Raw genomic sequence first — 171,232 nt, forward strand, 5'->3', positions numbered from 1 at the left:
TCGTAGATGTGGTCGAGGCCGAAGTACTTGCCCTCGGGCCAGGTCTTGCGGACGCCGGGCACGATGCCGACCGTGCGCCAGGCGCCGGTCTTCTGGAAGTAGCTGGTGAGGGTGGCGCGGTCGCCCGTGGTCAGGCTGCGGTAGCGCTGCTGGTTCTTGACCCACAGGCCGGACAGGAACGTGGAGTGGGCGAGCCAGCTGCCGGCGCCCGTCACGGGTGACCTCAGCCAGCCGCTGCGGGCCGCGAATCCGGCCGACTTGAGTCTGCCGTCGCCCGCCTGGAGGGCCGCGTCGATCTGCGGGGCCATCGCCGGGTCGTCGATCGCCACCCGGCCGTAGCTCTCGATGAAGGTGAACAGGACGTCCTTGCCGCGCAGTCCGGTCAGCAGCTGGTCGGGCGGGGTCTTGGCGAAGGCGTCGACGGCGGCCTGCTTCTCGAAGACCTCGGCGTCGAAGAGGCCGTCGCGCACCTGCTGCACACGGTTGGCGACGAACTCGGAGTTGCCCTTGGTGGCGAGGGTGACCCCGCCGTACTGCACGCCCAGGGTGAAGCAGAGGATCCACGCGATGCCGAGGACGAGGGTGGTGCGGGCGGCCACGAGGCGGTGCCGGTTCATGAGGTTCGACAGCCGCACCACCGCCAGCGTGCACAGGGCGAGCACGGCGACGAACAGCGCGATCACGAGGGTCACCGCGAGCACCTGCCCCGTACGGCCGAACGACTCCCTGACCCAGTCCGCCCCGTCGTCCAGCAGAGGCCAGTCGAAGACCAGGTCGAACGGCCGGGCCAGGGCCTCACGGAAGCCCATGTCGAGGAACTTGACGATGGTCAGCAGTCCGAGGATCACACCCGCGACGACGGCCGTGATCCGCCGCGCCCGCCTCGGCAGCGCGAGCAGCAGACCCGCGAGGAGGATCGCCTCGACGGGAAGGCGCAGGAAGGCCTGGAGGTTCATCCGGTCGAGCCGGTTCGGCATCAGGAGCGCGCCGAGCACCAGCAGGCCGGCGAGGACGGTCGTGCCGATGGTCACGCCGCGCGCGGTACGGGGGTAGCGGGTGCGCCAGCCGAACCAGCCCCGCTTCTCGGGGGCCTCCTGGACCACTGGTGTCTCAGAGCTGGGGTCCGCCTCGCTCTCGGTGGCTTCCGGCTGCTGACGAGAGCGAGGTGTGAAGAGCGACACCCGGCGGTCCTTCCGTACGGTCGTGCGATGGCATGGCGAACAAAGCCCTGCGAACGAGCCTGCCATCACCAGTACGTCCGCACGTCACCTTCGGTTCAACGGCACGGACCGAAAACCGGGGACAACCGGCCGGAATTCACCCGTCCGCCCGCACCGCGACCTCCCGGGCCCACCGGTAGTCCGCTTTCCCGCTCGGCGAGCGCCGGATGGCCCCCTCGATCACCAGCTGCCGCGGGATCTTGTACCCCGCCAGCTGCGTCCGGCAGTGCGTCTGGATGTCGCCCAGGGACGGCCGCGCCGCGCCCTCCCGCAGTTGTACGACGGCTGCCACATGGTGTCCCCACTTCGCGTCCGGCACCCCGGCCACCAGCGCGTCGTACACATCGGGATGGGACTTGAGGGCCTGCTCGACCTCCTCCGGGTACACCTTCTCGCCGCCGGTGTTGATGCACTGCGAGCCCCGGCCGAGGACGGTGACGACGCCCTCCTCGTCGACGGTCGCCATGTCGCCGAGCAGCACCCACCGCTCGCCGTCCTTCTCGAAGAAGGTCTCGGCGGTTTTCCGCGGGTCGTTGTAGTAGCCCAGCGGCACATGGCCGCACTGGGCGACCCGCCCCACCTCGCCCACGGCGACCGGCGCGTGCGTGGCCGGATCGACCACCTGCGTACGGGAGTTGACCCGCACCCGGAAGCCGCGTTCGGGGCCGGCGTCCTCGGTGGCGGTGCCGTTGAAGCCGGACTCGGAGGAGCCGAAGTTGTTGAGGAGCATCACGTTCGGGACGAGTTCGAGGAACTGCCGGCGCACGGTGTCCGACATGATCGCCCCCGACGAGGACACACTGAACATCGACGAGGTGTCCGTGCCCTTCAACGGCCCCCGCAGGGCGTCGATCAGCGGGCGCAGCATCGCGTCGCCGACCAGGGACACGCTGGTGACCTTCTCCGCCGCGATGGTCCGCAGCACCTCCTCCGGCACGAACTTGCGGTGCAGCACGACCCGTTGGCCGAAGTTGAAGCCGATGAACGCGGTCAGCGTGGAGGTGCCGTGCATCAGCGGGGGAGTGGGGAAGAAGGTGATCCCCGCCCCGCCGGCGGCGACCCGCTCGGCGAGCTCCTCGGGCTTCTTGACCGGCTCGCCCGTCGGCGCGCCACCGCCCATCCCCGAGAAGAACAGATCCTCCTGACGCCACATCACACCCTTGGGCATCCCGGTGGTGCCGCCGGTGTAGATGATGAACTGGTCGTCGCCCGAGCGCTGCGGGAACCCGCGCTCGGGCGACCCGGCGGCCTCGGCGTCCGCGAAGGCCACGGCGTCCGGGCCCGGGTCGTCGGCGCCGGCACCCACCCTGACAAGGTGCCGGAGCTTCTCGGTCAGCGGCAGCGCCGCCGCCACCCGGTCCGCGAACTCCGCCTCGAAGACCAGCCCCACCAGGTCGGCGTCCCGGTAGAGGTAGACCAACTCGTCCTCGACATACCGGTAGTTGACGTTCACCGGCACGATCCGCGCCTTGAGGCAGCCGATCGCGGCCTGGAGGTACTCGATGCCGTTGTACAGGTGCAGCCCGACGTGCTCGCCCGGCCGGATCCCGCTGTCGAGCAGATGGTGACCGATCCGGTTGGCCGCCGCGTCCAGCTCCGCGTACGTCAGCCGGCGTTCCGCACCCGTGCCGGGGATGTCGATGTACACCAGCGCCTCGCGGTCGGGGACCACGTCGACGACCGACTCGAACAGGTCGGCAAGGTTGTACTCCACCGCTCCTCCTGACCCTAGGGCCTGTCTCTCGGATCATCTCGGCGTCGCGGGGTCTGGCACGCACATCTGCGGCGTTGTCGTCGGTCGCCGACGCTCCGCGTCGACTCCCTCCTCCGCCTTGCAGCTGCACGCACCAGACCCCGCTCGGGTGGGCCGGTCCGGACCGTTGCTCGCATCCGAGCTGATCCGAGAGACAGGCCCTAGCTCCGCACCGGTTGCCGGTCATCAGAGCAAAGGGCGACCCAACTGTGAAGGCTCCGCGCGAAGAAATCTGACTGTCTGTCAGAAAACTCTTGAAGAGCCCGGGCGGCTCCTGCAACCTGTTCTCGTTCTGCCAGTGGGAGAGCTTTCGAGGGGAGACGGTCAATGGGTGGGACGGAACACCTCACCGTGCGGCGCGAGGGCGCCACAATGGTGCTCACGCTCAACCGGCCGGAGGCCAGGAACGCCCTCTCGCTGGCCATGCTCGTCGGCCTGTACGACGGCTGGGTTGAGGCCGACGCCGACGACTCGGTCCGCTCGATCGTGTTCACCGGCGCGGGCGGCTCGTTCTGCGCGGGCATGGACCTCAAGGCCCTGGCCGGCAAGGGCATGGAGGGCGAGCAGTACCGGGACCGGCTGAAGGCCGACCCCGATCTGCACTGGAAGGCCATGCTGCGCCACCACCGCCCCCGCAAGCCGGTGATCGCCGCCGTCGAGGGCTACTGCGTCGCCGGCGGCACCGAGATGCTTCAAGGCACCGACATCCGGGTCGCCGGAGAGTCGGCCACCTTCGGTCTGTTCGAGGTCAAGCGCGGCCTCTTCCCCATCGGCGGCTCCACGGTCCGCCTCCAGCGCCAGATCCCGCGCACCCACGCCCTGGAGATGCTCCTCACCGGCCGCCCCTACAGCGCCCGCGAGGCCGCGGACATCGGCCTGATCGGCCATGTCGTCCCCGACGGCCAGGCACTGACCAAGGCCCTGGAGATCGCCGAACAGATCAACGCCTGCGGCCCGTTGGCCGTCGAGGCGGTCAAGGCGTCGGTGTACGAGACGGCCGAGCTGACCGAAACGGAAGGCCTCGCCGCGGAGTTGAAGCGCGGCTGGCCGGTCTTCGACACCGCCGACGCCAAGGAAGGCGCCCGCGCCTTCGCGGAGAAGCGCCCGCCCCTCTACAAGCGAGCGTAGGCGCTCCGCTGGGGGAGCAGTCGGACACCGCGGGCCGTCCGTGGCCGGCCGCGCGCGCGGCGCAGCCGCAGATGCCACAGCCCCGCGCCCCCGGGGGCGCGACTCGCCGGCTCCGCTCCATCGTCCAGCCGCGCCACGCACGCGGATCCTCAAGGAGGCAAGCCCCCGATGCCCGAAGTCCTCAAAGCGCCGCTGGTCGTCGAATTCCCCTTCACCCGCTCCCTCGGCCCCGTCCAGAGCGCCTTCCTCAGCGGACTGCGCGACCGTGTCATCCTCGGCGTGAAGACCACCGACGGCCGTACCCTCGTCCCGCCCGTCGAGTACGACCCCGGCACCGCCGAGGAGATCCACGACCTCGTCGAAGTCGCCCCCACCGGCACGGTCACCACCTGGGCCTGGAACCACGCACCGCGCCGAGGCCAGCCGCTGGAGACCCCCTTCGCCTGGGTCCTCGTCCGCCTCGACGGCGCCGACACCGCCCTCCTCCACGCCCTCGACGCCCCCGGCCCCGACGCCGTGCGCACCGGCATGCGGGTCCGCGTCCGCTGGGCGGAAGACCGCGTCGGCGCGATCACCGACATCGCCTGCTTCGAGCCCCACGACGGCGAACCGGCCGAACCGACCGGCCACAGCGGAGAGTTCGAGGACCCGGTCACCGGCATCGTCGCCGCCGCCCGGCTCGACTACACCTACTCACCCGGCCGCGCCCAGACCGCCTACATCAACGCCCTCGCCGAACACCGGGCCGTCGGCGAACGCTGCCCCTCCTGCCGCAAGGTGTACGTCCCTCCCCGCGGCGCCTGCCCGACCTGCGGCGTCGCCACCTCCGAGCAGGTCGAGGTCGGCCCCGGCGGCACGGTCACCACGTTCTGCATCGTCAACATCAAGGCTGCTCACACGGCGAATCTCGACATCGAAGTCCCCTACGTCTACGCCCACATCGCCCTCGACGGCGCCGACCTCGCGCTGCACGGACGCATCGGCGGGATCCCGTACGACCAGGTGCGGATGGGGCTGCGCGTGGAGCCGGTGTGGACGGAAGGGGGCCGCTACCCGGACCACTACCGGCCCACGGGCGAACCCGACGCGGACTACGAGGCATACAAGGAGCTGCTGTGACCAGCGAAGCAAGCCGAGGGGCGCGCGAGATCGCCGTCGTCGCCTTCGCCCAGTCCGACGTGCTGCGCTCCACCGCGGAACAGTCCGAGGTGGAGATGCTCATGCCGGTCCTGCACGACGCCCTCGACCAGACCGGCCTCAAGACCGCCGACATCGGCTTCACCTGCTCCGGCTCCAGCGACTACCTCGCGGGCCGCGCCTTCTCCTTCACCCTCGCCCTCGACGGGGTCGGCGCCTGGCCGCCGATCTCCGAGTCGCACGTCGAGATGGACGGCGCGTGGGCTCTGTACGAGGCCTGGACGAAGCTGCTCACCGGGGACGCGGACACCGCGCTCGTCTACTCCTACGGCAAGTCTTCCCCGGGCTCCCTGCGCGACGTGCTGACCCGCCAGCTCGACCCGTACTACGTGGCGCCCCTGTGGCCCGACTCCGTCGCCCTCGCCGCCCTCCAGGCACAGGCGTTGATCGACGCGGGCGACACGGACGAGCCCGCGCTGGCCGGGATCGGCGCCCGCAGCCGGACGGTGGACAACCCGCGCGCACAGCTCAAGGGGCCTGTGCCGCAAGGGGATTACGTCGTACGGCCCCTGCGCACCGGCGACTGCCCGCCGATCGGCGACGGAGCCGCCGCCGTGATCCTCGCGGCGGGGGAGCGGGCCCGCGACCTGTGCGCCCGGCCCGCCTGGATCCGCGGCATCGACCACCGCATCGAGCCGCACAGCCTCGGCGTCCGCGACCTGACCGACTCACCCTCCGCCCGCCTCGCCGCCGAGAAGGCCGGTGCCTTCGAACGGCCCGTCGACACCGCCGAGTTGCACGCCCCGTTCAGCGCACAGGAGGTCGTGCTGCGCAAGGCGCTGCGACTGGACGACGATGTGCGGATCAACCCGTCCGGCGGGGCGCTCGCCGCCAACCCGATGATGGCCGCCGGGCTCATCCGTATCGGCGAGGCCGCCGCCCGTATCCACCGGGGCGAGTCCGACCGGGCGTTGGCCCACGCCACCTCCGGTCCCTGTCTCCAACAGAACCTGGTCGCCGTACTGGAAGGGGATCCGCGATGAGCAAGGAGCCCGTGGCCGTCGTGGGCATCGGCCAGACCAAGCATGTCGCGGCCCGCCGGGACGTCTCCATCGCCGGGCTCGTGCGGGAGGCGGCCCGACGTGCCCTGGACGACGCGGAGTTGAACTGGTCCGACATCGATGCCGTCGTCATCGGCAAGGCGCCCGACTTCTTCGAGGGCGTCATGATGCCGGAGCTGTATCTCGCCGACGCGCTCGGCGCGGTCGGCAAACCGATGCTGCGGGTGCACACGGCCGGTTCGGTCGGCGGGTCGACGGCACTGGTGGCGGCGGGGCTCGTCGCCGCCCGCGTGCACGGCACCGTGCTGACGCTGGCCTTCGAGAAGCAGTCCGAGTCGAACGCCATGTGGGGACTGTCCCTGCCCATCCCCTTCCAGCAGCCCTTGCTGGCAGGGGCGGGCGGGTTCTTCGCCCCGCACGTGCGCGCGTACATGCGGCGCACCGGCGCGCCCGACACGGTCGGCTCGCTGGTGGCGTACAAGGACCGGCGCAACGCGCTGAAGAACCCGTACGCGCATCTGCACGAGCACGACATCACCCTGGAGAAGGTCCAGGCCTCGCCGATGCTCTGGGATCCGATCCGCTATTCGGAGACCTGCCCCTCCTCCGACGGTGCCTGCGCGATGGTGCTCACCGACCGGGCGGGAGCGGCCCGCGCGCCGCGTCCGGCCGCCTGGATGCTCGGCGGGGCCATGCGCAGCGAGCCGACGCTCTTCGCGGGCAAGGACGCCGTGTCGCCGCAGGCCGGCAAGGACTGCGCGGCCGATGTGTACCGGCAGGCGGGCATCGCCGACCCGCGCCGGGACATCGACGCCGTGGAGATGTACGTGCCCTTCTCCTGGTACGAGCCCATGTGGCTGGAGAACCTCGGCTTCGCCGCCGAGGGCGAGGGCTGGAAACTCACCGAGTCCGGGGTGACGGAACTGGACGGCGATCTTCCGGTCAACATGTCGGGCGGTGTGCTGTCCACCAACCCGATCGGTGCCTCGGGCATGATCCGGTTCGCCGAGGCGGCGCTCCAGGTGCGCGGCCAGGCCGGGGAGCACCAGGTGGACGGGGCCCGCAAGGTGCTCGGACACGCCTACGGCGGCGGATCGCAGTTCTTCTCGATGTGGCTTGTGGGGTCCGAACCCCCTGATGCGTGAAACGCCTCCCGAAAGGTCGTTGAAAGGTCCCCCTCACGTGGCCTGTCGGCGGTCGGAGACGATCGCTAGGCTGACCCGCGGACGACGCAATCGGGAGGAGCACGGACGTGGCCGAGACCACCATCCAGCAGCAGCCGCTCATGGGCTGGGACAAGCCCGAGCTGGACCTCACCACCGCCGAATGGCAGTCCAGCAGCCGTGGCCTGGGGGATGTCCAGATCGCCTTTGTCGAGGGATTCATCGCGATGCGCAACAGCGGCCGCCCGGAGAGCCCTTCCCTGATCTTCACACCCGCCGAGTGGGGCGCCTTCGTGTCAGGGGCGCGGGAAGGGGAGTTCGACCTCACGTGACCTGCGGGCCCGTCCTGCGACGGGCCGATCCGGCGGTGTTCCCTCCGTTTTTCCGGACACGCGACCTCCAGCAGCCTCCCGGGGCCGTCGCCTGAGCGACGCTGACCCCCGGGGGAAGGTCGCACTCCGGAGGAGGAACAACCCCATGAGCACACTGCCGGTCATCGTGGCGGTCGACGGCTCGGACGACAGCCTCGTCGCCCTGGACTGGGCGTTCGAGGCCGCCCTGCTGCGCGAGGCACCCCTGCGGGTGGTCCACGTGCAGCAGTACGCCGCCTGGGCCGGGCCGGACATCCTGCCCGCCGGGCGGCCGGATGCCGAGGACGATCCGAGGCTCGCCCAGGTACGCCGCTATCTGGCGGGGCGGGTCGAACGACCGGCCACGGAGTACGTCGCCCTGGCGGGCACCCCCAGTGCGGTACTGCCCGAACTCGGCTCCGGAGCCCAGCTGTTGGTGCTCGGCTCCCGTGGCCGCGGCGGCTTCGCCAGTCTGCTGCTCGGCTCCAACGGCATGGCCGCCGCGCGGGACGCGGAGTGCGCGGTGGTCGTCGTGCCCAAACCGGGGCGCGAGGTTCACGTCGACATGCCGATCGCGCCGGGTCCGCGCGTGGTCGTGGGCCTCCAGACCGACAGCCCCGACGAGAACACCCTCGCGTTCGCCTTCGCCGAGGCCGCCCTGCGCGGCGCCCGCCTCCAGGTCGTCGCCGCCTACCAGTGGCCCCTCCAGACCTGGGCGATGCCCGGCGAACTCGTCGCACCGATGGTCGACCAGGATGCCGTCGAGAGCGAGACCCGCGCCCTCACCGAGGGCCTCCTCGCCCCCCACCTCAAGCACCGTCCCGACGTACGGGTCGACCCCTACGTCGCTCCCGGGGACGCGGCCGGTCACCTCGTCGCCGCCTCCAAGGACGCCGACCTGGTCGTCGTCGGCCGCCACCGCCGCAGGCTGCTGGCGCCCGCCCCCATGATGGGCTCGGTGACGCAGGCGGTCCTGCTGCACGCGGCGAGCCCGGTCGCGGTGGTGCCACCGGAGCCGCTTGAGGGGTGAGCCGGGTTAATGGGTGAGCCGGGCCCTTATCATTAGGTCCATGTCAGACGTGCCCGGCAAGGACGCCCTCGGCAAGGACGCCCGCCTCGCCCTCGACCTCGTCCTCACCATCCGCCACGACGGCCATGGCGGCGTCGCCGACGACCTGGCCGACCCCGCGGGCCTCACCGCCTGGGCCCGCGCCCACCCCGACACCGCGGCCCCCGGCTACGTCGCCGGGGACGCGGAGCTGGCCGCCGTACGCGAACTGCGCGCGGCGGTCCGCGCCCTGTTCGCCCACGCCGTACGCCCCGGAGAGCCGAGCCCCGCCGACGCGGCCCGTCTGATGCCGGTACCGGCAGCGGTCGAGCGCCTCAACTCGGCCGCCGCCCGCACCCCCACGGTCCCCGTACTGCGCTGGGCCGAGGACGCCGAACCCGTCGTGGAACACCGGCCACCGCACGCCGAGGAAGACCTGACGGCGGTACTCGCACGGGCGGCCATCGCCTTCCTCGCCGGTCCCGACCGGCACCGCCTGCGCGCCTGTCACGCGCCGCGCTGTGTGCGGTACTTCATCAAGGAGCACCCCCGTCAGGAATGGTGCAAACCGTCCTGCGGAAACCGCGCCCGGGTAGCACGCCACCACGAGCGGCACAAGAAGCCCGCGGACAGCCTCGGTCAGTAATGCCGGAGCGGCCCGCGCGACCCCCGGCAGGCGTACGCTGAGGTGCCTGTAGGTCACGGTGCGCGCCCGCTCCCCGCGCCGGCACACCACCGTGACAGGGGGTGCACTGTGGGCCGTCGCAGCACCAGGAGCAACAGGACGCTCTTCGAACGTGAGAGTGAACTCGCCGCCGTGGACGAGGCGTTGGGCGAGCTCACCGGTCTGCGTGCGGACGGCGCCGAGTCGTCCGACCGGCCGCGCGGCGCCCTCCTCGCCTTCGCCGGACGTGCCGGGATCGGCAAGACGACCCTGCTCGCCGAGGTCCGCCGCCGCGCCGCCGCCCGAGGCTGCACCGTGCTCTCCGCACGCGGCGGCGACCAGGAACAGCGCGTCGCCTTCCATGTCGCCCGACAGCTTCTGCAACCCCAGTTCGCCGGAGCGGCGGAGGCCGATCTCCGCGCACAGCTGGGCAGTTGGTACGACATCGTCGGCCCCGCCCTCGGCCTGTGCGCGCCCACCGACGGCGCCCCGCCCGACCAGCAGGGTCTGCGGGACGGCCTGGACTGGGTGCTCACCCATCTCGCGGTGCAGCGCGCCCCGATGGTCCTCGCCCTCGACGACGCGCACTGGGCGGACCCCGAATCCCTGCGCTGGCTGGCCGCGTTCGCACCCCGCGCCGAGGAACTCCCGCTGCTGCTGGTCGTCGCCTACCGGCCGGACGAACTCCCCGACCACGCCGAGTCGTTCAGGGGACTGCCCGGGAGGGCCGGCGGCCGCCCGCTCGACCTGGAACCGCTCAGCGCGGTCGCCGTCGCCGGACTCGTCCGCGAAGCCCTCGGCACCTACGCCGACGACGCGTTCTGCCGCGAATGCTGGGCCGTCACCGCGGGCAACCCCTTCGAGACCGTCGAACTCACCGCCAAGGTCCGCGACCGCGGCCTGATCCCCACCGAGGCCGGCGCCCATCTGCTGCGCGACCTCGCCGCCGCCGTCAAGGGCAGCGGACTGATCGCCCGCCTGGAACGCCTCGGCACCTCCACCGTCCGCTTCGCCTGGGCCTGCGCGGTCCTCGGCACCGAGATCCACCCCCTGCTGGCCGCGGCCGTGGCCGGACTCGGACACGAGGAGGCCGCCGACGCCGCCGACGCCCTGCGCGGCGCCCGCATCCTCACCGGCGCCGACACCCTGGAGTTCGTCCACCCGCTGATCGCCACGGCCGTCTACCGGGCCATCCCCTCCGGCGTCCGCGTCGCCCTGCACGGCCAGGCCGCCTGGTGCCTGATCAACGACGGACAGGGCCCCTCGGCCGCCGCCCGCCACCTCCTGGAGACCCACCCCGACGGCGACACCTGGGTGGTCCAGCAACTGCGCGCCGCCGCCGGCGAGACCTTGCGGTCCGGCGCCCCCGACTCCGCCCGCAGCTACCTCGCCCGCGCCCTGCGCGAACCCCCGCCCTTCGAGGACCGGGCCGCCGTCCTCTACGAACTCGGCAGCGCCTCCCTCCTCACCGAACCGGCCACCACGGTCAACCACCTGCGCGCCGCCCTCGAAGAGCCCATCGCCGACCGGGAGTTGCGCCACCACATCGTCTACCGCCTCTCCCAGGTCCTCGCCCACAGCGACCGGCTCGCCGAGGCCTCCGACACCCTCGCCCGCGAGATCCGCGTCACCGAGGACGCCCGGGTCAAACTGCGCATGGTCGCCGAACAGTTCATGTGGGACGCCTTCCGCGCCGACGAACCCGACCACCCCTCCCGCTCCCGCCGCCTCACCAAGCTCGCCGACCGCCTCAAGGGCCGCGACCTCACCGAGCGGTACATCATCGGCCTGCGCACCTGGGACGCGATCCTGCGCGGCGAACCCGCCCACGTCGCCCTCCACCACGCCGAACGCGCCCTCACCGGCGGCCTCGGCTGGGCCGAACCCGACCGCGGCTTCGAGGTGCCCGTCCTGGTGGCGCTGGCCTTCATGTACGCGGATCGCCCCGGCCGTACGGAAGAGCTGTTCGCCGCCGGGATCGCCGACTTCGAACGCCAGGGCTGGCACGGCGCCCACCTCTCCTTCGGCTACACGCTCCTCGCCTACGTCCGCTACCGCCGCGGCCGGCTCGCCGAGGCCGAGGACTTCGTGCGCGCCGGACTCCGCCTCGCCGAACGCGTCGGCCCCGGCACCCCCGCCCACTGGTACGCCGTCGGCATCCTCATCGAGGTCCTCCTCGCCCGCGGCCGCGTCAGCGAGGCCGCGCAGACCGCCGAGGACTACTCCTTCAGCGAGCCCTTCCCGGCCGCCGTCGTCTTCCCCGACGCCCAGACCGTCTACGGCGAACTCCTCCTCGCCCGCGGCCTCACCAAGGACGCCGCGGGCCAACTCGCCGCCGCGGGCCGCCGCCTCGACCCCCGCGGCATCCGCAACCCCGCGTGGTGCCCCTGGCAGCTCCACCTCGCCCGCGCCGAGAGCCACGACGCCCCCGAACGCGCGGTCACCACCGCCCTCGAAGCACTGTCCCGGGCCCGCCAGTTCGGCACCCCGTCAGCCATCGGAACGGCCCTGCGGACGGCAGCCGAGGTGTCCTCGGGCTCGGTACGGGTGAAATACCTGGAGGAGTCGGTAGCCCACCTGGAGTGCTCACCCGCCGCATACGAACTGGCCTGCGCACTCGTGGCCCTCGGCACGGAACTCCGCCGCGCGGGCCGCCCCACGGAGGCGGCGGAACACCTGTACCGGGGCCTCGACGCGGCGGTGCAGTGCGGCGCGGACGGCCTGGTGGAGGCGGCCCGGGACGAACTGGCCGCGGCGGGACTGCGCCCACGTCGCCTGCACACGACGGACACGGACACGCTGACGACGCGCGAGCGGACGGCGGCCACGATGACGGCAGAGGGGCGCGCGAAGGCGGAGGTCGCGAAGGAACTGAACGTGGACGAGCCGACGGTGGCACGCCTGCTCTCGGCGGTCTACCGAAAGATGGGCACGGACAGCACCGGACTGGCAGAGGCACTGAAACTGGGGTGAGGTCGGCCGGCCCAGGGGCCCGGGGCTGGTCGCGCCCACCCGCGGCCGCCGCACGACCTCCCGGCCCCGTACGATAGGCGCATGTCGTTCCTCCGCCGCCGCGCCACCCCCGCCGGCCCCGACTTCGACGTCCTGGCCATGGACCCGGGCGACTGGCCCGGCAACCTCGGCGCCGGCCTGCTGCCCGCGCCCGACGGCACCTGCCAGGGCGTCTTCCTGCGCTACGACCTCTTCGGCGGCCGCGGCCCCGCGATGGTCATCGGCAACCTCCCCGAGGGCTCCCCGGCCAGGGACCTCGACGAGGAAGAGGTCCCCTTCGAGGTGGCCCAGCTGCTGCTCGCGCTGGAGAACGACGAGGAGGTGACCGTCGTCGGCACCGAGGACGTGCCGGTGATGCAGGGCGACAACCTCCTCATCGTGCGCCGCCTCAAGCTCTCCGAGAGCCGGATCTCCTGCGTCCAGTTCGACCGCAGCGACAACGTCCTGGTGACCATCGCCGCGTGGGACCGCCCGATCACGGACGACCTGTACGCCCTTCTGAAGCCACTGCCCGCGGAGCTCTTCCAGCAGGGCTGATCCCTCTCACTCTGACGGCCTCGCCGGGGCCGCGGGCAGTTCCACGGTGACGCGGATCCCGCCCGCGGGGCGTGGCGCGAGGGTGAGGGTTCCGTCGTGGGCCTCGGTGATGGTCTTGACGATCGCCAGGCCGAGGCCGACGCCCGGGTGGTCGTTGTGGACGCGCTCGGTGCCCCGCTGGAACGCCTCGGTGAGCGTCGAGACCAGCTCGGGGGTGAGCTTCTCCCCGGTGTTCTCGACGGTGAGCACCACCGTCCCGGACCGGACGCCGGTGTCGACCCACACCGCCCCCTTCTCGGGCAGGTTGTGGACGATCGCGTTGTGCACGAGGTTCATCGTCAGTTGCAGCAGGAGCGCCTGCGAACCGCTCGCGAGGGAGACATCACCACTCGTCTCGACGGTGACGCCGCGCTTCTCCGCCAGCGGCAGGAGCGTTTCCGTCGCCTCTTCCGCCAGCAGCGACAGGTCGACGGGCTCAGGGATGAAGGAGCGCTGCTCGGCGCGGCTGAGCAGGAGCAGGGCCTCGGTGAGGTCGATCGCCCGGGCGTTCACGGCGTGGAGGCGGCCGATGATCTCGCCGACGTCGCCGCCCGGGTCGGTCAGGGCCACGTCGAGGAGCGCCTTCGAGACCGCCAGCGGGGTGCGCAGCTCGTGCGAGGCGTTGGCGGCGAACCTGCGCTGTTCGGCGACGTGCGCCTCGTGCCGGGCGAGCATCGTGTCGAAGGCGTCGCCGAGTTCACGGAACTCGTCGCGGCGGCCGGGCAGCCGGACCCGGTGGGAGAGGGAGCCGGCCGACGCGAGGCGGGTGGCCTCGGTGATCCGGGTCAGCGGGGCGAGCATCCGGCCGGCCAGCACCCATCCGCCCACGAGGCCGAACACCAGGAGGAACGCCATGACCGCGGCCGCCCTCGGGGCGAAGACCTCCAGCAGGACCGAGCGGATGGGGAAAACACCGTTCGGCCTGTCGTCGGGGTTGTAGAGCATCGCCCGGTCGGGGACGTACCGCAGCAGGAACATCCACACCGCCGCGAGCAGCAGCCCCCCGGCCACCATGAGGAACGCGGCATAGCTGAGCGTGAGTTTGAGGCGCACGCTCATCCCGGGTGCCCTATCCACGACCGCCTCCTTCGTGCCCGGCCCCGGACTGGGTGTCGATGCGGTAGCCGACGCCCGGCACGGTGGCGATCGTCCAGGGTTCGCCGAGGCGTTTGCGCAGGGCCGAGACCGTGATGCGCACGGCATTGGTGAACGGGTCGGCGTTCTCGTCCCACGCCCGCTCCAGAAGCTCCTCGGCGCTGACGACACCGCCCTCCGCGGCGACGAGGACTTCGAGCACCGCGAACTGCTTCCGGGTCAGCGCGACATAGCGGCCGTCGCGGTACACCTCCCTGCGGAACGGGTCGAGGCGCAGACCCGCGATCTCGCGCACGGGAGGCCGGTGATGAGCGCGTCGGCGGTCGAGCGCCCTGAGCCGGAGCGCGAGTTCCTGGAGTTCGAAGGGCTTGGTGAGGTAGTCGTCGGCGCCGAGTTCGAACCCGGAGGCCTTGTCGTCGAGACGGTCGGCGGCGGTGAGCATGAGGATCGGCATGCCGCTGCCGGAGGCGACGATGCGTGCGGCGATCTCGTCCCCCGAGGGGCCGGGGATGTCACGGTCGAGGACGGCGATGTCGTAGGCGTTGATCCCCAGCAGCTCCAGCGCGGTGTCGCCGTCCCCCGCGATGTCCGCGGCGATCGCCTCCAGACGCAGACCGTCACGGATGGCCTCGGCCAGATACGGCTCGTCCTCGACAATCAGCACACGCATGCTCCGAGGCTACGAGCCCCCGCATATCGTCGGCATATCGAAAACCGCATACGGGCGGGCAACACGGCGCTGCCTTGACTGTCGGTATGACGCACACCGCACCCTCGGCACGACCACCGAACCGCCTGATTCGATGGCTCCTCCCCGCCTGCCTGTTAGCCGTCACCGCGGTGATCACCGCGGCCCTCGTGCACAAGCTCCCGAACGCCTCGCCCCCGTCGGCCGCGCCACCCCTCACCACTCTGCGTACCGAACACCTCCGTCCGCTCGGCGAGGCGGACGGCGCCGTCCCCGACGACGTGACCGTCTTCGACGACTCGATCCCGGCCGTGGCCAGACTCGACCCGGAGCTGCTCAACGCCCTACGCCGGGCCGCGACGGACGCCGCCGGTGACGGGGTCGACCTCCACGTCACCAGCGGCTGGCGTTCCCCGGCGTACCAGGACCGGCTGCTGCGCGAGGCGGTCGCCGAGTACGGGTCCGAGGACGAGGCCGCCCGCTGGGTGGCCACCCCTGAGACCTCACCCCATGTGTCGGGGGACGCGGTCGACCTCGGCCCCTCCGACGCGACGGCGTGGCTGTCCGAACACGGTGCCGCCTACGGGCTGTGCCAGATCTACCGAAACGAACCCTGGCACTACGAACCGCGCGACGAGGCGATCGACCGCGGTTGCCCGCGCATGTATGCCGACCCCACCCAGGATCCGAGGATGCAGCAGTGACCGACCGTGCACGAGGACAGGCCATGACGCAGGTGGACACCGCACCGGCCGAGCAGGACCACGCCGGACCGCGGGACACCGGCTCCGGCACCTGGCGCGAGGGCCTCCACCGCGTGGTCGTCCGTGCTCTGCGGCCCGGGCCGTGGAAGCGCGGCCGGGTCCTCGCGGCACTGGCGCTGCTCCTCGGCCTGCTCATGCTGCTGCACGCGAAGATCCCGAACGGCGTCGGGCGTCTGGGGAGCGTCGGCAGCCTGGTGGAGACCTTCCTGCCGTGGTTCGGCCTGTTCGTCCCGGTGCTGCTGGCCGCCGCACTGTGGCGCCGCTCCGCCACCGCGGTCGCCGCACTGCTGGTACCGACCGTGGCGTGGCTGAACCTCTTCGGCGGCCTCCTCGGCGACAAGTCCCACTCCGCCGGGGACCTCACCCTGGTCAGCCACAACGTCGGCGCCGACAATCCCGACCCCGCAGGCACCGCCCGCGACCTGATCGCCTCCGGGGCGGACGTCCTCGCGCTGGAGGAGCTGAGCGCGCCGGCAGCGCCGCTGTACGAGAAGGCGCTGGCGACGGCGTACCCCCACCACACGGTGCAGGGCACGGTCGGGCTGTGGAGCAAGCTCCCGCTCTCCGGCACCCGGCCCGTCGACACCGAGATGGACGCCGGACCGCTGGGAGACACCAAGCCCGCCGACGTCAAGCTGTCGTACAACCGGGCCCTGCGCACGACCGTGGCCACGGACCAGGGGCCCCTCACCGTGTACGTGGCCCACCTGGGATCCGTACGTGTCACTCCCAGGACGGGCTTCTGGACGGACAGCCGGGACCGGAACGCGCAGGCCCTGGGCAAGGCCCTCGCCGCCGAGAAGAGCGAGCGGGTCGTGCTGCTCGGCGACCTGAACGGCACCATGGACGACCGCGCGCTCGCCTCCGTCACCTCGCGGCTGCACTCGGTCCAGGACTCGGCCGGGGACGGCTTCGGCTTCACCTGGCCGGCGACGTTCCCGGTGGCGCGGATCGACCAGATCCTGGTGCGGGGCGTGACGGCGGAGAGCTCGTGGGTGCTGCCGGCGACCGGGAGCGACCACTTGCCGGTGGCGGCCGGCATCAGCTGGTGAACCACGGCGGGAGGTGGGCACATCGTGGACTCCGAAAGGCCGACAGCCCCCCCGTGCTCGGCCTTCCGGAGCCCGCCCGCGGCCGGTGTCCCACCCACCACGGCGGCACCCGGGGTTCCCCCGAACCGTCCGCCGCGACGGCCGACCCGGGTGCCGTGAACCCAGTCTTCCGGCGGGCGAAGTTGTCCGGCAGCCCCCTTTCGCCACTTCAGACAATTACCGGACAGCGATGTCACGCCGCCTTGCCCCGCCGCGTCCCCGCTCCGTAACGTGCGGGACGGAGGGGGTGTCATGGGGCGACGCGAGCGAGCACTCGACCCGACGGAGGGTGCCGCCGCCCGATTCGCCCTGGAACTGCGGAAGTTACGGCAGGAGGCCGGCGGGCTTACCTACCGCGCGATGGCCGCGCGCGCCCACTACTCCACCGCCACCCTCGCGCAGGCCGCGTCGGGCGACCGCCTCCCGTCCCTCCAGGTCACCCTCGCCTACGTCACCGCGTGCGGAGGCGACCCGGACGAATGGGAGCGGCGCTGGCACCAGGCGGCCGAGGAGGAGACCGAGGACCGGCGCGCCGCGGACGACCCGGGACAGGCCCCCTATCTGGGTCTGGCCCGCTTCGAAGCCGAGGACCACGAGCGGTTCTTCGGCCGCGACCGGCTCGTCGAGCGACTGGCGGAGATGGTCGGCCGCGAGCCCGTCGTCGTGCTCGTCGGCCCGTCGGGCAGCGGCAAGTCCTCCTTGCTGCGCGCCGGCCTCATCCCCCGGCTCGCGGAGGGCGCCCGCGTCCTCGCACCCGGCCCGCACCCCGCACGCGATCACGCGGACGCCCTGGAGACGGGTACGTCCGTCGTCCTGGTCGACCAGTTCGAGGAGCTCTTCACCCTCTGCACGGACCCCGACGAACGCACCCGCTTCCTCGACCTGCTCTTCGCCGACGCCGAGCCCGAGCCCGGCCCCGACCTCGGGCCCGACCCCGGTCGGCGGGTCGTGATCGCCGTACGCGCCGATTTCTACGGCCACTTGACCCGGTACCCCCGGCTCGCCGAAGCCGCCCAGGACGCCACCCTGCTCGTCGCCCCCATGGGCCCCGACGAACTCCGCGAGACCATCGTCCGGCCCGCCGCCCTCGGCGGCCTCGTCGTGGAACGCACCCTGACGGCACGCCTGTTGGAGGACGTCGCCGACGAACCGGGCGGCCTGCCGCTGATGTCCCACGCCCTGCTGGAGACCTGGCGCCGCCGCCGAGGCCGTACGCTCACGGAGGCAGCGTACGAAGCGGCGGGCGGCCTGCACGGGGCCATCGCCCGCACGGCGGAGGAACTGTACGCGGACCTCACCCCCGAACAGGCCGCGACCGCCCGCCGGGTCCTGCTCCGGCTGGTGACCCCGGGCCAGGGCACCCCGGACACACGACGCCCGACCGACCGCGCCGAACTCGCGATAGGCGCCGGAAGCGTCGAAGGGGTCGAAGAGGTCGGAGGGGTCGAAGAGGACGCCGACACCGCCCTCGTCCTCGAACGCCTCGCCCGCGCCCGCCTCATCACCCTCGACCAGGGCACCGTCGACCTCGCCCACGAGGCTCTCCTCACCGCCTGGCCCCGGCTGCGCACCTGGATCGACGAGGACCGCGAACGCCTCCGTGCCCAACGGCAGCTCACCGAAGCGGCGGTGGCCTGGGAGTCGCTGGACCGCGACCCCGACTCCCTCTACCGGGGCGTCCGACTGACCGGAGCCGAGGAGCACTTCGGGGCGCGGGCGTCCGAACTCACCCCACTCGAACGGGACTTCCTCGCCCGCAGCACCCGCGCCCGCCGCCGCGACCGGCGTCGGCGCGGGGCCCGCTTCACCGTCCTGTCCCTCCTGGTCGTGCTCAGCCTCGTCGCGGGCCTGGTGGCCTGGCAGCAGAACCGGGCGAGCGAGCGGCGGCACATCGAGGCGGAGGCCCGTCGGATCGCCGGTGTGGCGGAGAGCCTGCGGCTGTCCGACCCGGTCACGGCGATGCGGCTGAGCCTGGCCGCATGGCGGGTGGCCGACCTGCCGGAGACCAGGTCCGCGCTGCTCGCGGCCGCCGCCCAGCAGGAACAGGACGTCTTCACCGACCCGGACCAGGGCAAGCAGACCCTGCGCCGCCTCAGCCCCGACGGGCGCACGCTGCTCAGCCTCGGTACCGACCAGGTGACCCGCTGGGACGTCGACGATCACCGGCGCGTCGACCGGCTGCCCGGTCTGGGTGCCACGATGCCGCAGGCCGGCGCGCCGAGGACGGACACCGACTGGCTCCCCGTCTTCGAGGGCACGAAGGTCGCCCTGCGCGACCTCACCACCGGACACCGCGACGAGGCGCCGCTCACGGACGCCGACGGCGGAGTGGAGATGAGCCCGAGCGGCCGCACCCTCGTCGTCTACGACACGGCGGGCGAGACCCGCACCACCCAGCTGTGGGACGTCGGCACCCGCCGCAGACTGCTGGAGATCAAGGAGCCCCGGGACTCCGGGACGTTCGGCGAGGCAGGCATGTCCTGGGCCCGTCTCATCGCGCTGCGCAAGCAGCTCCAGAAGGAGCGCCGCGCGGTGGTCGTGCGGGCCGACGAAGGCCTCCCCGACGCCACGGCCAGCCCCGACGACCGTCTGCTGGCCCTCTGCACCCCGGGCCGCCCGCTCCAGCTGTGGGACGTCAGGGCACAGCGCCGCATACCGGCCCCCTGGCTGCCGAAGGTCACTCTGGAGACCTGTCTCCGCGAACAGGTCACGTTCAGCCGCGACGGACGTCTGCTCGGGATCGTCGACACCGACGGCTTCCGCGCCTGGCGGACCGACAGCGGCAAGCAGGTGGCCGCCATCGAGCAACCGGACCTGAAAATGGCCCAGTTCGGCGCCGACGGCACCTTCGTCGCGGCCTCGGACGGCGAGGAGATCCTGGTCTGGCGCCTGACCGCCCCCGTCTTCCCGGTCTTCCGTCACCGGCTCTCCGGCGAGGTCGTCAAGGAGATCCGCCTCGACGCCCGCACCCTTCGCTACCTCGGCGGCGCCGAAGGAGTGTGGGGCCCCACCGTCCACACGGTCACCCTGGGCCGGGCGACGACCGCCCAGTGGAGCCGCACGGAGGCCTACGCGCAACGGTTCAGTCCGAACGGCACCCTGCTCGCCACGGTCCGCCCCGACCCCGACGGCAAGTACCTCCACTTCCGCCTCCAGGACGCCCGCACCGGCCGGAGCCTCGCCGACCTCGGCCATATGCCGTGCGCGTTCCCCGAAGGCGACACCCCGCTGATGTACTGCACCGTCACCCTGTCCTTCGACACCTCCGGCACGCTCGCCTACGGCGTGGCGCACTACATCTCCGCCCACGCACCGGAACGCATCCAGTTCTACGACACCGACGCCCGGCGCATCACCGCGACCCTGACCTCCGACGAACTCGGCTCCGCCCCACTGGCCCACATCGCCTTCGGCCCGGGCGACCGTTCCCTCCTGCTCACCGAAGAGCCCGGCGCCGACACGGCCGACACCCGCGTCTGGGACCTCCGCCGCCACACGACGACCGCCACCCTGCACGGCACAACCGGCGGCACCCTCCTGCACCCCGACGGCGACCTGGTCGTCACCACCGGCGGAGAGGCCTACCGCCTGCCCTCCGGCACCCGACTGCCCTCGACCGGGCTCCCCGGCGGCGGGACCGCCATGTCCTTCAGCCCTGACGGCGCCTACCTGGCGGTGGGCGAGGGCTCCGGCCGCGTCGACCTCTGGGACGGCCGGCTCACACGCCGCCTCGGTGTCCTCGCCGCCCCCGACACCACCACCTACCAGTACGTCTCCGCCCTCGCCTTCTCCCCGGACGGCCGCACCCTCGCGGTCTCCGGCGACGAAGGCACGCTCCAGCTCTGGGACGTCGCCTCCCGCCGCCGTATCGGAGCACCGCTGCCCACCCCGGGCGACACCGTCACCGCGCTCGCCTTCAGCCCCGACGGCACCCTCCTGCGCGCCGCCGGGAACCACACCCCCGTGCAGACGTACGCGATCACAGCGGAGGCCGCCGCCGACACCGTCTGCCGACGGGTCCGCGACGGCCTCTCGTCCGAGGAGTGGCACCGCCAACTGCCTGACGTCCCCTACCGGGAGACCTGCACGTCCACGTCCGCCGCCCGCACGAACGCCACGCGGTGACCGTACTGGATCTCGTAGTAGAGGTCCTTGCCGACCACGACCTTGTGGGAGTCCGTGGTGAAGGTCACGGCGTAGTAGTACTCGCCGGGCACCTTGTCGCCGACCACGTACTTCTGGTTCTCCAGGACCTTGTACGGCAGCGGCGACACCGCCTGTGCGGGCACTCCCGTCGGATAGGCGGAGGCCTCGGGGTAGGCGCGTCCGTACACCGGGATCTCCTTGAGACCGGCCTTGGGCGTGACCACCAGGCCGGACGCGGGCACCGCGGCCGGGTCCTTCTTCGGGTTCTTGAACCAGGCCGTCTGGCCCAGGTACCAGATCGCCGTCCAGTCCCCGTCGCGGTCGGCGACCGCGTACTGCTGGCCGGTGGAGACCCGCGAGGAGATGTCGTTGACGCCGGTCGTCGGTGTGGTGCCCCGGCCGATGTCCTTGATGAGCGGGTAGTTCTCGCCGGGGCCGGAGTACAGCCGCACCTCGCTCGACCCGTGCGCCGCGCACGGTACGTCCTTGGTGACGCAGCCGGTGTACACGGGCTGGTTGGACGTGTAGTCGGGGCGGATCGTCACCATCCCGGAGTGCTTCTTCGCGGTGGCCTTGAAGGGGTGGCCGAGCAGCTGGAAGTAGTGCCGCCAGTCCCAGTACGGGCCGGGGTCGGTGTGCATGCCGGGGACGGTCGAGGTGGTCGGTCCCGGCACGTTGTCGTGGCCGAGGATGTGCTGCCGGTCCAGCGGGATGTCGTACTTCCTGGCGAGGTACTTCACGAGACGGGCCGAGGACCGGTACATCGCCTCCGTGTACCAGGCGTCCGGGTTCGCCAGGAAGCCCTCGTGCTCCAGGCCGATCGACTTGGCGTTGACGTACCAGTTGCCCGCGTGCCAGGCCACGTCCTTGGCCTTCACATGCTGGGCGATGTGACCGTCCGTGGAGCGCAGGGTGTACTGCCAGGACACATAGGTGGGGTCCTGCACCAGGTTGAGGACGCCCTCCCAGCCGCCCTCCGTGTCATGGATGACGATGTACTTGATGCTCTGCGACGCCGGACGGTCGCCCAGGTCGTGGTTGCCGTAGTCGTTGTCGCCGAACTCCTCGTACGGCGCCGGGATCCACTCGCAGGACACCGACTTCGGGCACTCGGTGTCCCCGGTGCCGAGGGTCCGCAGCCCCGCCCCCGCGAGCTGCCCGGTCTCGGGGGCGAGGTCCGGCTGGGCCGCCAGCGCCATCAGCTGGCCGGCGTCCGTGGTGCGCTCCTCGCCGGTGCGGATCACGTCGTACACGTCGTCGGCGTACGCCGCCGCGGTCGCCGTGTCGTCCGCGCCCGAGAAACGGGCCACCGCCGCATACCAGTCGGCCGGGTCCGCGCTGAGCGGTTCGCCCAGGTCCCGCTGCGCGTCCGCGAGGAGCGCGGCACCCCCGGCGACGTTCGCCGCGGGATCGGTACGGAGTTCCTCGGCGCTCAGGCCGGTCAGTTCCGCCGCCTTCGGCAAGGTCGTGAGGCGGGCCGGGAAGGACGTCGGCGCCGGGACCTCGGTCTCCGGGAGCAGGGCGGTGCGGGCGCTGTCGCCGCGGGCGTCCTCCGTGCCCTCGCTGTGGTGCGGGGCCTCGGCCAGCGCGGTGCGGGCGTCGGTGAGATGCATCGGGCCGTAGCCGCCGGTCACACTCGGCGCCCCGGCGTGCGCGTCCCAGCGGGACTGGAGAAAGGAGACGCCGAGCAGAACGCTCTGCGGCACCCGGTACTCGGCGGCGGCCGAGGCGAACGCCAGCTGAAGGCTGTTCGCCTCCGACCGCGCGGCGGAGGGGGCGGCGCCGAGCAAGGGGAGCAGCAGTGCCGCCGTGGCGGCCGCGCCGACGGCGGTCCGTGTACGTCTGTGGCCGGCGCTGGTCGGGTCGGATCCTCGCAATGCAGCCTCCTGGGACGGTCGGGCGCGATGAGCCGTGCGGGGCCGGGCGTGCGTCAGTGGTACCGGCTTGCCGACGATCCGTCAATCATGCCCAGGGAAAGGCGAATTCCCTTGTCAACCAGGGGGCCCGGGAGTTTCGTGATGGTGCCGCGCGGGCCTGCGGGGCGTCAGTGGCTTACACCAATGGGGTGTTGAGAGGCCGTTTCCGGAAGGGTGCGCATACGAAGGTCCGCGGTGCGCCACTGTCCCAGGGCGCACCGCGGACCGACGTCCCCGTCAGCGAGTGCCGACCGCCGCGCGCACGGCCCGTCGGGCCAGCTGGCAGTCGTCGTGCAGCCGCCGCAGCAGCAGCCGCTGCTCCTCGCCGGACGGCGCAGCACCTGGGTGGGCCACTCCCGGTGCCGCCGGGGTCGTGTCGTGCATCGAACGCTGCACGGCCGTCTCATAGGTACGGATCTCACGGGTCAGTACGAGCATCAGATTCACCAGGAACGCGTCACGGGAGGCGGGCCCCGCCGACTGCGCGATCTGGCTGATCTGACGGCGGGCCACCGGTGCGTCCCCGAGCACCGACCACAGCGTCGCCAGGTCGTACCCCGGCAGATACCAGCCCGCGTGCTCCCAGTCCACCAGCACTGGACCGGCCGGTGAGAGCAGGATGTTCGAGAGCAGTGCGTCGCCGTGGCAGAACTGGCCCATGCCGTGCCGGCCCGCGGTCGTCGCGATGCCGTGCAGCAGCTTCTGCAGATCGCCCATGTCCCGGTCGGTGAGCAGACCCAGCTCGTGGTACCGGGAGATCCGGGCCGCGTAGTCCAGCGGGGCGTCGAAGGTGCCCGCCGGCGGCCGCCACGCGTTCAGCCGGCACACCGCGCCGAGCGCCGCCCTGATGTCCGCCCGCGGCGGGGCCTCGGCCGGGTGCCGGTGCAGCGCCGCCGCCCGTCCCGGCATCCGCTCGATCACCAGGGTGCAGTTGTCCGGGTCCGCCGCGATCAGCCGGGGCACCCGCACGGGCGGGCGATGCCGGACGAACGAGCGGTATGCCGCTATCTCGTGCCGGATCCGCTCGGCCCACACGGGCGAATGGTCCAGTAAACACTTGGCGACGGCCGTGCTGCGCCCGGTCGTCCCCACCAGGAGGACGGAGCGCCCGCTGCGGCGCAGCACCTGCACCGGAGCGAACTCCGGACAGATCCGGTGCACCGACGCGATCGCCGTACGCAGCTGCGCGCCCTGAGGGCCGGACAAGTCGAGTCTCCCGCTGAGCGGTTGGGTGCCGAGCCCCGGAACGCGCCGCGTCCTGCCGGCACCGAGCACGGGGGCCGCCGGGCGAGCGGGGTCGAGGTAGGGGCCGCTGCCCGCCGGGCGGGGGTGCAGCGACCGGGGCGGGGCGGACACGGAGGACGATGCTGCGTACATGGGCGAAACAGATCCCTTCGTGTGCCAGCAGTGCATATCTGCGCGAGTGCGCTACCCGGCCCGGCCGCCCGGGTGCACCCTGGGGAATGCATCCGTCATATGGCAGCGGCCGGGTCGGGGTGGCGCGTTCCTACCTGACACCCATCGCCCAGTGGCACACCATCTGGCGCACCCTGGCGAACCCTGGCGAATAGTCGCCCGGCAACTCTCACCGGGCTACTGTCAACTCAGCCGAGAACCTGGGGGCTTGACGTGAGCGGACAACCCAACACCCGACTTTCGGACCTGTTCGGCCTGGCCGGCTGGTCCAAGGGTGAACTCGCGAGGCTGGTGAACCGGCAGGCGGCGGCCATGGGCCACCCCCAACTGTCCACCGACACCTCGCGGGTCCGGCGCTGGATCGACATGGGAGAGATCCCGCGCGATCCGGTGCCGCGAGTGATGGCTGCCCTGTTCACCGAGCGTCTCGGCCGTGTCGTGACCATCGAGGACCTCGGTCTGGTCCGGCACGGGCGCACGGGGAAACGGCAGGGCGGCGGGAATGCGGAACATCCCGACGGTGTGCCGTGGGCGCCCGAGCGGACGGCTGCGGTCCTCACCGAATTCACGGGAATGGACCTCATGCTCAACCGACGCGGCTTGGTGGGCGCGGGTGCCGCGCTCGCCGCGGGATCCGCACTCAGCAGCGCCATGCACGACTGGCTCCACACCGATCCGGCCCTGACGGCCGACGCCCCCCGTTTCGACGATCCCCTGCACGCCGACCCCGCTGGGTTCGACCGCTATGAGGCCGCCCCCATCGGGTCGCAGGAGATCGAGGAACTGGAGCGTTCCGTCGAGGTGTTCCGGGCGTGGGACGCGGCTCGCGGCGGCGGGCTTCAGCGCAAGGCAGTCGTAGGCCAACTCAACGAGGTGGGCGGCATGCTCGCCTACCGACACCCCGAACATCTCCAGCGGCGCCTGTGGGGCGTCGCCGCCAACCTCGCCGTCCTCGCGGGCTGGATGTCGCATGACGTCGGCCTGGAGCCCACGGCTCAGAAGTACTTCGTCATCGCCGCCCACGCGGCCCGAGAGGGCGGCGACCGGCCCCGCGCCGGGGAGGCGCTCTCCCGAGCGGCTCGCCAGATGGTGCACCTGGGCCGGCCCGACGACGCACTCGACCTCATGAAACTCGCCCAGTCGGGATCCGGCGACGAGGTGCTGCCGCGCACCATGGCGATGCTCTACACCGTGGAGGCCTGGGCACAGGCCTCGATGGGCAAGGGCCAGGCCATGCGCCGCACCCTCGGCCGGGCGGAGGACCTCTTCGTCTCCGACCGGGGCGATGTGCCGCCGCCGAGCTGGATGCAGATGTTCAAGGAGGAGGATCTGTACGGCATGCAGGCCCTGGCCTACCGCACGCTGGCCGAGCACGAGCCGGGTGCGGCCGCGCATGCCCAGCACTACGCGGAGAAGGCCCTGGCCCTGCGGGTCGACGGACGGCAGCGGTCGAAGATCTTCGACTTCCTGTCGATGGCCTCCGCCTGCTTCATCGCGGACGACCCGGAACAGGCGGACCGGTACGCCAGGCTGGCCCTGGTGTCGATGGGCTCCAACTCCTCGCACCGCACCTGGGACCGGCTGCGCCAGATGTACCGGCTCACCGCCGAGTACTCCAGCTACCCGAAGATCCACGAGCTGAGGGAGGAGATCAAGCTGGCGTTGCCGAAGCCGGTCAAGAGTGGCAACAGCGCACGGGCATAGGGGGTTTGTGCGCTGTAACCCTGACTAGACCGTCACTTTGGCGATGAGCACACAGGCGTCGTCCGCGCGCTCGGTCTCGCCGAACTCCTCCACCACCAGCCGTACGCAGTCCTGTGCGGTCCGCGCCTCGGCGAAGCGCGGAGCCAGGTCGAGGAGACGGTTCACGGCCTCCGCGTCGCTGTCCCTGGGCACCAGCCCGTCGGTGTGCAGCAGAAGCAGGTCGCCGGCTTCGAGGGTCTCTTCGGCCTGCTCGTAGACGGCGCCCGAGGTCGCGCCGAGCAGGACGCCGTCCGGTGCGCTCAGCCTGCGCCCCGTCCCGCCGCGGAACAGCAGCGGGGCGGGGTGTCCGGCCTGTGCCCACACCAGCGAGCGGGTCTGCGGCCGGTAACGGCAGCAGACCGCGCTGCCGAGCGCGGGCTGCACGGTGGCGTCGAGCAACTGGTTGAGCAAGGACAGCAGTTGACCCGGCTGGGTGCCGGCCATCGCCATACCGCGGACCGCACCGAGCAGCGTCGCCATGCCGGACGTCACGGCGACGCCGTGCCCGGTGAGGTCGCCGACGCTGAGCAGCATGTCGCCGTCGGCGAGTTCGAGGGCGTCGTACCAGTCGCCGCCGATCAGCGCGCTGGTCGACGACGGCAGATAGTGCGCCGCGAGATCCAGGCTCTCGAGGCCGGCGCGGTGCGGGAGCCGCAGGGAACCGCGCCACGGCGGCAGCACGGCCTCCTGCAGCTCGACCGCGAGCCGGTGCTCGGTCTGCGCGCGGTGCTGGTGGCGCTGGAGCGAGTCACGGGTCTCGCTCACCACCCTCTGGCTGCGGCGCAGTTCACTCACGTCCCGCAGCACGGCCCACATGGACGCGGTGCTGCCGTCGGTGTCGAGCACGGGCTCGCCCATCATGTGCACGGTGCGCACGGCACCGTCCGGGCGGACCACCCGGAACTCCCCATCGATGGGCTTGGCATCGACGAGGCAGTCCGTGACCATCGACGTCAGCTTCCGCCGGTCCTCGTCGAGGACCAGGGAGGGCAGTTCGTCGAGGGTGAGCGGGGGAGTGGCCGGGTCGCGGCCCAGGATCTGGTACAGCTCCCCGGACCAACTGGCCTCGTCCGTCAGCAGGTTCCACTCCGCGCTGCCGACCCTGCTGAGCAGGGAGCCGCGCCGGGGAGCGGTCGGCGCGGCCGGGGTGGCGGACACCGACTCGGCCGTCGTGGGCACGGGCGGTCCGTCCCGCAACTGCGCCAAGTGCTCGTCGAGGTCGTTGAGTTGATGCAGCGCCAGGTCGTACAGCGCGCGCTGCCAGCGTCCCTGTGGGTCCGATCCGTCGTCCTGTGCGTCCCGCCGTACGGCGTCCATGTCGCCCTTGAGCCGCCGCGTCTGCGATATGAGCGCGTCGACCGAGCCGCGACCTGGCGGCTGGGCGGCTGGGCGGTCCGCAGAGAGATGGGACGGCATGACGCGCTCCGATGCGGGGAGGTACGACCAAGGGTGACGGAGGGACCGTTACGACTGTGGCACAGCCCGCGACGCCCTGTAAGGGATTTGGCAACACACGATACGGTGGTGCTTCTGGCATATGCCACAGTCTTCACGGAGGGGTTTCCCCGTGCGATTGCTGTACGCCGCCCGGTGGGGCAAGTCGTAGTCAGCGTACGCGAGTTGACGGACCGTCCGGGGTTTGTGACCGGCATTCAGTTATGTGTTCGACGACCCCGTGTTCTATGAGGTGTAGCAGACGTAGATCGGTCCGTGCCAGGGCTCGCACACGGGGGTGTCGAGGGTGGGCTCGGGCGTCGGCTCGACGGGGGTCGGTGTCGGAGTTGGAGTCGGCAGGATCACCGTGGGCGTGGGCGTGGGCGTGGGCGTGGGCGTCGGAGTAGGTGTCGGCGTGGGGGTTGGGGTGGGGGTCGGTGTCGGTGTCGGTGTCAACTCGGGCTCCGACGTCACGGTCTCCGGAGTCGCCGCCTCGGATGGAGTGACCGCGTCTTCCGAAGCGGTTGCCTCGGGCTCGGTCGCCGTGTCCTCCGGTTCGGCCGCCTCGGGAACCGCCGGGCTCGCCCCGGTCGGCGCCGGTGCCTCGGCCTCGGTCGCGGAATCGTCGGCCGCCCGCTCCTCGGCTCCCGCGACGTCGACTCCCTCCGCACCCGGCTCCTCCACCTCCGGCTCCTCCACCTCCGGCTCCTTCGCGCCCCGCTCCTCGGTGTCCCCCGTTCCTTCAGTCACCCCCGGCGTCCCCACCACCGTCGCGGCCCGCTGCTGCGGCACCGGTGTGGACTCGCTCGCGCTGCTCAGGATGAGCCCGGCGGCCACCGCCGCGCCCGCCACGGTCGCCCCGATGGCGGTCATCGCGGCGGCGGGCACCTTGGAACCGCCGGTCACGACATGACGCACCGCGTGCAGCAGACCTCCGCCGTGCCCACCCGCACCCGTACCTGCGGCCGCCCCCGCGGACCCCGCCGCCAGCGGCAGCAGGAACTTGCCCGAGCCGCCCAGGACGAAGATCAGCAGGGCCGGACCGACCAGCGCGGGCAGCCGGTCGTTGGCGGTCATCAGGGCCGCGAGCCGGGCGCGGCAGTCGGCGCAGTCGTCGAGGTGGGCGAGGAGCTGCTCGGACTGCCTAGGGGTGGCGGCCTCGCGGACGTACGCCGGCATGCGGTCCCAGTGTGTCGCGCACGCCGGGTCGTCAGGGGTGCCCGGGTGCGCCCGCAGGAACGCCTGGCGCATGCCCTCGCGGGCCCGGTGCAGCAGTACGGCGGTGGCGCCCCGTCTGGTCCCGATGCGCCGCCCGATGTCCTCCAGCGGCACCCCCTCCGCCTCCGCGAGCCACAGCGCCTTGACCCACCGCCGCGGGAGCTGGCCGAGCACGCGGTTGAGGAGGTCGACCGAGGAGACCCGCTCGGCGGGGTCCTCCACGACGCTCACCTCGACGCGCTCCGCGGTCCACGGGTCCAGCGGTGTCTCGCGCGCCGCGCTGCCGACCGTGGCCGCGAGATGGCGCACGGTCGTCATCAGATACGCCGGGACGTTGTCCACCTCGTGCCCCGCGGACAGCCGCCGCCAGACCCGGAAGTGCGCCTCGGCGACCAGATCGTCGGCCACCCAGGCGTTGCCCGTCAGGGAGCGGGCGTAGGCGACGAGGCGCGGCTGCTCCTCCTCGTAGACGCGGGTGTACGCGGATATCGCGGACTCGGGTGACATGACAGGAACTCTCCGTTCCCCTGCGGTGGGTTCGGACAAGTTCGTAACCCTAAATGACAGATGCACCTTTTGCGGGTGACGCAGGTCACATCAATTGGTAGGGGCTTCCGCGTAATGCAAACGGCACCTGCGAGGTCGTACAAGCATCGGCAACACGGCCGACCTCCGATCCGCAGTGGAGACCGACCATGGACATCAACCTTGAGCAGCCCGCCGCCGGACGCCTCATCACGGCCGACGAGCAGGAGCTCCCCGTCCCGACGACGCTGCGCTACACCTCCGCCGACCCGTTCGCGGTGCACCTCGACTTCCCGCCCGAGGTCTCCCTCGACGGCGAGGTGGTCAGCTGGACCTTCGCGCGCACGCTGCTGGAGGCCGGGCTGAGCGGCCCGGCGGGCAGCGGGGACGTGCACCTGTGGCCGTGCGGCCGCGCCCGCACGGTGGTGGAACTCCACTCGCCGTACGGGCTGGCCCTGCTCCAGTTCGACACCTCGGCGCTGCGCCGGTTCCTGCTGCGCACGTACGCCGTCGTGGCGGCCGGGCAGGAGGACGTCGGCGCGGAGGTCGAGCGCGGGCTGAGCGCGCTGTTCGGGAACGTGTGAAGGGGGCCCGTCGCGGCTCGGCACACCCTCAGGCGCGTCAGGCGTCCACCGCCATGGATCTGGCCAGGGTCCAGACGGCGACGATGTCGAGCGTCATCACGCTGATCGACCACAGCGGATAGAACGGGATGAACATGAACTGCGTGATCAGGCTGACCGCGCCCAGCGCCGCGCCGGCCCCGGTGCCCCAGCTCTTGCCGAGGAGCACCCCCAGGCCGGCGGCGACGAGCCCGATGCCGACGACGATGTGGATCCAGCCCCAGGCCGTGAGGCTGAACTCGTAGGTGTAGTCGGGCGAGCTGAAGATGGTGTCGCGGGTGACGCCGACGACACCGAGCAGGATGCTGAGCGTTCCGCTCAGTTCCAGCGCCCAGCCGGCGAAGAGGGTGAGACCTCCGCCCAGGCGTCGTGCGGTCATGTCGGGGTGTCGCACCCCGCCGGATGTCTGCGCCATGCCAGGGCCTTTCCGTGCAGTGTGGTCGTCCCCGAGCTCGGCGTCAGTACCGCAGCACCCCCGCGATCCCCCGGGCGTCGCCCAGGGTGCCGTCCGGCACGAACCGGACGTCGGCGCCCGTCTCCAGGCACTGCTCGACGATTTCGTCCACGATGTCCTCGCGGGAGTCGAGGTCGTCGCTCGCGGCCGGGATCAGGTGGTCGCCGCCCTCGTCGCGGACGGTCACGCGGTAGTTCTCCTCCACGGCCAGCAGCCGGACCCGGCCTTCCCGGGCGTTCTGCCACACCTCGTCCACGCCGGCCGCGAAGGCCCGGCGCCCGCGTGCCGTCTCCAGTTCGCGGGCCACGGCGGCGGTGTTCTTGCGGGTCTCGGCCTCCTGCAACGGCCGTACCGTCTGCCACACCGCGTCCGGGGTGCCGTGCGCGAGACCGCCGTGCGGGACGTGGACGGCGTCCTTGGTGGCGCCGCCGACCTCGTCCAGCGCGGAGAGCGCCGCGGTCTCGCCCGTGATGTAGAGCGGCCGTGGATCCTCGCGCAGCAGCCGGCCCATCGCGGTGTCGGCGTCCCGCAGGAAGTGCCGGGTGCCCTCGTCGCGGAAGGTGCTCGGCAGATCGCCGATCCGTTCCTGGCGTTCGGCGTCGAAGTTCTCCTGGCTCCTGGTCAGCGGGAATCCGCCGCCCCGGTGCTCGGTGACCCGGTCCGTGCCGCCGTTCCACAGCGTGACGTGGTCGGCGGAGACCGAGAGGACCCAGAACGGCCGCTCGGCGGCCTGTGCGGAGACGAGATTGCGGGTCAGGAAGGTGTCCGAGAGGACCACCCGCTCGGGTACGGACCGGGCGAGCGACCACACCTGGTGCTCACCCGGAGCGGCGAAGATCACCAGACCGTCCTCGGCGTGGGCCAGATCGACCTCGGCGAGGGCCTGGTCGAGCTGCCGTTCGACATCGACGCGCCGCTCCCGGCTGACCGCGGGATCGGCCTCCAGCTGCTTCTTGGCCTCGGCCACGACATTGCGCAGCCGGACCGGGTCCTGGGAGTTCTCGGGCTCCCGGCGATGGGTCGGAGTCAGCACGGACACCGCCGGATAGGGGCGCGGGCGCCGCAGCTCGGAAAGGGTCGTGGGACTGAGTGCGTGCTCCATATCAGCACGATAGGACCGTTTGCCGGATAGGGCATTAGGGGCAATCAAGTCGGGCATTCAGGGCAATTCGCTGCTAGCGTCGCTTGAGTCGCCGGATGCCCCATCGTCCTAGGACGCCCATGAGTCAGGTCGACACGCAGACCCAGGCACCGCATGCCGCCAAACTCTCCCTGCCGACGCTCACCACCATGGTGGTCGGCTCGATGGTCGGCGCCGGTGTCTTCTCCCTCCCGCGCAGATTCGCGCAGGAGACCGGAGTGGCAGGTGCCCTCATCGCGTGGGCCGTGGCCGGCACCGGCATGCTGATGCTCGCCTTCGTCTTCCAGACGCTCGCCGTGCGCAGACCCGATCTCGACGCCGGTGTGTACGCCTACGCCAAGGCCGGATTCGGCGAATACCTCGGCTTCTTCTCGGCGTTCGGCTACTGGGCCAGCGCCTGCGTCGGCAACGTCACCTACTGGGTGCTGATCATGTCGACGATCGGCGCGATCGCCCCCGCGCTCGGCGACGGCGACACCGTGCTCGCGGTGGTGCTCTCCTCCGTCGGCCTGTGGCTGTTCTTCGCGCTCATCAGCCGCGGAGTGAAGGAGGCGGCGGCGATCAACCGCATCGTCACGGTCGCCAAGGTCGTGCCGATCATCGTCTTCGTCATCCTCGCGCTCTTCTATCTCAAGCCCGGCGTCTTCGCCGACAACTTCGGCGGCGCCGACTACGCCGGCTCGCTGTTCAACCAGGTCAAGGGCACCATGCTGGCCACCGTCTTCGTCTTCCTCGGCGTCGAGGGCGCGAGCGTCTACTCCCGGCACGCGCGGCGCCGCGAGGACGTCGGACGGGCCACGATCCTCGGGTTCGTGAGCGTCTTCGCGATCTTCGCGTCGGTGACCATCGTGTCGTACGGCCTGATGCCCATGGAGGAGATCGCCGAGCTGCGGCAGCCCTCCATGGCCGAGGTGCTGGAGCACGCGGTCGGCACCTGGGGCAAGGTCTTCGTCAGTGTCGGGCTGATCGTCTCCGTCCTCGGCGCCTATCTGGCCTGGACGCTGATGGCGGCCGAGGTGCTGTACGTGGCCGCCAAGGACGACGACATGCCCCGGTTCCTCAAGCGCGCCACCGCCGCCGACGTGCCCGTGCCCGCGCTCGTGATGTCCACGGTGCTCAGCCAGATCGTCCTGGTCGTCACGCTGTTCTCGGACGACGCCTTCAACTTCGCCCTCGACCTGACCAGCGCGCTCACCCTCATCCCGTTCCTGCTGGCGGCCGGCTTCGCGGTGAAGATCGGCTGGGGCGGTAAACGGGGCGAGTTGGCGGTCGCGGTCATCGCCACGGTCTACACCGCGTTCCTGCTCTACGCGGCCGGCCTGAAGTTCGTCCTCGTCTCCTTCATCATCTACGCCCCCGCCAGCGTGCTGTTCGTGATGGCCCGCAGGGAGCAGGGCAGACGGCTGTTCTCGCCGCGCGAGTACGTCATCCTCGCCGCGTCGGTGGCCGGTGCGGTCGTCGGCATCGTGGCCCTGGCGCTGGGCTGGATCAGCCTCTGAGGTTCCGGAAGGTGCACCATGACCGGTAGTCAAGACTCCCGTCCCGCGTACGGCGTCCACTCCGAGGTCGGCAGACTGCGCAAGGTGCTGGTCTGCGCCCCCGGGCTCGCGCATCGCAGGCTCACGCCGACCAACTCCGACGACCTGCTCTTCGACGACGTGATGTGGGTGGAGAACGCCCAGCGCGACCACGCCGACTTCGTGAACAAGCTGCGCGAACGCGACGTCGACGTAGTGGAGTTGCACGATCTGCTCGCCCGGACGATGGCGGTACCGGGCGCCCGGGACTGGCTCCTGGACCGGAAGATCGTCGCCAACGAGGTCGGCCTCGGCCTCGTCGACGGCACGCGCGCCTATCTGGAGTCGCTGGAGCCGGAGCGCCTCGCCAAGTACCTGATCGGCGGCCTGGCCACCACCGACCTGCCGGAGGAGCACCGCACCGAGTACCTCGGGCTCGCCCGTGAGTCGCTCGGCGTACGCGAGTACCTGATGCCGCCGCTGCCCAACACGCTCTACACCCGCGACACCACGTGCTGGCTCTACGGCGGCGTCACCCTCAACCCGCTGTACTGGCCCGCCCGGCACGACGAGACCCTCCTGATGAAGGCGGTCTACAGCTTCCACCCCGACTTCGCGGGCTCCACCATCTGGTGGGGCGACCCCGAACTCGACTGGGGGCAGGCGACGTTCGAGGGCGGCGACATCATGCCCGTCGGCAACGGCGTCGTCCTGATGGGCATGAGCGAGCGCACCTCACGCCAGGCGATCACGCAGGTGGCGGCGGCTCTGTTCAGGAACGGCGCCGCCGAGCACGTGATCGTCGCCGGGATGCCGAAGCTGCGTTCCGCGATGCACCTCGACACCGTCTTCACCTTCGCCGACCGCGACCTGGTCACCCTGTACCCGGCCATCATGGACGCCGTCCACACCTTCTCCCTGCGCCCCGGCGACAAGCCGCCAGGCGTCGACCTCATCGACGAGGGCTCGACCCCCTTCGTGGACGTCGTCGCCAAGGCGCTCGGCCTGCCAGGGCTGCGGATCGTCGAGACCGGCGGGGACGCCTACGCCTCCGAGCGCCAGCAGTGGGACAGCGGCAACAACGCGGTCGCCCTGGAGCCCGGCGTGGTGTTCACCTACGACCGCAACACCCAGACCAACACGCTGCTGCGCAAGGCCGGCATCGAGGTCATCACCATCGTCGGCGCGGAGCTGGGGCGAGGCCGGGGCGGCGGGCACTGCATGACGTGCCCGATCGTGCGGGACCCGGTCGAGTTCTGAGCCGGCTCTTCGAATTCTGAGTCAGCCCTTCGACTCGATCACCGCGATGTTCCCCTGAGCCACCGCGCACAGCGTCTCGTCGCCGTCGACGCTCACCGTGCTCACATCGCACCGGCACACGACCCGGGTCCGGCCCGCCCGCACCACCTCGGCGTGCGCGCGCAGGACCTCACCCGTCGCCGGGCGGAGGTAGTCGATGGTGAAGCCCGAGGTGATCAGCCCCGGCCCGACGACGGTGCCCGCGGCGAGCGTCAGCGTGTTGTCGGCCGCGTAGGAGACCACTCCGCCGTGGACGAAGCCGTACTGCTGGAGCAGCTCGGGCCGGATGTCCACTTCCAGGGTGGCCTCGCCGTCGCCGAAGGCCGTCAGCCGGGCGCCCAGCAGTCTGCTGAAGGGCTGTTCCGCGAGGATCTTCCGGGCGAGGTCCAGATCCATCGTCGTGTTCACCTACCTCTCGGGTTCACCTCTCGGGCTCACTTCACTAGTGAAGTGAGGGTGGCGTGGCTCGATGGGGTCTGTCAAGATCGGCCCATGGCCGAGCCGGATCAGCGTCTGTACTACCTGTTGCAGCGGGCGGCACACCGTCTGCGCACCACGCTGGACCGGCGCTGCCTGGCCACCGCCGGCGTCACCACCGCCCAGCTCGGCGCACTCTTCGCCGTAAGGGACGAGCCCGGCGTCACCCAGCAGGAACTCGCGCGCACCCTCGGCCTGCGCGAATCCGCCGTGACCGGACTCGTCGGCCGCCTGACCACGGCGGGGCTGCTCTCCCGGCAGGCGCATCCGCGGCAACACCGGGCGGTGGTCCTGGAGTTGACGGATGCCGGAGAGGCGGCGCTGAAGGCGGCCCAGCCGGAGATCGACCGTTTCAACACCGAAGTGCGCGCCCTGCTCGGCGACGACGGCTTCGACGACACCGCTGCTGCCATGAAACGCCTCGTGCACTGGGAAGACTGACCCTCAGACGAAGGAGTCCGGATCCGCCGCCCGCCAGTCCGCGTCCCAGGCCTCGGGCGGCTCCTGGAGCAGCACGTCCGGGGCCAGCCATTCGTAGAGTCCGGTGTACGACGAGACGGTCGTTGGATCGGTGCGCCGCACCAGCATGTCGGTGGTCAGCTCGCCGGGACCGCGCACGCCCATCGCCGCCATGATCTGCACGGCACTCCGGACCGTCGCCCGCTGATAGCGCTCCACCCGCAGGGACTTGTCGGCCACGTCGAGGGCCCGGACCCGGCGTGGATCCTGGGTCGTCACTCCGACCGGGCAGGTGTTGGTGTGGCAGCGCTGGGCCTGGATGCAGCCGACGGCGAACATCATGGCGCGGGCCGCGTTGGTGTAGTCGGCGCCCTGGATCAGACGCTTGACGATGTCCGACCCGGTGGCCACCTTGCCGCTGGCCCCGATCCGGATCCGGTCCCGCAGACCCGTACCGACGAGGGCGTTGCGCACGGTGATCAGGCCCTCGGTGAGCGGCATCCCGAGATGGTCGGCGAACTCCAGCGGCGCCGCGCCCGTACCGCCCTCGGCCCCGTCCACCACGATGAAGTCCGGCGTCACCCCCTCCGCGAGCATCGCCTTGCACACCGCCAGGAACTGTCTGCGCGCCCCCACGCACAGCTTGAACCCGACCGGCTTGCCGCCCGCCAGCTCCCGCATGAGCGCGAGGAACCGGACCAGCTCGCGGGGCGTCGAGAACACCCGGTGATACGGCGGCGACACCACCGTCTCGCCCTCCGGAACGTCCCTCGCCCGCGCGATCTCGGCGTTCACCTTGGCCCCCGGCAGGACCCCGCCGATCCCCGGCTTCGCGCCCTGGGAGATCTTCAGCGACACGCACTTCACCTCGGGCAGCGCCGCCTTGTCCGCGAACTCCCTCCCGTCGAAGCGCCCTTCGGGGGTCCGGCAGCCGAAGTAGCCCGTGCCGATCTCCCAGATCAGATCGCCGCCGCCGCGCAGGTGGTACTCGGAGAGCCCGCCCTCCCCGGTGTCGTGCGCGAAACCTCCCAACGCGGCACCCCGGTTGAGGGCGACGATCGCGTTCGAGGAGAGCGCCCCGAAACTCATCGCGGAGACGTTCAGCAGGGCCATGTCGTACGGCCGCGCGCAGTCCGGCCCGCCGACCCGCACCGTCGGCGGCTCCTCCGGCGCCTCGACCGGGTGCATCGAGGGCACCAGGAACTCGTAGCCGTCGGCGTACAGGTCCCGCTCGGTGCCGAAGGGCTCCTCGGCGTCGACGCCCTTGGCCCGCTCGTAGACGATGCTGCGCACATCACGGTCGTAGGGACGGCCGTCGTAGTTCCGTTCGACGAAGTACTGCTGGATCTCGGGGCGCAGCTTCTCCATCAGGAACCGCAGATGCCCGAGCAGCGGGTAGTTCCGCAGCACCGAGTGGCGGGTCTGGGCCAGGTCCCATGCGCCGAGGCCGGTCAGGGCCAGCAGCGGGCCCGCCGCGCACCACCACCAGAGCGAGACGGCGAACGACAGGACCAGCGCCCCGGCCGCGGCGAGGGCGATGAGCGGCAGCAACACGTACCGGCCCGCACCGCGTACGCCGTACCGCCCCGGGTGAGCGGCGGCGGGCGTCACGGGGCGTTCTCCTCCGCGGCGCAGGAACTCCCGCTGGGCGGCAGGGTTCCGTACAGGAGGAAGGTGTCGACCTTGCGCTGGACGCACTTCGACGAGGCGTACCCGGTGTGGCCGTCGCCCTTGTTGTCGAGGACGACCGCCGAGTCACCGAGCCGTTTCGCGGTCTCCACGGTCCAGCGGTACGGCGTCGCCGGGTCCCCTCGGGTGCCCACGAGGAGCATCTTCGGGGTGTGCACGTTCCGTACCTCGTCGCGGATGTAGTCGGTGCCCTTGGGGCGGCCGTAGCAGGTCAGGACCTCGGTGAGGCGGTAGCGGCCGAAGACGGGGGAGGCCTCCTCGTACTCGGCGCGCAGTCGGCCGAGGTCGCGGGTGATCTCGGCGGCGGTGGGCCGGTCCGGGTCGTCCGCGCAGTTGATTGCCATCAGGGCGGCCGGGAGGTTGTCCAGCGGGACCTCGTCCTCGTCGGCGAGAGCGCCGTCGGTCTCCGAGTCCGCGGGCTCCGGACTCTCCGGGTCCGCTCGCCCGGGCAGCGCGCTGCCGCCCGACGCGAACGCCTCGATGCCCCGGGTGTCCCCGTCCTCCAGGAGCTGGGCGAGGGCCCGCTCCAGCAGCGGCCACAGTTCCCTGCTGTAGAGGGCCTGGCCTATGGCGCCCACCAGGTCCTGGCCCGAGAAGTCGTAGCCCCAGTCGGACGGCACCGGATCCTCGTCGAGCGAGTCGACGAGCCGGACCACCTGGTCCCGGGCCTTGCGGGCGTCCTGGCCGAAGGGGCAGGCGATGTCCTTGACGCACCAGTCGATGAAGTCGTCCAGCGCGGTCTGCTGTCCCTCGGCGCCGACCACGCCCTGCTCGGCCAGCGGCTCGGTCAGGGTGTCCACCCCGTCGAGCACCAACCGGCCCACCTTCTTGGGGAATTGGGCGGCATAGACGGCCCCGAGCCGGGTTCCGTAGGAGAAGCCCAGGTAGTTGAGCTTCTTGTCGCCGAGCGCGGCGCGCATCACGTCCATGTCGCGGGAGGCGTTGACCGTGCCGATGTGGGGGAGCACGGGGCCGGAGTTGTCGGCGCAGGCAGCGGCGACGCGCTTCAACTGTCCGAGCAGTGCGCGCGGATCGTCCCCGTCCTCCGTCGCGGGCACCTCGTCGGTGCCGTCGCCGCAGCTGACCGGCGAGGACCGGCCGACGCCGCGCGGATCGAAGGACACCACGTCGTAGCCCTTGGCCAGCCCCATGAACTCGTCGCCGCTCGCGGCGAGTTCGCCCACCCCGGCGCCGCCGGGACCGCCGAAGTTCAGCAGGACCGATCCTCTGGACTTCCCGGTCGCGCGATAGCGGGCGAGAGCCAGGTCGAGGGTTCCGGTGCCGGGCCTGGTGTAGTCGAGGGGGACGGTGACCTTGCCGCACTGGAGGTCATCGGGGGCGTCCATGCCTTCGCACTTCGACCATGTGACCTTCTGGTCGTAGAAGCGCGACAGGTCGGGTCCGTCGTCGTCGGCGGCCCGCGTGGGCAGTGCCCCGCCCAGCAGCGCGAGCCCGACCGCCCCGGCGAGCACACAGCGCCGCGTTGACAGCTTGGCCTGCATCGATGCCTCCAGGCGGAACGCGAATCCAGCGCCCTCGATCACGATAAGCGGCTCCCGGAAGCACCGCCTCCGGGCGGGCGGGACCGTGCGAAGTGCCTTATCCTGCGCCCCTCCGGGCGGATACGACGGTATTACGACCAGTTCGTCAACCGTGCCGCTCGATGGGGTGAAAGGCCGATAAGCCATAACTCGGATGGTTCGCCTGCGTTTTATGCCATGCGGGTGAGTGCCCGCGAACCATGTCTGGAAGGCAGGGAACCTATGAGAAGGGTTACCCGAAACGGTGTGATCGCCGTCGCCGCCGTGTCCGGTGCGATGGCCGTGACGATGCCCGTGTATGCCGATTCGGCCGCGGACGGGACCGCCGCCGACTCGCCCGGGGTGATCTCCGGGAACACGATCCAGCTCCCGGTGCATGTCCCGGTGAACGTGTGCGGGAACACCGTGAACGTGGTCGGGATCCTCAACCCCGCCGCGGGCAACACCTGCGCGAACGAGGGCGGCGCGGACTCCCCGGCACCGCCCGGCGCCGCCGCGCAGGGCAGCGGAAAGGATTCACCCGGGGTTGTCTCCGGCAACGGCGTCCAGCTCCCCGTCCACCTGCCGGTGAACGTCAGCGGGAACAGCGCGAGCGTGGTCGGCATCGGCAACGCCTCCGTCGGCAACGAGTCCGTGAACACCTCCGGCGACGAGCCCCAGGAGACCCCGGTGAAGCCGGCCCCCGAGCCGGAGGCCGCCCCGCCGAAGCCGCACCCCGGGCCCAAGGCCACGGTTCCCACCCCGCGTGGGCCCGTGGCCTCCATGGCCCACACGGGAGCGGACGGGACGCTCCCCGCCGCCGTGGGCAGCGCCGCGCTGGTCCTGGGCGGCGCCGCCCTGTACCGCCGCTTCCGCCCGAAGGCGGTGCGCTGACCTCGGGCGCCGCGCGGAGACGGAAGGCCTCATCGGCGGTGACCGGTGGGGCCTCCGCCGACTCCGGCCGGGAGAGACCGGACCCGGGTCCTCACGCCGCCGCGACCCGTGCCTCGGTCACCGCCGTGAGCAGGACCATGCCCGAGTCCCCGTAGTCCGGCAGGGTCGGGTCGGAGTCGATGCGGGTGACCTCCAACTCCCTTGTCAGCGGCCCGAACACGGTTCTGACCAGCTCCGGGTCCACCGGACAGCCGGGCCACCGGGACGCCGGTCCGATGCGGTACGTCGGCATGTTCTCCATGAACGCGGCGACCAGATGCCCGCCCGGCGCCACGCACCGCACGAAGGCCCGGCAGAAGTCCGTGAACTCCGCCCGGTCCTCGGTGGCGCCCTCGGCGACGAAGTGCATGGACGCCAGGTCGTACCCGCCCGGTTCGAGGTCCCGCACATCCCCGTGGACGACGTTCACCTGCGCGAGCGACCGGGCCAGGGTCGCGGGCAGGGCGGGGTTCAGCCGTCGGCACAGCGCGTGGAAGGGCAGCCAGCTGGCATCCGGGCCGCACAGGATCTGGCGTTCCAGATAGGCGACATTGCCCGCCCCCGCCTCGACCGCGTCGATCCGGCGGCTCGCGGCGGCCGCGAGGATCAGCGGGTAGAGGTTGGGACCCGCGCCGAACTCCACCGAGTGTGCGATGCTCCCCGGCGCGAACCGCCGGTAGAACGCCGAGTGATGGGCGATGACCGCCGCGTCCGAGGGATGCAGATCGCGGTAGTTCTCCGCGAGGTAGTCGGCGACCGGCCAGCGGTCCCAGTCGACGTCGTCGTTGTGGGTCGTCATGGCCGCTCGGCTTTCGGCCGCAGCGGGAAGCGGGCGGTCAGCCGGGTCAGGGTCGCGGTGAGCCGGGCGATGTCCTCGTCCGAGTTGAGCGCCGTGATCTGGATCCGGAAACCCACCCGGTCACGCGGCACGAGGGGATAGGCGGCGAGCGTCACATAGATGCCCTCCTCCCACAGGAACGCGGCGACCGCGTCCAGGTCGGCCGCGTCCGCGAGCGGGATCTCCAGGATGGGCAGCCCGTCGGTGTTGAGGGTGAGTACGTCCAGGTCGTCGAGATGGTCCAGCACCCGCCGCGTTTTGCGGCACAGCTCGGCCCGTATGCCGTCCCCGCGGCGCTCGTTGACGTCGAGCCCGGCCAGCGCGGTCGCCAGGGACGCGGTCGGTGACGGACCCGAGTACAGATAGGGCGCCGCCGCCGTCTTGAGCCGGTTCTTCAGCTCGGTGGGCAGGGCGAGGAACGCCAGCAGCGACGAGTACGCCTTGGAGAAACCGGCGGCGAGCACGATCCCGTCGTACGACTCGCCCGTGTGCCGCACCACGCCGTTGCCGCGCGTGCCGTACGGGCACGGCTCCTCGGGTCCGCGCTGCCCGATCACCCCGAAGCCGTGCGCGTCGTCGATGTACAAGGTCGCGCCCCGGCTGCGGCACACGGCCGTCAGCGCGGGCAGGTCGGCGATGTTGCCGCTCATGCTGTTGACGCCGTCCAGGCAGACGAGGCGGGGTCCGCTCCCGGCCGCCGAGGCCAGCAACTCGTCCAGCTCGTCGGGGCGTTCGGCGTGGAAGCGGCGCAGGGTGGCGCCCTGGGAGCGGGCGGCGACGCAGCCGTCGTACACCGTGCGGTGTGCGGTCGCCTCGACGAAGACGTGCCCGCCGTCGGCGAGTACCGGGATCACGGAGGAGTGGATGAGGGTGAGCGTCGGCAGCAGCAAGGTGTCGGGCGCGCCCAGCAGTTCGGTGACCCGTTCCTCGATCTCGGGGTACAGCCGCGGACTGCCGATCAGCCGCGACCAGCTCGGGTGCGTGCCCCAGCGGTGCACGGCGGGCTCGATGCGGGCGGAGATCTCCGGATCCCAGTCGAAACCCAGGTAGTTGCAGGACGCGAAGTCGATCAGCCAGTGGCCGCGGCTGCGGATGTGCCGGCCCCGCACCTCGTCGAGGACCGCGTCGCTCATGAGGGTCGTCCGGCGCAGGTGCTCCAGGTCCGCGCAGCGCGTCGCAGGGCCGCTGCGCACCGGCGAGACCCGCTGCGGGGGCTCCGGCCGGGCCGGGGCGATGCGCTCACCGTCGCGTTCCCGCAGCACCCGCTCGCTCTGCTCCACCGTCATCGGCCGGGCGAACAGAAAGCCCTGCCCGAACCGGCACCCCATGCCCGCCAGCAGATCCCGCTGCCCGGGTTCCTCGATCCCCTCGGCGATCACCTGCATCCCGAGGGTGTCGGCGATACGGACGATGCCCTCGACGAGCGCGACCTGCTGGGGGTCGTGCGTGATGTCGTCGATGAACGTCTTGTCGATCTTCAGTACGTCGATGGGGAAGTCCCGCAGATAGCGCAGCGAGGAGAAGCCCGTGCCGAAGTCGTCGACCGCGATGTGCACGCCCAGCTCCTTGAGCGCCTGCAACACGCCCTGGATCTGCATGTCGTGGCGGAGCAGCACCGTCTCGGTGAGCTCCAGCTGGAGCGAACCGGGGGCGAGCCCCGGCGTCCGGAGCGCCTCGCCGACCTGGTCGACGAACCCGCCGTCACGGAACTGGCGGGCCGAGACGTTCACACTGACGTACGGCGGGCCGCCGGCCGCGGGGAGCCGCTGGAGCCCCGCGATGTCCTGGACCGCGTTCTCCAGCACCCACGACCCCAGCACGGCGATCTGCCCGGTCTCCTCGGCCAGCGAGATGAACTGCTCCGGGGAGACCTGGCGGCGCGGGGAGGGCCAGCGCAGCAGCGCCTCGAAGCCGACGACCTCGCCCGCGGTGATGTCCACGACCGGCTGGTAGCGCAGCGCGAACTCCTTGCCGACCACCGCCTGGGCCAGCCGGCTCTGCAGATCGTGCCGCTCCACCATGCGCGTGTGCAGCAGCGGCCGGAACCGCCGCCACTGCCGCTTGCCGGCTGCTTTCGCCGCGTACAGGGCGAGGTCCGCGTGGCCGAGGAGCTCCTCCGCGTCCACGCTGTCCCGCGCGGTGGCCACGCCCACGCTCGCGGACACCGCCACCGACTCCTCGCCCAGGACGAACGGCCGGGTCAGCGTCTGGATCACCTGGGCCGCCAGCAGCTCGGCGTCCAGGGGCTCGCGCGCGTCCTCCATCAGCACGGCGAACTCGTCGCCGCCGAGGCGGGCCGCCGTGTCCGTGCGCCGCAGCGCCTTCGACAGACGGCTGCCGACCGCGACCAGGAGATGGTCGCCCGCCGAGTGCCCGAGGGTGTCGTTGACCAGCTTGAAGTCGTCCAGGTCGATGAAGAGCAGACAGGTCAGCGAGGACTCGCGGCGGCCGCGCAGCAGGGCGCGCTCGATGCGCTCCAGGAGGAGCGTGCGGTTGGGCAGCCCGGTCAGCGAGTCGTGGAAGGCCCGCTGGGTCAGCTCGTGCTCCAGGCGCCGCTGCTCGGTCACGTCCCGCAGGGTGACCACCAGACCGGCCACGGTGCGCTCGTCCCGGAAGTCGCTGCACCGCACCTCGACCTCGACACGCCCGTCGTGGTGGCGCACCCACCAATGGTCGTGGGTCGCGCGCGGCCCGTTGTCCCGTACAGCGGCCAGCTCCCGGGCCGCCCGGTGCCGGTCCCGGGGGTCCACCAGCTCCGGCAGCGAGGCCCCGGTCAGCTCGGCGGAGCCGAAGACGGACGCGGCGGACGGGCTGGCGTACCGGATGGTGTTGTCGTCCTCGACGATCAGGATGACGTCGGAGGTGTTCCGTACCAGGGTGCGGAAATAGGCCTCGCTCTCCCGCGCCACCACCTCCTGCCGCAGCACCACCCGCTCCATGGCCAGACCCGCGTGCGCGGCGAGGATCTCCAGCGAGCCCCGGGTCTCGGCGAGCGGCTCGGGCGGCCCGGCGACCAGCAGCACACCGGGGACATGCGCCGTCGGCCGGTCGGGCGAGGTCATCGGGCAGGCCAGGACGGCGGGCTGGCCGTCGAGCCGGGCGGCGAGGTCGGGGCTCAGCTCGTCGGCGGGCACGATGCGGGCACTGCCCGGGGCCAGCTCGGCGACCCGGTCGGCGGGGAGCAGCAGCGTGCGGTGCCGGACCGCGGGGCCCAGCAGGGTGTCGACCGCCGCCTCGCACGACCGGGCGACCTCCTCCTGCCGTACGGCCGACACCAGCGAGGCGCTCGCCCGGCGCAGCACGTGCTCCCGCGCCACGGCCCGGCGATGGGCCACGACCATCCCGGCGAGCCGCAGGATCACCAGCAGGAACAGCACACCCGAGAAGGCGGCGATCACGGCGGCGTGGTGCGCCCCGCCGGTCACCCCCTCGTACAGCAGGATCCCCGGCGCGATGAGGGTCGCCACCGTGAGCATCACCAGTCGGCGCGGCCTCGGCAGCAGCGTCTCCTTCTGCGGCACGGCGTCGGTCAGCTCGACCATGGAGGGGTGCAGGGCGGCCAGGCCCCACGCCGTGTAGAAGACGATCCACCCGGTGTCGAGCAGGGTGCCCGCCTGCCACATCCCGTGCAGTTGCAGCATCCCGTAGGCGATGTCGAAGCCGAGCAGGGTCACCGTGCCGACGACCAGCAGCTGGACCGACCGGTTGTGGCCGTCCACCGTGCTGGAGGTGAGCATGCGGGCCAGCAGGGCGAGGACGAGGATGTCGCCGAGCGGGTAGGCGATGCTGATCGCCCGCTGCTGCCAGGTCATGCCCTCCAGCTCGCTGAGCGGCTGCACCAGATAGACCCACACGGGCAGTCCGAGACCCCCGGTGAAGATCAGCGCGTCCAGCAGACTGGGCAGGTCGTAGCCGTCCCAGCGGTAGCGGACCAGGCCGGACAGACCGACGGCGAAGAGCGGGTAGGTGGCGAGGTAGAGGGCGTCGGCGGGGGAGGGGAACGGGTTGGAGGCGTGGAAGTACTCCTCCATGACGTTGTAGTACGTGTCGCCCGCGATGAACGTCAGGAGTCCGGCGGCCAGCACCCACCAGGGCCAGCGGTGGGCGGGACGGTTGACGTGGCTACCGATGAGTACGGCGCCGACACCGGCGAGTCCGATGACGGCCCACACCGGCGCGAGCGCGCGGGGGACCGTCATGTAGACAGTGGTGGCGACGGCGACCAGCGCGAGATGGGCCGCCATCAGCCGACGTGCCGGCAGCAAGGGCAAGCGCCTCCCCCCGGTGGAGGAGACCGGGCCGTCCACCTGGTCCGGGATCCGTTTCGATCGTAGGCACCGCCTCCGGACCCCTGCATCCCGAGATCGTGGGGGCTACCCGCGGTGGAAGCGCCGGTGCAGCGCGTGCACCTCCCCGGCGAGCTCCGGCACCGGCCCGTCCACGGTCACCCCGGGCGCCACCTCGTGCACGGGCAGCGTCCGCACCGGAGGCGCGGGAACCCCCAACTCGCCGAGCCACTCGGCCAGTTGCCGGGACGAGGCCACGTACACGATCCTTCCGAGGCCCACCCAGGCGTGGGCCGCCGCGCACATCGGACAGTGCTCGCCCGACGTGTACACCGTCGCCGCCGCCCGCTCCTCGGGCGTCAGATGCGCCGCGGACCAGCGCGCCAGCTCGAACTCGGGATGGCGGGTGCGGTCCCCGGAGGCCACCCGGTTGTGGTCCTCGGCGAGCACCGCGCCGTCCGCCCCCACCAGCACCGAACCGAACGGCTCGTCCCCCGCCTCCAGCGCCTCGGCGGCCAGCTCCACACAGCGGCGCAGAAACGGCAGCTCGGTGTCCTTCACGACCATGGCGTACGGCCCTCCTCGCGGCGTGATCTTCGAACACGCACCCTATGTCCGGAGCGTGGAAGTGGTGTGGTCATGGCCCGTAAAGGTGTTGCCTCCCGGTCCGCCTGGTGCTGGAGTGAAGGCATGGATCATGCCGCGGTACTCGCCCTCTACGACCGGGACATGCGCGAAGGCGCCCAGCCGGACAGCCCCGAGTCCCGGATCGAGCGGGTCGGCAAGGTGGTCCGCCAGGTCTCCACCGAGCAGGGCTGGAACGGCGTGGTCTGGTCCGATCTGGACGCCGGCGGCGCCGACGCGGCGATCGCCGAGCAGATCGCGTACTACTCCGGGCTCGGCCGCGAGTTCGAGTGGAAGCTCTACGGCCACGACCTGCCCGTGGACCTCGGGCAGCGGCTCAGGGCGGCCGGGTTCACCGCGCAGCCCGAGGAGACCCTGATGATCGGCGAGGTCGCCGACCTGATCCTCGACGCCGAGCCGCCCGAGGGCATCCGCGTCCTGCCGGTCACCGACCGGGCGGGCGTCGACCTCGTGGCCGATGTGCACGAGGCGGCCTTCGGCACCGACAGCACCCGGCTGCGGCACCAGCTGCTCGCCCAGCTCACCGCCGACCCGGAGACCGTGGTCGCCGTCGTCGCCCTGGCCGGGGACACCCCCGTCAGCGCGGCCCGGATGGAGCTCGTGCCGGGCACCCGGTTCGCCGGACTGTGGGGCGGCGGCACCGTCGAGGCCTGGCGCGGCCGCGGCATCTACCGCGCGCTGGTCGCCCTGCGCGCCCGCGAGGCCGTGGAGCGCGGCTACCGCTATCTCCAGGTCGACGCGCTGCCCACCAGCCGCCCCATCCTGGAACGCCTCGGCTTCGAGCCGGTGACCACGACGACGCCGTACCTCTACGCACCGTGACGTGAGTCACGCTCCCGGGGATGTCACATCCGCGGCCGCTCGATCCGTCGCAAGGACATGACGACGAACCAGAGCATCCTCCTCGCCGGCGCGAGCGGAGTCCTCGGCCGGCACATCACCCGGGCCCTCACCGAAGCGGGCCACAAGGTCACCGGGCTCGGCCGCAGCCGTGAGAACGGCGTCCGGGCCGACCTCATGGACCGCGACGCCCTGCTGCGCGCGGTCGACGGCCACCACTTCGACACGGTGATCCACGCCGCGACCGCCCTGCGCAAGGTGCCCATGCGCCACCGCGACATGCACGCCACCGACGCGCTCCGCGTCGACGGCACCGCCCACCTCATCGAGGCCGCCCGGGCCACCGGCGCCCGCCGCTTCGTCTCCGAGTCGATGGTCTTCGGATACGGCTACGGCGACCACGGCGAGCACGAACTCACCGAGGACCAGGACGTCTTCGGCCCGCGCGGCACCGACCCGGAGCTCGAACGGCACCTCGACGGCATGCGCACCAAGGAGCGACTGACCTTCGAGGCCGAGGGGCTGGAGGGCATCGCCCTGCGCTACGGCGCCTTCTACGGACCCGGCGGCACCGAGAACCTCCTGCCCATGCTCCGCAAGCGGCAACTGCCCGTCCCCGCCGATCACGGCCGGGTCCTGCCGTGGATCGAGCTCACCGACGCGGCCCGCGCGATGGTCGCCGCCGTCGAACGCGGGCGCCCGGGACAGGCGTACAACATCGCGGACCGCACCCCGCTCGGGTTCCGGGCCCATGTCGTGGCCGTGGCCGAGGAGTTCGGCCTGCCGAAGCCGATGACCGTCCCGCTGTGGCTGATGCGGCCGATGTCGTACGCCCATGTGGTCACGGCGTCGTCGCTGCGGGTCTCCACGGCGAAGGCGGAGCGGGAGCTCGGCTGGACGCCGGTGTACGCGTCCAGCCGCGACGGTCTCGCCGCGCTGCGTGCCTCACAGGTCTAGCTGGTACTCGGCCGACCGGTGCGTGGGCACATATCCCAGGGTGTCGTTGACGGCGAGCATGGCGGCGTTGCTGTCCGCGGTGTCGGTGAGCAGCCCGGAGAGTTCCGGGTGCCGTCGCCGGGCCCCGCGGATCGACGCCGCCTTCATCCAGCGGGCGAGGCCACGGCCCCGGTGCTCGGGCAGCACCGCCGTTCCGTAGTGCTGTCCGTCGCCCCGGCCGTCGCCCGGTACGACCAGCTCGGAGAAGCCGACGACCGATCCGTCCGCCGCGTCCACCGCGGCCACGGTGTGCAGGAGATCCCCGCGCTTCGCGACCGCCTCGGCCACGGCGACCACACGCTCCACGTCCCAGACGACCGTGCCGTAGTCGGTGCCCTCCATCGGCATGTCGTCCATGGCGCGCCGTGAATCGGCGTACGACCGGGCGAGTTCGGCGGGCACGGTCCCGTCCCACTCGGTCAACTCGTAGCCGGGGCAGGACAGTTCCTCGATCGCCGCGACCTTCGCGTCGGTCAACTCGAACCTGGCGTACGTCAGCGACAGCACCCGGCGAAAGCCCCGCGCGGCGAGGAACGCGTCGGCGGGGGAGCCCTGTTCGGCCTGGGCGATGACGGACCGCCGTCCCTCGGCGCGGGCCGCGGTCACGGCGGCGTCCAGGAGCCGGCTGCCGACGCCCCGCCGCCGCTCCGTCCCGTGGACCGCGATCTCCAGCTCCGCGAGGTGGTCCTGCCCCTCCCTCGTGAACAGCCGCAGGAAGGCGGACCCGACGGGTGCTCCGTCGGACGCCGAGGCCAGCCAGGCCAGTCGGCGGCTCGACGCGCCGGATTCGGGATCGGTCAGCGGGACGATACGCGGGGTCAAGATGTCTCCGTCGCGGTCGGATCGGGCGGCGAACCGCTGAAGCCAACCACCGTCGCAGGCTTCCCGCAACGGAAATCGGGCGGACGCCGGCTATGGCGTCCGCCCCCGTTCGGTCAGCGGCGCGCCCTCGTCCGGTCCAGCGCGGCGACGCCGAGCGCGGCGAGGCCGATCTGGATGAGCCACTCGACCCAGTCGATGCCCTTGGTGTCGGCCACGTCGAAGCCCGCGGCGATGGCCGAGCCGAGCAGCGCGGCCACGATGCCGACGACGATCGTCAGCAGGATCCCGATGCGCTGCCGGCCCGGGACCACGAGCCGGCCCAGCACACCGATGACGATGCCGATCACGATGGCGCTGATGATCCCCGAGATCTCCATCTCAGCCTCTCTTCTCAAGACCCCCGCAGTAGTGCGGTTGCCCGGTGGAGGCACGGACAGTCCGTCCGAAGTGATGCCTGTTCAGATCCCGGATTGCCATGTACCGTTCAACCCACCGTCGCCCGGCTCTCGTATCACTGAAGTTCTACGCGCGCAGAGCGGATCCGAATTTCTACGCGCGTAGCCACCGACTCCCCACGGAGGTACGCCGGATGCCCGGACCCACCAGACCCCGTCGCAGACTCACCACCTCGCTCGCGGTACTCGGCCTGCTCATCACGGGCGCCGCCGTCCAGACAGCGGCCACCGTCACACCCGCCGAGGCGGCCACCCCGCACCGCATCCTCTTCGACAACGCGCACGCCGAGACGGCCGGCAACGCCGACTGGATCATCTCCACCAGCCAGCCCGACCCGCTCGGCGAGGACTCCTCACCCTCCTCGGAGACCGACTGGACCGGCGCCATCTCCTCGTGGGGCGTGGCCCTGCAGAAGACCGGCGACTACAGCCTGAAGACCCTCCCGTCCGGCAGCAGCCTCACCTACGGCGGTTCCGGCGCCCAGGACCTCGCGAACTTCGACACGCTGGTCCTGCCGGAGCCCAACACGCTGTTCACGACCGCCGAGAAGACGGCGATCATGAACTTCGTGAAGAACGGCGGCGGCCTCTTCATGATCTCCGACCACACCGGCGCCGACCGCAACAACGACGGCGAGGACGCGGTCGAGATCCTCAACGACCTGATGACGAACAACAGCGTCGACTCCACCGACCCGTTCGGCTTCTCCATCGACTCCCTCAGCATCAGCTCCGACTACCCGTCGGCCATCAGCGACAGCACCAACGCGGTCCTGCACGGCTCCTTCGGCACCGTCACCAAGAGCCTCATCGCCAGCGGCACGACGGCGACCCTCAAGCCCGCGGACAACTCGGCCGTCAAGGGACTGCTCTACCGCACCGGTTACTCCGGCAACACCGGCGCGTTCTTCGCCACCAGCACCTTCGGCAGCGGCCGCGTCGCCTTCTGGGGCGACAGCTCGCCCATCGACGACGACACCGGCCAGTCCGGCAACACCCTCTACGACGGCTGGAACGACTCCGGCGCCACGAACGCGGCCCTCGCCCTCAACGCCACCGAGTGGCTGGCCGGCGGGAGCAGCAGTGGCGGTGGCGGTGGCGGCGGGGGCGGCACCTGCACCGCGGCCCAGCTCCTCGGCAACAACGGCTTCGAGTCGGGCAGCACCACCTGGAGCGCCACCAGCGGAGTCATCACCAACTCCAGCAGCCAGTCCGCCCGTTCGGGCTCGTACTACGCCTGGCTGGACGGCTACGGCTCCTCCCACACCGACACCCTGTCCCAGTCGGTGACCATCCCGTCCGCCTGCACCACTGCCACGCTCAGCTTCTATCTGCACGTCGACACCGCGGAGACGACCACCAGCACCGCCTACGACACCCTCAAGGTGCAGGTCCTCAACAGCTCGGGCACGGTCCTCTCCACCCTCGCCACCTACTCCAACCTCAACGCCGCCAGCGGCTACACCCAGCGCAGCTTCAGCCTGGCGAGCTACGCGGGACAGACGGTGACCCTCAAGTTCACCGGCGCGGAAGGCTCCACGCTCCAGACGTCGTTCGTCATCGACGACACGGCGCTGAACGTCAGCTGACCCTGTCGCACCCGTTGGCACTCTGTGTGAAGAGTGCCAACGGGTGGGGTCCGACACCGGCGCCCGGATACTTGTCCGCGTGGAGGAGACATCACTGGCGGGCGGGGCCGTCAACGACGTGGTCCGGGTGGGCGCGACGGTACGTCGTACGCCGTCGCCGCGATCCGCCTGCGTACGGGAGTTGCTGAACCTGTTCGAGCACCGGGGGTGGCCGGGAGCGCCGCGTTTCCTCGGGGCGGACGAGCGGGGCCGGGAGGTGTTCTCCTACGTCGAGGGGCGGGCGGCCGTCAGCGCGCCCGAGCGTGCGGCGGCCCGTGCCGATGCCGGGCTTGTGGGCGTGGCCCGGATGGTGCGGGAGTTCCACGACCTGACCCACGGCACGCCCGCGGCCGGTGACCAGGACGTCGTCTGCCACAACGACCTGGCGCCGAAGAACACCGTGTACGACGGGGAGTGGCGGCCCCTGGCCTTCGTCGACTGGGATCTCGCCGCCCCCGGGGAACGCGTCCACGACCTCGCCCATGTGTGCTGGCAGTACCTGGACCTCGGGCCGGGTGTGACCGATGTGCGGGAGGCGGCCCACCGGATCCGGCTGATCCGGGACGCCTACGGGGAGCCGGACATCGACGGGGACCTGCTCCTGAACACGGTCCTGTGGTGGCAGGACCGCTGCTGGAGGGGCATCGACGCCGGGGCCGAGCAGGGCGAGCCGGCCATGGTCGGGCTGCGGGAGAGCGGGGCCGTGGCGGAGGTGCGGGACGCGTACGAGTGGGTCGCCCGGCACCGGCGTGAGCTGGGCGCCTTTCTGGACTGAGACGCGCGCCGCCGCCCTGTCGCACCGTGCTGACCACACCTACATCGAGAGCACCCCGGAGAAGGTCTGGGACGCCCTCACCGACGCCGATCTGACCGCCGCCTACTGGGGGCACAGCAATGTCTCCGACTGGCGGCAGGGGTCCCGCTGGGAGCACGGTGCGCCTGACGGTGACCCACGAGGAGCTGGCGGACGACGCGGAGCGCGCCGCCGCGGCCTCCGGGTGGGCGGCGGTGCTGTCCAACCTCAAGTCGTTCCTGGAGACCGGCAGCCCGCTGCCGCAGGAGCCGTGGCTCGTCCCGTGACACCGGGCGGCCGGCCCGCGGGGCGCGGACCGGCCGGTTGTCTTCCTCTCGGGTGTTCAGGTGTCCCTAGGCCCTGGGGGCGCTCTTCGCCGCGGTACCGGTGCACATCAGCCCCAGGATCACGGCCAGGCCGCCGATGATGACGTTGTTCAGGACGACCCCGGCGTCCGGGCTGTCGCCGACGATCCACGGCGACACGATCATCCACACGCCGACCGCGCAGAACGCCCAGCTGAGGCCGTACATGCGCTCCGGAGCCCGGGTGAAGCCGAGGGCCAGCAGGCCGATCGCGATGCCCACGATCAGGTTGTGGGGCACGAGGTCGGGCTGGCTCGTCGTGTAGTGGAGTATCCAGGGGGATACGGCGCAGTACAGACCGAGCAGGAACACCGGTCCGTCCACGAGCGCCACATCGCGACCGCCGAGCATGCGGGCGTAACGGACCCGCATTTCGGAAACATCAGGGTGGCTGGTGATGTCACCTCTGGTGGGCGAGACGTTGGCCATGGTGCGTCTCCTTTGACTCGCAGGCCTGACCGCGTCTTGTGCGGTGTGCGGTAAGCGCCGCGCAGATACATTCTGCGCTTATTTCACCTTTATGTGTAGAGGTCAGTGGGTTTGAGGCACTGGCGGAGCCGGTCCAGGCCGCGCCGCGTGTGGCTCTTCACCGTGCCGAGCGGCAGCCCGGTGCGCTCCGCGATCTGGGCCTGTGTCAGGTCCTCGTAGTAGGCGAGGACGAGTACGTGCCGCTGCGGCGCGGGGAGCCCGGCCAGCGCACGGTGGACGAGGACACGGTCCAGGACCGTCTCGACCCGGTCCGTGACGGGACCGGCGGGCACGAGAGCCGTCAGTTCGTGACGCCGGGAGCGGGCGGACAGGGCGTCGGCGACCTTGCGCCGGGTGATGCCCACGATCCACCCCGCGAATGTGCCGCGCTCGGGCCGGTAACCCCGGCGCCCGCGCCACACCCCGAGGAACACCTGCTGCACGACGTCCTCGGCCTCCACCGCGTCCCCCAGGGAACGCCGGGCCAGCGTGTGCACCAGGGGTGACCACCGGTGACAGGCGGCGGCCAGGCAGTCGTCGTCGCCCGCGACCACACCGCGCGCCAGTTCCTCGTCGGAGACCCCGGTACTCATGACGGCCGCTCCTCGCCTTGGTTTGGAGTCATCGTCCGAGGGCGGCCTCGACAGCGGCAAGTCGCATCGATCGTGCGTCGTATAGTCGGCCTCATGGCGGCGACGGCTCTGACCACCGGCGCCCTGGCCCGCAGGCTCGGGGTGTCACCCACCACGCTGCGCTCCTGGGACCGCCGCTACGGCATCGGCCCCGCGGTGCGCGCCGACGGGCACCACCGCCGCTGGACACCCCGTGACGTGGCGATGGTCGAGGCGATGTGTCGGCTGACGGCGGCCGGGGTGCCTCCCGCCGAGGCGGCCCGCGCGGCGCGGTCGGGCGAGGCACCGGAGGAGCCGCCCGACCGTTCATCGCGCGCGGCGGGCACCCTGCCGCTGGGCGGCGACGTACGGCGGGAGTGCCGCGGCCTCGCCCGCGCCGCCGTACGCCTGGACGCACCGGCGGTGCAGGAGCTGTTGACCGCGGCCGTCGAACGCCACGGCCTCACCCTCGCCTGGCAGGAGGTGATGGTGCCGGTCCTGCACGCCGTGGGACGCAAGTGGGCCGCGTCCGGCGACCGTTACGTGGCGGTGGAGCACCTGCTGTCCTGGCAGATCTCCACGACACTGCGCCGGTTCACCCCGCCGCCCGCATCGGGAGACGGCGTCGTCCTGGCCTGCGTGCCCGGTGAGCAGCACACCCTCGCGCTGGAGGCGCTCAACGCCGCCCTGGGTGAACTCCGGGTGCCCACCCGCATGTTCGGCGCCGACGTGCCCGCGGAGGCGCTCGCCGGGGCGGTGCGACGACTGGGCCCCGCCGCTGTCGTCCTGTGGGCCCAGGCGCGGTCCACCGCGAGCCTGCCGCTGGCCCGTCACGTCGCCGGCATGGAGTGGGGCGTGACGGGCGCGCGCCGCAGCCCTCTCGTCCTGCTGGCCGGGCCCGGCTGGTCGGCCTTTCCGCCCGACGGCATGCCGCGACCGCCAGGGCTGCCGCAGGCGCTCCACCTGCTGGCTCAGCCGCGGGATCGCCTGAACCGGGCGAGTCCGTCGGCGAGGTCGACGACCGGATCCGGGTAGTCGAGCGCGGCACGCTCAAGTCCCCGCAGCCGCCAGGGCTCGTGCACCGCCGGTCTCCCCAGACCCGCCAACTCGGGTACCCAGCGCCGGACATACGCCCCGTCGGGGTCGTACCGCTTCGCCTGGACCACCGGATTGAGGACCCGGTTGGGCCGGGTGTCGGTCCCGGTCCCGGCCGCCCACTGCCAGTTGAGCTGGTTGTTCGCGAGGTCACCGTCGACCAGCAGGTCCAGGAAGTGCCGGGCGCCGACACGCCAGTCGACGTACATCGTCTTGGTCAGGAAGCTCGCGGTCAGCAGCCGGCCCCGGTTGTGCATCCAGCCCTCGTGCCGCAGCTGGCGCATCGCCGCGTCGATCACCGGATAGCCGGTGCGGCCCTCCCGCCAGGCCTCGGCGTCCTCGCGTGCCGCCGCCTCGGTACGCCAACGGTCGTGCCGGGTGCGGTAGTCGGAGGAGCAGGCGGTGGGCCGCGCCGCCAGGACCTGCCGGTGGAAGTCACGCCAGGCGAGCTGCCGTACGAACGCCTCGGCGCCCCCGGTGCGCCGGGCCCGGTGGACGAGCTCGACGGGGGAGAGGGTGCCGAAGTGGAGGTGGGGCGAGAGCCGGGACGTGGCGTCACCGGCCAGGTCGTCGTGACGTTCCTCGTAGGCGGCGAGGCCGTCGCGCAGCCAGGCCGACAGACGCGCTCGGCCCGCCGCCTCACCGCCCGGGGCCAGGCCCGGCGAGACCCCGGACAGGTCCTTGCGGCAGGGCGGTTCCTCGGACCCGACGCCGTCCGGCACCCGCAGCACACGGGGTGCGCCGAGGACGTCCCGCACCCGCTGCCCCGACCAGTGGCGGAAGTACGGCGTGAAGACCGCGAAGTGGTCCGATCCGGCCGGGGTCAGCGCGCCGGGCGGCACCACCGTGCTCACCGAGTCGTGCACGTGGAGGCGGCGCCCGGCTGCCGCCAGCGCGGTGCGCAGCCGCTCCTCGCGCCGGTGCGCGTAGGGGCTGACGTCGGCCGCCATGTGCACCTCGTCGGCGCCCGTCTCGACGGCCACCCGGCAGACCTCGTCCACCACGTCACCGGAGCGGATCACCAGCCGCCCGCCGCGCTCGCGCAGGCCCGCGTCGAGGTCCCGCAGGCAGTCGGCGAGAAAGGCCAGCCGGTTGGGCACGGCGAAACCGGCCCGGTCGACACCCCGGTCGCGCACGAAGAGGGGGACCACCTCGTCCGAGCGGTCGAGGGCGGCCCGCAGGGGCGGATGGTCGTGCAGCCGCAGATCGCAGCTGAACAGGACGACCGAGACGGTCATGGCGCGGCTCCCGGAACGAGAAGGCAGGTCAATGACGTGCTTCCGGCCGAAGCCGCCCCTTGGATGCGCCCGTGGGTACATGTCCGCGCCGATCGAGGGCAGGCGAAAGGAGACCGGGTCGGTGGTCGACGAGGGAGGTGCCTGCCGCTATGGGCGCGAAGGTGTTGGAGCGGTTCCCTGCGGGAGCTCCGCGCGGATCGTGGCCGGCGGAGGAGTACGCGGCCGAACGGCGGGAGAAGGGGGAGCCGGCCACGGTCGTCATGGACCTGAAGTCGGACGCCTTCCTCGTCGTGGTGCGGTCGCAGGACGAGGAGTAGCCCTTCGGGCCGGGCCCGCCGAGCCCGGCTCGGTTCAGCTCGGCTCGGCCGAGCTCAAGTCCCGCGCCCGGGACACGAACACGTCGTGCAGGTCCCGCACCGCGCGCGGCACCGGATCCGCCCGCCGGCGTTGCAGCATCAGCAGCACCCGGGTCGTGTCGCCGGTGAGGGGACGGTGAGTGAGCGCACCGCTCCGCACCAGCGGATCGTCGATCACGCTGAAGTCGGGCAGCACCGTCACCCCGAGCCCCTCCGCGACCATGAGCTTGCCCATCTCGGCGCCGTCCGTGGAGTACGAGAACGAGGGCGCCCGCCCGTCGAGCAGCCGGTGGACGTACCGGTGCATGACATAGCCCGAGCGCATCGCGATCAGCGGGGCCTCCAGGAGGTCGGACACCGACAGGGCGGTACGGGCGGCCAGCGGGCTGTCCGGCCGCAGGCACACCACGGGACGGCCGCGCAGCAGCTCCGTGCTCTCCAGTTCGGCGGGGACGTCGTCGCCCTCCAGATGGTTGACGAGGCCGAGATCGAAACCGCCCTCGGACAGCGCCCGGTGGATGTCGGTCTGCTGGGCGCCGACCACCTCGACCTGGGTCACCGGATGCGTGGCACGGAACTCCCGCACCGCCGGGATCAGCAGCGGCACGGTCGCCGCGTTCACCGTGCCCACCCGCACCATCCGGCTGATCCGGTGCTGCTCGCCCGCCGCCGCCCGGAGCCGGTCCACCGCGTCCAGCACATTGATGATGTGCGGCAGCAGCTCCCGGCCCTCCGCGCTCATCGTCGCGCCCGAGCGTTTCCGCTCCAGGAGGTCCACGCCCAGCTCACGTTCCAGATTCCGCACGGTCTCGCTCAACGCGGGCTGTGAAAGGCGCAGTTCCTCGGCGGCCCGGCGCAGCGAGCCGAGCCGGGTCACCGCGGCGATGTATTCGAGCTGTTCGGTCCGCATGGCAGGAAGAATGCGGCCTATTTCCCGGCCCGTTCAAGGGTTTCCCTGTCACACCTTCGTGAAATTCAATGGTCCGGGATACGAGACCGGTCGGGTTTACCTTGACGGCCCGGACCGGCGACTGTCACGATCGATGACATGAAGATGCGACTGGACCTCACGCGGCGACGCCATGTCGACCTCGCACGCGTCTCCAGCGCCTCCTGTTGCCCCGCGGCCTGATCACCTCTCCGAGATCCGCCGCGCTTTCCCGTTTCCCCGCCTGAATTCATCGCACCCGTGCGCCTGTTCGCCGGTGCCCCTGGTGAATTCGGCGTGCCCGAAAGCATTCCGCAACAGGAGTTCCGCATGCCCGCAGAGCCCGTCAAATTCGCCTACTGGGTCCCCAATGTCAGCGGGGGACTCGTCACCAGCAAGATCGAGCAGCGCACCGACTGGGGCTACGACTACAACCGCGAACTCGCCGTCCTCGCCGAGAACAACGGCTTCGAATACGCCCTCAGCCAGGTCCGCTACATGGCCAGCTACGGCGCCGAGTTCCAGCACGAGTCGACCAGCTTCAGCCTCGCCCTCCTCCTCGCCACCCAGCGCCTGAAGGTCATCGCCGCCGTCCACCCCGGCCTGTGGCACCCCGGTGTCCTCGCCAAGCTCGGCGCCACCGCCGACCACCTGTCCCACGGCCGGTTCGCCGTGAACGTCGTGTCGGGCTGGTTCAAGGGCGAGTTCACCGCCCTCGGCGAGCCCTGGCTGGAGCACGACGAGCGCTATCGCCGCTCCGAGGAGTTCATCACCGCCCTCCGCCGGATCTGGACCGAGGACCACACCGAACTCGCCGGTGACTTCTACCGGTTGCGCGACTTCTCCCTCAAGCCCAAGCCCCTCAACACCCCCGAACGCCCGCACCCGGAGATCTTCCAGGGCGGAAACTCCACCGCCGCCCGGCAGATGGCCGGCCGGGTCTCCGACTGGTACTTCTCCAACGGCAAGGACTTCGACGGGGTCGTCGAGCAGATCGAGGACGTCCGCAAGTCCGCCGCCGAAGTCGGCCGTACGGCACCGAAGTTCGGCCTCAACGGCTTCCTCATCGCCCGTGACACCGAGGCCGAGGCCCGCGACACGCTCCGCGAGATCGTCGCCAAGGCGGACACCGAGGCCGTCGAGGGCTTCGGGGCCGCCGTGAAGCAGGCGGGCCAGTCCACCGGCGACAAGAAGGGCATGTGGCAGGACTCCACGTTCGAGGACCTCGTCCAGTACAACGACGGCTTCCGCACCGGCCTGATCGGCACGCCCGAGCAGATCGCCGAGCGGATCGTGGCGTACAAGAAGCTCGGCGTCGACCTGCTCCTGCTCGGCTTCCTGCACTACCACGAGGAGGTCGAGTACTTCGGCAGGCGCGTGCTGCCGCTCGTGCGTGAGCTGGAGGCCCAACTGCCCGACAGCGCGTCCGAGTCCGTCCCCGCCCGGATCTGAGGAGGCCCCGACATGAGCACCGCCATCACCACCGACTGGCAGACCCGTCCCGCCCCCCGGACCGCCCAGGACTGGATCGCCCGCGCCGCCGAGGTCGCCGCCGTCCTCGCCACCGACGCCGCCGCACGCGACCGCGCCGGCGCCACCCCCTATGCCGAGGTCCAGCTCCTCAAGGACTCCGGCCTTGTCACCCTGCTCGGCCCCACGGAGCACGGCGGCGCGGGCCAGGACTGGCCCACCGCCTACCGCGTCGTCCGCGAGGTCGCCAAGGCCGACGGCTCGATCGGGCAGCTCCTCGGCTACCACTACCTCTGGTTCTGGGCCGCCCGCCTGGTCGGCACCCGTGAGCAGTGGGAGCAGGTGGAGGCGCAGGCGAGCCGCGAGCGCTGGTTCTTCGGCGGCGCGGTCAACCCGCGCGACAAGGACGTGACCGTCACCGAGGACGGCGACGACCTCGTCTTCACCGGCCGCAAGACCTTCTCCACGGGCAGCAAGGTCTCCGACGTCACCGTCCTGGAAGGCGTCCTCGAAGGCACCGAGCAGCACGTCTTCGCCATCGTGCCCTCCGACTCCGAGGGCCTGACCTTCCACGACGACTGGGACAACATCGGCCAGCGCCTCACCGAGAGCGGCGGCGTCACCCTCGACGGGGTGCGCACCCCGTGGTCGTCGGCCGCCGGCTACGTGGACAAGGTCTTCCAGCCCCGCGTCTACAACACCCTCAACGTCCCCACCATCCAACTGGTCTTCGTCAACTTCTACCTGGGCATCGCGGGCGGCGCCCTGGAGACGGCAGCCGCCTACACCCGAGAGAAGTCCCGCTCCTGGCTGCACGGCGGCCACGAGCGAGCCGTCGACGAGCCGTACGTCATCGACATCTACGGCGATCTCACCGCGAAGCTCTGGGCGGCCGAGGCGCTTGCCGACACCGTCGCCGCCGAGGGACAGCGGCTGCACGACGACCCCGACGCCGTCACCGAGCAGGCCCGCGGCGACTTCGAGGTACGGGTGGCCGCGGTGAAGGCCCGCGCCACCGATGTCGCCCTGGAGATCTCGCAGCGCATCTTCGAGGTCACCGGCGCCCGCTCCACGGCCACCGCCGAGGGCCTCGACCGGTTCTGGCGCAACGTCCGCACCCATACCCTCCACGACCCCGTCGCCTACAAGCGGCGCGAGGTCGGCCGCTGGGTCCTCGAAGGCGAACTGCCCGAACCCACCTGGTACTCCTGACCGCTTCCCCAGGGGCGCCCGCCCGGCGCGGGCGCCCCGCCTCCTCGCAAGAGGACGCCTCCCCGAAAGAGGACCGCATGGCCACCGTCCTGTCCGTCTCCGGCAGCCCCTCCGCCTCCTCCCGCACCAACCGCCTCCTGCGCCACCTCGACCGGCGGCTGACCGCACAGGGCCACGAGGTGATCCCGCTCGACGTCCGCACCATCCCCGCCGAGGCTCTCCTCGGCGCCGACTTCAAGCACCCCGCGATCGTCGAGGCCACCGCACTCTTCGCCCGCGCGGACGGCGTCGTCGTCGGCACCCCCGTCTACAAGGCCGCGTACTCCGGAGTCCTCAAGGCCCTCCTCGACCTCCTCCCGCAGTACGCCCTCACCGGAAAGACGGTCCTCCCGCTCGCCACCGGCGGCACGACCGCCCACGTCCTGGCCATCGACTACGCGCTCCGCCCGGTCCTCAACTCCATGGGCGCCGCCCACATCGTCCAGGGCTGGTTCACCCTCGACAAGGACATCACCGTCCACGAGGACGGCACCCTGAGCGTCGCCGCGACCGCGAACGAGGCCCTCACCCAGGTCGTGGACCAGTTCTCGGCCGCCCTGGGCCGCACCCCCGTCCTGGCCGCGGCGAGCTGACCCGGATGACCGCCCATGTGATCGCCGACGACGCGGAGGCCCTCGCCGTCGCGGCCGCCCTGGCCGAGGAGTTCCGTGCGGGAGCCTCCGCGCGGGACGCCGAACGCAGGCTGCCGCGCGCGGAGTTGGACCGCCTCTCCGCGTCCGGCCTGCTCGCCGTCACCGTCCCCGCCGACCACGGGGGAGCGGACGTCGGCGCGCAGACCCTCGCCGAGATCTTCCGGCTGCTGGCCTCCGCCGACGGCAGCCTCGCCCAGATCCCGCAGAGCCACTTCGCCTACGTGAATGTGATCCGCCGTCAGGGCACGGACGAGCAGCGGAAGTTCTTCTTCGCCGAACTCCTCGCAGGACGCCGATTCGGCAACGCCCAGTCGGAGGCGGGCACGAAACACGTCCAGGACATCCGCACCCGCCTGACGCGGCGGTCCGACGGCTCGTACGTCCTCGACGGCGTGAAGCACTACTCCACCGGCGCCCTTTTCGCCGACTGGATCCCGGTGCTGGCCCGCGCGGAGGAGGACAAGCTCCATGTGGCGTACGTGCCGGCCGACGCGCCTGGGGTCACGGTGATCGACGACTGGGACGGCCTCGGCCAGCGTACGACCGCGAGCGGCACGGTCCGTCTCGAAGGCGTGGAGGTCCCCGCCGACCGGGTGCTGCCGCACCACCTCACCTTCGAGGGGCCGCAACTGCACGGCGCCGTGGCCCAGTTGCTGCACGCGGCGATCGACGCCGGGATCGCCGGGGGAGCGCTGGCGGAGGCGGCGGAGTTCGTGCGGACCAAAAGCCGGCCGTGGTTCGAGAGCGGTCTGGAGACGGCGGCCGAAGACCCCTTGCTGATCCAGCGGTTCGGTGAGCTTGCCATTGAAGTGCGGTCGGCGGAAGCTCTGTTGCGTGAGGCCGCGCGCGCCGTCGAGGCGGCCCAGGCGCTCACGGACGACTCGGCGGCCGAGGCGTCCATCGCCGTGGCCGCGGCCAAGGTGCGGTCGGCGCAGGCCGCGGTGGACGTGGCGAGCGCCCTCTTCGAGGTCTCCGGCACCCGCGCGGCCCTCAACTCCCTCAACCTCCACCGGCATTGGCGCGACGCCCGCACCCACACCCTGCACGACCCGACCCGCTGGAAGATCCAGCACATCGGCCGGTTCGTGCTCAACGGCACCAGGCCACCGCGCCACGGCCTGCTCTGAACCCGAAGCCCCGGCAGAACCCGAAGCCTCCGATCGGAGACCCCCACGTGTCCCTCACCTTCCACTGGTTCCTCCCCACCAACGGCGACAGCCGTCATGTCGTGGGCGGTGGCCACGGCACCCCGGCCACCGTCTCCGGACGGGACCGGCCGCCGACGGTGGCCTATCTGAGCCAGATCGCCCGCGCCGCCGAGGACCTCGGTTTCGTCGGCGCGCTCACGCCGACCGGCGCCTGGTGCGAGGACGCGTGGCTGACCACCGCCATGGTCAGCCAGCACACCGAGCGGCTGAAGTTCCTGGTCGCCTTCCGTCCCGGCTTCGTCTCACCGACCCTCGCCGCGCAGATGGCGTCCACCTTCCAGCGGCAGAGCGGCGGGCGGCTCCTGCTGAACGTCGTCACGGGCGGCGAGAGCCACGAGCAGCGGGCGTACGGCGACTTCCTCGACAAGGACGACCGTTACCGTCGTACCGGCGAATTCCTGGACGTCGTACGGGGGTTGTGGGACGGCAAGACGGTCGACCTGAAGGGCGAGCACCTCCAGGTCGAGGACGCCAAGCTGGCCCGGGTGCCCGACCCGGTCCCCGAGGTGTACTTCGGCGGCTCCTCGCCGATCGCCGGTGAGATCGCGGCGAAGCACGTCGACGTCTACCTCACCTGGGGCGAGCCCCCGGCCGCGGTCGCCGAGAAGATCGCCTGGATCCGCGGCCTGGCGGCGCAGCACGGCCGCACCCTCCGCTTCGGCATCCGCCTGCACGTCATCACCCGCGACACCTCCGAACAGGCGTGGTCCGAGGCCAACCGCCTCCTGGAGGGCTTCGACCCGGAGACCGTCAAGTCCGTCCAGGCCGGCCTGGCCCGCAGCGAGTCCGAGGGCCAGCAGCGCATGCTCGCCCTCCACAGCGGCGGCAGCCGCGACGCACTGGAGATCCACCCCAACCTCTGGGCCGGCATCGGCCTCGTCCGCGGCGGCGCCGGCACCGCCCTGGTCGGCAGCCACGACGAGGTCGCCGACCGCATCAAGGAGTACCACGCCCTCGGCATCGACGAGTTCGTCCTCTCCGGCTACCCCCACCTGGAGGAGGCCTACTGGTTCGGCGAGGGCGTCCTCCCCCGGCTCACAGCACAGGGCCTGTGGCAGCACCCCTTCACGAAGGAGACCGCGCCTTCGGCACAGGTGCCGTTCGCGAGCTAGTCGGAGCCCAGTGCGGTGAGATGCGCCCGCCGCACCACCGACGTCTGCCCCTGCACCAGCAGGAACATCCCCTCCCGGAACAGTCGTTGCGCGGGATGGCGTACGTCCATGGTGCGGCCGCCGCCGGCCACGACCGCGGCGGTGGTGGCCGTGCGCAGCAGGTCGTACGAGCGGGTCTTGAGCGCGAGTCGTTCCTCGACGTGCTCGTGTGCGACGGGGTGATCGGCCAGTTCGTACGCCTGCCGTCGCACCTCGTCGACCCGGCCGCGCAGCTCCTGGGCCGTCTCGGCCTCACCGCCTGACTCCAGCACGTGGAGCGCGGCGTACGCCACTCCGAAGACGGCCGGGGAGGGGTTCGTGCTGCGTGGGATGTCCAGGAGGGCGAACTTCTCCTGGGGAGTGCGCAGCACCACGCTCTCCTCGGGCAGCCACAGGCCGTCCAGGTCCAGGGAGACCGTACGGGCGGCCGTGAGCGCGGCCAGCCGCATCGGGTCCGAGGCGCGCAATCCCGGCTGCTCGCGTGCGTCGGCCAAGGCGAACACGATCTCGTCCGAGTCGGTCACGCCCGCGAGCAGCATGACGTCGTTCAGGCCCCAGCCGGTGTACCAGGGCACGGTTCCGTCGAACCGCCAGCCGTCCCGCTCCGCCGTCGCCCGTACGGGGACGCGGGGGAACGCGCGCACGTGCGCGTACGCGATGCCGGCCAGCAGCCCGCCGGAGGCCAGCGGGCCCAACAGCCGCTCCCGCACCGGCACTTGCGACTTCGCCAGCATCCGCACCGGCGTGTGGTGCTGCGTCTGCACGAACCACGTCGAGCAGCACGCCCCGGCGAGGATCTCCTGGATCTCCCGCGCCACCGAGTCGGGGGCGCCCGCCCCGCCGTACTCCTCCGGCGCGCTCACCCCGAGCAGGCCCGACCGTCGGATCTCCTCGATGTGGCTCGCGGGCACCTCCGTCTGGTCGACCTGGGCCGCCCCAGGCGTGAGGAGACGGTCGGCGAGGTCCTGGGTGCGGGCGACGAGCGGGTGCGGTGGGATGGTCATGGAAAAGATTCTCCCGATCCCGGCGTGCGCGGTGTCGATCCAGGGCTGTGTCGTTCGTGTAGGAGCTGAGAGAACGACACGGCACCAAGGAGGACGTCATGCAGTACTACCTGCTCAGCGTGATCACCCCGACCGACGGCACGCCGCCCGGGCCCGAGGCCATGGCGGAGATCGTCCGCAACCTCGACACCTTCCACGAGGAACTCCGCGAGGCGGACGCATGGGTCTTCGCCGGCGGGCTGCACGGGCCCGAGACGGCCACCGTGCTGCGCCCCAGCGACGGCGACGTCCTGATCACCGACGGACCGTACGCCGAGGGCAAGGAGTACCTGGGCGGCATCTGCCTGATCAAGGCCCCGGACCTGGACGCGGCCCTGGAGTGGGGCAAGAAGGCGACCTGGGCGACGACCCTGCCGATCGAGGTGCGGCCGTTCATGCACCAGGCTGAGGACTGATGCCGGCGCCCGTCGACGTCGAGGCCGTCTTCCGCGCGGAGTACGGCCGGGCCGTCGCCGTCCTCGTCCGCTTCCTCGGCGACATCGACCTCGCCGAGGAGGCGGTGCAGGACGCCTTCACCACGGCCGTGAGCCGCTGGCCGGAGACGGGCGTACCACCGAGCCCGGCGGGCTGGATCATCACCACGGCCCGCAACCGCGCGATCGACCGCCTGCGCCGCGAGGCCAAACGGGACGCGAGACACGCCGAGGCCGCCGTGCTCCAGACCCCCGACGCACCGCCCGAGGAGGGCCCCGTGCGCGACGACCGGCTCCGCCTGATCTTCACCTGCTGCCACCCCGCCCTCGCGCCCCAGGCCCAGGTCGCCCTCACCCTGCGCCTCCTCGGCGGCCTCACCACACCCCAGATCGCCCGCGCCTTCCTCGTCCCCGAGCCGACCATGGCCCAGCGCCTGGTCCGCGCCAAGGCCAAGATCCGCGACGCGCGCATCCCGTACCGCGTGCCACGCGACGCCGACCTCCCGGACCGGCTCCGAGGAGTCCTCGCCGTCCTCTACCTGATCTTCAACGAGGGCACGCCCGACCTGTGCGCGGAGGCGATCCGCCTCGGCCGCCTGCTCACCGAGCTGATGCCGGACGAACCGGAGGCCACGGGCCTGCTCGCCCTGATGCTGCTCTCCGAGTCCCGCCGGGCCGCGCGGGAGGACGCCGACGGTGTCCTCGTGCCGCTGCCCGAGCAGAACCGCGACCACTGGGACCGCGAGCTGGTCGCCGAGGGACAGGATCTCGTACGACGGTGTCTGCGCCGGAACCGACCGGGGCCGTACCAGATCCAGGCGGCCATCCAGGCCGTCCACAGCGACGGGCCGCCCACGGACTGGGGGCAGGTCCTCCAGCTGTACGACCAGCTGACGGCCATCGCCCCCAGTCCCGTCGTGGCCCTGAACCGGGCGGTCGCCGTGGCCGAGGCCGAGGGCCCGGGACCGGCTCTCGACCTCGTGGACGCCCTCGACCTCGACGGCTACCACGTCTTCCACGCGGTCCGCGCCGACTTGCTGCGCCGCCTGGGCCGGGCCACGGAGGCTGCACAGGCGTACGAGGCGGCCGTCGCGCTGAGCCGGAATCCGGCGGAACGCGCCTACCTCGAACGCCGCCTCACACGCTGAGCGCCTCCCGCACCGCGAGCTCCGACTCCTTGCCGCCCTCGCCGGAGGATGTGACGCGTCCGGCTTCGAGGACGTAGTACTTCTGCGCCGCCCGCATCGCGAAGCCCACATGCTGCTCCACCAGCAGCACCGAGAGCCCGCCCCGTGCGGCCAGCGCGAGGATCGTCTCCTCGATCTCTGCGACCACGGACGGCTGGATGCCTTCGGTCGGCTCGTCGAGCAGCAGCAGCCGAGGCTCCGTCACCAGGGCGCGGGCGATGGCGAGTTGCTGCCGCTGACCGCCGGACAGCAGTCCCGCGCGCCGCCCGGACAGCGTCCGCAGCGCCGGGAACAGGTCCAGCGCCTCCGCCACCGCCTCCCTCCCGCGCTTGCGGCCGTCCGCGACCAACTGGAGGTTCTCCGCGGTGGTCAGGTGCGGGAAGGACTGCTGCCCCTGCGGGACGTACGCCATCCCGCGCGCGACCCGCTCATGCGGCTTGCGGCGCGTGATGTCCTCGCCGTCGAGCCGGATCGTCCCGCTGCTCGGCGTGAGCAGACCCACGGCGGCGCGCAGCAGCGTGCTCTTGCCGGCACCGTTGTGCCCGAGCACCGCGGCCACGCCGTCCTTCGGCACCTCGATCGACACCCCGTGCAGCACCGTGCTGCGGGCGTAGCCGACGCGGGCGTCTTCGATCTGGAGCATCACGCCTCCTGTACGACGGCAGGAGCGGCGTCCTCGGTGGCCGCGTGCCCGAGGTACACCTCCTGCACCTTCGGGTCCGCCTGCACCTGCGCCACCGTGCCCTCGCTGAGCACCTTGCCGGCGTGCAGCACGCTGACGCTGCGCGCGAAGGACCGCATGAAGTCCATGTCGTGCTCGATGACGACGACCGTGCGTTCCTCGCTGATGCGCTGCAACAGCTCGCCGGTCGCCTGCCGTTCGTCATGGCTCATACCGGCGACCGGCTCGTCGAGGAGCAGCAGTTTCACGTCCTGCACGAGCAGCATGCCGATCTCCAGCCACTGCTTCTGCCCGTGCGCGAGGGTCCCGGCGGGGGAGTCGGCGAGTTCGGTGAGCCCGACCGTCTCCATCGCCTTGGCGACGGACTCGGGGACGTCCTTGCGGCGCCGCAGCATGGTCCACATGCCGCGGCCCGCGCCCGCCGCGATGTCCAGGTTCTGAAGGACCGTCAACTCCTCGAAGACGGTGGCGGTCTGGAAGGTCCGGCCGATCCCGGACCGCGCGATCCGGTGCACGGCCCTGCCCAGCAGCTGCTCGCCGCCGAACCGCACCGACCCCTCCGCCTTCACCAGACCGGTCACCGCGTCGACGAGGGTCGTCTTTCCCGCGCCGTTCGGTCCGATCAGGAACCGCAGATCACCCGGGCCGACATCGAGGTCGACCCCGTCCACGGCGGTGAACCCGTCGAAGGACACCCGCAGTTGGCGTATCTCCAGCTCGCTCATGCTGCTTCTCCCACCGGGATGGCGGCCGACTTCTTCTCCGGCGCCGCCTTGCGCCGCCGCACGAGGACCGCCAGCGAGGCGAGCCCGCCCGGCAGGAACGCCAGCGCCACGATGAACAGCAGGCCCTGGAAGTAGGTCCAGGCCGCCGGGAATTCCTCCGACAGCGCGGTCTTGGCCCAGGCCACCGCTACGGCGCCCAGTACCGCTCCGACCAGGCTGGCCCGGCCGCCCACCGCCGCGCCGATCACGAACTCGATGGACGGCACGATGCCGATCAGTGCGGGCGAGATGATGCCGACCGCCGGCACGAACAGCGCGCCCGCGAGCCCCGCCATCCCGGCCGCCACGACATACGCGACGAGCTTGACGTTCGCCGGGTCGTACCCGAGGAAGCGCACCCGCTCCTCCGAGTCCCTTACGGCGACGAGGAGTTCGCCGTACCGGCTGTTGATGAGCTGCCGGGCGATCGCGATGAGCAGGAGCAGGGCCGCGGCGATGACGAAGTACACCATCCGCTGGTTGACCGGGTCGTCGAGGGTGTACCCGAAGAAGCCCTGGATGTCGGTGAGTCCGTTGGTGCCGCCGGTCGTGGCCTGCTGGCCGATCAGCCAGATGGCCAGCGCGGCGGCGAGGGCCTGGCTGAGGATCGCGAAGTACGCGCCCTTGACCCGGCGCCGGAAGATGAACAGACCGAGCAGCGCGGCGACGACCATGGGCAGCAGCACCGTTGCCGCGAGCGCGAACAGCGGGTTCTCGAACGGCTTCCACCACCAGGGGAGTTCGGTGGCCGTGCCGTACAGCTGCATGAAGTCGGGCAGGTTGCCGGGACCGGCGTCGGCGATCTTCAGATGCATCGCCATGGCGTAACCGCCGAGCCCGAAGAACACGCCCTGACCGAGCGTCAGCAGCCCGCCCCGGCCCCAGGCCAGGCAGATGCCGACGGCCACCATGGCCGTGCACAGGTACTTGGCGAGCAACCCGAGCCGGAAGTCGGACAACGCGAGCGGGGCGACGGCGAAGAGGACGACCGCGGCCCCGGCGAAACCCGCCCACGCGCGCGCCGAGCGGCCGGTCACGAGGTTCCCTTTCAGGAGGTTCATACGAGACTCCTCGTACGCAGCGTGTACAGCCCCTGGGGCCGCCACTGGAGGAACGCGACGATGGCGACGAGGACCAGCACCTTGGCGACGCTGACGGTCGTGGAGTACTCCAGGACCGACTGGAGCACGCCAAGGACGAAGGCCACGATCACCGTGCCCTTGAGCTGTCCGATGCCGCCGACCACGATCACCAGGAAGGCGTCGATGATGACGTTGGTGCCCATCGTCGGCCCGATCGGACCGACCAGCGTCAGCGCGACCCCGGCGACACCCGCGAGCCCGGAGCCGATGAAGAAGGCGGTACGGTCCACGGTCGAGGTCGAGATGCCGGACACCTCGGCGAGGTCCCGGTTCTGCACGACGGCCCGGATGCGCCGGCCCAGCGGCGTCAGGCGCAGCGTCAGCGACAGCGCGACCACGGCCGCGACCGCCAACCCCAGGATGAACAGACGGCTGTTGGCGAAGGTGAGCGGGTCGTCGCCGCCGATGACCGTGATGTTGCCGGTCAGCCAGTCCGGCGCCCGGGTCTGCACATTCGGCGCGCCGAAAATGTCGCGCGCGAGTTGCTGGAGCATCAGAGAGACACCCCAGGTGACGAGAAGAGTGTCAAGTGGCCGCAGATACAAGCGCCGTATCAACAGCCATTCCAGCAACGCGCCCAGCGCGCCCGAGACGAGAAAAGCGACGGGAAGTGCGACCAGCAGCGAAATTCCCGCGCTGGAAATGGACTTCTGCAGGACATACGTCGTGTAGGCGCCCGCCATGATGAACTCGCCGTGGGCCATGTTGATGACGTTCATCTGGCCGAAGGTGAGCGAGAGGCCGAGCGCGATGAGCAGCAGGACGGCACCGATGCTGATGCCGGTGAAGGTCTGACCGAGGATCACGGTCATACGGCGGCTCCGGGGAACGGACGCCGTGGGGCCCCTCGACGGGACCCCACGGACGGTGACGGTCGGTCAGGAAAGGCCGGAGGCCCAGGAGTAGCCCTTGAGGTACGGGTCCGGCTTGATGGGCTTGCCGGAGTTCCAGACCTCCTTGATCTGGCCGTCGGTCTCGATCTCGCCGATCCGGGCGGTCTTGTAGACGTGCTGCGAGGCGCCGTCCACGGTGACCGTGCCCTCGGGTGCGTCGAAGGTGATGCCGTCGGAGGCGGCCTTCACCTTCTCCGGGTCGAAGGACTTCGCCTTCTCGACCATGGCCTTCCACAGGTAGACCGAGGTGTAGGCGGCCTCCATCGGGTCACTGGTCGGCTTGTCCTGGCCGTACTTGGCCTTGTACGCCTTCACGAACTTCTCGTTCGCCGCGCCCGCGGTGGTCTGGTAGTAGTTCCAGGCCGTCAACTGGCCCGCCAGGTACTGCGTTCCGATCGACTTGACCTCCTCCTCGGCGATCGACACCGAGACGACCGGCATGGTCTTGGCGGTCAGGCCCGCGGACTTGTACTCCTTGAAGAAGGCCACGTTGGAGTCGCCGTTGAGGGTGTTGAAGACGGCGTCCGCCTTCGACGCCTTCACCTTGTTGGCGATGGTCGAGAACTCCGTGGAGCCCAGCGGCGCGTAGTCCTCACCGGCGATCGTCATGCCGTTGGCCTTCGCGTACGCCTTGATCTCCTTGTTGGCGGTCCGCGGGAAGACGTAGTCGCTGCCGACCAGGTAGAGCTTCTTGAGGCCCTTGCCCTTGAGGTAGTCGAGCGCCGGGACGATCTGCTGGTTGGTGGTCGCGCCGGTGTAGAAGATGTACGGGGACTCCTCAAGCCCCTCGTACTGCACCGGGTAGAACAGCAGCGACTTGTTCTTCTCGAAGACCGGCTTGACGGCCTTGCGGCTGGCGGAGGTCCAGCAGCCGAAGGTGGCCGCGACCCCGTCCTCCTTGATGAGCTTCTGCGCCTTCTCGGCGAAGGTCGGCCAGTCGGAGGCGCCGTCCTCGCTGATCGGCTTGATCTGCTTGCCGAGCACGCCGCCGGAGGCGTTGATCTCGTCGATCGCCAGCTTCAGCGAGTCGCGTACGGTCACCTCGCTGATCGCCATAGTGCCGGAGAGCGAGTTGAGCAGACCGACCTTGACCGAGTCACCACTGACGTCGATCTTCGCGGCCTTGTCCGACGACGAGTCGGCCGCGTCGGTCTTCGCGCCGCACGCGGAGAGGGCCACCACCGCGGTGAGCGCGGCACCGCCGGCCAGGAAACGACGGCGGAGCATACGGGAACTGCTGGAACCGCTGGACAAACCAACCCCCTCGGGTGACTGCCTGCTGAAGTGCGGTCCACAGACTCAAGTCCCCCTGTTTCCAGGGTGTTTCGCTCGACTTTCCCGGAGGCAACAAAAAACGCCCCTGACGGCTTGTGATCCGCATTCGGAAACCGAAATCACAATTCGCCCGAGGCATTCTAATTACTTTCTGTGGGAAGTATCTTGGCGGCTCCGGGGGCATGTCAAGAGCGGGAACCGTGAAGATCGAGCTCGGTGAGCACGTCGAAGTCCAGCCCGTCGGCACGCGCCAGGTAGATCCGCTGCCGCACATGCCGTCCCCGCAGATGCATCAGCCCGCGCGGACCCTCGTACGACACGCTCCCGGCCGCCGCTCCGATCGCCCCGACGTCCAGCGTCCCGGCCCGCTTGAGGAGCGCGGCGAGCAACAGCACTCCCTCGTAACAGGATTCGCCGAGGCTGCCGAGCGCGGGCGCCTCGATCCCGTACCGGCCGGCGTACTGGCCGTGGAAGTCGAGGGTGTCCTGGTTGGCGAGCGAGGCGAAGAACCCGGCGGTGCTGTACAGGTCCTCGGTCGCCGAAGGGCCGCTCGCCATCAGCATGTTCTCGTCCATCAGCGTGCTCAGCCGCAGACAGCGCGCGGGCAACCCGTAGGCGGCGAACGCCCGGTTGAAGCGCACCGCGTCGCTGCCCACCAGCAGCATCAGCACCGCGTCCGCCTCCGAACGCTCGATGCGCCGCAGCACCGGCTCGAAGTCATGGGTACCGAGCGGGAGATAGACCTCGTCGTCGACGCTCCCGCCGGACTCGCGCGCGTACCCGTGCGCCGCCCGCGCCGTACGCCGGGGCCACACATAGTCGTTGCCCACGACGAACCACCGGCGCACCCCGCGCTCGTGCGCCAACAGCCCCACCGCGGGCCGCAGTTGGTCGCGCGGTGTCTCGCTCGTGAGAAATACGCCCGCCGTGTGCTCGCCGCCCTCGTACAGGGCGGTGTAGACGTACGGCACCCGATGGGCGATCCTCGGCGCCAGCGCCTGCCGTACCGAGGAGATGTGCCAGCCCGTGACACCCTGCACGACACCCAGGTCCACCAGCGCCTCGACATGGTCGGCGATCTCACGCGGCGAGCCGCCGCCGTCGACGGGCAGCAGCCGCAGCTCCCGGCCCAGCACCCCGCCCGCGCGGTTGACCTCCTCGGCCGCCAGCTGCGCGCACAGTTCGCAGGTGGGTCCGAAGATCCCGGCAGGCCCCTGCATCGGGAACACGAGGGCCACGCCGAGCACCGAGGCGTCGGCCGTGAACCACTCGGCTGCGGGGGGATCGTGCCGGAACATGACGTCATGATTTCGGGTTCGCCCGGTGAACTCCAGCCTGTCTCATACGATGTACACACCCCGTGACCTAGGAGCGCGATGCCCCCCACACCTCCGCGTCAGCCCCGCGACCTGATGCAGCTCCTGACGCGGGCCGAGCGACTGGCCGCGCGCCGCCTCCAGACCGCCCTCGACGAGGAGGGCTGCACGCTCGACGCCTGGCGGGTGCTCGCCCTGCTCTCCGACGGACAGGGACACCACATGACGGCGATAGCCGAGGCCGCGTTCCTGCCGCCGCCCACGCTGACCAAGCTCGTCGACCAGCTCGTCGACCAGAACCTCGTCCACCGCCGCGTCGACCCCCTCGACCGCCGCCGCATCCTCGCCCACCTCACCCCGCGTGGCCAGGAGTACTGGCGCCGCGTCGACCGCGCGGTCCGCGCGGACTGGCCCGCGCTCAGCGACGGCGACGACGAACTGCTGCGCGCCCTCCTGGACCGGCTGGCGAGCACGCTGGACACCTCCACCCGAGTGTGATCACGGCGTAGCGCAAAGTTACTCACGTGGTGAGGGAATGCGTCCGGGTGTAGAAAAGGTTGGCATATACATCCAACCGTTCGAGGCCGTCCGCAGCGGCCCGCGCAGCACCAGCGAGGCATCGTGAACCACCCCGCCCCCGAGCAGCCCGCCGACATCGTCACCCGGCTGCGCGCCACCTTCCGCACCGGCCGCACCAAGCCCGTCGCATGGCGCACCGCCCAGCTGTGCGCCCTGCGCGAGATGCTCACCGAGCACGGTGCCGACCTCGCCGCCGCCCTCCACGCCGACCTCGGCAAGAGCGCCACCGAGGCCCACCGCACCGAGATCGGCTTCGTGATCCGCGAGATCGACCACACCCTCGACCACCTCGACGACTGGCTGCGCCCCGAGTCCGCCCCGGTCCCGCCGCACCTGGGCGCCGACGCCACCGCCTGGACGCAGTACGACCCGCTCGGCGTCGTCCTCGTCATCGCGCCCTGGAACTACCCGGCCCAGCTCCTGCTCGCCCCCGTCGTCGGCGCCCTCGCCTCCGGCAACGCCGTCGTGGTCAAGCCCAGCGAGATGGCCCCCGCCACCTCCGCCGCCCTGGCCCGTCTGCTGTCGGCCTTCCTCGACACCGAGGCCTTCGCCGTCGTCGAGGGCGGCGTCCCGGAGACCACGGCCCTGCTCGCCGAGCGCTTCGACCACATCTTCTACACCGGCAACGGCGCCGTCGGCCGGATCGTCATGCGCGCCGCCGCCGAGCACCTCACCCCGGTCACCCTCGAACTCGGCGGCAAGTCCCCGGCGTTCGTCGACCGCGACGCCGACCTCTCCGTCGTCGCCGACCGCCTGGCCCGCGGCAAGTTCCTCAACGCCGGACAGACCTGCGTCGCCCCCGACTACGTCCTGACCGACCCGGAGACCGCGGCGGCCCTGGAGCCCCTGTTCGCCAAGGCGGTCGAGGCCGTCTACGGCGCCGACGCCAAGGCCTCCGGCGAGTACGGCCGGATTGTGAACGAACGCCACTTCGACCGGCTGAGCGGCCTCCTCGACTCGGGCCGCGTCGTCGTCGGCGGCGACACCGACCGGTCCCAGAAGTACATCGCCCCGACCGTCCTGGCGGACGTCGACCCCGCGTCGCCCGTCATGCGGGAGGAGATCTTCGGCCCGATCCTCCCGATCGTCACCGTGCCGGACCTCGACCAGGCGATCGACTTCATCAACGACCGCGACAAGCCACTCGCCCTGTACGTCTTCACCGCCTCGCAGAACACCCGCGACCGCCTCGCCGCCGAAACCTCCTCCGGCGGCCTCGGCTACGGCCTCCCGCTCGCCCACCTCACCGTCTCCGACCTGCCGTTCGGCGGCGTCGGCGAGAGCGGCATGGGCAACTACCACGGCCGGTACTCGATCGAGACGTTCAGCCACCGCAAGGCCGTACTGGACAAGCCGCTGGCCTGAGCCGGCATGTGCTGAGCCGCCGGCCCGATTTCCCGCGTGCTGAACTGGGCCCATGCGCGCACGTGTTGTGGGAGTGGACGTCGGTTCGGTGGCCCTCGGCCGATTCGCCTGGGCCGCCGTCGACGTACCGTCGCCGACCCTCGCGGCGCAGGGGAGCGACCCGGAGACGGCGGTCCGGGCGCTGGCCGAAGGCCTGGCCTCCGGTGGCCGGGCCGCGCTCGTGCTGGAGGCGCCGATGTCCGTGCCGGTCCCTGCCGGGTGGCGGGAGCTGGGCCGGGCACGCGCGGGGGAGGGCAACCGCCCCTGGTCCGCCGGGGCGGGCGCCGGTGTCCTGGCCACCGGAATCGCCCAGGCCGCCTGGCTGCTGGCACGGCTGACCGAGATCCTCCCCGGCACGACGGCCACCACCCGCCCCGACCGCTGGACGGCCCCCGACGGCCCCCGCCTCCTGCTCGCTGAGGCACTGGTCTCCGGCGCCGGGAAACCCGTACCCACGGCCGCGGGACCGCACGCGGCGGACGCCGAGGCAGCGGCCCGGGCCCTGGCCGAGCGGCTGCCCGACCTGACCTCCGATGTGCACTGCGCACCGGAGCGCCCGTTCAGCCTGTTCGCGGCCGCCGCGCTGTGGGCAGGCCTCGACCTCCCGCCGGCGGAACTCCACACCGAGGTGACGGTCGTCCGGGCCCGTCCCGATTCCGGCCGTGCGACCCCCTGACGTATGACCACCGGCCGTGCGATGAGGGCCGGTGGTCCCTCACCTCCACGACCGTTCGCGGGGAGGATGGAACACGGACCCTGACACCGGGTGAAAGACGGCGAGGCATGTACCCCACGACGGATTCCGCGAGCTCGACCGTGCGGAGTGCCTGCGGCTGCTGGCGAGCGCACCCGTCGGGCGGATCGTCCACACCCGTCAGGCCCTGCCCGCCGTCCTCCCCGTCAACTTCGCCCTGGACGACGACGGCGCCGTCCTCCTGCGCACCTCCGCCGACTCCGAACTGGCCCGGGCGATCGACGGCGCGGTCGTCGCCTTCGAGGCGGACGAGGTCGACGCCGCCGCACGGTCCGGCTGGAGCGTCGTCGTCACCGGCCACGCCGCCGTGGTGACGGACCCGGCCGAGCGCGAGCGACTGTCCCGCGTCGGCCCGCGCTCGTGGGTGCCGGCGCCCCGGGAGGCCTTCGTGCGCATCGACTGCGAGCTGGTCACCGGACGGGCGCTGGTGGGCGGGCGGACGATGTACGGGGTCCGGATCGCCTCCTGAGCCGCCTCCCGAGGCGCCTGAGCCGCCCATGCGTACGCAAAGGACGTGCCTGCGGGTCGAACGTGTGTGACACTCCGCCGATGACCTCCGAAACGATCACCGCGGACGCCGCGGGCACCTGGAAACTCGGCGACCTGACCGTCAACCGCCTCGGCCTCGGCGCGATGCGTCTGACGGGCAGCGCGGCCTTCCACCACGGCGAGCCGAGCGACCGCGCGACGGCGATCGCCGTCCTGCACAAGGCGAGGGAGCTGGGCGTCGACCACATCGACACGGCGGCCTTCTACTTCTCCTCCCTGCGCTCCGCCAACGAACTGATCAACACGGCGCTGGCCCCCTACCCCGACGACCTGGTCGTCGTCACCAAGGTCGGGCCCTTCCGTGACTACTCGGGGGAGTGGGGCACCTCCGCCCGCCCCGAGGACCTGCGCGGCCATGTCGAGGAGAACCTGCGGCAGTTGGGCCGCGACCACCTGGACGTCGTGTACCTGCGGCGGATGCGGCAGGACTCGATCGCCGAGCACTTCGGCGCGCTGGCCGAACTGCGCGAGGCCGGGCTGATCCGCCACCTCGGCATCTCGGGCGTGGAGCCGCGCCACCTCGCCGAGGCCCAGGCCATCGCCCCGGTGGTGAGCGTCCAGAACCGGTACGCGCTGGATCACCCCGACGAACTCCTCCGTATCTGCGGGGAGCAGGGCATCGCGTACGTCCCGTTCTACGCGGTGGCCGGCACGGCGGGCGCGCACGGCGCGACCACGGACCACGAGGACGAGGTGCTCGCCATCGCGAAGGCGCACGACGCGAGCCCCGCGCAGATCCGTATCGCCTGGACACTGCACCAGGGCCCGCACGTGCTGGCCATCCCCGGCACGGGCAACCCCGGCCACCTCGTCGAGAACGTGGCGGCCGCCGGCATCCGCCTCACCGACGACGAGCTGGCCCGGCTCGACTCGGCGCACACGAAGGCGGGTTGATCAGCCCGCGCTGCCGATCACGGGGTAGTGGTCGGACAGGTTCGTGTACGTGTAGTCGGTACCCCAACTGGACACCGTCCAGGGCGCCGACTCCTCCTTGACGACCTCGTTCCGCCACACCACCGGACGGACGTGACCCGCGCGATGCAGGACGTGGTCCAGATCCTCGCGCGGGTCGTCCGGGTAGCGGTAGCGGGCGATCGAGTTCTCCGCGGTGTCGAAGGAGTACGGATGCCCGCTCCGCGCGTCCGCCCCGGCGAGCCCCGCGTCGGAGAGCATCGTGCCGTACTCGGCGCTGCGCGAGTCGACGTTCATGTCCCCCGCGACCAGGACCTCTTCACCCGCCGGGATGTTCTTGGCGTCCAGGAACGCGTCGATCGCCTTGAACTGCCGACTGCGCATGGCGGCGGCCTCACCGGAGCCGCACCCGGGATCGGTGGACTGAGCGTGCGTCCCGACGACGTGCACGCGCGTGCCGTTCACGTCCAACACCACATAGGCGAACCCCTTGTTGGACCACCAGTCCGCGCCGCACGCGTCCTTGTAGACGTACTGCTCCTTGCGCAGTACCGGCCACTTGCTGAGCACCGTCACCCCGCCGTCCTCGGGCGTCGTCGCCGAGTACGCCCCACCGGTCGCGTCCCACCCGCCCTTGCTCCGCCCGACCACCGGCGTCTGATACGGATACTCGCCCGCCGCAGCACTCTTCAGCGCGTCCGACGAGGAGTTGTCGAACGCCTCCTGCAACACCACGACGTCAACGTGTTGTACGTCAACACTCGCACGGACGGCGCCTGTTCAGCGCCCGAGGCGGCGGTGGTGGCTGAGGTGGTGGGCACGGCGGTGGCCGCGAGCGCGAGCACGGTCGCGCCCAGGGTGCGGCGCGTTGCGAGAGGCGTCACTGGATCTCCCTTGAGGGTGGAGGAGGTTGAGTGGCGCCGCACATCAAATCACCGGGGATTACTCTCAGGTGACACCCGTGCGAGGACTGGATGACCCCCAGCCGTCAGCTGCCGTCGCGGAGAGGATTCCCCGACCACCGGAACTGCTCGTTCGGCTCCTCACGTCGCTCCAGTACCCCCGCTCCGACGAGCTGAAGAAGCACCCCGTGCAGCGCGTCTCCCAACGGGTTGCCCGTCCAGAACACCCATTTGACCTCTGTGAACGCCTCGGACGCCCCGAAGATCCCCAGCGAATGGCCCACCAGGAACGCGGCACCGTCCCAGTCCGTCCAGTCGGCCAGGCCCTCGGAAAGATCCACGGCGCAATGGTGTCAGTGCGGAATCGATCCCGGTGCCCTTTCGCGGCCGCACCGCTAGGCGCTCCACACCCCGTCCCGCATGATGTGCCGCTTCGGCAGCTCGCGCACCTCGTGCCAGGCCTGCACCGCACTGGGCCGCACCTCGAAGAAGGCGTAGGACGGGCTGTCCTCCCGCGGATCCCAGCCGTGCTTCGCGAGGAAGGCCTCGGCGGCACCCTCCGGCACCTCCGGCAGGGGGTACGTCTCGACGGAACCGTCGATCAGCACCACGTCCCGCGTGTCCGCGAACGCCAGCCGGGCTCGGCGGCCGTCCCGGAGGTTGCGGCCGGTCGGATTGGTGAGCCGGGTCGCCAGCCACACGGACTCGGCGTGCCAGACGAACCAGAGCGGGACCATGCAGGGCAGCCCGTCGGAGTCCGCCGAGGCCACCCAGATGTCGGTCTCCCGTTCGAGACGGGCCAGGACGTCCTGCTTCCGGTCCTGGGGGCTGCGAGGGGGCTTGTCGATCTTCATGGACCCGGACGGTAGTCGGCACACAGGCCCACTCGCGTCGGTCCCGGGGCCCACTCCGGGTCGGCCGAGGGCCCTAGGACCGGCCGGGACCGACGCCGGGCCGGTGCTCGGCCCGCCCGCGACTGGCGTCCCGGAGGTTTTACGTATAACCTCTCCCGCTAATCACGCTCTCCGAAAGGCCCCGATGAGACGCATCGCCCTGGTCACCCTCGTCGTCGACGACTACGACGAGGCGATCCGCTTCTACACCGAGGCCCTCGGGTTCCGGCTCGTCGAGGACGCCCCGCGTCCGGACGGTTCGCGCTGGGTCGTCGTGACCCCCGGCGCGGAGGCGGGCGGCACCGGCCTGCTGCTCGCCCGGGCCAAGAGCGACGAGCAGCGCGCCCGGGTCGGCGACCAGACCGGCGGCCGTGTCGGGTTCTTCCTGCACACCGACGACTTCGCCCGCGACCACGCCCGTATGACCGCCGCGGGCGTGACCTTCCTGGAGGAGCCCCGGCACGAGCCCTACGGCTCGGTCGCCGTCTTCGAGGACCTGTACGGCAACCGCTGGGACCTGCTCCAGCCCGCCGCCTGACCTTCCTGCTTCCTGCCGTTCCGCCCCGCTCAAGGAAAGACCTCGCCATGACTGCTACGCGCGTAGACGCCGAAGTGATCCGCCGCCTCCCGAAGGCCTCCCTGCACGACCACCTCGACGGCGGCCTGCGCCCCGCCACCGTGGTGGAGCTCGCGGCCGAGGTCGGTCACACCCTGCCCACCACCGACCCGGACGAGCTGGCCGCCTGGTACTACGACGCCGCGAACTCCGGCGACCTGGTCCGCTACATAGCCACCTTCGAGCACACCCTCGCCGTGATGCAGAGCCGCGAGGGCCTGTTGCGCACCGCCGAGGAGTACGTCCTCGACCTGGCCGCCGACGGTGTCGTCTACGGCGAGGTGCGCTACGCCCCCGAGCTGAACACCCGGGGCGGGCTGACGATGAGCGAGGTCGTCGAGACCGTCCAGGAGGGGCTCGCCGCCGGTATGGCCAAGGCGGCCGCCGCCGGCACCCCGGTCCGCGTCGGCACCCTGCTCTGCGGCATGCGCATGTTCGACCGGGTCGCCGAGGCGGCCGACCTCGCCGTCGCCTTCCGTGACGCGGGCGTCGTCGGCTTCGACATCGCCGGCGCCGAGGACGGCTTCCCGCCCGCCGACCACCTCGCCGCCTTCGAGAAGCTGCGCCGCGAGAGCGTCCCGTTCACCATCCACGCCGGCGAGGCGCACGGCCTGCCCAGCATCCACCAGGCCCTCCAGGTCTGCGGCGCCCAGCGCATCGGCCACGGCGTCCGGATCACCGAGGACATCGTGGACGGCAAGCTCGGCCGCCTCGCGGGCTGGGTGCGCGACCGCCGCATCGCCCTGGAGATGTGCCCCACCTCCAACCTCCAGACCGGCGCCGCCACCTCGATCGCCGAGCACCCGATCACCGCGCTCAAGGACCTCGGCTTCCGCGTCACCCTCAACACCGACAACCGTCTGGTGTCCGGCACGACGATGACCCGTGAGATGTCCCTGCTGGTCGAGGAGGCGGGCTGGACGGTCGAGGACCTGCGCACGGTCACGGTGAACGCCGTCAAGAGCGCGTTCATCCCGTTCGACGAGCGCAAGGCCCTCATCGAGGACGTCGTCCTGCCGGGCTACGCGCTCTGACGCAGCCCCCGCAGATAGGCGGCCTGGCCCACGTGCTCCAGATCGTCGGCCAGGACGCTCACCAGCCGGACGCCCAGGGTGACCGGCGGATCCCAGTTCGTGTCCACGACACGTTCCAGGTCCGCCGCGGTCACCCCGCGCAGCGCCTCCAGACTCTGGGCGTGGACGGCGTCGTAATAGCCGGTCAGCAGCTCGGCGGAGTCGACCCGCACCTTCGCGACCTGCGCGGAGGTGTGGCCGTACCCGTGGTCGCGGGGCGGCAGGTCGAGGCCGAAGCGCTTCTCCCAGTCCTGGGTCAGCCAGACCTGGTCGAGCCCGAAGGCGTCGGCCAGGTGGTCGTCCTGGATCCGGGTGAGGTGCCAGACCAGCCAGCTGATCGAGTTGGCGTCGGGGCCGGGGCGGTGGTTGAGGTCGTCGGGGGCCAGGCCCTCGACGGCGGCATGGACTTCTTCCTGGATGCGGCTGAAACCGTCGATGAGGATGTCCTTTGCATGCATGCCTCCCACCATCGCACCTCGGCGCCTCACGCGTCCGGAATCCAGCTCCCGTGGAACCCGAGCGGCACCCGCCCCGGCAGATGGATCCGGGCGACCGGCTCCCCGGTGAAGTCCTGCGCGGCCAGGATCAGCAGATCGGACGCGCCCCGATCGGGATTGTGGACGTACGCGATCGCGTATCCGTCGTCCTCGGCCGCACTGTGCTCGCGCGGCACGAACACGGCCTCGCTCGCGGCCGCCCCGCGCGGCAGCCGGTGCACCTGGGTCGTGGCGCGCGACAGGTCGTGCTTGATGAGCCCGTTGCGGAACGCCCGGTCGGGCGGATTGCCGTCGACCGCCATGTAGGCCGGCGCCATCTCGCCGAACGCCGCCGAGTAGCCGTAGCGATGCCGCCGGGACACCAACGACTCGTTCACACGCGGGAATTCCTGCGGCCGGTCGTCGAGGGTCCGGGTCCGTACCCGCCCGTGCCGCAGGTCGACCGTCCACCGGTCGAGCCGCGGGGTGCTCGCCCCGTGGGGACCGCCCGAGCCGTTCCCCGCGACGTAGAAGGGCGCGTCGAAGTTCGTCATGTCGACGATGATCTCCGAGCCCTCCTCGTACGCGTTGAGCGTGTGCGAGTAGTAGACCGGGTCGACCTCGAACCAGCGCACCGCACCGCCCTTCCGCGGCAGCACCCCGACCCGCGCCGGGTGCTTGTCGTTCCAGACGTACGGGACGATGTCGCCCCGCTCGGCGCCCGCCGGGTCGAAGGTGACCGGCATGTCGAGCAGGACGACGTGGTGCTCGGTGAGGGCGAAGTCATGGATCATCGGCGCGTCCGCCACCGGGATCCTGGCGGTACGGGACACCCGGCCCGCCGGATCCACGACCAGGTGCCGCACATGGTCCCAGGTCGGGTAGTAGGCGATGGCGTGCAGTTCACCGGCCTCGGCGTCGAACTTGGTGTGCGCGGTGAGCGGGCCCTTCAGGGTGCCCCGGAAGTCGTACGTGCCCACGGTGTTGAGCTCGTCGTCGAGTTCGTACGGCAGCGGACCGCTCTCCTGGAGCGTGAGGATCCGCCCCCGGTACGGGATCACATGGGTGTTGCACGGGAAGTCGTCCGGCGGCACCGGCCCCGGATAGGGCTCGCCGAGCTTCTTCGCCACCTGGGACGAGCGCACCCAGCGGTTGCGGTACCACTCGGCGCGGCCGTCGCGCAGCCGGACGCCGTGCACCATGCCGTCGCCGAGCATCCAGTGGTGGGCGCGCGGGTCCTCAAGTCCCAGGACGTTGGGGCCGTTGCGCAGATAGCGCCCGTTGAGGTCGCGCGGAACGCGCCCGGTGACCGGCAGGTCGAAGGCCGTCAGTTCCTCCGTGACGGGCTCGAACGCGCCCTCCAGGAAGGGGAATCGGCGTGCCGTGGCCGTCTGAGGGGCGGCGGCCGCCGCCCGCGCTCCCGTGGCGGCGAGTCCGCCCGCCGCCGCGATGGCCGCCGCGCCGCGCAGTACGTTGCGTCGTGTGGGGTCCGTCATCTCCCGTACTCCTGACCGCAGTTGTCGTGAGTGGATGCTCATGAGTCTGCGGTCGGGAACGCGCCGGGTCAGGAGGGGTGGACCCCGTCCTGGGGTGTACCCAGACCCCCTGTTTCCAGCAGCGCCATCAGGGCCCGCGCCGCCGGGCTGGTGGCCTGCTCGGGCGGCAGCAGCGCGACGGTCTCGTACACGGTCTCCCCGGTGCCCTTCACCGGCAGCGCGGTCAGCGCCGGGCGCTTGTGCCTAAAGTGCCGCGGTACGACGGCGACACCCAGGTTCTCGTCCACCAGGTCCAGGAGGCTGTGCACGTCGTTCACCTCAAGGGCCACGGCCCGCCGTACGCCCGCGGCGGCGAACGCGGCGTCGGTGGTGCGGCGCGGGCCCCAGTCCGGGTGGAAGTCGACGAACACCTCCCCGCCCAGATCCTCCGGAGTCACGGCCGCCCCGGCGCGCGCGAGCCGGTGCTCCGGATGGCACAGCACGGTCATCGGTTCCCCGGCCAGCGGTACGACCCTCAGCTGGTCGGTGTCCTCCTGGGCCGTCCGTACCGCGAAGGCCAGGTCGAGGCGCCCGGCCGCGACCTCCTCCGCGAGCGCGCCCGAGCCGGCTTGCCGCAGACAGATCTCCACGTCCGGATGTTGGCGCCGGAACGCGGCGAGCAGCCCCGCCACGTGCACCCCCGCGATGCACTGCTCGGAGCCGAGCGCGAGCATGCCGCGCAGCACCCCCTGCACGGCGGCCACCGCCTCATGGGCCGCGCGCACCTGCGCCAGGATCCGCTCCGCCTCGCCCAGCAGCGCCCGCCCGGCCGGGGTGAGCGTCACCCGCCGGGTCGTGCGCACGAACAGCGGGGTCTGGAGCTCCCGCTCCAGTGCCCGGATGGAGGCGGACAGCCCCGACTGGGAGACCAGCAGCCGTTCGGCGGCGCGGGTGAAGTGCTGATCCTCGGCGACCGCGACGAAGTGCTGGAGATGGCGGAGTTCCATGACGTGGAAGCCTACTCAGAAACCTGTCCGCTGAATTCCATCGGATTCTTCTGTTGGACCAATGCCCCCAGGTCGCGAAAGAGTGGACGACGGTTCTCAGGAAACCGTGGTTCTCAGGAAACCGTGCCAACCCCTCTGGAGTCGCGTTGTACACCGCACACCCCGACCGCTACTCGGACATGCCCTACCGGCGCACCGGACGCAGCGGCCTGAAGCTTCCCGCGATCTCGCTCGGCCTGTGGCACAACTTCGGCCCCGCGGACCGCACCGTCGAGACGCAGCGCGCGATCCTGCGCCGTGCCTTCGACCTCGGGGTCACCCACTTCGACCTGGCCAACAACTACGGCCCGCCGCCCGGCGCCGCCGAGTCCGCGTTCGGCGAGGCCCTGAAGGCCGACCTCGCCGCCTACCGCGACGAACTGATCATCTCCACCAAGGCCGGCTACCTGATGTGGCCCGGCCCGTACGGCGAGTGGGGCTCGCGCAAGTACCTGCTCAGCTCCCTGGACCAGAGCCTGACGCGGATGGGCCTCGACTACGTCGACGTCTTCTACTCGCACCGCCCCGACCCGGAGACTCCGCTGGAGGAGACGATGGGCGCCCTGCACTCCGCCGTGCAGCAGGGCAAGGCGCTCTACGTCGGCATCTCCAACTACTCCGCCGAGCAGACCCGGGAGGCCGCCCGCATCCTGGGCGAGCTGGGCACCCCGCTCCTCATCCACCAGCCGCGCTACTCGATGCTCGACCGGCGCCCCGAGGACGAGGGCCTGCTCGACGCCCTGGACGAGCTCCAGGTCGGCTCGATCGTCTTCTCCCCGCTGGAGCAGGGCCTGCTCACCGGCCGCTACCTCGACGGCATCCCGGAGGACTCGCGGGCCGCGAGCGACAGCCCGTTCCTGAACTCCGACGCCCTCACCGAGGACCTGGTGGCCCAGCTGCGCGAGCTGAACGACATCGCCAAGTCCCGCGGCCAGACCCTGGCCCAGCTGGCGCTGGCCTGGGTCCTGCGCGGCGGCCGGGTCACCTCCGCCCTCGTCGGCGCGAGCAGCCCGCAGCAGATCGAGGACAGCGTCGGCACGATCGCCAACCTGGACTTCGACGCGGAGGAGCTGGCCCGCATCGACGCGGTGATCAAGAAGTAGTCCGCAGGGGAGGCGGGCGGCCGGCGTGCCGCCCGCCTCCCGTGTGTCACGCCCCGGCGGGCACCCGGTCCAGAAAGCCGAGCACCGAGCGGATACGGCCCTGCTCGTCCAGCGTGATCACATCGAAGCCCGCGACGGGCGCGCTGCCGTCGGCCTCGTTCACCAGCTCCCAGGAGAAGCGCGCGGTGTCGTGATGGCCGTCCACGGCTCCGGCCGGGCGGAAGGCGAATCCCGGGAACTGCTCATGGGCCGCCGCGATCACCGCGGCGATCCGCTCGTGCCCGGTGACATCGGCCAGGGGGTCGGTGTAGGTGCCGTCCGCGGCCCAGGCGGCCGCCACCGCCTTGGTGAGCGTCTCCTGATCGAGGGCGTTCCAGGCCTCGAAGTAACGGGCTATGGCAGTCTCGTAACGGTCGGTGGTGGCGGGCATGCGGAATCAGCCTCCGTCGAGGTCGTAGCTGCTGGTCAGGACCCGGATCCCGGTTGCGGTGACCCGGTACCGCAACTCTGCCCGTCGCGCCGCGGACCGTCGATTACCCCTGAGGTAATGCCGACGGTCACCGTATTTCGGCCAACTCCCGCGGTGAATATGCCAGGAGACTGGCCGGAAAGTCGTGGTGACAGTGTTTCAGTAGTGAACATACTCAACTGACAGGGCATTCACATCGAGCGAGGATGCCATCACGCACCGCACATGAGCCGCGGTACCCGCAGCACGAGAGCCGCACCGAAAGCGAGGCAAGCCGAGAGGCGCACTACGCACCGGGGGAGTGAACGTGCACGACGAATTCCTGTGCCATGTCACCGCGTACGGAACGTGCGAGGGGAAACGTATCGGCGTACCCCTGGGCAGCTATCGTGCGCCCACCCTCGCCCTGGCGCTGTGGTGGCTGCGGGACCGGGCGTCCTGGATCGCCGAGCGGCTCGATCCGCACCCGGAGGTGAGCCGCATCCCTCCCAGCGCGCTCGTCCCGGTCGCCCCCACGGTGCCCGACGTGCCCGCGGTGCTGCGGGCCTGGTGCGCCGACGACGCCCAACAGGAGCTGGTCGCCGACGAGTTGGCGGCCGGACGGCTGATCCGGATCGCCACCAGCGACGACACCACCGAGTACGAACTGCTGGCCGAGTCCGTGGACGCGCTGCGGATGCAGCGGACGATTCCGGCGCTGGTGGTGTCCGTGGGCTGAGGTCCTCGGGCGACGCCGGGCGCATATCTGGTCGAATCGGTAGAATTTCGGCATGGCAGAGCGGCCGAGCGCGCCGACTGCGCCCGAACTCGTCCTGGAGACCGAGACCGGCTCCACGGTGATGAGTCCGAGCCGCGACTACCACGTCGGACGCGATCCGTTGAGCGACATCGTGATCGACGATGCCCGGGTCTCGTGGCACCACGCGGTGCTGCGGCCCGAGGCCGACCACTGGACCCTGGAGGACGAGCACAGCACGAACGGCACCTACGCCGACGGCCGACGCGTCGACGAGTGGAGCGTCGGCCCCGGCTGCGTGATCCGCTTCGGCAGCCCGAACGACGGCCCGCGAGCCGTCCTGGTCGGGCCACCGAGAGAACGCCCCTCGGCCGTCGCGGCCGTGTCCATGCCGGCCCTCACCGGCACCTTCCGCCAGCCCACCACCGTCCGCCCACTGCCCACCCGCACCGTCCGCATCGGCCGCGCCGCCGACAACGACCTCGTCATCGACGACCTCGTCGTCTCCCGCCGGCACGCCGAGCTGCGCGCCCAGCCCGACGGGACGTACGAGATCGTCGACCTCGGCAGCCACAACGGCACCTACCTCAACGGCGGCCCCGTCACCCGCGCGCTGCTCGGCCCCGGTGACGTCGTCGGCATCGGGCACTCCGCGTTCTGCCTGGTCGGCGACGAGCTCCAGGAGTACGTCGACACCGGCGAGGTCTCTCTGGACGTCCAGGACCTCACCGTCGCCGTCGACCATGGCCGCAAGACGCTCCTGGACCACGTGTCGTTCCCGGTGGGGGAGAAGTGCCTGCTCGCGGTCGTCGGCCCGAGCGGCGCCGGAAAGTCCACGCTCCTCGGCGCCCTCACCGGCCAGCGACCCGCCGACCACGGCACGGTCCTGTACGACGGCCGCGACCTCTACCGCGACTACGCCGAACTGCGCCAGCGCATCGGCCTCGTCCCCCAGGACGACATCCTGCACGCCCAGCTCACCGTCCGTGCCGCGCTGTCCTACGCCGCCGAACTCCGCTTCCCGCAGGACACCGCCAAGGCCGAACGGCAGGCCAGGGTCGAGGAGGTCATCCGCGAACTGGGCCTCGAACAGCGTGCGGAGCAGCCCGTGCACAGCCTCTCCGGCGGCCAGCGCAAGAGGGTCAGCGTCGCCCTGGAACTGCTCACCAAGCCCTCGCTGCTCTTCCTCGACGAACCGACCTCGGGCCTCGACCCCGGCATGGACCGCTCGGTGATGCACATGCTGCGCGGCCTCGCCGACGACGGCCGCACCGTCATCGTCGTCACCCACAGCGTCCTCAGCCTCGACGTCTGCGACCGGCTCCTCGTCCTCGCGCCGGGCGGGAAGATCGCCTACTACGGCCCGCCCGAGGACACCCTCGCCTACTTCGGCTACGCACAGTGGCCGGAGGCCTTCGAGGCCTTCGAACGGGACCAGGGCCGGGACTGGGCGGGCGAGTTCCGCACCTCGCCCTTCCGGCGGCAGTACGTCACCGAGGCCACAGGGCAGCCCCGCGTGCCGCGCTCGGGCCCGGTCGTCATCACCCCGCCGCCCCGGCCCCGCAGCCGCGGTGCCCAGCTCGGCACGCTGATCCGCCGCTACGCCGCCGCGCTCAGCGCCGACCGCACCTTCCTGGTCATCATGGTCGCCCTGCCGTTCGTGATGGGCGCCATGGCCCGCGCCCTGGCCGGCAGCAAGCTGACCCAGGAGACGGCGATGAACGCGCTGCTCATCCTGTGCGTCGGCGGTGTGCTCACCGGCGCGGCCAACGCGGTGCGCGAACTGGTCAAGGAGCGCACCATCTACCAGCGCGAACGGGCCGTGGGCCTGTCCAGATCGGCGTATCTGATGTCGAAGGTCGTCGTGCTGGGCACGATCACCGTGCTCCAGGCCGTGGTCCTGACCCTGGTCGCCCTGTTCGGCGTCGACCTCAACGCGCCCGGCGGCGAAGGCGTGTTGATGCCGCCCCTTGCCGAGATCACCATCGCGGTCGCCCTGCTGGCGTTCACGGCGATGATGCTCGGCCTGCTGATCTCCGCGCTGGTGCGCAAGGAGGAGGTGACGATGCCACTGCTGGTGCTGCTCGCCATCGTCCAAGTCGTCTTCTGCGGCGCCCTGCTGAAACTCGACGGCGTGCCCGGCCTGGAGCAGCTGTCCTGGCTGGTGCCCTCGCGCTGGGCACTCGGCGCCATGGCCGGCACGCTCGGCCTCGCCCGGATCGTGCCCGGTGAACTGACCGGCGATCCCCTGTTCAAGCACTCGGCGGGGGTGTGGCTGTTGAACGTGGCCATGCTCGTCGTGCTGTCGGCTGTGTTCGGCTACGTCGTGTCCCGGCTGCTGCGCCGCCACGAACCGGCGATCCTGCGGAAGTCATGATGGCGACCCCCGGATTCCGGCCCACCCACGTCGTCCCCCAGCACGGCATGCCCGCCTGGGAGGCCCCCGACCCCGCCCGGCCCACCGTCCCCCTCGACCCGCTGCTGCCGGTCCAGCTGGTGGAGCGGCGCGGCGACTGGGGCCATGTCCTGTGCGCCAACGGCTGGTCGGCCTGGGTCGACGGCCGGTTCCTGGTCGCCGTACCACCGGATCCGCCGGCCGCCGACAGCGCCCTCGCCCGTACGGCCGACCCGCGCCCCCTGCTGGCCCTCGCCGAGCAGACCCTGGCCGGTTACCGGGCCGCGGTCGAGGAACTGGCCACGGGCGCCCTGGACGGCGAGGCCTTCCGGGCCCGCACGCGCGGGCGGCGCGTCGGAGTCGTCGTCGACGGCGACTCCGTGTGGCTGTACGACGCCGCGCACGGCCGCTGGGTGTACGCCGACGGCACCCGCCTCACCACCTACGCGACGGACGAGCCGCCCCGGGCCGGCGCCGCCGCCGAGGACCACGCCCCCACCCAGGTCGTGACCCCCGATGGCCCGTGACACGAGCCTCTTCTCCGGCCGCCCTTCGGAGCTGATCGGCCGGCAGATCGCCGGGTACCGCATCGAGCGCGAGATCGGCCGCGGCGGCATGGCGGTCGTCTACCGAGCCCGCGATCTGCGTCTGGAGCGCACGGTCGCCCTCAAGCTCCTCGCGCCCGAACTCGCCCGCAACGACACCTTCCGCCGCCGCTTCACCCACGAGTCCCGAGCCGCCGCCGCGATCGACCACCCGCACATCGTCCCCGTCTTCGAGGCGGGCGAGACCGACGGCGTCCTGTACATCGCCATGCGCTACGTCGAGGGCAGCGACCTGCGTCATCTCCTCGACCGCAAGGGCCCGTTGGCGCCCGGAACCGCCCTGCGCATCGCCGCCCAGGTCGCCTCCGCGCTGGACGCCGCCCATGAGCACGGCCTCGTCCACCGGGACGTCAAACCCGGCAACATCCTGGTCGCCCGCGGCACCGACAGCGACCACCCCGAGCACGCCTACCTCACCGACTTCGGCCTGACCAAGAAGTCCCTGTCGCTCACCGGCTTCACCTCCGTCGGCCAGTTCGTGGGCACGCTGGACTACGTGGCCCCGGAGCAGATCTCGGGCAAGCCGGTCGACGGACGCTGCGACGTCTACGGCTTCGCGTGCGTCGTCTACGAGTCCCTCGCGGGCCGCCCCCCGTTCCGCCGCGACGACGACATGGCCCTCCTGTGGGCCCACCAGTACGACGAGCCGCCCCCGTTGACCGAGTTCCGCCCCGACCTGGCCCGGGACGTCGACACCGTGTTCGCCCAGGGCATGGCCAAGAGCCCGGACGCCCGCTACGACACCTGCCTCGCCTTCGTCGCGGCCCTGCGCTCCGCCACCACCGGTGACGCCTCCGGGGGCCACGCGCCGACGGAGGTGGACCGGAGGGTCGTAGCACCCTCCGAGGACGGACCGAAGCGGCCGCCGCCGTGGGCCCGACCGGTGTTCAAGGGAGGCTAGTTCCGCCGGACAGGCCCTAGTCCTGCCGGTGCACCGGGCCCGCCAGCAGCGCGCCCACGAAACCCGCGACCAGCCCCCACAGCGCCGCCAGACCGACGGCGGACCACAGCTTCGGCTTCAGCACGAGCTCCCCGTTCAGATCGCCGCCGAGGTCGCCGATGCCGAGGACCGACAGGCCGTAGTGCGCGGCGATACGGCCCATGAGGCAGATCATCAGGACGGTCAGCGCCAGGGCGACCGCCAGATGCAGGGCGTGCTGCCAGGCGCGCATCCTGGCCGGTGAACGGGCCGCCATCAGGAACGCGACGGCCAGCAGCAGGACCGCGTCCACGGCGACCAGCCACCACACCCGGCCGTCGTACTCGGCCAGCGAGCGCAGATTCAGCGTGGCGGTGTCCGAGCCGCGCAGCACCTCGTCGAGGACGTGCGGCATCGGCAGCCCGAACGGGCCCTCGACCCGCCCCTCCCAGGTCGCGCCGAGGCCGATGGTGAACGTCAGCCACACCAGGTTCGGCATGCCGAGCAGGATCACCGCGAGGGTCGCGGGCGTGTGCCCGCGCGTGAACGCCACGACGAGGGCGATGAGGATGCCCAGGACCACGTAGGCCAGGAGCAGCACGACCATCGCGTACGCCGCAGGGCGTACCGTCGCCTGGAAGCGCAGCAGCCGGGGCGGGAGCGGGGCGCCGCGCGAGACCAGCAGGGCCAGGATCAGGACACCGGCCAGCCACAGCAGGCCGAAGCACAGCGTCTGCGGTACGGCCGTCTTGAAGCCGACCTCCGGCGAGATCCCGAAGACGTCGCCGAGGTCGGAGAGCGCGTTGTCGCCGAGGGAGAGCTGGAAGGTCTGGCGGGCGCCGAGGGCCAGTCCGATCAGCCCGAGGAGCCACAGCACGGCGATCCTTCCCGCCCAGCCGGCCAGTTCGGCGGCGCCCGCGACCGCCCGGTGCCGCAGCGGCCGCAGGAAGCCCGCCGCGATCGCCAGCGCCCCGGCCAGCGTGACCGACAGCGGGATCACGGTGAGGCCCGCCTGTGTGTCCGCGAGGCCTCCCGCGTTCCCGGAGAGTTCGATCGTGCCGCCGACCGCGGTGACCACCGTCGCCGCCACGACCCGGGGGAACGCCCCGTCGGGGAGGTCGGTCGCCCCGGCCGCCCACAGTCCGAGGGCCGCCGTCACGACCATGGCGAGCAGTCCGCACAGCACCGCGAGGACGGCCTGTACCCAGCCGTGCGGGGCAATGGCCTGGTCGGAGCGGGTTTTCGGGCTCACCCTGTCCACGCTAAGCAGCGGCCGCGGAGCCCGCCCGCCGGGAGGGCCGTCCGCGTCGGCTTGCGAGCGGCACGGGACCGGAGCACACAATGGGAACGTCGTGGATAAAAGCGGCGTAAACGCACGAAACAACGCACGACGGTCGCCGCGATCCCACGTCGGGAAGAAGGGCTCGTGAGCGTCGAACCTCCGTCCTCCGGCCGGCCCACCGGACCGCCCTCCGGTCCGCTGTCGGGACCCTCCCAGCCGCCCTCGGGGCCACCGTCACAGCCCCCGGGCAGCAGCGGGGGAGCACCGTCGCCGGAGCCGCACCGCCCCTGGTGGCGATCCGTGCCCCGGGTCGCCGTGCTGGCCACCGCGGTCGTGGCCGCCGTGGTCCTCGCCCTGGTCTTCAGCCGTTCCGACGGCGGGGGTTCCGGCAAGAACGGCGAGGTCTTCCTCCAGGCCGCCGCCAAGACCGGCCCCGACCCCTTCACCGAGTCGACCGCGAAGGACAGCTCCGCCGCACCCGTCTCCGCCGCCCCGGCCACCGAGTCCGCCTCCGCCAACGCGGTGCGCGCGGTCGACGGCGGCGCGCCCGGCCTCTACGGCGGCACCCGCAACATCTCCAGCTGTGACGTGGAGGCCCAGATCAAGGCCCTCCAGGCGAAGCCCTCCGTCAACCAGGCATTCGCCTCGGTCGCCGGGGTCCAGCCGTCCGGCGTCCCCGGCTATCTGCGCTCGCTCACCCCGGTCCAGCTGCGCGCGGACACCCGCGTCACCAACCACGGCTACCGCGACGGAGCCGCCACCAGCTACCAGGCCGTCCTCCAGGCCGGCACCGCCGTCCTCGTCGACAGCCACGGCGTACCGCGCGTGCGCTGCGCCTGCGGCAACCCGCTGACCCCGCCGGTCGCCCAGCAGAGCACCCCGAAGCGCACCGGCGACACCTGGTCGGGATACCGGCCCTCGAACGTCGTCGTGGTCGCGCCCTCGGTGACCGTCATCAACATCTTCGTGATCTACGACCCCGACTCCGACGACTGGATCGCCCGCCACAGCGGTGACACGGGCCACAAGGACAAGCCGACCGAGCCGCCGGTGAACCCGGCCTCGCCGTCCCCGAGCGTGATCACACCGACGGCCCCCAGCTCCTCGGACTCGACCTCGCCGTCCACTTCGCCCTCTTCCCCGGTGCCGTGCGTCTCCACCACCACCGGCACCCCGACCGGAACGCCCACGGGCACTCCCAGCGGCTCGGCGACCCCATGCCCGCCGACCTCGACGGCCCCGTCCTCGCCGAACCCGTCGCCCAGCTCGCTGCCGCCCACGTCGGAGCCCGAGACCACGCAGGAGGAGGAGTCCACGCCCGACACCTCGGCGCCCCAGCCCCCACTGGCCTCCGACACGGAAACCGAGTCGGCGTCCACGTACAGTGCCCCCGAGTTCACCGTGACGTCACCGGCCGTGTGACCGACACGACCCGTTACGTGGACTGCCGGGCCGCGCTCGGGGTACGAGCACTGGTGCAGCAGGCGTCCGGCCAGTCCGGCTTCCGAGAGAGACATGCATGATCGACCACCTGGACGGGGCAGTGATACCGACTGGTTTCGACGTGCCCGTGGACCCACTACGGCGGGCGGCCCACTACACCGGCGAACCGGGATGCATCGCCGAGGCCCGGCACTTCGCCGCGCACTTCCTCGATCAGCTCAGGACCGAGTGGTGCGCCGAGATCGGCGACCGGGCCGACGACGAGGTGCTCCTCGTGGTGAGCGAGCTGGTCACCAACGCCGACCGGCACAGCAACGGGCCGTACATCCTCGATCTGGAGGGCACGGACGCCGCGGTCACGGTGTCCGTGTACGACAGCAGCGCGGCGCTGCCCCTGCGCTTCCCGAAGGATCCGGAGCGCGTCGGCCGGCACGGCCTGGAGATAGTGCACGCCCTGGCGGCCGAGGTGAGCGCGGAACGGGTGCCGGTCGGCAAGAGAGTGAGCGCGGTGCTGACCCTCGGCAAGGAGTGACCGTCGAAGGCGCCTCCGACGGTCACCATTCCCTGTCCGACTCAGTCCGGCTCAGTCCGAGTCAGGCGCAGCCCAGCTCGCCCAGCATGCCCGTGCGCAGGCGCGTGATGATCCGCTTGATCAGCCGGGACACATGCATCTGGGAGCAGCCCAGCTGTTCGCCGATCTCCGCCTGGGTGGCCTCCTCCACGAACCGTAGATGCAGGATCTGCCGGTCCCGCTCGCTGAGTTCGGCCATCAGCGGGGCGAGCGACTGGAAGTCCTCGACCAGCCGCAGCCCGTCCTCCTCCACGCCGATGAAGTCGGCGAGCACCGCCTCGCCGCCCTCGGGGCCGTCGCCGGTCAACGCGGCGTCCAGGGAGGAGGAGTTGTAGCCGTTGGCGGCGATCTGCGCCTCGACGACCTCGTTCTCGGGGATGTTCATCAGGGTGGCGAGCTCGGCCACCGTCGGCTCCCGGTCCAGCCGGCTGGCCAGTTCCTCGCGTGCCTTGGCGAGTTCGACCCGCAGTTCCTGGAGCCGGCGCGGTACGTGCACGGCCCAGGTGGTGTCACGGAAGAAGCGCTTGATCTCGCCCACGATGTAGGGCAGCGCGAAGGACGTGAACTCGACCTCCCGCGTCAGGTCGAACCGGTCGATGGCCTTGATCAGGCCGATCATGCCGGTCTGGACGATGTCCTCCATGTCGTCCCCGCGACCGCGGAACCGGCCGGCGGCGAACCGCACCAGGGACATGTTCATCTCGATGAGCGTGTTGCGCGCGTACTGGTATTCGTGCGTGCCCTCCTCCAGCTCGGTCAGACGCTGGAAGAACTGGCGGGACAGTTCCCGGGCGTCGCGCGGGGCGACACTCCGTGGCTCCACGACTCCAGGAAGTGATGTGTCACCCGTGCTGGTCCCGGCGGTCTTCTCGACGACCTGTGCCTCCGACCGGATCACGGCGGTGTCCATTTACCTCTCCCACGCAGGTCACGGCTTGACGTCAGCCTCCTCAGCCCCGGGTGTCCCCGGAACTGTTGCTTCGCGGTCCCCCGAGTACCCGGATCACGACGAGCTATGCGTACGCCAGCCGCTGACCAGCGGGTTGCCCGCGGGCCCTCTCCTCCCACCTACCCGATGCGTGCCCGCGCATGCCCGTGGCCTTCGTCACGCGTGGCGACGATCAGTTCGTGGAGGTACCGCTTGGTGACGCCGCCGCCGTACCGGTGGTCGATGAGTTCGCGGATGTCGGCGAGCAGCCCGTGCCGGAGGTCCTCGCGCAGCGCGCGGTGCCCGGAATAGGTGAGCAGGACGTCGATGTACTCGTCGGCGGTGTACGTGATCTCCCGAGGGCACCGGGCGACGGTGAGGCCCGTGAAGGCCGCGGAAGCCTCCAACTCACCGGTGTCCGAGGGAATCTCCTCCGACGGACGCAGGCGCAGACCGGGCGGTGTGGCCGGGTCCCAGCGTTCGTAGCAGCGCTGCGCGTCGGCGAAGAAGCCGGCGGTGCCGCCCGCCACATGATGGGTCACGACGATCGCCAGCCGCCCGCCGGGACGCAGCGCCCGCGCCGCCTTGGACAGCCCCACGGCCGGGTCGATCCAGTGCCAGGCCGTCGCGCACACCAGCAGATCGAAGGGCTCGACCGGCAGCGGCCACGTCTCGAAGTCCGCCACCTCGACCTCGACCAGCGGAAAGTCCCGGAGCCGGCGCCGGGCCACCGCCGCCATGGACGCGCCGAGTTCCACGGCGGTGATCCGGCAGCCCAACTCCGCCAGAGGGACGGTGAGTTGGCCGGTCCCGGGTCCCACCTCAAGGACGCGGTGGCCCGGAGCGAGTGCCGTCAGGCGCACCAACTCGGCCACCAGCGCGGCCGGATAGCGGGGGCGGGCCCGGTCGTAGAGCTCCGCGTCCTCGTCGAACGTCTCCCGCAGTGCCACGTCCGCACCTTCCCGCCTCCGGTGATTCCACCCAGAGCAGAATGCTGATCCCTTCCCCTGGTGTCCACGGCTTCTAGGCTGGGGAGGTGAGCGAAGAAGCGACGAACCAAGCCCGCGTGATCCCCCTCCGCCCGGGGACCGCCCGCCCTGCCGCCGCACCGTCTCCCAGGGAGCCTCTGCTGCGCGATCTGGTCGGAGACGTCCTGCGCCGTGAACGCCTCGCACAGGAGCGCACGCTCAAGGACGTGGCCGAGGAAGCGCGTATCTCCATGCCCTACCTCTCGGAGGTCGAGCGCGGCCGCAAGGAGGCCTCCTCGGAGGTCCTCGCGGCCGCCGCCCACGCCCTCGGACTCGGCCTCGGCGACCTGCTGACCCGGGCCCAGGGAGAGCTCGTCCGGATCACCAGCCGGCACGCGGCCGCGAGTCGCCGGGCGTCCACCTCGTCGTACGACGGACTGTGCCTGGCCGCCTGAGCGGAACCCGGCGCCTCACACCGCCGCGAGGCGCCGGCTGACCACCTCGTCGGCCAGCCCGTACGCCACCGCCTCCTCGGCGGTGAACACCTTGTCGCGGTCCATGTCGGCGCGCAGGGTCGTCGCGTCGTGGTGTGTGTGGCGGGCCAGCACCTGCTCCACCTGGGAGCGGATCCGGACCATCTCCTTGGCCTGGAGGGCGAGATCGGAGATGGAGCCCCGGCTGCCGCCGCTGGCCGGCTGGCCGAGCAGCACCCGCGAGTGCTCCAGCACGAACCGCCGCCCGGGATCCCCGCCGGCCAGCAGCACGGCCGCCGTGGAGGCCGCCTGTCCGACGCAGAACGTCGAGATCGGGGCCTGTACGAACGTCATCGTGTCGTAGATCGCCATCAGCGAAGTGAACGATCCGCCGGGGGAGTTGATGTAGATCGCGATCTCGTTGTCCGGCGCCGAGGACTCCAGGTGGAGGAGTTGCGCGATGACGACGTTGGCGACGCCGTCGTCGATCTCGGTGCCGAGGAAGATGATCCGCTCGGACAGCAGCCGGCTGAAGACATCGGAGGTGCGCTCGCCGTGCGCGGTCCGCTCGACGACGTACGGAATCGTGTAGTTCGCCATGTCACAGCCCCATCCGTCGCTTGGAGGCGGCCGGGCGGACGTCGGCGAGGGACGCCACGACCTCGTCCACCATGCCGTACTGCCTGGCCTGTTCGGCCGTGAACCAGCGGTCGCGGTCGCCGTCGCGGGCGATGGTCTCCGGTGTCTGGCCGGTGTTCTCGGCGAGGAGCCGTTCCATGGTCCGCTTGCTGTGGTCCAGGTTCTCCGCCTGGATCTCGATGTCGGCCGTGGTGCCGCCGATGCCCGCCGACCCCTGGTGCATCATGATCCGCGCGTTGGGCAGGGCGTACCGCTTGCCGGGCGCGCCGCCGCAGAGCAGGAACTGGCCCATGCTCGCCGCGAATCCCATGGCGAGCGTCGACACGTCGTTGGGGATGAGCCGCATCGTGTCGTAGATCGCGAGGCCCGCGTACACCGAGCCGCCGGGGCTGTTGATGTACAGGCTGATGTCGGTGCGCGGGTCCTCCGCGGACAGGATCAGCAGCTGGGAGCAGACCCGGTTCGCGGAGACCTCGTCGACCTGGGTGCCCAGGAGGACGATCCGCTGGCCGAGCAGCTGGGCGGCGAGTTGGTCGTCGAACCGGGAGGGCGGGGTGTCGCCCTCCTCGGCGCGTGGGGTGAGCGTGGTGAGGGCAGTCATCGGTTCTCCTCGTGGTCGCGGGGATGCCGTCGACTCCACTCTTGACCTCGCGGGACGCCCTTCAGCCGTTTCTCTGCCCGCGGCAGATTCGCCGAGGGCAGAGCGTGGTCTTCACGACGGGGCTCAGCCCTTCTCGCGCAGCTGCCGGAAGAACGCCCGTACGTCGTCCACCAGCAGGTCGGGCTCCTCCATCGCCGCGAAGTGGCCGCCGCGGTCGAGCTCCGTCCAGCGCACGAGGTTCTCGGTGCGTTCCGCCTTGTGGCGCAGCGGGATCTGCGGGTCGCCGGGGAAGGCGGCCACCGCGGTCGGTGCGGTCGAGGGCTCGTGCGGGGCGGCGATCCGCTCGCCCTTCGCGTGGGCGCGCTCGTAGTAGATGCGGGCGGACGAACCGGCCGTGCCCGTCAGCCAGTACAGCATCACGTTGGTGAGCATCTGGTCCCGGTCGACGGCCTCCTCGGGCAGCTCCCCGGAGTCGGTCCACTCCTGGAACTTCTCGACGATCCAGGCGAGTTGACCGACCGGAGAGTCCGTGAGGGCGTAGGACAGGGTCTGCGGCCGGGTGGACTGGAGCTGGGCGTAGCCGGCCCCCTCCCGGAACCACGCGTCCCACGAGCGCCACGACAGGAGGGTCCGTTCCCGCTCCTCGGGGCTGAGGGGCCGGAGTTCCTCCTCGGTCGGCTCGGTGGCCGCCTGGGCGCCGGGCAGCAGATTGAGGTGGACGCCGACGACCCGCTCCGGGTGGACGCGGCCCAGCGAGCGGGAGATGGCCGCCCCCCAGTCGCCGCCCTGGGCTCCGAACCGCTCGTAGCCGAGGCGGGTCATCAGCTCGGCCCACGCGTCGGCGATCCGGCGGGCCTCCCAGCCGGTCTCCCGGGTGGGCCCGGAGAACCCGAAACCGGGAATGCTCGGCAGCACGACATGGAAGGCGTCGGCGGGGTCACCGCCGTGGGCCGCCGGATCCGTCAACGGGCCGACGATGTCGAGGAATTCGACGATCGACCCCGGCCACCCGTGCGTGATGACCAGCGGGGTGGCATCGGGCTCGGGCGAGCGGATGTGCGCGAAGTGCACGTGCGCGCCGTCGATCTCGGTCGTGAACTGCGGCCACTCGTTGAGCCGCGCCTCCGCCGCCCGCCAGTCGTATTCGTGACGCCAGTACCGCACCAGCTCCCGCAGATACCCCGACGGAACGCCGTACGCCCACCCCACCCCGGGCAGCTCGTCGGGCCAGCGCGTCCTGTCGAGGCGGTCATGGAGGTCGTCGAGGTCGCTCTGCGGGATGTCGATACGGAAGGGCGTGATGCCGGTACCGGCGGGCGAAGACGTCATGGCGGCGATGCTAGTTCCGAAGGGTGTAGCGGCCACCTGGATTAATCGGCCACGCCACCGATGAGTTTCCGGGCGAGGATCGGTCGACACAGGTGACAGCGTTCCGCACGCCCAGGAGGTACTCATGGCAACCGACGGTTTCACCACGTGTCTCTGGTTCGACGGCCAGGCCGAGGAGGCCGCCCACTTCTACGTCTCCGTCTTCAAGAACTCCAGCATCGGCGAAGTCGCCCACTACTCCGAGGGGATGCCCCTGCCCGCCGGCACCGTGCTGACCGTCGAGTTCACGGCCAACGGCCACAAGTTCCTCGGGCTCAACGGCGGCCCCGAGTTCAAGTTCACCGAGGCCGTCTCCTTCATGATCTTCTGCGAGGACCAGGAGGAGATCGACTACTACTGGGCCAAGCTCACCGAGAACGGCGGCGAGCCCGGCCCCTGCGGCTGGCTCAAGGACCGGTTCGGCGTGTCCTGGCAGGTCGTCCCGGAGCGGCTCCAGGCCATGATCACCGACCCCGACCCGGCGAAGGCGGCCCGGGTGACCCAGGCGTTCATGGCGATGCACAAGTTCGACATCGCGGCGCTGGAACGGGCCTACGCGGGCGAGTGAGCCCGCCGGTCGGACGGGGGGCCGGTCAGCCGACGGGGTGCGCGCCGATGACCCGTGTGATCTCCCTCGCGATCCGCAGGATCCCCGGGGAGCGGACCGCGCAGGGCTTCGGCGTGGCTGTCGTCGGTGCCAGACAGAAGTGCAGATAGTCCTTGTCGAGGTGGAGGGCGGTCCGGTCGCGGTCCGGCTGGGTGCAGTAATCGGCGTGCTCGCGCTCGTAGGCGGTGCACGGCAGGTACTGGACCCAGCTGTAGCGGGCGCCGGCCGCGCTCACCTTCGCTCCCGCGTCGGCGACGAGATCGTGCGAGGCAGCGGCCCGCTCGGTGTAGAGCTCGTTCACGCGGCGGACCCGGTCGGGGGTGATCGGGTCCGGGCCCTGGGCGACCCACACGATCCGCGGCGGATGCGCGCCGCCCGCCGTCGTGATCTGGTCGGTCAGCCGGGCCAGGTCGGCCTTGTACCGCTTGAAGTACGTCGTGGGCCGCTCGGCGTGGGTGATGCCGTCCATGCACCAGGTGTAGCCCCACGCGTTGCCCCAGAACTGAAGCACCACGAAGTCCGGCCGCAGGGAACGGACGAGCGCGGCCGCCTTGTCCCGGTCCGGCACGAGGGACCTGGCGCCGGTGCCCTCCAGGTAGTCGCAGACCGTCGTCCCGGAGTACGGCCTGCTCGTGTACTCGGCGCGCAGATCCCGGCGCAGCTCCTGGCCCAGTACGTTCTGGGCCTCCATGGCGAGGGAGTCCCCGAGATACAGCACCACGGGAGGCTCGGCCGGGGTGCTGGGGCTGCTGCCCGCGGCCCGCTGATGAGTCGTGGCGGCCGATCCCGGGGGCGCCAGGGAAGGCGGGTCCGGCTCGGGGCCCGACGTCGGGTCGGAGCACGCCCCGAGCAGCACTCCGGTCAGCAGCACCCCCACGATCCACGGCTTCCGCATGCAGCAACTCCCGCCCCGGACACCGAAAACGGCTCCCCAGGCAAGCACAGCCGGACACAAGGCGGAAGACGCGTGCCGGTCACTCCTCGTCGAAGCGCTCCAGCAGGTCGGTGAGATCGTTCAGCGGCAGCGGCTTCGCCAGGTGCGCGTCGAACCCGGCCGTCCGCGACCGGGCCCGGTCCATGCCCTGGCTGAACCCGGAGACGGCGATCAGCCGCGGCCGCGTACCGTGCGACCGCCCCCTGATGGCGCGGGCGACCGTGTAGCCGTCCACGTCGGGCAGTCCGAGATCGCACAGGACGACGTCGAAGATGCCGGCCTCGGTGGCGGTGAGCGCGTCGGCGCCGGTGTGGACCGCCGTGACGTGATGTCCCTGGCGTTGCAGCAGGGTCCGATAGGTCAGGGCCAGGTCCGCGTTGTCCTCCACGATCAGGATCGACAGCTGCCGACGCGCCGGACGGACCACCACGGGACGCGCGGGCTCGGGTGCGCCGGGATCGGCGACCGGCAGCGCCACGGTGAACTCGGCGCCCCGGCCCGGCCCTTCGCTGCGGGCCGTGATCCGGCCCCCGTGCAGCTCCACCACCGTCCGCGCCACCGCGAGCCCCAGCCCCAGCCCCTCCGGGGTGTGGGGACCCGCCGGGGCCGCCCGCATGAACACCCCGAACAGTTCCTCGGCCTGACCGGGATCGAAGCCGATGCCGTCGTCCCGCACGGTCAGCCGGGCCTCGCCGCCCCCGGCACCCACCGTGACCTCGGTGTGCCCACCCGGCGGTGTGTACTTCAGCGCGTTCGACAGCAGGTTCGTCAGCACCTGCGCCAGCCGCAGCCGGTCGCCGTCCACGATCACCGGCTCACGCGGCACCCCGACGTCCAGCTTGCGGCCCTCGTGCCCGAACAGCCCGCGGATGTCGGCACACGCGCTCTCGACGACGGACCGTACGTCGACCCGCTCCCGCACCAGCTCCAGACGCCCCGTCACCGCCCGCGTCCCGTCCAGCAGGTCGTTGCTCATCCGCACCAGCGTGCCCAGCTGCCGTTCCAGCACGGCCAGCGCGGGGTGCCCGTCGGGCATGTCGAGGGCCAGCAGCTCGGTGGCCGCGGTGGCCGCCGCGAGCGGATTGCGCAGCTCGTGCGAGAGGGTGGCGATGAACCGGTCCTTGGCCTGCTGCTCCTCCCGCAACCGCCGTCCCGCCGCGTCCAGTTCGGCGTTGGCCCGGTGCAGCTGCTCGTTGACCTCGCGGATCTCCCGGGCCCGCACGAACAGGTCGATCTCCATGCCCTCCGCGCGCATCTGCGCCTCGGCCGCCACCCGCTGCTGCTCCCGCCCCACCCGTCGCACATGCACGAACTCCGTGACGTCCTCCACCCGGTGGATGATGTGCGACAGCCGTCCCTCGGCGTCCAGGACGGGCGAGTTCACCGGACTCCAGTAGCGCTCGGCGAAACCGCCCTCCTCGGTGGGGATGTCGTAGCGCTGGAGCGCCATGGTGTCCGTACGCCCGGTGGCCACGACCGCTTCCAGGGAGCGGCGCAGATTGGCGACGCCGTCGGCCGACGGATCGTCGGGGTTGTCGGGGAACACGTCGAAGATCGGGCGCCCCACGATGTCCCGGTCCGTGCGGGTGGCCGTCAGATACGCGCGGTTGACCTCGACGATGGTGAACTCGGGGGTGAGGATCAGCAGCGGGGACAGGACGGCGTCGAAGAGGCGTCGGAAGTCCGGGGCGTCGGCCATGTGTCTCTCCGAGGCGGCTCAGGGGTCGAGGCGGTAGCCGTAACCGCGGACGGTCGTGATCCGCGGGGCGGGCGCGGGCAGCCGGGCGAGCTTGCCGCGCAGCCGGTAGACGTGCTCGACGACGGTCGCGGGCTGCTGCCAGGCGGCGCCCCAGATCCGCTCCAGGAGCTGCTCGGCCGAGAAGACCCGGCCGGGCGCGGCGGCCAGCAGCTCCAGGAGGGCGTACTCCTTGGGCCGCAGCGCCAGCAGGAAGCCGTCGCAGGAGGCCTGGCGGGCGGCCGTGTCGATCCGCAGGGAGCCGATCTGGAGCACGGTCGGTGCCTCCGGTGGCTGCGAGCGGCGCAGCACGGCACGGATCCGGGCCACCAGCTCGCGCTGCGAGAACGGTTTGACGAGGTAGTCGTCGGCGCCGATCTCCAGCCCGGCCACCCGGTCCGCCTCCGCCCCGCGGCCCGTGATCACGATGACCGGGAGACGGCTGGTCGAGCGCAGCGCCCGCAGCAGCTCCAGACCGCTGCCGTCGGGAAGGCCCAGGTCGAGGACGGCGAGGTCGACACCGCCCTCGTACAGCGTGGCCTTGCCGACCCGGGCGTCCATGGCCCACGTGACCGTGAAGCCCTCCCGCTCCAGATAGGAACGGCACATCAGTGCGAAATCGGAGTCGTCCTCGATCAGGGCTAGGTGCGGACGCATGCCGCATCACCTGGCCCAACCGCTATCCGCTCGTTGTGCAACCTGTGAGCGGGCGTTGATGCCCCGACCATGTGGCGAAGGTAGAACAGTAATCGGCCACGGTTCAAGGGGGAGCCGCCCCGGGGGAGTTCCGGTGCGGGTGCCTGCGGTGCGGGGATGACGAAGTCACCGCAGGCGCCCGCGCCGGAGCGTGCGGCAGGCACGGAACGGGGACGGACGGCTTGCACGAGAACAGGACCGAGCCCGTCGGCACGGCCGACTGGCCACCGGCCGGAGCCCACACGCTGCGGCGCACGGGGGCCGGAGTGCTGGTGGCCGAGTTGCGCGGCGACATGGATCTCGCCACCGCCGCCCCGGTGCGGCTCTGGCTCGACTCTGTCGTGGCCCTCGGCGCACCGGCCTATGTCGTCGATCTGCGCTCCGTCTCCTTCATCGACTCCACCGGAATGAGCGTGGTGCTGCGCTTCCGGCGCCGCGTCATCGAAGGGGAGCACGGATTCGCTCTTCTGTGTGACGCCGGTCAGCTGCGGCTGCTGCGCGCGCACGGCACCGTGGATCTGCTGAATCCTTCCGCCACGCTGGCCGAGGCGATGTCCGTGCTCAGCGTGTCCGGGCTCAGCTGACCAGCACCGCCGCCCCGTCCAAACGCCCGGCCTTGAGATCGCGCAGCGCTTCGTAGGCCCGGGCCGGCGGGTAGGTGTGCGTGGTGGCGCGGACGCCGTACCGGGCGGCGAGCGCCAGGAACTCCCGGGCGTCCTCACGGGTGTTCGAGGTGACGCTGCGGACCTGCTTCTCGTAGAACAGCTCGCTCTCGTAGCGCAGCGGCGGAACGTCGGTCAGATGGATCCCGGCGATCGCCAGCGTCCCGCCCCGGTCGAGGGCGCGCAGCGCCACCGGGACCAGGTCGCCGACGGGGGCGAACAGGATCGCGCTGTCCAGCGGCTCGGGCGGCGGGGCGTAGGCGTCCTGCGCGGAGGCGGCCCCCAGACCGAGCGCCAGCCGCCGGGCCGCCTCCCCCCGCGTCAGTACATGGACGGTGGCGCCCTCGGCGAGCGCGACCTGCGCGCACAGATGGGCGCTGCCGCCGAACCCGTACAGTCCCAGCCGGCCGCCCGGTGGGAGGGCCGCCCGGCGCAGCGCGCGGTAGCCGATGATCCCCGCGCACAGCAGGGGCGCCGCCGCCACGTCGTCGAGGCCGGCGGGGAGCCGGTGGGCGAAGGCGGCGGGCACGGTCGTGTACTCCGCGTAGCCGCCGTCGGCGTCCCAGCCCGTGTACCGGGAGGCCGGGCAGAGGTTCTCGGCGCCGCGCAGGCAGTACGCGCACGTTCCGTCCGTGTGCCGCAGCCAGGCCACGCCGACCCGCTCGCCGACGGCGAAATCGCCGGCCGCCCGGGCCACCACGCCGACGACCTCGTGCCCGGGCGTCACCCCGGGCCGCCGTACCGGCAGGTCACCCTCGGTGACATGCAGATCGGTCCGGCACACCCCGCACGCGGTCACCTTCACCAGGAGCTCGTCGTCCTCCGGCACCGGAACCGGCTTGGGTACGTCCCGCAGCCCGCCCGCCTCGACCGGTCCCGGGTGCACCACGGACCACGCCCGCATCGTCTCGGCAGTCATATGACACCTCGTCTCGCTGACGGCACCTACCAGTCTGAACCGGACCGAATCGTTCGACGCGCGCCCCGACGCGGGGGTGACTAGCGTGAGAAACCCGGACCATCCCCCCGAGTCGGAGAGGGCCGCAGTCATGGCTGTACAACCTGAGGGAACCCCCTGTTGGGCCGATGCGATGTTCAGTGACGTCGAGGGAGCCAAGAGCTTCTACAGCGACGTCCTCGGCTGGACCTTCGGCGAGGCGTCGTCGGAGTTCGGCAACTACACCCAGGCGTACTCGGACGGCAAGGCCGTCGCCGCCGTCGTGCCGCCCATGCCCGGTCAGGAGGGCATGTCGCAGTGGTGCCTGTATCTGGCGAGCCCGGACGCGGCGGCCACCGCGGGCAAGATCCGTGACAACGGCGGCGAGATCCTGATGGAGCCCATGGCGGTCGGCGACTTCGGCACCATGCTCCTGGCAAGCGACCCCAGCGGTGCCGTCTTCGGCGTCTGGCAGGCCGGCGACCACGAGGGCTTCGAGAAGATCGCCGAGCCCGGGGCGTTCGCCTGGGCGGAGGTCTTCACCCGCGAGCCCGACAAGGCGGACGCCTTCTTCCCGGCCGTCTTCCCGTACGCGTCGAAGCGCATGCAGGACGACTCGGCGGACTACCGCGTCTTCCAGCTCGGCGAGAACCCGGCGCTCGGGTGCATGAAGATGGGCGACGAGTTCCCGCCCGAGGTCCCCGCCTACATCAACGTCTACTTCGGGGTCGAGGACTGCGACGCCGCCGTCGACCGGGCCACCAAGCTCGGCGCCACGCTCCGCTTCGGCCCGATGGACAGCCCCTTCGGCCGGTTCGCCGCGCTGAGCGATCCGCAGGGCGCGAGCTTCTCGGTGATCGACATGGCGAGGACCGAGGGCGAGATGCCGTCCTTCAGCTAGCTGACCTCCCCTTGCCGGGCGCCCTGCCCGTCCGTGGCATGATCGGGCCCATGCGTGAACGTGTGGTGGCCGCGTGCGACGGCGCTTCGAAGGGAAACCCCGGACCGGCGGGATGGGCCTGGGTCGTCGCCGACGAGACGGAGACCCCGGCCCGCTGGGAGGCGGGGCCGCTCGGCAAGGCCACCAACAACGTCGCCGAACTCACCGCGCTGGAGCGCCTGTTGGCGTCGGTCGACCCGGACGTGCCGCTGGAGATCCGGATGGACTCCCAGTACGCCATGAAGGCCGTCACCACCTGGCTGCCCGGCTGGAAGCGCAACGGCTGGAAGACGGCCGCCGGCAAGCCGGTCGCCAACCAGGAGCTGGTCGTCCGCATCGACGAACTGCTCGACGGCCGCAAGGTCGACTTCCGTTACGTCCCCGCCCACCAGGTCGACGGCGACCCGCTCAACGACTTCGCGGACCGCGCCGCCAGCCAGGCCGCCACCATCCAGGAGGCGGCGGGCAGCGACCTCGGCTCGCCCGAGCCGCCGCCCTCGCCCGACACCCCGAAGACCGCCCGCCCCGCCAAGGCCAAGTCGCCCCGGCGGAACGGCGGTTCGGGTTCGTCGGGTTCGTCCTCCCGCACGATCAAGGCCAAGTTCCCCGGCCGTTGCCTGTGCGGCCGCCCCTACGCGGCCGGCGCGGACATCGCCAAGAACGCGCAGGGCTGGGGGCACCCGGAGTGCCGTACGGCGGACGCCTGATCAGTCGGTGTCGAAGGTGTAGTGCGCCCGGTGGTCCAGCAGGTCCGCCGGACGTACGTCGTTCCAGGGCTTCATCGTCTCGTTGAGGTCGACGACGTCCGGCGTCCCGCCGCCCGGCAGATACCCGGACTCCGGATGCCTGCGCTGCCACTCCGCCCACAGCTTGTCGACGTAGGCGTGGTGCAGCCAGAACACCGGGTCGTTGGGGGAGACCCCGGTCGCCATCTGGCCGCCGACCCACACATGGACCCGGTTGTGCAGATTGACCCCGCGCCAGCCCTCCAGATGGTTGCGGAAACCGTCCGAGGCGCTGTTCCAGGGCGCCATGTCGTACGTCGCCATGGCCAGCACGGAGTCGACCTCCGCCCGTGTCGGCAGCTCCCGCACCGACGTACCGAGCGAGCGGCGCAGATACGTACGGCCGTCCACCCGCACGGATATGGGCCAGTTGCCGGCGGACGCCGCGAACGGCCCGTCCATCACCTGGCCGTCCCGGCTGCGCCCGGTACCGCCGAGGAAGTCCGGCCCCCACAGCGAGGCGCGCGGAGAGCGGTCGGCGGACCAGTCCCAGTACGGCAGCGCGACCAGGGCGTCCACCGACTGAAGCGCCCGCTCGAATTCGAGGAGGTATCTGCGGTGCCAGGGCAGGAACGACGGTGAACGGTGGCCCGTGCGCTCGCTGTTGTCGGTGTCGGACATGATGAAGGCGTTGTGCGTGGTGACGAAGGCGTCGTAGCGGCCGCTGCGCTTCAGCTCCAGGACGGCGGCGACGAACCGCCGCTTCTCCTCGGCGGACAGGCTCGCCTGGTTCTTGCGTACGGTCATGTGCGGTACTCCAAGGTGCGTGCGGGAGCGGTCAGTTGGCGGGGAAGGGGACGAGCTTCGCGCCCTGGAGTTCGTCGACCGCGGCACGGGCGGCGGCCCGCGGGGTCGGCACCGGGGCGTAGTGGCTGACGACGCTGATCCAGGTCCCGTCGGCGTTGCGCATCACATGCAGTTCGACCCCGTCGATGAACACGGCGTATCCGGTGCCGTGGTGGTGACCGCCCGCCGCGGTGGGCCGGCCCTGTATGCGGCGGCCCTTGTAGACCTCGTCGAAGGTCCCGGGGGAGTGGTCGTGGGCGGCGGCCGGCCGGGCGACGGCGACGGTGGTGGCGAGGGCGGCCGCGGCGGTGAGCGCGCGGCGCCGGGTCAGTTCGGGCATGCGGAGCCTCTCTGGAGTTGACGACTCCGCATGCCTATCGGGCCTGGTGAGAGCGGGAGAAATCGCCCGGCACCGGTTTGCTGTGATCCGGACAATTACCAACATGTCGTACGGGATTGAACAAAGATGATCTTGCTGCGGCGGGGGTGCCGATAGGGGCGGAACGGAAAATTCCTTCCGTCGGAGGGCGTGTTTCGGGTGATCCTTCGCGGGCGGATGCGGCGCGAGTGGCCTGCCTCACCTGGAGAAACTGGCGCGATCGCCTGCTACCCTGCGTCGTCAAATGACCGCTCTGAGTGATTTCCAGGGGTGCGCGTGAAGGTCGCCTGCGTCGGCGGCGGGCCTGCCGGCCTGTATCTGTCGATCCTGCTGAAGCTCCAGGACCCGTCCCACCACATCACCGTCCACGAGCGCGATCCGGAGGGCTCGACCTACGGATGGGGCGTCACCTACTGGCGCGGACTGCTCGACAAGCTCCACGAGCACGACCCCGAGTCGGCGCGCGCCGTCGAGGAGCACTCCGTGCGCTGGAACGACGGTGTCGCCCACGTACGGGATCTGACGACCCGCCATCGCGGCGACGAGGGCCACGGCATCGGCCGCCACCGCTTCCTGGAACTCCTCGCCGCACGGGCCCGCTCGCTCGGCGTACGGCTGGAGTTCGAGCACGGCATCACCCCCCAGAACCTGCCCGACGCCGATCTGATCGTGGCCGGCGACGGCGTCCACAGCGCCCTGCGCACCGCGCACGCCGACCACTTCGGCACCGACGTCAAGGTCGGCCGCAACCACTACATCTGGCTCGGTACCACCAAGGTCTTCGACGCCTTCACCTTCGCCTTCGTCGAGACCGGGCACGGCTGGATCTGGTGCTACGGCTACGCCTTCGGCCCGGACCGCAGCACCTGCGTCATCGAATGCGCGCCGGAGACCTGGTCGGGGCTCGGCCTCGACGGCGCCGACGAGGCCGAAGGGCTGAACCTGCTGGAGAAGCTCTTCGCCGACGTCCTCGACGGCCACTCCCTGATCGGGCGCGCCTCCTCCGACGGCAGCGCTCAGTGGCTGAACTTCCGCACCCTCACCAACCGCACCTGGTCCCGCGGCAACCTCGTCCTCATGGGCGACGCCGCCCACACCACCCACTACTCGATCGGCGCCGGTACCACCCTCGCCCTGGAGGACGCCATCGCCCTGGCCGGAGCCCTGCGCGAGCACGCCGCCCTCCCGCAGGCCCTCGCGCACTACGAGCGGCGGCGCAAGGCCGAGCTCCTGTCCGTGCAGAGCGCCGCCCGCTACAGCGCCCAGTGGTACGAGAACCTCCCGCGCTACATCCACCTGCCCCCGCAGCAGATGTTCGCCCTGCTCGGCCAGCGCCACTCACCCCTGCTGCCCTATGTGCCGCCCCAGCTGTACTACCGGCTGGACCGGGCCGCCGGGCAACTGGAGGGGCTGCGGCGGCTGAAGCGGTGGCTGGGGCCCAGGATCGCGCGCAGTGTGCACGCGCGGAACCTGGACTCCGGCAGGCGCTGAGGGCGCGGCGGCTCCGGCTCCCCCCGGCTCCGCCGCGAACTCCGGGGCGGCTCACCCCAGTTCCGCTGCGAACCCCTCCCGCCACGAGGGGTGGCGCAGCTCCCAGCCCAGCTCCCGCTTGGCCTTGGCGTTGGAGAAGCCGCGCCCCTCGGTCATCATCCCCACCGCCATCTCGCCGGCCAGCAGCCGCGCGAGCCACACCGGCACCCGGCGCGGCGGCTTCGCCCCGGCGCACTTCGCGAGGTGGGGAAGCCACTCGCTGCTGGGCGCCGGTTCGTCGTCGACGATGTTGAACACGCCGTGCGCCCGCTGCTCCACCGCCAGCACGGTCGCGCTCGCCGCGTCGTCGAGGTGCACCCAGGAGACATGTCCGGTGCCGCCGCCGACCAGCGGGAACAGCCGCTTGCGCACCATCATGACCTGGTCGTCATTGGCGCCCGGGCCGTAGAACCCGCCGTAGCGCAGCGCGGCGCCGCCCGCCTTGACGACCGCGTCCTCGAGGTGGGTGATCGCCGTCGTCCCCTCCAGCACCTCCAGCGGATCGTCCTCGGTCTTGACCCATCCGCCCTCGCGCAGACCGTTCATGCTGGCGTGGCTCTGCGCGACGACATGCGAGACGCCGGTCGCCTCCGCCGCGGCCAGCAGATGGTCGATCCCCTCCGTGCGCAGCCGGTTGGTGAGCTCGAAGTAGCGCTCGGCCTTCCGCATGTTCGGCTTGCCGGAGTGGGTCACGGAGAGAGCGGTCATCTGGTGCACGATCGTGTCCGGCCGGGCCGAGGCGACCGCCTCGCCCACCGACCCCGCGTCCAGCCCGTCCATCACGACGCCCCTCGCGCCCAGCTGTTCCAGCAGGCCCAGCTTGGCCGCGCTCGTCGTCGTGGCCGTCACCTGATGGCCCCTGGCCACGAGCTGGGGCACCAGTCGCCGCCCCAGCGCGCCGGTCCCGCCCGCCACGAGAACTCGCATGATCGTCACCTTCCGATGTCGGAGTCCAGCTGTACGTCCCCTGGGACAAGACAGCCGCGCGGTCTGTGACACGGCCCGGGGAAGGCCGTTTTTCCCCTTGGGTGAATTGCTATTCACCGGCTAGGGTGAATGGAAATTCACCCACGCTGCGCTGGAGAGCCGATGGACGAGCCCGCCGCGATACCCCGGTCCCCGCGGGAACGGCTGACCGTCCCGGTGCTGGCGTTCGGCGGCATCCTCATGGCCGTCATGCAGACCGTGGTCGTCCCGCTCCTCCCGGACCTGCCGCGGCTCACCGGCGCCTCGCCCGGCACCGTCTCCTGGATGGTCACCGCCACCCTGCTCTCCGGCGCCGTCCTCACCCCGGTCCTCGGCCGGGCCGGTGACATGTACGGCAAGCGCCGGGTGCTGATGGCGGCGCTCGGTCTGATGGCCGTCGGCTCGGTGCTGTGTGCCCTCTCCTCCGACATCCGGGTACTCATCGCCGCCCGCGCCCTGTCGGGGGCCGCCTCCGCCGTCGTGCCGCTGTCCATCAGCATCCTGCGCGACGAACTCCCGCCGGAGCGCCGGGGGAACGCGGTGGCCCTGATGAGCTCGACCGTCGGGATCGGCGCCGCCCTGGGCCTGCCGCTCGCCGCGGTCATCGTGCAGTACGCCAACTGGCACGCCATGTTCTGGGTGACCGCGGCCCTCGGCGCCGTCGGCGTCAGCTCGGTCTGGTGGGCGGTGCGGGAGTCGCCGGTCCGGGAGCCGGGGCGGTTCGACATACCCGGCACGCTCGGCCTCGCCACCGGTCTGGTGTGCCTGCTGCTCGGGGTCTCCCAGGGAGGGCAGTGGGGGTGGGGCAGCGCGCGGATCCTGGGACTCTTCGGCGCCGCGGTCGTCGTACTGGCGCTGTGGTGGTGGCAGCAGCTGCGGGCCGAACGGCCGCTGGTCGATCTGCGGCTGGTGTCGAGGCCCAGTGTGGGGCTCTCGCATGTGGCGGCGCTTCTGACCGGGTTCGCGTTCTACGCCAACTCGCTGGTCACCGCCCAGCTGGTGCAGGCGCCCGAGGCCACCGGGTACGGGCTCGGCCTGTCGATCGTGCAGACCGGTCTGGTGCTGCTGCCGGGCGGATTCATCATGCTGCTGTTCTCGCCTGTGTCGGCGCGGATCTCGGCCGCCCGCGGACCGCGGGTCACGCTGGCGCTCGGGGCGCTGGTCATCGCGGCCGGGTACGGGGTGCGCATCGTCGACAGCCACGACCTGTGGATGATCATGGTCGGTGCGGCGGTCGTGGGCACCGGGACCACCCTGGCGTACTCGGCGCTGCCCACCCTCATCCTGCACGCCGTCCCGGCCGGACAGACCGCCTCGGCCAACGGCGTCAACGTGCTCATGCGGACCATCGGGCAGGCCGTGTCGAGCGCCGCCGTGGCCGCGGTGCTGGTCCACCACACCAGCCTGGTCGGCGGGCTCGCGGCGCCGAGCCTGCACGGCTACCTGGTGGCGTTCGGCATCGCGGGTGTGATCGCCCTGCTGGCCAGCGCGACCGCGCTGTGCATTCCCGGCGACCCGGAGTCCGGCGGGACACGCCGGGCCCGGAGCGCGAAGACGGAGGTGATGGAGGGAGCATGAGTGCCGTGAGCACCCCACCGACCGCCGCCGCGTCCGCACGCCGGGACGCCGAGGCGACGAAGGCGGCCATCCTCAGGTCGGCCCGCTACCTCCTGGCCCGGCACGCCCACGCCGACATCACGCTCAAGGCGGTCGCCGAACGCGCCGGTGTGAGCCCGCCGTTGATCCTCAAGTACTTCGGCAACAAGGACGCCCTCTTCGCCCGTGTCATGTCCTTCGAGGCCGACGCGGAAGCGCTGCTGGACGCCCCGCTGGACGAACTGGGCCGGCACATGGTCCGGCACGTCCTGGCGAGCCAGCGCGAGCGCGGCGCCGACCCCCTGCTGCGGATCGCCTTCGCGCCCCTGCACGGCGAACAGGGCGACATCCTGCGCGCCAACTTCCGCGCCCAGGTCACCGAACGCCTCGCCGGCCGGCTCACCGGCCCCGACCCGGGCCTGCGCGCCGAACTCGCCGTCGGCACCCTGCTGGGCCTCGGCGTGATGTACGGCATCGCGCGCGGCTCCCACCTGAGGGGCAGTACGGTCGACGCCATCGCCGACCGGTACGCCCCTGTGGTGCAGGCCCAGCTCACGCCCGCCGCGGACTAGCCGAACAGCCGGTCCAGGAAGGCGTTCCCGAACACGGCGTGCGGATCGAGCCGGTCCAGGATCCCGGCCGCCTGGCCCCAGACGCCGTCGCCGAGGGAGGCGGGCACCGCCGTGCCGAGCACCTCCTCGTCGTCCCACACCGCGTCCTCCGTGTAGGCCCAGCCCTTGGACCACTCGACGCGGGTGAGGGCGTCGGTGCCGTCGTAGGTGTCCAGCAGGAACCGCTCCAGTTCGCGCAGGAACTTCTCCGCGTACGGCGTGCCCGGCAGCGTCAGCACGTCCAGCCACACCGCGGTGTCCCACTCGGGGTGCTCGGGGTCGGGGCGCAGCGCGGACAGCAACGGGGCACTGGCTCCGGCGAGTTCGGCGTGGGCCGGGTCGTCGAGGCCCGTCACACGGATCTCCACCGAGCCGTTGACCGGGAAGCGGCCCAACGCGGAGTACACCGCGAGCCGTTCGCGGTAGAAGTCGGTGAACTCCGAGACGACACGCTGCACTTGGTCCCTGCTGGTGAGCACCGCGTAACCGTTGGCGTTGATCCGCAGGGTGGTGGGCTTGATGTAGAGGAGGGTGTTCTTGGAGGGACCCCAGATGTCGGCGGACAGCGTGGTCACCAGCCCCAGCGCCGCCGCGTCGAGCTGAGCGTTGCCGAGCACCGGCGCGAGATACCAGGCCGCGTCCGCGACCATCCGCCCGGCGAGGTCCGCCACGAGCGTCGGGACGTTGTCGGAGAACGGGTAGTTGTACGGCGAGGTCACGCGCCGCGAGGTGAGCGGCTTCGTGGGCTCGACGCTCCACACCTTGAACCAGGGGAACTCCGTGAAGGCGAACCAGATCGCCTCGACCCGCCCGGCCTTGTCGAGGTAGCTCGCGAGGGTGCGTCCGTCGCTGCCGGGCGCGGCGAACAGCTCGGCCGCCGGGATGTCCGTACGGCTGACACAGCGCAGGTTGGAGTTCGCGCCGACCCGCAGCACGACCTCGGTGACGAGGGCCCGTCCGAGATGGGTCAGCAGCGCGGCGGCGTCGGCCTCGTCGCGCTCGAAGGTCCGCGCGACATAGGCGCCGGCGCCCTCGTCCCACACGATCGCCGTCACCGCCAGCACCCGGTTGCTCAGCGAGCCGTACGTCTGCCCCGGCAGCCGCTGCTCGCCCTGCGCGGGGACCGCGCTGCCGTGCGCGTCGATCGCGAGGGCGCCGCCGAGGGTGAGGTCGCCGGGGGCGGGCGCGGCGGTGAGCCCGAGGCCCTGCTCCTCCAGATAGGTCAGCAGGGACTCCATCGACAGGCCCGCCCCGGCGCGCACGGCGTGCGGGGCGTCGAGGGACACGCCCGTCAGATGCGCGGTCGTGTCGACCAGGAGCACCGGCGCGTCCGACGTCGTGCCCTCGGTGATCGTCAGCGGTGACCAGCCGTGCGAGAAGCCCCGGGCGCGGACCCGCCAGCCGTTGCGCCAGGCCCAGTTGACGGCGGCTGCCGCCTGCTCCCCGTCGGCCGGCGCACAGGCCCACAGACCGACGGCGGTGATCTCGCCGACCCAGTTCCGGTACGCCGAGCGGTAGAGGGCGACGTCTTCGGGGAAGCCCGGCAACTCCTGGGCGGCCACGGCCGGATCGGCGGGCACCAGGGTCAGGGCGGCGGCACTGAGGAGGAAGCTTCTGCGGGTCCAGTTGTGAGTCACGGGGTCAAGCTAGGGAGCTGCTTGACAGAGAGCGCTTGTCCGTCGACGTTGTTCACTCTTGTGAGTGAATCATTCACAGGTGGGGCGACGGAGGAGCCCGTTCCGCGCACAGCGGTGACGGATGACAGACTGACGCCATGGACGAGCGCATTTTCGGTAGGTCGGGTCAGCACGCATCCGTCGTCGGTCTCGGGACCTGGCAGCTGGGTGCCGACTGGGGAGACGTCGACGACAAGGAAGCCCTTTCGGTACTGGAGGCCGCCGCCGAGTCGGGCGTGACCTTCTTCGACACCGCCGACGTGTACGGCGACGGCCGCAGCGAGCAGACCATCGCCACGTTCCTGCGCGGCCGCCCCGATCTGCATGTGCTGGTCGCCACGAAGATGGGCCGCCGGGTCGACCAGATTCCGGAGAACTACGTCCTGGACAACTTCCGCGCCTGGAACGACCGTTCGCGCCGCAACCTCGGCGTCGACCGCCTCGACCTGGTGCAGCTGCACTGCCCGCCCACGCCGGTCTACTCGACGGACGCCGTGTACGACGCGCTGGACACCCTCGTCGAGGAGGAGCGGATCGCCGCGTACGGCGTGAGCGTGGAGACCTGCGAGGAGGCGCTCACCGCGATCGCCCGGCCCGGCGTGGCCGGCGTGCAGATCATCTTCAACGCCTTCCGCATGAAGCCGCTGGCCCAGGTGCTCCCCGCGGCGCGGGAGGCGGGCGTCGGTATCATCGTCCGGGTGCCGCTGGCCTCCGGTCTGCTGTCCGGGAAGTACACCAAGGACACGGTCTTCCCCGAGAACGACCACCGCACCTACAACCGGCACGGCGAGTCCTTCGACGTCGGCGAGACCTTCTCCGGCGTCGACTACGCGACCGGCGTCGAGGCGGCCGCCGAGTTCTCCGCCCTCGCCCCCGAGGGCTACACCCCGGCCCAGCTCGCGCTGCGCTGGATCATCCAGCAGCCCGGTGTCACCACCGTGATCCCCGGCGCCCGCAACCCCGAGCAGGCCCGCGCCAACGCGGCCGCCGCCGCGCTGCCGGAGCTGTCCGAGGAGACGCTCACCGCGATCCGTGACCTCTACGACCGGCGCATCAAGGACCAGGTCGAGAGCCGCTGGTAGCCCGCGAGGGCGGGGCCCGGCTGTCTGAACGGTCACTGTCTGAGCGGTCACTGTTTGAACGATCAGACGCCGGGTTACCCGTCCCGCATGGTGCAGGCGGCGGAGGAACGACGCACGGGACGCGACGAGTCGGAGGACGAGCGGGCCGACCGTATGTGGGGCGAGCTCATGCAGGAGATCCGCGTCGCGCAGATGGGCGTGCAGATCCTGTTCGGCTTCCTGCTGACCGTCGTCTTCACCCCGAAGTACGCGGCCCTCGGCGACACCGAGAAGACCATCTACATCGTGACGGTCGTCCTCGGCGCCACCGCCACCGGCGCCCTCATCGGACCGGTGTCCCTGCACCGCCTGGTCTCCGGGCGGCGCATCAAGGCGCGCGCGGTGCAGTGGGCGGCCCGGCTGACCTTCGTCGGCCTGATGCTGCTGCTCGCCACGACGACCTCCTCGCTGCTGCTGATCCTGCGCGTCGCCACCCACGACCCCTTCGTGCCGTGGCTGGTCACCGCAGTGGTCGCGTGGTACCTGGTGTGCTGGTTCCTGCTGCCGCTGTGGATCCGGCGCCGCTATACGACGAAGTGACGCCCAGGGCGGCCAGCTGCCGGTCGTGAACGCGGCTCAGCAGCAGCACCGACACGGTGGCGCCGATCAGCGCGCAGAACATGTCCCACTGGGTGTCCCACACATCACCCTGCGTCGCCAGGAACGCGTCCGCCGCCTGACCGCCGAGCACCGCCGCCAGCCACTCCAGCATCTCGAACACCGCGCTGAAGGCCAGACACGCGCACACCGTCAGCGGCGCCAGCCAGCGGCTCCCGCGCAGCGGCGAGGTACGGCTCAGCAGCTCCCGCACCAGGACCGCAGGGACGAAGCCCTGCATGAGGTGGCCGAACCGGTCGTACGGGTTGCGCTCCAGGCCGAGCGTGTCCCGCAGCCAGTTCCCGAACGGCACCTCCGCGTACGTGTAGTGGCCGCCGATCATCAGCACCAGCGCGTGGGCGGCCAGCAGACCGCACAACAGGGTCGTCAGAGGGAAGCGCCGCCAGGTCAGCAGGATCAGCGGCAGCCCGATCAGCACCCACACCGTCTCCAGGAACCAGGTCGTGCGGTCCTTCGGGCCCCAGGCGGACAAGGCCAGTCCCACGGCCACGACCCCCGCGAACAGGGCGGGCAGCGGGCGGCGAACTGCGGTCATCTTCGGGCTCCTTGTCGTCGGAGCCCCATCGTGGGGGCGCGGGCGTCCCAGGACATGAGTACGGCTACTCAGCTCACCCCCCTGCGATGACCTCGCTCAGCCCCGCGCGATGACCTCGGCGAGGAAGTCGTCCACGTCGATCTCCTCCCGCCCCGGCAGCACCACCTCGTAGGTGCGGCTCAGGAACGCCGCGACCGTCGGGGCCCACGCGAACACCACGGCGTGATGTCTGCCGCCGCCGGGCAGCGGATCGCCCAGGAACTCCATGCGCAGTTCCTTGCGCGCACCCGCGGACACGGGCCGCAGCCGGACATCGCCCATGCCGACCGCTCCGACGAGCCCCGCGGCGAGCATCTCGCGGTCCAGGCGCCAGCGGGCGAGCACCCGGCCGTCGTGACTGAACACGGCTGTGACGGCGAACGGGTCGGAGGCGTCGTAGTCCAGGTGGGCGAGCACGGGGAAACGATCCGTGTCGCCCGCCTGGAGCTGTACGACCAAGGTCTTGTGTGTGGAGAGGGTCACCTGAGGGCCTCCGGGAAGAACGGACGCGATGCTGCCCTCAAGTACCCCTCAGACGCGCGAAATGCTCAGTCCCGCGGGTGATTTCCCCGCGCTCCGCGCAAGGCCGTGATGCACGCGCCGATCGCCTGCTGCAACTCCTCCAGCTGCGAGACCATGTCGTCCTCGTAGAAGTCCTGCGCGTCGTCGAAGGTCAGCTCCTCGAAGACCTTCGTCGCCCTCTGCAGGCTGCTGTAGAACTTCGTCCGCCGTTCCTGGACGCGGAGTTCGGGATCGGCCTCCACCGCCTCGACGACGAGGGTCTTCATGGTGTCGTAGGCCTCGGTCGCCCACTCGCCGGTGTCCTCGTCCTCGTCCAGCTCGTCGAGGAGCGACAGATGCCGCTCCGCCTCCTGGCGGAGGTCCGTGGGCGCGTCGACGGTCTGCCCGGCGGGCGTCTTGATCTGGCCCGACTCGGCGATCTGACGGACGTAGCCGATGCGGTCGGCGGAGCGGCTCTCGGTGGCGACGGCCTTCTTCAGGTCGTCGGTGCGCACGACGTCCCGGGCCAGCTCGGCCTGGAGCTCCGGGTCCTCGCGCACCCGGTCCAGGAGCGCCTGGCGGGCGGCGCGGGCGGTGGAGGGGTCGGCGAGGATCGCGGCGCGCAGCGCGGTGGGGTTCTCGGCCACCTCCAGCGCCTTCGTGGGACGGATGCCCTCGGCCTCGGCGGCCTCGGCGATGGCGGTGCCCCGTTCGGAGGTGGCGCTGTTGCGGGACACGTAGTAGCTGAGCCATACGTCGGCGTCCGGCAGCTCCACCTCCTGGCCCGGCGCGAGCGCCTCGAACTGCGGGACGACGCCGTCGTCCGCGGCCCGGTCCCAGGCCTTGTAGTAGCGCATGACACGATCGGCGGAGCAGCCTGCCAGCTCGGCGAACTCCTTCGCCGACACCTTCGGCGTCTCGTCCGCACCCTGGCCGCCGGGCCGGACGCTGCGCGCCACCATCAGGCCGAAGGCCCAGCCGCCGGTCCGCGCGTAGGCGCCGAACTCCCGCGCGTCCCGCGCCACGAGGTCGGACAGGGGCGCGGGGGACGTCTCGGACGCCTCGGACGTCTCGGACGGGGCGATCGCTAGGGTCACAGGTGACTCTCCTGGGTGGGGGCCGGTAGGACTGCACGCGTGCAGGGAGGCAGCCTATATCCACCCATTGGCGATGCTTTGGCAGGCCCTGTGTGTCTCATGGCAGGCCCTGTGTGTCTAGCGGTCCAGAGCGTCGTGGAGCGCGGGCAGCAGTGTCTCCTCCGCCCAGTCGAGATACGCCGGCTGCGACTCGCCGCCGATCTGCACCAGGGCGATCTCGGTGAACCCGGCCTCCGCGTAGGGACGTACCGCCTCGACGAAGTCGCCCGGATCGGCGCCGCACGGGATCGACGCGGCGACGTCGTCCGGGGTCACGAACTGGGTGGCGCCCTCGAACGCATCGGGGTGCGGCAGCTCGGAGTTGACCTTCCAGCCGCCGCCGAACCAGCGGAACTGCTCATGGGCCCGCTTCACGGCCGTGTCCCGGTCGGGGTCGAAGCAGACGGGGAGCTGTCCGACGCGCGGTTTGCCGGTGCCGCCGTGCCGGTCGAAGGCGTCGAGGAGGTCCGCCTTCGGCTCCGTCGCGATCACCAGGTCCGCGAGCCGGCCCGCGAGTGCGCAGGACTGCTCGCCGGACACGGCGATGCCCAGGGGCGGCGGCGTGTCCGGCAGGTCCCACAGCCGCGCCGACTCCACGTCGAAGTGCGTCCCGTGATGGTTCACATGACCGCCCTGGAAGAGCGCCCGGATGATCTCGACCGCTTCCTCCAGCCTCTCGTGCCGTACGTCCGCGGACGGCCAACCGCCGCCCACCACATGCTCGTTGAGATTCTCCCCCGAGCCGAGCCCCAGCCGGAACCGGCCCTCGGAGAGCAACTGCATCGTCGCCGCCTTCTGCGCCACCACCGCCGGGTGGTAACGGAAGGTCGGACAGGTCACGTACGTCATCAGCGGAATCCGCGAGGTCGCCTGCGCCGCCGCGCCCAGCACACTCCACGCGTACGGCGAGTGATCCTGCGAGCGCAGCCACGGAAAGTAGTGGTCCGAGGTCACCGAGAAGTCGAAGCCCGCCTCCTCGGCCCGCACCACATGGTCGACCAGGTCACGGGGCCCGGCCTGCTCGGTCATCATCGTGTATCCGATTTGCACCATACGGTGCGAGTCCCCGGGCTCCGGGACCGAAAACGGCTCGCGGGCGTCTGGATCATGGCGCGATCGCCGGGAGAGGATGGTCGTATGAGTGTTCGCCCCATGGCCATGAGCACCCCGTCCGCCGAAGGTGTCGACACGACCGGTGTCCACGCCCTCCTCGACGCCCTCGAAGCAGCCCCGGACATCGAGCCGCACAGCCTGATGATCCTGCGCCACGGCAAGGTGGTGGCGTCGGGATGGTGGGCGCCCTACACCGCCGAGCGCCCGCATCTCCTGTACTCGCTCAGCAAGAGCTTCACCGCGACGGCCGCCGCCTTCGCCGCCGCCGAAGGACTGCTCCGGCTCGACGACACGGTGCTCTCGTACTTCCCCGAGTTCGACGCCGACATCACCGACCCGCGCAGCCGCGCGATGCTCGTCCGGCACATCACGACGATGGCCAGCGGCCATGAGGCCGAGACCCACGACCGGGCGAGGGCGATCGACCGCGACGAACCGGTGCGCGGCTTCCTCCTCGTGCCGCCGGACCGTGAGCCGGGCACGGTGTTCGCCTACAACCAGCCCGCCACCTACGCCCTCGCCGCGATCGTCCAGCGGGTGACCGGCCAGTCGCTCACCGACTATCTGCGCCCCCGTCTCTTCGACCCGCTCGGCATCGGCGAGGTGGCGTGGCTGCGCGGCCGGACCGGACGCGAGCTCGGCTACAGCGGGCTGCACGCCACCACCGACGCGATCGCCCGGCTCGGCCAGCTGTACCTCCAGCGCGGGGTGTGGGAGGGCGAGCGGCTGCTGCCGGAGGAGTGGGTCGCCGAGGGGACGCGCTCGCACATCGTCAACCCGGACGGCGGGTGGGTCGACTGGGCGCAGGGCTACGGCTTCCAGTTCTGGATGTCCCGGCACGGCTACCGCGGGGACGGGGCGTACGGGCAGTACTGCCTGGTGCTGCCCGAGCAGGACGCGGTGGTCGCGATCACCGGGGCGACGCACGAGATGCAGAAGGTGCTGGACCTGGTCTGGGAGCATCTGCTGCCGGCCTTCGGCGCCGGACCGCTGCCCGGGCGGGAGAAGGCGGACACCGCGCTGGCCGAGCGGCTGGCCCGGCTCGCGCTGCCGCCGGCCGCGGGCAAGCCCGCACCGCTTGCGCAGGCCGTCTCCTTCACACCGTACGACGGTGGCTGCGAGGGGCTCCCTGAGCTGACGGCTGTCGAGGTCGACGCCGAGGGCCGGACTCTGACCCTCGTCGAGGACGGGCACCGGCTGGAGCTGCGGTTCGGTGAGGCGGGCTGGACGGTGACCGAGGGGCCGGTGCCCGCCGCGGTGAGCGGAGGGTGGACCGACCCGGACACGCTCGCCCTGGACGTGGCGTTCCTGGAGACACCGCACCACGTCGACCTGACCTGCTCGCTCGCGGACCGGACGGTCACCGCGCGGTGGCGCACCGAGCCGCTGCACGGCCCCAGGCTCCGCGCGATGTGCGCGCCCCGCGACGCACGCTGAGCGGGCTCACTCCGAGGGCACGCGGAAGGTCCGCAGGATCGTGTCCAGGGTCTGCCGGTTGGCCGTGTCGTCCCAGTCGGCGTCCGGGGTCGTCCAGCGCAGCGAGAAGCCGCGGCCCTCGCCGATGACGACGCCTCGGCCCAGGGTGTGCACCCGGGTGCCGTCGACGGTGGAGAGCCACTCCAGGTCGGCGGCCTCGTAGCCCTGGTACGTCGTCGCGCGGATCTCCCCGACGCGCTCGTAGTCGCCCGTCTGCTTCAGGCCCGGCTCGACCTCGTCCCGCCAGACGGCGACCGGGTCGTCGCCCACGCGCGTGCTGTAGGTGACCGCGAGCGTGCGCGGGTCGCCCTGGGCGCCGAGGACGACCCGGTACGCCAGGTCGTCCTGCTTCGTCGTGCTCAGCGCCTCCCAGCCCTTGGGGAGGGAGACGGAGAAGCCCTGCGGTGAGGTGTAGTGCTGGAACTCCGGTTGCCGCACCGTGGGGGAGGCACTGGTGGGAGGGGCGCTCGGCTTCGTCGGCGTGGGGGTCGGGGTCGGGATGGGGGCGGGTGCCTGGCTGGGCTGCGCGCCGGGGACGGAGGCGGAGGCCGACGCGGACGGCCTCGGCGTGGCCGCGTCGGTCGCGGCGTCGTCCGAACCGCCGGGCAGTTCACGCGCCACGGCGACGACCGCCACCGCGACGGTGACCACGGCCAGCGCGGTACCGGCGGCCATGGTGCGTCTGCTCCAGCCCGGCCCGGCCGTGTACAGACCCCGCAGCCGGGACCGGGACACGGCCCCCAGAGCGGCCTCGGGATCCTCGGTCACGATCCGGGTCAGCGCCTCGCGGACCACCTGACGGTTCAGCCGCTCCCGGGAGTTCTTGCGGAGCAGACCCTGGACGATCTGGGTGAGCGGCCCGGCCCGCACCGGGCTGCGCAGCGGCAGCCGGTCCACGCCCTTCAACGTCGTCTCCGGGCTGTCCCGGTCGCGGAAGGGCGGTCGGCCCTCGACCATGGCGTACAGCATCGCCCCCAGCGCCCACAGGTCCGCCGCCGGTCCGATGCGCTCGTCACGGGCCTGTTCGGGAGAGGCGTACGACGGTGCGCTGACCCGGGGAGTGAGGGTCGCGCCGGTCAGGCCGAAGCCGGTGACGACGACGGGGCCCTTGTCCCGTACGAACACCTGGCCCGGGCTGAGTTCGCCGTGGGTGATGCCCTCGGCGTGCCCGGCCTCCAGGACGTCGAGCAGTTCGAGGCCGATGCGGGCCGCCCGGACGTGGCTGAACGAGCCCTCCCGCTCCAGGAGTTCGCCCAGCGGTGTGCCGTCGATCCACTCGGTGACGGTCCACAGGGTGCCGTACTCCTCGACGGCGTCCACGACCGTGCCCACCCGGCCGACGCACAACTGCCCCATGGTCTCGGACATACGGATGACCCGGGCGATGGCACGGCGCGAGCTCTCCCCGTCGGGATCCGGCGGGAGCCCGATCTGCGTGAGCAGACACGGGCGCCCGGCCTCGACGTCCTCCCCGTACCAGCAGACGCGGTTCGTCTCGCGATGGAGGACATCGAGGAGCCGATACCTGCCGGCCACCAACTCGTGTGTGGAGACGTGCGCCTTGACCATGGTCTTCCCTCGCTGAACCCTGGCTCTCACCTTTCCCACAGGTACGAGGGGTGTGACGGGGTGCGTTCAGTTGAAAGCCATGTGCTTTTCCTGACGGCTGGTCACGGCACGAGATTTGACGAACGGTCAGAAGAACGGCGACGACTGTTCAGAGGAGTTCGAAACGCTGTGCCCAGGCGGTGACATCACCCGTCGTCGCGTTTCCCCCGCACACCACCAGCCCCAGCCGGGCCCCGTCGCCCACCCGCTCCAGCACCCGCCGGGCGGCGGGCAGCAGACACCCGGCGGCGGGCTCGGCCCACACCTTGGCGTGGTCGGCGAGTTCCAGCGAGCCCCGCACCGCCTCCCGGTCGCTGACCACGAGGACCTCGTCGACCTGGGCCGCCACATGGTCGTACGTCAGCTGCGACACGGCCGGAGCGCTCAGCGTGGTCACGATCGACGACAGCGCCACCGGCACCGGTCCTCCCGCGGCCAGCGCCTCGGACATGGCCTGGGCGCCCGCGGTCTCCACACCCCAGATCCGCAGCCCCGGACGCCGGGCGCGCAGCGCCGCCGCGACCCCGGCGATGAGCCCGCCGCCCCCGATGCTCACGAGGACGTCGGTGAGTTCCCCCGCGTCCTCCGCGAACTCAAGGCCCACGGTGCCCTGTCCGGCGATCACCACCGGGTCGTCGAAGGGGTGCACCAGCGTCAGTCCCTCGTCCCGCAACCGGGTCACGAGCGAGAACGCGGCGTCCATGCCGTCGGTCAGCCGTACCGACGCGCCGGCGTCCTCCGCGATCTGCACGGCACGGGCCGATGCCGAACGCGGCATGACCACCGTGGCCTTCACATCGAGCGCGGCGGCCATCATCGCGAGGGCGATGCCGTGGTTGCCACCGCTGACCGCGACGACCCCGGCGGCCCGCTCGGCCTCGCTGAGGGACAGCAGCTTCGCTGTCGCCCCGCGGGCCTTGAACGAGCCGGTGCGCTGGAGCAGTTCGAGCTTGGCGGTGACCGGAGCGCCGAGCAGCTCGGACAGGCCGGGGCTCGGCACGGTCGGGGTGCGGACGACATGTCCGGCGATCTTCTCGGCCGCGGCTTCGATCTCGGGAATCCCGATCAACACAGTCACCTTCCGGGGTGGCGGGGGCGTTCCACTTCGAACCCTCACCCGGGCCGCCGCGCAGGTCAAATACGTTTCCTGGTCAGTGCTGCTGCGCCTTCTGCGGAGTCGCCTCGCTCGGCCGCACGACGACATGCCCCTCGCCCTGGAGCATCAGCTGCACGGTTTCACCCGAACCCCCGCGCAGCATCGACCCGATGGACTGCGAACGGTGCAGCGAGGTCTGCAGACCGGCGGTCCAGCCGACCACCGCGTCCGTGTCGACGTACACCGGATAGCGCTGCGAGACCGGGATGACGAGCGGATTGCCCTCGCAGATCAGCCCCAGTCGGCCGTGTCCGGTGAAGACGCTGTTGAACAGACCGCCGCCGGCGATCCCCGCGCCCTTCACCGTCGCTATCCGGTAGGCCAACGAGGCGTCGAAACACAGGACGTTGCGGCCGTTGACCGTGAACTCGTCACCGGGGTCGACATCGACGACGAAGACGTTCTGCGCCTCCTGGGCGAACCAGGCCTCGCCCTGGCCGCGCACCGTCATCAGCGGCAGCCCCTCACCGGTGACGGCGCGCTTCAGCATGCCGCCCACGCCCTGGCCCTTGCGCTCGAACCGGAGATCGCCGCGGTAGGCGATCATCGAGCCCTGCCGGGCGAACATCTCGCCGTTCACCGTGTACTTGACGCACTTGGCGTTCTCGACCGTCATGCCCGGCGTCGTGGCCGGCTGGACGATGTGCTCGCTGGAAAAGAGGTCACCCTTCATGTGGGCATCGTGTCAGCTTCGGTCGGGTTTGGTCAGGCTCCGAACAGTTGGGTCCAGTAGGTGCCCGCGGAGCCGCCGCCCGCGAAGCCGATGCCGATGTGGGTGAAGCCGGGCTTGAGGATGTTGGCGCGGTGTCCTGGACTGTTCATCCAGCCCTCCACGACCTCGGCGGGGGAGCGCTGACCACAGGCTATGTTCTCGCCGATCGAACGGCGCCGGGACCCCGCGGCGGCGGCCCGGTCCCAGGGCTGGCTGCCGTCGGGCGCGGTGTGCGAGTAGAAGGCACGGGCGACCATGTCGGCGCTGTGCGCCTGCGCGGCGGTGGTCAGCTGCGCGTCCAGGGCCAGGAGAGGCAGTCCGTGCCGGGTGCGCTCGCGGTTGGTGAGGTCGACGACCTCGGTCGCCGTACGGGCCAGGTCGCCCGGGGCGAGCGGCCTCGCCCACAGGGCGGTCCAGTACGTGTCGCCGGAGCGGCCGCCGGAGACGTACGCGAGACCGGCGTGGGTGAAGGCCGGGTCGTGCAGGGTCTGCCGGGGCTGGGCGGTGCGCAGACAGTAGTCGACGAACTCGGCGGGCGTGCGTGGACCGGAGACGAGATGCTCGCCGACGGTGAGATACGTGTATCCGGTGGCCGTGAGCCGTTGGTACACGGAGACACCGTCCCGCCCCTCGGTGCCCAGGCGTCCGGCCGCGGCCATGGCGGAGGCGTGCGCCCGGGCGGCGGAGGCGAGGCGGGCGTCGAGGGAGACCGGAGGGGAACCGGCGGCGGCGCGGGCGGAGTTGACGAGAGGGAGGAAGCCGTCGGGGTCGGGGGGTGCGGTGCTACGTGCGGTGGGTGCCGGGCGCGTGCTCCCGGCGACCGGTGTGCGAGAAGCCGTCGGCGCCGCTGATGTGTCGTCCGCGACCTCCACCCCGAAGTCCCGCGCCAGCCCCGCCAGCCCGTCCGCGTACCCCTGTCCCAGGGCGCGCAGCTTCCATCCCGGGCCGCGCCGGTAGATCTCCACGAGCAGCAGGACCGTCTCCTGCCGTGGGCGTGGCGGGGTGAAGCGGGCCAGCGGGCGGCCGCCGGGGCCGGTGAGGTGCAGGGCCGGGGCGGGCAGACGGGCCGGGGGCGTGGTGGGGTCGGCGGGGCTGGCGACGATCGTGATCCGGGTGGCGCCGCCGCGAAGTCGTGCCGGATCGACGGTCAGGGTGTCGCCGGTCAGGCGGGCTCCCGGGGCGGTGGGCTGGTTGTAGAAGACGAAGTCGGCGTCGCCCCGGACCTTGCCGCTGTCGTCGGTGATGAGCGCGGACACATCGAAGGGGCCGGACACCCGGACGGTCACGGCACCGCCCGGGAGGGGCAGGTTGCCCCCAGGGACCAACTCCGTCATCGCGCCGTCCTGGTGTCGTGCGGAACCCGGTGAGGATGTCGTCCGGCGGGTTGTTGTCCGGAAAACGTCCGCCCGCTCACCGGGGTTCCCGCCGGTCAGTCCCGCGCCACCCCCGGAGCGACGTCCTCGTACCGCTCGACGACCGCCGAACCCCGGACCGTGGCGGCCCGCTTGCCGCAGAACGCCGACTCCAGGGTCCCCATCATGGTGTTGAGCACGGCCCCGTTGTTGGAGGTGGTGGCGAGTGCGCTCAGGCTGCGCTTGCCGTCCTTCGACGTGAACGCGTACGTGTAGTAGCCCTGGACGGCGCCGGTGTGCCCGTACACCGACACCCCGCACGACAGGGTCCGGCGGCGCAGGCCGAGGCCGTACGCCGTGGTGCTGTTCACCTTCCACCACCGCTGCATCTGCCCCAGGCTCTTGGCGGAGACGAGCTTCCCGCCGAGGAGGGCCGACAGGAAGGTGTTGAGGTCCCCGGTGGTGGAGATGAGGGCGCCCGCGCTCTGCGCCCAGGAGGTCGTCTGCCGGGTGGCGTCGACGAGGGCGGCGCCTGCCGTGTCGGGTGACATGTAGCCGCGGGTGTGGCGGCCGGGGATCTTCGTGTCGGGGTGCGCGTACAGCGTGTCGCGCAGCTTCAGCGGTTCGATGATGCGGCTCTGGTACGCGGTTCCCACGGAGCGTCCGGTCAGTTTCTCGATGAGCATCCCGGCGACCACGAAGTTGGTGTTGGAGTACGAGTAGGCGGCGCCGGGGCGGTTGGTGCGGGCGTGCCGCAGGGAGCGGTTCACCAGCTGGCGGTAGGTGAAGACCTTGGTGCGGACTGCCTCGAAGCCGGGGACCGACCTCGCGAACATGTCGTTGGTGTAGTCGTACAGACCGCTGCGGTGGCTCAGGACGTGCCGCACGGTGATGCGGTCGTCCGGCAGCAGACCCGGAAGGTAGCGGTTGACGGGCGCGTCGAGCCTGAGCTTCTTCTCGTCGACCAGCTGGAGCAGCACCACGGCGGAGAAGGTCTTGGTGACGCTGCCGATGCGGAACCGGTCGCGGGTGCTGATGGTCCGTCCGGTCCTGCGGTCGGCGACGCCCGTCACCACCCGGCGCACGGTGCCGCGGTCGTCGATGCGGGCCATCGCACCGGGCGCGCCCTGGCGCAGGGCGGTGCGCAGCACTCCGCGCAGGCCCGTGAGGTCGGGTGCCGGGAGTGCCGTGGCGGCCGTCGGGACCGTGTCGCCCCGTTCGTCCGCCGTGGCGTGGGCCGGGACCGCCAGCAGGGACAGCAGTACCGCCCCCGAGACCGTCGCCCTGCGCAGTGTCGCTGAAGTCATCCGACCGTTCTCCCGTCTCTTCTCGATGCGAGATCGATCACACGACCGCCGGGCAACCTCCTCGCACCCCGTCACATCTCCACAGCCGACGCACAGTTGGTCACTCGTTGCTCACTGAGCGCTGCGGATTTGCAAAGTATTGCCATGAAGTGCAAGAAAAGCGACTATTCGGGCTTTACATGGACATGACTCATCCGTAAGGGTTTCCTTCCGGGGCCCGACCAGCCCTGTGGCGCTCAACCGCGCCATGACCCAGGGCGGTTGGCGATCCCGGCCGCCTTCGCACGAAGGAACCCTCAACAGTGCGTAGACCTCACATACGCAGCCTGGCCGTCGCCGTCGCGGTGACGACGGCCGCCACGGGGCTCGCGGGCACGGCGTTCGCCGACCCGTCCACGGGGAAGCCCCCGACCGCCGCCGCTGTCACGGCCTCGTCCGTGGTCGACGCGGCCCGTGCCGCCGCGTTCGCCCACGCCGGGGCGACGGGCGTCGCCCAGGGCGACGAACTCCAGGCCCAGGACGTGCTGATCGACCCCGAAGGCGCCCGGCATGTCCGGTTCATCCGGTCCCATGAAGGCATGCCGGTGCTGGGCGGCGACCTCGTCGTCCACCTCACCGAGCGGCTCTCCTATGCCGGAGTCACCCGCGCGGCCGACCACACCGTGACGCCGAAGGCCTCGCACGCCGAGCTGACGGCGGAGCAGGCCGAGGCGCGCGCCGCCGCCGTCGCCCAGGGGGACGCGGGCCCGGCCGAACTCGTCGTCGACGCCCGCGACGGCGCCGCCGCCCTCGCCTACCAGGTGCGCGTGAGCGACAGCGCCACCGCCGAGGCGGGCGGCTCCAGCACGGTCGTCGTCGACGCTGTCACCGGCAAGGTGCGCAGCAACACGCCCGACAGCGACGAGTTCCTCTCGCCCCGCCTGCTCGACACCCTGCGCAAACGCGGCGAGACGCTGAACCCGGCCACCGGCACCGCCCCGCAGGCCTCCGCCCTCGCGGCGACGGCCACGGGCACCGGCAACTCCCTCTTCGCCGGCAAGGTCCCGCTCACCACCACCAAGACGGGCACTCGCAGCTACCTCCTCAAGGACCCCAGCCGCTGGGGCACCGAGACCCGGGACGCCAAGGGCCAGGAACTCGAGAACTTCGCGCGCGGCAAGAAGTTCACCGGCACCACCAACACCTGGGGCAACGGCAAGGTCACCAACCGTGCCAGCGCCGCCGCCGACGCCCAGTACGGCATCACCAAGACCCTGGACTTCTACAAGAAGACCTTCGGCCGCAAGGGCATCGCCAACAACTCCAAGGGCGCCCGGGCCATGGTCCACTTCGGCAACAAGGTGGGCAACGCGTTCTGGGACCCGGCCTGCGGCTGCATGCTGTACGGCGACGGCGACGGGGACATGATCAAGAAGCCGCTCGTCGTCCTCGACGTCACCGGCCACGAACTCACCCACGGCGTCGTGGACGCCACCGCCCGCCTGGAGCCCACCCGCGTGGACGAGGACGGCAACCAGTACGGCGAGGCCGGCTCCCTCAACGAGTCGCTCGCCGACATCTTCGGCTCCAACGTCGAGTTCAGCGCCAACAACCCCAAGAACCCGCCGAACTACCTCCTCGGCGAGAAGCTCGGCCTCGACCAGAAGTTCCTGCGCCGCCTCGACAAGCCCTCCCTGGACGTCCTCGAAGGCACCATCGACTACTGGTCACCGGCGGCCTACGACGCCGAGGTGCACGCCGGCTCCGGCGTCTCCTCGCACGCCTACTACCTCCTCGCGGAGGGCAGCGGCCGCAAGAAGATCGGCTCCGTCACCTACGACTCGCCGACCGTCGACGGCCTGCCGGTGAAGGGCATCGGACGCACCAAGGCCACGGCGATCTACTACCGCGCCCTGACCCGCTACATGGTCTCCACCACCGACTTCCACGACGCCCGCGTGGCGACCCTGAAGGCGGCCAAGGACCTCTACGGCGCGGCGAGCACCGAGTACAAGGCGGTGGACCGCTCCTGGGCCGCCGTCAATGTCACCGAGGCGAACACCCCGGCCGCCCGCCACTGACACCGGGCCGCACGGTCACACCCACTGCCTCTCCACCTCGTCGGACACACCGAACCCGGTGCCGCAGGAGGGGCAGTGGGCCCTGCCGAAGACGTACGTCAGGGCGAGCGCCACATCGTCCCGGCCCGCTGCGACGGCCTCCCGGTGCAGACGCGCGCCGATCCCACCTGGTTGAGCAGTCCCTCCAGTGCCGCGGCCGGCTGGGCCAACGCCTGGCGCGCTCTGTGCTGGGCCCGGCTCAAGAACGCCGACCACGTCGTCGTGGGGGCGGGGGCGCGCGGTGGGTTCGTCGTGGATCTACCTTTGATCTTGGCCAGTGCTCCGGCCTTCAGGCCGGATGGTGAAGGCCATCTCGAAATGGGGGTGACCCGCACCGGAGCACGGGTCTGCACTGTTGACCTCAGCTCACGGGGCGTTTCTGCTGCTCGATGTACCGCTGCACGACGGTCAGAGGCGCTGCGCCGCAGCTTGCGGCGAAGTAGGAGCCGGACCAGAAGTGTCCGCCCCACAGGTACCGGCGCACGTGCGCGTCGTGCTCCTTGCGCAGCAGGCGGGCGGAGACACCCTTGAGGGAGTTGACCAGCTTGGAGAGCGGGACTTTCGGCGGGTGGTGCACGAGCAGGTGGACGTTATCCTCTTCGCCGTTGAACTGCTTGAGGTCGGCCTCGAAGTCCGTGCAGACCTCCCGCATGATCTCTTCGCGGCGCGTCAGCATGACGTCCGTCATCGCTTTGCGCCGGTATTTGGTGACGAACACCAAGTGGACGTGAAGGTTGCAGACAACGTGGCGGCCGGTTCTGACATCGGGATGCGGATTCCGGCGCGGTGACATAAACAAAATGCAGTACGGTGATCACCGTGAGTGAACTCGGTCTGGTGAAGCGGCAGTTCGGGCACCGTGCCCGACTGGCGCTCAGCCCTGCCGAGATCCGGGTCATCGATGACCAGGCGCATGCGGCCCGCACCCTGTGGAACTGCCTGCACTCCTGGTGGCAGATGATGCCGAAGGACAAGTGCACCCTGGCAGGCGCGGACGCTGCGATACGCCAGGCCCGCAAGGACCTCGATTATCTCGCCGTCCTTCCCGCTCAGGCCGCGCAGGCGGTCTTGAAGACGTACCACCGGGCCTGGGTGAACTGCTGGGAGGGACGGGCACAGGAACCCAGCTTCAAGGGCCGCTTCCGCACGCCGATGTCGGTGGACATTCCGCAGGGCCGGGATCTGAACATCGTCCGCGTCCACCGTCGCTGGGGCATGGTCAACCTGCCGAAGATCGGCCGCGTCCGCTTCCGCTGGACCAAAGACCTTTCCGTGGGCAAGAAGGCCACCAAGGACAGCCGGATCACCGGCGCCCGCCTCGTCAAGGACGCGTTGGGCTGGCACATCGCCTTCCGCATCCAGACCCTCCAACGCGCCCCCGAGTCCCACCAGGGGCCGGAAGTCGGCATCGACGCCGGGGTGAACATCCCCCTGGCCCTGTCCAACAAGGACCACGGCCGCCCGCCTCGGCTTCCGGATGGCACGGCCGACCGGGACAAGTGGCTGACTCCGAAGGAGAAGGCCAAGCTCCTTCGCCTGGAGCGGCAGGCCGCGCACCGCAACACGTTCCGCAAACCCGGGGAGAAGACCTCCAGGCGGTTGCAGCACACCTACGACCAGATCAAGCAGCTCCGAGCAAAAGCCACGCGACGAGCCCTCAACTGGCAGCACCAGACCACCACCTATCTCGCCCGCACATACGGCGTGCTGGTGGTCGAACAGCTCAACATCCTCGGCATGACCAAACACCCCGCCCCCAGACCCGACCCCGCAGGCGGGGGCGCGTTCGGGCGCAATGGGGCCCGGGCGAAGGCCGGACTCAACCGCTCGATCGCCCAGGAGGCCTGGGGCCGGACCGTGACGATACTGACGTACAAGAGCGCCCGCTACGGCGGCCGGCTCGTCAAGGTCCCCGCCCCGCACACGTCCCGGCGGTGCTCAGCCTGCGGATGCATCACCTCCGGCAGCCGAGAGAGCCAGGAACTGTTCGTATGCAAGAACCCTGACTGCGGCTGGACGGCGAACGCCGACTGGAACGCAGCGAGGAACATCTTGCACCTGTACCGGACCGGCCACGTCATCGTGGCAGTCCCGGCCGCCGGAAGGCGCGGTCGCAGGGCGGTAACACCGTCAAACCTGCCGCAGCAATGTAGGCGGGAATCCCCTTCCTGAGCTTGCGAAGGGAGGGGAGAACTTCAAGGTGGAGGGATGGGACACCGACCGAGGCACGTATCCGCAGCATCGGCGGCCGCACCACGACGGTCGAGTACGCCGGAACCTCCCGCACCGTGACCATGAAGCCCGGTGCCACCGTCACGTTGAAGGAGTTCGGCCGATGACGGGCCGTACCGCCCGCGCCTGCCGCCTGATCGCCGTCACGCTCCTGGCCGCCGCCTCGCAGGCCACACCGGCGCCGGCCGTCGAGAGCCCGCCCGACGGGGTCATCACCTGGGGCACGAGCGCCGACCGGATCGGCGAGGCGGTCGCCGACCGCGGCTACCGCATGGTCGTGCACACCAGCGTCGCGGGACGGGACCCGCGGATCCGGCTCTCCAACGCCTTCGGGGACCGGCCGGTGACCTTCGACAGCGTCTACGCCGGGATCCGGCGAGAAGGCGCCGAACTGGTCCGCGGCACCAACCGGCGGCTCACCTTCGACGGCTCCACGTCCGTCACCGTCCCCTCCGGCGCCACCGTGTACAGCGACCCGCTGCCCGGGAGGCTGCCCGCCGGCGCCGACCTGGCCGTCAGCATCCACACCCCGGACGCGGCGGGCCCGCTCACCGGCCACTGGATGGCCATGCAGACCTCGTACGCCACCCAGGGCGACCACACCGCGGAGGAGAGCGGCACGCACTGGGCCGACACCATCGGCTCGTGGCTGTACCTGGACGCCGTGTCCGTGCGGGCGGGCGCCGGTGCCGTGGTCGCGCTCGGCGACTCCATCACGGACGGCTGGCAGTCCACGACCGACCTCAACCGCCGCTGGCCGGACTATCTGGCCCGCAGGCTCCAGAAATCCGGCAACGTCGTCAAGGGCTTGGCCAACGAGGGGATGGCCGGCAACAAGGTGCTCGCCGACGGCCCCGGACAGAGCGCGTTGAACCGGCTGGACCGGGACGTGCTCTCCCAGCCGGGCGTGCGGACCGTCTTCCTCTTCGAGGGCGTCAACGACATCAAGGCCCACACTGGCGTCACCGCCCAGGACCTGATCGACGGCTACCGGGAGATCGCCGACCGGGCGCACACGGCCGGCAAGTGCGTGGTCGTCGCCACCGTCGGCCCCTTCAAGGGCTGGCCGGAGTGGGACCCGGCCGCCGAGGCCGTACGGCAGGAGGTCAACGCGTTCCTCCGGGACAGCGGGGAGTTCGACGCGGTCACCGACTTCGACCGGATCCTGCGCAGCCCCTACGACCAGGAGCGGATGCTCCCCGCACTCGACGGCGGGGACCACATCCACCCCAACGACAAGGGCATGCGGGCCATGGCGGACGCCGTCGACCTGCCGAGCCTGGACTGCGCGAACCGCTGATCACTCCGGGGCGACCAGGCCCTCCCGGTAGGCGACCGCCACCGCCTCGGTACGGCTCGAAGCACCCAGCTTGGCCAGGATGTTGGAGACATGCACGCTGGCCGTCTTGCCGCTGATGAACAGCTCCTCGCCGATCTGCCGGTTGCTCCGGCCCAGGGCGAGGAGCCGCAGCACGTCCTGCTCTCGGGCGGTCAGCGGCGAGGGCCCGTCCGCGTTCTTCGGCGCCGCCGAGAGCCGGCCCCGGCGTATCAGCGTGTCCGTCTCCTCCAGCAGGAGCGTGGCCCCCAGCCGTACGGCCGTCTCCCGTGCCGCACCGGCCTCGACGGCCGCCTCCTCGCGGCGCTCGGCCGCCAACAGGGCCTCGGCGTACCGGACCTGACAGCGTGCGCGCTCATAGGTGTCGCCGAAGTCGAACGCGGCGACCGCCTTCTCCCAGGCGGCGGGGTCCGGGCCGGACACGACCCGCGCCCACTCCGCCTCGGCCCGCGCCAGCCATGCCTGCCCCTCCGGCCCCTGCGGGCTGCGGTCCTCGCCGCGCACGGCCGTCTGCCGGGCGAGCTCCAGAAGGTCGTCCGCCGTGCCCGCCCAGCGGCTCGCGCCCGCCTCGTCACCGGAGAGGCGCAGGGCGCCCGCGGTGTCGGCGACGGCGGACAGGGCGCGGGCGGCCAGCCGGACCGAGACGTCGGGACGGCTGCCCGCGTCGTCGGTGAGGGCCTTGACCGTCGACCACAGCTGCTCCACCGCGGCCTCGGCGTCCCCGCGCAGCGCCGCGGCCTCGGTCAGCACGATGCCCGCGACGAGTGTGGCCATCCAGTCGAAGTGCCCCTGGAGCAGGGCCCGGGCCCGGTCGACGGTCGTGAAGTCGCCGCGGGCGAGGGCGACATAGAGCGCGGGCCCGGACGCGTACCCGCTCAGCGCGGGCAGCTCCCGGCCGCCGGAGACCGCCCGCAGGCACTCGTCCCAGCGGCCCAGCGTGTACAGCACCACCAGCTGGAGATGGCGCATCGCCTGCGGGTACGGCGAGGACAGCAGCCCGGCCCGGCGGGCCCGGTCGAGACCCTGGGCCAGCCAGGGGAGGGACTCCTCCAGGTCGCCGGACTCGTAGGAGCCGATGGCGAGATTGAACAGCGCGCGCATCTCCACGGGCGCGTTGCCCGCGGCGTGGGCCAGCTCCTGGGCCTGAAGGATGCGCGCGCGGCCCTGCGGGGTGCGCCGGCCGCCTTCGAGACCGGCGAGGGAGATCAGCAGGTCGGCCCGGGCGTCCGTCGCGTCCAGCTGCTCGGCCACCCGCAGCGCCTCACGGGCGACCCGGAGCGCGGTCTCGTCCTCGCCGACATGCCGGGCCGCCATGACATGGGTGGCCGCCGCCCACACCCAGGTCCGCGACGGCGGATCGGCCGGGATGAGGGCGAGCGCCTCGCTGCTGTACTGGAACGCCGCCGTCAGGTTGTCGACGTCGATGAGGTTCCCGGCGAGCGTGTAGCGCACCCGGGCGGCGAGTTCGGTGTCGGCGTCCTGGTCGATGCCGGCCAGCGCGGAACGGGTGAGGGAGACCGCGCGGTGCGCCTCCCCGGCGCGTGCCGCCGCGGCGGAGGCCCGCAGGGTGAGCGTGACCCGGTCCTCCGAGGGACGCGCGGACGCCTCGACCGCCGACCACAGGTCGAGGGCCGTTTCGAGATGCCGGAGCTCCTCGGCCGGCGCCCCGACCCGCTGGGCGTGATCGGCCGCCTCCAGCGAGGCGGCCAGCGCCTCGCCGAGGTCATGGCTCTCGCGGTAGTGGTGGGCGCGCTCCGCCGCTGACTCGGCCCGGCGGCCCCGCCCGGACAGCAGCCGGGCGAACGCGCCGTGGAGGCGGGCGCGTTCGCCGGGCAGCAGATCGGCGTAGACGGCCTCGCGGGCGAGGGCGTGCCGGAAGGAGTACGTGTCCCCGTCGCCCGGCACAAGCAGCTGCCGTCCGACGGCCTCCCGCAGCGCCGACTCCAGCTCGTCGTCCGGGAGCCCGACGGCGTCCCGCAACAGGTCGTGCTCGACGCGGCGGCCGGCGACCGCGGCTGTGCGCAGCACCTGCTGCGCGGTCTCCGAGAGCTGCTCGATCCGGATCAGCAGGACGTCCGCAAGGCCGCTGGGCATCCCGCCGACCTCGGTGTCGGCGGTCGCGACCAGTTCCTCGGCGTAGAAGGCGTTGCCCTCGGCCCGCTCCACGATCCGGCGGACGGTGGCGTCCGGCAGCGGCCGCTCCTGCAACGCCTGCACGAGCCGTGTGACCTCCGCGTCGGCCAGCGGCCGTACCTCCAGCCGCTCGACGGCGGGCAGCCGTACGAGCTCGGCCAGCAGCGGCCGCAGCGGGTGACGCCGGTGCAGGTCGTCGGCCCGGTAGGAGGCGAGCACCACCAGCCGGTGCGTGGGCGCCCCGCCCGCCGAGCGCTGGAGGATGCCCCGGCTGAGCAGGAACCGCAGCAGGTCCCGCGAGGACTGGTCGGCCCAGTGCAGATCTTCCAGGACCAGCAACAGGGGTGCGACCTCGGCCAGTTCGGCCAGCAGCGCCGCCATCCCTTCGAACAGCTGCAACCGTCCGCCGTCGCCGCCGCCTCCCAGCAGCCGCTCGGCTACCGGATGCCCGTCGAGGACGGCGGCGAAGCGCTCGTCGGAGGAGAGCGCCCCCAGGATCTCGGTGAAGGGCAGATAGGGCAGACCCACATCACCGAGATCGACGCAGTGCCCGGTCAGCACGGTCATTCCGGCGGCGGCGGCGCGCTCGGCGGCCTCGCCCAGCAGACGTGTCTTGCCGACTCCGGCGTCCCCGGCGATCAGTACGGCACGGGCTTCACCACCGCGGGCACGCGAGAGCACCCCGTCGAGCCGGGCGAGTTCGTCAGCACGGCCGATGAGCGGAGAAAGAAAGGAGGTCGGAGGCACAAGCACATCCTGTCACCTGAGCGCGGAAGCCCCCGAGCCATTAACCCCGCAGCGTCCTCGCCCAGTCCGCAGGGACCCGCCCCTCCGGCCCTGGTGCGGGCTGCCCGAGGGGATGGCTGTCCGGCGCCGCGAGGGTGGGCCCGGACTCGAACATCTCCTGCGTCTCGAAGTCCCAGAACCACTCCTCTCCGGGCTCGAAGCTCTGCACCAAGGGGTGCCCGGTCTCCTTGAAGTGCCCGGTGGCGTGCTTGGAGGGGGAGGAGTCACAGCACCCCACGTGCCCGCACTGCGCACACCGCCGCAGATGGAACCACCAGCCGCCCACGGCATCGCACTCGACACAGCCGTCCCCGCTGGGCGGCACGGTCGCGTCGAGTCCCTTGATGTCGGTCATTCCAGCTCCTCGATCGTGTCGCTCTCGGCGGCGGTGAGCGGTAGCAGCACCTGGAACCGCGTGTCCCCGGGCTCCGACTCCACCTGGAGCGTCCCGTGATGCTTGTTCACCACGATCCGCCAGGAGATGTCGAGACCCAGCCCCGTCCCCTCGCCCACCGGCTTCGTGGTGAAGAACGGGTCGAAGATCCGGCCGCGGATCTCCTTCGGCACCCCGGGCCCGCTGTCCCGGAACTCGACCAGCAGCCGCTCGTGGTCGAGCGCGGTCCGCACGGTCAACGTCCCTTCGCCGCCCGCGCTGTTGATCGCGGCGACCGCGTTGTCGATCAGATTGGTCCACACCTGGTTGAGCTCCGCCGGGTACGCCGGGATCTTCGGGAGCGTACGGTCGTACTCCTTGACGACCTTGATCTGCTGCCCGATCTTCCCGGACAGCATCAGCAGGGTGCTGTCGAGGAGTTCGTGGACATCGGCGTTCTGGAAGGGCGCCCGGTCGAGCTGGGAGTACTGCTTGGCGGCGTCGACGAGATGCGAGATGCGATTGGTGGAGTCGTTGATCTCGTCCATCAACAGCTCGGTCTCGACGGTGTAGTTGAGCCAGCCGATCGCGTTCGGCAGGAGCTCCTCGTCCACGGCCGCCGCGACCTGGTCCAGCCAGTCCACGTCGAGCCCGGCCTGCACGAAGGTGGGCGCGAGCCGCCAGCCGTTCTGGATGTCGTGGTCGTCCAGCCAGTCGGTGACCGCGTCCTCCCGGTCGGAGGCCTCCAGCGGGCTCAACGTCGGTGCCTTGGCGACGCGTTCGGCCGTGCGGTCCTGGATGTCGATGAGGTTCGCCATGATCTCGGGGGCGTAGTTGCCCTGCGCGATGACGGCGAGCTTGTGCCGCATCTTGCCCACGCGCTCCCGCAGGGTCGCGGTGGCCCGTACGGCGGCCGCCGCGGGGTTGTTGAGCTCATGCGTGAGCCCGGCGGACAACGAGCCGAGCGCCAGCAGCCGTTCGCGCTGGCCGATGGCCCGCTGGGTGCTCTTGGAGCCGAAGAACAGCCCCTCCAGGAGGTGCACCGCCATCGGGAACCACTCCTGCATGAAGTCCGAGAACTTCTCGCCCGGCAGCACGAAGAACCGGGTCGGCTCGGTGACCCGCATGGAGTTGTTGTAGACCTGCGGCACCCGGTCGCCGAGATAGGCCTGCATCGAACCGGCGTACACCCCGCGCTGGGAGGTCCGGCTGACCTCCACGTCGTCGCCGCCGACCCGGCGCGAGAGCACCACCGTGCCCTCGATCATGACGTAGAAGCAGGTCGCGGTCTCACCCTCGGTGTAGACGGGGCCGGGCTCGAACAGCTCCACCCGCCCCGCGGCGCACAACTGCCCCAACTGCTCGGGGGACAGCTTCTCGAACAGGAACAGCGACCCGATCTCCTCGGGGCTGCACGGCACGAGCTGCCCGCTCATGACTGCTCCAGATAACGGTGGACGAGCATCACGGCCATGGCTCCCTCTCCGACGGCGGACGCGACCCGCTTGGCCGACTCCGCACGGGCGTCACCCGCCACGAACACGCCGGGGACATTGGTCTCCAGGTGGTACGGCGGCCGGTCCAGCTCCCAGCCCGCCGGCGGCCGTCCGTCGGCGGTGAGGTCGGGCCCGGCCAGGATGAACCCGTGGTCGTCGCGCAGCACCGTGTCGTCCAGCCAGTCGGTGAGCGGGGCCGCGCCGATGAACACGAACATCCACTGCGCGTCGACGAGTTCGGTCTTCCCGGTGTCCACGTCGCGCAGGGTGAGCTGCTCCAGGTGGTCGGAGCCGTGGGCGGACTCGACGACGGTCCGCGCGCGGACGGAGATGTTCGGCGCCTCGTTGATCTGCTGGATCAGATAGTGCGACATCGACGCGGACAGGTCGGGGCCGCGCACCAGGAGCGTCACCGACTTGGCGCCCCGGGCCAGGTACATCGCCGCCTGCCCGGCCGAGTTGGCGCCGCCGACGATGTAGATGTCCTGCCCCTGGCAGGAGGCCGCCTCGGTCAGCGCAGAGCCGTAGTACACCCCGCACCCGGTGAGATCGGTGCAGCCGGGCGCCTCCAGCTGTCGGTACGACACACCGGTCGCCAGGATCACGCTGTGCGCGGCGACCGAGGACCCGTCCGAGAACCGTACGACCCGGGCGGCCCCGTTGATCTCCAGACCGGTCACCTCGCGCGCGGTGAGGATCTCGGCGCCGAACTTCGCGGCCTGCCGCCGGGCCCGGTCGGTGAGCTGGCCGCCCGAGACACCGTCGGGGAAGCCGAGGTAGTTCTCGATCCGGGAGCTCTGCCCGGCCTGGCCGCCGGTCGCCGACCGCTCCACCAGCACGGTCCGCAGCCCTTCCGAGGCCCCGTACACGGCCGAACCGAGCCCGGCCGGGCCGCCGCCGATGACGACCAGGTCGTAGAAGTCGGCCGTCGGTGTCGTCGCGAGCCCCACGTGCGCGGCCAGCTCCGGCGCCTCGGGCGCGACCAGTGGCGTACCGTCCGGCGTGATCACGAGCGGCAGCCGCTGCCCGTCCTGTCCGGCCGCCGCCAGCAGCCGCTGTCCCTCGGGCTCGTCGGCGGAGTACCAGCGGTAGGGCACCTGGTTGCGGGCCAGGAACTCCCGTACGTCGGAGGAGCGCGCCGACCAGCGGTGCCCGACCACCTTGGTGCTGGCCACCGGCCGGAAGTCGCTGCACCGCCACGCCTCGAGGAGATCGTCGAGGACCGGATAGAGCTTCTCCTCCGGCGGGTCCCACGGTTTGAGGAGGTAGTGGTCCAGATCCACGACGTTGATCGCGTCGATCGCCGCGTTGGTGTCCGCGTACGCCGTCAGCAGCACCCGCCGGGCGCCCGGATAGACGTCCAGGGCCTGTTCGAGGAACTCGATGCCGTTCATCTGCGGCATCCGGTAGTCGGCCAGGATCACCGCCACCAGATCCCCGCGCAGCTTCAGCTCGCGCAGCGCCTCCAGGGCGGACTCGCCGGACTCCGCGCGCACGATCCGGTACGACTCGCCGTAGCGCCGCCGCAGGTCACGGGCGACGGCACGGGAGACTCCCGGGTCGTCGTCCACGGTCAGGATGACGGTCCGCGCTGATTCGGCGGCCTGTGCCATGCGTCTCCCACCCCGAGAGTTCGGCTGCGACTGCGGCCATCGTATGTTCGAACGTCCCGCTTCGCTCAGGTTTGCGGTCGGCGGTCGCGGAGCACGCAGAACTCGTTGCCCTCGGGATCCTGGAGCACCACCCACGACTGCTCGCCCTGCCCGACGTCCGCGTGCCGGGCGCCGAGCGCGAGCAGCCGGGCGACCTCCGCGGCCTGGTCGTCGGGGCGGAAGTCGAGATGGAGACGGTTCTTGATGGTCTTGGTCTCCGGTACCGGGGCGAAGAGCAGGCCGGGCAGGCGGTCCTTGTCCGGGCGGATCTCGTACTCGTCGGGATCGTCGTTCACCACCACCCAGCCCAGCGCCTCGGCCCACCAGCGGCCCAGGTGCACCGGGTCGCGCGCGTCCACGTTCAGCTGTTCCCAGACCAGGCTCATACGGGCAGCGTAGTGAAGACTGGGCCCCACGCGCCTGATCGTTTTTCCGAGGGAGACAGCCGTATGACGCGTCCGATCACCGCAGGAGTCGACGGAACCGAGGAGAGCCTCGCCGCGCTGGACTGGGCGGCCCGGGAGGCGGTGCGCCGCGGTCTCGCGCTGCGGGTGGTGCAGGCCTGGCGGTTCCAGGCGTACGACGCCGTCGAGGTGGCCACCCCGGACATCCAGGCCGGGTGGGTGCGGGAGACGGTGAGCGAGGCGGCCCGGGACATCGGGGAACGGCACCCGGGGCTCACCGTGACGACCGATGTCGTCGAGGGCGGCGCCGTCGACACCCTGGTCGAGGCGGCGGCGGACGCCGAGATGCTGGTCCTCGGCTCGCGCGGGCACGGGCGGGTCGTCGGGTTCCTGCTCGGTTCCGTCGGACAGCAGGTGATCGCGGAGGCCGCGCGGCCCGTCGTCCTCGTGCGCGCCGGCGACCAGCCCTCGGCCGAGGTCGCGGGACACGAGATCGTCGTGGGTCAGGAGGGCGAGCCGGAGGACAGCGAGGCCGCCCTGCGGTTCGCGTTCGAGACGGCCGCCGCGCGCGGGGCGACCGTGCGGGCCGTACGGGCCTGGACGCTGCCGCCGGTGTTCGCCTACAGCCCCGGCTCCCTCAAGCTCCTCGACGAGGCCGGCGGCCTGGAACCGCGCGAGAAGCAGGCGCTCGGCGCGGCCCTGGAGCCGTTGCGGGCGAGCTTCCCCGAGGTCCCGGTGGTCGAGCACGTCGAGATGGGCAGCGCGGGTCAGGTACTGCTGTCGGTGGCGGCGCGGGCCCAGCTGATGGTCGTCGGCCGGCGCGCCCGTCGTACCGCCGTGGGCGCCCGGATCGGCTCCGTCGCCCATGGCGTGCTGCACCACGCGGAGTGCCCGGTGGCGGTCGTCCCGCCCGTCTGAGTCAGTCCTCGACGGTGGGAGTGGGCTGGAGCGTCTCGCGCGCCTTGGGCAGGACGGTCTCGATGTAGTCGGCCACCGCCGTGTCCAGGCCGATGTCGTGCTGCGCCCGCTCCGACAGGTACCAGCGGTGTTCGAGAAGTTCGTGGTAGATCTCGGCCGGGTCCATGGACCCGCGCAGGTCGAGCGGCACCGCCCGCACCGTCGGCCGGAAGACGTCCCGGACCCAGCGGTGGGCGAGGACCTCGGGGCGGGCGCCGAGGGGGTCGCCCGGGGCGTAGTCGTCCTGGGTGGCCATCCAGCTCTCCAGGTCGTTCAGGAGCCGCCGGGCCTGGTTCTCCTCGGTGTCCAGGCCCGTCAGCCGCAGGAGTTGGCGCTGGTGGTGGCCGGCGTCGACGACCTTGGGCACGAAGGTCACCGTGTCGCCGTTGGCCGCGTGCTCGATCTGCATCTCCGCCACGTCGAAACCGAGCTCGTTGAGGCGGCGGATGCGGCGCTCGATGTAGTGGTACTTGCCGGCCGGATAGACGGAGGTCCGGGTCAGCTCCTCCCACAGGCTCCGGTAGCGCGCGCAGATCTCCATGCCGAACTCGATCGGGTCCACGGAGGGGTGCAGCGCCCCGGAGGCCTCCAGGTCGAGGAGTTCGCCGCTGATGTTCACGCGGGCGAGGTCGAGGTCGTACTCGCGCTGTCCGTCGCTGAGCCGGGGCTGGAGTTCGCCGGTCTCGGCGTCGACGAGGTAGGCGGCGTAGGCGCCCGCGTCCCGGCGGAAGAGGGTGTTGGACAGCGAGCAGTCGCCCCACGCGAACCCGGCGAGGTGCAGGCGGACGAGCAGGACGGCCAGGGCGTCCATGAGGCGGTGCATGGTCGCGGGCCGCATCGTCGTCTCGAACATCGACCGGTACGGCATCGAGCCGCCCAGATGCCGGGTGACCAGGACGGACTCCAGGGGGTTGCCGTCCTGGTCGGTGCGGCCGGTGACCACCGCCAGGGGGTCCACGGAGGGGATGGCGAGCCGGTCGAGGTCGCGGAGCATGTCGTACTCGTTGAGGGCGGGCCGCTCGGCGAGCTCCTTGACCGCGATCACCTCGGTGCCGGCCCGGGCGTAGCGCACGACGTGCCGGGATATGCCGCGCGGCAGCGGGACCAGGACCTCCTCCGGCCACTCCTCCAGCGGCACGTCCCACGGCAGCTCCAGCAGGAGCGCGGGATGCTCCGGGTTCGTCGCGCTGATCTGCAGTGCCATGGGCCGTTCGTCCTCGCCTCGCGGGTGATCGTCACCTCACCTTAGAGGGCGCGCTCCTTGGCCTGAAGTGCCGCTTCACGGACCGGACCGCGGTGCGCGGGACCGTGTCCGGGGAGCATGAGGTCGCCCTCGAGACCGGCGAGGACGTCCAGCGAGGCCACGGCGCGGGCGCGCTCGTGATGGAACATGTCGGGCAGCAGCTGCGGCCCCTCGACCCGCGAGGTGGGGTGCCCGCTCACCAGGGCGTCACCGGAGATCAGCACCCCGGTCTCCGGGAGGTGGAAGGCGACGTGCCCGCCGGTGTGGCCGGGGGTGTGCACGGGGACGGGACGGCCCGGCAGATCGAGCGGGCCCGCCGACGGGAACACCTCGGGAGCGGTGACCGGGACATGTGCCTTGCCGCCGGAGCGGATCGCGTGCAGAGCCCAGGGCACGACACCCGGCCGCCAGCCGTTCCTCAGCACGTCACCGACGGTCACCTGGTGCAGGAACTCCCTGCGGGCGTGGGGCACTTCGGCCTCGTGGAGATATACGGGCGTTCCGTACGTCGCGCGCAGATGCTCGGCCGATCCCAGGTGGTCGTTGTGGGCGTGCGTGATCAGCACCGCCGTCACCGCCTCCGGTGAACTCCCCACCTGTGCAAGGGAGGCGAGCACCTGCTCGCGGTCCCCGGGGTAGCCGGTGTCGACCAGCGTGACGGCGTCCCCCTCGGTGAGGATCACCCAGTTGGTGTTGCTGCCGTGCACGAGGTAGGTGCCGTCGGCGACTTGCCGCACATCCGTCCGCATGATCGTCCCGAGTGATGAGAGTGCCTGCTCGACAGGCACAGCAAAGCAGATGAACAGGGAGGCGGAGTCGGCGGGTCCGCTCGTGTGCCCGCAGGCGGAAGTAGGGGGAAGTGCTGCCTCCGGCACCGTCCACCGGAGGCAGCCCCCCGCGTGCTTCCGAAGCAGCCGCCTCTCTGCCTCAGCGCACGCCGTACGGGCGGAACTGGACGCTGACGCGTGGTCCCGCGGCTCGTGTGGTCTTCGGTACGGCGTGCTCCCAGGTCCGCTGGCAGGAGCCGCCCATCACGATCAGATCGCCGTGGCCCAGCGGCCGGCGCACGGTGTCGCCGCCGCGCATCGGGCGCAGCAGCAGATCGCGGGGCGCGCCGACGGAGAGGATGGCGACCATCGTGTCCTCCCGGGCGCCCCGGCCGATCCGGTCGCCGTGCCAGGCGACGCTGTCCCGGCCGTCCCGGTAGTAGCAGAGCCCGGCCGTGGCGAACGGCTCTCCGAGCTCGTCGGCGTAGTGCGTGCTGAGCGCGGCCCGCGCCTCGGCGAGCACCGGGTGCGGCAGTACGTCGTCCGTGCCGTAGTACGCGAGCAGCCGCGGTACGTCGACGACCTGGTCGTACATCTTCCGCCGCTCCGCCCGCCAGGGGACCTCGGCCACCAGCTGTTCGAACAGCGCGTCCGCGCCGCCGAGCCATCCCGGCAGTACGTCGATCCACGCGCCGAAGCCGAGCCGGGTGCGGCGGATCCCGTCGAGGGGGCCGAGTCGCAGCTCGTCGGTCTGGTCGAAGAGGGAGGCCTGGAGGTGCGGGGTCATGGATCCAGCGTACTCCTTATTCGAAAATCTGTTCCCATCGATTCCCGCCCCCGTCGATTCCGTTCCTGGTGCGCCTCTTTCGATACATCGGTGTATCGGATACATTCGCGTATCGAACGGAGGGCGGGACATGGAGACTGCGCGGCGGGTGACCAAGCGCCGGGTGCGGACCCGCGCCAATCTGCTCGACGCCGCCTTCGAGGTGTTCGCCGCCAAGGGCTTCGGGCGGGTCTCCATCGAGGAGGTCTGCGAGGCCGCCGGCTACAGCCGGGGCGCCTTCTACTCGAACTTCGACAGCCTCGACGAGCTGTTCTTCGCCCTCTACCGGCAGCGGGCCGACCTGATCGCCGACCAGGTCTCCGGCGCGCTCGCCCTCGACGGCCCCGACCTCGATGTGCCCGCCGCCGTCGACCGGGTCACCGAGGTGCTGCTCCTCGACCGGGACTGGCTCCTGGTGAAGACGGACTTCCTGGTGTACGCCGCGCGGGAACCTGCCGTCGCCGAGACCCTTCTCGAGCACCGGGCGCGGCTGCGCGAGGCGATCGCCGAACGGCTCGCCCGCGCCCGGGGCCACACCGCGCTGCCCGCCGTGCTGGGCGACCTCGACGGCGCCGCCCACGCCGTGGTCGCCGCGTACGACGGCGTCACCACCCAACTGCTGCTGGACCGGGACCTGGAGCGGGCCCGGGGCTGGCTGGGGCAATTGCTCACCGCGCTGCTGACCGACGGCAGCGCCACCACCGTATGAGGAAGGGACGGTCGCCATGGATGCCGACGTCATCGTCGTCGGAGCGGGGCTCGCGGGCCTGGTCGCGGCGCATGAACTGACCAGCCGGGGCCGCAGGGTCGCGCTGGTCGACCAGGAGAACGCCGCGAACCTCGGCGGTCAGGCCTTCTGGTCCTTCGGCGGACTGTTCCTCGTCGACTCCCCGGAGCAGCGGCGGCTCGGCATCAAGGACTCCTTCGACCTGGCCTGGAGCGACTGGCGGGGCAGCGCGCAGTTCGACCGCGAGGACGACGAGGACTCGTGGGCGGTGCGCTGGGCGCGCGCCTATGTCGAGTTCGCGGCGGGGGAGAAGCGGTCCTGGCTGGAGGGGCACGGCATCAAGTTCCTGCCGACGGTCGGCTGGGCCGAGCGCGGTGACCTGCGGGCGCACGGACACGGCAACTCCGTGCCGCGCTTCCACATCGCCTGGGGTACCGGCACGGGCGTCGTCGAACCCTTCGTCAACCACGCCAAGCAGGCCGCCCGCGACGGGCTGCTCACCTTCTACCACCGCCACCAGGTCGACGAACTCGTCATCGAGGACGGCCAGGCGCGCGGCGTGCGCGGCACGGTCCTCGCCGAGGACAACTCGGCCCGCGGCGTGAAATCCAGCCGCGACCCGATCGGCGACTTCGAACTCACCGCCCAGGCCGTCGTCGTCACCACCGGCGGCATCGGCGCCAACCACGACATCGTCCGCCGCTACTGGCCCGAGCGTCTCGGCACCCCGCCCAGCGACATGGTCACCGGCGTCCCCGCGTACGTCGACGGGCGGATGCTCGACATCAGCGCGGAGGCGGGCGTACGGCTCGTCAACCGCGACCGCATGTGGCACTACACCGAGGGCATCCAGAACTGGGACCCGATCTGGCCCGGGCACGGCATCCGCATCCTGCCGGGCCCGTCCTCGCTGTGGTTCGACGCGCTGGGCCGTCGGCTTCCCGACCCGTGCCTGCCCGGCTACGACACCCTCGGCACCCTCAAGCACCTGCGCACCACCGAGGACATCGCCGGGTACGACCACTCCTGGTTCATCCTCACCCAGAAGATCATCGAGAAGGAGTTCGCGCTGTCGGGCTCCGAGCAGAACCCCGACATCACCGCCAAGGACCGCGTCGGCTTCCTCAAGACGCGGGTGCTGGGCAAGGGGGCGCCGGGTCCGGTCGACGCGTTCCTGCGCAAGGGCGCGGACTTCGTGACCGCCTCGGGCCTGGAGGAACTCGTCGAGAAGATGAACGCCCTGACCGAAAAGCCGCTCCTCGACGCCGCCGAGGTGCGCCGCCAGATCGAGGCCCGCGACCTCCAGATCGCCAACCCGTACAGCAAGGACGCCCAGGTCCAGGGCATCCGCAACGCCCGCCGCTACATCGGCGACAAACTCGGTCGGGTCGCCACTCCGCACGCGATCCTCGACCCGGCCGCCGGCCCCCTCATCGGCGTCAAGCTGCACATCCTCACCCGCAAGACCCTCGGCGGCATCCAGACCGACCTGGACTCCCGCGCCCTGGACGCCGAGGGCAACCCGATCGGCGGATTGTACGCGGCCGGTGAGGTGGCCGGCTTCGGCGGCGGCGGCGTCCACGGCTACAACGCGCTGGAGGGCACCTTCCTCGGCGGCTGCCTGTTCTCGGGGCGGGCGGCGGGACGGGCCGCGGCCCAGCAGACGGGCGGCTGACCCTCGTCTCAGTCCAGCAGACGTGCGAGCACGGCCGCGTGGCTCTCCTCGGGAGTCTTCGCGGCCGTCAGCAGCGTGACCGTGCCCTTGCCCGTCAACTCGCGCACATGGGCGAGGAGTTCGGCCGCCTCGGGCGCGGCCAGCTCCGCCTCGTAACGGCGCGCGAACTCCTCGTACGACCCCTCGCCCGCGTGGTACCAGCGGCGCAGCTCGGTCGACGGGGTCATGGCCTTGGGCCACTCGTCCACGCGTGCCGCGTCCTTCGACAGGCCGCGCGGCCACAGGCGGTCGACGAGGACCCGGACGCCGTCCTCCGGCTCGGGCGATGCGTAGACGCGGCGCAGGCGAACGTTCACGGCGGGGCCTTTCTGCGGGGGCGGGGTGTCCCGGAGGGTACTGCCGACGGGGGCGCGGCTTGACCTGTTCCAGGGCGAGTTCCGCGGTGATCACCTTTAGTGTGAAGCCGTCGTCCACTCCCCACCCGTTGGAGCGAACGTGCCGCAGGCCGTCAGACGTACCTTCGTCATCGGAACCGTCCCCGTCGCCCTCGCCGCCCTGCTCGGAGCCGCCGCACCCCCGGCGGCCGGCTCGTCCGGCGTGGGTGACCCCTACTTCCCGCTGGCGGGCAACGGCGGTTACCACGTCGGCCACTACGACCTGACTCTCCGCTACGACCCGGGAAGCCGTCACCTCGACGGCAAGGCCGTTCTCTACGCCCGCGCCACCCAGAACCTCAGCCGCTTCAACCTCGACCTCAACGGGCTGAAGGTCACGAGCCTCACCGTCGACCGCGCCAAGGCCGGCTTCAGCCGCGACGGACAGGAACTCACCGTCACCCCGCGCAAGGCCCTGCACAAGGGCCAGTGGTTCCGCGTCACCGTCGCCTACAACGGCAAACCCGCCCCGGTCACCGACCCGGACGGCTCGCTCGACGGCTGGATCCCCACCGACGACGGCGCGTTCGTCGCCGGGGAGCCGCAGGGCGCGATGACCTGGTTCCCGGGGAACAACCACCCCAAGGACAAGGCGTCGTACGACTTCACCCTCACCGTCCCCGACGGGCGCACCGCCGTCGCCAACGGCGTGTTCCTCGGCAAGCGGAGCGCGCACGGGCGGACCACGTTCCGCTGGCGCCAGTCCGAGCCCATGGCCGCCTATCTGGCCACGGCGACGGTCGGGAAGTTCAAGGTCGAGCGGTTCACGACCCGCGACGGCATCCAGGTCTACAACGCCGTCGATCCGCGCGAGGCCACCGCTGCCGCGCCCGTCCTCAAGCAGCTGCCGTCCGTACTGGAGTGGGAGAGCAAGCTCTTCGGGCCCTACCCGTTCAAGGCCGCCGGTTCGATCGTCGACCGCGCCCCGAACGTCGGCTACGCGCTGGAGACCCAGACCCGGCCCGTCTACGACCAGGCACCCGACCTGAGCACCCTCGTCCACGAGAGCGCCCACCAGTGGTTCGGCGACTCCGTCACCCTGACCTCCTGGAAGGACATCTGGCTCAACGAGGGCTTCGCGACCTACGCCGAGTGGCTCTACGAGGAGCAGCACGGCGGTGACAGCGCGCAGAAGACCTTCGACGCGCTGTACGCCCGGCCGGCGAGCGACGGACTGTGGGAGTTCCCGCCGGGTGACCCGGGCAGCGGCGCGAACATCTTCGGCACGCCCGTCTACGCCCGGGGCGCGATGGCGCTGCACCAGCTCCGCAAGGCCGTCGGGGACCGGGTGTTCTTCCGGATCCTGCGGGCCTGGGCCACGGAACGCCGGGACGGACACGGGACGACCGCGCAGTTCGTGCGGCTCGCGGAGCGGGAGTCGGGCAAGGACCTGGACGGGCTCTTCCGGACCTGGGTGTACCAGCAGGGCAAACCGGCCGCGTCCTAGCAGCGGACGTGCTCTGTCACGGGACGCGCTCACGAACCTGACGAGTTCCAAACAAGTGTCGGCGAACGTCGAGGCATGATCACACGCACCTCCCACGTCGCACTGCTCGCCGCCTCCCTCGTACTCACCGGGTGCGGGGGAGGGGCGGCGGCGCTCCCTGCGCGGCCGCCGGCCACCACCACGGTCCAGCCCGCGCCGACCATCTCCCTGGACGTGGCTCCGCAGCAACTGCCCGGCCTGGGACCGAAGACGTGGGCGCGGGTGCCCGAGGACGCCCGTCAGGCCGTCGTCGTCACGGGACGCGGCAAGAGCTCCTCGCGGTCCACCGTCGTCCTGTACGAGCGCACCGACGCGGGGTGGGAGGCCGGCGGGCGCTGGCCCGCGCACAACGCGCTGCGCGGCTGGACCGACGACCACCGCGCCGGTGATCTGCACTCGCCGATCGGGGTGTTCGGCCTGACCGACGCCGGCGGCCTGCTCCGCGACCCCGGCACCCGGCTGCCGTACGACCAGGGCAGCGGCTTCGCGGTGGGCGGCGCCGGCTTCGAGGGCGAGCCCCTGGCGGGCTCCTTCGACTACGTCATCGCGATCAACTACAACCGCACGCCCGGCACTTCCCCCCTCGACTGGACCCGCCCTCTCGGGGCCGGCCGCGGCGGCGGGATATGGCTGCACGTCGACCACGGCGGGCCCACCCACGGCTGCGTCAGCATCGCCGAGGAGCACATGAAGGAGCTGCTGCTGGCGCTGGACCCGGCCCGCCATCCGGTCGTCGTCATGGGGGACGCCGACTCGCTCGCCCGCTGATCGCCTTAGGATCCGCCAGGTGTGCGCACATGTACTGGTCGCCGAGGACGACGAGATGCAGGCCGAACTCATCCGCCGCTCCCTGCTGGCGGAGGGTCACATCGCGACCGTGGTCCACGACGGCGCGGCCGCCCTCGACGCGGTACGCCGGCTGAGACCCGATCTGGTCGTGCTGGACCTGATGCTGCCCGTGGTCGACGGCCTCGGCGTGTGCCGGGCGCTGCGGCGGGCCGACGACATCCCGGTGCTCATGCTCACCGCCCGCTCCACCGAGGACGACGTGCTGCTGGGCCTGGAGGTGGGCGCCGACGACTACATGACCAAGCCCTACAGCCCGCGTGAGCTGATGGCGCGCATCCGCACGGTTCTGCGGCGCAGCGGCCACGGCCCGGTGCGGGCGGCGGGGCTGTGCGTCGATCCCGTACGGCATGAAGTGCGGTGCGAGGGGGAGCCGGTGGAGTGCACGCCCGCCGAGTTCGCCATCCTGCTCGCCATGACCGCGGAGCCCGAACGGGTCTTCTCCCGGCGGCAGTTGCTGGAGTGCACCCGCGGTATCGACCGGGCGTCGACCGAACGGGCCGTCGACGTCCACATCATGAACCTGCGCCGGAAGATCGAGGCCGATCCGCGCAAGCCGGTGCGGCTGCTGACCGTGTTCGGGGTCGGCTACAAGCTCAGCGGCGGCCGCGGATGAGCCGGTCCGGCATACCCCGTACACCCCGCATACCCCTGCGCAAGCGTCTGCTGGTCCGGCTGCTCGTCGCCACCGTGCTCATCGCCGTGTGCTCGGTGGCCGCGACCGCCTGGCTGGCGGTGGAGACCACCACCCGCGCGCTGGAGCAGGAGCAGGGGCAGGTGCTGGCCGAGGACATGGACGTCCTCGCCCGGCTCAGCGGATACGCGGCGACCCACCCCGAGTGGAAGGGCGTCGGGGAGCTCGTACGGTCCCTGTCCGAGAAGACCGGCCGCCGGATCGCCCTGACCACCACCGACCGCACCCTCATCGCCGACTCTGCGGCGCCCGGCACCTCCCTGCCGCCGCGCGCCGCCGCCACCGTCGACCCCCTGCGCACCGACACCTACACCGAGCGCGGGGCGCAGCGCAGCGGCGTCGATCCGCGCGTGGTGGGGCCGTACCGGCTGACGGCCGTGGAGAGCGCCAAGCTGGAGAAGGTGGCCTTGCAGCGGCAGAAGTGCTTCTCCCGGTTCGGTGTGGAGAGCAGCGTCGTCGAGACGCCGAGCGGCCGTCCGGTCCTCAGCAGTGACGATCCGACGCCGTACGACTGCGGCGACGGAAGGCTCAACACCCCGACTCCCAGCGAGGAGAAGGCCTTCGCGGACCTGACGGAACGCGCCCGTGACTGCCTCGCCCGGCAGGACTTCAGGTTCGCCGATTCACTGCTCGTCTCGTTCGACTTCACCGAAGGGGGTGTGGGCGCCCGCTACCACCTCAAAGGGGTCGACGTACCGCCGGGTTCGGAGAACGCACGGACCGTGGAGAACTGCGTCGACAGTGCGCGCCGCGCCCAGCTCGACCCCTATGTCGCGCCGGCCGCCGAACTGTTCCTGGGCGGCGGGGACCGCACCGCCGTGCGGTTCGACATGTCCTCGGACAACAAGACGAAGATCTTCGGGGTGGCGGGGCTCGTGCTCGTCGTCACCGTCGCCGTGACCACCGTCGTCGCCACCCGGCTCGTGCGGCCGCTGCGGGCGCTGACCGCGGCGGCCCAGCAGCCGCCGGAGCTGCATGTGCGGGTGCCGGTGACCACCCGGGACGAGACCGGCATCCTCGCCGCCGCCTTCAACGCGCTGACCGAGCGCCGTGAACGCCTGGAGGCCCAGCGCAAGGCCATGGTCAGCGACATCGCCCATGAACTGCGCAGCCCGCTCACCAACATCCGCGGCTGGCTGGAGGTCACCAAGGACGGGGTGGTGCCGCCCGACCGGGAGTTGCTCACCTCCCTGCACGAGGAGGCCCTCGTCCTCCAGCGGGTCATCGACGACCTCCAGGACCTCGCCGCCGCCGACGCCGGCACCCTGCGGGTGCACCGCGAGCCCGTCCGTGCGGACGAGTTGCTCGGTCAGGTCGCCGCGGCCCACCGGGTGGCGGCCGACTCGGCGGGCGTCGCGCTGCGCACCGAGGTGGCCGGTGAGCCGTGGCTCGACGCCGACCCGGTGCGGATGCGGCAGGCGCTGGGCAACCTCGTCTCCAACGCGCTGCGGCACACGCCCGCGGGCGGGACCGTCGCCCTCGCGGCACGGTACGAGGGCGACGACGTGGTCCTCGAAGTCGCCGACACCGGCAGCGGGATCGCGCCCGAGGATCTGCCGCATGTCTTCGACCGGTTCTGGCGGGCCGAGAAGTCCCGCAGCCGCCGCACCGGCGGCAGCGGGCTCGGTCTGCCGATCGTGCGCCACCTGGTCGCCGCGCACGGCGGCACGGTCCAGGCGGCGAGCGCACCCGGCGAGGGCAGTGTCTTCACCCTGCGGGTGCCCGGGCTAGCCGGAGGTGCGGGCGGCCCTGGCCCGGCGCCGCTGGAGTGAGCGCCGCTCGGTCTCGCTGGTGCCGCCCCAGACTCCGATCGCCTGCCCGGTGTCCATGGCCCACTCCAGGCATCGCTCCCGCACGGGACAGCGCCCGCAGACGGCCTTCGCCTGCTGTGTCTGCACCAGGGCCGGGCCGGTGTTGCCGATCGGGAAGAAGAGGTCGGGGTCCTCGTGGCGGCATGCGGCATGGTCTCGCCAGTTGTCCATTGGTGTCACCTGCGCTCGAAGTCGTCCGTGCCCTCGCGGATGGCTTACTCGCTTTCGGGTCACCTGTCGATGCGTAAGTGAAACTACGGACTTCCGGGAGATCCGGGTCTCACTGCTCGCGCAGCCCCCACGGGGAGCCGTACGCGGACAGCAGATCCAGGAACGGCGTGGCCGGGAAGGCCTCCGGGCCGAGGACCCCCGAGCCCGACCAGGCGCCCGTGGCGAGGAGTTCGAGGGCGACGACCGGGTTGATCGCCGTCTGCCACACCACCGCCTGGCAGCCGTACTCCGCCATCGACCACTGGTTGTCGACCACGTGGTACAGGTACACCTCGCGCGGCGCCCCGTCCTTGACGCCCTTCACCCAGGTCCCGGCGCAGGTCTTGCCGTGCATGCGCTCGCCCAGCGTCGCCGGGTCGGGGAGGGAGGCGGCGACCACGTCCCGGGGCGAGACCCGGACCGGGCCGTCCGCACTCGGCACGGTGACCGGCTCGGTGCGGTCCAGGCCCAGCAGGTGCAGGGTCTTCAGCGTCTGGATGAACTCCTCGCCCAGGCCGTACTTGAAGGTGACCCGCTTCGCGTCCACCCAGCGCGGGACGAGCAGCACCTCCTCGTGCTCGACGTTCACGCACTCCACCGGCCCGATGCCCTCGGGGAAGTCGAACACCTCGGGCTCGCTGAACGGCTCGGTGGTGAACCAGCCGCGGTCCGCCTCGTAGACCACGGGCGGGTTGAGGCACTCCTCGATCGTGGTCCAGATGCTGAAGGAAGGCGCGAAGTCGTAGCCGTCGACGGTGAGGTTCGCGCCGTCGCGGACGCCGATCTCCTCGATCTCGTCGAAGAGTTCATCGGCCGCGTACCGGGCGAACACATCCGACAGCCCCGGCTCGACTCCCATGCCGACGAGCGCCAGCCCGCCCGTCTTCTCCCAGTCGACGGCGTCCTCGAACTGGGCGTCGCCGAGCTTGACCCCGCACTCCTCGTACGGGCGCTCGGGGTGCGGCCGGGACAGGGACATCGCCATGTCGACGTACGTGGCCCCGGCCGTGTGGGCGGCCTGGAACAGCGGCATCACGAACCGGGGGTCGGTCGCGTTGAGGAGGACGTCGCAGGCGTGCCGCTCCAGCAGCGCGATCACCGCCGACTCGTCGCTCGCGTCGACCCGCTCCGCCCGGAAGCGGGCGCCTTCCTCGCCGAGCGCCGCGACGGCGGACTCGGCCCTCGCCAGGTCGTAGTCGGCGACCACCATCGCCTCGAAGAACGGCCGCCGGGCCGCGATCCGGGTGATGGCGGTGCCCACTCCGCCGGCTCCCACGAGCAGTACACGCATGACAAGCACTCCGTCGGTTCGAAGGTCGAAGACATCGGTGGGGCCCCTGACGGAGATACAACGCCCGCGCCTCACGTAAGGTCAATGGCGTTGGCATAAGGACGGTGAGGAGGCGAGCGGCATGCCGAAAGCGGTCGTACCCGAGGAGAAGCGGCGTCGGCGCCGCCCCACCAAGAGCGGCACCGTGCTGTCCGAGGAGCTGATCGTCGAGACCGCGCTGCGCATGCTGCGCGAACACGGCAGCACCGGTCTCACCGCCCGCCGCCTCGGCCTGGCCCTGGACGCCGACCCCAGCACCCTCTACCGCTACTTCCGCGGCATGGACGACCTGACCCTGGCGATCGGAGACGCCCTGATCGGGCAGGCGCTGCGCGGCTGGGAGCCGACGGGGGAGTGGCGCTCCGACCTGCGCGCGGTCGGGCTGCGCCTCCACGCCGCGTATGTCGGCCACCCGCAGGCCGCCCTGCTGACCACCAACCGGGTCACCGGGCGGCCCAACGAACTCGCCGCCGACGAGGCGGTGCTGGACGTTTTGCGCACCGCCGGGTTCCCGCTGCCGGAGACGGTGCGCGTCTACCACGCCTTCATCGACCAGACCCTCGCCTTCGCCGCCCTCGACGCCGCGTCCCTGGCCCTGCCGAGCGCCGCGCTCCACGCCGACGAGGGCATGTGGCGCTCGACGTACGCGCGGCTGCCCCGCGCCACGCATCCCCGTATCGCGGAGGCGGCACCGCTCCTGGCGACCCGCATGGTCGAGAGCGCCTATCCGACGGCTCTGGAGATGCTCCTCGACAGCGCGGAGGCGCTGCTCAGCAGAACGAGCGCGCGATGAAGCTCTCCATCTCGTCGTTGCGCCACAGCTCCGGGATCCGCTGGTGCGGCTGGACACAGCCGAGGAAGCCGGTGAGGTCGTCGTTGTCGTACATGACGATGTAGTCGTCGGAGGCGTTGTCGATGCTGCTGATCTCGTTGTCGCCGTTCCAGCCGTCGATGTCGTACGGTCCGCCCGCGACGACGTCGACGTACCGGCTGCCCTCGTAGTTGCCGTCCTCCCACATGCAGACCCGGCCGGGCGTGCAGTAGCCGTCCGCCTGGGCCTCACCGGCGAAGGTGAGGGTGAGGGCGGGGACGGCGAGGAGGGCGGCGAGCCCTGCCTTGGTCCTGGTGAGCATGGTGGTTCTCCTCCCGTTGGGATCACCACCGTGCCCCCGGGAACCCGCCCGGCGGCACCTCGGAGGTACGAGGTTGACCTCTAGGCGGTGAGGGTCTCCGTCGCCGCGGCGGCGACCGCCTCGGCCACCGCGGCCAGGGCGGGCGAGTCCAGCTTCCACTGCTGCCAGTACAGGGGCGCGTCCATCGGACGGTCGGGCGCGAGATGGACCAGGCGGCCCGCCTCAAGGAGCGGTCCCGCCTGCACCTCGGGCACCATGCCCCAGCCGAGGCCCAGGGTCACGGCCGCCACGAACCCCTCCGAGGTGGGGACGTAATGGCGGGCCGGGCTCGCGTCGCCCCGGCCGCGCCGCAGGCTCCGTACGAACCGGTCCTGGTAGGAGTCACGGCGGTCGAAGGCCACCGAGGGCGCCTCGGACAGCACGTCCCGCAGCGGACCGTCGAGATACCGCTCCACGAACTCCGGGCTCGCCACGGCGAAGTACCGCATCCGCCCCAGCGGGCGCACCGAGCACCCCGAGACGGCGTCCGGCGACGAGGTGACCGCCGCCATCACCAGGCCCTCCCGCAGCAGGGTCGCCGTATGCTCCTCGTCCTCCCGGTGCAGCTCGAAGGTGAGCCGGAGGGCGGGCGGGACGCGGGTGAGCGCGGGCAGGAACCAGGTCGCGAGGGAGTCGGCGTTGACCGCGATCGACACCCGCGTCGACTCGCCGGCCGTGCTCATGCCGAGCTCGGCGCGGGCGTCCCGCTCCAGGCGGGCCAGCTGGCGGGCGAACCGCACGATCACCTCGCCCGACTCGGTCGGCCGCACCGGTTTCGCGCGCACCAGCAGCACCCGGCCGGTGCGCTGTTCCAGGGCCTTGACCCGCTGGCTGACCGCCGACGGCGTCAGATGCAGGGCCGCGGCCGCCGCGTCGAAGGTGCCCTCGTCGACCACCGCCAGCAGGGTCCGTACCTGGTCGAGGGGAAGCTCTGACATCACGAGCGCTAATGATACGTAAGAATCTTTAGCTGTACTCCAGACGGGCGGTTGCCTAGCGTCGATGCCATGACCACCTCGCTCGCCGCCGCTGCCGCCGGATTCGGCACCGGCCTCTCGCTCATCGTCGCCATCGGCGCCCAGAACGCCTTCGTGCTGCGCCAGGGGATCCGCCGCGACTCCGTGCTGGCCGTCGTCGGCATCTGCGCCCTCTCGGACGCCGCTCTCATCGCGCTCGGCGTCGGCGGGCTGGGCGCCCTGGTGGTGGCGTGGCCGGACGCGCTGACCGCGGTCGGCTGGATCGGCGGCCTCTTCCTGCTCTGCTACGGCGCCCTCGCCGCCCGCCGGGTCATCCGGCCCGCCGGTGCGGCGCTGCGGACGGAGGGCGAGGCGGCGGGATCGCGCAGACGGGCCGTGCTCACCTGTCTCGCGCTGACCTGGCTCAACCCGCACGTCTACCTCGACACGGTCTTCCTGCTCGGCTCGGTCGCCGCAGACCGCGGCGATCTGCGCTGGACCTTCGGGCTCGGCGCCGCGCTCGCCAGCCTGTGCTGGTTCGCGGCCCTGGGCTTCGGCTCCCGGCTGCTCGGCCGCTTCCTGGCCAGGCCCGCCGCCTGGCGCGTCCTCGACGGACTGGTCGCGGTGACGATGATCGCGATGGGCGGCATGCTGATCGCCGGAGCCTGAGCCTGCGGCTCGCAGTGACCAACTCCTCGTCCGAAAGCTGAGATTGCGTGTCCCGCATGCTCAGACGGAGCTGCCATAGTGAACCCCGGCCCAGAAAGATGTAGCGAGCAACCAGGAACTCCGTGGACACGAGCGAGAGCAGCACCGAGGAAGAGACGACGCCCCGGGAAGAGAAGCCGGCCCGGCGCGGCTGGCGCCGGTTCGCGATGGACACCCGCCCGCTGCGGCACCCGGCGTACCGCAGGCTGTGGAGCTCGACCATCGTCACGGCCGTCGGCAGCCAGCTCACCGCCGTCGCCGTGCCCAAGCAGATCTACGACATCACGGGCTCCTCCGCGTGGGTCGGCTACGCGAGTCTCGCCGGGCTGCTGCCGCTCATGGTGTTCGCGCTGTGGGGCGGCGCGATCGCCGACAGCATGGACCGCCGCAAGCTGCTCCTCCTCACCAACAGCGGCATAGCCGTCACCTCGCTGCTGTTCTGGGTCCAGGCCGTCACCGGCCTGGAGTCCGTGGCCGTCCTCATGGTCCTGCTCGCGATGCAGCAGGCCTTCTGGGGGCTGAACGCCCCGGCCCGCAACGCCTCCATCGCCCGGCTGGTGCCCGCCGAGGAGCTGACCGCCGCCAACGCCCTCGGCTCGACCGTCATGCAGACCGGCCAGGTGGTCGGCCCGCTGCTCGCGGGCGCCCTGATCCCGGTCGTCGGGCTGCCCGAGCTGTATCTGATCGACGCCGTCGCGCTGTGCGTCACGGTCTGGGCGGTCTACAAGCTGCCCTCCCTGCCGCCGCTGGCGACCCAGACCAAGCGCCGCGCGGGAGTCCGGGAGATCGCGGCCGGGTTCCGCTACATCGCCCTGCACAAGGTGCTGCTGCTGTCCTTCCTCGCCGACATCATCGCGATGGTCCTCGGCATGCCGCGTGCCCTCTTCCCGCAGCTGGCGTCGGAGACCTACGCGCCCTACGGCGAGGGCCTCGCCCTCGGTCTGCTGTTCGCCGCGATCCCCATCGGGGCCGTGCTCGGCGGACTCTTCTCCGGCACGTTCTCCCGGGCGCGCCGGCACGGCTGGATGGTCATCGGCGCGGTCGTGGCCTGGGGCGCGGCCATCACCGGCTTCGGGCTGAGCGACAGCCTGTGGCTCGCGGTCGCCTTCCTCGCCCTGGCCGGGGTCGCGGACATGGTCTCCATGGTCTTCCGCGGGGCGATCCTGCTGTCCGCCGCGACCGACGAGATGCGCGGCCGCATGCAGGGCGTCTTCACGGTCGTCGTCGCGGGCGGCCCACGCCTCGCCGACGTCCTGCACGGCACCGCCGGTTCGGCCTTCGGACCCCGCGCGGCCGTCGCGGGCGGCGGCCTGCTCGTCGTCGCGGTGATGCTGGGCCTGGCCGCCGCGGTGCCGGCCCTGCGCCGCTACCGCGTCTGACGCCCTACCGCGCCCGCCGGCTGATCGAGTACTGCTCCAGCAGCTTGCCCCGGGTCGTCTCCAGCCGGTGCGCCAGGATCTCGGCGACGCTGCGCACCAGGATCAGGCCGAGTTGGGGATCCTCCTCGCACAGCGCGAGCACCGCCGACGCGTCGAACTCGTAGGCGCGTACGGGGCTGAAGGCCACCGCGCCGAAGTCCCACTGGTGCGGCGGGAAGAGCCAGGACCAGCCGAGCAGATCGCCGGAGCCGAGGCTGGCCACGGTCACCCGCTGCAAGGACGTCACCCGCTGGTCGAGAGAGACCGCGCCGGAGCGGATGACCCAGAAACGGTCGGCCGTGTCTCCCGCCTCGAAGATCCGGGTGTCCTCGGGGAAGGAGATCTCCCGCGCGAGTGCCATCAGGCGCTCCTGCTGGGGCGGGGGCAGGGCGGTCAGCAGTTTCGTCGCTTTGGTCATGACGCGGGGCTCCTCGCCGGCGATTCGGTTCCGGGGCTTTCCCTACGCCCATTTCAGCCGCTGCGGACGGCCGGGGCACCTCGGCGGACGGCACTTCCGGTACTGGGGCCGTGCGGGCATGAAAAAGCCCTGGCTGGACGGGGGAGGCCAGCCAGGGCCGTAAAGAGGTGGCGCACGGAGGACTGTGAGAGTCGACCCCATGACCACGTATGTATGAACCGTAAACCATCTCGGAGGATTTTGCGTACACGAAAGCCGGGCACGTGACCGGTTTCACTCCGGGTCCGTCCGCAGCACCCTGATCGTCTCCAGTTCGGGATCGCTCGGATCGGGCAGGTTCATGCCCGCGGCCAGACCGGTCGTGAGATAGCGCAACACGGGTTCGGTCAGCCGCTCACCGGGGAGCACGGCCGGGATCCCGGGCGGATACGGCGTGACCATCTCCGCCGCGACCCGCCCCGCGGCCTCCCGGACCGGCACGTTCTCGGCGCGGCCGAAGAACGCGTCGCGGGGCAACGCCGCCTGCGCCATCCGCAGTTCGGACGGCTCCGGCACCTCCACGCGTGCAGCCGGGGGCAGTCCGGGCGCGGCGCGTGCCAGCTCCCGCAGCGCGGAGAGGAGCTCGGCGGCCGTCTCGTGGTCGTCGGCATGGGTGAGCTGCATGCCGATCCGCCGGTGGTCGGTGAGATGGGCGTCGATCCTCCGGTGCTCCCGCAGCCAGTCCGCCGCCTGGAACCCGCTGATCCCGAGGCCCGTGAGATCGATGACGCCGGGCAGCGGGTCGAAGTCGTCCGCGAGGCCCGGACCGCAGAAGTCGTCGCGGCCCTCGACACGCAATCCGGCGATCTCCTCGACCTTGCCCCGGACCTCGGCGGCCAGTTCCAGCGCGGCGCCCATGAGTTCCTTGCCGCGCAGTGCCATCTGCCGCCGCCAGCCGTCCAGTCCGGCGTAGATCAGCACCGACGGGCTGGTGGTGCCCAGCAGATCCGCGCGCAGCCGCAGGAGTTCGGGCGGTACGTGATCGCCCTGGAGATGGAAGACCGAGCCCTGTTCGAGACCGCTGCCCATCTTGTGGATGCTCGTCACGCAGATGTCCGCGCCCGCGTCCATCGCCCACGACGGCAGGTCCGGATGGAAGGGCAGATGCGCACCCCACGCCTCGTCCACGATCAGCGGACGCCCGTGCCGGTGGCACACCTCGGCGATCCCCCGCAGATCGGCGCAACTGCCGTACGGGGTCGGGCTGGTGACCAGCGCGCCCCTCGCGTCGGGGTGGCCGGCGAACGCGGCATCGAACTCCGCGGCGGACGGTGGATGCGCCAGATGCCGCTCGGCGTCCCAGCGGGGCTCGACCCACACCGGCTCGATGCCCGACAGGATCAGCCCCGACACGACCGACTTGTGCGCGTCCCGCCCGATCAGCAGCTTCTCGTGCGGTCCCGCCACGGCCAGCATCGCCGCCTTCACGGACAGCGAACTGCCGCACGTGGTGAAGAACGTGTGCTCCGCGTGCACCGCGTCGGCCATCAGCTCCTCGGCGCGCTCCAGCACCCGGCCCCGGGTCAGCCGGTCGTCGAGACCGCCCGACGCCAGGACGTCCCCGAGGAACACCGCGTCGCCCAGCACCTTCCGCACCGCGGGGTCGGCGCCCCGGGCCTGCTTGTGCCCGGGCGGGGCGAACGCCAGCTGCCCCTGGCGGTGGTACGCGTCCAGCGCCTCCAGGACCGGTGCCCGACTGTGATCGACTGTCATGCGGGACCGGGTTCCCGGGACGGCGGCCGCCAATCGGCGCGACCCGCCCGGCCCGGCTGCTTGCCCGGCGTCAGGATCTCGTCCAGCACCCTGAGCACCGCCTCGTAGGTCAGCGTCCGCACGGCCGCCTCACGCGAACCCTCCGGGTCGTCCGACCGCAGGGCGTCACTGCGCGAGCGCCACGCCCGCTCCTCCTCCAGGGCACAGGCCCGGGCCCGCTGCATACGGCGCATCAGCTCGTCTGAGTCCACGACATCCGTCATGCCGCCCGAGTACCCCGAATACGTCCCTCGATGGCCCCCGCCGTGTCCTCCTTCCGACCCCGTCCTGGAGGTTTGCCCGGCTCCACAGCGGTGAGCCGAAGAGAGGAGACCTTTGGTGCTCGCGCAGCGTGACCGGACCGCTGCCGCCGGGCGGGATCGCCGTGTTGTCCGCGAGTACCCCGGCTTGCCCCCCACTCTCAGGGAGCCCAGGGATGTGTCAGAAGCACCGGACCGAATCCGCCGAACGGCGTCGGCCACCGTGCAAACCCGCCGAGGCGCGCCGTGCCGTCGAGCACGCCGTGGCGGAACGCTGCCGCGCCACCCACACCACCTGCGCCCGCGAAGCCCTCGCGGACGCCCTGCTCGTCGCCTCGGAACTCACCACCAACGCGATCCTGCACGGCGGCGGCGTGACCGACTTCCGCGTCGACGTCGTCGAGCCCGGCGTCCGCGTCTCGGTCAGCGACCGCAGCGACGAACTGCCCGTGTACGTCGAGCCCGTCGACCACCACGGACGGCGGCGGGCCGGCGGCCTCGGCTGGCCCATCGTCTGCCGGCTGGCCCGCGATGTGCGCGTCACCGATCTGCCCGCCGGAGGCAAGTGCATCACCGCCGTGGTGCCCCTGTCCTGACGCCCGTTCGGCCTTTCGGGGAAAGCGGAGTTTGTTCCCCCGGGGCCCGGGCAGGCGAACTTTCGTGCTTCGGACCGGAGGCGCGCCGGCGGGAGCGGTACGGCTGCTGCAGGGCCCCATTCCGGGTGTCCGGACAGCGCCCGTTCCCGCGGCAATTCCCTGGAACCACCGTTCAGGAGCGATTCCGCATGCCTATCGACATGTCGACAAGCCGTCCCCGTACGTCTGACACCCCGGCCCCGGCCCCGGCCGGCAGGCGGCGCCACGACGACGCCCCCGACACCGCCGAACTCTTCGCCCGCCTGGCCGCCCTGGAGGACGGCCCCGAGCGGGAGGCCGTCCGCGACGAACTCGTCACCGTCTGGCTGCCCATGGCCCACCGCATCGCCGGCCGCTTCCGCGACCGCGGCGAGTCCCTGGAGGACCTGCGCCAGGTGGCGGCCCTGGGTCTGGTCAAGGCGGTCGACCGCTTCGAACCGGAGCGCGGCGCCTTCGAGAGCTACGCCGTGCCGACCATCACCGGCGAGGTCAAGCGGCACTTCCGGGACCGGATGTGGGCCCTGCGGGTGCCCCGCCGTGTGCAGGAACTCCGCAACAAGGTGCGGGTCGCCCGCCGCGAGCTCACCCAGACCCCGGGCAGCGCCGAACCCACCCTCACCGAGCTCGCCGCCCACACGGGCCTGACCGAGGACGAGGTCGCCACCGGCCTGGAGGCGCTGGAGAGCTTCAGCGCGCTGTCCCTGGACGCCGAACTCTCGGCCGGCGACGACGGATACAGCCTCGCCGACACCCTCGGCGCCGCCGACTCCTCCTACGACACCGTCATCGACCGCGAGTCCGCCAAGGCCGGACTGCGCCGGCTGCCCGAACGCGAGCGCGCCATCCTCTACATGCGCTTCTTCGAGGACATGACCCAGAGCCGGATCGCCGACCAGCTCGGCATCTCGCAGATGCACGTCTCCCGGCTCATCAGCCGCAGCTGCGCCCGGGTGCGCGCCGAGGTCCTCGGTGACCGGGTGAACGCGTGAGTGTCCCCGCGGTATCCGGGCAGACGTGCGTCCTGGCGAGCTGACGGAAGGAGCGTCATGACGGAGTCCGCGGACGCGGCGGGGCACGACGAGGCGGAACGGCTGCGGGCCGAGGTGCGCGAACTGCGCGCCCGGGCCCGCGCCCACGGTCTGATCGCGCAGGCACAGGGCCTGCTGCGCGAGCGGTACGAACTGCCCGACATGGACAGCGCGTTCACGCTCATGCGGCTGTCCTCCCAGCGGTTCAACATCAAGATGCGCACGCTGGCCGAGGTCGTGGTGACCGCTCCGCGCCCCGCCGCCCGGGACACCCTCTGGTTCCCCCGGCGCGCCCGGCTCGCGGAGCCCGCCCTGAGCTTCCCGGCGGCACGACGGACCGGCCCCGGGAACCGTGGCGGCGTCCTGGCGGCCGTCCTGAGCCAGACCCTCGCCGTCGTCGGCACCGACATGGGCAACGTCCAGCTGCCCGACCGCGCCGAGGGCGGGCTGCGCATCGAGAAGCACACGGGGCTCACCGCGGACTTCGTGGACTTCTTCGCCCACGTCGGCGAGGACGGCACCGCCTGCGCCCAGGCCGCGCGCGACGTCGCCCAGGTCACCGTGCGGGACGTGGAGACGGACCCGGTGTTCGACGAGGACGCCCGCCGGGCGATCCTCGCGGCGGGCAGCCGGGCCTGCCACAGCGTGCCGCTGACCACCGCGTCCGGCCTGTGCGTCGGCATGGTTTCGGCCCACCTCGACCGTCCCCTGAAGCCACTGGCCCCGGTCCAGCTCAAGGCCCTGGACGTGATGGCCGCGGAGGCCGGCCGCTGGCTCGCCTGGCACGACCGCACCGTCGTCCTGGACGCCCTGGAGTACCTGCACGCCCTCGGCGGACGCGGTGACGGCCGGTGGCCCGGGCACTGAGTGTGACCTGCGGAGTCGAGGGCATTCGGAGAGCGGGAGGTCCTGATGAACCCCACTGCGATGGCACGGACCGGACGGATCGGGGCCCGGGGCGCGGCATCCGGCTCGGCGACGGAGGGCGCGGCCCGCGCGGGACTCGCCGCGCGCGGCGTCATCTACCTGCTGGTCGGCGCGCTGGCCCTCCAGATCGCCTTCGGCGACGGAGAACGCCAGGCGGACCGCGGCGGCGCCCTGGAGGAACTGTCGGACAAGCCGTTCGGCGCCGTCCTGCTGTGGGCCCTGGGCATCGGGCTGGTCTGCATGGCCCTGTGGCGGTTGTCGGAGGCGCTGTTCGGCTCCGTCGGTCCGGACGGCCGCTCCGCGAAGAAGCGGCTGGCGGCGGTGGCCCGGTTCGTCTTCTACGGATGCGTCGCCTACTCCGTCCTGTCGTTCGCGGCGGGCTCGGGCGGCGGCGACGGAGGAGGCGGCAGTGGCGGAGGCGGCGGGTCGAGCGACCGGCAGTCCCGGGACGTCACGGCGAAGGTGCTCGACCTGCCCGCCGGGCAGTGGATCGTCGGGCTGGCCGGCGCGGGGATCGTCGTCGCGGGTGTGTGGATCGGCGGCCGGGCCGTCACGCGGGCCTTCCACGACAAGCTGAAGCTCGGTGAGATGTCGCCGCGCGCGCGGCGGTTCGTCGACATCACCGGCGTGGGCGGCGGCGTGGCCCGGGGCCTGGTGTTCGCCGCCGCCGGCGCCTTCGTCGTACGGGCCGCGGTCGACTACGAGCCCGACAAGGCCAAGGGCCTCGACGACACCCTCCGCTCCTTCGCCGGCGCCCCGCTCGGCCCCTGGCTGTTGGCCTGCGTGGCCGCCGGGCTCGTGCTGTTCGGCGTGTTCTCGTTCGCGATGGCGCGCTGGCAGAGGGTGTGAGCATCAGGCCGCGATCAGCTCTTCGGCCGCTCCACCGGCACCTTCAACGGCCGCGCCAGCCCCGTCACCCCCTCGTCCAGCCGTTGCAGATGCCGCAGTACCCGGTCGGTGACCCGGCCGAAGCGCGGCGTACCCGGCACTCCCGGTTCGAGGAGTGCGGCGATGCTCGGTCCGGTCTCGACGGCGGTCGCGGAGCGCTCGTCGGCCACGTGGGCGGTGATCGCCGCCACGTTGTGCAGGATGCGCCGCCCGGCCCGGCGCAGCCGGGGATCCGCGGCGATCGACTGATGCGTGGGCAGGAGTTCGGCCGTCGCGGCCAGTGAACGCGCGTGGTAGGCGCAGGTCTCCAGCAGCGCGACGACGTACCGCGCGGTGTCCCGCCGGGCCCGCAGGGGAGTGACGGGGTGGGTGAGCGGCTGGGTGGCGGCCCGCAGATCGGCCAGCGCCCGGTCCAGGTCACGGGCCTGGTCGAGGAGGTCGGCCGGCGGTCCGCCGCTGAGCTGGTCCACGGCCGTCCCGGTGACATCCGCCAGCCGGTCAAGCACCTCCACGAGGAGGTCGTTCGTACGCCGGTCCGTCCGCACCGGCAGCACGAGCGCCGCCGCCAGCACCCCGCAGGCCGCCCCCAGCGCGGTCTCCTCCACCCGCAGCACCAGCACCGAGAGGCTGTAGGTGTGCAGCAGGGTGTAGAGGACGCCCAGCGCGGCGGTGACGAAGAACGACATCAGGGTGTACGACAGCGGCGCGGTGTAGAACATCGCGAACACGCACACCAGCACCACCGCGAACGCCGTCCAGGTGTGCTGCCCCACAAGGCCCGCGAGCAGGATGCCCGCCACCACCCCGAGGACCGTGCCCACGAGCCGCCGGTAGCCCTTGACCAGGATCTCGCCCGTGGAGGCGGTGTTGATGAACACGATCCAGCAGGTCAGCACCGCCCAGTACCAGCGCTGACTCGACAGCAGCTCCCCGCCCGCGATGGCCAGTGACGACCCCACCGCGACCTGCACCGCCGCCCGCGTCGTGGGCCGCCGCAACCCGGTGAGCGCCTCCTCCGTCTCCTCCTCGGCGGCGTCGATGGCAGCGTCCTCGGCGTCCAGTTCCTCACGGGAGCGGGCGGTCGACGGAGTGTCGTCGGACTCGTCCTGCGGCCCGTCGAGCGCGACCCGCAGCCCCAGCACCGCACGGGCCGCCTCACCGATGGCCCGGAACACGTCCTGGACGGCTGCGGGCGCGGACGGCAGGTTCTCCTCGTCCCGGTATCCCAGCAGCCGGTTGCGCACCTGCGAGACGGCCGTACCCGGCGCCGGCCGCAGCACGAGCAGCCGCAGCGCCTCCAGATCGCGCCGCAGCCGGTCGAGCGTCTCGTCCCGCACCGGCAGCGGCCCGCCGGGCGGCACCGGCGCCCCCGGCAGATGCAGGGTCAGGGTGTCCGCCCGCTCGGCGCTGCGCGCGGTCAGCAGCGACAGGCCCAGCCGCTCGGCGGCGACCTCCGCGTCCGCCACCCGGCGCTGCACCAGCCGCGCCACGGAGTCGTCGGCGGTGCCGTCCTCAAGGCGGCCCTGGATCATCAGAGCCGTCTCGTGCAGCCGCGCCGTCCCGTCCCGTACATGCTCCAGGGCCTTCTCGACCTCTTCGGGTCCGGCCGCGTCGAGCAGTTCCCGCTGCGCCGCCACCAGCTGGGCCAGCCGGGCCCGGAAGGCCTCCCGCAGCCGCTCCAGCGTCCCCGCGGGTGTCTCCGGCACGAGGGCGAAGCGGACCACGGCACTGCTCAGGAAGGCGACGCCGAGAGCCCCGTACAGCTGAGGCAGCGTGGACACGGTCGCGCCGACGAACAGGGACAGGAAGTACACCTGGAAGCCGATCAGCCCGAGCGCGGTGCCCCGGTCGCCATACCGCCGCCCGTACACGGCGCAGAAGATCAGCGCGACGAAGAACAGGTCACCGGCGACCACCTGGGAGCGCAGCAGCGCCCCGAGTGTCACGGCGGTCAGCGCGACCGGCAGGCCGAGCGCGAGGGTGACGGCCTGCCGGCCGCGCTGCTTCTCCCGGATGGCGAAGGTGGCGACCATCGCCGCGATCGCCCCCGCCACCAGATGCGGTACCGAGGCGCCGAGCGCCCCGAGCACGGCCAGCGTGAGGGCGATCGCCCCCACCGTGCGCAGCCCGGCGGCCAGCCGCAGCAGCCCGGGGTCGGACGCCGCCGCGAGATCCCGCAGCCGCGCCCGCCCCTGCCGGCCCACCGCTCTCACCCGGCGCGGCTACTCCTGGCGCTCCGTGCCGTCGACGTGCGCCCGCACCTGCTCCGGTGTCAGATACGCGTTCGTGTACTCGAAGTCCTTGAGCTTGGCGGCCTTGCGGGCCTGGAACCCCGTGCGCACGAAGTCGTCGCCCGCGATCGCGTTGAGCGTCCAGTTGGTCGCGACCCGCACCTTGGCCACGTTGGTGCGCAGCGCCGCCCAGTGGTAGCCGCGGGCCGCGACCTGGGCGGGCAGGCCGCGCAACTCGATGCCCAGCGGCTTCGACACGGCGTCCTTGCCGCCGAGGTCGACGACGAGACCGAGGTCCTTGTGGACGTACGGCGTCGTGGCCTGCCCGCGCAGGGTGGCGATGACGTTGTCGGCGACGTGCTTGCCCTGGCGCATCGCGTGCTGCGCGGTGGGCGGGCAGACCGCGCTCTCGTCGTCCTTGGCCTTGTCCGGCACCGCGGCGGAGTCGCCGAGCGCGAACACCCCGTCGTGGCCCGGCAGGTTCATGTCGGCGGTGACCGCGAGCCGCCCGCGGACCGTCTCCGCGCCCAGCGTGGCGATGAGCGGGCTGGCGACCACGCCGGCGGTCCAGATCAGGGTGCGGGTCGGGATCACCCGGCCGTCGGTGAAGGTGACCTCCTCGGGGCCCGCCTTCGCGATGGACGTGCCCAGCGAGATCTCGATCCCGCGCTTGGAGAGGATCTGCTGCGCGGAGCTGCCCAGCTTGTCGCCCAGCTCGGGCATCAGCTTCGGGGCGATGTCGATCAGGTGCCACTTGATCAGCCCTGGATCGATGCGCGGGTAGCGCTTGACCGCGGCATGGGTGAGCTTCTGCAGACAGGCCGCGGTCTCGGTGCCCGCGTAGCCGCCGCCGACGACCACGAACTGAAGCCGCGCCGCGCGTTCCGCCTCGTCGTCGCTGGCGTCGGCGAGGTCCAGCTGGGCGATGACGTGGTCGCGGACGTAGGCGGCCTCGGCGAGCGTCTTCATGCCGAACGCGTGGTCCGTGAGACCGGGGATGTCGAAGGTGCGGGTGACGCTGCCGGGGGCCAGCACGATGTAGTCGTACGGCTCGTCGACGATCTCGTCGGTGATGGTGCGGATGACGCAGACCTTCGACTTCAGGTCCACGCCGATGGCGCCGCCCGGGATGATCCGGGTGCGGTACTTCTTGCTGCGGCGCAGCGAGACGGCGATCGACTGGGGCGTCAGCACGCCGGAGGCGACCTGGGGGAGCAGCGGAAGATAGAGCTGGTAGGCGAACGGCGTCACCAGCGTGACGTCCGCCTCGTCAGGAGCGAGCTTGCGCTCCAGACGGCGGACGCACTCCACGCCGGCGAAGCCTGCGCCGACCACCAGGATCCTGGGTCGTGTCACGGTGTTTCTTCCCTTCTGCGGCTCCGGCGGTCCGAGTCGGACGCCGTTCGCCTGCCCCCGGATCGGTGCTTCCCAACATCGATCCCACCGTGCCCCGAGCCGTTCCGCCAGCCGGGCGCGGCCGGCAGACGAACGCGTCGTGCACCACCATGCCCGCCCCGGTGCGCCCGCGCACCGGATGGGCGTGAATGTCATGTGACTTCACCAGGGCAGGAACACGTGCACATACTTGCCGCGCTCCTCCGTCACCACGCTCACCTGGTCGCACAGGGCGTGGATCAGATGCCAGCCGACCCCGCCACCCCCGGTGCTCGGGTGGAAGGGCCGCGGCGCGGGCGGGACCGGATTGCTGTCGTGCAGCGTCACATGGACGCCGTCGAAGGTGCGCCGCATGGACAGGACGAAGGCGCCCGGCGCGTACTGGACCGCGTTGGCGGCCAGCTCCGTGACCACGAGCAGGATGTCGTCCCAGTGCTCGGGTGTCGCGGGCGGCGAGGTGCGGGCGAGGTCGTACAGGAACTCGTCCGCGGCGATCCGCGCGGCCGAGACGCTCTGCGGCTCGCCCGCGAAGCGCGTGGTGCGGCTCGGGATCTCCACGGAGGCCAATGCTCGGTCCTGCCAGGTTCGCGTGCCCTGTCTTCCCTGCGGCGCCCGGTGACGCCGCCACTTCTGTGAGTTCCCTGGGGCGAGGAGATCAACCGGGTTCCGGGGTCACCGGAACACGTTGTCCGAGTCGTCCCAGCTGAACTCCTCCGTCACAGCCTGTCGAGGCGCGCCCGAGCGCGCCTGGTACATCGCATCGATCTCGAACGCGTAGTGCTCGACGATCGCGTCCCGGCGCAGCTTCATCGACGGCGTGAGCAGCGCGCTGATCCGGTCGAAGGGCTGCGGCAGCACCCGGAAGACCCGGATGGACTCCGAACGGGACACGGTGCTGTTCGCCGCGGCCACCGCGCGCCCGATCTCCTCCCGCAGCGCGTTCGCCTCCCGGGCCTCCCGGGCCGGCGCGTCCCCCGGCAGCGCGAGCCCCCCGCGCCAGTGCGCGAGGAACTCCGGGTCCAGGGTGATCAGGGCGCCCACACAGGGCCGGCCGTCGCCCACGAGGACCGCCTGATGGATGAGCGGATGCATGCGCAGCCGCTGCTCCAGGAAGGCTGGGGCCACGCTTTTGCCGCCGCTGGTGATGATGACGTCCTTCTTGCGGCCGGTGATCGTCAGATAGCCCTCGGGATCCACCTGCCCGAGGTCTCCCGTGGCCAGCCAGCCGCTGCCCAGCGCGGCCCGGGTGGCGGCCTCGTCGTTGACGTAGCCCTGGAACACCGAGGGCCCGTACACCAGGATCTCCCCGTCCTCGGCCACGTGGATGTCCGTGCCTGGCAGGACCTGGCCGACGGTGCCCGACTTCTCCCGGCCCAGCGGCTGGGCCGTGATGCCCCCGCTGGTCTCCGTCAGGCCGTAGGCGTCGTTCACATAGAGGCCGATGCCCTCGTAGAACAGGCACAGGTCGCGGCCCAGCGGCGAGCCGCCCGAGGCCGCGCGCAGCACCCGGCCGCCCAGCGCGGCCCGCAGCCTGCGGTACACCGTCCGCTCGTACAGCGCGTGCTGGAGCCGCAGATCCAGGGCGGGGCCCGCGCCATGCCCCAGCCGGTGGCGCTCGACGGCCGCCGCGAAGTCCCGTGCCGTCTCCGCGGCCCGCTCGAACAGGGCGCCGCGGCCCGACTGCTGGGCCATCCGCAGGAAGTTCTTGTAGATCTTCTCGAACAGCGAGGGCACACCGCAGAAGTACGTGGGCCGGAACGACAGCAAAGACGCCGACAGCGTCTCCGGGCTCAGATCGGGCTCGTGGCCCATCAGCAGGCCGCCGCGGATGCACAGGCTCTGCACCAGGAGCCCGTACACATGGGAGAAGGGCAGGAAGGCGAGGACCGAGCCCTGCCCGCCGGGCGGCACCACGGTGTGGCCCCAGCCCGCCAGCAGGACGTCACAGGCGCTCGCCAGTCCGCGGTGGCTCAGCGCGCAGCCCAGCGGGCGGCCGGTCGTGCCGGAGGTGTAGACGACGGCCGCGGTGGAGTCCGGCATCACGATGCGGCGCAGCGACTCGACCGTCGTGAGCGGGATGAACCGCCCCCGCTCCACGAGCTGTTCCAGGGACCCGTCGTCCAACTGCCAGACATGGCGCAGCAACGGCAGCGCCGCGCACACCGAGCCCACCGTCATGACGCTCTGCTCGTCCTCGACGACCACCCCGACACAGCCCGCGTCCCTGAGGATCCACTCGACCTGGTCGCGCGACGACGTCGGATAGATCGGCACGACCTCGGCGCCGACGGCCCACAGCGCGTGGCTGAGCACCGTCCACTCGTAACGCGTCCGCGCCATGATCGCGACGCGGTGACCGGGGGAGATGCCGGAGGCGACCAACCCCTTGGCGAGATCGACCACTTCGTCCCGCACCTCGACCGCGCTCACCTCCTCCCACACATCGGAGGAGGGTTCCGGGTGGCGCGCGAGCGTGGGCAGGGTGGGATTGCGGGCCGCCGCCTCGAAAACGCTGTCGGCGAGTCCGCCGGTCAGCGGCGAGACCGGCGGGGGAGCGAGGGCGACGTCGCGCATGCGCTGCTCCTGTTGTGTACGGGGTGTGACTCCGTCGTCGAGAACTGTTATCGGCGGTGCCCGAATCTAGCCGAGGTGAGCCCGTTCGACGCACCGATTCGACAACTCACCCCCACATGGTGATCTCGGCGTGATCGGGGGACTCGGGGGACATGAGGCTCGCCAAGGGGTGCGCCCGAGCACTGCTGGCCCTCGTCGTCGTCGCCGTGGTGCTGTGCGCGGCCTTCTTCCTGGGCTACGCCCTGCTGCAAGTGCGGTGAGCGCGGCCGCCCTACTCCTGCGTCCGGCGCACGCACTCCGTGACCACGTCCCGCAGACTCCCGGCCCGCGCCAGCAGCTCCCGCTGGATCCGCGCGCCGTTGCCGCACCGCAGCAGCTCGGCGCAGCCCTCCCGCGCCCGCTCCAGGTCACCGCTCTCGGCCAGCGCGCCGCCGACATGCTCCAGCAGGGCCCGTACGACGGTCTCCGCGGGCAGCCTTCGCATGGTCGCGGGATGCAGCAGTTCCTCGGTCAGGCCCGAGCGCGCCGCCCGCCAGGCGGCGAGCCGCAGCAGGCTCACGCTGTGCCCCCACGGTTCCTGTCCGGCCCGCCACTCCCGTGCCGCCGTCTCGACGAGTCCGCGGGCGAGGGTGGCGATCAGCGCGGCGGTCGACGCGTGCAGACACACGTCCGCGACCCGGATCTCGACCGTCGGGTACCGGCGGGACAGCCGGGCGTCGAAGTAGACCATCGCGTCGTCGAGGATCACCCCGGTGGCGACCATGTCCGCGACCCGCCGGTGATAGCACTCGGCCGAGCCGAAGACCTCGGTCGGGCCGGCCGACGGCCACCGCTGCCACACCCGGCTGCGGTAACTGCTGTACCGCGTGTCCCGGCCCTGCCAGAAGGGCGAGTTGGCGCTCAGCGCCGCCAGCACGGACAGCCAGGGCTGCATCCGGTCGATCACGGCGACGCCCTCGTCGTCGGAGTCCACCGACACATGGACATGGCAGCCCAGGACGAGGTCCTTGGACGTGATGCCGTACTGCTCCGCCATCCACTGATAGCGGCGCCCCACGTTCACGGAGGGACTCACCGGCAGTGGTGACGTCGCGAGCGCGGCGACCGCGCAGCCGATCTCGCCGGCGTGCCGGGCCGCCTCCTTGCGGCAGCGGACGATCTCCGCGGCCAGTTCCGCCATCTCCGACTGGGGATGGGTGGCGAACTCCAGCATCTGGTTGTGGAGCTCCTTCTCGAAGACGTCACCGTTCGTGCCGTCATGGGCGGCACGGGCGAGGACCGCCGCCGACAGCGCTCGTGGCTCGCCGGTCTCCGGGTCGACCAGGAGGAGTTCCTCCTCCACTCCGACGGTGCGCACGTGGTGCCGCCCTTCTGCCGCGACGACGGTGTCGTACGACACCGACTGCCCAGCGGACGGCCGGTCACACAGGCGTCAGCCACACCGTGGCCAGCGGAGGCAGCGTGACTCGCACGGAACCGTCCTCCGGTTTCACCGGATCGGGGTTGCGGATCTCGCCGCCGCCATAGTGCAGCGCGTCCGTGTTGAGGACCTCCTGCCAGGCGGGGACGTCGTGGGGGACGGCGAGACGGTAGCCGGGGCGGACGACGGGGGAGAAGTTGGACACCGCCAGGAGAGGCGTCCCCTCGGCGTCGAAGCGCAGGAAGGCGAAGACGTTGTCGTCCGCAGCGTCCCCCACGACCCACCGGAAGCCGTCGGGCGTGGTGTCCCGCTGCCACAGGGCGGGCGTCGATCGGTACACCGTGTTCAGCTCGCGGACCAGGTCCTGGATCCCGCGATGATCGGCCTCGGCGCCGTAGCCGGGATCGAGGAGCCACCAGTCAGGCCCGACGGCCTCCGACCACTCGGCGCCCTGGCCGAACTCCTGTCCCATGAAGAGGAGTTGCTTGCCCGGGTGGGCCCACATGAAGCCGAGATAGGCGCGGTGATTGGCGCGCTGCTGCCACCAGTCGCCCGGCATCTTCGACACCAACGACCGCTTGCCGTGGACGACTTCGTCGTGCGAGATGGGCAGGACGTAGTTCTCGCTGTAGGCGTACACCATCGAGAAGGTCATCTCATGGTGGTGGTACTTGCGGTGCACGGGCTCGTGCTGGATGTATCCCAGCGAGTCGTGCATCCACCCCATGTTCCACTTCAGCCCGAAGCCCAGACCGCCGCTCTCGGTCGGCCGGGTCACCCCGTCCCAGGCGGTGGACTCCTCGGCGATGGTCATGACCCCGGGTACCCGCCGGTACACGGTCGCGTTCATCTCCTGGAGGAACGCCACCGCGTCCAGATCCTCCCGCCCGCCGAACACATTGGGCGTCCACTGACCGGAGTCGCGGGAGTAGTCGAGGTAGAGCATGGAGGCGACGGCATCGACGCGCAGCCCGTCGATGTGGAACTCCTCGCACCAGTACACGGCGTTGGCGACCAGGAAGTTGCGCACCTCGATGCGCCCGAGGTCGAACTCGTACGTCCCCCAGTCCGGATGCTCGGCCCGCCGCCAGTCCCCCGGCTCGTACAGCGGCTCCCCGTCGAAGCGGCCCAACGCCCAGTCGTCCTTGGGAAAATGGGCGGGCACCCAGTCCATGATCACGCCGATCCCGGCCCGGTGCAGGGCGTCGATCAGGTGCTTGAAGTCGTCCGGGGTGCCGAGCCGTGAGGTCGGGGCGTAGAAGCCGGTGACCTGGTAGCCCCAGGAGCCGCCGAAGGGGTGCTCGGCGACCGGCATCAGCTCGACGTGCGTGAAGCCGAGGTCCTTGACGTACGCGGGGAGCCGCTCAGCGAGTTGACGGTAGGTCAGGCCCGGTCGCCAGGAGGTGAGATGGACCTCGTACACCGAGAACGGCGCCTCGTGCACCGGCACGTCACCGCGCCGGGCCAGCCACTCCTCGTCACCCCACTCATAGCGGGACGCCGTCACCACGGACGCCGTCGCGGGCGGTACTTCCGTGGCGCGCGCCATCGGGTCGGCCTTGAGGAAGCGGTCGCCGGAGCGGGACGTGATCTCGAACTTGTACCTCGCGCCCTCGCCGACCCCCGGCAGGAACAGCTCCCACACCCCGGAGGCGCCGAGCGAGCGCATCGGGAACGCCGTCCCGTCCCAGCACGCGAAGTCCCCGGCGACCCGCACACCCCGCGCGTTCGGCGCCCACACCGTGAACCGGGTGCCGGTCACGCCCTGGTGGGCCATGGGCTCGGCGCCGAGTGCCTTCCACAGCTCCTCGTGCCGGCCCTCACGGATGAGATGCAGATCCATGTCGCCGAGGGCGGGCAGGAAGCGGTACGGGTCGTGGACCTCGCGTTCGCCGTCCTCGTACGCCACCAGCAGCGTGTACGCCGGAACCGTCTCCAGGGGGAGGACGCCGGAGAAGAGGCCGTCGCCCTCGGAGGCGAGCCGGCTGACGGTCCCGTCGACCAGCACGCTCACGTCATGGGCGAACGGCCGCAGCGTCCGGAAGGCGATCCCGCCCGGCACCGGGTGGGCGCCCAGCAGGGCGTGCGGGTCGTGGTGGGCACCGGACAGCAGCCGGTCCCGGTCGGCGGGGTCGAGGGGCGGTGCGGCTCGGCAGGGCGTCGGCCCGCCGGCCTCGTGGGGGGTGGTGTCACGCAGGGCCACGGCCTCAGGCTCCTCTCACGGCGAGACGTTCGATCGCCGCCATCGGTACGGGCAGCCAGTCCGGGCGGTGCCGGGCCTCGTACAGCACCTCGTACACGGCCCGGTCCGTCTCGTAGGCCCGCAGCAGACCGTGCTTCTTTCGCGGATCCCAGCCGGCCAGCGAGGCATAGCCCGCGCAGTAGGCCTCGCGGCAGCGGCGCGCCCACTCCGGACGCCAGGGGCGGCGCTGCCGGGCGGCGTAGTCGAAGGAGCGCAGCATGCCGGCGATGTCCCGGACCGGGGAGTGGGCGCTGCGGCGCTCGGCGAGCGGACGGGACGGCTCGCCCTCGAAGTCGATGACGAACCACTCACGGCCCGCCCGCAGCACCTGCCCCAGATGCAGATCGCCGTGGACGCGCTGCGCGGGCGGACCGGAGTCGCAGGTGCTGAGCGCGGCGAACGCGGTCCGCAGCGCCGGGACGTACGGCTGGAGGGCGGGGACACAGTGCGCGGCGGAGGTCAGCCGCTCGGTCATCGCGGCCGCCGTCCTGCCGTTCCCCGCCGGGGGGCCGGCCGGGAAGGCGGCGGCCAGGGCGAGGTGCACCTCCGCCGTGGCCCGTCCCAACTCGTGCGCCTGCGCCGTGAAGTCGTCACCGGAGGCCAGAGCCTGCAAGGCCAGCGTCCAGCCGTCGGACGCGTCGGGCAGGAAGGGCTGGAGCACCCCGAGGGTCGCCTCCTGCGGATCCGTCGTCCGGAACCAGGCGACCGGCGCGGGCACCCGACCGCACCCCTGCCCGGCCAGCGCGCCCGGCACCTCCAGATCGGGATTGACGCCGGGCTGGACGCGCCGGAAGACCTTCAGGATGAACGAATCCCCGTACACCAGCGAGGAGTTGGACTGCTCGGCTTCCAGTACCCGCGGCACGAGACCGGCGGGCACGACGACGGACGGCTCGGCCTCGAAACGCAACGGGCCCGCCGTGCCCGGGTGCCGCAGCCGCTCCAGGAGCAGCTGCGCCGACCGGGGGTCCTGCAACGCGTCGAAGACCGTCAGACCGGCCAGCGGCCCCGCCTCCGCCCGCCCGATGAGCGCCCGCCCCAGCCGCGGCGACAGGTGCTTCCGTACGCCGAGCAGGAGCTGGTAGCAGTCACCGACCGGGGTGGCGGTCCCGCCGGGGGCGGGAACGGCCGCCTGTCCGGCGTGCACCAGCAGATGCAGACAGCCCGGAAACAGCTCCGTCAGGGACAGCAGCGCCAGGTCCGTGACGGGCCGGTCCTTGCCCGCGAACCAGCGCTGTCGGGGCAGCCACTCCCGCAGCAGCCCGGCGAGCGAGTCCATGGGCCCGGGCGCGGTCGTGCGGCCCGGGCGGAGGATTGCGGTCTTCGGCATGGTGACGCGTCCTTTCGCCGGCACACCTCAATGACGGCCGATGCGGGATGCGACTCGGGAGAGCCGGAACCAGTAGAAGCCGTGCCCCGCCAGCGTCAGCAGGTACGGCAGTTCACCGATGGCGGGGAACCGGACCCCGCCGACGAGCTCCACGGGGTGGCGCCCGTCGTAGGCACGCAGGTCCAGTTCGGTGGGCTGGGCGAAGCGGGAGAAGTTGTGCACGCACAGGACGAGGTCGTCCTCGTACTCGCGGAGGAACGCGATCACGGCCGGGTTGGACGACTGGAGTTCGGTGTAGGAGCCGAGGCCGAACGCCGGGTTCTGCTTGCGGATCTCGATCATGCGGCGGGTCCAGTGCAGCAGCGACGAGGGCGACGACATCGACGCCTCGACGTTGGTGACCTGGTAGCCGTAGACCGGGTCCATGATCGTGGGCAGATAGAGGCGCCCCGGGTCGCAGGACGAGAAGCCCGCGTTCCTGTCGGGTGTCCACTGCATGGGAGTGCGTACGGCGTCGCGGTCGCCGAGCCAGATGTTGTCGCCCATGCCGATCTCGTCGCCGTAGTAGAGGATCGGCGAGCCGGGGAGGGACAGCAGGAGGGCGGTGAACAGCTCGATCTGGTTGCGGTCGTTGTCGAGGAGGGGTGCGAGCCGCCGCCGGATGCCGATGTTGGCGCGCATGCGGGGGTCCTTGGCGTATTCGGCCCACATGTAGTCGCGTTCTTCGTCGGTGACCATTTCGAGGGTGAGCTCGTCGTGGTTGCGCAGGAAGATGCCCCACTGACAACTGGACGGAATCGCGGGCGTCTTGGCGAGGATTTCGGAGACCGGGTAGCGGGATTCGCGGCGGACCGCCATGAAGATGCGGGGCATGACGGGGAAGTGGAAGGCCATGTGGCATTCGTCGCCGCCGGACTGGTAGTCGCCGAAGTAGTCGACGACGTCCTCGGGCCACTGGTTGGCCTCCGCCAGCAGCACCGTGTCCGGATACATCAGGTCGATCTCGCGGCGCACCCGCTTGAGGAACTCGTGACTGGCCGGAAGGTTCTCGCAGTTGGTGCCCTCGGCCGCGTACAGATAGGGAACGGCGTCCAGCCGGAACCCGTCGATGCCCAGGTCCAGCCAGAAGCGAAGGGCGGCCAGGATCTCCTCCTGCACCGCCGGACTCTCGTAGTTGAGGTCGGGCTGATGGGAGAAGAAGCGGTGGAAGAAGTACTGCTTCCGCACCGGGTCGTAGGTCCAGTTGGAGGATTCCGTGTCGACGAAGATGATGCGGGCGTCGGCGTACTGGGTGTCGTCGTCGGCCCACATGTAGTAGTCGCCGTAGGGGCCGTCGGGGTTGGCGCGGGACTCCTGGAACCACGGGTGCTGGTCGCTGGTGTGGTTCATGACGAAGTCGATGATCACGCGCATGCCGCGCTGGTGGGCGGCGTCGACGAACTCGACGAAGTCGGCGAGGTCGCCGAACTCGGGCAGGACGGCGGTGTAGTCGGAGACGTCGTAACCGCCGTCGCGCAGCGGCGACTTGAAGAAGGG

Annotated in this window: 156 protein-coding genes and 3 pseudogenes (1 of these 159 only partly in view); 75 read left to right on the plus strand and 84 right to left on the minus strand. The window is 71.5% G+C overall.

Annotated features, from left to right (window positions below; all coding sequences use genetic code 11):
• Together ABZ928_RS22805 and ABZ928_RS22810 are read right to left on the minus strand one after the other, a co-directional pair.
• Positions 1-1,181, minus strand: the 5' portion of a protein-coding gene (locus tag ABZ928_RS22805) for a sulfatase (protein ID WP_361521816.1). It extends 565 nt beyond the left edge of the window; 1,181 of the gene's 1,746 nt are visible here — the first part of the coding sequence; its start codon is at positions 1,179-1,181; its stop codon lies beyond the left edge, outside the window.
• A gap of 136 nt (positions 1,182-1,317) precedes the next feature.
• Positions 1,318-2,934, minus strand: a complete 1,617-nt coding sequence (locus ABZ928_RS22810; RefSeq protein WP_361521819.1) for an acyl-CoA synthetase — start codon at positions 2,932-2,934, stop codon at positions 1,318-1,320.
• A 366-nt stretch (positions 2,935-3,300) separates the two neighbouring features.
• On the opposite strand from ABZ928_RS22810, the gene ABZ928_RS22815 reads away from it, so the two are divergent.
• From ABZ928_RS22815 to ABZ928_RS22855, 9 genes are all read left to right on the plus strand, one after another.
• Positions 3,301-4,101: a crotonase/enoyl-CoA hydratase family protein gene (locus tag ABZ928_RS22815; RefSeq protein ID WP_361521822.1), complete on the plus strand. Its 801-nt coding sequence runs from the start codon at positions 3,301-3,303 to the stop codon at positions 4,099-4,101.
• A 168-nt stretch (positions 4,102-4,269) separates the two neighbouring features.
• Positions 4,270-5,220, plus strand: a complete 951-nt coding sequence (locus ABZ928_RS22820) for an OB-fold domain-containing protein (protein ID WP_361521825.1) — start codon at positions 4,270-4,272, stop codon at positions 5,218-5,220.
• Complete coding sequence (locus tag ABZ928_RS22825) at positions 5,217-6,281, plus strand: thiolase domain-containing protein (RefSeq protein ID WP_361521827.1); 1,065 nt, start codon at positions 5,217-5,219, stop codon at positions 6,279-6,281. Before ABZ928_RS22820 ends, ABZ928_RS22825 begins: the two co-directional genes overlap by 4 nt.
• The gene (locus ABZ928_RS22830; protein ID WP_361521830.1) at positions 6,278-7,444 is read left to right on the plus strand and encodes a thiolase domain-containing protein; all 1,167 of its coding nucleotides are present in this window, start codon (positions 6,278-6,280) and stop codon (positions 7,442-7,444) included. Before ABZ928_RS22825 ends, ABZ928_RS22830 begins: the two co-directional genes overlap by 4 nt.
• Before the next feature lie 107 nt (positions 7,445-7,551).
• Positions 7,552-7,794, plus strand: coding sequence for a DUF397 domain-containing protein (locus ABZ928_RS22835; RefSeq protein WP_289921683.1), 243 nt, complete (start codon positions 7,552-7,554; stop codon positions 7,792-7,794).
• 145 nt (positions 7,795-7,939) lie between these two features.
• Positions 7,940-8,842, plus strand: coding sequence for a universal stress protein (locus ABZ928_RS22840; RefSeq protein WP_361521833.1), 903 nt, complete (start codon positions 7,940-7,942; stop codon positions 8,840-8,842).
• Between the two features lie 40 nt (positions 8,843-8,882).
• The gene (locus ABZ928_RS22845) at positions 8,883-9,506 is read left to right on the plus strand and encodes a CGNR zinc finger domain-containing protein (protein WP_361521836.1); all 624 of its coding nucleotides are present in this window, start codon (positions 8,883-8,885) and stop codon (positions 9,504-9,506) included.
• A 108-nt stretch (positions 9,507-9,614) separates the two neighbouring features.
• Positions 9,615-12,497, plus strand: coding sequence for an AAA family ATPase (locus ABZ928_RS22850; RefSeq protein WP_361521839.1), 2,883 nt, complete (start codon positions 9,615-9,617; stop codon positions 12,495-12,497).
• 81 nt (positions 12,498-12,578) lie between these two features.
• A complete protein-coding gene (locus tag ABZ928_RS22855) occupies positions 12,579-13,073 on the plus strand; it encodes a hypothetical protein (protein ID WP_361521842.1) in 495 nt (164 codons plus the stop codon).
• A 6-nt stretch (positions 13,074-13,079) separates the two neighbouring features.
• Here ABZ928_RS22855 and ABZ928_RS22860 read toward each other — a convergent pair whose 3' ends face one another.
• Both ABZ928_RS22860 and ABZ928_RS22865 read right to left on the minus strand, forming a co-directional pair.
• Positions 13,080-14,189 carry a HAMP domain-containing sensor histidine kinase gene (locus ABZ928_RS22860; protein ID WP_361521845.1) on the minus strand — a complete coding sequence of 370 codons (1,110 nt, stop codon included), beginning with the start codon at positions 14,187-14,189 and terminating at the stop codon, positions 13,080-13,082.
• A complete protein-coding gene (locus ABZ928_RS22865) occupies positions 14,182-14,877 on the minus strand; it encodes a response regulator transcription factor (RefSeq protein ID WP_361521848.1) in 696 nt (231 codons plus the stop codon). The genes ABZ928_RS22860 and ABZ928_RS22865 overlap by 8 nt, the downstream gene beginning before the upstream one ends.
• 86 nt (positions 14,878-14,963) lie before the next feature.
• Here ABZ928_RS22865 and ABZ928_RS22870 point away from each other — a divergent pair, with 86 nt between their 5' ends.
• The 3 genes from ABZ928_RS22870 (at position 14,964) to ABZ928_RS22880 (ending at position 20,875) form a co-directional block, all read left to right on the plus strand.
• Positions 14,964-15,599 (plus strand): M15 family metallopeptidase, encoded by a 636-nt coding sequence (locus ABZ928_RS22870; RefSeq protein ID WP_361521850.1) that lies wholly within the window; start codon positions 14,964-14,966, stop codon positions 15,597-15,599.
• A 23-nt stretch (positions 15,600-15,622) separates the two neighbouring features.
• A complete protein-coding gene (locus ABZ928_RS22875; RefSeq protein ID WP_361521853.1) occupies positions 15,623-16,711 on the plus strand; it encodes an endonuclease/exonuclease/phosphatase family protein in 1,089 nt (362 codons plus the stop codon).
• A gap of 291 nt (positions 16,712-17,002) precedes the next feature.
• Positions 17,003-20,875, plus strand: coding sequence for a hypothetical protein (locus ABZ928_RS22880; RefSeq protein ID WP_361521855.1), 3,873 nt, complete (start codon positions 17,003-17,005; stop codon positions 20,873-20,875).
• Here the strand turns inward: ABZ928_RS22880 and ABZ928_RS22885 are convergent.
• Entirely contained in the window at positions 20,821-22,773 is a 1,953-nt protein-coding gene (locus ABZ928_RS22885) for an N-acetylmuramoyl-L-alanine amidase (RefSeq protein ID WP_361521857.1), read from the minus strand. The two genes, ABZ928_RS22880 and ABZ928_RS22885, sit on opposite strands and share 55 nt — an antisense overlap.
• Before the next feature lie 276 nt (positions 22,774-23,049).
• Positions 23,050-24,189 carry an aminoglycoside phosphotransferase family protein gene (locus ABZ928_RS22890; RefSeq protein WP_361521859.1) on the minus strand — a complete coding sequence of 380 codons (1,140 nt, stop codon included), beginning with the start codon at positions 24,187-24,189 and terminating at the stop codon, positions 23,050-23,052.
• A 252-nt stretch (positions 24,190-24,441) separates the two neighbouring features.
• Here ABZ928_RS22890 and ABZ928_RS22895 point away from each other — a divergent pair, with 252 nt between their 5' ends.
• On the plus strand, positions 24,442-25,932 hold the full coding sequence (locus ABZ928_RS22895) for a hypothetical protein (RefSeq protein ID WP_361521862.1): 1,491 nt from the start codon (positions 24,442-24,444) through the stop codon (positions 25,930-25,932).
• A 24-nt stretch (positions 25,933-25,956) separates the two neighbouring features.
• Here the strand turns inward: ABZ928_RS22895 and ABZ928_RS22900 are convergent, their stop codons facing one another.
• Positions 25,957-27,387, minus strand: coding sequence for a SpoIIE family protein phosphatase (locus ABZ928_RS22900; protein WP_361521865.1), 1,431 nt, complete (start codon positions 27,385-27,387; stop codon positions 25,957-25,959).
• 264 nt (positions 27,388-27,651) lie between these two features.
• A complete protein-coding gene (locus ABZ928_RS22905; RefSeq protein WP_361521867.1) occupies positions 27,652-29,130 on the minus strand; it encodes a sigma factor in 1,479 nt (492 codons plus the stop codon).
• Positions 29,131-29,318: 188 nt separating this feature from the next.
• Here ABZ928_RS22905 and ABZ928_RS22910 point away from each other — a divergent pair, with 188 nt between their 5' ends.
• Positions 29,319-29,732 (plus strand): SsgA family sporulation/cell division regulator, encoded by a 414-nt coding sequence (locus ABZ928_RS22910; protein WP_361521870.1) that lies wholly within the window; start codon positions 29,319-29,321, stop codon positions 29,730-29,732.
• Between the two features lie 37 nt (positions 29,733-29,769).
• Here ABZ928_RS22910 and ABZ928_RS22915 read toward each other — a convergent pair whose 3' ends face one another.
• Positions 29,770-30,186, minus strand: a complete 417-nt coding sequence (locus ABZ928_RS22915) for a hypothetical protein (RefSeq protein WP_361521872.1) — start codon at positions 30,184-30,186, stop codon at positions 29,770-29,772.
• Positions 30,187-30,229: 43 nt separating this feature from the next.
• On the minus strand, positions 30,230-31,327 hold the full coding sequence (locus tag ABZ928_RS22920) for a chemotaxis protein (protein ID WP_361521875.1): 1,098 nt from the start codon (positions 31,325-31,327) through the stop codon (positions 30,230-30,232).
• A 119-nt stretch (positions 31,328-31,446) separates the two neighbouring features.
• Between ABZ928_RS22920 and ABZ928_RS22925 the strand changes: the two genes are divergently transcribed.
• Positions 31,447-32,865, plus strand: coding sequence for a basic amino acid/polyamine antiporter (locus tag ABZ928_RS22925; RefSeq protein ID WP_361521877.1), 1,419 nt, complete (start codon positions 31,447-31,449; stop codon positions 32,863-32,865).
• 18 nt (positions 32,866-32,883) lie between these two features.
• Positions 32,884-34,143: an arginine deiminase gene (locus ABZ928_RS22930; RefSeq protein ID WP_361521879.1), complete on the plus strand. Its 1,260-nt coding sequence runs from the start codon at positions 32,884-32,886 to the stop codon at positions 34,141-34,143.
• Between the two features lie 21 nt (positions 34,144-34,164).
• Here ABZ928_RS22930 and ABZ928_RS22935 read toward each other — a convergent pair whose 3' ends face one another.
• Entirely contained in the window at positions 34,165-34,578 is a 414-nt protein-coding gene (locus tag ABZ928_RS22935; RefSeq protein ID WP_361522255.1) for a PaaI family thioesterase, read from the minus strand.
• Between the two features lie 96 nt (positions 34,579-34,674).
• Between ABZ928_RS22935 and ABZ928_RS22940 the strand changes: the two genes are divergently transcribed.
• Positions 34,675-35,100, plus strand: coding sequence for a MarR family transcriptional regulator (locus ABZ928_RS22940; protein ID WP_361521882.1), 426 nt, complete (start codon positions 34,675-34,677; stop codon positions 35,098-35,100).
• Positions 35,101-35,103: 3 nt separating this feature from the next.
• Here ABZ928_RS22940 and ABZ928_RS22945 read toward each other — a convergent pair whose 3' ends face one another.
• Together ABZ928_RS22945 and ABZ928_RS22950 are read right to left on the minus strand one after the other, a co-directional pair.
• The gene (locus ABZ928_RS22945; RefSeq protein ID WP_361522257.1) at positions 35,104-36,672 is read right to left on the minus strand and encodes an FMN-binding glutamate synthase family protein; all 1,569 of its coding nucleotides are present in this window, start codon (positions 36,670-36,672) and stop codon (positions 35,104-35,106) included.
• A 53-nt stretch (positions 36,673-36,725) separates the two neighbouring features.
• Complete coding sequence (locus tag ABZ928_RS22950; protein WP_361522259.1) at positions 36,726-38,309, minus strand: alpha/beta hydrolase; 1,584 nt, start codon at positions 38,307-38,309, stop codon at positions 36,726-36,728.
• 261 nt (positions 38,310-38,570) lie between these two features.
• On the opposite strand from ABZ928_RS22950, the gene ABZ928_RS22955 reads away from it, so the two are divergent.
• The gene (locus ABZ928_RS22955; RefSeq protein ID WP_361521884.1) at positions 38,571-39,221 is read left to right on the plus strand and encodes a chaplin; all 651 of its coding nucleotides are present in this window, start codon (positions 38,571-38,573) and stop codon (positions 39,219-39,221) included.
• Positions 39,222-39,312: 91 nt separating this feature from the next.
• Here ABZ928_RS22955 and ABZ928_RS22960 read toward each other — a convergent pair whose 3' ends face one another.
• The 3 genes from ABZ928_RS22960 to ABZ928_RS22970 form a co-directional block, all read right to left on the minus strand.
• Positions 39,313-40,059, minus strand: coding sequence for a class I SAM-dependent methyltransferase (locus tag ABZ928_RS22960; protein ID WP_361521887.1), 747 nt, complete (start codon positions 40,057-40,059; stop codon positions 39,313-39,315).
• Positions 40,056-44,342, minus strand: a complete 4,287-nt coding sequence (locus tag ABZ928_RS22965) for an aminotransferase class I/II-fold pyridoxal phosphate-dependent enzyme (RefSeq protein WP_361522262.1) — start codon at positions 44,340-44,342, stop codon at positions 40,056-40,058. Before ABZ928_RS22965 ends, ABZ928_RS22960 begins: the two co-directional genes overlap by 4 nt.
• A 129-nt stretch (positions 44,343-44,471) precedes the next feature.
• Positions 44,472-44,951 carry a nucleoside deaminase gene (locus ABZ928_RS22970; protein WP_361521890.1) on the minus strand — a complete coding sequence of 160 codons (480 nt, stop codon included), beginning with the start codon at positions 44,949-44,951 and terminating at the stop codon, positions 44,472-44,474.
• A 123-nt stretch (positions 44,952-45,074) separates the two neighbouring features.
• Between ABZ928_RS22970 and ABZ928_RS22975 the strand changes: the two genes are divergently transcribed.
• Together ABZ928_RS22975 and ABZ928_RS22980 are read left to right on the plus strand one after the other, a co-directional pair.
• The gene (locus ABZ928_RS22975; protein WP_361521893.1) at positions 45,075-45,851 is read left to right on the plus strand and encodes a GNAT family N-acetyltransferase; all 777 of its coding nucleotides are present in this window, start codon (positions 45,075-45,077) and stop codon (positions 45,849-45,851) included.
• Positions 45,852-45,908: 57 nt separating this feature from the next.
• Complete coding sequence (locus ABZ928_RS22980; RefSeq protein WP_361521896.1) at positions 45,909-46,826, plus strand: NAD(P)-dependent oxidoreductase; 918 nt, start codon at positions 45,909-45,911, stop codon at positions 46,824-46,826.
• On the opposite strand, the gene ABZ928_RS22985 is transcribed toward ABZ928_RS22980, so the two are convergent.
• Positions 46,815-47,687 (minus strand): GNAT family N-acetyltransferase, encoded by an 873-nt coding sequence (locus ABZ928_RS22985; protein WP_361521899.1) that lies wholly within the window; start codon positions 47,685-47,687, stop codon positions 46,815-46,817. The genes ABZ928_RS22980 and ABZ928_RS22985 overlap by 12 nt on opposite strands.
• 113 nt (positions 47,688-47,800) lie before the next feature.
• Entirely contained in the window at positions 47,801-48,064 is a 264-nt protein-coding gene (locus ABZ928_RS22990) for a GlsB/YeaQ/YmgE family stress response membrane protein (RefSeq protein ID WP_361521902.1), read from the minus strand.
• Positions 48,065-48,276: 212 nt separating this feature from the next.
• On the opposite strand from ABZ928_RS22990, the gene ABZ928_RS22995 reads away from it, so the two are divergent.
• The 3 genes and pseudogenes from ABZ928_RS22995 to ABZ928_RS23005 form a co-directional block, all read left to right on the plus strand.
• Complete coding sequence (locus ABZ928_RS22995) at positions 48,277-49,731, plus strand: hydrolase (protein WP_361521905.1); 1,455 nt, start codon at positions 48,277-48,279, stop codon at positions 49,729-49,731.
• Between the two features lie 79 nt (positions 49,732-49,810).
• Positions 49,811-50,545, plus strand: a complete 735-nt coding sequence (locus ABZ928_RS23000) for a phosphotransferase (protein ID WP_361521908.1) — start codon at positions 49,811-49,813, stop codon at positions 50,543-50,545.
• Positions 50,546-50,582: 37 nt separating this feature from the next.
• Positions 50,583-50,850 (plus strand): annotated as a pseudogene (locus ABZ928_RS23005) (SRPBCC domain-containing protein); the annotation flags it as partial.
• Between the two features lie 66 nt (positions 50,851-50,916).
• Here the strand turns inward: ABZ928_RS23005 and ABZ928_RS23010 are convergent.
• Together ABZ928_RS23010 and ABZ928_RS23015 are read right to left on the minus strand one after the other, a co-directional pair.
• A complete protein-coding gene (locus tag ABZ928_RS23010) occupies positions 50,917-51,357 on the minus strand; it encodes an SPW repeat protein (RefSeq protein ID WP_361521911.1) in 441 nt (146 codons plus the stop codon).
• Positions 51,358-51,446: 89 nt separating this feature from the next.
• Entirely contained in the window at positions 51,447-51,989 is a 543-nt protein-coding gene (locus ABZ928_RS23015) for a sigma-70 family RNA polymerase sigma factor (RefSeq protein WP_361521914.1), read from the minus strand.
• 93 nt (positions 51,990-52,082) lie between these two features.
• Between ABZ928_RS23015 and ABZ928_RS23020 the strand changes: the two genes are divergently transcribed.
• Positions 52,083-53,042: a MerR family transcriptional regulator gene (locus ABZ928_RS23020; protein ID WP_361521917.1), complete on the plus strand. Its 960-nt coding sequence runs from the start codon at positions 52,083-52,085 to the stop codon at positions 53,040-53,042.
• Here ABZ928_RS23020 and ABZ928_RS23025 read toward each other — a convergent pair.
• Positions 52,979-54,340 (minus strand): deoxyribodipyrimidine photo-lyase, encoded by a 1,362-nt coding sequence (locus tag ABZ928_RS23025; RefSeq protein ID WP_361521920.1) that lies wholly within the window; start codon positions 54,338-54,340, stop codon positions 52,979-52,981. The genes ABZ928_RS23020 and ABZ928_RS23025 overlap by 64 nt on opposite strands.
• 149 nt (positions 54,341-54,489) lie before the next feature.
• Here ABZ928_RS23025 and ABZ928_RS23030 point away from each other — a divergent pair, with 149 nt between their 5' ends.
• A complete protein-coding gene (locus tag ABZ928_RS23030) occupies positions 54,490-54,657 on the plus strand; it encodes a hypothetical protein (RefSeq protein WP_361521923.1) in 168 nt (55 codons plus the stop codon).
• 34 nt (positions 54,658-54,691) lie between these two features.
• Here ABZ928_RS23030 and ABZ928_RS23035 read toward each other — a convergent pair whose 3' ends face one another.
• A complete protein-coding gene (locus ABZ928_RS23035; protein WP_361521926.1) occupies positions 54,692-55,606 on the minus strand; it encodes a LysR family transcriptional regulator in 915 nt (304 codons plus the stop codon).
• 144 nt (positions 55,607-55,750) lie between these two features.
• Here ABZ928_RS23035 and ABZ928_RS23040 point away from each other — a divergent pair, with 144 nt between their 5' ends.
• From ABZ928_RS23040 to ABZ928_RS23065, 6 genes are all read left to right on the plus strand, one after another.
• Positions 55,751-55,828, plus strand: a complete 78-nt coding sequence (locus ABZ928_RS23040; RefSeq protein ID WP_353962852.1) for a putative leader peptide — start codon at positions 55,751-55,753, stop codon at positions 55,826-55,828.
• A gap of 126 nt (positions 55,829-55,954) precedes the next feature.
• The gene (sfnG, locus tag ABZ928_RS23045) at positions 55,955-57,076 is read left to right on the plus strand and encodes a dimethylsulfone monooxygenase SfnG (RefSeq protein WP_361521929.1); all 1,122 of its coding nucleotides are present in this window, start codon (positions 55,955-55,957) and stop codon (positions 57,074-57,076) included.
• 12 nt (positions 57,077-57,088) lie between these two features.
• Positions 57,089-58,306: an acyl-CoA dehydrogenase family protein gene (locus ABZ928_RS23050; protein ID WP_361521932.1), complete on the plus strand. Its 1,218-nt coding sequence runs from the start codon at positions 57,089-57,091 to the stop codon at positions 58,304-58,306.
• A 77-nt stretch (positions 58,307-58,383) separates the two neighbouring features.
• Positions 58,384-58,938, plus strand: coding sequence for an NADPH-dependent FMN reductase (gene ssuE / locus ABZ928_RS23055; protein WP_361521935.1), 555 nt, complete (start codon positions 58,384-58,386; stop codon positions 58,936-58,938).
• 5 nt (positions 58,939-58,943) lie between these two features.
• Positions 58,944-60,125, plus strand: a complete 1,182-nt coding sequence (locus ABZ928_RS23060) for an SfnB family sulfur acquisition oxidoreductase (RefSeq protein WP_361521938.1) — start codon at positions 58,944-58,946, stop codon at positions 60,123-60,125.
• Between the two features lie 47 nt (positions 60,126-60,172).
• Positions 60,173-61,318, plus strand: a complete 1,146-nt coding sequence (locus ABZ928_RS23065) for an LLM class flavin-dependent oxidoreductase (protein WP_361521941.1) — start codon at positions 60,173-60,175, stop codon at positions 61,316-61,318.
• Here the strand turns inward: ABZ928_RS23065 and ABZ928_RS23070 are convergent.
• On the minus strand, positions 61,315-62,361 hold the full coding sequence (locus ABZ928_RS23070; RefSeq protein WP_361521944.1) for an acyl-CoA dehydrogenase family protein: 1,047 nt from the start codon (positions 62,359-62,361) through the stop codon (positions 61,315-61,317). The two genes, ABZ928_RS23065 and ABZ928_RS23070, sit on opposite strands and share 4 nt — an antisense overlap.
• A 98-nt stretch (positions 62,362-62,459) precedes the next feature.
• On the opposite strand from ABZ928_RS23070, the gene ABZ928_RS23075 reads away from it, so the two are divergent.
• The gene (locus ABZ928_RS23075) at positions 62,460-62,816 is read left to right on the plus strand and encodes a YciI family protein (RefSeq protein WP_361521947.1); all 357 of its coding nucleotides are present in this window, start codon (positions 62,460-62,462) and stop codon (positions 62,814-62,816) included.
• Positions 62,816-63,982 (plus strand): sigma-70 family RNA polymerase sigma factor, encoded by a 1,167-nt coding sequence (locus tag ABZ928_RS23080; RefSeq protein ID WP_361521950.1) that lies wholly within the window; start codon positions 62,816-62,818, stop codon positions 63,980-63,982. The genes ABZ928_RS23075 and ABZ928_RS23080 overlap by 1 nt, the downstream gene beginning before the upstream one ends.
• On the opposite strand, the gene urtE is transcribed toward ABZ928_RS23080, so the two are convergent.
• From urtE to ABZ928_RS23110, 6 genes are all read right to left on the minus strand, one after another.
• Positions 63,972-64,664 carry an urea ABC transporter ATP-binding subunit UrtE gene (gene urtE, locus ABZ928_RS23085; protein WP_361521953.1) on the minus strand — a complete coding sequence of 231 codons (693 nt, stop codon included), beginning with the start codon at positions 64,662-64,664 and terminating at the stop codon, positions 63,972-63,974. The two genes, ABZ928_RS23080 and urtE, sit on opposite strands and share 11 nt — an antisense overlap.
• Positions 64,664-65,428 (minus strand): urea ABC transporter ATP-binding protein UrtD, encoded by a 765-nt coding sequence (gene urtD / locus ABZ928_RS23090; protein ID WP_361521956.1) that lies wholly within the window; start codon positions 65,426-65,428, stop codon positions 64,664-64,666. The genes urtE and urtD overlap by 1 nt, the downstream gene beginning before the upstream one ends.
• Positions 65,425-66,528: an urea ABC transporter permease subunit UrtC gene (gene urtC, locus ABZ928_RS23095; RefSeq protein ID WP_361521959.1), complete on the minus strand. Its 1,104-nt coding sequence runs from the start codon at positions 66,526-66,528 to the stop codon at positions 65,425-65,427. The genes urtD and urtC overlap by 4 nt, the downstream gene beginning before the upstream one ends.
• Entirely contained in the window at positions 66,525-67,421 is an 897-nt protein-coding gene (gene urtB / locus ABZ928_RS23100) for an urea ABC transporter permease subunit UrtB (protein WP_126270075.1), read from the minus strand. Before urtB ends, urtC begins: the two co-directional genes overlap by 4 nt.
• A gap of 66 nt (positions 67,422-67,487) precedes the next feature.
• Positions 67,488-68,729, minus strand: a complete 1,242-nt coding sequence (gene urtA, locus ABZ928_RS23105) for an urea ABC transporter substrate-binding protein (RefSeq protein WP_361521962.1) — start codon at positions 68,727-68,729, stop codon at positions 67,488-67,490.
• Positions 68,730-68,962: 233 nt separating this feature from the next.
• Positions 68,963-70,075, minus strand: a complete 1,113-nt coding sequence (locus ABZ928_RS23110; protein ID WP_361521965.1) for a substrate-binding domain-containing protein — start codon at positions 70,073-70,075, stop codon at positions 68,963-68,965.
• Positions 70,076-70,153: 78 nt separating this feature from the next.
• Here ABZ928_RS23110 and ABZ928_RS23115 point away from each other — a divergent pair, with 78 nt between their 5' ends.
• The 5 genes and pseudogenes from ABZ928_RS23115 to ABZ928_RS23135 all read left to right on the plus strand — a co-directional run bounded on the left by ABZ928_RS23115 (position 70,154) and on the right by ABZ928_RS23135 (position 74,273).
• Positions 70,154-70,591 carry a MarR family transcriptional regulator gene (locus tag ABZ928_RS23115; protein WP_361521968.1) on the plus strand — a complete coding sequence of 146 codons (438 nt, stop codon included), beginning with the start codon at positions 70,154-70,156 and terminating at the stop codon, positions 70,589-70,591.
• Positions 70,592-70,714: 123 nt separating this feature from the next.
• Positions 70,715-72,037, plus strand: a complete 1,323-nt coding sequence (locus tag ABZ928_RS23120; RefSeq protein WP_361521971.1) for an aldehyde dehydrogenase family protein — start codon at positions 70,715-70,717, stop codon at positions 72,035-72,037.
• 52 nt (positions 72,038-72,089) lie between these two features.
• A complete protein-coding gene (locus ABZ928_RS23125; protein ID WP_361521974.1) occupies positions 72,090-72,752 on the plus strand; it encodes a hypothetical protein in 663 nt (220 codons plus the stop codon).
• Positions 72,753-72,864: 112 nt separating this feature from the next.
• Positions 72,865-73,299 (plus strand): annotated as a pseudogene (locus tag ABZ928_RS23130) (pyridoxamine 5'-phosphate oxidase family protein); the annotation flags it as partial.
• 80 nt (positions 73,300-73,379) lie between these two features.
• Positions 73,380-74,273: an aldo/keto reductase gene (locus ABZ928_RS23135; RefSeq protein WP_361521977.1), complete on the plus strand. Its 894-nt coding sequence runs from the start codon at positions 73,380-73,382 to the stop codon at positions 74,271-74,273.
• Here the strand turns inward: ABZ928_RS23135 and sph are convergent.
• From sph to ABZ928_RS23150, 3 genes and pseudogenes are all read right to left on the minus strand, one after another.
• Positions 74,274-75,175 (minus strand): annotated as a pseudogene (gene sph, locus ABZ928_RS23140) (sphingomyelin phosphodiesterase).
• A 104-nt stretch (positions 75,176-75,279) separates the two neighbouring features.
• On the minus strand, positions 75,280-75,534 hold the full coding sequence (locus ABZ928_RS23145) for a hypothetical protein (RefSeq protein WP_361521980.1): 255 nt from the start codon (positions 75,532-75,534) through the stop codon (positions 75,280-75,282).
• A gap of 54 nt (positions 75,535-75,588) precedes the next feature.
• The gene (locus ABZ928_RS23150; protein ID WP_361521983.1) at positions 75,589-76,047 is read right to left on the minus strand and encodes a pyridoxamine 5'-phosphate oxidase family protein; all 459 of its coding nucleotides are present in this window, start codon (positions 76,045-76,047) and stop codon (positions 75,589-75,591) included.
• Positions 76,048-76,231: 184 nt separating this feature from the next.
• On the opposite strand from ABZ928_RS23150, the gene ABZ928_RS23155 reads away from it, so the two are divergent.
• Both ABZ928_RS23155 and ABZ928_RS23160 read left to right on the plus strand, forming a co-directional pair.
• Complete coding sequence (locus tag ABZ928_RS23155; RefSeq protein WP_361521986.1) at positions 76,232-76,624, plus strand: VOC family protein; 393 nt, start codon at positions 76,232-76,234, stop codon at positions 76,622-76,624.
• A 47-nt stretch (positions 76,625-76,671) separates the two neighbouring features.
• Complete coding sequence (locus ABZ928_RS23160; RefSeq protein WP_361521989.1) at positions 76,672-77,736, plus strand: adenosine deaminase; 1,065 nt, start codon at positions 76,672-76,674, stop codon at positions 77,734-77,736.
• Here the strand turns inward: ABZ928_RS23160 and ABZ928_RS23165 are convergent.
• The 3 genes from ABZ928_RS23165 to ABZ928_RS23175 form a co-directional block, all read right to left on the minus strand.
• Complete coding sequence (locus ABZ928_RS23165) at positions 77,724-78,233, minus strand: DUF664 domain-containing protein (RefSeq protein ID WP_361521991.1); 510 nt, start codon at positions 78,231-78,233, stop codon at positions 77,724-77,726. The genes ABZ928_RS23160 and ABZ928_RS23165 overlap by 13 nt on opposite strands.
• A gap of 26 nt (positions 78,234-78,259) precedes the next feature.
• A complete protein-coding gene (locus ABZ928_RS23170; RefSeq protein ID WP_361521994.1) occupies positions 78,260-79,747 on the minus strand; it encodes a carotenoid oxygenase family protein in 1,488 nt (495 codons plus the stop codon).
• Positions 79,748-79,815: 68 nt separating this feature from the next.
• Entirely contained in the window at positions 79,816-80,733 is a 918-nt protein-coding gene (locus tag ABZ928_RS23175; RefSeq protein WP_361521997.1) for a LysR substrate-binding domain-containing protein, read from the minus strand.
• Positions 80,734-80,879: 146 nt separating this feature from the next.
• Here ABZ928_RS23175 and mgrA point away from each other — a divergent pair, with 146 nt between their 5' ends.
• Positions 80,880-81,875, plus strand: coding sequence for an L-glyceraldehyde 3-phosphate reductase (gene mgrA, locus ABZ928_RS23180; RefSeq protein ID WP_361521999.1), 996 nt, complete (start codon positions 80,880-80,882; stop codon positions 81,873-81,875).
• Between the two features lie 46 nt (positions 81,876-81,921).
• Here mgrA and ABZ928_RS23185 read toward each other — a convergent pair whose 3' ends face one another.
• Complete coding sequence (locus tag ABZ928_RS23185; RefSeq protein ID WP_361522001.1) at positions 81,922-82,305, minus strand: nuclear transport factor 2 family protein; 384 nt, start codon at positions 82,303-82,305, stop codon at positions 81,922-81,924.
• A 346-nt stretch (positions 82,306-82,651) separates the two neighbouring features.
• Between ABZ928_RS23185 and ABZ928_RS23190 the strand changes: the two genes are divergently transcribed.
• The 4 genes from ABZ928_RS23190 to ABZ928_RS23205 are packed head-to-tail and all read left to right on the plus strand — an operon-like array spanning position 82,652 to position 86,981.
• Entirely contained in the window at positions 82,652-83,062 is a 411-nt protein-coding gene (locus tag ABZ928_RS23190; RefSeq protein ID WP_361522004.1) for a hypothetical protein, read from the plus strand.
• 52 nt (positions 83,063-83,114) lie between these two features.
• Positions 83,115-85,457 carry an FHA domain-containing protein gene (locus ABZ928_RS23195; protein WP_361522007.1) on the plus strand — a complete coding sequence of 781 codons (2,343 nt, stop codon included), beginning with the start codon at positions 83,115-83,117 and terminating at the stop codon, positions 85,455-85,457.
• A complete protein-coding gene (locus tag ABZ928_RS23200) occupies positions 85,457-86,002 on the plus strand; it encodes a hypothetical protein (protein ID WP_361522266.1) in 546 nt (181 codons plus the stop codon). Before ABZ928_RS23195 ends, ABZ928_RS23200 begins: the two co-directional genes overlap by 1 nt.
• Positions 85,992-86,981, plus strand: coding sequence for a serine/threonine-protein kinase (locus ABZ928_RS23205; protein ID WP_361522010.1), 990 nt, complete (start codon positions 85,992-85,994; stop codon positions 86,979-86,981). The genes ABZ928_RS23200 and ABZ928_RS23205 overlap by 11 nt, the downstream gene beginning before the upstream one ends.
• Positions 86,982-86,997: 16 nt before the next feature.
• Here the strand turns inward: ABZ928_RS23205 and ABZ928_RS23210 are convergent, their stop codons facing one another.
• Entirely contained in the window at positions 86,998-88,251 is a 1,254-nt protein-coding gene (locus tag ABZ928_RS23210; protein WP_361522013.1) for a streptophobe family protein, read from the minus strand.
• Between the two features lie 174 nt (positions 88,252-88,425).
• Between ABZ928_RS23210 and ABZ928_RS23215 the strand changes: the two genes are divergently transcribed.
• Together ABZ928_RS23215 and ABZ928_RS23220 are read left to right on the plus strand one after the other, a co-directional pair.
• Positions 88,426-89,703 (plus strand): DUF6777 domain-containing protein, encoded by a 1,278-nt coding sequence (locus ABZ928_RS23215; protein WP_361522016.1) that lies wholly within the window; start codon positions 88,426-88,428, stop codon positions 89,701-89,703.
• Between the two features lie 97 nt (positions 89,704-89,800).
• Entirely contained in the window at positions 89,801-90,256 is a 456-nt protein-coding gene (locus ABZ928_RS23220) for an ATP-binding protein (RefSeq protein WP_361522019.1), read from the plus strand.
• A gap of 61 nt (positions 90,257-90,317) precedes the next feature.
• On the opposite strand, the gene ABZ928_RS23225 is transcribed toward ABZ928_RS23220, so the two are convergent.
• On the minus strand, positions 90,318-91,205 hold the full coding sequence (locus tag ABZ928_RS23225) for an RNA polymerase sigma factor SigF (protein ID WP_361522022.1): 888 nt from the start codon (positions 91,203-91,205) through the stop codon (positions 90,318-90,320).
• Between the two features lie 158 nt (positions 91,206-91,363).
• The gene (locus ABZ928_RS23230; protein WP_361522024.1) at positions 91,364-92,173 is read right to left on the minus strand and encodes a class I SAM-dependent methyltransferase; all 810 of its coding nucleotides are present in this window, start codon (positions 92,171-92,173) and stop codon (positions 91,364-91,366) included.
• A gap of 86 nt (positions 92,174-92,259) precedes the next feature.
• Between ABZ928_RS23230 and ABZ928_RS23235 the strand changes: the two genes are divergently transcribed.
• Positions 92,260-92,646 (plus strand): helix-turn-helix transcriptional regulator, encoded by a 387-nt coding sequence (locus tag ABZ928_RS23235; protein ID WP_361522027.1) that lies wholly within the window; start codon positions 92,260-92,262, stop codon positions 92,644-92,646.
• A gap of 15 nt (positions 92,647-92,661) precedes the next feature.
• On the opposite strand, the gene ABZ928_RS23240 is transcribed toward ABZ928_RS23235, so the two are convergent.
• The 3 genes from ABZ928_RS23240 to ABZ928_RS23250 form a co-directional block, all read right to left on the minus strand.
• Complete coding sequence (locus ABZ928_RS23240; protein ID WP_361522030.1) at positions 92,662-93,264, minus strand: ATP-dependent Clp protease proteolytic subunit; 603 nt, start codon at positions 93,262-93,264, stop codon at positions 92,662-92,664.
• A gap of 1 nt (position 93,265) precedes the next feature.
• Positions 93,266-93,904 carry an ATP-dependent Clp protease proteolytic subunit gene (locus tag ABZ928_RS23245; RefSeq protein WP_361522032.1) on the minus strand — a complete coding sequence of 213 codons (639 nt, stop codon included), beginning with the start codon at positions 93,902-93,904 and terminating at the stop codon, positions 93,266-93,268.
• Between the two features lie 123 nt (positions 93,905-94,027).
• Complete coding sequence (locus ABZ928_RS23250) at positions 94,028-95,233, minus strand: epoxide hydrolase family protein (RefSeq protein WP_361522035.1); 1,206 nt, start codon at positions 95,231-95,233, stop codon at positions 94,028-94,030.
• Between the two features lie 124 nt (positions 95,234-95,357).
• On the opposite strand from ABZ928_RS23250, the gene ABZ928_RS23255 reads away from it, so the two are divergent.
• Positions 95,358-95,840 carry a VOC family protein gene (locus ABZ928_RS23255; protein WP_361522038.1) on the plus strand — a complete coding sequence of 161 codons (483 nt, stop codon included), beginning with the start codon at positions 95,358-95,360 and terminating at the stop codon, positions 95,838-95,840.
• 25 nt (positions 95,841-95,865) lie between these two features.
• Here ABZ928_RS23255 and ABZ928_RS23260 read toward each other — a convergent pair whose 3' ends face one another.
• From ABZ928_RS23260 to ABZ928_RS23270, 3 genes are all read right to left on the minus strand, one after another.
• The gene (locus tag ABZ928_RS23260; protein WP_361522041.1) at positions 95,866-96,774 is read right to left on the minus strand and encodes an SGNH/GDSL hydrolase family protein; all 909 of its coding nucleotides are present in this window, start codon (positions 96,772-96,774) and stop codon (positions 95,866-95,868) included.
• Positions 96,775-96,853: 79 nt separating this feature from the next.
• Positions 96,854-98,512, minus strand: coding sequence for an ATP-binding protein (locus ABZ928_RS23265; RefSeq protein ID WP_361522044.1), 1,659 nt, complete (start codon positions 98,510-98,512; stop codon positions 96,854-96,856).
• 18 nt (positions 98,513-98,530) lie between these two features.
• Positions 98,531-99,205: a response regulator transcription factor gene (locus ABZ928_RS23270; RefSeq protein ID WP_361522047.1), complete on the minus strand. Its 675-nt coding sequence runs from the start codon at positions 99,203-99,205 to the stop codon at positions 98,531-98,533.
• Positions 99,206-99,426: 221 nt separating this feature from the next.
• On the opposite strand from ABZ928_RS23270, the gene ABZ928_RS23275 reads away from it, so the two are divergent.
• Positions 99,427-99,828: an STAS domain-containing protein gene (locus tag ABZ928_RS23275; RefSeq protein ID WP_361522050.1), complete on the plus strand. Its 402-nt coding sequence runs from the start codon at positions 99,427-99,429 to the stop codon at positions 99,826-99,828.
• On the opposite strand, the gene ABZ928_RS23280 is transcribed toward ABZ928_RS23275, so the two are convergent.
• Positions 99,821-100,810 (minus strand): zinc-binding alcohol dehydrogenase family protein, encoded by a 990-nt coding sequence (locus tag ABZ928_RS23280; protein ID WP_361522269.1) that lies wholly within the window; start codon positions 100,808-100,810, stop codon positions 99,821-99,823. The genes ABZ928_RS23275 and ABZ928_RS23280 overlap by 8 nt on opposite strands.
• A 145-nt stretch (positions 100,811-100,955) precedes the next feature.
• Here ABZ928_RS23280 and ABZ928_RS23285 point away from each other — a divergent pair, with 145 nt between their 5' ends.
• On the plus strand, positions 100,956-101,744 hold the full coding sequence (locus ABZ928_RS23285; protein ID WP_361522053.1) for a VOC family protein: 789 nt from the start codon (positions 100,956-100,958) through the stop codon (positions 101,742-101,744).
• 38 nt (positions 101,745-101,782) lie between these two features.
• Positions 101,783-102,490, plus strand: coding sequence for a ribonuclease H (locus tag ABZ928_RS23290; RefSeq protein WP_361522056.1), 708 nt, complete (start codon positions 101,783-101,785; stop codon positions 102,488-102,490).
• Here the strand turns inward: ABZ928_RS23290 and ABZ928_RS23295 are convergent, their stop codons facing one another.
• Together ABZ928_RS23295 and ABZ928_RS23300 are read right to left on the minus strand one after the other, a co-directional pair.
• A complete protein-coding gene (locus ABZ928_RS23295) occupies positions 102,491-103,315 on the minus strand; it encodes a tyrosinase family protein (protein WP_361522059.1) in 825 nt (274 codons plus the stop codon).
• 31 nt (positions 103,316-103,346) lie between these two features.
• Positions 103,347-103,694: a tyrosinase cofactor gene (locus ABZ928_RS23300; RefSeq protein ID WP_361522062.1), complete on the minus strand. Its 348-nt coding sequence runs from the start codon at positions 103,692-103,694 to the stop codon at positions 103,347-103,349.
• Between the two features lie 315 nt (positions 103,695-104,009).
• On the opposite strand from ABZ928_RS23300, the gene ABZ928_RS23305 reads away from it, so the two are divergent.
• The gene (locus ABZ928_RS23305; RefSeq protein ID WP_361522065.1) at positions 104,010-105,224 is read left to right on the plus strand and encodes an FAD-dependent monooxygenase; all 1,215 of its coding nucleotides are present in this window, start codon (positions 104,010-104,012) and stop codon (positions 105,222-105,224) included.
• Positions 105,225-105,275: 51 nt separating this feature from the next.
• Here the strand turns inward: ABZ928_RS23305 and ABZ928_RS23310 are convergent, their stop codons facing one another.
• A complete protein-coding gene (locus ABZ928_RS23310; RefSeq protein WP_361522068.1) occupies positions 105,276-106,190 on the minus strand; it encodes an NAD(P)-dependent oxidoreductase in 915 nt (304 codons plus the stop codon).
• Positions 106,191-106,352: 162 nt separating this feature from the next.
• Here ABZ928_RS23310 and ABZ928_RS23315 point away from each other — a divergent pair, with 162 nt between their 5' ends.
• Positions 106,353-107,807, plus strand: a complete 1,455-nt coding sequence (locus ABZ928_RS23315) for an MFS transporter (RefSeq protein WP_361522071.1) — start codon at positions 106,353-106,355, stop codon at positions 107,805-107,807.
• Positions 107,804-108,397 carry a TetR family transcriptional regulator gene (locus ABZ928_RS23320; RefSeq protein WP_361522074.1) on the plus strand — a complete coding sequence of 198 codons (594 nt, stop codon included), beginning with the start codon at positions 107,804-107,806 and terminating at the stop codon, positions 108,395-108,397. Before ABZ928_RS23315 ends, ABZ928_RS23320 begins: the two co-directional genes overlap by 4 nt.
• On the opposite strand, the gene ABZ928_RS23325 is transcribed toward ABZ928_RS23320, so the two are convergent.
• On the minus strand, positions 108,394-110,073 hold the full coding sequence (locus ABZ928_RS23325; RefSeq protein ID WP_361522076.1) for a cholesterol oxidase substrate-binding domain-containing protein: 1,680 nt from the start codon (positions 110,071-110,073) through the stop codon (positions 108,394-108,396). The two genes, ABZ928_RS23320 and ABZ928_RS23325, sit on opposite strands and share 4 nt — an antisense overlap.
• A gap of 137 nt (positions 110,074-110,210) precedes the next feature.
• Here ABZ928_RS23325 and ABZ928_RS23330 point away from each other — a divergent pair, with 137 nt between their 5' ends.
• Together ABZ928_RS23330 and ABZ928_RS23335 are read left to right on the plus strand one after the other, a co-directional pair.
• Positions 110,211-111,194 carry an aldo/keto reductase gene (locus tag ABZ928_RS23330; RefSeq protein WP_361522078.1) on the plus strand — a complete coding sequence of 328 codons (984 nt, stop codon included), beginning with the start codon at positions 110,211-110,213 and terminating at the stop codon, positions 111,192-111,194.
• 87 nt (positions 111,195-111,281) lie between these two features.
• Positions 111,282-111,773 (plus strand): DUF6328 family protein, encoded by a 492-nt coding sequence (locus ABZ928_RS23335; RefSeq protein WP_361522081.1) that lies wholly within the window; start codon positions 111,282-111,284, stop codon positions 111,771-111,773.
• Here the strand turns inward: ABZ928_RS23335 and ABZ928_RS23340 are convergent.
• From ABZ928_RS23340 to ABZ928_RS23355, 4 genes are all read right to left on the minus strand, one after another.
• Positions 111,694-112,386 (minus strand): DUF2238 domain-containing protein, encoded by a 693-nt coding sequence (locus ABZ928_RS23340; protein WP_361522084.1) that lies wholly within the window; start codon positions 112,384-112,386, stop codon positions 111,694-111,696. The genes ABZ928_RS23335 and ABZ928_RS23340 overlap by 80 nt on opposite strands.
• 96 nt (positions 112,387-112,482) lie before the next feature.
• Positions 112,483-112,908 (minus strand): SsgA family sporulation/cell division regulator, encoded by a 426-nt coding sequence (locus ABZ928_RS23345; RefSeq protein WP_361522087.1) that lies wholly within the window; start codon positions 112,906-112,908, stop codon positions 112,483-112,485.
• A 65-nt stretch (positions 112,909-112,973) separates the two neighbouring features.
• Positions 112,974-114,023, minus strand: coding sequence for a hypothetical protein (locus ABZ928_RS23350; RefSeq protein ID WP_361522090.1), 1,050 nt, complete (start codon positions 114,021-114,023; stop codon positions 112,974-112,976).
• Positions 114,024-114,140: 117 nt separating this feature from the next.
• Positions 114,141-115,115 (minus strand): LLM class F420-dependent oxidoreductase, encoded by a 975-nt coding sequence (locus ABZ928_RS23355; protein ID WP_361522093.1) that lies wholly within the window; start codon positions 115,113-115,115, stop codon positions 114,141-114,143.
• 84 nt (positions 115,116-115,199) lie between these two features.
• Between ABZ928_RS23355 and ABZ928_RS23360 the strand changes: the two genes are divergently transcribed.
• Positions 115,200-116,612 carry a serine hydrolase domain-containing protein gene (locus ABZ928_RS23360; RefSeq protein WP_361522096.1) on the plus strand — a complete coding sequence of 471 codons (1,413 nt, stop codon included), beginning with the start codon at positions 115,200-115,202 and terminating at the stop codon, positions 116,610-116,612.
• Positions 116,613-116,618: 6 nt separating this feature from the next.
• Here the strand turns inward: ABZ928_RS23360 and ABZ928_RS23365 are convergent, their stop codons facing one another.
• From ABZ928_RS23365 to ABZ928_RS23385, 5 genes are all read right to left on the minus strand, one after another.
• Positions 116,619-118,220: a serine/threonine-protein kinase gene (locus ABZ928_RS23365; RefSeq protein ID WP_361522098.1), complete on the minus strand. Its 1,602-nt coding sequence runs from the start codon at positions 118,218-118,220 to the stop codon at positions 116,619-116,621.
• Between the two features lie 148 nt (positions 118,221-118,368).
• Complete coding sequence (locus tag ABZ928_RS23370; RefSeq protein ID WP_361522101.1) at positions 118,369-119,328, minus strand: threonine/serine dehydratase; 960 nt, start codon at positions 119,326-119,328, stop codon at positions 118,369-118,371.
• An 82-nt stretch (positions 119,329-119,410) separates the two neighbouring features.
• Positions 119,411-120,088 carry an AIM24 family protein gene (locus tag ABZ928_RS23375; RefSeq protein WP_361522104.1) on the minus strand — a complete coding sequence of 226 codons (678 nt, stop codon included), beginning with the start codon at positions 120,086-120,088 and terminating at the stop codon, positions 119,411-119,413.
• A gap of 32 nt (positions 120,089-120,120) precedes the next feature.
• Positions 120,121-121,461, minus strand: a complete 1,341-nt coding sequence (locus ABZ928_RS23380) for a CAP domain-containing protein (RefSeq protein ID WP_361522107.1) — start codon at positions 121,459-121,461, stop codon at positions 120,121-120,123.
• Between the two features lie 95 nt (positions 121,462-121,556).
• Positions 121,557-122,786, minus strand: coding sequence for a serine hydrolase domain-containing protein (locus ABZ928_RS23385; RefSeq protein WP_361522109.1), 1,230 nt, complete (start codon positions 122,784-122,786; stop codon positions 121,557-121,559).
• 302 nt (positions 122,787-123,088) lie between these two features.
• Between ABZ928_RS23385 and ABZ928_RS23390 the strand changes: the two genes are divergently transcribed.
• A complete protein-coding gene (locus ABZ928_RS23390; RefSeq protein WP_361522112.1) occupies positions 123,089-124,846 on the plus strand; it encodes a M4 family metallopeptidase in 1,758 nt (585 codons plus the stop codon).
• Between the two features lie 400 nt (positions 124,847-125,246).
• Here the strand turns inward: ABZ928_RS23390 and tnpA are convergent, their stop codons facing one another.
• Positions 125,247-125,678, minus strand: a complete 432-nt coding sequence (gene tnpA / locus ABZ928_RS23395) for an IS200/IS605 family transposase (protein ID WP_361522115.1) — start codon at positions 125,676-125,678, stop codon at positions 125,247-125,249.
• 26 nt (positions 125,679-125,704) lie between these two features.
• On the opposite strand from tnpA, the gene ABZ928_RS23400 reads away from it, so the two are divergent.
• Both ABZ928_RS23400 and ABZ928_RS23405 read left to right on the plus strand, forming a co-directional pair.
• Positions 125,705-127,057: a transposase gene (locus ABZ928_RS23400; protein ID WP_361522118.1), complete on the plus strand. Its 1,353-nt coding sequence runs from the start codon at positions 125,705-125,707 to the stop codon at positions 127,055-127,057.
• A gap of 163 nt (positions 127,058-127,220) precedes the next feature.
• Positions 127,221-128,417 carry an SGNH/GDSL hydrolase family protein gene (locus tag ABZ928_RS23405; RefSeq protein WP_361522120.1) on the plus strand — a complete coding sequence of 399 codons (1,197 nt, stop codon included), beginning with the start codon at positions 127,221-127,223 and terminating at the stop codon, positions 128,415-128,417.
• On the opposite strand, the gene ABZ928_RS23410 is transcribed toward ABZ928_RS23405, so the two are convergent.
• The 5 genes from ABZ928_RS23410 to ABZ928_RS23430 form a co-directional block, all read right to left on the minus strand.
• Positions 128,418-131,333 (minus strand): AAA family ATPase, encoded by a 2,916-nt coding sequence (locus ABZ928_RS23410; protein ID WP_361522123.1) that lies wholly within the window; start codon positions 131,331-131,333, stop codon positions 128,418-128,420. It lies immediately after the preceding gene.
• A gap of 40 nt (positions 131,334-131,373) precedes the next feature.
• Positions 131,374-131,727, minus strand: coding sequence for a UBP-type zinc finger domain-containing protein (locus ABZ928_RS23415; protein ID WP_361522126.1), 354 nt, complete (start codon positions 131,725-131,727; stop codon positions 131,374-131,376).
• A complete protein-coding gene (locus tag ABZ928_RS23420) occupies positions 131,724-133,181 on the minus strand; it encodes an ATP-binding protein (RefSeq protein ID WP_361522129.1) in 1,458 nt (485 codons plus the stop codon). The genes ABZ928_RS23415 and ABZ928_RS23420 overlap by 4 nt, the downstream gene beginning before the upstream one ends.
• Positions 133,178-134,854, minus strand: coding sequence for an FAD-dependent oxidoreductase (locus tag ABZ928_RS23425; protein WP_361522132.1), 1,677 nt, complete (start codon positions 134,852-134,854; stop codon positions 133,178-133,180). The genes ABZ928_RS23420 and ABZ928_RS23425 overlap by 4 nt, the downstream gene beginning before the upstream one ends.
• A gap of 65 nt (positions 134,855-134,919) precedes the next feature.
• Positions 134,920-135,279 (minus strand): VOC family protein, encoded by a 360-nt coding sequence (locus tag ABZ928_RS23430; RefSeq protein ID WP_361522135.1) that lies wholly within the window; start codon positions 135,277-135,279, stop codon positions 134,920-134,922.
• Positions 135,280-135,342: 63 nt separating this feature from the next.
• Here ABZ928_RS23430 and ABZ928_RS23435 point away from each other — a divergent pair, with 63 nt between their 5' ends.
• Complete coding sequence (locus tag ABZ928_RS23435; protein ID WP_361522138.1) at positions 135,343-136,215, plus strand: universal stress protein; 873 nt, start codon at positions 135,343-135,345, stop codon at positions 136,213-136,215.
• Between the two features lies 1 nt (position 136,216).
• On the opposite strand, the gene ABZ928_RS23440 is transcribed toward ABZ928_RS23435, so the two are convergent.
• The 3 genes from ABZ928_RS23440 to ABZ928_RS23450 all read right to left on the minus strand — a co-directional run bounded on the left by ABZ928_RS23440 (position 136,217) and on the right by ABZ928_RS23450 (position 139,051).
• Positions 136,217-137,458 carry a DUF4032 domain-containing protein gene (locus ABZ928_RS23440; protein ID WP_361522140.1) on the minus strand — a complete coding sequence of 414 codons (1,242 nt, stop codon included), beginning with the start codon at positions 137,456-137,458 and terminating at the stop codon, positions 136,217-136,219.
• A 41-nt stretch (positions 137,459-137,499) separates the two neighbouring features.
• Positions 137,500-138,246, minus strand: coding sequence for an MBL fold metallo-hydrolase (locus ABZ928_RS23445; protein WP_361522143.1), 747 nt, complete (start codon positions 138,244-138,246; stop codon positions 137,500-137,502).
• A gap of 178 nt (positions 138,247-138,424) precedes the next feature.
• Positions 138,425-139,051: an alpha-ketoglutarate-dependent dioxygenase AlkB gene (locus ABZ928_RS23450; RefSeq protein WP_361522146.1), complete on the minus strand. Its 627-nt coding sequence runs from the start codon at positions 139,049-139,051 to the stop codon at positions 138,425-138,427.
• 130 nt (positions 139,052-139,181) lie between these two features.
• On the opposite strand from ABZ928_RS23450, the gene ABZ928_RS23455 reads away from it, so the two are divergent.
• Positions 139,182-139,799 (plus strand): TetR/AcrR family transcriptional regulator, encoded by a 618-nt coding sequence (locus ABZ928_RS23455; RefSeq protein ID WP_361522149.1) that lies wholly within the window; start codon positions 139,182-139,184, stop codon positions 139,797-139,799.
• 16 nt (positions 139,800-139,815) lie between these two features.
• Positions 139,816-141,492 carry an FAD-binding dehydrogenase gene (locus tag ABZ928_RS23460; RefSeq protein WP_361522152.1) on the plus strand — a complete coding sequence of 559 codons (1,677 nt, stop codon included), beginning with the start codon at positions 139,816-139,818 and terminating at the stop codon, positions 141,490-141,492.
• An 8-nt stretch (positions 141,493-141,500) separates the two neighbouring features.
• Here the strand turns inward: ABZ928_RS23460 and ABZ928_RS23465 are convergent, their stop codons facing one another.
• Entirely contained in the window at positions 141,501-141,848 is a 348-nt protein-coding gene (locus ABZ928_RS23465) for a DUF488 family protein (RefSeq protein ID WP_361522155.1), read from the minus strand.
• Positions 141,849-141,987: 139 nt separating this feature from the next.
• Here ABZ928_RS23465 and ABZ928_RS23470 point away from each other — a divergent pair, with 139 nt between their 5' ends.
• The 4 genes from ABZ928_RS23470 to ABZ928_RS23485 all read left to right on the plus strand — a co-directional run bounded on the left by ABZ928_RS23470 (position 141,988) and on the right by ABZ928_RS23485 (position 146,724).
• On the plus strand, positions 141,988-143,373 hold the full coding sequence (locus ABZ928_RS23470; RefSeq protein ID WP_361522158.1) for a M1 family metallopeptidase: 1,386 nt from the start codon (positions 141,988-141,990) through the stop codon (positions 143,371-143,373).
• Between the two features lie 75 nt (positions 143,374-143,448).
• A complete protein-coding gene (locus tag ABZ928_RS23475) occupies positions 143,449-144,180 on the plus strand; it encodes a L,D-transpeptidase family protein (RefSeq protein WP_361522160.1) in 732 nt (243 codons plus the stop codon).
• 19 nt (positions 144,181-144,199) lie between these two features.
• Entirely contained in the window at positions 144,200-144,874 is a 675-nt protein-coding gene (locus ABZ928_RS23480; RefSeq protein ID WP_361522163.1) for a response regulator transcription factor, read from the plus strand.
• Positions 144,871-146,724 (plus strand): HAMP domain-containing sensor histidine kinase, encoded by a 1,854-nt coding sequence (locus tag ABZ928_RS23485; RefSeq protein ID WP_361522166.1) that lies wholly within the window; start codon positions 144,871-144,873, stop codon positions 146,722-146,724. The genes ABZ928_RS23480 and ABZ928_RS23485 overlap by 4 nt, the downstream gene beginning before the upstream one ends.
• Here the strand turns inward: ABZ928_RS23485 and ABZ928_RS23490 are convergent.
• Positions 146,680-146,934: a WhiB family transcriptional regulator gene (locus ABZ928_RS23490; protein ID WP_361522168.1), complete on the minus strand. Its 255-nt coding sequence runs from the start codon at positions 146,932-146,934 to the stop codon at positions 146,680-146,682. The two genes, ABZ928_RS23485 and ABZ928_RS23490, sit on opposite strands and share 45 nt — an antisense overlap.
• 109 nt (positions 146,935-147,043) lie before the next feature.
• Positions 147,044-148,264, minus strand: a complete 1,221-nt coding sequence (locus ABZ928_RS23495) for a saccharopine dehydrogenase C-terminal domain-containing protein (RefSeq protein WP_361522170.1) — start codon at positions 148,262-148,264, stop codon at positions 147,044-147,046.
• A gap of 121 nt (positions 148,265-148,385) precedes the next feature.
• On the opposite strand from ABZ928_RS23495, the gene ABZ928_RS23500 reads away from it, so the two are divergent.
• Positions 148,386-149,096, plus strand: a complete 711-nt coding sequence (locus ABZ928_RS23500) for a TetR/AcrR family transcriptional regulator (RefSeq protein WP_361522172.1) — start codon at positions 148,386-148,388, stop codon at positions 149,094-149,096.
• Here the strand turns inward: ABZ928_RS23500 and ABZ928_RS23505 are convergent.
• Positions 149,074-149,436 (minus strand): peptidase inhibitor family I36 protein, encoded by a 363-nt coding sequence (locus ABZ928_RS23505; protein ID WP_361522175.1) that lies wholly within the window; start codon positions 149,434-149,436, stop codon positions 149,074-149,076. The genes ABZ928_RS23500 and ABZ928_RS23505 overlap by 23 nt on opposite strands.
• A gap of 80 nt (positions 149,437-149,516) precedes the next feature.
• Entirely contained in the window at positions 149,517-150,413 is an 897-nt protein-coding gene (locus ABZ928_RS23510; protein WP_361522272.1) for a LysR family transcriptional regulator ArgP, read from the minus strand.
• 69 nt (positions 150,414-150,482) lie between these two features.
• Between ABZ928_RS23510 and ABZ928_RS23515 the strand changes: the two genes are divergently transcribed.
• Both ABZ928_RS23515 and ABZ928_RS23520 read left to right on the plus strand, forming a co-directional pair.
• On the plus strand, positions 150,483-151,100 hold the full coding sequence (locus ABZ928_RS23515; RefSeq protein WP_361522177.1) for a LysE/ArgO family amino acid transporter: 618 nt from the start codon (positions 150,483-150,485) through the stop codon (positions 151,098-151,100).
• Positions 151,101-151,222: 122 nt separating this feature from the next.
• On the plus strand, positions 151,223-152,518 hold the full coding sequence (locus ABZ928_RS23520; protein WP_361522180.1) for an MFS transporter: 1,296 nt from the start codon (positions 151,223-151,225) through the stop codon (positions 152,516-152,518).
• Positions 152,519-152,522: 4 nt separating this feature from the next.
• Here the strand turns inward: ABZ928_RS23520 and ABZ928_RS23525 are convergent, their stop codons facing one another.
• From ABZ928_RS23525 to ABZ928_RS23535, 3 genes are all read right to left on the minus strand, one after another.
• On the minus strand, positions 152,523-152,975 hold the full coding sequence (locus tag ABZ928_RS23525) for a cyclic nucleotide-binding domain-containing protein (protein ID WP_361522183.1): 453 nt from the start codon (positions 152,973-152,975) through the stop codon (positions 152,523-152,525).
• Positions 152,976-153,248: 273 nt separating this feature from the next.
• Positions 153,249-154,727, minus strand: a complete 1,479-nt coding sequence (locus ABZ928_RS23530; protein WP_361522186.1) for an aminotransferase class I/II-fold pyridoxal phosphate-dependent enzyme — start codon at positions 154,725-154,727, stop codon at positions 153,249-153,251.
• Entirely contained in the window at positions 154,724-154,990 is a 267-nt protein-coding gene (locus ABZ928_RS23535) for a hypothetical protein (protein ID WP_361522189.1), read from the minus strand. Before ABZ928_RS23535 ends, ABZ928_RS23530 begins: the two co-directional genes overlap by 4 nt.
• Before the next feature lie 212 nt (positions 154,991-155,202).
• Between ABZ928_RS23535 and ABZ928_RS23540 the strand changes: the two genes are divergently transcribed.
• The 4 genes from ABZ928_RS23540 to ABZ928_RS23555 all read left to right on the plus strand — a co-directional run bounded on the left by ABZ928_RS23540 (position 155,203) and on the right by ABZ928_RS23555 (position 158,465).
• Positions 155,203-155,622, plus strand: coding sequence for an ATP-binding protein (locus ABZ928_RS23540; protein WP_361522192.1), 420 nt, complete (start codon positions 155,203-155,205; stop codon positions 155,620-155,622).
• A gap of 188 nt (positions 155,623-155,810) precedes the next feature.
• Positions 155,811-156,650, plus strand: coding sequence for a SigB/SigF/SigG family RNA polymerase sigma factor (locus tag ABZ928_RS23545; protein ID WP_361522195.1), 840 nt, complete (start codon positions 155,811-155,813; stop codon positions 156,648-156,650).
• 57 nt (positions 156,651-156,707) lie between these two features.
• Positions 156,708-157,556: an ANTAR domain-containing protein gene (locus tag ABZ928_RS23550; protein WP_361522198.1), complete on the plus strand. Its 849-nt coding sequence runs from the start codon at positions 156,708-156,710 to the stop codon at positions 157,554-157,556.
• Between the two features lie 45 nt (positions 157,557-157,601).
• Complete coding sequence (locus ABZ928_RS23555; RefSeq protein ID WP_361522200.1) at positions 157,602-158,465, plus strand: DUF1206 domain-containing protein; 864 nt, start codon at positions 157,602-157,604, stop codon at positions 158,463-158,465.
• Positions 158,466-158,479: 14 nt separating this feature from the next.
• On the opposite strand, the gene ABZ928_RS23560 is transcribed toward ABZ928_RS23555, so the two are convergent.
• From ABZ928_RS23560 to treS, 8 genes are all read right to left on the minus strand, one after another.
• Complete coding sequence (locus tag ABZ928_RS23560) at positions 158,480-160,717, minus strand: FUSC family protein (protein WP_361522202.1); 2,238 nt, start codon at positions 160,715-160,717, stop codon at positions 158,480-158,482.
• A gap of 9 nt (positions 160,718-160,726) precedes the next feature.
• Positions 160,727-162,091 carry an NAD(P)/FAD-dependent oxidoreductase gene (locus tag ABZ928_RS23565; protein ID WP_361522204.1) on the minus strand — a complete coding sequence of 455 codons (1,365 nt, stop codon included), beginning with the start codon at positions 162,089-162,091 and terminating at the stop codon, positions 160,727-160,729.
• Between the two features lie 201 nt (positions 162,092-162,292).
• Positions 162,293-162,697 carry an ATP-binding protein gene (locus tag ABZ928_RS23570; RefSeq protein WP_361522207.1) on the minus strand — a complete coding sequence of 135 codons (405 nt, stop codon included), beginning with the start codon at positions 162,695-162,697 and terminating at the stop codon, positions 162,293-162,295.
• Between the two features lie 105 nt (positions 162,698-162,802).
• Positions 162,803-164,704 carry an AMP-dependent synthetase/ligase gene (locus ABZ928_RS23575; RefSeq protein ID WP_361522211.1) on the minus strand — a complete coding sequence of 634 codons (1,902 nt, stop codon included), beginning with the start codon at positions 164,702-164,704 and terminating at the stop codon, positions 162,803-162,805.
• Between the two features lie 271 nt (positions 164,705-164,975).
• Complete coding sequence (locus ABZ928_RS23580; protein ID WP_361522274.1) at positions 164,976-166,061, minus strand: glutamate--cysteine ligase; 1,086 nt, start codon at positions 166,059-166,061, stop codon at positions 164,976-164,978.
• Between the two features lie 64 nt (positions 166,062-166,125).
• Positions 166,126-168,327 carry a 1,4-alpha-glucan branching enzyme gene (gene glgB / locus ABZ928_RS23585; RefSeq protein WP_361522213.1) on the minus strand — a complete coding sequence of 734 codons (2,202 nt, stop codon included), beginning with the start codon at positions 168,325-168,327 and terminating at the stop codon, positions 166,126-166,128.
• Between the two features lie 4 nt (positions 168,328-168,331).
• Positions 168,332-169,696: a maltokinase gene (locus ABZ928_RS23590; RefSeq protein WP_361522216.1), complete on the minus strand. Its 1,365-nt coding sequence runs from the start codon at positions 169,694-169,696 to the stop codon at positions 168,332-168,334.
• A gap of 27 nt (positions 169,697-169,723) precedes the next feature.
• Positions 169,724-171,232, minus strand: a 1,509-nt coding sequence (treS, locus tag ABZ928_RS23595) for a maltose alpha-D-glucosyltransferase (protein WP_361522219.1), incomplete at its 5' end; no start/stop codon positions are given.

It is taken from the genome of Streptomyces sp. NPDC046909 (assembly GCF_040644695.1).
Taxonomy (GTDB): domain Bacteria; phylum Actinomycetota; class Actinomycetes; order Streptomycetales; family Streptomycetaceae; genus Streptomyces.

What these genes read in the sequence shown, in the direction of transcription:
- ABZ928_RS22965 (WP_361522262.1), bottom strand. Translation starts at nt 44,342, where the DNA reads ATGGCGGCCCATCTCGCGCTGGTCGCCGTCGCCACCACTGTCTACATG.
- ABZ928_RS23450 (WP_361522146.1), bottom strand. Translation starts at nt 139,051, where the DNA reads ATGACCCCGCACCTCCAGGCCTCCCTCTTCGACCAGACCGACGAGCTG.
- ABZ928_RS22815 (WP_361521822.1), top strand. Translation starts at nt 3,301, where the DNA reads ATGGGTGGGACGGAACACCTCACCGTGCGGCGCGAGGGCGCCACAATG.
- ABZ928_RS23550 (WP_361522198.1), top strand. Translation starts at nt 156,708, where the DNA reads ATGACGGAGTCCGCGGACGCGGCGGGGCACGACGAGGCGGAACGGCTG.
- ABZ928_RS23255 (WP_361522038.1), top strand. Translation starts at nt 95,358, where the DNA reads ATGGCAACCGACGGTTTCACCACGTGTCTCTGGTTCGACGGCCAGGCC.
- ABZ928_RS22870 (WP_361521850.1), top strand. Translation starts at nt 14,964, where the DNA reads ATGACGCACACCGCACCCTCGGCACGACCACCGAACCGCCTGATTCGA.
- ABZ928_RS23030 (WP_361521923.1), top strand. Translation starts at nt 54,490, where the DNA reads ATGGGCGCGAAGGTGTTGGAGCGGTTCCCTGCGGGAGCTCCGCGCGGA.
- ABZ928_RS23360 (WP_361522096.1), top strand. Translation starts at nt 115,200, where the DNA reads ATGAGTGTTCGCCCCATGGCCATGAGCACCCCGTCCGCCGAAGGTGTC.
- ABZ928_RS23540 (WP_361522192.1), top strand. Translation starts at nt 155,203, where the DNA reads ATGTGTCAGAAGCACCGGACCGAATCCGCCGAACGGCGTCGGCCACCG.
- ABZ928_RS23010 (WP_361521911.1), bottom strand. Translation starts at nt 51,357, where the DNA reads ATGGCCAACGTCTCGCCCACCAGAGGTGACATCACCAGCCACCCTGAT.
- urtE (WP_361521953.1), bottom strand. Translation starts at nt 64,664, where the DNA reads ATGCTCCAGATCGAAGACGCCCGCGTCGGCTACGCCCGCAGCACGGTG.
- ABZ928_RS23080 (WP_361521950.1), top strand. Translation starts at nt 62,816, where the DNA reads ATGCCGGCGCCCGTCGACGTCGAGGCCGTCTTCCGCGCGGAGTACGGC.
- ssuE (WP_361521935.1), top strand. Translation starts at nt 58,384, where the DNA reads ATGGCCACCGTCCTGTCCGTCTCCGGCAGCCCCTCCGCCTCCTCCCGC.
- ABZ928_RS23270 (WP_361522047.1), bottom strand. Translation starts at nt 99,205, where the DNA reads ATGCGTCCGCACCTAGCCCTGATCGAGGACGACTCCGATTTCGCACTG.
- ABZ928_RS23330 (WP_361522078.1), top strand. Translation starts at nt 110,211, where the DNA reads ATGGACGAGCGCATTTTCGGTAGGTCGGGTCAGCACGCATCCGTCGTC.
- ABZ928_RS23115 (WP_361521968.1), top strand. Translation starts at nt 70,154, where the DNA reads ATGCCCCCCACACCTCCGCGTCAGCCCCGCGACCTGATGCAGCTCCTG.
- ABZ928_RS23385 (WP_361522109.1), bottom strand. Translation starts at nt 122,786, where the DNA reads ATGACTTCAGCGACACTGCGCAGGGCGACGGTCTCGGGGGCGGTACTG.
- ABZ928_RS23525 (WP_361522183.1), bottom strand. Translation starts at nt 152,975, where the DNA reads ATGACCAAAGCGACGAAACTGCTGACCGCCCTGCCCCCGCCCCAGCAG.
- ABZ928_RS23300 (WP_361522062.1), bottom strand. Translation starts at nt 103,694, where the DNA reads ATGCCCGAACTGACCCGGCGCCGCGCGCTCACCGCCGCGGCCGCCCTC.
- ABZ928_RS23535 (WP_361522189.1), bottom strand. Translation starts at nt 154,990, where the DNA reads ATGACGGATGTCGTGGACTCAGACGAGCTGATGCGCCGTATGCAGCGG.
- ABZ928_RS23125 (WP_361521974.1), top strand. Translation starts at nt 72,090, where the DNA reads ATGCGCGCACGTGTTGTGGGAGTGGACGTCGGTTCGGTGGCCCTCGGC.
- ABZ928_RS23015 (WP_361521914.1), bottom strand. Translation starts at nt 51,989, where the DNA reads ATGAGTACCGGGGTCTCCGACGAGGAACTGGCGCGCGGTGTGGTCGCG.
- ABZ928_RS23365 (WP_361522098.1), bottom strand. Translation starts at nt 118,220, where the DNA reads ATGGTCAAGGCGCACGTCTCCACACACGAGTTGGTGGCCGGCAGGTAT.
- ABZ928_RS22970 (WP_361521890.1), bottom strand. Translation starts at nt 44,951, where the DNA reads ATGGTCGTGAAGGACACCGAGCTGCCGTTTCTGCGCCGCTGTGTGGAG.
- ABZ928_RS23280 (WP_361522269.1), bottom strand. Translation starts at nt 100,810, where the DNA reads ATGCGGGCGTGGTCCGTGGTGCACCCGGGACCGGTCGAGGCGGGCGGG.
- ABZ928_RS22900 (WP_361521865.1), bottom strand. Translation starts at nt 27,387, where the DNA reads ATGCCGTCCCATCTCTCTGCGGACCGCCCAGCCGCCCAGCCGCCAGGT.
- ABZ928_RS22975 (WP_361521893.1), top strand. Translation starts at nt 45,075, where the DNA reads ATGGATCATGCCGCGGTACTCGCCCTCTACGACCGGGACATGCGCGAA.
- ABZ928_RS23170 (WP_361521994.1), bottom strand. Translation starts at nt 79,747, where the DNA reads ATGACGGACCCCACACGACGCAACGTACTGCGCGGCGCGGCGGCCATC.
- ABZ928_RS22940 (WP_361521882.1), top strand. Translation starts at nt 34,675, where the DNA reads ATGGCCGAGCCGGATCAGCGTCTGTACTACCTGTTGCAGCGGGCGGCA.
- ABZ928_RS22930 (WP_361521879.1), top strand. Translation starts at nt 32,884, where the DNA reads ATGACCGGTAGTCAAGACTCCCGTCCCGCGTACGGCGTCCACTCCGAG.
- ABZ928_RS22950 (WP_361522259.1), bottom strand. Translation starts at nt 38,309, where the DNA reads ATGCAGGCCAAGCTGTCAACGCGGCGCTGTGTGCTCGCCGGGGCGGTC.
- ABZ928_RS23200 (WP_361522266.1), top strand. Translation starts at nt 85,457, where the DNA reads ATGGCGACCCCCGGATTCCGGCCCACCCACGTCGTCCCCCAGCACGGC.
- tnpA (WP_361522115.1), bottom strand. Translation starts at nt 125,678, where the DNA reads ATGTCACCGCGCCGGAATCCGCATCCCGATGTCAGAACCGGCCGCCAC.
- ABZ928_RS23290 (WP_361522056.1), top strand. Translation starts at nt 101,783, where the DNA reads ATGATCGGGCCCATGCGTGAACGTGTGGTGGCCGCGTGCGACGGCGCT.
- ABZ928_RS23490 (WP_361522168.1), bottom strand. Translation starts at nt 146,934, where the DNA reads ATGGACAACTGGCGAGACCATGCCGCATGCCGCCACGAGGACCCCGAC.
- ABZ928_RS23510 (WP_361522272.1), bottom strand. Translation starts at nt 150,413, where the DNA reads ATGTCAGAGCTTCCCCTCGACCAGGTACGGACCCTGCTGGCGGTGGTC.
- ABZ928_RS23310 (WP_361522068.1), bottom strand. Translation starts at nt 106,190, where the DNA reads ATGCGAGTTCTCGTGGCGGGCGGGACCGGCGCGCTGGGGCGGCGACTG.
- ABZ928_RS23485 (WP_361522166.1), top strand. Translation starts at nt 144,871, where the DNA reads ATGAGCCGGTCCGGCATACCCCGTACACCCCGCATACCCCTGCGCAAG.
- ABZ928_RS23225 (WP_361522022.1), bottom strand. Translation starts at nt 91,205, where the DNA reads ATGGACACCGCCGTGATCCGGTCGGAGGCACAGGTCGTCGAGAAGACC.
- urtC (WP_361521959.1), bottom strand. Translation starts at nt 66,528, where the DNA reads ATGAACCTCCTGAAAGGGAACCTCGTGACCGGCCGCTCGGCGCGCGCG.
- ABZ928_RS23420 (WP_361522129.1), bottom strand. Translation starts at nt 133,181, where the DNA reads ATGAGCGGGCAGCTCGTGCCGTGCAGCCCCGAGGAGATCGGGTCGCTG.
- ABZ928_RS23500 (WP_361522172.1), top strand. Translation starts at nt 148,386, where the DNA reads ATGCCGAAAGCGGTCGTACCCGAGGAGAAGCGGCGTCGGCGCCGCCCC.
- ABZ928_RS22875 (WP_361521853.1), top strand. Translation starts at nt 15,623, where the DNA reads ATGACGCAGGTGGACACCGCACCGGCCGAGCAGGACCACGCCGGACCG.
- ABZ928_RS23205 (WP_361522010.1), top strand. Translation starts at nt 85,992, where the DNA reads ATGGCCCGTGACACGAGCCTCTTCTCCGGCCGCCCTTCGGAGCTGATC.
- ABZ928_RS22845 (WP_361521836.1), top strand. Translation starts at nt 8,883, where the DNA reads ATGTCAGACGTGCCCGGCAAGGACGCCCTCGGCAAGGACGCCCGCCTC.
- ABZ928_RS23250 (WP_361522035.1), bottom strand. Translation starts at nt 95,233, where the DNA reads ATGACGTCTTCGCCCGCCGGTACCGGCATCACGCCCTTCCGTATCGAC.
- ABZ928_RS22980 (WP_361521896.1), top strand. Translation starts at nt 45,909, where the DNA reads ATGACGACGAACCAGAGCATCCTCCTCGCCGGCGCGAGCGGAGTCCTC.
- ABZ928_RS23445 (WP_361522143.1), bottom strand. Translation starts at nt 138,246, where the DNA reads ATGCGGACGGATGTGCGGCAAGTCGCCGACGGCACCTACCTCGTGCAC.
- ABZ928_RS22890 (WP_361521859.1), bottom strand. Translation starts at nt 24,189, where the DNA reads ATGTACGCAGCATCGTCCTCCGTGTCCGCCCCGCCCCGGTCGCTGCAC.
- ABZ928_RS23545 (WP_361522195.1), top strand. Translation starts at nt 155,811, where the DNA reads ATGCCTATCGACATGTCGACAAGCCGTCCCCGTACGTCTGACACCCCG.
- ABZ928_RS22855 (WP_361521842.1), top strand. Translation starts at nt 12,579, where the DNA reads ATGTCGTTCCTCCGCCGCCGCGCCACCCCCGCCGGCCCCGACTTCGAC.
- urtA (WP_361521962.1), bottom strand. Translation starts at nt 68,729, where the DNA reads ATGCTCCGCCGTCGTTTCCTGGCCGGCGGTGCCGCGCTCACCGCGGTG.
- ABZ928_RS23455 (WP_361522149.1), top strand. Translation starts at nt 139,182, where the DNA reads ATGGAGACTGCGCGGCGGGTGACCAAGCGCCGGGTGCGGACCCGCGCC.
- ABZ928_RS23430 (WP_361522135.1), bottom strand. Translation starts at nt 135,279, where the DNA reads ATGAGCCTGGTCTGGGAACAGCTGAACGTGGACGCGCGCGACCCGGTG.
- ABZ928_RS22880 (WP_361521855.1), top strand. Translation starts at nt 17,003, where the DNA reads ATGGGGCGACGCGAGCGAGCACTCGACCCGACGGAGGGTGCCGCCGCC.
- ABZ928_RS22830 (WP_361521830.1), top strand. Translation starts at nt 6,278, where the DNA reads ATGAGCAAGGAGCCCGTGGCCGTCGTGGGCATCGGCCAGACCAAGCAT.
- ABZ928_RS22865 (WP_361521848.1), bottom strand. Translation starts at nt 14,877, where the DNA reads ATGCGTGTGCTGATTGTCGAGGACGAGCCGTATCTGGCCGAGGCCATC.
- ABZ928_RS23315 (WP_361522071.1), top strand. Translation starts at nt 106,353, where the DNA reads ATGGACGAGCCCGCCGCGATACCCCGGTCCCCGCGGGAACGGCTGACC.
- ABZ928_RS23590 (WP_361522216.1), bottom strand. Translation starts at nt 169,696, where the DNA reads ATGCCGAAGACCGCAATCCTCCGCCCGGGCCGCACGACCGCGCCCGGG.
- ABZ928_RS23475 (WP_361522160.1), top strand. Translation starts at nt 143,449, where the DNA reads ATGATCACACGCACCTCCCACGTCGCACTGCTCGCCGCCTCCCTCGTA.
- urtB (WP_126270075.1), bottom strand. Translation starts at nt 67,421, where the DNA reads ATGACCGTGATCCTCGGTCAGACCTTCACCGGCATCAGCATCGGTGCC.
- ABZ928_RS23415 (WP_361522126.1), bottom strand. Translation starts at nt 131,727, where the DNA reads ATGACCGACATCAAGGGACTCGACGCGACCGTGCCGCCCAGCGGGGAC.
- ABZ928_RS23375 (WP_361522104.1), bottom strand. Translation starts at nt 120,088, where the DNA reads ATGAAGGGTGACCTCTTTTCCAGCGAGCACATCGTCCAGCCGGCCACG.
- ABZ928_RS23335 (WP_361522081.1), top strand. Translation starts at nt 111,282, where the DNA reads ATGGTGCAGGCGGCGGAGGAACGACGCACGGGACGCGACGAGTCGGAG.
- sfnG (WP_361521929.1), top strand. Translation starts at nt 55,955, where the DNA reads ATGCCCGCAGAGCCCGTCAAATTCGCCTACTGGGTCCCCAATGTCAGC.
- ABZ928_RS22995 (WP_361521905.1), top strand. Translation starts at nt 48,277, where the DNA reads ATGCCCGGACCCACCAGACCCCGTCGCAGACTCACCACCTCGCTCGCG.
- ABZ928_RS23240 (WP_361522030.1), bottom strand. Translation starts at nt 93,264, where the DNA reads ATGGCGAACTACACGATTCCGTACGTCGTCGAGCGGACCGCGCACGGC.
- ABZ928_RS23075 (WP_361521947.1), top strand. Translation starts at nt 62,460, where the DNA reads ATGCAGTACTACCTGCTCAGCGTGATCACCCCGACCGACGGCACGCCG.
- ABZ928_RS23025 (WP_361521920.1), bottom strand. Translation starts at nt 54,340, where the DNA reads ATGACCGTCTCGGTCGTCCTGTTCAGCTGCGATCTGCGGCTGCACGAC.
- ABZ928_RS22990 (WP_361521902.1), bottom strand. Translation starts at nt 48,064, where the DNA reads ATGGAGATCTCGGGGATCATCAGCGCCATCGTGATCGGCATCGTCATC.
- ABZ928_RS23165 (WP_361521991.1), bottom strand. Translation starts at nt 78,233, where the DNA reads ATGCATGCAAAGGACATCCTCATCGACGGTTTCAGCCGCATCCAGGAA.
- ABZ928_RS23425 (WP_361522132.1), bottom strand. Translation starts at nt 134,854, where the DNA reads ATGGCACAGGCCGCCGAATCAGCGCGGACCGTCATCCTGACCGTGGAC.
- ABZ928_RS23295 (WP_361522059.1), bottom strand. Translation starts at nt 103,315, where the DNA reads ATGACCGTACGCAAGAACCAGGCGAGCCTGTCCGCCGAGGAGAAGCGG.
- ABZ928_RS23440 (WP_361522140.1), bottom strand. Translation starts at nt 137,458, where the DNA reads ATGGCACTGCAGATCAGCGCGACGAACCCGGAGCATCCCGCGCTCCTG.
- ABZ928_RS22960 (WP_361521887.1), bottom strand. Translation starts at nt 40,059, where the DNA reads ATGACGACCCACAACGACGACGTCGACTGGGACCGCTGGCCGGTCGCC.
- ABZ928_RS23555 (WP_361522200.1), top strand. Translation starts at nt 157,602, where the DNA reads ATGAACCCCACTGCGATGGCACGGACCGGACGGATCGGGGCCCGGGGC.
- ABZ928_RS22820 (WP_361521825.1), top strand. Translation starts at nt 4,270, where the DNA reads ATGCCCGAAGTCCTCAAAGCGCCGCTGGTCGTCGAATTCCCCTTCACC.
- ABZ928_RS23020 (WP_361521917.1), top strand. Translation starts at nt 52,083, where the DNA reads ATGGCGGCGACGGCTCTGACCACCGGCGCCCTGGCCCGCAGGCTCGGG.
- ABZ928_RS22935 (WP_361522255.1), bottom strand. Translation starts at nt 34,578, where the DNA reads ATGGATCTGGACCTCGCCCGGAAGATCCTCGCGGAACAGCCCTTCAGC.
- ABZ928_RS23150 (WP_361521983.1), bottom strand. Translation starts at nt 76,047, where the DNA reads ATGAAGATCGACAAGCCCCCTCGCAGCCCCCAGGACCGGAAGCAGGAC.
- ABZ928_RS23320 (WP_361522074.1), top strand. Translation starts at nt 107,804, where the DNA reads ATGAGTGCCGTGAGCACCCCACCGACCGCCGCCGCGTCCGCACGCCGG.
- ABZ928_RS23505 (WP_361522175.1), bottom strand. Translation starts at nt 149,436, where the DNA reads ATGCTCACCAGGACCAAGGCAGGGCTCGCCGCCCTCCTCGCCGTCCCC.
- ABZ928_RS23495 (WP_361522170.1), bottom strand. Translation starts at nt 148,264, where the DNA reads ATGCGTGTACTGCTCGTGGGAGCCGGCGGAGTGGGCACCGCCATCACC.
- ABZ928_RS23040 (WP_353962852.1), top strand. Translation starts at nt 55,751, where the DNA reads ATGCGACTGGACCTCACGCGGCGACGCCATGTCGACCTCGCACGCGTC.
- ABZ928_RS23380 (WP_361522107.1), bottom strand. Translation starts at nt 121,461, where the DNA reads ATGACGGAGTTGGTCCCTGGGGGCAACCTGCCCCTCCCGGGCGGTGCC.
- ABZ928_RS23050 (WP_361521932.1), top strand. Translation starts at nt 57,089, where the DNA reads ATGAGCACCGCCATCACCACCGACTGGCAGACCCGTCCCGCCCCCCGG.
- ABZ928_RS23405 (WP_361522120.1), top strand. Translation starts at nt 127,221, where the DNA reads ATGACGGGCCGTACCGCCCGCGCCTGCCGCCTGATCGCCGTCACGCTC.
- ABZ928_RS23460 (WP_361522152.1), top strand. Translation starts at nt 139,816, where the DNA reads ATGGATGCCGACGTCATCGTCGTCGGAGCGGGGCTCGCGGGCCTGGTC.
- ABZ928_RS23515 (WP_361522177.1), top strand. Translation starts at nt 150,483, where the DNA reads ATGACCACCTCGCTCGCCGCCGCTGCCGCCGGATTCGGCACCGGCCTC.
- ABZ928_RS22840 (WP_361521833.1), top strand. Translation starts at nt 7,940, where the DNA reads ATGAGCACACTGCCGGTCATCGTGGCGGTCGACGGCTCGGACGACAGC.
- ABZ928_RS22915 (WP_361521872.1), bottom strand. Translation starts at nt 30,186, where the DNA reads ATGGCGCAGACATCCGGCGGGGTGCGACACCCCGACATGACCGCACGA.
- ABZ928_RS22955 (WP_361521884.1), top strand. Translation starts at nt 38,571, where the DNA reads ATGAGAAGGGTTACCCGAAACGGTGTGATCGCCGTCGCCGCCGTGTCC.
- ABZ928_RS23245 (WP_361522032.1), bottom strand. Translation starts at nt 93,904, where the DNA reads ATGACTGCCCTCACCACGCTCACCCCACGCGCCGAGGAGGGCGACACC.
- ABZ928_RS23185 (WP_361522001.1), bottom strand. Translation starts at nt 82,305, where the DNA reads ATGCCCGCCACCACCGACCGTTACGAGACTGCCATAGCCCGTTACTTC.
- urtD (WP_361521956.1), bottom strand. Translation starts at nt 65,428, where the DNA reads ATGAGCGAGCTGGAGATACGCCAACTGCGGGTGTCCTTCGACGGGTTC.
- ABZ928_RS23195 (WP_361522007.1), top strand. Translation starts at nt 83,115, where the DNA reads ATGGCAGAGCGGCCGAGCGCGCCGACTGCGCCCGAACTCGTCCTGGAG.
- ABZ928_RS23060 (WP_361521938.1), top strand. Translation starts at nt 58,944, where the DNA reads ATGACCGCCCATGTGATCGCCGACGACGCGGAGGCCCTCGCCGTCGCG.
- ABZ928_RS23135 (WP_361521977.1), top strand. Translation starts at nt 73,380, where the DNA reads ATGACCTCCGAAACGATCACCGCGGACGCCGCGGGCACCTGGAAACTC.
- ABZ928_RS23340 (WP_361522084.1), bottom strand. Translation starts at nt 112,386, where the DNA reads ATGACCGCAGTTCGCCGCCCGCTGCCCGCCCTGTTCGCGGGGGTCGTG.
- ABZ928_RS23160 (WP_361521989.1), top strand. Translation starts at nt 76,672, where the DNA reads ATGACTGCTACGCGCGTAGACGCCGAAGTGATCCGCCGCCTCCCGAAG.
- ABZ928_RS23035 (WP_361521926.1), bottom strand. Translation starts at nt 55,606, where the DNA reads ATGCGGACCGAACAGCTCGAATACATCGCCGCGGTGACCCGGCTCGGC.
- ABZ928_RS22910 (WP_361521870.1), top strand. Translation starts at nt 29,319, where the DNA reads ATGGACATCAACCTTGAGCAGCCCGCCGCCGGACGCCTCATCACGGCC.
- ABZ928_RS23355 (WP_361522093.1), bottom strand. Translation starts at nt 115,115, where the DNA reads ATGGTGCAAATCGGATACACGATGATGACCGAGCAGGCCGGGCCCCGT.
- ABZ928_RS23155 (WP_361521986.1), top strand. Translation starts at nt 76,232, where the DNA reads ATGAGACGCATCGCCCTGGTCACCCTCGTCGTCGACGACTACGACGAG.
- ABZ928_RS23175 (WP_361521997.1), bottom strand. Translation starts at nt 80,733, where the DNA reads ATGGAACTCCGCCATCTCCAGCACTTCGTCGCGGTCGCCGAGGATCAG.
- ABZ928_RS23220 (WP_361522019.1), top strand. Translation starts at nt 89,801, where the DNA reads ATGATCGACCACCTGGACGGGGCAGTGATACCGACTGGTTTCGACGTG.
- ABZ928_RS23435 (WP_361522138.1), top strand. Translation starts at nt 135,343, where the DNA reads ATGACGCGTCCGATCACCGCAGGAGTCGACGGAACCGAGGAGAGCCTC.
- ABZ928_RS22925 (WP_361521877.1), top strand. Translation starts at nt 31,447, where the DNA reads ATGAGTCAGGTCGACACGCAGACCCAGGCACCGCATGCCGCCAAACTC.
- ABZ928_RS22920 (WP_361521875.1), bottom strand. Translation starts at nt 31,327, where the DNA reads ATGGAGCACGCACTCAGTCCCACGACCCTTTCCGAGCTGCGGCGCCCG.
- ABZ928_RS23260 (WP_361522041.1), bottom strand. Translation starts at nt 96,774, where the DNA reads ATGCGGAAGCCGTGGATCGTGGGGGTGCTGCTGACCGGAGTGCTGCTC.
- ABZ928_RS23070 (WP_361521944.1), bottom strand. Translation starts at nt 62,361, where the DNA reads ATGACCATCCCACCGCACCCGCTCGTCGCCCGCACCCAGGACCTCGCC.
- ABZ928_RS23530 (WP_361522186.1), bottom strand. Translation starts at nt 154,727, where the DNA reads ATGACAGTCGATCACAGTCGGGCACCGGTCCTGGAGGCGCTGGACGCG.
- ABZ928_RS23265 (WP_361522044.1), bottom strand. Translation starts at nt 98,512, where the DNA reads ATGGCCGACGCCCCGGACTTCCGACGCCTCTTCGACGCCGTCCTGTCC.
- ABZ928_RS23575 (WP_361522211.1), bottom strand. Translation starts at nt 164,704, where the DNA reads ATGCGCGACGTCGCCCTCGCTCCCCCGCCGGTCTCGCCGCTGACCGGC.
- ABZ928_RS22905 (WP_361521867.1), bottom strand. Translation starts at nt 29,130, where the DNA reads ATGTCACCCGAGTCCGCGATATCCGCGTACACCCGCGTCTACGAGGAG.
- ABZ928_RS23285 (WP_361522053.1), top strand. Translation starts at nt 100,956, where the DNA reads ATGGCTGTACAACCTGAGGGAACCCCCTGTTGGGCCGATGCGATGTTC.
- ABZ928_RS23110 (WP_361521965.1), bottom strand. Translation starts at nt 70,075, where the DNA reads ATGTTCCGGCACGATCCCCCCGCAGCCGAGTGGTTCACGGCCGACGCC.